204 protein-coding genes and 1 tRNA gene (2 of these 205 only partly in view) are annotated in these 227,785 nt (G+C 59.4%); 70 read left to right on the top strand and 135 right to left on the bottom strand.

Annotated features, from left to right (window positions below; all coding sequences use genetic code 11):
* The 4 genes from ACYQ6M_RS10290 to ACYQ6M_RS10275 form a co-directional block, all read left to right on the top strand.
* A protein-coding gene (locus tag ACYQ6M_RS10290; protein WP_023000209.1) for a flavin reductase family protein crosses the window boundary here: on the top strand, window positions 1–71 show its end. The gene continues 445 nt to the left of window position 1, outside the view; only the last 71 of its 516 coding nucleotides appear in the window; its start codon lies beyond the left edge, outside the window; its stop codon occupies window positions 69–71.
* A 160-nt stretch (window positions 72–231) separates the two neighbouring features.
* Window positions 232–822 (top strand): TRAP transporter small permease, encoded by a 591-nt coding sequence (locus tag ACYQ6M_RS10285; RefSeq protein WP_460073643.1) that lies wholly within the window; start codon window positions 232–234, stop codon window positions 820–822.
* A complete protein-coding gene (locus ACYQ6M_RS10280; protein WP_209168940.1) occupies window positions 822–2,315 on the top strand; it encodes a TRAP transporter large permease in 1,494 nt (497 codons plus the stop codon). Before ACYQ6M_RS10285 ends, ACYQ6M_RS10280 begins: the two co-directional genes overlap by 1 nt.
* Before the next feature lie 27 nt (window positions 2,316–2,342).
* Complete coding sequence (locus tag ACYQ6M_RS10275) at window positions 2,343–3,401, top strand: TRAP transporter substrate-binding protein (RefSeq protein WP_460073641.1); 1,059 nt, start codon at window positions 2,343–2,345, stop codon at window positions 3,399–3,401.
* Between the two features lie 213 nt (window positions 3,402–3,614).
* On the opposite strand, the gene ACYQ6M_RS10270 is transcribed toward ACYQ6M_RS10275, so the two are convergent.
* The gene (locus tag ACYQ6M_RS10270; RefSeq protein WP_023000214.1) at window positions 3,615–4,097 is read right to left on the bottom strand and encodes a tetratricopeptide repeat protein; all 483 of its coding nucleotides are present in this window, start codon (window positions 4,095–4,097) and stop codon (window positions 3,615–3,617) included.
* Window positions 4,098–4,100: 3 nt separating this feature from the next.
* Here ACYQ6M_RS10270 and ACYQ6M_RS10265 point away from each other — a divergent pair, with 3 nt between their 5' ends.
* The 3 genes from ACYQ6M_RS10265 to metG all read left to right on the top strand — a co-directional run bounded on the left by ACYQ6M_RS10265 (window position 4,101) and on the right by metG (window position 8,143).
* Window positions 4,101–5,417, top strand: a complete 1,317-nt coding sequence (locus ACYQ6M_RS10265; protein WP_460073639.1) for a cytochrome-c peroxidase — start codon at window positions 4,101–4,103, stop codon at window positions 5,415–5,417.
* A 26-nt stretch (window positions 5,418–5,443) separates the two neighbouring features.
* Window positions 5,444–6,439, top strand: a complete 996-nt coding sequence (locus ACYQ6M_RS10260; RefSeq protein ID WP_460073637.1) for a YeiH family protein — start codon at window positions 5,444–5,446, stop codon at window positions 6,437–6,439.
* A 183-nt stretch (window positions 6,440–6,622) separates the two neighbouring features.
* Window positions 6,623–8,143: a methionine--tRNA ligase gene (metG, locus tag ACYQ6M_RS10255; protein WP_460073635.1), complete on the top strand. Its 1,521-nt coding sequence runs from the start codon at window positions 6,623–6,625 to the stop codon at window positions 8,141–8,143.
* A 114-nt stretch (window positions 8,144–8,257) separates the two neighbouring features.
* On the opposite strand, the gene dapA is transcribed toward metG, so the two are convergent.
* The 3 genes from dapA to ACYQ6M_RS10240 form a co-directional block, all read right to left on the bottom strand.
* Window positions 8,258–9,136 (bottom strand): 4-hydroxy-tetrahydrodipicolinate synthase, encoded by an 879-nt coding sequence (gene dapA, locus ACYQ6M_RS10250; protein ID WP_077290297.1) that lies wholly within the window; start codon window positions 9,134–9,136, stop codon window positions 8,258–8,260.
* Between the two features lie 143 nt (window positions 9,137–9,279).
* A complete protein-coding gene (locus tag ACYQ6M_RS10245; RefSeq protein WP_168687842.1) occupies window positions 9,280–9,564 on the bottom strand; it encodes a YciI family protein in 285 nt (94 codons plus the stop codon).
* Window positions 9,565–9,604: 40 nt separating this feature from the next.
* A complete protein-coding gene (locus ACYQ6M_RS10240) occupies window positions 9,605–10,198 on the bottom strand; it encodes a TetR/AcrR family transcriptional regulator (protein ID WP_460073632.1) in 594 nt (197 codons plus the stop codon).
* A 541-nt stretch (window positions 10,199–10,739) separates the two neighbouring features.
* Here ACYQ6M_RS10240 and egtB point away from each other — a divergent pair.
* Entirely contained in the window at window positions 10,740–12,005 is a 1,266-nt protein-coding gene (egtB, locus tag ACYQ6M_RS10235; RefSeq protein WP_460073630.1) for an ergothioneine biosynthesis protein EgtB, read from the top strand.
* Window positions 12,005–12,967, top strand: coding sequence for an L-histidine N(alpha)-methyltransferase (egtD, locus tag ACYQ6M_RS10230; RefSeq protein ID WP_460073628.1), 963 nt, complete (start codon window positions 12,005–12,007; stop codon window positions 12,965–12,967). Before egtB ends, egtD begins: the two co-directional genes overlap by 1 nt.
* Window positions 12,968–13,056: 89 nt before the next feature.
* Here the strand turns inward: egtD and ACYQ6M_RS10225 are convergent, their stop codons facing one another.
* Entirely contained in the window at window positions 13,057–13,947 is an 891-nt protein-coding gene (locus tag ACYQ6M_RS10225) for an alpha/beta fold hydrolase (protein ID WP_460073626.1), read from the bottom strand.
* A gap of 313 nt (window positions 13,948–14,260) precedes the next feature.
* Between ACYQ6M_RS10225 and ACYQ6M_RS10220 the strand changes: the two genes are divergently transcribed.
* The 4 genes from ACYQ6M_RS10220 (at window position 14,261) to ACYQ6M_RS10205 (ending at window position 19,400) form a co-directional block, all read left to right on the top strand.
* Window positions 14,261–15,130: a MurR/RpiR family transcriptional regulator gene (locus ACYQ6M_RS10220; protein WP_055659167.1), complete on the top strand. Its 870-nt coding sequence runs from the start codon at window positions 14,261–14,263 to the stop codon at window positions 15,128–15,130.
* Between the two features lie 52 nt (window positions 15,131–15,182).
* A complete protein-coding gene (locus ACYQ6M_RS10215) occupies window positions 15,183–16,151 on the top strand; it encodes a TAXI family TRAP transporter solute-binding subunit (protein ID WP_023000225.1) in 969 nt (322 codons plus the stop codon).
* A gap of 184 nt (window positions 16,152–16,335) precedes the next feature.
* Window positions 16,336–18,972, top strand: coding sequence for a TRAP transporter permease (locus ACYQ6M_RS10210; protein ID WP_062491755.1), 2,637 nt, complete (start codon window positions 16,336–16,338; stop codon window positions 18,970–18,972).
* Window positions 18,969–19,400: a universal stress protein gene (locus tag ACYQ6M_RS10205; RefSeq protein WP_023000227.1), complete on the top strand. Its 432-nt coding sequence runs from the start codon at window positions 18,969–18,971 to the stop codon at window positions 19,398–19,400. The genes ACYQ6M_RS10210 and ACYQ6M_RS10205 overlap by 4 nt, the downstream gene beginning before the upstream one ends.
* 4 nt (window positions 19,401–19,404) lie before the next feature.
* Here ACYQ6M_RS10205 and ACYQ6M_RS10200 read toward each other — a convergent pair whose 3' ends face one another.
* On the bottom strand, window positions 19,405–20,292 hold the full coding sequence (locus tag ACYQ6M_RS10200; RefSeq protein ID WP_460073623.1) for a LysR family transcriptional regulator: 888 nt from the start codon (window positions 20,290–20,292) through the stop codon (window positions 19,405–19,407).
* A gap of 95 nt (window positions 20,293–20,387) precedes the next feature.
* Here ACYQ6M_RS10200 and ACYQ6M_RS10195 point away from each other — a divergent pair, with 95 nt between their 5' ends.
* Window positions 20,388–21,647: a M24 family metallopeptidase gene (locus ACYQ6M_RS10195; RefSeq protein ID WP_460073621.1), complete on the top strand. Its 1,260-nt coding sequence runs from the start codon at window positions 20,388–20,390 to the stop codon at window positions 21,645–21,647.
* An 8-nt stretch (window positions 21,648–21,655) separates the two neighbouring features.
* Here the strand turns inward: ACYQ6M_RS10195 and ACYQ6M_RS10190 are convergent, their stop codons facing one another.
* Together ACYQ6M_RS10190 and ACYQ6M_RS10185 are read right to left on the bottom strand one after the other, a co-directional pair.
* Entirely contained in the window at window positions 21,656–22,240 is a 585-nt protein-coding gene (locus tag ACYQ6M_RS10190) for a hypothetical protein (protein ID WP_460074622.1), read from the bottom strand.
* A 78-nt stretch (window positions 22,241–22,318) separates the two neighbouring features.
* Window positions 22,319–23,719, bottom strand: coding sequence for a selenium-binding protein SBP56-related protein (locus tag ACYQ6M_RS10185; protein WP_031269032.1), 1,401 nt, complete (start codon window positions 23,717–23,719; stop codon window positions 22,319–22,321).
* A 442-nt stretch (window positions 23,720–24,161) separates the two neighbouring features.
* Here ACYQ6M_RS10185 and yghU point away from each other — a divergent pair, with 442 nt between their 5' ends.
* The 3 genes from yghU to ACYQ6M_RS10170 all read left to right on the top strand — a co-directional run bounded on the left by yghU (window position 24,162) and on the right by ACYQ6M_RS10170 (window position 28,457).
* On the top strand, window positions 24,162–25,031 hold the full coding sequence (yghU, locus tag ACYQ6M_RS10180; RefSeq protein WP_062489222.1) for a glutathione-dependent disulfide-bond oxidoreductase: 870 nt from the start codon (window positions 24,162–24,164) through the stop codon (window positions 25,029–25,031).
* A 396-nt stretch (window positions 25,032–25,427) separates the two neighbouring features.
* Window positions 25,428–27,011, top strand: a complete 1,584-nt coding sequence (locus ACYQ6M_RS10175) for a Re/Si-specific NAD(P)(+) transhydrogenase subunit alpha (protein ID WP_055659157.1) — start codon at window positions 25,428–25,430, stop codon at window positions 27,009–27,011.
* A gap of 12 nt (window positions 27,012–27,023) precedes the next feature.
* Entirely contained in the window at window positions 27,024–28,457 is a 1,434-nt protein-coding gene (locus ACYQ6M_RS10170; RefSeq protein WP_023000234.1) for an NAD(P)(+) transhydrogenase (Re/Si-specific) subunit beta, read from the top strand.
* Window positions 28,458–28,771: 314 nt separating this feature from the next.
* On the opposite strand, the gene ACYQ6M_RS10165 is transcribed toward ACYQ6M_RS10170, so the two are convergent.
* The 6 genes from ACYQ6M_RS10165 to ACYQ6M_RS10140 form a co-directional block, all read right to left on the bottom strand.
* Window positions 28,772–29,770, bottom strand: a complete 999-nt coding sequence (locus ACYQ6M_RS10165) for an ABC transporter ATP-binding protein (protein WP_460073618.1) — start codon at window positions 29,768–29,770, stop codon at window positions 28,772–28,774.
* The gene (locus ACYQ6M_RS10160; RefSeq protein WP_082444664.1) at window positions 29,767–30,801 is read right to left on the bottom strand and encodes a Gfo/Idh/MocA family protein; all 1,035 of its coding nucleotides are present in this window, start codon (window positions 30,799–30,801) and stop codon (window positions 29,767–29,769) included. Before ACYQ6M_RS10160 ends, ACYQ6M_RS10165 begins: the two co-directional genes overlap by 4 nt.
* Window positions 30,798–31,637: a carbohydrate ABC transporter permease gene (locus ACYQ6M_RS10155; protein WP_023000237.1), complete on the bottom strand. Its 840-nt coding sequence runs from the start codon at window positions 31,635–31,637 to the stop codon at window positions 30,798–30,800. Before ACYQ6M_RS10155 ends, ACYQ6M_RS10160 begins: the two co-directional genes overlap by 4 nt.
* A 13-nt stretch (window positions 31,638–31,650) precedes the next feature.
* Complete coding sequence (locus ACYQ6M_RS10150; RefSeq protein ID WP_023000238.1) at window positions 31,651–32,565, bottom strand: carbohydrate ABC transporter permease; 915 nt, start codon at window positions 32,563–32,565, stop codon at window positions 31,651–31,653.
* Window positions 32,566–32,782: 217 nt separating this feature from the next.
* Complete coding sequence (locus ACYQ6M_RS10145; RefSeq protein ID WP_022997635.1) at window positions 32,783–34,036, bottom strand: ABC transporter substrate-binding protein; 1,254 nt, start codon at window positions 34,034–34,036, stop codon at window positions 32,783–32,785.
* A 797-nt stretch (window positions 34,037–34,833) separates the two neighbouring features.
* The gene (locus tag ACYQ6M_RS10140) at window positions 34,834–35,604 is read right to left on the bottom strand and encodes a GntR family transcriptional regulator (protein ID WP_460073615.1); all 771 of its coding nucleotides are present in this window, start codon (window positions 35,602–35,604) and stop codon (window positions 34,834–34,836) included.
* Between the two features lie 236 nt (window positions 35,605–35,840).
* Between ACYQ6M_RS10140 and ACYQ6M_RS10135 the strand changes: the two genes are divergently transcribed.
* The 4 genes from ACYQ6M_RS10135 (at window position 35,841) to ACYQ6M_RS10120 (ending at window position 40,237) form a co-directional block, all read left to right on the top strand.
* Window positions 35,841–36,818 (top strand): sialic acid TRAP transporter substrate-binding protein SiaP, encoded by a 978-nt coding sequence (locus ACYQ6M_RS10135; protein WP_031268038.1) that lies wholly within the window; start codon window positions 35,841–35,843, stop codon window positions 36,816–36,818.
* A 17-nt stretch (window positions 36,819–36,835) separates the two neighbouring features.
* Window positions 36,836–37,423 (top strand): TRAP transporter small permease, encoded by a 588-nt coding sequence (locus tag ACYQ6M_RS10130; protein WP_168693363.1) that lies wholly within the window; start codon window positions 36,836–36,838, stop codon window positions 37,421–37,423.
* 13 nt (window positions 37,424–37,436) lie between these two features.
* A complete protein-coding gene (locus tag ACYQ6M_RS10125; RefSeq protein WP_022997640.1) occupies window positions 37,437–38,714 on the top strand; it encodes a TRAP transporter large permease in 1,278 nt (425 codons plus the stop codon).
* 110 nt (window positions 38,715–38,824) lie between these two features.
* A complete protein-coding gene (locus ACYQ6M_RS10120; RefSeq protein WP_460073612.1) occupies window positions 38,825–40,237 on the top strand; it encodes a metallophosphoesterase in 1,413 nt (470 codons plus the stop codon).
* Between the two features lie 57 nt (window positions 40,238–40,294).
* Here the strand turns inward: ACYQ6M_RS10120 and ACYQ6M_RS10115 are convergent, their stop codons facing one another.
* The 33 genes from ACYQ6M_RS10115 to ACYQ6M_RS09955 form a co-directional block, all read right to left on the bottom strand.
* Window positions 40,295–41,356 (bottom strand): ABC transporter ATP-binding protein, encoded by a 1,062-nt coding sequence (locus ACYQ6M_RS10115; RefSeq protein WP_022997642.1) that lies wholly within the window; start codon window positions 41,354–41,356, stop codon window positions 40,295–40,297.
* Between the two features lie 12 nt (window positions 41,357–41,368).
* On the bottom strand, window positions 41,369–42,211 hold the full coding sequence (locus ACYQ6M_RS10110) for a carbohydrate ABC transporter permease (RefSeq protein WP_022997643.1): 843 nt from the start codon (window positions 42,209–42,211) through the stop codon (window positions 41,369–41,371).
* A 9-nt stretch (window positions 42,212–42,220) separates the two neighbouring features.
* The gene (locus tag ACYQ6M_RS10105) at window positions 42,221–43,153 is read right to left on the bottom strand and encodes a carbohydrate ABC transporter permease (protein ID WP_055659150.1); all 933 of its coding nucleotides are present in this window, start codon (window positions 43,151–43,153) and stop codon (window positions 42,221–42,223) included.
* Window positions 43,150–44,406 carry an ABC transporter substrate-binding protein gene (locus ACYQ6M_RS10100; protein ID WP_367020651.1) on the bottom strand — a complete coding sequence of 419 codons (1,257 nt, stop codon included), beginning with the start codon at window positions 44,404–44,406 and terminating at the stop codon, window positions 43,150–43,152. The genes ACYQ6M_RS10105 and ACYQ6M_RS10100 overlap by 4 nt, the downstream gene beginning before the upstream one ends.
* 44 nt (window positions 44,407–44,450) lie before the next feature.
* On the bottom strand, window positions 44,451–45,614 hold the full coding sequence (locus tag ACYQ6M_RS10095) for an aminotransferase class I/II-fold pyridoxal phosphate-dependent enzyme (protein WP_022997646.1): 1,164 nt from the start codon (window positions 45,612–45,614) through the stop codon (window positions 44,451–44,453).
* Window positions 45,607–46,365 (bottom strand): FadR/GntR family transcriptional regulator, encoded by a 759-nt coding sequence (locus ACYQ6M_RS10090; protein ID WP_228868926.1) that lies wholly within the window; start codon window positions 46,363–46,365, stop codon window positions 45,607–45,609. The genes ACYQ6M_RS10095 and ACYQ6M_RS10090 overlap by 8 nt, the downstream gene beginning before the upstream one ends.
* Window positions 46,366–46,976: 611 nt before the next feature.
* On the bottom strand, window positions 46,977–47,372 hold the full coding sequence (locus ACYQ6M_RS10085) for a RidA family protein (RefSeq protein ID WP_022997649.1): 396 nt from the start codon (window positions 47,370–47,372) through the stop codon (window positions 46,977–46,979).
* Between the two features lie 100 nt (window positions 47,373–47,472).
* Entirely contained in the window at window positions 47,473–47,874 is a 402-nt protein-coding gene (locus tag ACYQ6M_RS10080; RefSeq protein WP_460073608.1) for an acyl-CoA thioesterase, read from the bottom strand.
* A 3-nt stretch (window positions 47,875–47,877) separates the two neighbouring features.
* Window positions 47,878–48,567, bottom strand: coding sequence for an ABC transporter ATP-binding protein (locus ACYQ6M_RS10075; RefSeq protein WP_055659143.1), 690 nt, complete (start codon window positions 48,565–48,567; stop codon window positions 47,878–47,880).
* Window positions 48,564–49,313: an ABC transporter ATP-binding protein gene (locus ACYQ6M_RS10070; protein WP_022997652.1), complete on the bottom strand. Its 750-nt coding sequence runs from the start codon at window positions 49,311–49,313 to the stop codon at window positions 48,564–48,566. Before ACYQ6M_RS10070 ends, ACYQ6M_RS10075 begins: the two co-directional genes overlap by 4 nt.
* Complete coding sequence (locus tag ACYQ6M_RS10065; protein WP_168693374.1) at window positions 49,306–50,289, bottom strand: branched-chain amino acid ABC transporter permease; 984 nt, start codon at window positions 50,287–50,289, stop codon at window positions 49,306–49,308. The genes ACYQ6M_RS10070 and ACYQ6M_RS10065 overlap by 8 nt, the downstream gene beginning before the upstream one ends.
* Window positions 50,286–51,206 (bottom strand): branched-chain amino acid ABC transporter permease, encoded by a 921-nt coding sequence (locus tag ACYQ6M_RS10060; protein ID WP_022997654.1) that lies wholly within the window; start codon window positions 51,204–51,206, stop codon window positions 50,286–50,288. Before ACYQ6M_RS10060 ends, ACYQ6M_RS10065 begins: the two co-directional genes overlap by 4 nt.
* A gap of 57 nt (window positions 51,207–51,263) precedes the next feature.
* Window positions 51,264–52,400 carry an ABC transporter substrate-binding protein gene (locus ACYQ6M_RS10055; protein WP_168687855.1) on the bottom strand — a complete coding sequence of 379 codons (1,137 nt, stop codon included), beginning with the start codon at window positions 52,398–52,400 and terminating at the stop codon, window positions 51,264–51,266.
* Window positions 52,401–52,537: 137 nt separating this feature from the next.
* On the bottom strand, window positions 52,538–54,157 hold the full coding sequence (locus ACYQ6M_RS10050; protein ID WP_460073604.1) for an AMP-binding protein: 1,620 nt from the start codon (window positions 54,155–54,157) through the stop codon (window positions 52,538–52,540).
* A gap of 3 nt (window positions 54,158–54,160) precedes the next feature.
* Window positions 54,161–55,315: an acyl-CoA dehydrogenase family protein gene (locus ACYQ6M_RS10045; RefSeq protein WP_152511336.1), complete on the bottom strand. Its 1,155-nt coding sequence runs from the start codon at window positions 55,313–55,315 to the stop codon at window positions 54,161–54,163.
* Window positions 55,315–56,115, bottom strand: a complete 801-nt coding sequence (locus ACYQ6M_RS10040) for an enoyl-CoA hydratase family protein (RefSeq protein ID WP_460073602.1) — start codon at window positions 56,113–56,115, stop codon at window positions 55,315–55,317. The genes ACYQ6M_RS10045 and ACYQ6M_RS10040 overlap by 1 nt, the downstream gene beginning before the upstream one ends.
* On the bottom strand, window positions 56,105–56,587 hold the full coding sequence (locus ACYQ6M_RS10035; protein ID WP_055659133.1) for a MarR family winged helix-turn-helix transcriptional regulator: 483 nt from the start codon (window positions 56,585–56,587) through the stop codon (window positions 56,105–56,107). The genes ACYQ6M_RS10040 and ACYQ6M_RS10035 overlap by 11 nt, the downstream gene beginning before the upstream one ends.
* A complete protein-coding gene (locus tag ACYQ6M_RS10030) occupies window positions 56,587–57,330 on the bottom strand; it encodes an SDR family NAD(P)-dependent oxidoreductase (protein WP_209168903.1) in 744 nt (247 codons plus the stop codon). Before ACYQ6M_RS10030 ends, ACYQ6M_RS10035 begins: the two co-directional genes overlap by 1 nt.
* Complete coding sequence (locus tag ACYQ6M_RS10025; protein WP_022997661.1) at window positions 57,327–59,621, bottom strand: bifunctional salicylyl-CoA 5-hydroxylase/oxidoreductase; 2,295 nt, start codon at window positions 59,619–59,621, stop codon at window positions 57,327–57,329. Before ACYQ6M_RS10025 ends, ACYQ6M_RS10030 begins: the two co-directional genes overlap by 4 nt.
* Before the next feature lie 151 nt (window positions 59,622–59,772).
* A complete protein-coding gene (locus ACYQ6M_RS10020) occupies window positions 59,773–60,762 on the bottom strand; it encodes a LacI family DNA-binding transcriptional regulator (protein ID WP_022997662.1) in 990 nt (329 codons plus the stop codon).
* A gap of 80 nt (window positions 60,763–60,842) precedes the next feature.
* A complete protein-coding gene (gene rbsK, locus ACYQ6M_RS10015) occupies window positions 60,843–61,769 on the bottom strand; it encodes a ribokinase (RefSeq protein WP_460073599.1) in 927 nt (308 codons plus the stop codon).
* The gene (gene rbsD / locus ACYQ6M_RS10010; RefSeq protein ID WP_460073597.1) at window positions 61,766–62,176 is read right to left on the bottom strand and encodes a D-ribose pyranase; all 411 of its coding nucleotides are present in this window, start codon (window positions 62,174–62,176) and stop codon (window positions 61,766–61,768) included. Before rbsD ends, rbsK begins: the two co-directional genes overlap by 4 nt.
* Window positions 62,173–63,171: an ABC transporter permease gene (locus ACYQ6M_RS10005; protein ID WP_460073595.1), complete on the bottom strand. Its 999-nt coding sequence runs from the start codon at window positions 63,169–63,171 to the stop codon at window positions 62,173–62,175. Before ACYQ6M_RS10005 ends, rbsD begins: the two co-directional genes overlap by 4 nt.
* Window positions 63,168–64,736, bottom strand: a complete 1,569-nt coding sequence (locus tag ACYQ6M_RS10000) for a sugar ABC transporter ATP-binding protein (protein WP_460073593.1) — start codon at window positions 64,734–64,736, stop codon at window positions 63,168–63,170. The genes ACYQ6M_RS10005 and ACYQ6M_RS10000 overlap by 4 nt, the downstream gene beginning before the upstream one ends.
* Window positions 64,737–64,813: 77 nt before the next feature.
* Window positions 64,814–65,734 carry a sugar ABC transporter substrate-binding protein gene (locus ACYQ6M_RS09995; RefSeq protein WP_022997667.1) on the bottom strand — a complete coding sequence of 307 codons (921 nt, stop codon included), beginning with the start codon at window positions 65,732–65,734 and terminating at the stop codon, window positions 64,814–64,816.
* A 410-nt stretch (window positions 65,735–66,144) separates the two neighbouring features.
* Window positions 66,145–66,534, bottom strand: coding sequence for a GFA family protein (locus ACYQ6M_RS09990; protein ID WP_031268047.1), 390 nt, complete (start codon window positions 66,532–66,534; stop codon window positions 66,145–66,147).
* Window positions 66,535–66,619: 85 nt separating this feature from the next.
* The gene (locus tag ACYQ6M_RS09985) at window positions 66,620–67,360 is read right to left on the bottom strand and encodes an SDR family oxidoreductase (protein ID WP_460073590.1); all 741 of its coding nucleotides are present in this window, start codon (window positions 67,358–67,360) and stop codon (window positions 66,620–66,622) included.
* A gap of 124 nt (window positions 67,361–67,484) precedes the next feature.
* Complete coding sequence (locus ACYQ6M_RS09980; RefSeq protein WP_460073588.1) at window positions 67,485–68,939, bottom strand: aldehyde dehydrogenase family protein; 1,455 nt, start codon at window positions 68,937–68,939, stop codon at window positions 67,485–67,487.
* 11 nt (window positions 68,940–68,950) lie between these two features.
* A complete protein-coding gene (locus tag ACYQ6M_RS09975) occupies window positions 68,951–70,540 on the bottom strand; it encodes an ABC transporter ATP-binding protein (RefSeq protein ID WP_460073586.1) in 1,590 nt (529 codons plus the stop codon).
* Window positions 70,537–71,367: an ABC transporter permease gene (locus tag ACYQ6M_RS09970; protein ID WP_022997673.1), complete on the bottom strand. Its 831-nt coding sequence runs from the start codon at window positions 71,365–71,367 to the stop codon at window positions 70,537–70,539. The genes ACYQ6M_RS09975 and ACYQ6M_RS09970 overlap by 4 nt, the downstream gene beginning before the upstream one ends.
* Window positions 71,367–72,314, bottom strand: a complete 948-nt coding sequence (locus tag ACYQ6M_RS09965; protein WP_460073584.1) for an ABC transporter permease — start codon at window positions 72,312–72,314, stop codon at window positions 71,367–71,369. Before ACYQ6M_RS09965 ends, ACYQ6M_RS09970 begins: the two co-directional genes overlap by 1 nt.
* A gap of 101 nt (window positions 72,315–72,415) precedes the next feature.
* Window positions 72,416–73,900 carry an ABC transporter substrate-binding protein gene (locus ACYQ6M_RS09960; RefSeq protein ID WP_460073582.1) on the bottom strand — a complete coding sequence of 495 codons (1,485 nt, stop codon included), beginning with the start codon at window positions 73,898–73,900 and terminating at the stop codon, window positions 72,416–72,418.
* Window positions 73,887–75,212, bottom strand: a complete 1,326-nt coding sequence (locus ACYQ6M_RS09955) for an acetylornithine deacetylase/succinyl-diaminopimelate desuccinylase family protein (RefSeq protein WP_460073580.1) — start codon at window positions 75,210–75,212, stop codon at window positions 73,887–73,889. The genes ACYQ6M_RS09960 and ACYQ6M_RS09955 overlap by 14 nt, the downstream gene beginning before the upstream one ends.
* 86 nt (window positions 75,213–75,298) lie before the next feature.
* Between ACYQ6M_RS09955 and ACYQ6M_RS09950 the strand changes: the two genes are divergently transcribed.
* On the top strand, window positions 75,299–75,838 hold the full coding sequence (locus ACYQ6M_RS09950; protein WP_055659566.1) for a PAS and helix-turn-helix domain-containing protein: 540 nt from the start codon (window positions 75,299–75,301) through the stop codon (window positions 75,836–75,838).
* 22 nt (window positions 75,839–75,860) lie between these two features.
* Here ACYQ6M_RS09950 and ACYQ6M_RS09945 read toward each other — a convergent pair whose 3' ends face one another.
* The 4 genes from ACYQ6M_RS09945 to ACYQ6M_RS09930 form a co-directional block, all read right to left on the bottom strand.
* The gene (locus ACYQ6M_RS09945; protein ID WP_460073578.1) at window positions 75,861–77,012 is read right to left on the bottom strand and encodes an ABC transporter permease; all 1,152 of its coding nucleotides are present in this window, start codon (window positions 77,010–77,012) and stop codon (window positions 75,861–75,863) included.
* Window positions 77,009–77,932 carry an ABC transporter permease gene (locus ACYQ6M_RS09940; protein WP_077290328.1) on the bottom strand — a complete coding sequence of 308 codons (924 nt, stop codon included), beginning with the start codon at window positions 77,930–77,932 and terminating at the stop codon, window positions 77,009–77,011. The genes ACYQ6M_RS09945 and ACYQ6M_RS09940 overlap by 4 nt, the downstream gene beginning before the upstream one ends.
* Before the next feature lie 2 nt (window positions 77,933–77,934).
* Entirely contained in the window at window positions 77,935–79,023 is a 1,089-nt protein-coding gene (locus ACYQ6M_RS09935) for an ABC transporter ATP-binding protein (protein WP_168687867.1), read from the bottom strand.
* A gap of 101 nt (window positions 79,024–79,124) precedes the next feature.
* Window positions 79,125–80,264: an ABC transporter substrate-binding protein gene (locus tag ACYQ6M_RS09930; protein ID WP_075282063.1), complete on the bottom strand. Its 1,140-nt coding sequence runs from the start codon at window positions 80,262–80,264 to the stop codon at window positions 79,125–79,127.
* Window positions 80,265–80,525: 261 nt separating this feature from the next.
* On the opposite strand from ACYQ6M_RS09930, the gene pdxR reads away from it, so the two are divergent.
* On the top strand, window positions 80,526–82,007 hold the full coding sequence (gene pdxR, locus ACYQ6M_RS09925) for a MocR-like pyridoxine biosynthesis transcription factor PdxR (protein ID WP_460073575.1): 1,482 nt from the start codon (window positions 80,526–80,528) through the stop codon (window positions 82,005–82,007).
* Window positions 82,008–82,047: 40 nt separating this feature from the next.
* Here the strand turns inward: pdxR and aptA are convergent, their stop codons facing one another.
* Window positions 82,048–83,391 carry an omega-aminotransferase AptA gene (gene aptA, locus ACYQ6M_RS09920; RefSeq protein ID WP_201030410.1) on the bottom strand — a complete coding sequence of 448 codons (1,344 nt, stop codon included), beginning with the start codon at window positions 83,389–83,391 and terminating at the stop codon, window positions 82,048–82,050.
* A 159-nt stretch (window positions 83,392–83,550) separates the two neighbouring features.
* Here aptA and ACYQ6M_RS09915 point away from each other — a divergent pair, with 159 nt between their 5' ends.
* Entirely contained in the window at window positions 83,551–84,300 is a 750-nt protein-coding gene (locus ACYQ6M_RS09915) for an SDR family NAD(P)-dependent oxidoreductase (protein ID WP_460073573.1), read from the top strand.
* Between the two features lie 277 nt (window positions 84,301–84,577).
* Here ACYQ6M_RS09915 and ACYQ6M_RS09910 read toward each other — a convergent pair whose 3' ends face one another.
* From ACYQ6M_RS09910 to ACYQ6M_RS09885, 6 genes are all read right to left on the bottom strand, one after another.
* Window positions 84,578–85,432 carry a fumarylacetoacetate hydrolase family protein gene (locus ACYQ6M_RS09910; protein ID WP_062489284.1) on the bottom strand — a complete coding sequence of 285 codons (855 nt, stop codon included), beginning with the start codon at window positions 85,430–85,432 and terminating at the stop codon, window positions 84,578–84,580.
* A 77-nt stretch (window positions 85,433–85,509) separates the two neighbouring features.
* Window positions 85,510–86,454: an ABC transporter substrate-binding protein gene (locus ACYQ6M_RS09905; protein WP_022997686.1), complete on the bottom strand. Its 945-nt coding sequence runs from the start codon at window positions 86,452–86,454 to the stop codon at window positions 85,510–85,512.
* Window positions 86,455–86,529: 75 nt separating this feature from the next.
* Window positions 86,530–87,534 (bottom strand): ABC transporter permease, encoded by a 1,005-nt coding sequence (locus ACYQ6M_RS09900; RefSeq protein ID WP_152507085.1) that lies wholly within the window; start codon window positions 87,532–87,534, stop codon window positions 86,530–86,532.
* Window positions 87,531–89,057, bottom strand: coding sequence for a sugar ABC transporter ATP-binding protein (locus tag ACYQ6M_RS09895; RefSeq protein ID WP_460073570.1), 1,527 nt, complete (start codon window positions 89,055–89,057; stop codon window positions 87,531–87,533). Before ACYQ6M_RS09895 ends, ACYQ6M_RS09900 begins: the two co-directional genes overlap by 4 nt.
* A 36-nt stretch (window positions 89,058–89,093) precedes the next feature.
* Window positions 89,094–89,849 carry an SDR family oxidoreductase gene (locus tag ACYQ6M_RS09890; protein WP_460074621.1) on the bottom strand — a complete coding sequence of 252 codons (756 nt, stop codon included), beginning with the start codon at window positions 89,847–89,849 and terminating at the stop codon, window positions 89,094–89,096.
* Window positions 89,850–89,894: 45 nt separating this feature from the next.
* Window positions 89,895–91,421 carry a UxaA family hydrolase gene (locus tag ACYQ6M_RS09885; protein WP_460073568.1) on the bottom strand — a complete coding sequence of 509 codons (1,527 nt, stop codon included), beginning with the start codon at window positions 91,419–91,421 and terminating at the stop codon, window positions 89,895–89,897.
* Between the two features lie 205 nt (window positions 91,422–91,626).
* Between ACYQ6M_RS09885 and ACYQ6M_RS09880 the strand changes: the two genes are divergently transcribed.
* The 3 genes from ACYQ6M_RS09880 to ACYQ6M_RS09870 all read left to right on the top strand — a co-directional run bounded on the left by ACYQ6M_RS09880 (window position 91,627) and on the right by ACYQ6M_RS09870 (window position 93,895).
* On the top strand, window positions 91,627–92,340 hold the full coding sequence (locus tag ACYQ6M_RS09880; RefSeq protein ID WP_460073566.1) for a GntR family transcriptional regulator: 714 nt from the start codon (window positions 91,627–91,629) through the stop codon (window positions 92,338–92,340).
* An 81-nt stretch (window positions 92,341–92,421) separates the two neighbouring features.
* On the top strand, window positions 92,422–93,474 hold the full coding sequence (locus ACYQ6M_RS09875; protein ID WP_075281987.1) for an aldo/keto reductase: 1,053 nt from the start codon (window positions 92,422–92,424) through the stop codon (window positions 93,472–93,474).
* Window positions 93,464–93,895, top strand: coding sequence for an RbsD/FucU family protein (locus tag ACYQ6M_RS09870; protein ID WP_460073564.1), 432 nt, complete (start codon window positions 93,464–93,466; stop codon window positions 93,893–93,895). Before ACYQ6M_RS09875 ends, ACYQ6M_RS09870 begins: the two co-directional genes overlap by 11 nt.
* A 50-nt stretch (window positions 93,896–93,945) precedes the next feature.
* Here the strand turns inward: ACYQ6M_RS09870 and ACYQ6M_RS09865 are convergent, their stop codons facing one another.
* Window positions 93,946–96,303: a 1-deoxy-D-xylulose-5-phosphate synthase N-terminal domain-containing protein gene (locus ACYQ6M_RS09865; RefSeq protein WP_077290336.1), complete on the bottom strand. Its 2,358-nt coding sequence runs from the start codon at window positions 96,301–96,303 to the stop codon at window positions 93,946–93,948.
* A 110-nt stretch (window positions 96,304–96,413) separates the two neighbouring features.
* On the opposite strand from ACYQ6M_RS09865, the gene ACYQ6M_RS09860 reads away from it, so the two are divergent.
* Window positions 96,414–96,896: an Lrp/AsnC family transcriptional regulator gene (locus ACYQ6M_RS09860; protein WP_460073562.1), complete on the top strand. Its 483-nt coding sequence runs from the start codon at window positions 96,414–96,416 to the stop codon at window positions 96,894–96,896.
* 206 nt (window positions 96,897–97,102) lie between these two features.
* Here ACYQ6M_RS09860 and ACYQ6M_RS09855 read toward each other — a convergent pair whose 3' ends face one another.
* Window positions 97,103–98,305: a methionine gamma-lyase gene (locus tag ACYQ6M_RS09855; RefSeq protein WP_075281990.1), complete on the bottom strand. Its 1,203-nt coding sequence runs from the start codon at window positions 98,303–98,305 to the stop codon at window positions 97,103–97,105.
* A 113-nt stretch (window positions 98,306–98,418) separates the two neighbouring features.
* Between ACYQ6M_RS09855 and ACYQ6M_RS09850 the strand changes: the two genes are divergently transcribed.
* On the top strand, window positions 98,419–98,877 hold the full coding sequence (locus ACYQ6M_RS09850) for an Lrp/AsnC family transcriptional regulator (protein WP_055659083.1): 459 nt from the start codon (window positions 98,419–98,421) through the stop codon (window positions 98,875–98,877).
* A gap of 16 nt (window positions 98,878–98,893) precedes the next feature.
* On the opposite strand, the gene ACYQ6M_RS09845 is transcribed toward ACYQ6M_RS09850, so the two are convergent.
* The 7 genes from ACYQ6M_RS09845 to ACYQ6M_RS09815 all read right to left on the bottom strand — a co-directional run bounded on the left by ACYQ6M_RS09845 (window position 98,894) and on the right by ACYQ6M_RS09815 (window position 105,341).
* Complete coding sequence (locus ACYQ6M_RS09845; RefSeq protein WP_055659081.1) at window positions 98,894–99,844, bottom strand: branched-chain amino acid ABC transporter permease; 951 nt, start codon at window positions 99,842–99,844, stop codon at window positions 98,894–98,896.
* Complete coding sequence (locus ACYQ6M_RS09840; RefSeq protein ID WP_022997698.1) at window positions 99,844–100,734, bottom strand: branched-chain amino acid ABC transporter permease; 891 nt, start codon at window positions 100,732–100,734, stop codon at window positions 99,844–99,846. Before ACYQ6M_RS09840 ends, ACYQ6M_RS09845 begins: the two co-directional genes overlap by 1 nt.
* Window positions 100,731–101,450, bottom strand: a complete 720-nt coding sequence (locus ACYQ6M_RS09835; RefSeq protein ID WP_022997699.1) for an ABC transporter ATP-binding protein — start codon at window positions 101,448–101,450, stop codon at window positions 100,731–100,733. Before ACYQ6M_RS09835 ends, ACYQ6M_RS09840 begins: the two co-directional genes overlap by 4 nt.
* Window positions 101,447–102,220, bottom strand: a complete 774-nt coding sequence (locus ACYQ6M_RS09830; RefSeq protein ID WP_022997700.1) for an ABC transporter ATP-binding protein — start codon at window positions 102,218–102,220, stop codon at window positions 101,447–101,449. Before ACYQ6M_RS09830 ends, ACYQ6M_RS09835 begins: the two co-directional genes overlap by 4 nt.
* Before the next feature lie 17 nt (window positions 102,221–102,237).
* Window positions 102,238–103,440, bottom strand: coding sequence for an ABC transporter substrate-binding protein (locus ACYQ6M_RS09825; RefSeq protein ID WP_022997701.1), 1,203 nt, complete (start codon window positions 103,438–103,440; stop codon window positions 102,238–102,240).
* 74 nt (window positions 103,441–103,514) lie between these two features.
* Window positions 103,515–104,603: a cupin domain-containing protein gene (locus tag ACYQ6M_RS09820; RefSeq protein WP_460073557.1), complete on the bottom strand. Its 1,089-nt coding sequence runs from the start codon at window positions 104,601–104,603 to the stop codon at window positions 103,515–103,517.
* A 30-nt stretch (window positions 104,604–104,633) separates the two neighbouring features.
* A complete protein-coding gene (locus ACYQ6M_RS09815) occupies window positions 104,634–105,341 on the bottom strand; it encodes a GntR family transcriptional regulator (RefSeq protein WP_460073555.1) in 708 nt (235 codons plus the stop codon).
* A 243-nt stretch (window positions 105,342–105,584) separates the two neighbouring features.
* Here ACYQ6M_RS09815 and ACYQ6M_RS09810 point away from each other — a divergent pair, with 243 nt between their 5' ends.
* The gene (locus tag ACYQ6M_RS09810) at window positions 105,585–106,718 is read left to right on the top strand and encodes an aminotransferase class V-fold PLP-dependent enzyme (RefSeq protein WP_460073553.1); all 1,134 of its coding nucleotides are present in this window, start codon (window positions 105,585–105,587) and stop codon (window positions 106,716–106,718) included.
* Between the two features lie 357 nt (window positions 106,719–107,075).
* Here the strand turns inward: ACYQ6M_RS09810 and ACYQ6M_RS09805 are convergent, their stop codons facing one another.
* Genes ACYQ6M_RS09805 through ACYQ6M_RS09785 form a run of 5 tightly spaced genes read right to left on the bottom strand, consistent with a single transcriptional unit; the run spans window position 107,076 to window position 113,650 of the window.
* Window positions 107,076–108,626, bottom strand: coding sequence for an indolepyruvate oxidoreductase subunit beta family protein (locus tag ACYQ6M_RS09805; RefSeq protein WP_460073551.1), 1,551 nt, complete (start codon window positions 108,624–108,626; stop codon window positions 107,076–107,078).
* Complete coding sequence (locus ACYQ6M_RS09800) at window positions 108,626–110,776, bottom strand: thiamine pyrophosphate-dependent enzyme (RefSeq protein WP_460073549.1); 2,151 nt, start codon at window positions 110,774–110,776, stop codon at window positions 108,626–108,628. Before ACYQ6M_RS09800 ends, ACYQ6M_RS09805 begins: the two co-directional genes overlap by 1 nt.
* A 23-nt stretch (window positions 110,777–110,799) precedes the next feature.
* Window positions 110,800–111,294 carry a MarR family winged helix-turn-helix transcriptional regulator gene (locus ACYQ6M_RS09795; RefSeq protein WP_022997707.1) on the bottom strand — a complete coding sequence of 165 codons (495 nt, stop codon included), beginning with the start codon at window positions 111,292–111,294 and terminating at the stop codon, window positions 110,800–110,802.
* Window positions 111,291–112,847, bottom strand: coding sequence for a phytoene desaturase family protein (locus ACYQ6M_RS09790; protein WP_460073547.1), 1,557 nt, complete (start codon window positions 112,845–112,847; stop codon window positions 111,291–111,293). Before ACYQ6M_RS09790 ends, ACYQ6M_RS09795 begins: the two co-directional genes overlap by 4 nt.
* An 11-nt stretch (window positions 112,848–112,858) precedes the next feature.
* Entirely contained in the window at window positions 112,859–113,650 is a 792-nt protein-coding gene (locus ACYQ6M_RS09785; protein WP_031268066.1) for a cyclase family protein, read from the bottom strand.
* A gap of 120 nt (window positions 113,651–113,770) precedes the next feature.
* Between ACYQ6M_RS09785 and ACYQ6M_RS09780 the strand changes: the two genes are divergently transcribed.
* From ACYQ6M_RS09780 to ACYQ6M_RS09740, 9 genes are all read left to right on the top strand, one after another.
* Window positions 113,771–115,330 carry a phytoene desaturase family protein gene (locus ACYQ6M_RS09780; protein ID WP_460074620.1) on the top strand — a complete coding sequence of 520 codons (1,560 nt, stop codon included), beginning with the start codon at window positions 113,771–113,773 and terminating at the stop codon, window positions 115,328–115,330.
* A gap of 50 nt (window positions 115,331–115,380) precedes the next feature.
* Window positions 115,381–116,910, top strand: coding sequence for an ABC transporter substrate-binding protein (locus ACYQ6M_RS09775; RefSeq protein WP_031268068.1), 1,530 nt, complete (start codon window positions 115,381–115,383; stop codon window positions 116,908–116,910).
* 100 nt (window positions 116,911–117,010) lie between these two features.
* The gene (locus ACYQ6M_RS09770) at window positions 117,011–118,021 is read left to right on the top strand and encodes an ABC transporter permease (protein ID WP_460073545.1); all 1,011 of its coding nucleotides are present in this window, start codon (window positions 117,011–117,013) and stop codon (window positions 118,019–118,021) included.
* Entirely contained in the window at window positions 118,014–118,865 is an 852-nt protein-coding gene (locus tag ACYQ6M_RS09765) for an ABC transporter permease (RefSeq protein ID WP_022997713.1), read from the top strand. The genes ACYQ6M_RS09770 and ACYQ6M_RS09765 overlap by 8 nt, the downstream gene beginning before the upstream one ends.
* Window positions 118,862–119,740 carry an ABC transporter ATP-binding protein gene (locus ACYQ6M_RS09760; RefSeq protein ID WP_460073542.1) on the top strand — a complete coding sequence of 293 codons (879 nt, stop codon included), beginning with the start codon at window positions 118,862–118,864 and terminating at the stop codon, window positions 119,738–119,740. The genes ACYQ6M_RS09765 and ACYQ6M_RS09760 overlap by 4 nt, the downstream gene beginning before the upstream one ends.
* The gene (locus tag ACYQ6M_RS09755; RefSeq protein ID WP_460073540.1) at window positions 119,737–120,540 is read left to right on the top strand and encodes an ATP-binding cassette domain-containing protein; all 804 of its coding nucleotides are present in this window, start codon (window positions 119,737–119,739) and stop codon (window positions 120,538–120,540) included. The genes ACYQ6M_RS09760 and ACYQ6M_RS09755 overlap by 4 nt, the downstream gene beginning before the upstream one ends.
* Window positions 120,541–120,807: 267 nt before the next feature.
* Window positions 120,808–121,362 carry a thioredoxin family protein gene (locus ACYQ6M_RS09750; RefSeq protein ID WP_460073539.1) on the top strand — a complete coding sequence of 185 codons (555 nt, stop codon included), beginning with the start codon at window positions 120,808–120,810 and terminating at the stop codon, window positions 121,360–121,362.
* Window positions 121,359–122,021, top strand: coding sequence for a phosphoglycolate phosphatase (gene gph, locus ACYQ6M_RS09745; RefSeq protein WP_031268069.1), 663 nt, complete (start codon window positions 121,359–121,361; stop codon window positions 122,019–122,021). Before ACYQ6M_RS09750 ends, gph begins: the two co-directional genes overlap by 4 nt.
* A gap of 115 nt (window positions 122,022–122,136) precedes the next feature.
* Window positions 122,137–123,468, top strand: coding sequence for a tetratricopeptide repeat protein (locus ACYQ6M_RS09740; protein ID WP_460073536.1), 1,332 nt, complete (start codon window positions 122,137–122,139; stop codon window positions 123,466–123,468).
* 44 nt (window positions 123,469–123,512) lie between these two features.
* Here the strand turns inward: ACYQ6M_RS09740 and ACYQ6M_RS09735 are convergent, their stop codons facing one another.
* From ACYQ6M_RS09735 to ACYQ6M_RS09695, 9 genes are all read right to left on the bottom strand, one after another.
* A complete protein-coding gene (locus tag ACYQ6M_RS09735; RefSeq protein WP_460073534.1) occupies window positions 123,513–125,897 on the bottom strand; it encodes a cytochrome c3 family protein in 2,385 nt (794 codons plus the stop codon).
* Window positions 125,898–125,911: 14 nt separating this feature from the next.
* Window positions 125,912–126,115 (bottom strand): hypothetical protein, encoded by a 204-nt coding sequence (locus tag ACYQ6M_RS09730; protein WP_460073532.1) that lies wholly within the window; start codon window positions 126,113–126,115, stop codon window positions 125,912–125,914.
* A gap of 42 nt (window positions 126,116–126,157) precedes the next feature.
* On the bottom strand, window positions 126,158–126,985 hold the full coding sequence (locus ACYQ6M_RS09725; RefSeq protein WP_460073530.1) for a hypothetical protein: 828 nt from the start codon (window positions 126,983–126,985) through the stop codon (window positions 126,158–126,160).
* A complete protein-coding gene (locus ACYQ6M_RS09720; protein WP_460073528.1) occupies window positions 126,982–128,691 on the bottom strand; it encodes a 4Fe-4S dicluster domain-containing protein in 1,710 nt (569 codons plus the stop codon). Before ACYQ6M_RS09720 ends, ACYQ6M_RS09725 begins: the two co-directional genes overlap by 4 nt.
* A 12-nt stretch (window positions 128,692–128,703) precedes the next feature.
* A complete protein-coding gene (locus ACYQ6M_RS09715) occupies window positions 128,704–129,723 on the bottom strand; it encodes a cytochrome c family protein (RefSeq protein WP_460073527.1) in 1,020 nt (339 codons plus the stop codon).
* Between the two features lie 52 nt (window positions 129,724–129,775).
* Window positions 129,776–131,050, bottom strand: a complete 1,275-nt coding sequence (locus ACYQ6M_RS09710) for a 2Fe-2S iron-sulfur cluster-binding protein (RefSeq protein ID WP_460073525.1) — start codon at window positions 131,048–131,050, stop codon at window positions 129,776–129,778.
* Window positions 131,051–131,093: 43 nt separating this feature from the next.
* Complete coding sequence (locus ACYQ6M_RS09705) at window positions 131,094–132,491, bottom strand: hypothetical protein (protein WP_460073523.1); 1,398 nt, start codon at window positions 132,489–132,491, stop codon at window positions 131,094–131,096.
* 116 nt (window positions 132,492–132,607) lie between these two features.
* Window positions 132,608–134,755 (bottom strand): multiheme c-type cytochrome, encoded by a 2,148-nt coding sequence (locus tag ACYQ6M_RS09700; RefSeq protein WP_460073521.1) that lies wholly within the window; start codon window positions 134,753–134,755, stop codon window positions 132,608–132,610.
* Window positions 134,756–135,310: 555 nt separating this feature from the next.
* A tRNA-Ser gene (locus ACYQ6M_RS09695) sits at window positions 135,311–135,400 on the bottom strand.
* Between the two features lie 337 nt (window positions 135,401–135,737).
* Here ACYQ6M_RS09695 and ACYQ6M_RS09690 point away from each other — a divergent pair.
* Together ACYQ6M_RS09690 and ACYQ6M_RS09685 are read left to right on the top strand one after the other, a co-directional pair.
* Window positions 135,738–136,532, top strand: a complete 795-nt coding sequence (locus ACYQ6M_RS09690; protein ID WP_460073519.1) for a DUF1796 family putative cysteine peptidase — start codon at window positions 135,738–135,740, stop codon at window positions 136,530–136,532.
* 162 nt (window positions 136,533–136,694) lie between these two features.
* Window positions 136,695–137,474, top strand: coding sequence for a DUF930 domain-containing protein (locus tag ACYQ6M_RS09685; RefSeq protein WP_460073517.1), 780 nt, complete (start codon window positions 136,695–136,697; stop codon window positions 137,472–137,474).
* Window positions 137,475–137,586: 112 nt separating this feature from the next.
* On the opposite strand, the gene ACYQ6M_RS09680 is transcribed toward ACYQ6M_RS09685, so the two are convergent.
* The gene (locus tag ACYQ6M_RS09680; RefSeq protein WP_031268084.1) at window positions 137,587–137,826 is read right to left on the bottom strand and encodes a hypothetical protein; all 240 of its coding nucleotides are present in this window, start codon (window positions 137,824–137,826) and stop codon (window positions 137,587–137,589) included.
* Window positions 137,827–138,394: 568 nt separating this feature from the next.
* Here ACYQ6M_RS09680 and ACYQ6M_RS09675 point away from each other — a divergent pair.
* The 3 genes from ACYQ6M_RS09675 to ACYQ6M_RS09665 all read left to right on the top strand — a co-directional run bounded on the left by ACYQ6M_RS09675 (window position 138,395) and on the right by ACYQ6M_RS09665 (window position 139,836).
* Window positions 138,395–138,817, top strand: coding sequence for a DUF2147 domain-containing protein (locus ACYQ6M_RS09675; protein ID WP_022997754.1), 423 nt, complete (start codon window positions 138,395–138,397; stop codon window positions 138,815–138,817).
* 115 nt (window positions 138,818–138,932) lie between these two features.
* The gene (locus ACYQ6M_RS09670) at window positions 138,933–139,406 is read left to right on the top strand and encodes a DUF2147 domain-containing protein (RefSeq protein ID WP_367020615.1); all 474 of its coding nucleotides are present in this window, start codon (window positions 138,933–138,935) and stop codon (window positions 139,404–139,406) included.
* 31 nt (window positions 139,407–139,437) lie between these two features.
* Complete coding sequence (locus ACYQ6M_RS09665) at window positions 139,438–139,836, top strand: nuclear transport factor 2 family protein (RefSeq protein WP_460073514.1); 399 nt, start codon at window positions 139,438–139,440, stop codon at window positions 139,834–139,836.
* Between the two features lie 4 nt (window positions 139,837–139,840).
* On the opposite strand, the gene ACYQ6M_RS09660 is transcribed toward ACYQ6M_RS09665, so the two are convergent.
* From ACYQ6M_RS09660 to ACYQ6M_RS09635, 6 genes are all read right to left on the bottom strand, one after another.
* On the bottom strand, window positions 139,841–140,317 hold the full coding sequence (locus tag ACYQ6M_RS09660) for a GNAT family N-acetyltransferase (RefSeq protein WP_209168823.1): 477 nt from the start codon (window positions 140,315–140,317) through the stop codon (window positions 139,841–139,843).
* A gap of 35 nt (window positions 140,318–140,352) precedes the next feature.
* Window positions 140,353–141,897 (bottom strand): glycosyltransferase family 39 protein, encoded by a 1,545-nt coding sequence (locus ACYQ6M_RS09655; protein ID WP_460073511.1) that lies wholly within the window; start codon window positions 141,895–141,897, stop codon window positions 140,353–140,355.
* 108 nt (window positions 141,898–142,005) lie between these two features.
* A complete protein-coding gene (locus ACYQ6M_RS09650; RefSeq protein ID WP_022997759.1) occupies window positions 142,006–142,794 on the bottom strand; it encodes a transporter substrate-binding domain-containing protein in 789 nt (262 codons plus the stop codon).
* A 39-nt stretch (window positions 142,795–142,833) separates the two neighbouring features.
* Window positions 142,834–143,544: an amino acid ABC transporter permease gene (locus ACYQ6M_RS09645; protein ID WP_229003387.1), complete on the bottom strand. Its 711-nt coding sequence runs from the start codon at window positions 143,542–143,544 to the stop codon at window positions 142,834–142,836.
* Window positions 143,541–144,221, bottom strand: a complete 681-nt coding sequence (locus tag ACYQ6M_RS09640) for an amino acid ABC transporter permease (RefSeq protein ID WP_062489369.1) — start codon at window positions 144,219–144,221, stop codon at window positions 143,541–143,543. Before ACYQ6M_RS09640 ends, ACYQ6M_RS09645 begins: the two co-directional genes overlap by 4 nt.
* A gap of 387 nt (window positions 144,222–144,608) precedes the next feature.
* On the bottom strand, window positions 144,609–145,220 hold the full coding sequence (locus ACYQ6M_RS09635; protein WP_460073509.1) for a TetR/AcrR family transcriptional regulator: 612 nt from the start codon (window positions 145,218–145,220) through the stop codon (window positions 144,609–144,611).
* A gap of 100 nt (window positions 145,221–145,320) precedes the next feature.
* Here ACYQ6M_RS09635 and ACYQ6M_RS09630 point away from each other — a divergent pair, with 100 nt between their 5' ends.
* From ACYQ6M_RS09630 to ACYQ6M_RS09620, 3 genes are all read left to right on the top strand, one after another.
* The gene (locus ACYQ6M_RS09630) at window positions 145,321–146,058 is read left to right on the top strand and encodes an SDR family NAD(P)-dependent oxidoreductase (protein ID WP_168687945.1); all 738 of its coding nucleotides are present in this window, start codon (window positions 145,321–145,323) and stop codon (window positions 146,056–146,058) included.
* Window positions 146,058–147,224, top strand: a complete 1,167-nt coding sequence (locus ACYQ6M_RS09625; RefSeq protein ID WP_460073506.1) for an MFS transporter — start codon at window positions 146,058–146,060, stop codon at window positions 147,222–147,224. Before ACYQ6M_RS09630 ends, ACYQ6M_RS09625 begins: the two co-directional genes overlap by 1 nt.
* A gap of 507 nt (window positions 147,225–147,731) precedes the next feature.
* Window positions 147,732–150,044: a sulfatase-like hydrolase/transferase gene (locus tag ACYQ6M_RS09620; protein ID WP_460073505.1), complete on the top strand. Its 2,313-nt coding sequence runs from the start codon at window positions 147,732–147,734 to the stop codon at window positions 150,042–150,044.
* A 569-nt stretch (window positions 150,045–150,613) separates the two neighbouring features.
* Here ACYQ6M_RS09620 and ACYQ6M_RS09615 read toward each other — a convergent pair.
* From ACYQ6M_RS09615 to fliK, 4 genes are all read right to left on the bottom strand, one after another.
* A complete protein-coding gene (locus tag ACYQ6M_RS09615) occupies window positions 150,614–151,009 on the bottom strand; it encodes a GFA family protein (protein WP_460073503.1) in 396 nt (131 codons plus the stop codon).
* A 4-nt stretch (window positions 151,010–151,013) separates the two neighbouring features.
* Complete coding sequence (gatB, locus tag ACYQ6M_RS09610) at window positions 151,014–152,495, bottom strand: Asp-tRNA(Asn)/Glu-tRNA(Gln) amidotransferase subunit GatB (RefSeq protein WP_460073501.1); 1,482 nt, start codon at window positions 152,493–152,495, stop codon at window positions 151,014–151,016.
* A gap of 354 nt (window positions 152,496–152,849) precedes the next feature.
* Window positions 152,850–153,134 (bottom strand): EscU/YscU/HrcU family type III secretion system export apparatus switch protein, encoded by a 285-nt coding sequence (locus ACYQ6M_RS09605; RefSeq protein WP_022997768.1) that lies wholly within the window; start codon window positions 153,132–153,134, stop codon window positions 152,850–152,852.
* Between the two features lie 13 nt (window positions 153,135–153,147).
* Complete coding sequence (gene fliK, locus ACYQ6M_RS09600; protein WP_156912333.1) at window positions 153,148–154,002, bottom strand: flagellar hook-length control protein FliK; 855 nt, start codon at window positions 154,000–154,002, stop codon at window positions 153,148–153,150.
* Window positions 154,003–154,306: 304 nt separating this feature from the next.
* On the opposite strand from fliK, the gene ACYQ6M_RS09595 reads away from it, so the two are divergent.
* Both ACYQ6M_RS09595 and ACYQ6M_RS09590 read left to right on the top strand, forming a co-directional pair.
* Window positions 154,307–154,444 carry a hypothetical protein gene (locus ACYQ6M_RS09595; protein WP_187306601.1) on the top strand — a complete coding sequence of 46 codons (138 nt, stop codon included), beginning with the start codon at window positions 154,307–154,309 and terminating at the stop codon, window positions 154,442–154,444.
* A gap of 1,511 nt (window positions 154,445–155,955) precedes the next feature.
* Complete coding sequence (locus ACYQ6M_RS09590) at window positions 155,956–156,198, top strand: DUF6455 family protein (RefSeq protein WP_022997773.1); 243 nt, start codon at window positions 155,956–155,958, stop codon at window positions 156,196–156,198.
* Between the two features lie 19 nt (window positions 156,199–156,217).
* Here the strand turns inward: ACYQ6M_RS09590 and ACYQ6M_RS09585 are convergent, their stop codons facing one another.
* Complete coding sequence (locus ACYQ6M_RS09585) at window positions 156,218–156,520, bottom strand: hypothetical protein (RefSeq protein WP_022997774.1); 303 nt, start codon at window positions 156,518–156,520, stop codon at window positions 156,218–156,220.
* An 835-nt stretch (window positions 156,521–157,355) separates the two neighbouring features.
* Here ACYQ6M_RS09585 and ACYQ6M_RS09580 point away from each other — a divergent pair.
* Entirely contained in the window at window positions 157,356–157,613 is a 258-nt protein-coding gene (locus ACYQ6M_RS09580) for a YjhX family toxin (RefSeq protein ID WP_022997776.1), read from the top strand.
* A gap of 59 nt (window positions 157,614–157,672) precedes the next feature.
* Here ACYQ6M_RS09580 and soxR read toward each other — a convergent pair whose 3' ends face one another.
* The gene (soxR, locus tag ACYQ6M_RS09575) at window positions 157,673–158,137 is read right to left on the bottom strand and encodes a redox-sensitive transcriptional activator SoxR (protein ID WP_075282024.1); all 465 of its coding nucleotides are present in this window, start codon (window positions 158,135–158,137) and stop codon (window positions 157,673–157,675) included.
* A gap of 100 nt (window positions 158,138–158,237) precedes the next feature.
* Between soxR and ACYQ6M_RS09570 the strand changes: the two genes are divergently transcribed.
* Window positions 158,238–158,627 (top strand): VOC family protein, encoded by a 390-nt coding sequence (locus ACYQ6M_RS09570; protein WP_022997778.1) that lies wholly within the window; start codon window positions 158,238–158,240, stop codon window positions 158,625–158,627.
* 55 nt (window positions 158,628–158,682) lie between these two features.
* Here the strand turns inward: ACYQ6M_RS09570 and ACYQ6M_RS09565 are convergent, their stop codons facing one another.
* The 8 genes from ACYQ6M_RS09565 to ACYQ6M_RS09530 form a co-directional block, all read right to left on the bottom strand.
* The gene (locus tag ACYQ6M_RS09565) at window positions 158,683–159,924 is read right to left on the bottom strand and encodes an HlyD family secretion protein (protein WP_460073497.1); all 1,242 of its coding nucleotides are present in this window, start codon (window positions 159,922–159,924) and stop codon (window positions 158,683–158,685) included.
* Window positions 159,917–160,423, bottom strand: a complete 507-nt coding sequence (locus tag ACYQ6M_RS09560) for a hypothetical protein (protein ID WP_168693437.1) — start codon at window positions 160,421–160,423, stop codon at window positions 159,917–159,919. The genes ACYQ6M_RS09565 and ACYQ6M_RS09560 overlap by 8 nt, the downstream gene beginning before the upstream one ends.
* Window positions 160,424–160,622: 199 nt before the next feature.
* Window positions 160,623–161,417, bottom strand: coding sequence for an SDR family NAD(P)-dependent oxidoreductase (locus tag ACYQ6M_RS09555; protein ID WP_460073495.1), 795 nt, complete (start codon window positions 161,415–161,417; stop codon window positions 160,623–160,625).
* A 129-nt stretch (window positions 161,418–161,546) separates the two neighbouring features.
* The gene (locus ACYQ6M_RS09550) at window positions 161,547–162,902 is read right to left on the bottom strand and encodes an adenylate/guanylate cyclase domain-containing protein (RefSeq protein ID WP_077290366.1); all 1,356 of its coding nucleotides are present in this window, start codon (window positions 162,900–162,902) and stop codon (window positions 161,547–161,549) included.
* A 99-nt stretch (window positions 162,903–163,001) separates the two neighbouring features.
* Window positions 163,002–164,153, bottom strand: a complete 1,152-nt coding sequence (locus ACYQ6M_RS09545) for a helix-turn-helix transcriptional regulator (RefSeq protein WP_460073493.1) — start codon at window positions 164,151–164,153, stop codon at window positions 163,002–163,004.
* A gap of 495 nt (window positions 164,154–164,648) precedes the next feature.
* Window positions 164,649–165,473, bottom strand: coding sequence for an MBL fold metallo-hydrolase (locus ACYQ6M_RS09540; RefSeq protein ID WP_022997784.1), 825 nt, complete (start codon window positions 165,471–165,473; stop codon window positions 164,649–164,651).
* Between the two features lie 10 nt (window positions 165,474–165,483).
* Window positions 165,484–165,942 (bottom strand): cyclic nucleotide-binding domain-containing protein, encoded by a 459-nt coding sequence (locus ACYQ6M_RS09535; protein ID WP_006931293.1) that lies wholly within the window; start codon window positions 165,940–165,942, stop codon window positions 165,484–165,486.
* 99 nt (window positions 165,943–166,041) lie between these two features.
* The gene (locus ACYQ6M_RS09530) at window positions 166,042–168,624 is read right to left on the bottom strand and encodes an ABC transporter transmembrane domain-containing protein (protein WP_460073490.1); all 2,583 of its coding nucleotides are present in this window, start codon (window positions 168,622–168,624) and stop codon (window positions 166,042–166,044) included.
* A 231-nt stretch (window positions 168,625–168,855) separates the two neighbouring features.
* On the opposite strand from ACYQ6M_RS09530, the gene ACYQ6M_RS09525 reads away from it, so the two are divergent.
* From ACYQ6M_RS09525 to ACYQ6M_RS09500, 6 genes are all read left to right on the top strand, one after another.
* A complete protein-coding gene (locus ACYQ6M_RS09525) occupies window positions 168,856–170,070 on the top strand; it encodes a glycosyltransferase family protein (protein ID WP_022997787.1) in 1,215 nt (404 codons plus the stop codon).
* Between the two features lie 41 nt (window positions 170,071–170,111).
* Window positions 170,112–171,332, top strand: coding sequence for a glycosyltransferase family 4 protein (locus ACYQ6M_RS09520; RefSeq protein WP_460073488.1), 1,221 nt, complete (start codon window positions 170,112–170,114; stop codon window positions 171,330–171,332).
* Window positions 171,333–171,351: 19 nt separating this feature from the next.
* The gene (locus ACYQ6M_RS09515) at window positions 171,352–172,479 is read left to right on the top strand and encodes a glycosyltransferase family 4 protein (RefSeq protein ID WP_460073486.1); all 1,128 of its coding nucleotides are present in this window, start codon (window positions 171,352–171,354) and stop codon (window positions 172,477–172,479) included.
* Entirely contained in the window at window positions 172,476–173,630 is a 1,155-nt protein-coding gene (locus tag ACYQ6M_RS09510) for a glycosyltransferase family protein (RefSeq protein ID WP_168687957.1), read from the top strand. Before ACYQ6M_RS09515 ends, ACYQ6M_RS09510 begins: the two co-directional genes overlap by 4 nt.
* A complete protein-coding gene (locus ACYQ6M_RS09505; protein ID WP_460073484.1) occupies window positions 173,627–174,409 on the top strand; it encodes a polysaccharide deacetylase family protein in 783 nt (260 codons plus the stop codon). The genes ACYQ6M_RS09510 and ACYQ6M_RS09505 overlap by 4 nt, the downstream gene beginning before the upstream one ends.
* 238 nt (window positions 174,410–174,647) lie before the next feature.
* Complete coding sequence (locus ACYQ6M_RS09500) at window positions 174,648–174,953, top strand: DUF3088 domain-containing protein (RefSeq protein WP_296598761.1); 306 nt, start codon at window positions 174,648–174,650, stop codon at window positions 174,951–174,953.
* A 33-nt stretch (window positions 174,954–174,986) separates the two neighbouring features.
* Here ACYQ6M_RS09500 and ACYQ6M_RS09495 read toward each other — a convergent pair whose 3' ends face one another.
* On the bottom strand, window positions 174,987–175,505 hold the full coding sequence (locus tag ACYQ6M_RS09495; RefSeq protein ID WP_055658752.1) for a peptide-methionine (S)-S-oxide reductase: 519 nt from the start codon (window positions 175,503–175,505) through the stop codon (window positions 174,987–174,989).
* A gap of 292 nt (window positions 175,506–175,797) precedes the next feature.
* On the opposite strand from ACYQ6M_RS09495, the gene ACYQ6M_RS09490 reads away from it, so the two are divergent.
* Entirely contained in the window at window positions 175,798–176,346 is a 549-nt protein-coding gene (locus ACYQ6M_RS09490; RefSeq protein ID WP_460073481.1) for a GNAT family N-acetyltransferase, read from the top strand.
* A 245-nt stretch (window positions 176,347–176,591) separates the two neighbouring features.
* Here ACYQ6M_RS09490 and ACYQ6M_RS09485 read toward each other — a convergent pair whose 3' ends face one another.
* The 3 genes from ACYQ6M_RS09485 to ACYQ6M_RS09475 all read right to left on the bottom strand — a co-directional run bounded on the left by ACYQ6M_RS09485 (window position 176,592) and on the right by ACYQ6M_RS09475 (window position 179,050).
* Window positions 176,592–176,819, bottom strand: a complete 228-nt coding sequence (locus ACYQ6M_RS09485; RefSeq protein ID WP_286188910.1) for a DUF2783 domain-containing protein — start codon at window positions 176,817–176,819, stop codon at window positions 176,592–176,594.
* Window positions 176,820–176,822: 3 nt separating this feature from the next.
* Window positions 176,823–178,433, bottom strand: a complete 1,611-nt coding sequence (locus ACYQ6M_RS09480; RefSeq protein WP_460073479.1) for an FAD-dependent oxidoreductase — start codon at window positions 178,431–178,433, stop codon at window positions 176,823–176,825.
* A gap of 74 nt (window positions 178,434–178,507) precedes the next feature.
* Window positions 178,508–179,050: a VOC family protein gene (locus ACYQ6M_RS09475; RefSeq protein ID WP_152507133.1), complete on the bottom strand. Its 543-nt coding sequence runs from the start codon at window positions 179,048–179,050 to the stop codon at window positions 178,508–178,510.
* Between the two features lie 262 nt (window positions 179,051–179,312).
* On the opposite strand from ACYQ6M_RS09475, the gene nthA reads away from it, so the two are divergent.
* Genes nthA through ACYQ6M_RS09455 form a run of 4 tightly spaced genes read left to right on the top strand, consistent with a single transcriptional unit; the run spans window position 179,313 to window position 181,414 of the window.
* The gene (nthA, locus tag ACYQ6M_RS09470) at window positions 179,313–179,954 is read left to right on the top strand and encodes a nitrile hydratase subunit alpha (RefSeq protein WP_022997799.1); all 642 of its coding nucleotides are present in this window, start codon (window positions 179,313–179,315) and stop codon (window positions 179,952–179,954) included.
* Window positions 179,951–180,613 (top strand): nitrile hydratase subunit beta, encoded by a 663-nt coding sequence (gene nthB, locus ACYQ6M_RS09465; RefSeq protein ID WP_460073477.1) that lies wholly within the window; start codon window positions 179,951–179,953, stop codon window positions 180,611–180,613. Before nthA ends, nthB begins: the two co-directional genes overlap by 4 nt.
* Entirely contained in the window at window positions 180,597–180,953 is a 357-nt protein-coding gene (locus ACYQ6M_RS09460; protein WP_022997801.1) for a nitrile hydratase accessory protein, read from the top strand. The genes nthB and ACYQ6M_RS09460 overlap by 17 nt, the downstream gene beginning before the upstream one ends.
* A gap of 8 nt (window positions 180,954–180,961) precedes the next feature.
* Window positions 180,962–181,414, top strand: coding sequence for a methyltransferase family protein (locus tag ACYQ6M_RS09455; RefSeq protein ID WP_460073474.1), 453 nt, complete (start codon window positions 180,962–180,964; stop codon window positions 181,412–181,414).
* 16 nt (window positions 181,415–181,430) lie between these two features.
* Here the strand turns inward: ACYQ6M_RS09455 and ACYQ6M_RS09450 are convergent, their stop codons facing one another.
* Window positions 181,431–182,321 carry a LysR family transcriptional regulator gene (locus tag ACYQ6M_RS09450; RefSeq protein ID WP_022997803.1) on the bottom strand — a complete coding sequence of 297 codons (891 nt, stop codon included), beginning with the start codon at window positions 182,319–182,321 and terminating at the stop codon, window positions 181,431–181,433.
* A 101-nt stretch (window positions 182,322–182,422) separates the two neighbouring features.
* On the opposite strand from ACYQ6M_RS09450, the gene ACYQ6M_RS09445 reads away from it, so the two are divergent.
* On the top strand, window positions 182,423–182,710 hold the full coding sequence (locus ACYQ6M_RS09445; protein WP_055658736.1) for a DUF1330 domain-containing protein: 288 nt from the start codon (window positions 182,423–182,425) through the stop codon (window positions 182,708–182,710).
* A 180-nt stretch (window positions 182,711–182,890) separates the two neighbouring features.
* Here ACYQ6M_RS09445 and ACYQ6M_RS09440 read toward each other — a convergent pair whose 3' ends face one another.
* From ACYQ6M_RS09440 to ACYQ6M_RS09400, 9 genes are all read right to left on the bottom strand, one after another.
* Window positions 182,891–183,484, bottom strand: coding sequence for a class I SAM-dependent methyltransferase (locus ACYQ6M_RS09440; RefSeq protein ID WP_022997805.1), 594 nt, complete (start codon window positions 183,482–183,484; stop codon window positions 182,891–182,893).
* Window positions 183,485–183,546: 62 nt separating this feature from the next.
* Window positions 183,547–184,725: an ABC transporter permease gene (locus tag ACYQ6M_RS09435; RefSeq protein WP_022997806.1), complete on the bottom strand. Its 1,179-nt coding sequence runs from the start codon at window positions 184,723–184,725 to the stop codon at window positions 183,547–183,549.
* Window positions 184,722–185,747 (bottom strand): ABC transporter permease, encoded by a 1,026-nt coding sequence (locus tag ACYQ6M_RS09430; RefSeq protein ID WP_031268102.1) that lies wholly within the window; start codon window positions 185,745–185,747, stop codon window positions 184,722–184,724. The genes ACYQ6M_RS09435 and ACYQ6M_RS09430 overlap by 4 nt, the downstream gene beginning before the upstream one ends.
* A gap of 266 nt (window positions 185,748–186,013) precedes the next feature.
* Complete coding sequence (locus ACYQ6M_RS09425) at window positions 186,014–187,900, bottom strand: ABC transporter substrate-binding protein (RefSeq protein WP_055658732.1); 1,887 nt, start codon at window positions 187,898–187,900, stop codon at window positions 186,014–186,016.
* Window positions 187,897–189,783 (bottom strand): ABC transporter ATP-binding protein, encoded by a 1,887-nt coding sequence (locus ACYQ6M_RS09420; protein WP_055658730.1) that lies wholly within the window; start codon window positions 189,781–189,783, stop codon window positions 187,897–187,899. Before ACYQ6M_RS09420 ends, ACYQ6M_RS09425 begins: the two co-directional genes overlap by 4 nt.
* A gap of 290 nt (window positions 189,784–190,073) precedes the next feature.
* Window positions 190,074–191,951 carry an adenylate/guanylate cyclase domain-containing protein gene (locus ACYQ6M_RS09415; RefSeq protein WP_460073470.1) on the bottom strand — a complete coding sequence of 626 codons (1,878 nt, stop codon included), beginning with the start codon at window positions 191,949–191,951 and terminating at the stop codon, window positions 190,074–190,076.
* Window positions 191,952–192,066: 115 nt separating this feature from the next.
* Entirely contained in the window at window positions 192,067–192,651 is a 585-nt protein-coding gene (locus ACYQ6M_RS09410; protein WP_168687967.1) for an NUDIX domain-containing protein, read from the bottom strand.
* A gap of 17 nt (window positions 192,652–192,668) precedes the next feature.
* Window positions 192,669–193,853 carry a CaiB/BaiF CoA transferase family protein gene (locus tag ACYQ6M_RS09405; protein ID WP_460073468.1) on the bottom strand — a complete coding sequence of 395 codons (1,185 nt, stop codon included), beginning with the start codon at window positions 193,851–193,853 and terminating at the stop codon, window positions 192,669–192,671.
* Between the two features lie 27 nt (window positions 193,854–193,880).
* A complete protein-coding gene (locus tag ACYQ6M_RS09400; RefSeq protein WP_055658721.1) occupies window positions 193,881–194,348 on the bottom strand; it encodes a class I SAM-dependent methyltransferase in 468 nt (155 codons plus the stop codon).
* A 298-nt stretch (window positions 194,349–194,646) separates the two neighbouring features.
* Between ACYQ6M_RS09400 and pepN the strand changes: the two genes are divergently transcribed.
* Together pepN and ACYQ6M_RS09390 are read left to right on the top strand one after the other, a co-directional pair.
* Complete coding sequence (pepN, locus tag ACYQ6M_RS09395; protein WP_460073465.1) at window positions 194,647–197,292, top strand: aminopeptidase N; 2,646 nt, start codon at window positions 194,647–194,649, stop codon at window positions 197,290–197,292.
* Window positions 197,293–197,448: 156 nt separating this feature from the next.
* Window positions 197,449–199,803, top strand: a complete 2,355-nt coding sequence (locus ACYQ6M_RS09390; RefSeq protein WP_460073463.1) for a PAS domain-containing sensor histidine kinase — start codon at window positions 197,449–197,451, stop codon at window positions 199,801–199,803.
* 54 nt (window positions 199,804–199,857) lie between these two features.
* Here ACYQ6M_RS09390 and ACYQ6M_RS09385 read toward each other — a convergent pair whose 3' ends face one another.
* From ACYQ6M_RS09385 to ACYQ6M_RS09360, 6 genes are all read right to left on the bottom strand, one after another.
* Window positions 199,858–200,751 carry an alpha/beta fold hydrolase gene (locus ACYQ6M_RS09385; RefSeq protein WP_460073461.1) on the bottom strand — a complete coding sequence of 298 codons (894 nt, stop codon included), beginning with the start codon at window positions 200,749–200,751 and terminating at the stop codon, window positions 199,858–199,860.
* Window positions 200,752–200,862: 111 nt separating this feature from the next.
* Window positions 200,863–203,859 carry a bifunctional [glutamine synthetase] adenylyltransferase/[glutamine synthetase]-adenylyl-L-tyrosine phosphorylase gene (locus ACYQ6M_RS09380; RefSeq protein WP_022997817.1) on the bottom strand — a complete coding sequence of 999 codons (2,997 nt, stop codon included), beginning with the start codon at window positions 203,857–203,859 and terminating at the stop codon, window positions 200,863–200,865.
* Window positions 203,816–205,270, bottom strand: coding sequence for a sensor histidine kinase (locus tag ACYQ6M_RS09375; RefSeq protein ID WP_367020592.1), 1,455 nt, complete (start codon window positions 205,268–205,270; stop codon window positions 203,816–203,818). The genes ACYQ6M_RS09380 and ACYQ6M_RS09375 overlap by 44 nt, the downstream gene beginning before the upstream one ends.
* Window positions 205,254–205,940, bottom strand: a complete 687-nt coding sequence (locus tag ACYQ6M_RS09370) for a response regulator transcription factor (RefSeq protein ID WP_022997819.1) — start codon at window positions 205,938–205,940, stop codon at window positions 205,254–205,256. The genes ACYQ6M_RS09375 and ACYQ6M_RS09370 overlap by 17 nt, the downstream gene beginning before the upstream one ends.
* Before the next feature lie 191 nt (window positions 205,941–206,131).
* Window positions 206,132–207,667 (bottom strand): Do family serine endopeptidase, encoded by a 1,536-nt coding sequence (locus tag ACYQ6M_RS09365; protein ID WP_022997820.1) that lies wholly within the window; start codon window positions 207,665–207,667, stop codon window positions 206,132–206,134.
* Window positions 207,668–207,982: 315 nt separating this feature from the next.
* Complete coding sequence (locus tag ACYQ6M_RS09360) at window positions 207,983–208,633, bottom strand: glutathione S-transferase (RefSeq protein ID WP_460073458.1); 651 nt, start codon at window positions 208,631–208,633, stop codon at window positions 207,983–207,985.
* 129 nt (window positions 208,634–208,762) lie between these two features.
* Here ACYQ6M_RS09360 and ACYQ6M_RS09355 point away from each other — a divergent pair, with 129 nt between their 5' ends.
* The 4 genes from ACYQ6M_RS09355 to ACYQ6M_RS09340 all read left to right on the top strand — a co-directional run bounded on the left by ACYQ6M_RS09355 (window position 208,763) and on the right by ACYQ6M_RS09340 (window position 213,005).
* Window positions 208,763–209,761, top strand: coding sequence for a DUF2336 domain-containing protein (locus tag ACYQ6M_RS09355; protein ID WP_022997823.1), 999 nt, complete (start codon window positions 208,763–208,765; stop codon window positions 209,759–209,761).
* 122 nt (window positions 209,762–209,883) lie between these two features.
* Entirely contained in the window at window positions 209,884–210,993 is a 1,110-nt protein-coding gene (locus ACYQ6M_RS09350; protein ID WP_209168772.1) for an HPP family protein, read from the top strand.
* A gap of 39 nt (window positions 210,994–211,032) precedes the next feature.
* Complete coding sequence (locus ACYQ6M_RS09345) at window positions 211,033–211,695, top strand: 5-formyltetrahydrofolate cyclo-ligase (protein WP_460073456.1); 663 nt, start codon at window positions 211,033–211,035, stop codon at window positions 211,693–211,695.
* 230 nt (window positions 211,696–211,925) lie between these two features.
* The gene (locus ACYQ6M_RS09340) at window positions 211,926–213,005 is read left to right on the top strand and encodes a DUF2336 domain-containing protein (protein ID WP_022997826.1); all 1,080 of its coding nucleotides are present in this window, start codon (window positions 211,926–211,928) and stop codon (window positions 213,003–213,005) included.
* Between the two features lie 25 nt (window positions 213,006–213,030).
* Here the strand turns inward: ACYQ6M_RS09340 and ACYQ6M_RS09335 are convergent, their stop codons facing one another.
* The 13 genes from ACYQ6M_RS09335 to ACYQ6M_RS09275 form a co-directional block, all read right to left on the bottom strand.
* Window positions 213,031–214,281, bottom strand: coding sequence for a bifunctional alpha/beta hydrolase/OsmC family protein (locus tag ACYQ6M_RS09335; RefSeq protein ID WP_460073454.1), 1,251 nt, complete (start codon window positions 214,279–214,281; stop codon window positions 213,031–213,033).
* A 139-nt stretch (window positions 214,282–214,420) separates the two neighbouring features.
* Window positions 214,421–214,906 carry a cytochrome c-type biogenesis protein gene (locus ACYQ6M_RS09330; protein ID WP_460073452.1) on the bottom strand — a complete coding sequence of 162 codons (486 nt, stop codon included), beginning with the start codon at window positions 214,904–214,906 and terminating at the stop codon, window positions 214,421–214,423.
* Window positions 214,907–214,910: 4 nt separating this feature from the next.
* On the bottom strand, window positions 214,911–216,896 hold the full coding sequence (locus ACYQ6M_RS09325; protein WP_022997829.1) for a heme lyase CcmF/NrfE family subunit: 1,986 nt from the start codon (window positions 216,894–216,896) through the stop codon (window positions 214,911–214,913).
* A 34-nt stretch (window positions 216,897–216,930) separates the two neighbouring features.
* On the bottom strand, window positions 216,931–217,380 hold the full coding sequence (ccmE, locus tag ACYQ6M_RS09320; protein ID WP_055658701.1) for a cytochrome c maturation protein CcmE: 450 nt from the start codon (window positions 217,378–217,380) through the stop codon (window positions 216,931–216,933).
* Window positions 217,381–217,442: 62 nt separating this feature from the next.
* Window positions 217,443–218,576, bottom strand: a complete 1,134-nt coding sequence (gene ccmI / locus ACYQ6M_RS09315; protein ID WP_460073450.1) for a c-type cytochrome biogenesis protein CcmI — start codon at window positions 218,574–218,576, stop codon at window positions 217,443–217,445.
* A gap of 158 nt (window positions 218,577–218,734) precedes the next feature.
* A complete protein-coding gene (locus ACYQ6M_RS09310) occupies window positions 218,735–220,216 on the bottom strand; it encodes a hypothetical protein (protein ID WP_460073448.1) in 1,482 nt (493 codons plus the stop codon).
* Window positions 220,217–220,366: 150 nt separating this feature from the next.
* A complete protein-coding gene (locus ACYQ6M_RS09305; RefSeq protein ID WP_460073446.1) occupies window positions 220,367–220,804 on the bottom strand; it encodes an RT0821/Lpp0805 family surface protein in 438 nt (145 codons plus the stop codon).
* Between the two features lie 249 nt (window positions 220,805–221,053).
* Complete coding sequence (locus tag ACYQ6M_RS09300) at window positions 221,054–222,442, bottom strand: ATP-binding protein (protein ID WP_460073444.1); 1,389 nt, start codon at window positions 222,440–222,442, stop codon at window positions 221,054–221,056.
* Between the two features lie 28 nt (window positions 222,443–222,470).
* Entirely contained in the window at window positions 222,471–223,139 is a 669-nt protein-coding gene (locus ACYQ6M_RS09295; protein ID WP_022997835.1) for a response regulator, read from the bottom strand.
* 79 nt (window positions 223,140–223,218) lie between these two features.
* The gene (locus ACYQ6M_RS09290) at window positions 223,219–223,473 is read right to left on the bottom strand and encodes a PepSY domain-containing protein (protein ID WP_022997836.1); all 255 of its coding nucleotides are present in this window, start codon (window positions 223,471–223,473) and stop codon (window positions 223,219–223,221) included.
* A gap of 128 nt (window positions 223,474–223,601) precedes the next feature.
* The gene (locus ACYQ6M_RS09285; RefSeq protein WP_055658693.1) at window positions 223,602–224,897 is read right to left on the bottom strand and encodes a glycosyltransferase; all 1,296 of its coding nucleotides are present in this window, start codon (window positions 224,895–224,897) and stop codon (window positions 223,602–223,604) included.
* A 114-nt stretch (window positions 224,898–225,011) separates the two neighbouring features.
* On the bottom strand, window positions 225,012–225,761 hold the full coding sequence (locus ACYQ6M_RS09280; protein WP_460073442.1) for an HAD-IIB family hydrolase: 750 nt from the start codon (window positions 225,759–225,761) through the stop codon (window positions 225,012–225,014).
* Window positions 225,758–227,296 (bottom strand): glycoside hydrolase family protein, encoded by a 1,539-nt coding sequence (locus ACYQ6M_RS09275; protein WP_168687982.1) that lies wholly within the window; start codon window positions 227,294–227,296, stop codon window positions 225,758–225,760. The genes ACYQ6M_RS09280 and ACYQ6M_RS09275 overlap by 4 nt, the downstream gene beginning before the upstream one ends.
* A 279-nt stretch (window positions 227,297–227,575) precedes the next feature.
* Here ACYQ6M_RS09275 and ACYQ6M_RS09270 point away from each other — a divergent pair, with 279 nt between their 5' ends.
* A protein-coding gene (locus tag ACYQ6M_RS09270) for a DUF1194 domain-containing protein (RefSeq protein ID WP_209014833.1) crosses the window boundary here: on the top strand, window positions 227,576–227,785 show its beginning. 537 nt of this gene lie beyond the right edge of the window; 210 of the gene's 747 nt are visible here — the first part of the coding sequence; it begins with the start codon at window positions 227,576–227,578; its stop codon lies off the right edge, out of view.

Here is a 227,785-nt window from a genome sequence, read left to right as displayed (position 1 = left end):
AGGCCGAGATGCGTTCAGGCGAGGCCCTGACGTTTTATGCAGGCAAACTCGGACAAATCGCTCCAAAATAAGGGCGGAAAACGGGGCGGTGACCGGCCCGTTCTGGAGGAAAGTGAGAAGCCTTCTGTCTCAGGAGAACGCAGAAGACCGCTTCGCCACTTTTAACATGATCAGCTTCGCGGTTCTCATGTTCGCGCACATGAAGGCCGGTTGATCCAGGGAGGAGCCCGAATGGGCATTTTGCTGGCGGTTCTTGCACCGCTCGACTTCGTCAATTCGCTGCTGTTGCGAATTGGCCGGGGCATCGGCATTGTTGCCGTCGCCCTGATGGTGATCGCGATCCTGGTTCAGGTCGTGTTCCGCTATGTCTTCAACAATGCCCTGCCCTGGCCGGACGAAGCAGCCCGTTTCTGCATGCTCTGGATGACAGGTCTTATGGCACCAACAGCGTTCCGCAGAGGCGGTTTCGTTGCCATCGACATGTTCACCCATTCCCTGCCTCGCCTGCTGGGAAGCGCCATATCCCTGCTCCTTCTGCTTATTTCACTTGTGGTGCTCGTCGTTGCCCTGAAGATCGGCTTTTCGGAAGTCACCGGTTTCGGAGGTCGTTTCGCAACCGCCTCGCTTTATGTTCCGGGCAACCTTTCCTTCAGCGAATGGATCCGCGTGCCGCGCAGCTGGATGATGGCTTCCATCCTCGTCGGCGTATTCCTGCTGACGCTCGTCAACGTCGAGCTGATCCTGCGCAACATCATCGCCAGCTTCGGTGGCGCCGACCGCATGCCGGTCATTCCCGATCCCGACATGGCAGGAGCTGACTGATGCTGATCTGGTTCCTTCCCGTCTTCCTCGTCTTCTTGCTGATCGGACTGCCTGTCTTCTTCGGCCTTCTGGCGGCCCCTGGCCTGTTGCTCTGGCTGAACGGCCAGGAAAAAGACATCACGCTGCTTTACCGCAACGTCTACAACGGCATGGACAGTTTTCCTCTGATGGCGATTCCGTTTTTCATGCTCGCAGGCGAGCTGATGAACAAGGGCGGCATCACCATGCGGCTGGTCGAGTTCAGCCAGGCCCTGATGGGACATCTGCGCGGCGGCCTTGCTCATGTGAACATCCTGTCGTCGATGCTGTTTGCAGGCCTATCCGGTTCCGCTGTTGCCGATACCTCCGCACTCGGATCCATGCTGATCCCGGCAATGGAGAAGCAGGGTTACACAAGGCGTTTTGCTGCGGCAATCACCGCTGCGAGTTCCGTCATCGGGCCGATCATTCCGCCGTCGGGCATCATGATCATCTATGCCTATGTGATGGGCGAGAGCGTTGCCGCGCTGTTCCTGGCCGGTATCGTACCCGGCATCATGGTCGGCATCGGCCTGATGCTGATGGTCAAGGTCATGGCCAACAAGTACGACCTTCCCAAAGCACAGAGGATCGTCAACCCCGGCCAAACCATGGCACCGGTGGAATACTGGTTCTCCTTCATTGTGCTGAGGGCAAACCTGGCTGCCCTCTTCACGGTGATCGCGGACCTTGTGATCAACCTGACCGGGGTCGCTTCCCTTTCAACGACGACTTCCTTCATCCTCTTCGCGGTCTTCCTGGCGGTTTCCCATGTGCTCTTGTGGAAGCTCAGAAGTGCTGTCTCGGAGGATTTTCGGGTCGTGTGCAAGAAAGCAGTTGCTCCGCTTCAGACGCCGATCATCATTCTCGGCGGCATTCTGCTGGGGGTCTTCACGCCAACGGAAGCGGCCGCGGTCGCAGTTGCCTACGCGCTGGTTATCGGCTTCTTCGTTCTGCACTCCATCAAGGTCTCCGAGATCCCGGGTGTCCTGAACAGGGCTGGCATAACCTCAGCAGTGGTGCTTCTCCTGGTCGGTGCGGCGATGGCCTTCAAGACCGTCGTCAGCCTCAGCCACGCTCCCGAAATCATGGCGGAGTTCGTTCTCACGCTGTCGGAGAACCCGCTGATCCTGCTGTTCCTGATCAACCTGCTGCTCTTCGTTGTCGGCATGTTCCTGGATGCAGGCCCTGCCATCATCATTCTCGGCCCCATTCTCGGACCGATCTTCGTCAACCTTGGCGTCGATCCGATCCATTTCGCCATCATCATGAGCGTCAACCTGACCATCGGCCTGGCAACGCCGCCCATGGGACTGGTGCTCTTCGTTGCGGCTTCGGTTTCAAGAGAACGGGTTGAAACCATTGCCAAAGCCATCCTGCCGTTTCTGGCGGTGGAAATCGCGGTGATCTTCCTGATCACCTACATTCCGGCACTTTCGATGACGATCCCGCGTCTGACCGGATTTGCCAACTGATCCTGAGCTTTCTAAGGGAGGAACCTAATGCTCAAAACTGCACTGAAAACGCTCACCGTCGCGGCGATGCTTGCCGGATCGTCGCTGAGCGCGCTTGCCGCGGACTACACGCTGCGCGCAACCGCCAATTCCAACGAAAACGACGAAGACTACGACGGTCTTGTCGTTTTCAAGAACTTCGTTGAGGCCGCTTCCAACGGTGCCATCGAGGTCGAACTGTTCATCGGCACGCAGCTTTGCTCCAACGGCGCCGAATGCCTTCAGGGCATTTCCGACGGTGCGATCGACATCTACATTTCCACCTCCGGCGGCGCGGCGGGCATTTTCCCGTATGTCCAGGTTCTCGACCTGCCCTACATGATGAGCGACGACAGGATTGCGGAGCATGTCCTGTCCGGCGAATTCACCCGCAGCATGCGCACGATGGCACTGGAAGATTCCGGTGACACCATCCGCCTGATGACCATCGGCAACACCGGCGGCTGGCGCAACTTCGCCAACACCAAGCATCGCGTCGCCAAGCCGGAAGACCTCAAGGGCCTGAAGATCCGCACCGTGGTGGCCGACCTGCCGCAGGAACTGGTCAAGGCACTTGGTGCTGCTCCGACGCCGATCCCGTGGCCGGAACTGTTCACCTCGCTTCAGACCGGCGTTGTCGAAGGTTCCAAGAACGGCATCACCGACATCATGGGCATGAAGTTCCCCGATGCCGGTCTTCAGTATGTCACTCTCGACGGGCATGCCTACATGGGCGCGCTGTGGTGGATGAACAACGAGAAGTTCCTGTCCATGCCGGAAGACCTTCGCCGCGTCGTGGTGGACGGTTTCTATGCCCTGCAGCAGGCAACCTTCGCCTCACCGAAGCGCAAGTCGATCAAGGCTTATGAGGACTTCGTGGCCGGTGGCGGCGATCTCTACGTCCCGACCCCGGAAGAAAAGGCAGCCTTCAAGGAAGCAGCCGCTCCGGTCTATGACTGGTTCAAGGGCAATGTCGGACGCGGCGGCGAGATCTTCGGCGCCCTGGAAGAAGCCGTGGCTGCGGCCGAAGCCGACATCAACGCCAATCGCTCTGCCGATCTGAACTGACGAAACACTGTGTCACGCCTTGCCACTGCAGGGCGTGACACATCCCAGCACATGCACCGGTCCGGAACCGCGCCTGCCGTAAACTGGACAGGGATCGGCACACGTCCCATGGTGAAGCCGTGGGAGACCCGGGAGAGCCAGAACTCAATGGTCCGGTCCGCCCAGCACTCGATCACGCGAGTTCTGTGCCGATCAGGAACGAACCGCCCGCTTTCAATTGAACGGATACATCCAGACCTTGTAATCACCGACCAGGATATGCGCCTTCTCAATCTCGTCTTTGGTCATCTTCTTGACCACCTCTTCCAGAGAGATCGCAGCGTCGGGGTCCCCCCCGATGGCAGAGAGCGTGTACCACATGTAAGCCCGCACGAGATCCGGAGCCGGCATGCCCCGACCCACCTCATAGTACCAGCCGACACCAGACTGGGCACCCGGATGCCCCTTCATCGCACTTCTGAGATACCACTCGAACGCGCGCTGGTCGTCGCGCTCGACACCCAGCCCCATAGCGTACATCACGCCGATAAGCTCTTCGGCGTCCGCGTTGCCGGACCGTGCCGCCGGCCAAAGTTCCTTCATCGCCTCTTCGTAGCGATTGGCCTCCATCAGGTCGCGCGCGGCTTCGATTTCGGCCTGAGCAGAACTCGTGCACAACACAAGAGCAAAAAGAGCGGCGGTCAGCGTGGTTTTCATGTGTTGCGGTTGCTCCCTCTGGTCTTCGGCTTGTCGGCACCGGCGATTGCTTCCGAATTGCCACCGCCCTTGAAGGAAGACGATTTCATCGCCTTCGACAGAAAGCAGGCAGCCCTCGGCCAGTTGCTTTTTTACGACAAGATCCTCTCCGGCAACAGGAATATTGCTTGCGCCACATGCCACCACCCGACCCTTGGCACCGGAGACCGGTTGTCGCTCGGCATCGGCGAAGGCGGCGAAGGGTTGGGGCTCAAGCGGGTTGCCGGAACCGGTGACAGCCGCATTAAGAAACGGATTCCGCGAAACGCTCCAGGTCTTTGGAACTTGGGAGCAAAAGAGCTCCACGTCCTGTTTCATGACGGCCGCCTGTCGATTGCCGACACCTTCGAAAACGGCTTCAATTCGCCTGCGGAAGAATGGCTGCCCACGGGCTTCAATTCTCTGCTCGCCGCCCAGGCTGTCTTTCCGGTGACGGCCCAGTTCGAGATGGCGGGCAATCCGAAGGAAAACGAGATCGCCGGGGCCATTTACGATCGCATCGACAACGCCTGGCCGATCCTTGCCAAACGCGTCCGCATCATTCCGGAATATGGCCGCCTGTTTGTCGAGGCGTTCGATCATGTCGACGCTCCGGAAGCGGTCACGATCGTTGAAATCGCAAATGCGCTGGCAGCTTTCCAGGCAATTGAATGGCAGAGCTTCGACAGCCCGTTCGACGCGTATCTCGCCGGTAACGAAAGTGCTCTGGGTCCGGCCCAGAAGCGCGGTCTCGATCTCTTCTATGGCAAGGCCGGGTGCTCCTCCTGTCATTCGGGCAAACTGCTCAGCGATCAGAAGTTCCACGCCCTGGGCCTGCCTCCCTTTGGTCCTGGCCGCACCCGCAGCTTCGATCCGATGGTTCGCGATGTCGGCGTGATGGGAGAAACCGACCGCCTGGAAGATGCCTATCGGTTCCGGACCCCGATGCTGCGCAATGTCGAGCTGACTGCCCCTTACGGGCACAATGGCGCCTACCCCACGCTGGAGGGGATCATCCGGCATCATCTCGACCCCGATGGAATGCTGAAAGCCTGGACACCGGAAACCGCAGCCCTTCCACAAGCGCCCTGGCTGCAGGCGATCGATTTTATGGTCTGGAATGACGCTCGTGAGATGGCGCGTCAGGCCCGATTCAGGGATATTGAACCTCTCCCCCTTTCGGATGCGGAGATTGCCGATCTGGAGGCTTTCCTGAAAAGCCTGACCGGCACGCAGTCCGTCACGGCCCCGCCCTTCGGCATCCCTGCCACTGTCCCGAGCGGCCTTCCCGTCGACCGGTAAACATCAACAAGGACAAAGAACGTTTCATGGTTGCTCCATTGAAAGACCGGGCTAACCGGCTGTTCCCGGGTATTGCGATTGCCGGGCTTGTCGCCATCGCCGCGCAATTCCTCAACGAGCACTACGGGGCACCGGCCATGTTGATGGCCATCCTGCTTGGCATGCCGCTGAACTTCCTTTCGGAGGAACAGCGCACGGGCGAAGGCATTGCCTTTGCAGCCCGCACGCTGCTTCGTGTCGGCGTTGCCCTGCTCGGTGTCCGCATCAGTGTGGAAATGGTGCAGCAGCTGGGTCTGCCGTTTCTGCTTCTGGTGATCCTCGGCGTCCTGGTTACCATCGGCTTTTCCCTCTTGATCGGCGGGCTGTTCGGACGAGACAGGTTGTTTTCGTTTCTGACCGGTGGCGCGGTCGCCATTTGCGGAGCCTCCGCGGCCATGGCCATCGGCTCCATCCTGCCGAAACGCGAACATGCCGAACGCGATCTCGCCTTCACGGTGATTACCGTGACCGTCCTTTCCACACTGGCCATGATCTTCTATCCGATCCTCACCTCCTCCCTGGGCCTTTCCATGGACGCGACCGGTGTCTTCCTTGGCGGCACGATCCACGATGTTGCCCAGGTTGTCGGGGCCGGCTTCTCGATCTCCGAGGAAACCGGAGACCTTTCGACGCTGGTGAAGCTGATCCGCGTCACCATGCTGGCGCCCATCGTTCTGGTCGCGGCGCTCATCCTGCGCAAGAGTTCGGAGCCGGGAAGCGCCCGTCCTCCGATCATGCCGGCGTTTGTTGTCGCCTTCCTGGTGCTTGCCGCACTCAATTCCTTCGGCCTTATTCCGGACGTTGCCAAGGAGACGGCCGGACACGTTTCCCGCTGGGCGTTGCTGGCCGCCATTGCGGCAGTCGGCATGAAAACCTCGATCCCGAAACTGCTGGAAGTCGGCGGCCCGGCCATCTGGATGCTGGTCACGCAGACAGCGTTTCTGGCGCTCTTCGTTCTGGGCGGCATCTGGCTGATCGGCTGACCTTTCAATCGGCCTTGCCGCACCCCATATAACGAAGCAGAACCCCGGTCTTTTCAAAGGCCGGGGCTTTTCTTGTGCGGGCGAGTATGGAATATAGCTCGCACCTCTTTAGGCGGAACGGCAGATGCGCCGCAACAGGCCGGACCGGACTTGTTTCCGCCCAAACATTTCGAAAGCGTTTGGATGAAAAGCTACATCACCACCCCGATCTACTACGTCAACGGTTCTCCGCATATCGGTCACGCCTTCACGTCCGTGATGGCCGATATCCTGAAACGCAACCGACAGGCGCTGGGGTATGACATGATGCTGTCCACCGGCGTGGACGAGCACGGACAGAAGAACCAGGAAGCAGCGGAAAAAGAGGGAATGTCGGTTGAAGACTACCTCAACATGCGCTGTGCAGAATTCCGCGATGTCTTCGATCGTCTGGACGTGGCTTACGACTATTTCGTGCGCACCAGCCGCGAGGGCCACAAGACGGCCGTCGCTGGAATGGAGCAGTCGATCTTCGACAAGGATCTGATCGTCAAGAAGAACTACACCGGCACCTACTGCAAGGGCTGCGAGGAGTTCAAGAAGGAATCCGATCTGACCGAAGAGGGCCAGTGCCCGCTGCACCCGACAATGAAGGTGGAGCAGACGGAGGAAACCAACTACTTCCTGAAGATGGAACCGTTCCGCGAGCGCCTTCTGCAGCACATCGTCGAAAATCCGGACTTCGTGCAGCCCGAAGCGTTCAAGAACGAACTGAAGCAGATGCTGTCCGAACCGCTGGAAGATCTCTGTATCTCCCGGCCGAAGGCCCGTGTAACCCTGGGTATCGAACTGCCTTTCGACACTGACTTCGTCACCTATGTCTGGTTCGATGCGCTGGCGAACTACCTCACCAACATCAACTGGCCGGAAGCAGGCTACGAGAGCTGGTGGGCGGAATGCGAGCACCTGATCGGCAAGGATATTCTCAAGCCGCATGGGGTCTACTGGCCGATCATGCTGATGGCCGCCGGTCTGCCGCTGCCGAAGAAGCTGTCCGTCCACAGTCACTGGGTTGGTGCGGGCGGCGTGAAGATGTCGAAGTCCATCGGCAACGTCGTCGATCCGATCGAGGTCATCGAGAAGCTGGGCGTCGACGCCTTGCGCTGGTACCTCGCCCGGCACATGCGTGCGGACAGCGACAGCCAGATTTCGGTCGACTTCATCACCCAGTCCTACAACACGGAACTGGGCAACAAGATCGGCAACCTGCTGTCGCGGGCGGCCAAGTTCTCCAAGGCCCGTTTTGACGGCAAACTGCCGGCACCGGGTCCGCTGTCAGCCGAGGACGAAGCGATCCGCAAGTCCGTGCTTGAAGCCACCAAGGGCATGGGCGAATGGGTCAACCTTGCTGAAATCCCGGCTCGCATGCAGTCGATCATCACCGTCGCCGACGAGATGAACAACTACTTCGCCGAGCAGGCTCCCTGGGATCTCATCAAGAACGAGGAGACCCGCGAGCGTTGCCAGACGGTGATCTACGTGACGCTGGACTGCCTGCGCGTCGTCATGGAAGCGCTGACACAGGTCATCCCTGCATCTGCCGGGAAGGCTCTTGCCATGCTGAACGCACCGGCTGTCGCCTGCCCGTGGAAGCCGGAACTTGACCGGCTGGAAGGCAATAGCGATCTCGGCGAAATCGAGACACTTTATCCGCGGGTTCAGTAAGCCCGTCACGGCTTGATCAAAAAAATGAAGCGCCCCTGCTCGGGGTGCTTCAGATAACCAATCGCGCGGAACGCGATTTGCAGCCACAGAGAGTACGGCGAACGAGCAGAGGCTCTAGAGCAGACCGGCGATTTCCATGGCTTTGTCGATCTCGCGACGGGTTGCCTCAGTCACCGGTGTCAGCGGCAAGCGGACATCTTCGTGGCAAAGCCCCAGTCTGGACAGGCCGTATTTGGCGCAGGCTGCGGGTGGCTCGAGGAACATCGCGGAGTGGAGAGGCAACAGGCGGTCCTGATACTCCCGGGCAAGTTCGAGGTTTTCAGCAAGTGATGCGCTCTGGAACTCGGCACAAAGGCCCGGAGCCACGTTGGCGGTCACTGAAATGCACCCTTGCCCGCCATGGGCGTTGAAACCCAGTGCAGCGGCGTCCTCTGCACTGAACTGCATGAAAGCCTTGCCGCAAAGTGCCCTTTGCTTGCTGACCCGCTCCATGCTGCCGGTGGCATCCTTCACGCCGATAATCCGCGGCCAGCGTGCCATCTCGGCCATGGTTTCCGGCAATATGTCGATCACACACCGGCCCGGAATATTGTAGAGGATGATCGGGATCGCGCTGTTGTCGTGGAGAACCTTGTAGTGGCTGAGCAGGCCTGCCTGGTTGGGCTTGTTGTAATAGGGCGTCACGACGAGCGCCGCATCTGCGCCAACGGCTTCAGCGTGCTGAAGCATGTCGAGGGATTGCGCCGTTGCGTTGGAGCCAGTCCCGGCAACAACCGGAATACGGCCGGCCACGAGATCGACGACCCGCTTGATGACGTCCTTATGCTCGATCTTGGAGACAGTCGGGCTTTCGCCCGTCGTCCCGACAGCAACCAGCCCGTCGCTGCCCTGGGCAATGTGCCACTCAACGAGACGTTCCAGCGCTTCGATGTCAACGCTTCCGTCCCTGAACGGTGTGACAAGGGCGGGAATGGATCCCTTGAGTTCGAGCATGTGGCGTCCTCCCGGATCCGCGCTGTCTGAAAGCACGGGCTCATCTCCATCGATAGTCATTCCAGATCGATGTGCCACCAAAAACCCGTCACTGGCAACCTGCCCTGTCCCTCATGAACATCTTACTGCATCATGATCCGCGATCAGGCAGCCAAAAACTCCAGGCGATCATCGAACCGCGCAGGTGTTATTTCCAGAATTTCGGCCGTCACGACACCTTCAACAACGAAAGGGTCTTCGGCAACAAATCCTTCAAGTTTTTCCAGGCTAGCGCCGTGCGCAAGGATCCCGCCGCCGCGGTTCGGCTGCAGACTGCCAACCATCAGGAAATATCCTTGCTCGAACCCGCGTTGGATCCAGGCCTTGTGGCCTTCCATGAGTTCGCCTGCCCGGGATTTGTCAGCAAAGGTGAGTGTCACGACAAACATGTCATTCTCCATGTAGGTTTTTACGAAAGGCAAAGGCGAGTTACTGGGTCTTGTTCTGCTGTGTCCCGGCGATGACGCCGTCCAGCCAGCTCAGGATTTTCGAGACTTCACGCTCGACATAGGCCTTGTCCTTGAATGCCTGGGCGAGTGTCGCGACACCCTGGCTCCAGCCAAGAACATGCATGGCATTGTCCCGCGAATTCTCACCGCAGCCGAGTTCGCGAAACTGTGTCTCAAGCCAGTCGCCGAACAGGGCCATGATCTCGTTGGCCTTGTCCCGTGAGGGATGATCGATCTTTGCCAACTCCGTCGTCAGCGTACCGACGGGACAGCCGTAAGCCATGATCTTCGCCTGGTTGACGATGACGATCCGGATAAAACATTCAATCCGTTTCCGTGCTTCATCCGCCGTCTCGTCCCATTTGGTGAGCAGCTCTTTTCGATCCGACAAACGCTTGTCGATCACGGCATCGAGGATCTCGTCCTTGGTCTTGAAATGATAATAGAAGTTGCCGCGCGAGATTTTGACCGCTGCGGCAATGTCCGCGAAGGACGTCTGCGTAAAACCTTGGGCATAGAAAAGGCTGTCCGCCGCATCCACGATCTGACGCCGTGTCTCGCCTGCCGCAACCATATCCATCTCCCTTCGTATTTTCGCATCATTCATTAGGACAAGTGACCTATTGACGAATTAGGACGGCCGTCCGAATAAGTCAAGTGAAGTTCATCAGGAAAACACCCAGGCCGCCCGAGACAGCCAGTGCGTCACTGCTGCGAAGGGTCATTTCAAGCTGACTTGAAGCGATTTTCGCTTCCCTCACATCAATGTGAACTCTGGTTGCAGCAACTCCTGACACACCCTGTCAGTAGCTGTTTTCTAGGATGGGTTTCGACGGTCACACCTGATCTGCGGGAAGGCAAAACGCAAAACTTCCATCACTCTCAACGACTTGGTGACTTTCCGCACCCGATACAACCGATTGAAAATCAATCTCAACAATGTTTCTTTTTATCAACAATACGCAACCAAGTGCCTTGATCGCGCATTTGTGCACAGGACCGGTGCAATTTCCGACATTGGAATGCCCCGTTCGCTGCCTACCTAGAAGTCGCTTGGTGGCAGACACAGGTCCGGCTGGAGGCACAGCAGCCGGTTCCCGCGTGGAGGGATTGACATGACATTGCTGGATGAGCGGACGCATGAAGCGCCTCTTTCCGCCGTTACCGACCTGTTTGATCGGGTCAGGGCACAGACACTTGCTCTCGCCGCCCCCCTCAGTCCGGAGGATATGGGGCTGCAATCCATGGAGGATGCCAGCCCGCCCAAGTGGCACATGGCACACACCACTTGGTTCTTCGAAGAATTCATCCTGAAGCCTTCGCTGCCTGGCTATCAGCCACGCGATGATCGTTTCGCCGTGCTCTTCAATTCGTACTACGTACAAGCCGGCCCGAGGCATACCCGGTCGAGAAGGGGCCTGCTTTCGCGGCCCAGCGCCACCGACGTGCTTGACTACCGCTCACACGTCGAAGACGCCCTGCGTGAAGGAGTTGCCCGAAACGCCTTTTCGCTCGAACAGGACAAGCTTGAAGAGCTGATTACCCTCGGCTGTCATCATGAGATGCAGCATCAGGAACTGCTGGTCACCGATCTCCTCCATGCTTTTTCCTTCAATCCGTTGCTGCCTGCCTATGTCGAACCAAAACCGGCACCGGTCAGCGCGGTTGAAACCGCCGAATGGGTTTCCTACGACGGTGGACTTCTCGAAATCGGCCACGACGGGACCGGCTTTGCGTATGACTGCGAAGGGCCGCGTCACAAGGTCTGGCTGGAGCCCTATCGTCTTGCGGATCGTCCCGTAACAAACGGCGAGTGGATCGCCTTCATGGAAGATGGTGGTTACTCAACCCAAACGCTCTGGCTGATGGAAGGCTGGGCCGTGCGAGAGAAGAACGGTTGGGATAGCCCCCTCTACTGGTGGCAGCAGGACGGTCAATGGTGGACCTATACCTTGCAGGGTCCAAGACCGGTTGATCTTGCGGCACCGGTTGTCCACGTCAGTTACTACGAAGCGGAAGCCTTTGCCCGCTGGGCAGGTCGCCGGTTGCCGACGGAAGCAGAGTGGGAAGCCGCTGCAGAGCCGACCCCGATCGAAGGCAATTTCCTGGAAAGCGGAGCCTTTCAGCCTGTTGGCCGCAGGCCCGGTCTTTGGGGCGATGTCTGGCAATGGACCAGCAGCGCTTTCAGTCCCTACCCAGGTTTCCGCCCCCCCGAGGGGGCCATTGGCGAATACAATGGCAAGTTCATGGTCAACCAGATGGTGCTGCGCGGCGGGTCCTGCGCGACCCCGAAGGAACAGTTGCGGTCGTCCTACCGCACCTTCTTCTATCCACACCAACGCTGGCAGATGCTCGGCCTGAGGCTGGCGGGAGATCAATGATGACCAAGCATGTTTCTCCCGAGAACCAAACGGACGAGAACCAGTCTGATATGTTTCGCGACGACATCCTCTCCGGTCTCCTCAAGGATCAGAAGGCGATCAGCAGCAAATGGCTCTACGACGATGTCGGGTCACATCTGTTCGAAGCGATCACCGAACTGGATGCCTATTACCCGACCCGAACGGAGATCTCGATCCTCGCCCAGAATGCCAGGAAATATCGCCGTCTACCGGGCGCACGCGGAGCGATGGTCGAACTGGGCAGCGGGTCCAGCCGCAAGACAGACCTGTTGCTGAATGCCTTTCCAGACCTGTCCGTCTACATGCCGATCGACATTTCAGCCAATCATCTGAAAGCTGCTGCCGAACGGGTGCGCCGCGCATACCCGTCATTGGCGGTAATCCCGGTTGCTGCCGATTTCACACAGCCCTTCGGACAACTGCCGTTGCTGCCCGAGTTGCCAGTGCTGATCTTCTTTCCCGGTTCCACGATCGGCAACTTCGAGAAAACCGAGGCAGCGGCACTCCTGTCGAACATTCGCTCAGCCATGCCGGAAGCCAGCCTGGTTATCGGTGTGGACCGGCCAAAGGATGCAAAAGTCCTGCAGGAAGCCTATGACGATCCGGCCGGGATCACAGCAGCCTTCAACCAGAACCTTTTGCAGCGGATCAACAGGGAACTGGATGGCGATTTCGACCTCGCCGCCTTCGCACACAAAGCCATCTGGAACGAGGTCGAAAGCCGTATCGAGATGCACCTGGAAAGCCTGGTTCAGCAGCAGGTCTCCATCGCCGGTGAAACCGTCGCATTCGCACAGGGCGAGACAATCCACACGGAAAACTCGCACAAATACAGCGAGGAAGCGTTCGAAGGCATCGCCAGCGAAGGCGGATGGCAGATCACGGACGTCGACAGCGACGAGAACAACTGGTTCTCGGTCTATACGTTGCAGGCTGCCTAAAGCCCTTCGACTTGGGTCACCTAACAGATGCGGGTGAGGCAGAGTTTCAAGGCCTCACCCGCCACTTACTCAAAGGTTCAGCCTGAAGCTTATTCGATCTGTGCGATGAATCCGGCCAGCACCCTGTTGAACCGGTCCGGATACTCCCAGAACATCATATGGCCACCAAAGGCCTGCACCGAGCTGTTGGGCGTATGGACGGCAAGGTAGGCCTTGGCACTGTCGGACCAGTGATCGGCGATCACGAAGGCCGACGGCAGCTTCGCATCGACCTCCTTGGCCGTCTCCAGGTAATTGCTGAAATTTCCGGCTGCCAGATAGGCCGCGGCCACGAATGGTGGCGACTTGGTCGACTGGTCAACAATCCAGCGTGACAGTTCCGGCGTGTAGTCCTGTTCGATCATGACCTCGTCGGCATACCAGTTGATGACGTTGCGTTGGCCTTCAGCTGACTGAATGCCGCTGTAAAGTTCCGCAATTTCCGCGACACTTCCCTCAGCCCAGTCGCCGTCGTTACCGGTTAGCGGTGTCGGCGAAAGATCGATGCACATATGGGCGGACGCAGCATCCACAGACCTTGTCTTGATGAATTCCCAAGTGGTCAGGCAACCGAATGACCACCCCACCAGCACCGGCCTTTCGACCTTGAGATGATCAAGCAACTTTGCAAGGTCCGCCCCCTGGGTAACGTAGTTATTGCCTTCCAGTGTCAGCGTCGAGCGGCCGTGGCTTCGAGGATCGAAGGTGATGACCCGGTGCTCTTTCGCAAAGGCCTCGATCTGATGTTCGAACACCTGTGTGGTGAAGGTCCAACCGGGAACAAACACGATCGGAAGACCCGATCCGTGATCCTCGTAATAGAGATCGACCCCAGGCTCGACTTCAAAGAAGTCACCGGCAATTGCCGGAGCTGCCATTGCAAGTGTCAACAGCACCGACCGGGCACATGTGGCCAAAGTTCTCGATGTGTAGTCAGTCATGTCTCTCTCCCCTTATGGTCACAGGAAAAGCGCAATGCCCCCAATGGATTATATCATTAACAAAACCTTAACGTGTACAAAAATTTCAAAAATCAATTTATGCGTGTATTTTTATCAGTGACGTTTTGAGCAGGTTCCGAGAACCGTCATCACCGCGCCAAACCACTTGGACAGGGACATTTTACTGCCTTGCGAGTGCGGGCAGGACGGGCAAAACCGTAGGGATTTCCGGTAGAAAGGGAGGGATCGTTTTCAACGCGAAACATTTGTTTCACAAATTGACAATGTAAAAAACAAATGAAACAGTAACCGGATGGAAACCATTTCGCCGCCCCATCTTCGCACCGCAATTTCGGCCAATTATGCCGACCTGAGCGATGCATTGCGTACGGCAGCGGATTACATTGCGGAAAACCAGGTGGAAATCGCCACCCGCAGCCTGAGGTCGGTCGCATCGGCCAGTGGTGTTTCGCCGGCGAGCTACACCCGACTTGCAAGGGCACTGGGTTTTTCTGATTACGAAGCGTTGCGCGAACAGGCCCGGAACGAGTTGAGCCACCGTGGGCGAGACACGTTTCAGGACAAGGCCAGGAAGCTGCGCTCGGATGCCGACCTGCCTTTGCTGCCACGCCAGGTCTCCGCTTGCATCGACAACATCAAGGCACTGGTGGACGACATTGACCCGGCCGTTCTGGATGCTGCCGTCGACCGGCTCAGCCAGTCCCGCAAGATCATCCTTATAGGCGCCCTCGCCTCAGCAGGTTTTACCGACTATTTCGCCTATCTGGCCAAGTGGTTCGATGACAGGTGGGTCGTTGCCGGGCGCAATGGAGCCACTCTGGGCAGCACACTTGCCGGCATTACATCGGCCGACACGGTCATCGTCCTATCCAAGCACCCTTATGCCCACCGTTCGGTACGCGCGGCAAAAGTGGCGGCAGGAAATGGTGCACAGGTGATCGTCCTGACCGACAGCCACGCCTTTCCAGGGTTGCAATTCGCGAATTACCACTTCATACAACGCACTGAAAGTCCACACTTTTTCTCGTCTTACGCAGCCACGCTTGTGCTTATCGAAACCATTACAGGCATGCTGGTTGCGCGGGCCGGAGCCGAGGCGGAAGCCCGGATCCAGGAGGTCGACAGACACAATCGTCTGCTCGACGAATTTGAAAACGTCTAGCGTGGATCGCCATGCCGGACACAAGAATTCAAACAAAGGGAAGCCAAGTCAAATGATGATGAAACTGAACCTTGCGGGCGCCGTCATGGCGACCAGCATCGCATTCACCGGCGCAGCCTCTGCAGAGCAATTCATCACCATCGGCACTGGTGGTGTGACTGGCGTTTACTATCCGACCGGCGGAGCCATTTGCCGGCTCGTCAACAAGGGCCGCAAGGACCATGGCATTCGTTGCTCCGTGGAATCCACCGGCGGGTCCGTCTACAACATCAACACGGTGCGTGAAGGCGAACTGGAGTTTGGTGTTGCGCAGTCCGATTGGCAGTATCACGCTTACAACGGCACCTCGCAGTTCGAGGAAAAAGGCCCGTTCGAAGACCTGCGAGCCGTCTTCTCCGTGCACCCCGAGCCGTTCACCGTCGTTGCACGCGCCGATAGCGGCGTCACGTCCTTCGAGGACCTGAAAGGCAAGCGGGTCAACATCGGCAACCCGGGTTCCGGTCAGCGCGGCACCATGGAAGTTCTGATGGAAGCGATGGGCTGGTCCACGGATGACTTCGCGCAGGCGACCGAGCTGAAGGCCGCAGAACAGTCTGCCGCCCTCTGCGACAACCAGATCGATGCCATGGTTTACACGGTCGGCCACCCGTCCGGTTCCATTCAGGAAGCGACCACGGCGTGCGATTCCAAACTCGTGAACGTTGACGGCCCGGTTGTCGGAAAGCTGATCGAAGACAACAGCTACTACCGCAAGGCCACCATCCCGGGCGGCATGTATCGCGGCAATGACGAAGACGTCACCACATTCGGTGTCGGCGCGACCTTCATCACGTCCGCCAAGGTAGACGATGAAGTCGTCTACACGCTGGTCAAGTCAGTGTTCGAGAACTTCGATGCCTTCAAGAAGCTGCATCCTGCCTTTGCCAACCTGAAGCCGGAAGAAATGGTGAAGGACGGCCTGTCCGCACCGCTTCATCCGGGTGCTGCGAAGTACTACCAGGAACAGGGCTGGATCAACTAATCCTTGCCAACATTTCGGGTCCGGACCTTGTCCGGGCCCGTTTCTCTGCTGCGGCCCATTGAACGACATTTTGGCCAAGGCATTTCTTGAATGAATTAACAGATGCCACGGGCTGCGTGGTTGTCGGGTGCCAGTCGAGCGCAACGCCAATGTTGTGCTTCAGCCGGAAGACCGGGGGAACTTCATGTCTGAACAGAACCAGCCGAACGGACGGGACCAACGACAGGGACTATCCGAAGAAGAACTTCAGGAACTCGTCGCCTCCTCCGATTCCGGGTCCAGGAACCCTGCCGGGTCCGTCGGGATGATGATCGCCACCGTGGCCCTGATCTGGTCCTGCTTCCAGGTTCTGCTCGCCTCCCCCATCGTCTACTACGTCCTGCCGTCGGACATCATCAACAACAGCCGACAGGTGCATCTGGCGTTTGCGATGTTCCTGGCATTCATGGCCTACCCTGCACTTTCGAGCAGTCCAAGACACCGAGTCCCGATCCAGGACTGGGCCCTGGCGTTTTTCGGCGCCTTCATTTCGCTTTACGGCTTCTTCTTCTACGACAAGATCGTTGCCAACGGCGGTCTGGCCGACGACACCGACAAGTGGTTTGCCCTTGCCGGTATCGTGGTCCTGTTTGAAGCCGCGCGCCGGGCACTCGGCCCGGCCATGGCCATCGTCGCAACCGTATTCCTGCTCTACGTCTTCTTCGGCTCCTCAGAATGGGTCCCGGAGGTCATCCGCTGGAAGGGCGCTTCGCTGCAAAAGGCGATGAGCCACATGTGGATTACGTCAGAGGGTGTCTTCGGTATCGCGCTCGGTGTCTCCACCAAGTTCGTCTTCCTGTTCGTGCTCTTTGGCGCTTTGCTGGACAAGGCGGGCGCGGGCAACTACTTCATCAAGATGGCCTTCGGCGCGCTCGGTCACCTGAAGGGTGGCCCGGCCAAGGCAGCCGTTGTCGGCTCTGCAGCCACCGGCCTCATTTCCGGCTCATCCATCGCAAACGTCGTTACCACGGGCACATTCACCATTCCGCTGATGAAGCGCGTCGGCTTTACCTCTGAACAAGCGGGATCGGTCGAGGTCGCATCATCCGTGAACGGCCAGATCATGCCGCCGGTGATGGGCGCTGCCGCCTTTCTGATGGTCGAGTATGTCGGCATTTCCTATGTCGACGTGATCACTCACGCCTTTCTGCCGGCCGTGATTTCCTACATCGCGCTGGTCTATATCGTGCACCTTGAAGCCGTTAAGCGGAACATGCCAACCATCGGGCACAAGACCGTTTCAACCCTGCGCACGATCATCGGCATGTTCGTGTTTTTCGCGGCCTTTGCCGCTCTTTGCTATGGCGTGCAATACCCGGTCGGATGGATTGTCGCCCTGGTACCGGAAGGCGCGTCGTGGATCCTCGCGCTACTGGTTTTCCTTGCCTATATCGCTCTGTTGAAACTGGCTGCCAGCGTCGATGACCTTCATCCGGACGACCCCAATGCCAAGGAAATCACGCTTCCGGATATTTCCCAGATCTACAAGGCTGGTCTCTACTACCTGCTTCCGATCGTCGTGCTCGTCTACTTCCTGATGATCGAGCAGAAGTCACCGGGCCTTTCAGCCTTCTGGGCAACGGCTCTGCTCTTCGCGATCCTTCTGACCCAGCGTCCGATCAAGGCGATCTTCCGGGGCGAGAACGAGACAGTCGAAGCCTTCAAGGAGGGCGTCAACGACCTCGTCCACGGCATGATCGACGGTGCCCGCAACATGATCGGCATCGGCCTTGCGACCGCAACAGCCGGCATCATCGTCGGCACGGTCACCCTGACCGGCATCGGCCAGGTGATGGCAGATCTCGTCGAGTTCGTATCCGGTGGCAATCTGGTGCTGATGCTGGTCTTCGTTGGCGTCCTGTCGCTGATACTTGGCATGGGTCTGCCGACAACGGCCAACTACATCGTGGTGTCTTCACTGATGGCCGGGGTCGTGGTCGAACTCGGTGCGCAATCCGGACTGATAGTTCCGCTCATTGCCGTACACCTGTTCGTCTTCTATTTCGGCATCATGGCGGACGTAACGCCACCCGTAGGTCTAGCCTCCTTTGCCGCGGCGGCGGTGTCAGGAGGCGATGCCATAAAGACCGGGTTCACGGCATTCTTCTATTCTCTGCGGACGGTCGCTCTGCCCTTCGTCTTCATCTTCAACACCGATCTTCTCCTGATCGACGTCACGGTGACCCAGGGCATACTCGTCTTCATCATGGCGACGATTGCCATCCTTGTGTTTACCGCAGGCACCATGGGCTATTTCCTGACCAAGAACAGGATCTACGAGAGTGTTGCCCTGGTGCTGGTCGCCTTCGTGCTGTTCCGTCCGGATTTCTTCATGAACCGGATCCAGCCTCCGTTCGAGATCGTCTCGCCGGACCGTTTCGTCCAGGCAGTTGGCGATGCACCTGCAGGCAGCGAGATCCGTCTGGTGCTGAGTGGTCCGGATTTCGACACCGGCAACACGATGGAAACGCGCATTGCGATCACGCCCGGAAGCGAAGACGGGGGCGAAGCCAGATTGCAGGCGCTTGGCCTGACGACCCTCGAAGAAGACGGTGTTCTGAAGCTGGAGGAACCCTTCCCCGGGACGCCCTACTTCGAACAGCTCGGAACGTTCGACTTCTACGGCGACGAACCCGTGGTCGTTAAAGAAGCTCGCCTCGAGGCGGATCAGTTGCCGAAGGAGCTGATCTATATTCCGGGGCTTCTGCTTCTGGCCCTTGTCTTCATGCTCCAGCGCGCCCGCGCAGGCCGGACCAACCGTGAAGAAGGAGTAGCGGCATGACGAAATCCATCTTGTGCGCCGTCGACGTCCAGCAGGTCGACGACACCAAGGTTCTGGAAACGGCCGACAAGCTCGCCCGTCTGGACGGTGCCCAGCTCGATGTGATCACGGTCGTCCCGAGCGCCGGCATCAATCTTGTCGCTTCCTATTTCGACGAGAACTTCCAGGGTCAGATGGTGGCGGAAACCCAGAAAAAGCTGGTCGAGAAGGTCTCAAGCGTCCTCGGAGCGGAAAGAAACAGCGAAATCCGGCATCTGGTCGCCACCGGCTCCATTTACGAGGAAATCCTGGAAGTTGCGAAAAAGACCGGGGCAGACCTTATTGTCATTGGCGCCCACCAGCCGCATCTGAGCGAATTCCTGCTCGGACCAAACGCGGCAAGGGTCGTCCGTCACTCGAAATGCTCGGTTTATGTGGTGAGGAACTGACGCCTCAGCCGGCTTCCAGCAGCGCGGATTTCAATCGCTTGGCCTCTGTGCCGAGCGGCCGCATGTTCGGCCAGGCGATGTAATAGCCCATTCCCGTCTTGAGCGTAGCGCCTTCCAGCGGCACGAGCCTTCCCGAAGAAATCTCTTCCCGCAACAATGGCAAGGCGCCAAGCGCAATGCCGTGTCCCTTCAGGGCCCGCCCTATAGACTGATTGTAGCTTGCACATGACTGAACAGGCCAATCTTTCAGATCCAATCTCCCTGTCCGCTGGATCCAGCCTGTCCAATCGATCCAGTTCGGAGCAAGACGCGGGTAGTTGAGAAGCGCCGGCTGTTTCCCACCACCTCCTGACCGCAGGGCGTCAATAATTTCCGGCATTCCAACAGGTGTCAGGACTTCCTGAAACAACAATTCCGACTGCCAGCCCGGGAACCGGCCGTCCCCGTGCAGGATGACAAGGTCGTGCTCTGGTTTGAGCAGGTCTCCCAGATCGTCTGCTGTTGCCAGATTGAACAGGCAGGCTTCGTCTGACAGTGCAAATTCCTTGAGCTTAGGCTGGAGCCAGAAGGCAGCAAGTGCCGTTACAGACGCAATCCGCACGACAGGCCTCTCCGGCACTTTCAGTGCACTCAGCGCCTGCGTCAGATAATCCAGCGTCATGCCGGTCTTCTCGGCAAGATATGTTCCTGCTTCTGTCGGCTGAAGCCTGCGGCCGGACCGCTCGAACAGGTCGACGCCCAGCCAGTCTTCCAGCTGCCGAATGCGTTTGGAAACGGCGGCCTGGGTCACGAAGAGTTCTTCGGCAGCCTCTGTAAAGTTCAAATGACGCATGGCGGCTTCAAAGAAGACCAACGTGTCGAGCGGCGGGAGTGATTTTCGATAGGCTTGCATTACTGAAGGTTATCCAATGACCCGATTTTTTCCAGTCTTTTAAAGAATCGAAGCTCGCCCGATATTCCATCCAGTTGAACTGGAGACGATGACAAATGGCGGAACTGGACTGGCACGCGGAGCGCAGCGACCTTCAGGGACTGGCGCAGCTTGACCGCGCACCCGAGGTGGAAGGGATCGATCTGGTGGCCGTGCGCACATACCGGCAGCAGCGTGTGCGGCAAAAGATGGCTGAATATGGTGTTGATGCGGTAATCCTCTCCGACCCGGTCAACATCCGCTATGCGACCGGCACGCGGAACATGCAGGTTTTTTCCATGCGCAATGCCCCGTCGCGCTACCTGCTGCTGACCCAGAACCGCTCCATTCTATTTGAGTTCACCGGCTGTCTTCATCTTGGAGAGGGCTATGAAACCGTCGACGAGGTCCACCCCTCTAAAACCGCGAGCTTTGTCGCTGCCGGTCCTCATATTGCAGAGCGCGAACGCGCCTGGGCGGCGGAGATGGCCGATACCATTCATGAGCTGACAGGCTTGAAGGACGCCACGGTGGGGCTGGAACGGCTTAATGCGGGAACAGCCATCGCGCTGAAAGAAGCCGGGCTCGACGTGGTCGACGCGCAGCAACCCGTGGAGATGGCGCGCGCGATCAAATCGCCGGAAGAAATGAAATGCGTGATTGCTTCGTTGCGCGCGACGGAAATAGGCGTCGGCAAGCTGCGTGAAGCAATTCGCCCGGGGCTTACCGAAGCCGAACTCTGGTCAGTGCTGCACAAGTCGATCATCGCGCAGAACGGCGACTATGTCGAAACGAGGCTGCTGAATGCTGGCGCGCGCACCAATCCATGGTTCCAGGAAACATCTGACAACGTCATCGGCGCGAACGAGCTGATAGCCCTCGATACGGATGTTGTCGGCTGCCACGGTTATTATGCCGACTTTTCACGCACCTTCCACTCCGGTCCGGACCGGCCGACGGACACCCAGCGCGAACTTTACAAGGTCGCCTACGAACAGGTTCACTACAACATGGGCATTCTGAAACCCGGAATGAGCTTCCGGGAATATGCCGACCGGGCGTGGAACATCCCCGACCGCTACTATGCAAACCGTTACTATCTGTCTGCCCATGGCTGCGGCATGACCGGCGAATACCCCTACCTCTATCACCATGGCGACTTTCCGGACGCCGGTTATGACGGTGTCGTGGAACCGGGCATGACACTGTGTGTCGAAAGCTACATTGGCGAGGATGGTGCCAAGGAAGGCGTCAAGCTGGAGCAGCAGGTCCTGATCACCGAAACCGGCATCGAGACCCTGTCGAGGTTTCCGTTCGAGGCACATCTGCTGACCTGATGAGCAGCTCAGCTCCGGAGCGCCAGGACAAGGGCAAACAAACCGACGAAAACGAGGCTGGTTGCCCAGACCCTGTCCAGGTTGAACCACGCCTTTTGCAGGAACCGCAGGCCCAGCCAGAAATAGACGCCGATGGCCAGCAGGCCACCGGCAAGCGCCATGGCGAGCGTGTGGACCGCGGCCACGAGCGACGCCATCCTCAAATCTGCCCCCATGAGTGTTTCGGCCGCCGCGTGGCCTGCCTCCTGCTCCATTGCGCAGATGCCCAGGTAGATCGGCACCAGCATGAGCCCTGCCCCATGGGCAATCGCCACCAGAAACGACCAGAGGCCGAGCTTCGCCGGTGAAATACGGGCCAGAAAGCGCGGATGGCGATCAGCGATCAGCAGGTACAGCCCCATGCCGATCACCAGACAAGCGGCGCCAATGCGGATTTCCCGTTCCAGGGAAACCAGCGTGATCATTGCCGAAAAAGGCAAGAGAATAACCAGCATTGCCGCCAGATGCCCAACCGCCAGCAGCAACAAGGCACGCGGCAGGGCCAACGCGCGTTGTTCCATCAAGGCAGCAGACACCGCCAGCGGCCAACCCATGCCCGGGTTCACGCCGTGATAGAGACCAGACGCAATGACGGCCCACCAGAGAGCCGACAAACTTGCCTCTTCCAAAACCTAGACCGACGGGAAGCAGAAACTGTCGGTAGAGCAGTCCCCGCCTTCAAGCCGGATCTGGTGCGACCTGTAGCCCGCCGGGAATTCGACCCAGAAATCCGGATCGAGCGTCAGTCCGCCACCGGCTCCAACACGGGCCATCACCATCGCGGCGCCGCGCTCGCCCGGATAGAACTGTTCGTCCCAGGTGGAATAGAGCGAGTTGGTCCAATAGACGCGCTGACCATCCCGGCTGATCTCGACCATTTGCGGTCCGTAACCGAAGTCCTTGCCGTTCGGATGTTTCGTCTTCTTCACGATCCCGCCGATCTCGACCTTGCCAGCGAGCGTCGGGTTCATTGGGTCGGAGACATCATACTGATGCATTTCACCGGTGCCCCAGCATGCGACATAGAGATATTTGTCATCGAGACTCAGGTCGATGTCGGTCACCAGCGGTGGAACAGCGGAAAACCCCTTCAGCATTTCAGGCAGGTCTGCGGGATCGGCCGGCTGCGGGTCGATGGTGATGGTCTTCCTGGCTTCAAACGTGCCATCGTCCTTGCGCCACCAGGTGAAGATCGCCCCTTGCAGGTTGGTTGTGTCGACGACAACGCCACAAAAGCCGTATTGTTTGGCGGGATCATGGGCAGGGCGAACCTCGAGCGCCATCTGGTGGTTTTCACCCAGATCGATGGTCTGGATGTTCTTTCTCCCGCGCAGATCCCAGAAATGAAGGCTGTGGCCGTATTTATTGGACAGAAGGTCTTCTGCAACGAGACCGTTCTCGAACTGCGGCGGCAGTCCCCACTCCGACGACACCATGTAGTCGCGCGGCAGGTTCCACCAAAAATCATAGTGTTTGTCCTGGATGCCACGATCCATTTCATACCGGCCGAGAATGTCGAAAGTCTCGCAGTCCATGATAAAGATGCCCGGAGGCCCGTCGGTGCCATCCGCACCGCCTCCTCCAAGGGTCGAGACATAGATGCCTTCCGGCCCGCAATGAATGGTGTGCGGGCGGGAATAGCCTGTCTTGGCGAAGACTTCTTCCGGTTCGATGATCTTGTGAATTTTCGCTTGAAGCGGCTCTTTCACGTCAACGACGTAGATGCGCGACGACCGGATTCCCGGGATGATCAGGTAACGGCGCTCGAGAAAGGCATGCCCTGTCAGCGGCGACAGCGCCGAGGAACAGGCGTTCCACCCGAAATGGTGGAATTCGTCTCCCTTGTTCGGCATGAAGACGGTATGCACGATCTTGCCGTAGTCAGGACTTTGCGGATCGACATTGACGACAGCCAGACCATCGGGTTGAGAAAAATCTGGACTGAGCATCAAGGTGAAAGCCAGCTTCTCAACCGGCGCTTCCATAGCCATGCGCGGCGTCGGATAAAAACTCGGATCGGGCCTTAAATTCATGTCGTCCTCCCTAAACGTGATGACATTCAAGACGGGATGTCCGCATTCCTTTTCTTGTTGTTACCGACCTCCCGAATTCGTCTCCTATGCTGCTTGTCCTGCAATTTGCAGCCGGGCCGCGCCAATGATCACGGTGCCGACCATTGGCATTTCCAAATGCGACTTTAGTACAATGCCTGAAATACGATCAGGGGTCGATGGCGAAAACGCATCCTAACTTTGATGAAGAAGAAAGAACAGAAAACCTCGAAACGGGAACTTATCGCGACCCGGTTTCAGCCAGGCTCGATTTTGCGCAATAATATGCCTCAGAACAAAAATCGACCCTAGGCAATCCTGCCATTGCCGCCTATTTAATCGTAAGATTGCGATGGATCGAACCAACCTTGGCTCCGATCCACGCCTTCCTTTACTGCCCGACCCGTTCCGGAGACCCTTTCACATGAGTGACCCGACCTACACCCCGCCCAAAGTCTGGACCTGGGAACAGCCGAGCGGCGGCCAGTTCGCCAATATCAACCGGCCGATTTCCGGTTCAACCCACGAAAAGGACCGGCCTGTCGGCAAGCATCCGCTTCAGCTTTATTCTCTGGCGACCCCGAACGGCGTCAAGGTGACGGTGATGCTCGAGGAGTTGCTCGCACTCGGTCACAAGGGCGCTGAATATGATGCCTGGCTGATCAAGATCAACGAAGGCGATCAATTCTCCAGTGGCTTCGTGGAAGCCAATCCCAATTCCAAGATCCCGGCCCTTGTCGACCACTCGACCGAAACCCCGACGCGCGTGTTCGAATCCGGTTCCATTCTGCTGTATCTGGCCGAGAAATTCGGTGAATTCCTGCCCAAGGATCCGGCGAAGCGCACCGAAACGCTGAACTGGCTGTTCTGGCAGATGGGATCCGCCCCTTATCTTGGCGGCGGCTTCGGCCATTTCTACGCCTATGCGCCGGAAAAGTACCAATACCCCATCGATCGCTTCGCAATGGAAGCCAAGCGCCAGCTTGACGTCCTCGACAAGGCGCTGGCTGATCGCCCCTACATCGCCGGTGACGACTACACCATCGCCGACATGGCGATCTTTCCCTGGTATGGCGGAATGGTTCTTGGCCGCGCCTATGACGCGGCGGAATTCCTCTCCGTTCACGAATACAAGAATCTCCTGGCCTGGGCCCAGAAGATCGATGCCCGCCCGGCGGTTGTTCGCGGGCGCAAGGTGAACCGGACCTGGGGAGAAGATCACGAGCAGCTTCCGGAGCGTCATGATGCCGCGGATCTGGACGCAAAAGCCGCGCTGGACCCGGCAGCAGAATAAATTTTCGTCCGGCAGCGGCTCTTTCCCCAGGAACCGCTGCCGGGGTTTTACGCACGACCAGTCTTTGGTCATTTTGCCTTGATATGTGTATAGGGCCGGGAAAATTTACTAATTCCGGGCCTTATTTGAGTATTCCGACTGCCGAATGCCCTCGCCCACAGTTTCCGATACCCCTATTTTGTAAATCCCGTGAAATTTATATCGCGCTACTCTCACTGTGCAGTGCGGTAATACCCTCCAAATTCAATCGCAAGACACCTTGTCATAAGTAATATTTTCGTTTCTAAATTCGCAGCACGTTTGTGAGGGACAGGACGCACGGGGGGAGTTTGTTAGCCAATCCGGCCAACTTGCCCTTACCAAAGGCCAATTCCTCGACACTTGCTGGAGAGACGTATGCCAGAAGCCCTAAAGATCGGCACACCAAAGGAAACCTTCCCCGGGGAGAACCGTGTGGCGATGACACCCGAATCCGCAAAGCAGCTGCAGAAGCTTGGCTTCTCCTGCCTTGTGCAAAGCGGAGCCGGGACCGCCGCCGGATTTTCCGACCAAGCTTATGAAGAAGCCGGCGTTGAAATCGTCAAGACTGCCGCAAGTCTTTGGAAGAAATCGGACATCGTAACCAAGGTCCGGCAGCCCGATGACAAGGAATTGGGCTATCTGACAAAGGACAAGACCCTGATTTCCTTCTTCAACCCGGGTGGGAACACCGACGGGCTGGAAAAGGCGAAGGAATCGGGCGCCAGCGTCATTGCCATGGAGATGGTGCCGCGTATCTCGCGTGCCCAGAAGATGGATGCTCTCAGCTCCATGGCCAACATCGCCGGATATCGCGCCGTTATCGAGGCGGGCAACAATTTCGGCCGCTTCTTCACCGGCCAGATCACTGCTGCAGGCAAGGTGCCGCCTGCGAAGGTCTTGGTCGTGGGAGCAGGCGTCGCGGGTCTGGCGGCCATCGGCACATCCACGTCGCTCGGCGCGATCACCTATGCATTCGACGTGCGCCCGGAAGTGGCCGAGCAGGTCGAATCGATGGGCGCTGAATTCGTTTATCTGGATTTTGAAGAAGAACAGCAGGATGGCGCTGCGACCGGCGGTTATGCCAGCGTTTCCTCACCAGAGTTCCGCGAAGCCCAGCTTGCAAAATTCCGGGAACTGGCTCCGGAGATGGACATTGTCATCACCACGGCACTGATCCCGAACAGGGATGCACCGAAGCTGTGGCTGGAAGACATGGTCAAGGCCATGAAGCCGGGCTCGGTCATCGTCGATCTTGCCGCCGAACGCGGCGGCAACGCGGAAGGAACGGTCAAGGACGAGAAGGTCGTCACCGAGAATGGTGTCACGATCATCGGCTATACCGACTTCCCCTCGCGCATGGCCGCTCAATCGTCCACGCTTTATGCCACCAACATCCGCCATATGCTGACCGACCTGACGCCCGAGAAGGATGGTCAGATCGTTCACAACATGGAAGACGACGTCATCCGTGGCGCGACCGTGACCCATGAAGGCGAGATCACCTTCCCGCCGCCGCCGCCCAAGGTGCAGGCAATCGCGGCGAAATCGAAGGAAAAGCCGAAGGAACTGACGGCGGAAGAAAAGCGTGCGCAGGAAACTGCCGCCTTCAAGGCGCAGACCAAGCAGCAGGTGACCCTGCTGGCGGTTGGTGGCCTGCTTCTGCTGCTGGTGGGCCTCATCGCCCCGGCCAGCTTCATGCAGCATTTCATCGTTTTCGTGCTCTCGGTATTCGTCGGTTTCCAGGTGATCTGGAACGTCAGTCACTCGCTGCACACGCCGCTGATGGCTGTCACCAACGCCATTTCGTCGATCATCATTCTCGGCGCGCTGATGCAGATCGGATCCGGATCGTTCCTGGTCATCCTGCTGGCAGGCCTGTCCGTCTTCATGGCCGGGATCAACATCTTCGGCGGTTTCCTCGTCACCCGGCGCATGCTCGCCATGTTCCAGAAATCCTAAGGAGGCCGGCAGATGGAATTCGGTTTCACGACCGCCGTTTACGTTGTTGCGGCTGTTCTGTTCATCCTGTCTCTGGGAGGCCTTTCCGGCCAGGAAAGCGCCAAGCGCGCCATCTGGTACGGTATCGCCGGCATGGGACTGGCCGTTGTTGCCACCCTGATCGGTCCGGGCTCCGGCCTGTGGCTCCTGTCTCTCATCCTGATCGCTGCCGGCGGCATCATCGGTTATTTCGTGGCGCAGCGCGTCCAGATGACCGAAATGCCCCAGCTGGTCGCCGCCATGCACTCACTCGTGGGTCTGGCCGCCGTGTTCGTCGGCTACAATGCCTATATCGAGCTCGGCAACGTGCTGGCGATGGGCGAGGAAGAGCGCAATGCGCTTGAGGGCTTCGCCGCCATCCTGGCGCACAAGACCCCGATCGAACAGTCGATCCTGAAGGTTGAAGTGTTCCTTGGCGTCTTCATCGGTGCCGTTACGTTCACCGGCTCTGTCGTCGCTTTCGGCAAGCTGGCCGGCAAGCTGACCTCCAAGGCGGAAAAACTGCCTGGTGGCCACATGCTGAACGCAGGTGCGGCCGCCCTCAGCGTCATCTTGTTGCTGATGTTCCTGAACGGGGCCGGCATCTGGACGCTGGTTCTGATGACGCTGCTGGCGTTCTTCATCGGTTACCACCTGATCATGGGCATCGGCGGCGCCGACATGCCTGTTGTGGTGTCGATGCTGAACTCCTATTCGGGCTGGGCCGCGGCCGCCATCGGCTTCTCGCTTGGCAACGATCTGCTGATCGTCGTCGGCGCGCTCGTCGGTTCTTCCGGTGCGATCCTGTCCTACATCATGTGCAAGGCGATGAACCGCTCGTTCGTCTCCGTTATCCTCGGCGGCTTCGGCAACACCACCGGTCCGGCCATGGAAGTGGAAGGCGAACAGATCGCCATCGACAGCGATGGTGTTGTTGCGGCGCTTGAAGATGCCGACAGCGTCATCATCGTTCCGGGCTATGGCATGGCAGTTGCCCAGGCACAGCAGTCGGTCAGCGAACTGACCAAGCGCCTGCGCTCCAAGGGCAAGGAAGTGCGCTTCGCGATCCATCCGGTCGCAGGCCGCCTTCCCGGCCATATGAACGTGCTCCTGGCCGAAGCCAAGGTGCCGTATGACATCGTTCTGGAAATGGACGAGATCAACGAGGACTTCCCGTCAACGGATGTCGTGATCGTCATTGGTTCCAACGACATCGTCAATCCGGCTGCCCAGGAAGACCCGAACTCGCCTATCGCCGGCATGCCGGTTCTGGAAGTCTGGAAAGCGAAGCAGGTCTTCGTTTCCAAGCGCGGCCAGGGCACCGGTTACTCCGGCATCGAGAACCCGCTGTTCTACAAGGAGAACACGCGCATGTTCTACGGCGACGCCAAGGCCAGCCTCGACAAGCTGCTGACCCAGATCGGCTAAGTCTGAGTAACGAGATATCGAGAAGCCGTCCCGGGAGACCGGGGCGGCTTTTTTTGATGACAGAGCCACGCCTCCTCCACCGTCATTCCGGACAAGCGCAACACAAGTTGCGCGCCGATCCGGAACCCAGATATCAGCGTGAACGCAGCGAACACCGTTGCTCTTTCAAGCTCTGTGTGCCGTTGGCACGAGTATGTCTGGATTACGGATCGGCGTTCGGCTTTGCCTCACTTTTCCGGAATGACGGCCCCAAAAAACAAAGGCCACCGGGATCACTTCCAGGTGGCCTTTGTGTTGTTTCTAAAAGAAGTGTGCTACCCGCGCAGGCGGGCGCCGTCCTTGTCGAAATAGAACGACTTGCCTTCCGCGATGCCGAAGCTCAACTCAGCACCCGGCTTGATCTCGTGCTGGCCGAAGAGCCGTGCAGTGATCTGCTGGTCTTGCACCTTCGCGATCACGTTGGTGTCGCCGCCGAGCTGTTCCACATGCTGCACAGACGCTTTCAGTTGCCCATGGTCACTCAGGAACAGGTCTTCCGGGCGCACTCCCAACGTGCGGGCATCGCCTTCACTGACCAGGCTTGCGGGCATGAAATTCATGGCCGGCGAACCGAGGAACCCTGCCACGAACTGGTTGACCGGATTGTTGTAAAGCTCCATCGGGCTGCCGATCTGCTCGACGCGGCCAGCGCGCAGGACCACGATCTTGTCGGCCAGCGTCATGGCTTCGGACTGGTCGTGGGTCACATAGATCATTGAGGTCTTGAGTTGCTGATGCAGGTTGGCGATTTCCAGCCTTGTGTTCATGCGCAGCGCTGCATCAAGGTTCGACAGCGGCTCGTCGAACAGAAATAGTTTCGGATGGCGCACGATGGCCCGGCCGATCGCGACACGCTGGCGCTGACCACCGGAGAGTTCCGACGGATAGCGGTCGAGATAGTCCTCCAGGTTCAGCATGCGGGTTGCCTCGGCAACGCGCTGGTCGATCACCTGCTTGCTCTGCTTTTCCTGCTTGAGCGCCAGTGTCATGTTGTTGCGCACGTTCAAATGCGGATAAAGCGCGTAGCTCTGGAACACCATGGCAATGCCGCGTTTGGACGGCGGCGTCGTGTTCACGATCTCCCCGCCGATACTGACCTCGCCGGAGGAGACGTCTTCAAGACCTGCAATGACCCGCAACAAGGTGGACTTGCCACACCCTGACGGTCCGACGAAGACGACAAACTCGCCGTCTTCCACTTCGAGATTGATGTCCCTCAGGACATGGACGTTGCCGAACGACTTGTTGACGTTGGTCAGGGTTAGCGCCGTCATGGCGTTAGCTCCTTTAGCATGACTGAGTGACCGGTGCGGATGCTTTCGTCGGCGGCAAGGCATATTGCCAGAGACCGGACGGCATCCAGCATGTGCCGGTTGAGATCGATGTTTTCCGAAATCGCACGAAGCATGAAAGCCTGCTCGGCGTCGCAAAGTTCCTGATGACCGGGTTCACCCGGCAGATCGATGCGCCGGTCACCTTCCGGGCGATGGACCAGAAGCCCGCCGACCCTGGTGTGGCCGTCAACATCGGCCGATGCGCCCTTGTCGTCCTCGACTATCGAAACGGAGCCTGCGGGCGAAACGACATCCTTCACGAAGAAGGCGGTCTCGGACATCATCGGGCCCCACCCGGCTTCGTACCAGCCGACCGACCCATCGTCGAAGAAGACCTGAAACTGACCGTAGTTGTACATGTCCGGGCCGATTTCGTCGGAAAGCCGCAGCCCCATGCCGTGCACCTTCACGGGTTCGGCGTCGGTAATCTGGCACCAGACATCGACATAATGCACACCGCAATCGACGATGGGAGCAGTCGTCTGCATCAGGGCCTTGTGGGTTTCCCACTCCGCTCCCGAGCTCTGCTGATTGAGGTTCATGCGGAAGACATATGGTCCGCCGAGCCCCCGCGCCTCCTCAATCAGCCGTACCCAGGACGGATGATGCCGCAGGATATAGCCGACCGCGAGTTTGCGGCCGGTTTCCCCGGCGCAAGCAACCACCCGCTTTGCATCGGCCACGGTTGTCGCCAACGGTTTTTCGACAAATACATGAGCGCCTGCCTGCATCGCCGCAACCGCATAATCCGCATGGGTGTCGGAATAAGTGGAGATCACCACCAGGTCCGGTTTGGAGGTATCCAGTGCCTGCGCGTAATCCGTGAACACCGGATAGCCGGCAAGATCCGGATGGGTCACCCGTCCGGAACGGTTGACGAGACCGACGATCTCGGCGTCCGCATGCTTGTGGTGAGCCAGGGCGTGGGAAAGTCCCATGTTGCCAAGGCCGACGATCAGAACCCGGATCATTTGACAGCTCCCGAGGTAATGCCGCGAATGAGCTGGCGTGAGAAAATGACGTAAAGAACGAGCACCGGCAGGATCGCCATCGAAAGAGCGGACAGGACCGCGTTCCAGTCGGTAACGAACTGGCCGATGAACACCTGACTGCCCAGGGTCAGGGTCTTGGTTTCTTCAGCAGGCGCCAGGATCAGCGGGAACCACAGATCATTCCAGATCGGGATCATGTTGAAGACGGCAACTGTCGCCATCGCCGGGCGCACGAGCGGCAACACAAGGCGGAAGAAGATCGTGTATTCCGAGAGCCCGTCGATACGTCCGGCGTTCTTCAGGTCATCTGACACCTGCCGCATGAATTCGCTCAGGATAAAGACAGCCAGCGGCAGCCCCTGCGCCGTATAGACCAGGATCAGCGCCATCAGCGAGTTGACCAGACCGGTGGCAACCATCATTTCCAGAATGGCCACGGTGCCGATCCGGATCGGGATCATGATGCCGAGTGCCAGATAAAGGCCCATCAGCATGTTGCCCTTGAAGCGGTATTCGCTCAGGGCAAAGGCCGCCATTGCCCCGAACAGCAGGATGAAGGTCAAGGACACCACGGTGACGATCATGGAGTTCTGGAAGTAGAGGAAAAAATCCCCCTGCTTCATGACCGTCTGGTAGCCGATCATCGAGAAGCTTTCGGCATCCGGCAGTGCCAGCGGTTCCCTGAAGATCGCCTTGCGGGTCTTGAAGCTGTTGACCAGGATCACGAAGACCGGGAACAGCGCGATCAGCGTATAGAGGATCAGGGCGCCGTGCATGGCGGCGGTGTTGAGCGGGTTGGTACGCGCCTTGTTCATGTGACGACCTCCCTTACAGCTGATATCTGCGCATCCGGGTCTGGATGCCGAAGAGGTAGAGACAGACGCCGATCAGGATGATCGCGAACATGGCGCTTGCGATTGCCGAGCCCATGTAGGGATCGCCCAGCTGAAGCTGGAATCCGAAGAACGTGCGGTACATGAAGGTGCCGAGAATATCGGTCGAGAAGTCCGGCCCGGCCAGTGCCCCCTGTGCCGTGTAGATCAGGTCGAAGGCGTTGAAATTGCCGACGAAGGTCAGGATCGAAATGATGCCGATGGACGGCAGGATCAGCGGCAGCTTGATCTTCCAGAAGGCCGACATGCCGGTGATGCCGTCAATTTCACCAGCTTCCAGTATCTCTTCGGGAATGGACAGCAGCGCGGCATAGATGAGCATCATCGGGATGCCCACGAACTGCCAGACCGAAATGAGCGACAACGTGGTCAGTGCGTACTCTTCCTTGCCGAGCCAGGGCGCGAACAGGAACTTCAGACCGACGGCATCCAGCATGGACGGAGCAATGCCCCAGATCGGCGACAGGATCAGTTTCCAGGCGAAACCGACAATCACGAAGGACAGAATTGTGGGAATGAAGATCGCCGAGCGGTAGAAGGCCGCAAACCGCAGTCGCGGATGGCTGAGGATGGCCGCCAGGGCGATGCCGATAGGGTTCTGAACCAGCATATGAATGATGAAGAACCAGAAATTGTTCCCCAGCGCGTTCCAGAACTGATCCGACCAGAGTGGATCGCCAAGAAGCGTGGTGAAATTCTGCAGCCCCACGAAGACGCGCTCCTGGTCAATCTTGCTGTAGAGGGCAAGACGAAGCGTGTTGAAGAGGGGAAAGATCATCACGGCCGTGTAAACAAGGACCGCTGGGGCCAGGAACACGACGATATGCCAGCGGAATCGAGGCCTGCTCATAAAAAGCTCCGGTCAAATGCCCCGGGCAGGCAGACGCCTGCCCGGGATATAGACGTCCCTGGGGCAGGCAGTAGCCTGTCCGGGATATAGACTTTCCTTGGGCAGGCAGAGGCTTGCCCGGGATACAAACTTCCCTTGGGCAGACAGAGGCCTGTCCAGGTCCAGAGTTCCCGGACGATGCGAACACCGCCAGGGAACCGTTTGTCATTCGTGCAGATTACTTCTGCGGCTCGTACCAGCTCGCCAGACCGTCTTGCAGCTTCTTGCCGAGTGCCTCAGGCGTTTCCGTGCCCTTGATAGCGGCGGCAGATGCGCCCCAGGTTTCGTTTTCCAGGTTCGGCGTGCCACGAGACAGGATCTGGTAGGTGGACCTGATGGTGCTTTCGCACTCGCCGCGCCAGCTGGCGAATTCCTTCGCAAGCGGATCTTCCAGTTCAACCGGCGTCTTGGACAGCGGGAAGAAGCCCGGCAGAGCGTTGCCGAAGATGGTGGCGAATTCAGGAGACGCCACCCAAGCCAGGAATTCCTTTGCCTGTTCGGGATGCTCGGTCTTGGCGTTCATGCCGATGCCAATGTCGGTATGATCGGAGATGTAGCACTTGTCACCAGCGTTGCGGAGCGGCGGCTTGAAAGCGCCCATTTCGAAATCGGCCTGTGTGTTGAAGCCCGAAATTTCCCAGCTGCCGGCCGGATAGACCGCTGCCCGGCCAAGCGTGAAAATGTTCTGGCTGTCCGGATAGGTCTGGGCCTCATAGCCATCGCCCAGGTAAGGTGCCCACTTTGCCAGCGTGGCGTAAGGGGCAACCCACTGCTCGTCGGTGAGCTTCTGCTCGCCGGCGATCAGAGCCTTGCGGCCTTCCTCACCCTTCCAGTAGTTCGGACCGATGTTGTTGTAGCCCATGGTGGCCGCTTCCCACTGGTCATTGGTGCCCATGGCCATCGGGATATAGGTGCCGTCTTCCTTGATCTTGTCGAGAGCGGCGAAGAACTCTTCCTCGGTCGTCGGGACTTCGATGCCCAGCTCGTTGAAAGCATCCTTGTTGTAGATGAAGCCGTGGATCACGGCAGCCATCGGCACGCAGAAACTTGCCGAACCGTCGTCCGTCTGCCAGGCAGCCTTGGCAACGTCTGAGAAGTTGTTCATGGCGTCCATGTCGGACAAGTCCGCCAGATGTCCGGCATCATAAAGCGCCAGCGAGGCGTCGAACGGACGGCAGGTGATCAGGTCACCCGCGGAGCCGGCATCAAGCTTGGAGTTCAGTACGGCATTGTATTCTGTCGGTGCGGACGGGGTGAATTTCACCTTGATGCCCGGATGCGAGGCTTCAAAAGCCGGAATGATCTTTTCCTGCCACAGCGCCAGATCGTCGTTGCGCCAGCTTTCGATCGTCAGCGTGACATCTTCAGCAAAAGCCGTCGACGTAAAGAGCGCAGTGCTGGCCATCGCCAGAGCTAGAATATTGCGTTTCATAAGACACCTCCGAAAAGTTCCATCCATTGCTGGACGTTCAAAATTGTCCGCTCACGGCGTTGGAGCCCGTCCCGCTTCCCGGCGCGGCCGGCCCTAATGGGACCTTCCGTTGCCATTCGCGTTTTTGTTTTACCGCCAGATACAGAACAATATGCGCCGGAGAGCATCAGCCCTCCTGCTCATTTCATATAATACCTATTTGATACCACTTGTCGACCTATTAGTTTGAAATCGTGAAAATCATTTTTCATAGGCCGAATCGCCCATTCACGCAGCTTATTGGTATTATATTGGATTTGTTTTTTCAGCCTTTCAGGCTCAGAGGTATTGTTTCGCCACGTTCAGCAAACACCGAAATCCGGCGGATTTCCGCCTGTCCGGTGTTGTCTTGTAAATAACTGGCATTACTCCAGCCGGAACAAATGCTTTGGCCCTCGTGCGAGCTGGTTTCTGCACAGGCCTGTCCTGCACGGTCGCGGGAGCTGTTCAGTCGAGGCCCCGCTTCAGAGATCAGGCATAACAATCTGTTTTCTAAAAGAAATAAGAACCAGCCGCTTGAAACAGGCCTCCACACCCAGACCCGTTTTCCGAAACCGACCCGGGCAACAGAGCACTTGAATGGTTGCGATTGAAAAAGAAATGGCGGATGCCGCCTGTGCCGCCGCGTCTTCCACAGTACAGACCCAAAAACTCGCCGTTCCTGGAGCGCAACAGTCGCGCCGGCTCACGCCACCTCGTTACCACCTGCCCCAACTGCCCGCCTTTTCCGATCGGGCCAGAGCCACAAACGGGCAGGCCTAATCCTTGTCGAACAGGAAATAGTCGGGCCACAGATCCTGAAAGGTGCCGATATCGATCTGAAGCTTGTTGAGATGGTTGTTCATATTGGCAACCGCAGCATCTGCATCGCCCTTTTCGATCGCTTCCAGAACAGCGGCATGTTCGCCGACGATCAGTTGCATCCGGCCTTCCTGCGGCAGCGTCAGCCTGCGGTAGCGCTCCACCTGCAGCCTGATCTTTTCGATCATGTTCCATATGCCCGGGTAACCGCTGGCTGCGGCGATACCGGAATGAAAGGCATTGTCCGCCTCGTGGAAGGCCTGTTCGTCGCCTTTGTCGGCCAACTCCTGCTCGCGCTGGACTATCGCCCGCAGCCCCATCAACTGGCTCTTGCTCGCCTTCATCGTGGCTTCGCGAACGCAGACTTCCTCCAGCGCTTTCCTCGCGACGATGGCCTCGCGCAATTCGGAAACGGGGATCCTGGCAACGAAGGTGCCGGACTTCGGGAAAACGTCGACAAGATTCTCTTCCGCCAACCGCAAGATCGCCTCGCGAACCGGTGTTCGGCTGATGCCGTATTTTTCGGTCAGGTCTTTTTCCGCCAGCGGCGAACCGGGTGGCAGCGTGACATTTATGATCGCGTTGCGCAGGTCCTGGTAGACGATTTCCGAGTTGCGGGCCACCCGTCTGGCGGTTCCGGAAGCAGCACCGCGTGGGGGTGCATTTTTCGCTCTCGGCTTGCGCGTCTTGCCTCCGGCAGAAGGCGTTTCATCCACTGATACGGCCATCGTCTTTCCTGAAACCAAGAGGTTCGAAGATCCAGCTCAACGGAGCCTATCTGCTTCGAATCCCTACAGTTTCTCCCCCTCTTTTCCGGTTTACTAGCAATCCAGCACAGGGATGACCAGCCGAATTCGTTTGCATTCCTACAATATGTCATATACGTAAAATAACTTGTATACCAGTTATACAAGATAGGCCGATTGAGTGGAGGAGCTCGACCCCGGCCGACGGGAGGACAGACATGATTGGAAGAACGATGAAGCGCGGCCTTCTGGCCGCCGCGATGACACTTGCCCTGGCGGGACAGTCCTGGGCCGCGGACCTGAAATGGGCGCATGTCTATGAGGAAGGATCTAGCTACCACAAATGGGCGCTGTGGGCCGCAGACCAGATCAAGGAAAAAACGGATGGCCGCGTGACCATCTCGGTCTACCCGGCCTCGTCACTCGGCAAGGAAGCAGAGATCAACGAAGGCCTGACCATCGGGTCCGTCGACATGATCTATACCGGGCCCAACTTCGCCGAACGCGATTACGGTCCGATCGCCATTTCCGACTATCCCTTCATGCTGAAGAACTATGATCACTGGAAGGCCTACCGGGACAGTGACCTCTTCAGCGACCTTTCCAATGGCTACAAGGAAGCGACCGGTCATACGGTGATGGCCATTACCTGGTACGGTTATCGCCATGTGACATCCAAGTTCCCGATCACCAAACCGGACGACATGAAGGGTCTGAAGATCCGCGTGCCGGATTCGCCGCTGATGGTGCTGTTCCCGAATGCGGTTGGCGCCAACCCGACACCGATCGCCTTTTCCGAAGTGTATCTGGCGTTGCAGCAGGGCGTTGTCGACGCCCAGGAAAACCCTCTGCCGACGATCAAGTTCAAGAAGTTCTACGAGGTCCAGTCCAACATCAATCTGACCGGCCATATCGGCAATTCGCTGATCATCGTCGTTTCCGAAAACGCGATGGGGCAACTGGGGGACGATGCGGCCACCGTGGACGCAGTTCTGAAGGAAGCCGCCGCGCAAAATGCGGACGAGATCTATCAGTCGGAACAGGACCTTGTGCAGTGGTTCGTTGATCAGGGCATCCAGATAAACGAAGTCGACAAGGCTGCTTTCCAAGCTGCTGTCGAGCCGATCCTGACCGATGAATCCAAGGTTCCCTATACCCAGGAACACTACGAGCGGATGCAGGCTCTCGCTCAATGACGCAAAGCAACGATGCCGTGGCTGACCAAACGAAACAGGCCACCGCACAAACGGAGCAAGGGCGCGCGGACGGCGCGCCCGAACTGCTTCACTTTGACGAGACCGAAACCGACCTCAGCGCGCTGAAATGGATCGATGCCCCCGGCATTCTGGTCTTCTGGGTCCTTGCCGTGGTCGTTTTCCTCCAGTTCTTCACTCGCTATGTGCTGAACGATTCCCTCGCGTGGACCGAGGAAGTGGCCCGTTATCTGCTGATCCTGGTCTGCTTTCTTGGCGCAATCACCGCGACGCGGCGTGGTGCGCATATCACGCTCGAGTTTCTGATGCGCATGGTGCCACCGCGTCTTGCGAAAAGTCTGACCGTTCTGTCGCAGACGATCACGCTCGGTTTTTTCGCCTCCATGACCTGGATCGGTATCGAACTGACCCAGAAAACCCGGCAGAAGATGATTTCCCTGCCGATTCCGAAGGCATGGATCTACACGATCTGCGTCGTCGCTCTCGGACTGATGGCGTTCTATTCCGCCATCTGGCTGTGGCGCCGCCTTCGCCAAAGCCCCGAAGACCTCGTCCGCTCGCTGGACGACCACCTGCCAACCGATTGAAGAGTTTTCGCCGATGGCCGTCCTGTTCATGATGATGCTGCTGTTCGCCCTGATGATCATCGGGGTGCCAGTCGCAGCCGCCCTCGCCCTCGCCTCGCTCGCCTTCGTGCTGATGGAAGGCCTGCCGCCGATGATCGTGCTGGCAAACATGGTCAACGGCATTAATTCGTTTCCGCTGATCGCGGTTCCCTTCTTCATCCTTGCCGGCAACCTGATGAACTCCGCAGGCATCACGACCCGCATCTTCGCCTTCGCCCGCGCGGCGGTCGGCTGGATGCACGGCGGACTGGGTCATGTGAATGTCGGCGCGAGTGTCATCTTTGCCGGCATGTCAGGGGCCGCCGTGGCGGATGCGGGAGGTCTCGGCAACATCGAGATCAAGGCCATGCGGGACAGTGGTTACGATACGGATTTCGCGGTCGGCATCACAGCTGCCTCTTCCACTATCGGGCCGATCATTCCTCCGTCTTTGCCGCTGGTTATCTACGGCGTCATCGCGGACGCTTCCATCGGCCAGCTTTTCATGGCCGGCATCGTTCCCGGGCTCATGATGGCACTGGCCCTGATGGTGATGGTTGCCTGGTACTCCCGGCAGAGGAATTATCCGCGCGATCTCAATTTCCGCTTTTCGCGGCTTGGCCAGACCTTTCTCGACGCCCTGCTTCCCCTCATGACACCGACGATCATCATCGGCGGCATCATGTTCGGTATTTTCACTCCGACGGAAGCGGCGATCGCTGCCGTCGCCTGGTGCATTTTTCTGGGTGTCGGCGTCTATCGGACGCTGAATTTCAGAAAGATCCTCAAGGTTTCCTTCGAGACGGTGGAGACGACCGCAGCCATCATGCTGATCGTGGCCGCTTCCACGATTTTCGCCTGGATCTTGACGGCCAACCAGACCGCACGCCATTTTTCCGAGCTGATGGTCGCATTGACGGACAACAAGGTTGTTCTGCTACTGATCATCACGTTGATCGTGCTGGTGATCGGCCTGTTCATGGAAACAATTGCCGCCATCACCATTCTGACGCCGGTACTGCTTCCGGTGGCCGTCGGCCTGGGTATTGATCCGGTCCATTTCGGGATCATCATGATCCTGAACCTGATGATCGGCCTTCTGACGCCCCCGGTCGGCATGGTGCTTTACGTGCTTTCAAAAGTGGCGCAAGTGCCTTTCGAGCGATGCGTGACGGCAACGGCTCCCTTCCTCGTCCCGCTGATCACGGTGCTGCTGTTGCTGACTTTCGTTCCGGCCTTTTCGATGTGGCTGCCGACACTGGTCTACCGGTAGGCGCAAATCGGCTCAATTTTCGGAAGTGCGGTTCACATCCATTTACCGGTGCCGTGTTTGACTGTGCCAATATTCCGCAAGGGAATTTTTGGCACAGCTAGGGGGCCGGAATGTTCGACAGGTTAGCCATTGCTTTTGCGACGCTTGCAGCTGCGTCCTTGCCGCTCACAGGCGCCCAGGCCCAGTCCACGGAACCGGTGTTCTACCCGGGAACGAACGAGGGTCTGTTTCTGATCGTCACCGACATCCACTTCGACCCGTTCAGTGATCCGGCCCTCGTGCCGGCACTGGACAAGAGTCCAGTCTCCGAGTGGACGGAAATTTTCAAGGGAGCCGCCGAAAGCATCAACAGTTACGGCAATGATGCCACCTACTCGCTGATGGTCTCCGCCCTGGATGCGGCGGCAGCCCAAGGCATGACCTACGACTACGTGCTCTATACCGGCGACTACCTGAGCCACCACTTCAATGACACCTACCAGAAGACAGCGGGCGACAATCCGCAGGGCGTGACCTCGTTTGCCATCAAGACCACGCAATATGTTTCCCAGCTTCTGGGCGATACGTTCGGCAACATCCCGGTCTATGGCGTTCTGGGCAACGAAGATTCAGCCTGCGGTGACTACCAGCTCGCTCCCGACAGTGCATTTCTCGAAGGTGTCGGCGAGCAGTGGGCGAAGCTGAGCCGTCAACCGGGCGGATTCCAGGCGTTCAAGCACGACGGCTTCTACAAGGTTACGCATCCAACGGTGCCGGATCAGGACATCATCGCCCTCAGCAACGTCTACTGGGCAAAACACTATTCGGATGCCTGCAATACCAATGGCGGCGATCCTGGAAAGGACGTCATGACCTGGCTGGATGAGCAGCTTGCCGAAACGCAGCAGGCCGGCCGCAAGGCGCAGCTACTGATGCATGTTCCACCAGGCGCCGATGCCCGCGATACGGCGCGCCATGCAGACAAGGAGACGTGTGAGGCCAGTATCCACCTCTTCTGGCAGGAGCATTACCTCACGGACTTTCTGGAGCTGATGTACAAATATGCCGGCACCGTCGACTACACGTTTTCCGGCCACACGCATATGGACGGCTTCACTGTCATCAATGATGCTTCGGGTGAACCGTTGATTGCGAACCAGATAACGGCATCGGTCAGCCCTGTTTTCGGCAACAACCCGGCCTTTGCGGTCTTTCTATACGACAAGACCAGCGGCGCGGTGAAGGACTCGGCGACCTTCTATCTGACGAACCTCGAAGCTGCCGCCGCCGGTGCAAAGCCGGACTGGCAGCTCGAATATGACTACCGCTCCACCTATGCGGTTCCGGACCTGTCCGCCGCCAGCCGGGCTTCACTCGCCAAGACGCTTCAGAACGACGAGCCATTGCGCCAGCGGTTCAGTAATCTCTATGCCGTTCAATCAGCGACCCCGGAAATCGATCCCGTCAATTGGCAGGCATATGGCTGCGCACTCGATGCCACAAGCCTGGACGCCTACAAAACCTGCCTCTGCAGCAGCAACTGACCGTGCGCGCACTATTTAATCAGCCTGAGCAAGCGTGGGGTTTAGCTCCCCACGCACTCAGGCTGCCAGGCGTCGGCCTTCAGCATCGAACAGATGTGTCTTATCGAGATCCAGCGCGATGCCGACCGGATCACCGGATTTCAGCGCGAAATGCCCGTGCTCGCGCACCAGGACCTGACCGATGCCCGGCACACTTGCGTGAATGTTGGTGTCCGAGCCCAGATGCTCGACCAGTTCGGCCGTTCCGGAAATATGAGCGACGTCTTGGGCGACGATGTTGAGATGTTCCGGACGGACCCCCAACTCCCTTGCAGCTGCTTGCCCGTTGCTCAACCCAAGGCCGAGGCTGGCGCCGTTCTTCAGTGCAACGCCACCGTCCTTCGGTTCGATATCGAGGATGTTCATGGTCGGAGACCCGATGAACTGGGCAACGAACTTGTTGGCAGGGGTGTCGTAGAGCTCCAGAGGCGTGCCCACCTGCTGGATGTCGCCGGCATTCAGGACCACGATCCTGTCGGCCAGCGTCAGGGCTTCCACCTGGTCGTGGGTCACATAAATCATCGTCGACTTCAGACGCTGGTGGAGCCGGGCGATTTCCAGGCGCATTTCGACACGCAGTGCCGCATCGAGATTGGACAGCGGCTCATCGAACAGGAAGGCGCTTGGATCACGGACGATTGCTCGGCCCATGGCGACACGCTGGCGCTGCCCGCCTGAAAGCTGCTTGGGCAGGCGTGCTGTCAGATTGCTCAGGCCAAGTGTCCTGGCAGCTTCCTGCACCTTGCTTACACGCTCCTCGTTGGCCGCTTTGCGGATTTCCAGCGAGAAGCCCATGTTCCGCGCCACATCCATATGCGGATAAAGCGCATAGGACTGGAAAACCATGGCCATGTCACGATCACGGGGCGGCACTTCGTTCATGCGTTTGCCGTCTACCGTGAAGTCGCCTCCGGAAATCGGTTCCAGGCCGGCGATCATGCGCAGCAGCGTGGACTTGCCGCAGCCGGACGGGCCGACCAATACGATGAATTCGCCATCATCGATGGAGAGGTTGATATCGCGCATCACCTCGACGGAGCCATAGGCCTTGGCGATGTTCTTGAGTTCGATACGAGCCATGGTCTGGGTCTCCTACCCCTTGACGGCGCCAGAGGTAAGCCCCTGGACCAGATAGCGCTGGATGAAGATGAAGAACAGGCAGGACGGCACCAGTGCGAGCACGCCGGCGGCCATCATCTGCCCCCAGTCGACAGAGAACTTCGAAACGAAAGTCAGAAGCCCGACGGGGAAGGTCATGGTGTCGTTGGAGTTGATCAGCATGAGTGCGAAGAGCAGCTCGCTCCAGGCGGCGGTAAAGACGAAGCCCAGCGTCGCCCCAAGCCCCGGAAGCGTCAGCGGCAGAATGATTTTCCTGAGCGCTTCGAAGCGGCTGCAACCGTCAATCATGCCGGCCTCCTCCAGATCCTTCGGAATGCCGTCAAAGAAGGACTGCATCAGGAAGGTGGCGAAGGGAATGTTGAAGGCCGTGTAGACGATGATCAGGCTGGTAAGCGAGTTCAGCAGGCCGATCGCTGCAACGATCTTGTAGATCGGGGCAATGATCATCAGAAGCGGAAACATCTGGGTGATCAGCATCAGGGCGATGATCAGCCGTTTGCCGCGAAAATCGAACCGCGAGAAAGCGTATCCGGCAGCCGCCGCAATCGCCGTGGTGATGGCCGCGGTGCCAATGGACACGATCACGCTGTTCTTGAAATAGGACAGGAAATCCGTTGCGATCAGAACGGTCTGGAAATTCTCGAAGGTAAACTCGCTCGGAAAGAGCGCCGTCCCTTCCGTGAAGATCAGCTTGTCCGGCGTGATCGCGATCTTGACGAGCCAGTAGAGCGGGAAAAGCGCAAAGGCGACGTAAAACGCCAGAGCCAGATATTTTCCAGTAACCGCCAGAGGCGAGCTATTACGAAGCGCACTCATCGAAGCACCTCAGATCTTGACCAGTTTCCGGCGCAGCACCAGCAGGATTGCCGCATAGATCAGCAGCAGACCCAGGAGCGCGACCGCGATTGCGGAGGCATAGCCGAAATCGAGTTTCCGGAAGGCTGTTGTGAAAATGTAGGTCGACAGGATCTGCGTCGAGTTTGCAGGCCCGCCGCCGGTCATGACGAAGATGAGATCGGCGAAATTCGCGATCCAGATCGTCCTCAGCATGACGGTGATTGCGATCATCGGTGCCAGGAACGGCAGCGTAATCTTGGTGAAGGTCTGCCAGGCGGTCGCGCCATCAATTTCCGCAGCCTCGTAAAGCTCGCCCGGGATGGACTGCAGCGCAGCCAGCAGCGTGATGGCGAAGAAGGGAATGCCGAACCAGACGTTTGCGGTCACAGGTCCCCACATGGCCAGGTCCTTGTCACCCAGGATATTGAACGGCTCCGAAAGGATCCCGAGAGCGGCCAGCCAGTGCGGCAGTGGTCCGATGGTCGGGTTGAAGAGCCAGGCCCAGGTGAGAGCCGACAGGAACGTCGGTACGGCCCAGGGCAGAAAGACCAGTGCCTGAACAATGCGCTTGCCGTGGAACTGAGTGTTCAGCAGCATCGCGAGGCCAAGTCCCAGGAAGAACTGGAAGAAAATCGACCCGAGCGTCCACCAGAACGTGTTGGTGAGCGCCAGCCAGAACTTCCGATCAGACCACAGGGCCTCGAAGTTGGCGAAGCCGACCCAGCCCGACTGGAACGGGCGCAGCAAATTGACGGCCTGGAAGGCATAGGAAACGCCGATCACCAGCGGCACCAGCATCACCAGGGCAATCAGCACGATTGCCGGGGTCAGGTAGAGATAAGGCTCCACCATGTAACGGAAGTAGAAGGTGGGCCGAGCCCGGGATTTTTTCCCGGGCACGGCAGTGTCGATCGTGGTCATTGCGCGGCTTTCCAGCGGCCATATTCTTCCGTCAGGAACTCGGCCCATTTGTCGGCCACTTCCTGTGCGGAGATTTCACCCAGGAGGGCTTCCTGGCTGGATTCCAGGGCGATGGAGTCCGCGAAGTAACCGAACTGCTCCAGATAGGTCGGCATGACCGTCGGGATGTACTGGTCGCCGTTCAGGGTGTCGAACCAGCCCTTGAACTGCTCGGTCTTGAAGTACGGATCCTGCTCGGCACCTTCATGGATCGGAATGACGCCAACGCGCTTCGCCCATTCCTTGTTGGTTTCCGGGCTGGACAGATGCGCAATCAGCTTCCACGAAAGGTCTTCGTTGCTGGTCGTGTCGAACATCGCCCAACCGGCGAAACCGATGGTCGGGAAAGCCTTGCCGGCCGGACCGACAGGCATCGGAACCACAGCGAAGTCTTCCGGCGCCATACGCTCGGCAACCGCGATCAGCGCATCCGGGTCCTGATCGAGGAACGCACAGGTTCCCGAATAGAAGCCGGCCACGATCTCGTTGAAGCCCCAGCTGACGGAATCCTTCGGGGCATAGCCGTTCTGGTACATGTCGATCAGGAACTGGATGCCTTCGACGGAACCCGGCTGGTTGAGCGTGCTCTTGCCATCGGCGTCAAAGAAGGTGTTGTCCCCGTTCATGGTGGCGGCCATCATGATCCAGCCGTTGAGCCCACCAGGTCCGCCCCGGAGACAATATCCGTATTTTCCGTCCAGTTCGGAAACGGCCTTGGCCGCATCCATGAATTCCGCCATCGTGCTCGGCGGATTTTCGACACCGGCTTCCGCCAGCAGCTTCTTGTTGTAGAACATGGCACGCAGATAGAAGCCGTAAGGGATCATCCGTGCCGTCTTGCCGTCGGTCTGGCGGCCCATGTCCAGGGTTTTCTGGGTCAGCGTGCCACCATATTCCCAACTTGCGATCTTGTCGTTCAGATCGACCAGCCTGTCCTTGTAGATGCCCGCCCAACGGTCCGGCATTTCAACGACATCGGGAATGTCGCCACCGGCCACCATGGTTGCCAGCTTTTCAAAGGCCTGGCCCCAGGGCAGCGAGACGATTTCTACTTCCGTGCCCGGGTTGGCAGCCTCGAAGGCGTCCACTTGCTTCTGCAGTACTTCCGTGCGCTCCGGGCTGGTGATCACTTCCACCAGCTTCAGGGTTTCCGCGCTCGCTGCCGAGCCTGCCAGAAACGCCAATGCGCTAATTGCTCCTATCAGTCCCCTCATGGTTCAACTCCGCTTCTTTCAGGTTTGGTTTGAATTGCGCCGTCTTATGTCCGGGCGCTTTTGCTCAGGGCCGCCTCGAAGTCGGCCCAAAGATCGTTGGGGTCTTCCAACCCCAGGCTGAGGCGTACGATCCGGTCGGACACGCCAAAGCGTTGCATTGAATTCTGCTCGCCCGCCTGGTTGAGGCCGATGCGTGTCGGCAGGATGAGGCTTTCGAAACCACCCCAGCTCACGCCAAGGCGGAACAGCTTCAGGCTGTCGGCAAGGTTCGGAATGTCGACGTTGTCGTTCAGCGCGACGGACAACAGGCCCGAGCGGCCGGTCAGACCGGGCACGATGTTCGGACCGGGCGAATGCACCGCGCTGACATGCGGGTGGCTCGCCAGCCGGTCAACAAACAGGTTCGCGGTCGCCTGGTGCTGGCGCATGCGCGGGCCGAGGGTGCGCAGTCCCCGGGTCAGCAGAAAAGCCTCGAATGGCGCAAGCTTGCCGCCGAGCAGCGGCAGGGTCAGGTCCCGGATACGGTCGATCAGGTCCTGGCGTGCCACCACCACGCCGGCAACCGTGTCGGAATGGCCGGACAGGTACTTGGAGGCAGAATGCAGAACAATGTCGATGCCGAGGGTCAGTGGGCGCTGGAAAAGCGGTGTTGCCCAGGAGTTGTCGATTACGGTGATCGTGCCGTGCTTTTTCGCATGTGAGGCGACAAGTCCGAGATCCAGCGTCTTGAAGACGACAGAGGTCGGGCTTTCCAGATAGGCGAGCTTCACGCCCTTAAGCAGATCCGGATCCGACTGGAACTCCTCAATTGAATGATAGGTAACCCCGACGCCAAACGGGCGCAGCATACGCTCGAACAGGCGATAGGCATCCGGATAGACATGCTCGATGCAGGCAATTCGGTCACCCGGCTTGACGAAGGCAAGAACGGTGGAGGAGACCGCTGCCATGCCGGACGCAAAACCGACAGCAGCTTCGCCCTCTTCCGCCTGGGCCATCAGCTTTTCAAAGGCAGCCACAGTGGGGTTCTGAACCCGTGTATAGAGCGGCTCGTTGGAGCGGCCCGCCATCCGGTCTTCGAAGGCCTTGTAGTTGTCGAAGGTGAAGAGAGACGTCTGCACGATCGGCGGCGCCACAGCGCCTCCTGTCTCGGCAGCAGCCGCCAGCAGCGTCTCGATCGAATATCCACCCGGCACAGCGTCAGCCATCGTGTTCCTCTGAAATTTTCTGGGTTTCGGCACAGACCATATCGATGATCATCTCGGTCAGTTCCGCTGCCTTGTCCTCGTCACCGGCGATGATCGCGTCGGCGAGTGGGCGGTGCAGCGGGATGGTGTCCTGGCCGAGATGCGGCTTGCCGAACGGTGTTTCGTAAATGTCGTGAAAGGCTTTCTGGATCTGTTCGATGAACTGCCTGAACAGGGGATTGCCGGTCGCATCGTGAACGGCGTTGTGAAACCGATGGTCGGCCGGGCGCCAGTCTTCACCGGCTTCGAACACAGCCATCAGTTCCGCCGCCCGGGCATTGATGATGCGGCGCTGGTCCGGCGTTGCGGATCTCGTTGCGATACGCACCGATTCGATTTCCAGAGGCCGTCGAACCTGCTGCATTCGCAACAGGCTCTCGGCTTCATGTTTGATGGTGAGGGCCACGCGCAGTGTATTGGTTGATATTTCCGCGATGAGCCTTGTGCCGGCTCCTTTGTTGCGGCTGACGACGCCCATGCTTTCCCAGGTCTTGAGCGTCTCGCGAATAGTCGACCTGCCAAAGCCGAGACGGCGCACAAGCTCCAGCTCCGGCGGCAGACGATCCCCGATCTTGAGGCCTTCCTGCTCGATGAGGCTGATCAGGGCTCGCGGCACATCCCGCGGCTCACTCGCTGCTGCAGACCCCGTTTCCGGTTTCGGCTGTTGTGCATTTTCCGGCATGGACAGATGTCGACCTTCTTTGTTTGCCATCTCACGTTACCACTTTGTCTGACATTGTAAACACTTTGTCTGACATAATTTTCAGACAAAGCGCCATCCCGTTTAAATAATTGTTTTATTGAATGAATTTTGCAATCTCGCGAAAAGCACCAGCCACTGCAGCTCCACGCCTCTCACAACAATCACCCTCACCATCGTCATCCCGGCCAAGCAACGCGCGAACCGGGATCGGAGAGCCGCTGGCAGCGGCGGCAAGTCCCGTTGCCCTATCGACAGGCCCCGGCTCCCCGGTCCCGGATCTTCGCTGCGCTCTGTCCGGGAAGACGAATTCGAGGTGGGAGATTATCCAAAGGGCAGCCAGCTGAGCTGCCCAGCGCTTCTCACAACTATCAAACTCACCGCCGTCATCCCGGCCAAGCAACGCGCGAGCCGGGATCGGGGAGCCGCTGGCGACGGCGGTGGCCCGCCTCCTATCGACAGGCCTCAGCTTCCCCGGTCCCGGATCTGCGCTGCGCTCCGTCCGGGAAGACGAAATCGAGGTGGGAGATTGTCCCGAAGACGGCCTGTCGCGGAGGCTGTAAACAAAAGCCCGGCACGAGGTGCCGGGCTATAGATAGCGCAACGGAAATATTCTCTGCCGGTCAGCCGACCTGGGCGGTTGCCTCGATCTCGATCAATGCATCGTCCTCGATGAGCCCGGCCACCACGACGACCGACATGGCCGGGAAGTGCCGCCCCATCACCCGACGGTAGGCTTCACCGACTTCTCTCTGCCGGGCAAGATATTCGCGTTTGTCCGTAATGAACCATGTCAGGCGGGCGATATCGGTCACGGCTCCACCGGCGGCCTCGACAATGGCCACAATGTTGGCGAGCGTCTGTTCCATCTGGCCGACGAAGTCACTGGTTTCAAAGACCTGGTCCTTGTTCCAGCCGATCTGGCCGCCGATATGGAGCGTCTTGCCCTCCGTCAACATGCCGTTTGCATAGCCTTTTGCCGGGGCCCAGCCGTCGGGTTGAATGCTTTTGACCGTCATTGATCCTGACTTTCCTTGTCTTCCGGATCAGCTGAAAATCAATCCGACTGGATTGAACTCTCAAGGCTGATCGCTCCCTACCTGTTGAACCAGTCGGCGCTCAAGCGAGTGCCGACTGGTCCAGAAATCGTTGTTTTACCTGTTCCGGCCATGGCTCCGGTTTGCCGCTGTTGTCCACGTTGACGATGGTCAGCTCGGTCTGGAAGCGCACCTCGCCATCGCATTGCGCGCTGATTGCGATGCCGCAACTGGTTCGGCCAACCTTGGTCACGTTCAAGCCGAGCACCAGAAGATCGCCCAGTTTGCTCGGAGCCATGAAACGCGTACGGATTTCCGCAGTCGGTACGGCTCCCACCTTGTGAATGTCCTTGAACGGCCATTCGAGGACCTTGTCGAAAAAGGCTTCGACACAATCGTTCATCATCTCGAAATAGCGGGGATAGAAGACAATCCCCGCCGGATCGCAATGCTTGAACAAGATGGGTTGCTCGAACCGGAACATCACTCAAACTCCGATGTACTTGGCAGTGACGTCGTCGGTCAGAGCATCAATACCGCCAGTCCAGACGGATGTGCCGCGTTCCAGGATCGTCGCCCGGTCGCAAACCTGGCGCAGTTCCTTGATCGACTTGTCGATGACGAGGATCGCGAGCCCCGTTTCCGCCTTCAACTGACGGATCACGGCCCAGATTTCCTGGCGGATGACAGGGGCCAGACCTTCGGTCGCTTCGTCCAGGATCAGCAGCTTCGGGTTGGTCATCAGGGCTCGGCCAATGGCGAGCATCTGCTGTTCGCCACCCGACAGCGAACCCGCCCGCTGGCCGCGCCGTTCACCAAGCCGCGGAAACATGCCGATGACGCGTTCGAAGGTCCAGTCGCCGCGCCGAGCCGCCGCGATCAGGTTTTCCTGAACGCTCAAGGTGCTGAAACAGCGACGGCCTTCCGGAACAAGGCCCAGTCCCAACCGGGCAGCCTTGTGGCTCGGCAGGCGGGCAAGGTCATGACCGGCAAATGTCAGCGAGCCTTGCGCGGAGAGCATCCGGCAAATGCATTTGACCGTGGTCGACTTGCCCATGCCGTTGCGGCCGAGCAGTGCCAGCACTTCGCCCTCGCCGATTTCCAGATCCACGCCGAAAAGTGCCTGGCTGGCGCCATAGGAGGCCGTCACGTTGGACAGTGTCAGAAGACTGCTCATGCTTCGTCTCCCAGGTAAGCTTCCTTGACGGCGGCGTTGGACCGGATTTCATCGACCGTGCCGGTGGCAATCACCTCGCCGTACACCAGCACACTGATACGGTCTGCCAGCGAGAAGACCGCGTCCATGTCGTGTTCGACGAGAAGGATCGGCGCTTCGTGCCGGAGCTGATCGAGAAATCCGGTAAGCAGCTTCGAGCCTTCAGAGCCCATGCCTGCCATGGGTTCATCCATCACAAGCGCCTTTGGTTTCTGCGTCAGCGCAACGGCCACTTCCAGCTGACGGCGCTGACCGTGACTGAGCTCCGCCGTGCGCATGCGTGCCTGGTCCAACAGGCCGACACGGGCGAGCGCTTCTTCGGCGGTTTCACGCAAGGAGGTGTCCCTGGTCACGTTGGAGAAGAACCTCCAGGGCCGACCGCTGGCGCCCAGTGCCCCGAGCAGAACGTTCTGGAGAACCGTGTCTTCCATGGCCAGCGAGGAGATCTGGAAGGTACGCCCCAGGCCGGCACGCGCGCGGGCGCGTGTCGGCTGATGCGTGACGTCCCTGCCCAGCAGGCGAACCGACCCGGCATCAGGCCGCAGTGTTCCGCAAATCTGCCCGATCAGGGTGGACTTGCCGGCACCATTGGGACCGATGATCGCGTGTATCTCGCCAGGCTTCAGGTCGATGGAGATGTCACGGCTGGCTCGCAAGGCGCCAAAGCTCTTGGAAATGCCGTTTGTTTGCAGGACAGCATCAGTCATGAACAGCCTCCCGTCCGCAAATCATGCCAATCACACCGCCCTTGCCGAAGAGCACGATGACCAGAAGCAACAGCCCCAGGTAGATGTGCCAGAAGTCGCTCAAGGCTCCGAGCCAGTGCTCCAGCGCAACAAAGACCAGCGCACCGACCACAGGCCCGAAAAGCCGTCCGACCCCACCGATGATGATGAAGATCATGATCTCGCCACTGGTTTGCCAGCTGAACATCGTCGGACTGACGAAACGGTTGAGGTCCGCAAACAGCGCTCCCGCAAGACCCGTGATTGCGCCGGAAACAACGAAGGCAACGAGCTTCAGCCGCACCGGGTCCAGACCTGCGGTCTCCACACGAACGGGAACCTGCCGGGCAGCATTGAGAGCAAGACCAAATGGAGACCCGGACAGCCGCCATGCAAACAGCAGCACAAGGCACAAAAGCCCCAGGCAAAGCCCGTAGAACTGGATTGGGTCCAGCGTATTGAGCCCCGGAAATCCGTTGCGGACATAGATCGACAGTCCGTCCTCTCCGCCATATTCCGCCCAGGAAATGGCAAAGAAGAAGAACATCTGGCCAAAGGCCAGCGTGATCATGATGAAGTAGACCCCTGCCGTTCTCAAGGACAGAATCCCGATCACCAGCGCAGCCAGGGAAGACACCACGACGGCCACAAGCCAGATCACCGGCATTGACTTCGTGCCTTCGATCAGGAATGGCCACTCGGTGAGCGCGGTATAGTTCTGGGCATGGTAGGCGAGGATACCCATGGCATAACCGCCGAGGCCGAAGAAGACCGCGTGACCGAGACTGACCAGCCCGCCAAGGCCGAGCGCGATGTTGAGGCCAACGGCCGCGATCGCAAAGACGACGGCACGCGTCATCAGCGTAATGGTGAAGGGTTCATCCGCCGAGATCGCCCAAAAAGGGATCGCGACGAAGAGCGCCAGCGTCAGCGCATTGAGATAGCGTTCCCGGATCATGCGCGCGCTCCGAACAGACCGGCAGGACGCAGGATCAGCACCGCAGCCATGAGGATATAGATCGCCATGGAGGCGAGCGAGGATCCGACGGACGTGGCTGTCGACGGATCAAGGAACAGCTTCAGGATTTCCGGCAGGAAGATGCCGCCGAGCGTATCGGTCAATCCGACCAGGATCGCGCCCACAAGCGCCCCCTTGATGGAGCCGATGCCGCCGATGACGATGACGACGAAAGCCAGGATCAACACCGGTTCCCCCATGCCGACCTGCACCGACTGGATGGCACCGACCAGGGCGCCGGCAAGTCCTGCCAGAGCAGCGCCAAGCGCGAAGACGATGGTATAGAGCCGCGCAATGTCGATGCCGAGGGCCGCGATCATCTCGCGGTCATTTTCCCCTGCCCTGATCTGCACACCGAGACGCGTTCTGGAAATCAGCATCCAGAGACCGAGCGCCACGGCAAGGCCGACGGCAATCAACGTCAGCCGGTAGAGAGGATATTCGATGCCGCCCGGCAACGTGACCGGACCGGACAGGAATTCCGGCACGTCGAGAAACAGCGGAAAGGAACCGAAGATCCAGCGCGTTCCTTCGGAGAAGATCAGGATCAGCGCGAATGTCGCCAGCACCTGATCCAGATGATCCTTGGCGTAAAGCCGGCGGATGACCACCAACTCGACCAAGGCGCCCGCGATGGCAGCACCGGCAAGTGCCGCCACGAGGCCCAGCAGAAACGATCCGGTTGCAGCCGCAACAGCCGCCGCGCAGAACGCCCCGATCATGTAAAGCGAACCATGGGCAAGGTTGATCAAACCCATGACGCCGAAGATCAAGGTCAGCCCGGCGGCCATCAGAAACAGCATGATGCCGAATTGCAGGCCGTTCAGAACCTGCTCTATGAGCAATATCAGTGACATGAGTACCCCGCCCCTTTGGCCGGCGCGGTTTCCCGCACCGGCTTTTGGGTCAATACCTTACATGTTGCACTCGGACCAGTAGGCATCCGCATGGCTGGTCAGCGCCTTGCCGATGATCTTGTTGGTGTAGACGTCACCTTCCTTGATGACTTCGCGGACGTAGATGTCCTGGATCGGGTGATGGTTCGGACCGAACTTGAAGCCACCACGAGTGGAAGCGAAATCAGCTTCTTCCAGCGCCGCGCGGAACGCATCAGCATCCTTCACGTCCGCCTTGGCCATGGCCGACAGCAGCAGATTGGCGGTATCGAAGCCCTGCGAAGCGTAAAGCGACGGCAGGCGGCCGTACTCGGCCTGGAAGCTCTCAACAAAGGCCTTGTTGGCCGGGGAGTCGATGTCCTTGCTCCACTGGCTGGTGTTCTTGACACCGAGCGCCGCATCGCCAACGGCCTGCAGAATGCCCTGATCGAAGGAGAAAGCAGGTCCGATGACCGGCAGGTCGACACCGGAGTCCTTGTACTGCTTCAGGAAGGAGATCCCCATGCCGCCCGGCAGGAAGAAATAGACACTGTCTGCACCGGAGGCACGGATCTGCGCGATTTCAGCTGCGTAGTCGGTCTGACCCAGCTTGGTGTAGATTTCGCCCGCGAACTCGCCCTTGTACATGCGCTTGTAGCCGGTCAGCGCGTCCTTGCCGGCCGGGTAGTTCGGCGCAAGCAGGAAGCTGTTCTTCAGGCCTTCGAAATTGGCATAGGCGCCGGCAGCTTCATGCAGGTTGTCGTTCTGCCAGGCGACGTTGAAATAGTTCGGGTGGCAGCCCTTGCCGGCCAGCGCGGAGGGGCCTGCGTTCGGCGACAGGTAGAACTTGCCCTGCGCGGTTGCTGACGGCACCACGGCCATGGCGAGGTTCGACCAGATGATTCCGGTCAGGACGTCCACCTTTTCCGACTGGATCATCTTGTCGGCCAGCTGCACGGCGATGTCCGGCTTCTGCTGATCGTCCTCGACCACCACTTCCAGATCCGTGTTGCCGGCCTGTTTAACAGCCAGCATGAAGCCATCGCGCACATCGATGCCAAGGCCTGCACCACCACCAGACAGAGTGGTAATCATGCCGACCTTCACCGGTTCCGCGTTGGCGCTGGAAAGGCCGAGTGCGAGAGCGGCTGCGGCCGCCATTGTTACAAATTTCATATGCTGCTCCTCTTGGTCTTGTGACCTGCTATTCCCATTCGTTTTTTTTAGTTTGGACCGCCGTGCTTCGTTATTGCGGCACGGTCAGCAAGGGGCTTGTCTTTTTAGTGTCCCGCGTGCCCCACGCGAGGGTCTGGTCAGGCGTCCGGACGCAGCCGGAAGCGCTGGATCTTGCCGGTTTCAGTTTTCGGCAAGGCGTCTGCAAAGATGATCGAGCGTGGATACTTGTACGGCGCAATCGTCGCTTTAACGTGATCTTTCAATGCCTTGGAAAGGTCGTCTGAGGCTTCGTACCCAGCAGCAAGAACCACATGGGCCTGCACGATGGAGCCGCGCTCCTCATCCGGCGCACCGATGACGGCACATTCCTGGACAGCAGGGTGCGCAAGCAGTGCCGCCTCCACTTCCGGGCCTGCAATGTTGTAGCCGGCGGAGATGATCATGTCGTCATTGCGGGCGGCAAAGTGCAGATGGCCGTCCTCGCTCATGGAAAAGCTGTCACCGGTGATGTTCCAGCCATCCACCACGTACTGCCCTTGGCGATCATCCGCCAGATAGCGACATCCGGTGGGACCGCGCACTGCAAGACGCCCCACTTCACCGGGAGCGACGTCCTTGCCGTCCTGATCGAGGATCCTGACTTCGTATCCGGAAACGGGTTTTCCGGTGCAGGCAGGCTTGTGGTCGTCGAAGCGGTTGGAAATGAAGATATGCAACATCTCCGTAGCGCCGATCCCGTCCAGCATGGGCTTGCCGGTCTTGGCCATCCAGGCGTCATAAACGGGACCCGGCAGAGTTTCACCGGCGGAGACCGCAGCGCGTAGCGAGGAAAGGTCAGCCCCCTCTTCCATGGCCTGCAGCATCACGCGATAGGCGGTCGGTGCGGTGAAGCAGACGGTTGCCTTATATTTCTCGATGATCTCGATCATGTTCGGCGGCGTCGCGCTTTCCAGTAGCGTGGCTGCAGCGCCGAACCGCAGCGGGAAGATTGCAAGCCCCCCAAGACCGAAAGTGAAGGCCAAGGGTGGTGAGCCGACGAAGACATCGTCCGGTGTGACACCCAGAACTTCCTTGGCATAGCCGTCGGCAATGATCAGCAAATCCCGGTGGAAGTGCATCGTGGCCTTGGGCGTACCAGTGGAGCCGGACGTGAAGCCCAGCAGGGCGACGTCATCGCGTCCGGTCGGGACAGCGTCATAGAGCACGGATTTTTCCAGCGCGAGCCGGTCCAACTCCGCATCATGGTTTGACGTGCCGTCGAAGCCAATCACCTTCTTCAGGAAGGATGATGTCTTGGCACAGGCGACCATCTCGTCCATGAGACGCGTGTCGCACAGTGCAAACTCGATTTCCGCCTTGTCGACGATCTTGGAAAGTTCGCCCGCGCGCAGCATGGGCATCGTGTTGACGACAACGGCACCGGCCTTGGTTGCGGCGAGCCAGCAGGCGACCATTGCCGGGTTGTTGGCGGAACGGATAAGCACCCGGTTGCCCGGCTTCACACCAAGATCTTCGGTGAGTGCATGCGCCAGCCGGTTGGTCCAGTCCGCAAGTTCCTTGTAGGTTCGGCGGCGGCCATTCCCGATCAGAGCGGTGTGATCCCCCAGTCCCTGTTCCACCATCCTGTCGGTAAGCTCGACGCCTGCATTGAGACGTTCGGGATACTGAAACCCATCGAGCAGGAAATCGGGCCAGCTGTCTTCCGGCGGCAGGTTGTCCCGGGTAAAGGTATCGACGTGTGCGGAGGGACCAAGCATGGATCAGTCTCCCTGAAAGGCGCCAAGGGTCTGGCGCGCGATGATGATCTTCTGAACGTCCGACGCACCCTCGTAGATGCGCAAGGCACGGATTTCTCGATAGAGCTTTTCGACCTGCATGCCCGAGCGAACACCATCGCCACCGTGAAGCTGCACGGCCTTGTCGATGACCTTCTGTGCCTGGTCGGTGGCAAAGAGTTTTGCCATGGCGGCTTCCCGCGTCACGCGAGGGGCGCCACTGTCCTTGGTCCAGGCGGCACGGTAAATCAGCAGGGCTGCGGCATCGACATCCAGCGCCATGTCCGCGATATGTCCCTGCACCAGCTGCAGGTCGAACAGCGGAGAACCCTGGATTTCGCGTGTCGTCACCCGTGAAAGCGCTTCATCCAGCGCCCGGCGGGCAAAGCCCAGGGCGGCGGCGGCGACGGTCGAGCGGAAAATGTCCAGGACAGACATCGCAATCCTGAACCCCGCGCCCGGCGTGCCGATCATGTTCTTTTTCGGAATGCGGCAGCCGGTGAAACGCAGTGTGGCAAGCGGATGGGGCGCAATTGTTTCCAGGCGTTCGACAACCTCGAAACCTTCAAGGTCAGGCGTCACGATGAAGGCCGACAAACCCTTTGCGCCGGGTGCTTCGCCGGTTCTTGCAAAAAGCGTGTAGACGTCGGCGATACCACCGTTGGAAATCCAGGTCTTTTCGCCGTCGAGCACATAGGCATCGCCATCGTCGGTGGCGGTCATGGTCGAATTGGCAACGTCGGAACCGGACTGAGGTTCGGTCAACGCGAAGGCGGAGATCGCCTTGCCGGTACGCGTCTGCGGAAGCCACTCGGCTTTCTGCTCGTCCGTTCCGAACAGGGAAATTGCACCGGTTCCGAGTCCTTGCATGGCAAAGGCAAAATCCGCCAGGCCGTCATGACGGGCCAGCGTTTCGCGAATGAGGCAGAGGCTGCGTACATCCAGCTTGCCGTCCGGGGCACCGCTGTGCTGCAGGAAGCCTGCATCACCGAGCGCTGTCACCAGATGACGGCAGGCTGCGTCCGTGTCCGAATGGTCAACATGAGCCAGATGCGATCCTGCCCAGATCTCCAGTTCTTCAGCGAGACGCCAGTGCTTTTCTTCGAAGAACGGCCAGTGGAGGAAAGATTTATCCGACATCAGTCGCCCTCGAACACCGGCTTTTCTTTTTTCACGAAGGCTTCGTAAGCCCGGCGGAAGTCGTTGCCCTGCATACAGATCGCCTGCGCCTGGGCTTCCGCCTCGATGGCCTGATCCAGGCCCATGGACCACTCCTGCGCCAGCATGGTCTTGGTCATGGAGTTGGAGAAGGTCGGTCCGGCAACAATACGGCCGGCCATATCCATGGCCGCCTGGTCCAGCTCACCCGCCGGCACCACCGCGTTGAAGAACCCCCACGCATGACCTTCCTCGGCCCTCATCGAACGGCCGAGATAAAGCAGCTCCGCCGCACGGCCCTGCCCGATGATACGTGGCAGGATCGCGCAAGCACCCATGTCGCAACCGGCAAGGCCGACCTTGTTGAACAGGAAGGCAACCTTGGCCTCCGGTGTCGCAACGCGCAGATCGGACGCCATGGCCATGATGGCACCAGCACCGGCGCAAATGCCGTCGACCGCGGATATGATCGGCTTGCCGCAGTTGAGCATGGCTTTCACCAGATCACCGGTCATGCGGGTGAAGGCCAGGAGCTCCTTCATGTTCATCTTCGTCAGCGGGCCGATGATATCATGCACGTCGCCACCGGAGCTGAAGTTGCCGCCGTTCGGGAGGATCACCACTGCATGGACATCATCCGAATAAACGAGATCCCGGAACCAGTCGCGCAGCTCGGCGTAGCTTTCGAACGTCAGCGGGTTCTTGCGTTCAGGGCGGTCGAGCGCGATCCGCGCAATGCCGTTCGCGATCTCACATTTGAAATGCGTCACGTCACTTCGCATTTCCGCTCTCCTCTTGGCTTTGACGTTTCAGGACCAGATCGAGGCGGCTCGAAAGCGCCGCGATATCTTCCGCCGACCAGCCGTCCAGCAGTTCGTCGATCCAGGTTTCGTGATGGGTTGCAAGTTCCTCGAAGGCGGCTCTGCCCTTCGGCGTCAGACGGGCCACCTGGGCTCGCCGGTCACCTGGAACGGCGACACGCAGGGCCAGACCTTCCTCGGTCAGCTTGTCGACAATGCCGGTGACATTGCCGTTCGACACCTTCAGGAACGTGGACAATTCCGACATTTTCAATCCGTCGGGAAAGCGGGCGAGCGCCGACATGACGTCGAACCGCGGCAGCGTCGTGCCATGCTGGTCACGCAGGTTCCGACGGATCTCGGCTTCGATGCCATTGACGGATTTCAACAGCTTCAGCCACAGGCGCAAACGCGTCTTGGACAGGGCTTCCTGTTTCGCTGCGGTTTCCGCCATCACAGCTCTCCTCCCGAAAGTGTCAGCGCGTGACCGTTGATGGACACCGCGCCATCAGAACACAGATAAAGCGCAGCTTCGGCCACTTCCGACACCTGGATGAAGCGTCCCTGTGGATTGTCCGCTTTCAGGCTGTCAGCCGCGGCTTCCCGGCTCATGCCGGTCTTTTCGACAATCGTGTCGATGGAGCGATGCAGCATCGGCGTCTCGATGAAGCCGGGGCAAATCGCATTGACGGTGATGCCGGTTCTGGCCAGTTCCCGCGCCAGCGAGCGCGTCAGCCCGACGACAGCATGTTTGGCGGCGCTATAAGCGCTTACATAGGGATAACCCCGCAGCCCGGCGGTGGAAGCTATTGCGATCATCCTGCCCCAGCCGCTCGCCTTCATGTCCGGCAAAACGGCCTGCCAGACATTCGACACGCCGAAGAGATTGACCGCCAGCATGGCCTGAAAGTCTTCCGCCGTGGTGCGGGCAAAGGGTTTGCTGCTGGCAGCCCCTGCGTTGGCGACCACGACATCAACCGGACCATTGACCGTCCGGGCGGCAGCAACGGCTGCCTGGACAGCCTGCGCATCGGTTACATCGCATACCTGGTACGGCAGCTTCTGTTCGGCAAGGCTTGCTTCCGTCCTGCCGAGAATGGTGACCTTTGCGCCTTTTTCAGCGAAGAGGTGGGCACAGGCGGCACCGACGCCACTGCCGCCACCGGTAACAAGGATATGGCGGCAAGCGACACTCATACCTTCAACATCTCCGCTTCCCGATCGGCCAGACGCCACATCTGGTCGCGGCCCGCGAGATACGGCAACGGCCAGTCGGTGGCGTTCCGGTCACCGATCTTGGCAGCTTCATGCAGCGTCCAATACGGATCCGCCAGATGCGGACGGCCGACGGCAACAAGATCCGCCCGGCCCGCCATAAGGATCGAGTTGGCGTGGTCTGCCTCGTAGATATTGCCGACAGCCATGGTCGGCAGCCCGCCCTCGTTGCGGATACGGTCTGAGAACGGCGTCTGGAACATGCGGCCATAGACCGGACGCGCCTTCGGGGTTGTCTGACCCGCGGAGACGTCGACCAGATCGACGCCGGCATCACGGAAGCGGCGAGCTATCTCGACCGCATCGTCCGGCGTGATGCCTTCCTCGCCCACCCAGTCGCAGGCAGAAATTCGAACAGACATCGGCTTGTGATCAGGCCAGACAGCGCGCATGGCGTTGAAGACCTCCAATGGCCAGCGCATGCGGTTATCCAATGACCCGCCGTATTCGTCCGTCCGTGCGTTGGACACCGGCGAAATGAAAGACGACAGCAGGTAGCCGTGAGCCGCATGAAGCTCGATCATGTCGAAGCCGGCGCGCTCAGCCATTTCGGCTGCGGCAACGAACTCCGCCTTGATCGCGTCCATCTCGGCAAGTGTGATCTCGCGCGGCACGGCATTGCCGTCTGACCAGGGGATCGCGGACGCGGAAACAAGTTCCCAGTTGCCGTCGTGAAGCGGCTTGTCCATGCCTTCCCAGCCGATCCGCGTGGAGCCCTTGCGGCCGGAATGGCCGATCTGGCAACAGATCTTGGCATCTGTTTCGGCATGCACGAAATCGGTCAACCGTTTCCAGGCTGCCTCGTGTTCTGGCGCATAGAGCCCCGGACAGCCTGGCGTGATCCGACCCTCGGCACTGACGCAAGTCATCTCGACAAAGACGAGACCCGCCCCGCCCTTGGCACGCTCGGCGTAATGGACCATGTGCCAGTCGGTCGGCGAACCATCAACGGCCTTGTACTGCGCCATCGGCGAGACGACGATGCGGTTCTTCAACTCCATCTCGCGCAGTTTGAACGGCGTGAACATGGGTGCGCGCACGGGAGAATTCGGGGAAACGCCGGCCTGGTTCATGAACCAGCGCTCGGCAGATTCCAACCATTTCGGATCCCGCAGACGCAGGTTCTCGTGGCTGATGCGCTGGGAACGGGTCAGCATGGAATAGTTGAACTGGACCGGATCGAGATGGAGATAACGCTCGACGTGTTCGAACCATTCCAGCGAGTTGCGTGCTGCCGACTGCAGACGCAGCACCTCCAGGCGCCGGTCTTCCTCGTAGCGCTTGAAAGCAGCGGCCATATCCGCTTCGGTGTGCAGGTATTCCGCGAGCGCAATTGCCGATTCAAAGGCAAGCTTGGTGCCGGAACCGATGGAAAAATGCGCCGTTGCGGCAGCATCGCCGAGCAGAACCACATTCTCGTGGCTCCACTTCTCGCACAAGACACGCGGGAAGCGGATCCAGGCGGAGCCCCGGATATGCTTGGCGTTTGTCATCAGCGGATGGCCGCCAAGGTGATCCTTGAAGATTTCCTCGCAGGTCCGGATGCTGTCTTCCTGGCTCATTTCGCCAAAGCCGAAAGCGTCAAAGGTTTCCTGCGTGCACTCCACGATGAAGGTCGCCGTTTCATCATCGAACTGGTAGGCGTGCGCCCAGACCCAGCCGTGTTCTGTTTCCTCGAAGATGAAGGTGAAGGCATCGGCAAATTTCTGATGCGTGCCGAGCCAGACGAACTGGCACAGGCGCTGATCGATGTCGGGTTTGAACGTGTCCTGATAGAGCGTGCGGGTCTTGGAATTCAGACCGTCGCTGGCCACTACGAGATCGTAGTCCTTGCGATAATCCTCGGCGCTGTCGACTTCGGTTTCGAACTTCAGGTTGATGCCGAGCTCGCGGGCGCGCTCCTGAAGGAGCAGCAGCAATTTCATGCGACCGATGCCGCAGAAACCATGCCCGGTGGAGACGAGACGCTCTCCACGCATGTGAAGGGCAATGTCGTCCCAATAAGCGAAATTCTCGCCGATGGCCTTGGCGCTGACGGCGTCGTTCACCGCAAGGTTCTGAAGGGTCTCATCGGAGAGCACCACGCCCCAGCCGAACGTATCGTCGGCGCGGTTGCGCTCGATCACGTCGATCTCGTGGGATGGGTCTCGCAGTTTCATCGAGATGGCGAAATAGAGACCGGCAGGTCCCCCGCCCAGACAAGCAATCCGCATACGAACCTCCCCTGCTGTGGTATGCTCAGCGAACCACAGGGAGATATTTATTTCAAGCCTAAAATTTCAAGCTTGAAATAAATGACGGTATCGATCTGCAAATCGTCTTTTATGTCAGGCTGGATACAGGTCCGGAACCGTTCAATGCGTCTCAGGAATTCGGGATATTGCCAGTCGATTCCCGCACCACGATCTCCCCGGCAATCGCTTCGTCGGCCGCAGCCTCCCCGGCAAAGATCCTTGCAACCGCTGACCCGGCCAGCTGTTCAATGGGCTGACGCAAGGTGGTCAGACGCGGGACGACGAGAGCTGCCAGTGCAATATCATCGAAGCCGGTGACGGAAAGATCCGCCGGAATGGCGATCTTCAGATCGCGGGCGCAGCGCAAGACACCGATGGCCTGCTGGTCACTTGCGGCGGCGATGGCTGTCGGGCGGGTCTCCCGGGAAGCGTCTTTCAGGATTGACCGGCCGATGTCTTCGCCGCTGTCGTAATCGAAATGACCTTCGTGGACAGTAAGCGTGATCGGATCTTCCGGCGTTGACAGGGCCTTGATCCGGGCAACAAAGCCCTCCCGCCGCTGGCGGGCCACTTCCATGGACTGCGGGCCGGCGATATAGGCGATGCGGCGATGGCCCAGGCCGACGAGGTGATCGGCGATCTTCGCCGAGCCGTCGAAATGGTCAGTGGCGACCAGCGGATAGGGACCGAAACGGCGGTCGAGCGAAACGATCGGCACGTCGGCCTTGTGTGTCTGGCCACCGTCGGAGGTTGCCACCACGATGACCCCGCACACGGCCCTGTCCAGCAATGCCGCGATCTGTGTCTGTTCGGCTTCCGCGTCGTCATGGGAATTTGCGAGCATCACGGAGTGGCCCCGCTTGGCGGCTTCCATTTCGATATTCTTGGCGAGCTGGGAAAAGAAAGGGTTGGTGATATCCGGCACCACGAGGCCGATCACGTCGATGCTGTTGGTACGCAAAGCCCTGGCAGCCAGGTTGGGCTTGTAGTCCAGCTCCTTCATAGCCGCGAGCACACGCTCCTTCAGGGGCTGCTTGACCGACTCGTTTTTGGACAGAACGCGGGAGACAGTACCAACGGACACACCGGCTTTGCGTGCGACGTCTTTGATTGTTGGCATGTTTTGCGTTTCTCCCCGCGCCCCAGGCGTTGCCCCCCTTGAACCATTCCTCGGTGATCTGATCAAGCAAATGAATGCATTCAGGCAATGCGTTGGGCGGGGAAAGCCTCCATCTCGTCCAGACGTGGCAACGATGTTGCCGCTCCCTTACGGGTTGTTGCCAGGGCCGCCGCCTGCATGGCGAACGAAATTGCATCCTCAATCGACTTGCCCGAGGCTATTCTTGCTGCAAAAGCACCGTTGAAACAGTCACCGGCGGCAACCGTATCGATGCTGCGAACCCTGGGCGCAGGCAAGGCGCCGGTACTGCCGTCGATTGACCAGGCAACTCCGTCTGCCCCCATGGTGACGACGGCCCCGCGCAAGCCCAAGCTGCGCAACGCACCAGCCGCCTCGCGGGCTTCGGCCAGTGTTTGCGGTTCTGTTCCCAACAGGCCGCCTGCCTCACCCGCATTTGGTGTCAGGATATCAAAGCTGGACAGAACTTCAGCGGGCCAGGCAGGGTTCGGTGCGGGTGCCGGATCCATGATGACCAGCGCACCCGCCTCACGGGCAATCCGCGCGGCGGCCAGCGATGTTTCCAGACCGATCTCGTTCTGCAGTAGCAGGACGCGGCTCTTGCGGAGGATATCTGCATATTTCGAGACATTTTCCGGTGACAGCCTGCCATTTGCACCGGCGGAGAGGCGGATAATGTTCTGCCCGTCAGGGCCGACATCAATGAAGGCAAGACCGGTTGCGGTGTTGGTCATTTCCTCCAGAAGGATCGCAACCCCTTCTGGCCTCAGAGCTGCGGCGGCTTCCGCCCCAAAACCATCTTTGCCGACGGCGCCGATGAAGTTGACACTGGCTCCCAGACGGGCGGCAGCGACGGCCTGGTTGGCCCCCTTCCCGCCCAGCGAGGTGACGGTTTCGCGAACGGAAATCGTCTCGCCAATTTTCGGCCAGCGGGCGAGATAGCTGGTGAGGTCGATATTGATGCTGCCGACAACGGTAACGGACGTCAAAACGCAACTCCGCTGATAAGAATGATGTTGGCGTAGGGGGTCACCTCGCCGGTGCGGATCACGGCCCTGGCCGTTTGCGTCCGGTGCTTGAAAGCCTCGTGCGTAAGCCTTGAAACGGTAATCGCCTTACCCGTCTCCTCCGCCCAGGAAGCCACTTCATGCTGCATCAACGAGGTCAGTTCCGCAGATGCCTCCTCTGCCCAGACGGCACCTTCAATGACGAGTTCGGACTTCAGTGCGGTCAGCAGTTCGCGAAAGCTCGGCACCCCTGCAGTGACGGCAAGGTCGATCACCTTCACACCGGCCGGGACAGGCAGACCGGCATCGGCAACCACGATTTCGTCCATATGCCCGAGAGAGGCGACAAGCGCACTCAGGTGGCGGTTCAACAGGGCTGTGCGTTTCATTTGGCGGCGTACTTTGCACGGTAGTAGTCGAGGATGACGGCAACGATGATGACGACACCGGTGATCATCTGGCGCATGAAGTCGCTGAGGCCAATCAGGATGAGACCGTTTGCGAGAACACCGATGATGAAGGCCCCCAGCAGCGTCCCGATGACCGATCCGCGCCCGCCGCTGAGGCTGGTGCCGCCAATGATGACGGCAGCAATGGCATTGAGTTCAAAGCCGATGCCGGCAATCGGGCTGGAGATGTTGAGGCGTGCCATATAGACGACCGCGGCAATCCCGGCGGTCAGACCGCAGATGGTGAAGGCGGCGATCTTGTAGCGAGCCACCGAATGACCGGCCAGCCGGACAGCTTCCTCGTTGTTGCCGATACCGTAGATCAGACGGCCGAAGACCGTGAAGTTCAGCACGAACCAGGCAATGAACACCAGCACAAGCGCCACCAGGAACACTACCGGCACGCCGTAGACCATGGCGGATCCGAATTCCTCGAACGCGAAGGGGAAGGAATAGATGGTCTGTGCCTCGGAAACCTGCAGCGCTGCGCCGCGGGCAATGTTCAGCATGCCGAGCGTGATGATGAAGGACGGCAGCGACCAGTAGGCACTGATGGCGCCGTTGAGAAAGCCGCAGAAGACGCCGGTCAGGGTGGCTGCGACCACGGCTAGCGCAATCGCCTCAGCCGGGCCAAAGCCGGGCAAGGTAATCGCCTTGCCGGCAACAACGGCGGCAAAGGCCATGACGGATCCGACAGACAGATCGATGCCGCCGATCAGGATCACGAAAGTCATGCCGACGGCCAGCACAAGGTTGATGGTGATCTGGGTCAGGATGTTGGTGATGTTGTTGGGCGTCAGAAAGTGCTCGGTGAAGAGCGAGAAAAAGACGATCAGCGCCAGCAGGGCCAGGCCGATGCCTGCGTTGTGCAACACCGTCCGGATGGAGAACTTCGGTGCGGCGGCGGCCGTTTCACTCAAGGTTTCGGTTGTCATTTGTCGTTTTCCCCGGCGCTCGGCGTTTGCCCGTAGGCCAGTTTCAGAATGTTTTCTTCAGAGAAATCCGGTCGTTTCACTTCGCCCTGGATCTCATGTTCGGCAAGCACCAGAATGCGATCGGCCAGTGTCATCAGCTCCGGCATTTCCGAAGAGACGACAAGCAAGGCAACCCCTTCTCGGGCCAGGTCTTTCAGAATGGCGTAGATTTCCGCCTTGGCGCCGACGTCCACACCGCGTGTCGGCTCGTCGAGCAGCAACACCTTCGGATTGCGCGCCAGCCATTTGGCCAGAACAACCTTCTGCTGATTGCCGCCGGAAAGGCTCGAGGCAGGATCCGAGGCCCGTCCGTATTTGAGGGTCAACCGGGCGGCGCTTGCGATGGCCTGGCGCGTTTCCTCGGCCAGCTTCAAAAGCCCCTTGCGCGAGACCAAGCCCATGTTGGCCAGCGATATGTTGGCAGCAATGGGCATGTCCAGAATGAGGCCTTCGTCCTTGCGATCTTCGGTGACAAAACCGATGCCCGCAGCAATGGCGTCACGCGGCCCCTTGAAGCGCACTTCCGCGCCATCACGGTAGATCTTGCCGGACTTGAGCGGATCGATCCCGAAGATGCCGCGCAGGATTTCGGTACGCCCTGCCCCGACAAGTCCGGATATCCCGACGATCTCGCCGTAACGCAAATCAAGTGAAACCCCGTTTGTCCCGGGATTTGCAACGGTCAGAAGGTCTTCCAGCCTCAATGCGCTTGCGCCAAGCGCATGGCCATCGGGCTGTTCGTCCTGTTCGGCGGCAAGCTTGCGCCCCACCATCCGCTGCACAACACCTTCCGGAGTGGTCTCGCTGATCAGATCGGTCGCAATGGTCTTGCCGTTTCGAAACACGGTGACACGGTCACAGATGGCAAACACCTCATCAAGGTGGTGCGAGACGAATACCACGGTGACCCCGTCCGCCTTGATACCGGCAACGATGTCAAACAGGCGTCTGGTCTCGCGTTCCGTCAGGGTTGCGGTCGGCTCGTCCAGGATCAGGATCCGGCTTTTCGACTGCAACGCCCGGGCAATTTCGACCAGCTGGCGATGGGCAATTCCGAGAGAGCGGACTGGAGCGGTGACGTCCACATCCGTCAGTCCGATTGCATCCAGTGCCTTGCGCGCGCGCCGGTTCATTTCCTTGCGGTCCAACAGACCGAGGCTGTTCTTCGGCAGATGTTCTATGGAGATATTTTCGGCGATGGTGAGGTGTTCAAGCAGGTTGAATTCCTGATGAACCACCTGAACGCCATGATCCTTGGCGTCATGCGGGCTCATGGGGCGGTAAGGTTCGCCAGCCAGGGCGATCTGACCTGCGTCGTAGGGAAACACGCCTGAGAGGATCTTGATAAGTGTGGATTTGCCGGCGCCGTTTTCTCCGACGAGCGCATGAACCTCGCCTTCATCCAGGGAGAAACTGACCCCGTCCAGTGCCTTGACGCCACCGAAATGCTTTTTCAGACCCTCGACCGTCAGGAAAGCACGGTCCGGTGCAGCGGCGGGCGCTGCGGCAAGCGATGCTGCTGCCATGGTGCGTCCAGTCGTTTTTTGATGGATAAACAGCTCCCGCCCTGAAGCTGACCGGGCGGGAGCGTTCTTGAGACTGCTTACTTCGCAGTCACCAATTCGATCGGCGTCTTGACCCAGCCCTGAAGCTGCTCACCGGTCGAAACGACGTCGAGCGCCATATCGATGGCATTGGCCGCCATGTCCGTGCCGAACTGGTCGACGGTTGCCAGCATCCGGCCGTCTTCGATCATCGGGCCGACTGCAGGAATGTTGTCGAAACCAATGACTTCAATGTCGGTGCGGCCGGCGCTTTCCAGTGCCTTTACAACGCCAATCGCCATGGAGTCGTTGGCCGCCATCACGCCCTGAACGTCGGGATGCGCTGTCAGCATTGTGGCGAAGACCTGGTTGGCTTCTTCGGTTTCCCAATGCGCTGTCCGGCTGTCGAGCAGGTCCAGCTTGTACTCGGCAACAGAGTCTTCAAAGCCCAGGCGGCGCTGCGTGGCATTGTCCGCACCCGGGTTGCCCTCGATGATGACAACCTTTGCGCCCTCACCCAGCTTCTTGCCCAGTGCATCACCGGCAAGCTTGGCACCGCCGCGGTTGTCCGGGCCAACGAACGCGAGTTCTACGCCCTGTTGCTTCTTGGCTTCCTCGTCAAGCGCCACATCGAAGTTGACCACGACGATACCGGCTTCCATCGCCTTTTTCAGCGGACGGACCATGGCGCGGCTGTCGGCCGGAGCGACAACGATGGCGTCAACGCCCTGCGTGATGAAGTTTTCGACCGCATTGATCTGGGATTCAAAGTCGGTCTCGTTCTGCATGCCGACGGCCTTGAGCTCATAGTCGCCACGGCGCTTCTGGTGCTCCTCGGCACCAACCATCATGTTCTGAAAGAACTCGTTGGCCAGTGATTTCATGATCAGGCCCACCACCGGCTTGTCGTCGGCAAGAGCGGTTCCACCAAGCAAAGCGAGGCCGGTCGCTGCCGCGGCAGCGATTTTCAATAACTTCATGATTTTCCTCCCAAAAAGGCTGCACCTCTCACGCCATTCCAAGGGCGCTATCAGGCTGCACAATTGAAAGCACGGCCGAATTACAACGTCAATATGAAACGTTTCATTTTTTTGAATGCATTCATTTCATGCGTAGAAATAGCGAGTGATTTCAGGATCTTTCACCTGAATTTAAACGTGAAAAAATTTGCTCGAGAGCGTAATGGCGCAGCAAAAAGGGGCCGAATCCAGCCCCCCTGACTTCCTACCTGACTGCAAAGGTACAAACGGTTGCAGATGCACAAACCGGATAACAGAGCGCGCGAAGTCTTGCAGGTTTCGAAGCATCAGCGACCGGAACGCGATGGCGTGACGCGCAATGCAGGGCCTACTCGCCATCCACTTGGCACCCGGCCCTGGTTTGAAAGCCTCTACTCCTCGCGGCCCTCGTTTTCCCGATCGCGCTCGTAGTGTCTGGAAATCGGAAATTCCGGCAGCCAGGCTTCGCGGCGGATGGTCCAGAGCTCGTAGGTCGGGGTCATTTGGTCGGGTGCGTCCAGCGCTCCCAGATGCACCTCGGTTTCATCACCCGTTTGCGAAAAAACGGACGACCCGCACCGAGGACAGAAAGATCGCCCCCGATACGCGCCCGTTTCTCCTTCGTGGCTTACGGCATCCTGCGGAAAGACAGCAGAGGCGTGGAACAGCGCCCCATGATGCTTGCGGCAGTCAAGACAATGGCAAAGGCCGACCCGATACGGTTCGCCTTCTGCAACGAACCGGACATTCCCGCACAGGCAGCCACCGGTGTATCGCTTCATGATCCCATCTTCCTTCGGCCGTCTGGATGTCGCGCAAATCTGTTCGGACCTGTCGATACATGATCCGGCCGAGGCTGATCAATCCTCAGATGCAGCGTCCGCCGTCAACTTCCATCGCAACTCCGGTAATCATGCCCGCCTCGTCCGAGCACAGGAAACAGGCGGCGTTGCCCATGTCTTCCGGTGTCGAAAAACGGCCGATGGGAATGGTGGAGAGGAACTTGGCACGCATTTCCGGCGTGTCTTCACCCATGAAGCTTTTCAGAAGCGGCGTTTCGCCGGCCACCGGGCAAATTGCATTGACCCGCACGCCCGACGGGGCGAGTTCAACCGCCATCGTCTTTGTCGCGGTGATCATCCACCCCTTGGAGGCGTTGTACCAGTTGAGCCTGGGACGCGGGCTGAGGCCTGCGGTAGAAGCCACATTCAGGATCGCCCCCTTGCCGGCTTCCGTCATGGCCGGGACGAAGTGCTTCGCGGTCAGATAGACCGACTTGCAATTGACCGCGAGGACCCGGTCGAACTCTTCTTCCGTAACGTCCTGCATCAGTTTGGGCAGATGCGTGATACCGGCATTGTTGACCAGGATATCGACTCCGCCGAGCAGCGAGGAGGCAACATCGGCCAAGTGGCTGACGCTGTCATTGCTGGAGACATCCGTCTTGATGGCCAGTCCGCCAACTTCCGCGGCAATTTCCTCTGCAAGCTCCAGGTTCAGGTCGGCGACCATGACCTTTGCGCCTTCTGCTGCGAACTTGCGCACGATGCCAGCACCAAAGCCCGAGGCCCCACCCGTGACAATCGCCTTCTTTCCTTCAAGTCTCATGCAAACCTCCCGATCTTGGTTCCTTGCTCTCCAGCATCATCCCGGCTGAGCGAAGCGCGAGCCGGGATCGGGGAGCTACAATCAATTGTTCTTTGTACGCGCATCGAATTGAGCGTCCGGGCGTTCATCCGTGAAACGCCGCAACGGTCTTCAGCGTGGTGAAGCCGTAAAGCGCCTCGAACCCCTTTTCCCGGCCGTGACCGGACTTGCCCATACCGCCGAACGGCAGCTCGACACCACCACCGGCACCGTAGTTGTTGATGAAAACCTGACCGGTCTGGATCTTTTTGGCGAGCCGCATCTGGCGGGCACCGTCGCGGGTCCACAGGCTCGCGACAAGGCCGTAGTCCGTGCCATTGGCAATCGAGATTGCTTCTTCCTCGTCGTCAAAGGGAATGATCACCTGCACCGGGCCGAAAATCTCGTCCCGTGCCAACACGTGGCCGGGTGAAACGCCGGCAAAAAGGGTCGGGCAGACGTAGTTCCCGCCTTCCGGTGCGTCCTGCAACACACCTTCCGCCACCTTTTGCAGGTCCGCCCCCCGATCCAGAAAACTTGAGACGATGTCTTTCTGCTTGGCCGAGATCAACGGTCCGACATCGAGATCGTTCAGTGCAGGCCCGACCGTCAGCGACCCATAGCGAGCCGCCATGCGCTCGGTTACCTGATCAAGAACGGACCTGTGCACCAGAATGCGTGAGGAAGCCGAGCAGGTCTGCCCGGCGTTCTGGATGCCTGCGTTCACCAGGAATGGCAGGGCAGCATCCAGATCGGCATCTTCGAACACAAGCTGAGGCGACTTGCCGCCGAGCTCCAGCGTTACCGGCACGACATTCCGGGCTGCCGCCGTCTGCACCTGAACACCGGTTGCAACCGACCCGGTGAAAGAGATGTGGTGAACACGCGGATGTGCGGTCAAGGCCGCGCCGGCTTCCGACCCAAGACCCGGAACCACGTTCAGCGCACCGTCAGGCAATCCGGCCTGGCGAGCGAGATCGGCAAAGGCGAGCGCCGTCAGGCAGGCGTCTTCCGCCGGTTTCAGCACACAGGCATTGCCTGTTGCCAACGCCGCGCCAACTGACCGGCCGATGATTTGCATCGGGTAGTTCCAGGGCACGATATGCCCGGTAACGCCGTGCGGTTCGCGCAAGGTGTAGACCGTGTACCCATCGAGATAGGGAATTGTCTCGCCATGGAGCTTGTCTGCAGCCCCGCCATAAAATTCCAGATAGCGGGCAAGAGCGACAGCGTCTGCGCGTGCCTGTTTCAACGGCTTGCCGACGTCGATCGATTCGATCCGCGCCAGATGGTCGACCTTTTCCAGCACCAGCTCGCGCAGGCGAAACAGGAACCGGCCGCGCTCGGCGGCGTTGGTTCGCCCCCACTCGCCTGCCATGGCGGCTTCGGCCGCATCCACCGCTGCATCGATATCAGCCGCTCCACCGCGGGCAATCGCACCGATGCGTGCCCCGGTCGAAGGATCGTTGAGCGGCAGTTCTCCGCCTCCTGCCGGATCCACCCACTTTCCGCCGATCAGGCATTTGGCCGGATCGAACCAAAGGTCCAGTTCCTGGGTCATGGGTTCCTCCCCTAAAGGATGCCGGCCGGAAGGACCGGTGCGGCAGCAACAAGTTGTTGGGTATATGGATGGTTCGGCTGGTCGAAGACCGTGTCCGTCGGACCTTGCTCGACAATCTTGCCGGATTTCATCACCAGCACCCGATCCGTTATCGAACGGACCACGCTTAGATCGTGGCTGATGAAGAGGTACGTCAGGCCAAACCTGTCGGCCAGATCCGCCAGTAGGTCGAGCACCTGGGCGCGAACGGACACATCGAGCGCTGAAACTGCTTCGTCGAGAATGATCAGGTCCGGCTTGATGATGAGCGCACGTGCGATTGCGATGCGCTGACGCTGCCCACCGGAAAACTCGTGTATGTATTTGTGGGCATCCGACCCGCTCAGACCCACGCTTTCAAGAGCTTCGGCAATTGCCGCGTCTCGCTCGGCCCCTTTGGGTGGGTCAGAGAGCAGATGGAAAGGTTCCGTGATCAGCCTGTCCACACGCCAGCGCGGATTAAAGCTTCCATAGGGGTCCTGAAAGACCACCTGCATGCGCCGGCGCACGATCTGGTTGGCGTGGTGATGGGTGAAGACAGGTAGACCGTCGAACAGGATTTCGCCGCCCTGCACTTCTTCCAGACCCAGGATAGCACGCGTCAGTGTGGACTTGCCGCAACCCGATTCACCCACAAGACCGAGGCTCTCGCCCTTGCGGATCTCGAAGCTGACGCCATCAACAGCACGAAACTGCGTGGTCTTGCCCCACCATCCGTGTGTATGTCCGGTATAATCGCGCACGACATCACGCACCTGCAGCAGGGGCTGCTCCAGCGTTTCGTTGCCGCGTTCGGGCACATGGGCGGAGGCTTCCAGCAGCGCACGCGAATAGGGATGCTGCAGATTGCCGAAGAGCGTCTTGGCCGGACCGCTTTCGACCACCTCGCCCTGACGCATGATCACCAGATCGTCGGCAAGGTCGGCCACGACCGCGAGGTCGTGGCTGATCAGCATCAGCCCCATGCCGTCCTCGGCGACGAGACGCTTCAGAAGTTCCAGGATCTGTGCCTGGGTCGTGACATCCAGTGCAGTGGTCGGTTCGTCGGCAATCAGAAGCTTGGGCTTGAGCGCAATGGCCATGGCGATGACCACTCTCTGGCGCTGACCGCCGGAGAGTTCGTGCGGATACCGGCTTAACGGAAACCGTTCCTGCGGTAGTTCCGCGCGTTGCAGGGCATCCGCTGCGCGAACCATTGCTTCGGCTTTCGAAACGTGCTCGTGGATCAGGATTGTCTCGGCAACCTGGTCGCCGATGGTCTTCAGCGGATTGAGCGCGGTCATCGGCTCCTGGAAGACCATGCCGACGTCCCGCCCGCGCAGGCCACACATTTCGGCTTCGCTAAGCGACAGGATATTTTTGCCCGACAGATTGATCGAACCAGTACAGGAAGCGCCGCCCGGTAACAGCTGCAGCACGGAAAAGGCCGTGATCGACTTGCCTGATCCACTCTCGCCGATCACCCCGAGAATACGGCCCGGCGCCACTTCCATTGAGACATTCCGGAGGATCTGAAGACCGTGAATGGAAAGCGACAGGTTCCTTATGGTCAGAAGGCTCATGTCCGGGCCCTCCTGAGTTTCGGATCGAGACTGTCCCGCAGGCCATCGCCAAGCAGGTTCAGTCCAAGCACCGTCAGAAGGATGGCAAGGCCCGGAAACAGCGCCAGATGAGGCGCGAGCGATATCATCGTCTGGCTGTCTGCCAGCATCCGCCCCCAACTGGCAGTCGGCGGCTGTGCTCCGAGACCGACATAGCTGAGCCCCGCTTCGGCGAGAATGCCCAGAGAGAACTGGATCGTGCCCTGAACGATCAGGAGATTGGCGACGTTGGGCAGGATGTGTTCCAGCGAAATACGCGCCGAGCCTTTGCCCGCGACCCGCGCCGCCAGAATGTATTCCCGGTTCCAGAGCGACAGCGCGGCGCCGCGCGTCAGGCGGGCGAAGACCGGGATGTTGAAGATGCCGATGGCGATGATGGCGTTGAGCGCCGACGCCCCGAAGACGGCAGTGATCATGACCGCGATCAGAAGGCTTGGAAACGCAAACACAAGGTCATTGGCGCGCATGATGATCTCGTCCATCAGGCCGCCTTTCCTGGCAGCTGCCGCAAGACCGAGCGGCACACCAACAGCCATGCCGATGCCGACAGCCACCAGGGCAACGGCAATGGACGTTCGTGCACCGACCATGATCATGCTGAGAATATCCCGCCCGAACTGATCGGTACCGAAGGGGTGCAGCCAGCTTGGCGGCTTCATGCGGTTGGCGATATCCAGCACTGTCGTGTCATACGGAACCCAGACGAGGCTGATAAGCGCGGCGGCCGTGAACAGAAGCGTCAGAATGGCGCCTGGCAGCAGTGTGCGGCTGTGGAACAGGACGCTCATCAACGTCGCCTCCGCAGTCTCGGATCGACCCAGGCATAGGCCATATCGACAGTGAAGTTGACGACGATGACCGCAAAGACCAGCAGCATCACGACGCTTTCGACCACGATCAGGTCGCGCGCGCTGATCGACTGAAAGACCAGCCTGCCGAGGCCCGGCAGGAAGAAGACGTTTTCAATGATGATTGCGCCCGCCAGCAGGAAGGAGAATTGCAGCCCGAGGATCGTCAACACCGGAATAAGGGCGTTGCGCACCGCATGACGCCAGAGTGCCTTTCCCTTGCTGAGACCCTTGGCACGGGCAGTGCGGATGAAGTCCTCTCCCAGCGTGTCCAGCAGGCTGGAGCGCATGACCCGTGTCAGGATGCTCGCCTGCGGCAGGGCCAGGGCGATGGCCGGCAGTGTCAGCGCTTTCATGGCAGCGAAGAATCCCGCGTCCCACCCGGGAAATCCGCCGGCAGAAAACCAGCGCAGATTGATGGCAAAAACCAGCACCATCAGCATCGCGAACCAGAAGTTGGGGATGGCGATGCCGAGCTGGGTCACGCCCATGACAGCGCCATCGGCGTGGGAGCCCCGGCGCGAGGCAGCCCAGATACCGGCAGGAAAAGCGATCAAGGTGCTCAGCACCAGAGCATAGACTGCGAGCGGCAGAGACACCCAAAGCCTATCGGCGATCATGCCTGCAACGGGTGTGCGATATGTGTAGGACGTGCCGAAATCGCCAACCAGAAGACCACCTGCCCAGGCTGCATAGCGCTCAAGGATGCTGCCGCCAAGGCCCAGCTCCTCGCGCAGGGCTGCAAGCGTGTCTTCCTGGGCGTTGAGGCCAAGCATGTAGGACGCCGGATCACCCGGCACCACTTCCAGCGCCAGGAAGATTATCACCGACGCGGCCACGAGGCTGAGCCCCAGGGACAGAAGGCGTTTCAGGAAATATTGCAGCATGAACGCGTCGCGTGCCTATCGGCAGTCAGATACCGGCAAAAGGAAAGGAGTGAAGGTGGATGCCCGCACACCGGGCGCGAGCATCCGCTTTGCGGTATGGGTCAGTCTTCCCAGTAGACCGCCGTCAGATCCGTTGCCTGGGTCGGCTGGTTTTCCCAGAGCCCCTTGATCTTGGCGTCGGCGATGGTCGGGAAAGCGAGCTGGAACAGGTAGGTGTTGACGTAGTCCCTGGAGATCGTCTCCTGAGCCTGTTTCAGAAGGTCGGAGCGTTTTGCCGGATCGTTCTCCGCAGTCAGATCGGCAATGAGCTTCTGGAAGTCCGCATTGTCATACTGGAAATAGTAATCCGGCCGGGCATAGATGCCGATATCCATCGGCTCGGTATGGCTGACGATTGTCAGGCCGAAATCCTTGCCCTTGAAGACCTGCTCCAGCCACTGCGCCCATTCCAGGTTGGTGATTTCCGTTTCGATACCGACGGCACGGAGCTGAGCGGCGATGATCTCCCCGCCCCGGCGAGCATAGGATGGCGGCGGCAGCTTGAGCGTGGTGGTGAAACCATCCGCATAGCCGGCCTCGGCCAGCAGCTTCTTGGCGAGGTCCGGATCGTACTGGCTGCTCCCCGTCAGATCGACGTAGTCAGGGTTATGCGGCGCGAAATGCGTTCCGATCGGCGTGCCGTAGCCGAACATCGCGCCATCGATGATCGCTTGCCGGTCAACCGCGTGGGCAATCGCTTCGCGCACCTTGATGTTGTCGAGCGGCGGCAACTTGTTGTTGGCTGCAAGAATGGTCTCGCCTTCGGTAGAGCCTACCAGCACCTGGAAGCGGGCGTCGGCCTCGAACTGCGGCAGGTTTTCCGGCGCCGGAAAACCGACGAAAGCGTTGACGTCTTCCGCCATCACGGCCGCGAAGGCAGCCGTCGGATCGGAAATGAACTTGAAGGTGACCTTGTCGAGCTTGGCCGGTTCACCCCAGTAGTCTGCGTTCTTTTCCAGATCGATCCGGTCGCCCTGTACCCAGTCGGTGAACTTGAACGCGCCCGTTCCAACCGGCTTGCTCTTGATATCGCCAATGGATTCCGGAGCGACAATAACCGCATCGCCCCAGGCCATGTTGAACAGGAAACTGCCGTTCGGCTCCTTGAGCGTTACCTTCACGGTCAGCGGATCAACCACTTCCACGCTCTCGATACCGGCAAACAGCGCTTTCTGGGCGTTCTGACTGTCGTCTGCGCGGGCACGATCGAGGCTGAACTTGACGTTGTCCGCCGTCAGATCCGATCCATCGTGAAATTTCACGCCGTCGTGCAGCTTGAAGGTATAGGTCTTGCCGTCCTCGGAAATCTCCCAGCTTTCGGCCAGCCCGGGATTAACCGAACCATCCGGACCGAAGCGGGTCAGGCCTTCGAAGACGTTGGAGTAAAGGACAGAATCAATCGCGCCTGCAGCGGCACCAGTCGGGTCCAGATGTGGCGGTTCCAGTTGCATGGCAACCACGATATCGCTCTTTGCATGGGCCATTCCCATGCTCGCTGCCAGCGCCAAAGCACTGACCAGACCCAATCCAAACTTACGCAAACGCATGACTTCCCCCTTTATTGAGGCTGCTTTCGCAAGGCCTTGCCAACAGCTCGATCAGCGTACGGCCCATGACCTTCGCAGAATCGAGCATGTCATCCACTCCCACATATTCGTCCGGTTTATGTGCCAGATCCAGAATGCCCGGGCCATAGGCGATACAATTTTTCAGTTTGCCGATACGATCGATATGCTTCTGGTCGTAGGTACCCGGGCTGACGACATATTCAGCTTCACGGCCCATGGTTTCGGCAATGGCCTTGGCGACGGTCCGCACGACGGGCGCATCCTTTTCGGTCATGGTGGGCAACACCCTGTGCAGTTCCCTCAAGTCGTAGCGGAACTTGTCGCGCCGTCCTTCAACCGTCTTCAGAACTTCCAGGACTTCCGCCTGCACGTCGTCGATATTCTCTTCCAGCAGGAACCGGCGGTCGATCACCATCCGGCAACTGTCCGGCACGCAGGGGCTCGGAAGACCCGTGAAATCCGCGTCGCCTTCCGATTGACCACCGTGGATGGAATTGATGTTGAGCGTCGACTGTTTCGCGCCTTCCGGCACCACCGGCATTTCGGTGCGCTTTTGCGCGAGCGCCGGAAACAGGCTCTGCTCCATCTCGTCGATCACCGCTCCCATGTGCCGGACAGCACAATCGCCGAGGAACGGCATCGAGCCGTGAGCGATCTCTCCGAATGTCTCCAGCTCGGCCCACCACACCCCTCGGTGACCGAGGCAGATCCGGTCCTTGTTCAGCGGCTCGGGAATGATGACATGCTGAACCCGGTCCGGACTGAAATAGCCCTTGCCTGCAAGATAGGCGACGCCGCCGTAGCCACCCGATTCCTCGTCGGCCGTTCCGCTGATCTCGATAGCTCCGGCAAAGTCCGGACAGACCGCAAGGAATGCCTCGGCTGCAACGATGCTGGCGGCAAGGCCGCCCTTCATGTCGCAGGCGCCTCGGCCGTAAATCTTGCCGTCGACAAGTTCCCCGCCGAACGGATCCTTTGTCCAGCCGTGGCCGACGTCGACAACGTCGATATGACTGTTGAAGTGCACGCATTCGCCTGGCCGGTCGCCATCCCGACGCGCGACGATATTCCAGCGCGGATACTTGTCGCTGTCGCCGGGTGTTCCATGCGCCCGGATCAGTTCGATGTCGAAGCCGGACCTGGACAGTCGCTTCTGCAGATAATCGCAGATATCGCGGTAGTTCTCGCCGGGCGGGTTGAGCGTGGGAATGCGCAGAAGGTCCTGGGTCAACGCGATCAGATCCTCGCGCCTTCCGTCGATCTCCCGGATCAGGTCGTCTGCTAGCGCCATCCCGTCTCAGCCTCCCCTTGGTAAAAGCAACGAGAACTATGCTACCGTCAAACTACGGTGCCAATACCGTAGGAACACGGTGGAACATGACAGACCTCGACCAACTGGCCTTCGAAAACGCGCCCATGGGTTTGGCGCTGACCGAAAACCGTATCATTCGTGCCTGCAATCAGACATTCCTTGAGATGTTCGGGTTCAAGAAGTCTCAGCTGATCGGGCAGAGTTTCCGGCTGCTCTACGGCACGGATCAGGAATTTCACCAGATCCGCGACATTGGCCTGGAGCCCTTGCGACGGTCCCTGCCCTACACGGATGAGCGGTTGATGCGCCGGTCCGATGGAACGCCAATCTGGTGCCGGTTTCGGGCGCGAACGCTGACGCCGGAAACACCGCTGGCACGGATCGTCCTGAGTTTCGCCCTGATCGACAATGCTGCTGCCGGGCCGAAGCTGACACCGCGCGAACGCGATGTCCTGCTGCTTCTTTCCCAGGGACAGACCAGCAAGGAAATGGGCCGTGTCCTGAGCCTGTCTCCAAGAACCGTTGAGGATGTGCGCGCGCGGCTGTTGAAGAAGTTTCAGGTCAAAAGCGTTGCCGTGCTGCTGTCCCGGCTTTCCGGACAATAGACGGCACGCTTCTGTTCACTTGTTACTCGCCTGGTTTCAAACCATTGGGCTTGAAGGCCCCGCCGAAGGGCGACGGATTGGCTTTCACCGGCGCTTCAACCGGCGCCGTGGACGCAGGTGCCTGGTTCTGCTGTTGCGCTTCCATCTTCCGGCGCTGCTCCTCCAGAAGTTCCTGCTGACGCGCGCGCTTGTCATCGAGGATCTGCTGTTTGCAAACGCCAGCATCGTGCTGCGAACCCTGATAGGTGGCAAAGCCTGCAACACCCAGAAGGATCACGAAGATCGTCAGCGGGTGGACGAGCGTTCGCAGAACCGGATTGCCGTAAATGCGGGAACGCGCAGCTGTGCCGGTCCGCATCACTTCCTTCCGCCGCATGTGGGCTTCGTGGACCACTGCCCCGATCAGCGTAATACCGATGATGATGACCGCCAGCGCCGACAAGGAAGGGTCTGTCCCATGACGGACCTTGGAAGCCAGTGCCGTGGTGAACGTATTGCCGGAGAGGATCGTGAAGACGGTGGTGTTGTAGTTCTCGAAAGACGCCAGGAAGGTCAGAAACGCGGCAGAGCCGATGGCCGGCCACAGGAACGGCAACAGGATCTTGCGGAAGGCCTGTCCCGGCGTCGCGCCGAGGTCGAGCGCGGCTTCCGTCAGGATCGGATCGAATCGCTGAAGTCTTGCGAGAAACACCAGCATTGCATAGGCGGAAATAAAGGTGACCTGACCGGCAAGCGTCAGGAACATGCCGTTATAGAAGATCGAACCGTAGTCCGCCCCGACGGACCTGCCGAAAGCGCCCCAGAAGACAATGGTCGAGATGCCGAGAACGACGCCCGGAATGAGGATAGGCGTGATCAGCACCGTGTAGAGCGCCGCACGCAGGCGCGGTCCGAGCTCCGATAGCGCAAGCGCTCCCGCCAGCCCGATCGGCACGGCAATGACCACCACACTGATGGCGATCACCAAGCTGTTGGCCAGCCCGCTCATAAGACGGTCATTGGCGAAGAGGACACCAAACCAATCCGTCGTGAAGCATTCCCATGGCGTGATCCGCGGGAAAGAGGACGAATTGAACGCCGTGATCACCATGATGATCAACGGCCCGAACAGGAAGGTGAAGAAAAGCAGGGAGAAGCCTGCCGCGACCACGCGGCCGCCTGTGCCCCGGTTCATCGGCCGATCTCCCCGATGGAGACCTTGAAGATCCGCATCAGCATCATGACGAAGGAAATGCAGACAATCAGCAGGATCACCGCATAGGCCGAACCGCGTTGCCAGTTGGCGCTCTCGTTGAACCACTGGTAGATGAGCTGGGTGAACCAGAGATTGGAAGGACCGCCGAGAATCTGGGGTGCTGCAAGCGCACCTGCCGTCAGCATGAACACCATGGTTGCCCCGGAGGCGATGCCCGGCTTGGCAACCGGCAGCACCACCCGCCAATGCACCCGCCACCAGCTTGCGCCCATGTCCCTTGCCGCTTCGATCTGGTTGCGGTCGAGCGCCTCGACAGCATTGAAGATCGGGAACACCATCAGAAGGATGTAGGCATAGGTCAGCCCGGAATAGAGCGCGACGTCAGCCCGGATGAAATCGACGGGCTGATCCCATAACCCCACCGACATGCCGATGCCGTTGATAAGGCCCGTTGAGCCGAACAGGACACGGAAGGCAAAGGCACGCAGGATCTCGTTGACCCAGAAAGGCACGATCAGGCCGATGACCATCATCCGCGCCGCGACGCCAGTGGCCGAATGAGCGAGAATGAAGGCGATGGGGTAGCAAAGCAGAATGTCGATACAGGTGACGAACACCGCCGCGATCAGGGTCTTGAACAGGATACCGATATCGAGCGTGTTGACCGTGCCGTCGTTGCCTTGGAAAAAATATGAATAGTTTTCAAGAGTATAGACATCTTGCGGTCCACCGACATCAGCTGCCGGCAGGTTGAACCGAAAGGAATAGTCAAGCATTGCCACCTGCGGCAGCGTGATCAGGCAGATGACCCAGAACAGGACCGCCACGGCAACGAACGATGCAGCGCCAAGACCGTGCTTGCCGGAAATTTCCCTGAATACGTTTTGAAGCGCTTTCATCCTCACGCTCCCGCAAGTGCGCCATGCGGCAGGACGATTGCCTGCTCAGGCGTGAAGCCGAGCGATACAGCACCACCGGAGAGATTGTCCGGCGCACCGCCGAGGTTGACCCGGGTGAGCCGAAGCTGGACACCGTTCGCTTCCAGGAACATCTGCCGCGAATTGCCTTCGAACTCTTCTTTCACCCAATTTGCTGTCAGGCTGTTGGGGGCACCATCGCCAAGGCTCAGTTGCTCAGGCCGAATGAACAGGATGCAGTCTTCGCCCGCCTTGTATTGACGTCCGCCTGCTGCCCTTCCCTGCAGGCGGCCGAGTGGCGTTTCAACGGAAACCAGCGCTTCCGACTGCTGGGCGACCTTGCCTTCGATGGCATTGGTCTCGCCCACGAATGAGGCGACAAACGAAGTCTTCGGCCGATTGTAGATGGTTTCCGGCGGGTCGACCTGCTCGATAACGCCGGAGTTCATGACCGCGACGCGGTCCGACATCGTCAGGGCCTCACCCTGATCGTGGGTGATATAAATGAAGGTCAGCCCGACGCGCTGCTGGATAGCACGCAATTCGGTGCGCATGTGGTGGCGCAGTTTCAGGTCGAGCGCGGACAGTGGCTCATCAAGAAGCAGAATATCCGGCTCGACCGCCAGCGCACGGGCAATCGCCACGCGCTGTCGCTGACCGCCGGAAAGTTCGTGCACCTTTTTGTCGCCGACACCGGGAAGCGCGATCATGTCCAGAAGTTCGTCTGCCCGCTTGCGCCGGTCCTTGCGGCCGATGCCCCGGACCTCCAGCGGAAAAGCGATGTTGTCGGCGACGCTCATCAGTGGAAAGAGAGCAAGGTTCTGGAAGATCAGCGCCGTCGGGCGCTTGTTCGGGCCGATGCCCTTCATGTCCTGCCCGCCGATCAGCACCCGACCTTCGGACGGATCGGAGAAGCCGGAAATACACCGCAGCAAGGTGGTCTTGCCGCAGCCGGACGGCCCCAGGAAGGAGAAGAACTCGCCGCCCTTGATGACGAGATGTGCATTGTCGACCGCGGTATAGGCCCCAAAACGAATGGAAACGTGATCCAGAACAATATCTTTTGTGGCCATGGCGCTCTCAGAAGGACGGCGGGAAAGGGAGACGGAAAAAGGGCGGCCTGGCGCCGGACGCATTGCGCCCGGCACCCGCCATTGAGAAAGCCGGAGAGGCCTTAAGCGGACAGGAACTTGTTGGTGTATTCGGTCCGCTTTTCCGAGTACCAGGGAGCTTCCGCCGGCCAGGCATTCAGGTTGTCCAGCGCTTCGCCCGGATAAGCATCGGCAAAGTTCTTGGCATAGATTTCGCCGCCGAATTCGGCCGCGCCGATTACCGGTGAATTGTAGCCGTGGGTCTTGATGGCTTCGCCGGCGAGCTTGGCGTCATAAGCGGTCTCGATGAAGGCATAGATCTGGTCAATGTTCTTCGCCCCGGTCGGCATGGCCAGCCCATCGACCCAGGCCATCGCACCTTCCTTCGGCGCCCGGTACATGACCGGCTCGCCAGCCGTTTTCAGGGCAAGCGGAGGTCCGTCCCAGGTCTGGCCGACGATCACGCCTTCGTTCAAGAGACCGTTCTTCTGGGTATCCGCATCGTTCCAGATCAGCTTGATGTTGGGCTTCTTGGCAATGGCGGCCTCAACGACCTTGGTCCAGACCTCGTCCATCTTTTCCGGGCTCTCGTAAGCAGCCCACATGGAACCCGGCTCCAGTTCGCCGCGGCCTTCAAGGCCGAGACCGAGGCCAAGCAGCATGGAATGTCCACGGCCCATCGTCTTGCCGGCATTGGCTTCATCCCAGACATCGTAATAGCTCGGGAATTCGCCACCGGGAACAAAGGCGTCCGTCCGCCAGGCAATGCCTTCCGTGCCCCAGATATGCGGCAGCCAGAAGACGCCCTTGCCGTCGAAGTTCCAGTGGGTTTCGCCAAGTGCCATGGAGGGGTTGACCTTGTCGAGCGCGACCTTCGACATGTCGAACGGCTGCAACAGGCCAAGTTCTGCCCACAGAAGATTGCGGTTCACGGTCGGTGAAACGATGTCGAAGCCTTCGCCGTTGGTGGCCTTCAGCTTGTTGATGATCTCTTCGTTGGAGCCGATGCCGGTGAAGTTGATCTTGATGCCGGTCTTGTCCGTGAAGCCGTTGACGAAGCTTTCCGGCAGATAGTCCGACCACATCATGATGTTGATTTCACCGGACGAGGCCAGCACGCTGGAGCTGACGATTGCCGGCATGGACAGCCCTGCGCCTGCCGCGGCTGCGGTTTTCAGGAAATCGCGCCGCGTTGCGGATGCTCCCTTTTTAAAACTGATCATGACTTCCCCTTCACTGTTGGTCTCACCAAACTGTTCCTCGTTCTGGCGCGTTACAGGCCGCATTTTTTTGGAAAGGGTCGCATTGCCCGGACGATCCTGCGCCGCGTTGCAAGAAAGGATATTGCGGTGCAATATTCACCCTTAGAGCCAGAGAGTGAAAACTATGGAGCCAGAGGAATTGCCGGGCTTTGCAGGTTCGGGAAACAGCTTCAAACTGCCGCCTTCGGGCCAACCGAATTCAGGGACGACCAAAAAGTTCAAATGCTTGCCACCTATTTCGACACGCCCTTCGATCCGGGCAGACGATTGCAGCACCAGATTCAGGAACGGCTTATCGAGGCCATTCTGGACGGTGTGTGGCCCCTGCACGAACCGCTGCCGGCAACCCGTGTGTTTTCCAGCGAGATAAAGGTTTCCAGAAACACGGTCGCCATCGTCTATGAGAGACTGGTTGAGGACGGTTATCTGAAGTCGGTCAGCCGGCGCGGGTATTTCATCAACGAACGGCACATCCGCGAACAGCTCAACATCCGGGTGGATGATCACGCCAAGGACATCCTGCCCACTGCGGAGCACCCGTTCAATCCGCAAGCCTTTCTGACCTACAGCTACGCGGCCCAGGAAAACATTTCAAAACCAGCCGACTGGCAGTCCTACCCCTACCCTTTCATCTATGGCCAGCTTGCTCCGGACAAGACATCCGTCGCGCGCTGGCGCGATTGTGTCCGGTTGGCAGGCACTGCCCAGCACGCCCCGACCTGGATCGGCGATCTGGTCGATCAGGACGACCCGATGCTGGTCAACCAGATCATCCGCCGGATGCTGCCGCAACGGGGCTTCCGGGCAGAGCCGGACGAGATTCTGGTAACTGTCGGCGCCCAGAATGCCCTCTTCCTGGTGGCACAGCTCTTTTGCCGGCCCGGGGTCAGGACGGACATGGAAGAGCCCGGCTATGTGGACACCCGCAACATCTTCCAATCCTTTGGGGCAGAGCTGAAGTATCACCCGGTCGATTCAAACGGCATGCGGGTTGGAGACGAGCTGAAGGGGGCACGACTTGTTTATGTGACACCTGGCCATCAGTCCCCAACCAACGTCACCATGTCGATGGAGCGGCGTCTGCGGCTGCTGGCCCATGCCGAAACGCATGATTTCATCGTCCTGGAAGACGACTATGAGCATGAGCTGAATTTCATCGGCGCACCGAAACCGTCCTTGCGCAGTTTCGACCGTACCGGACGTGTCATCCACGTTGCCAGTCTTTCCAAGGCCCTGTTTCCGGGATTGCGGCTCGGTTTCATCGCGGCAGACAGGCGCATTATCAGAGAGCTTCGGGCACTCAGACGCTTGATGTATCGGCACCCCTCAGCACTCGACCAGCGGGCGATGGCAATCTTTCTGTCCGAGGGCCATTATGATTCCCATATCCGACGTCAGCGAAAGGTGCTGTCGCAGAAATGGAAGAAGATCTTCAGGCTCATCGAAACGCATCTGCCGACCTGTCAGGCAACGGTCACGACGGGCGGGTCAGGCGTGTGGATCAGGCTACCGGAGAGTATCCGCGCTGCGGAACTGCAATCGAGAGCCGCGCGGCAAGGTCTGCTGATCGAGGCAGGAGATGACCGGTATTTCTCCCCGAATAGTCCTCGAAACCGGATCCGCCTGGGCTTCGGTGCAATTGCTGAAGAAAAGATGGAGCCGGGCATCAAGCTGCTCGGACAACTTCTGGCGGACAGCAGGTAGCGATCCCGGCTCAAAGCCGGGATACCCCGTGACTGGCAGCTTACAGCTCTGCCTTGCCCAAGACCTTCTGGAGGACATCGATCATCATCGAGAGATCTTCTTCCGATGTAGTGAGTGCCGGGGCGAAGATCAGCGCATCACCGGTTGCTTTGACATGCAGGCCTTCGTCGAACAGCTTCCGCTGCACCAGAGATCCCTTTGCTCCCGGCGTTTCGCCCGGTGTCAGCTGAATACCGGACATCATGCCATGACCACGCAAATCGTGGACATGAGGCAGATTGCGAAGGCTGAAAACGCCATCGAGGAATGTTGACGAGAGGCTTGCCGCCCTCTCGAAAAGACCTTCGGTCTTGTAGATGCCAAGTGTTGCCAAAGCTGCGGCGCAGGCAACCGGATGGGCGGAGTAGGTATAACCGTGCATCAGTTCCGGCCGATCCGCGGTGATGGAATCAATGACGGCTTTCTGGATCTCCGTCTTCACCGCGACAGCGCTCATGGGGATCGCACCGTTGGTAATCGCCTTCGCCATCGTCATGACATCCGGTGTGACACCGAATTCCTGTGCCGCGAAGGCTGAGCCCGTCCGGCCGAAACCTGTGATGACTTCGTCAAACACGAGCAGAATGCCGTATTTATCGGCGATCTCGCGCAGCTTCTGCAAGTATCCGACGGGCGGCACGATAGTGCCGATAGAACCCGCAATCGGCTCGACGAAGACCGCGGCAATGGTCTCGCCACCGTAGGTCTTGCAGATCTCTTCCAGATCTTCGGCAATCCACGCTCCGTCTTGCGGTTGCCCCCTCGTGAAGCGTTGATCCTCGTTCCAGGTGTGGCGCATATGGACGACGTCACAGGTAACGCCGGAAAAGTCCCGCCGGTTGTTGACCATGCCCGCCAGTGACGTGCCGCCAAGGTTGACCCCGTGATAGGCCCAGGCCCGCGAAACAAAACGGGTGCGCTGAGGCTCGCCTTTGGCCTTGTGATAGGCAAGGCAGATCTTGATGGCGGAATCGACTGCCTCAGACCCGGAAGACCCGAAAAAGATGCGGTCGAGACCTTCCGGCAGAATTCCGCTGAGCGCCTCGGCAAGTTCGAAGGAAATCGGCGCCGCGCGCTGAAAGTGCGGGGAATAATCCAGAACCTGAAGCTGCTTGTAGACGGCTTCGGCAATCTCCTTGCGGCCATGCCCCGCTGCACAGGTGAACAGGCCTGAAGATCCGTCCAGGATTTCCCGCCCCTCAGGCGTCCAATACCGCACGCCCTCTGCCCGCGCGAACATCTGCGGTTCCTTGTGGAAGAGACGGTTGTTGGTGAACGGAAGCCAGTGGTGATCCATGTTGATCGGCATCTGGGTCATGGCGCAGGGTCCTTCAGATCGGAGCATTCCCATCACTCCTAGGACCAGTCGCAAACCCGCCGTAGAGCCAGCGCTTGAATTCATAGGAGCCAGAGGCCCAAAGCCCGCTTTTGGCGTTGTGCTGGCGGGGCAGCTGCCTATGGTCCGGTCAAGCGACTGTTTCAGATACTTCGGAAAGGCAGGCTCATGAGCGGCACAATCCTCATTACCGGAACGACCTCTGGCTTCGGTCAGGCGATGGCCCGGCTGTTCGTGCAAAACGGATGGAAGGTTATCGGTACCGGCCGGCGCGCGGATCGGCTGGAAAAGCTGAAGACGGATCTCGGCGAGGCATTTCACGCGCTTGTCTTCGACATCATGGACGAAGCTGCAACAACTGCGGCCCTCGCCAGCCTGCCGGAGGACTTTCAGGAGATCGACATCCTCGTCAACAATGCCGGCCTTGCCCTCGGCACGGCTTCGGCACCGGCAACGAAACTCTCCGACTGGAAGACCATGATCGATACCAACATCACCGGTCTCGTCACCATCACCGACCAGCTTCTGCCGAAACTGATCGAGCGCAAGGGCATGGTCGTGAACATCTCCTCCATTGCTGCCAACTGGCCCTATCCGGGCGGAAACGTCTATGCGGGAACCAAGGCGTTCCTGCGCCAGTTCTCGCTTGGCCTGCGGTCGGATCTTCACGGCAAGGGAGTTCGGGTTACCTCCATCGAACCGGGCCTATGCGAAAGCGAATTCACACTGGTGCGTACCGGTGGCAACCAGGAAAGCTACGATGCTCTATATGGCGGCGCCAACGCGATCCAGCCGGAAGACATCGCCAGCACGGTCTATTGGGTCACGACACAGCCCCCGCATCTCAACATCAACTCGCTGGAACTGATGCCCGTCAGCCAGTCCTGGGCCGGCTGGCAGATCGCCAGAGAGGGCTGAAGAGAACCTGTGGCGGCGCTGCTCGTCCACGGACAAAGCGGATTTATCAATCTGTCCACATGCACCTTGTCATCCCAGCGAAGGCAGGGATCCAGTAATCGCACGAAGTCGCCTCTGCCCCTCACCGGCCACATAGGATACTGGATCCCGGTCTTGACGCTGACGCGACAAACCGGGACGACAAGCAGGAGATGCCGCGCGTCCCTTCCTCCAAAACGTCAACGGCCGAACGCGTCTCCGCGTCCGGCCGTCATTGTGCAGGCAAGATCCCGAACGATCAGGCCTTGGTCACCTTCTGGGTCTGGCTGCCCAGCTTGTCGATGCCAAGCGTCATGACTTCGCCGCCCTTGAGGTAGACCGGCGGCTTCTGCCCCATGCCAACACCCGGAGGCGTGCCGGTGGAGATGACGTCGCCAGGCTGCAGGCTCATGAAGCGGCTGAGATAGGAGATCAGGAACGGTACCCGGTAGACCATCGTCTTGGTGGAGCCGTTCTGGTAGCGCTTGCCGTCCACTTCCAGCCACATGCCGAGATCGTCGAAGTCGCCGACTTCATCCGGCGTTACCAGCCAGGGGCCGATCGGGCCGAAGGTATCGCAACCCTTGCCCTTGTCCCAGGTGCCGGACCGTTCGATCTGGAATTCGCGTTCGGAGACATCGTTGATCACGCAGAATCCGGCGACATGGCTCATCGCATCGGCTTCCTCGATATAGGCACCGCCCTTGCCGATCACGACGCCGAGTTCGACTTCCCAGTCGGTTTTCTGCGAGCCGCGTGGGATCTTGACGTCGTCATCCGGACCGACAATGGCCGAGGTCCACTTGTTGAAGACCACCGGTTCCGGCGGCACATCCATGCCGGATTCAGCAGCGTGGTCGGCATAGTTGAGGCCGATACAGATGAACTTGCCGATATTGCCGACGCAAGGCCCGACGCGCAGATCCTGTTGCGGTGCGCCCTCCACCAGTGGCAGCGAAGCGACGTCGAGCCCCTGCAGGCGTTGAATGCTTTCAGGCAGAAGAGCATCTCCGGCGATATCCGCGACAACGGAAGAAAGATCACGAACGCGGTTGTCGGCATCGAGAACTCCGGGTTTTTCCTGTCCCGGAGCGCCAAATCTCAGCAATTTCATAAAGGATCGTCCTTGAATGGTTGGAGCCCGGTTGCGCGAGCAACCGGGCTCGATGGGGTTGGTTACGACAAAATCGATCAGTCGTACAAGACAGCAGCGATCTTCGGATCGTCAATGTTGGATTTGTCGTAGTAGTAGAAGCCGGTGTCGATATGCGCCGGAACTTCCTTGCCCTGCGATGCTTCGAGGGCTGCTTTCACGGTCTCGTAGCCGATGCCGACCGGGTTCTGGGTGATCGCACCGGCCATGACGCCGTTGCGGATCGCATCCTTCTGGGCCTTGCCACTGTCGTAGCCGATGATGACCACATCGGACTTGCCCATTTCAGAGACACCGTTGACCACACCAAGGGCAGACCCTTCGTTGGCACCGAAGATGCCCTTCAGATCCGGATTGGCTGTCAGGATGGCCTTGGTGAGTTCTGTCGACTTCAGATGATCACCGCCGCCATATTGAACGGTGACGACCTCGATATCCGGATGATTTGCCTTCATCTGGTTGACGAAACCGTCGACACGGTCGATGCCGGTCCGGCTGGTCTGGTCATGTGCCACCACGGCAACCTGGCCAGCTCCGCCGATCAGCTCTGCCATCTTGTCGGCAGCCAGTGCTGCAGCAGCAATGTTATCGGTCGACGCTGTCGACACCGGAATATCGCTGTCGACACCACTGTCGAAGGCGATGACCGGGATTCCCTTTTCCTGAGCCTGCTTCAGAAGCGGAATGGCGGCCTGACTGTCGAGAGCGGCAAAGCCGATTGCCGTCGGGTTCTTGGCAAGGGCAGCGGCCAGCATGTCGATCTGGCGGTCGACCATGGTCTCGTTGTCCGGGCCTTCAAAGGTGATGGTGACACCCAGCTCCGAGGCGGCCTGATCGGCTCCAGCCTTCACGGCCTGCCAGAACTGGTGCTGGAAACCCTTGGAGATGAGCGGAATGTAGGTTTCCTGGGCGAAGGCAAAGTTCCCGGAAAGCATCAGGGCAGCGGCACTTGCAGCTCCGATAAGAGTACGTCTGTTCAGCATATTCCTCTCCTGTGGTTGGGTTGGACGGAAGGTCCGGTACCGGGGTGTGACCACCCTCTTGTGTGTTGATGAAACTCAGGCTTTACGCCTGCGCACCATGTCCGCGTAAACGGCCAGGATGATGATTGCGCCGGTCACCACCGTCTGCCACTCCTGGGCGACGGACAGGACCCGCAAACCGTTGGTCAGGACGGCCATGATCAGGGCGCCGATCAGGGTCCCGAGAACCGTTCCGCGCCCACCGGAAAGCGACGTGCCACCGATTACGACGGCCGCGATGGCTTCCAGCTCATACCCCAGGCCGAGCGCCGGCTGGGCAGAGTTGAGGCGCGATGCGATCAGGATGCCGGCGATGCCGCAGATGGAGCCAGCCAGGGCGTAGACCGACATCTTCCAGAAATCGGTATTGACGCCGGAAAGGCGAACCGCCTCTTCGTTGGAGCCCAGCGCGAACGTATAGCGGCCAAGCACCGTGCGTCCGAGAATGTAGGACGCAGCCCCGGCCACCAGGAACAGGATCAGAACCCCGTTCGGGATCGGCAGAGCCGGGAAAATGTCGCCTATGAGCGAGCCACGGGAAATCAGGTCGAAGCCGGGCGTGTCGTTGAAATAGATCGGCCGGGTTCCGGAAATCACCAGCGACAGGCCTTTCAGGATCAGCATCATACCGAGGGTCGCGATGAACGGCGGGATTTTCATCTTGGCGATGAAGGTGCCCGAACACAGGCCGCACAGCGCACCGGTCGCGATGGCGGCAACCACACCGAGCGGCAGCGGCATGCCGAGATTGGTCAGAACGACGCCTGCGATGACCGCGCAGAACGTCATCAAGGTTCCGACGGAAAGGTCGATCCCGCCGGTGATGATCACCAGGGTTGCCGCAACAGCCAAGACGCCATTGACCGAGGTCGCCTGCAGGATCGCGATCATGTTGGAGGTTTGCATAAAGTTGGGTGAAGCGATCGAGAAACCGATCAGCAGAAGAACCAGGCTGGCGAAGGCCAACAGCTTCTGGTGCGCCCCTGTCTCGATCAGACGTGCAACGAGCGACGGCGAGGAGGACGGGTTGACGGCGGTCATTGCTGGTATCCTTCTGGCTGCATAGATGGCGCCCGAAGCGTCGCCAGATGCATGATGTCTTCCTGCGTGGTGGCTTCACCGCCCGGCAGGATGCCGGTGAGACGGCCTTCACACATGACGGCGATGCGATGGCTGAGACGCATGATCTCCGGCAATTCCGAGGAGATGACGATGATCGCCCTGCCCTCGTTGGCCAGTGCCTTCAGCAGTTTGTAGATTTCCGACTTGGCACCGACATCGATGCCGCGGGTCGGCTCGTCGAAGATCAGGATGTCACAATCCCGGTAGAGCCACTTGGCGATGACGACCTTCTGCTGGTTGCCACCGGAAAGCAGGCGGACTTCCTGCCGGTCGGACGGTGTGCGGATTTCCAGTTTGGCGATATAGTCCTGCGCCGTCTTACGCATGGCATCGTCATTCAGGACGCCAAACCGGCTGGAAAAGCGATCGAGGCTGGCCAGCGCCACGTTGGTCCGAACATCCATGCCGGTGGCCAGACCGAAATGCTTGCGATCTTCCGAAAGGTATCCGATGCCCGCCTTCACGGCGTCGGAAGGTTTCGATATCGAACGGGGCTTGCCGTGAACCCGGATCTCGCCGCTGTCACGTGGATCAGCTCCGAAAATCGCCCGTGCCACTTCCGTCCGCCCGGCTCCCATCAAGCCGGCAAAGCCAAGGATCTCGCCTTTCTTGACGGAAAAGCTGACGTCGCGGATCTCGCGCCCCCTGTTCAACCCTCGTATGTCCAGCACCGTCTCGGCGTCGGAAAGATCGGGGATCACGATGGCCTCGCTGGTCAGCTCCCGGCCCACCATCATGGAGATGATCTTGGAAACAGGCGTCTGCGCTGCATCAACGGTGCCGACATAGGAGCCGTCACGCATGACCGTCACCCGGTCGGCGATCTGTTTCAGCTCGTCCATCTTGTGGCTGATGTAGATGATGCCCACGCCATCGGACTTCAGCCGGCGGATGATGGTGAAGAGTTCGGCGATTTCCGCATCATTCAGGGCGGCGGTCGGCTCGTCCATGATGAGGACGCGTGACCGGTAGGACAGTGCCTTGGCGATCTCGACCATCTGCTGACGGGCGATGGTGAGTTCACCGACGATCGTCTTCGGGTTCATCTTCAGGTTCATCGACTTGAAGATCTCGAGCGCCCTGGCGTTGAGCGCCGCCTCGTCCAGACGGCCGAAACGCTTGCGCGGTTCCCGGCCTATAAAGATGTTCTGCGCGACCGTCAGATCATTCATCAGGCTGAGTTCCTGATGAATGATACCGATGCCCAGCGCCTGGGCGGCCCGTGGACCATCGATCTCCACGGCCTGACCGTTGACCAGCAGCTCGCCGCCGTCCCTGGGGTAAATTCCGGACAAGATCTTCATCAGCGTCGACTTGCCGGCGCCGTTTTCGCCCATCAGGGCATGCACTTCGCCGCTGTTCAGGTCAAAGCTGACATTCTTGAGGGCGTGCACACCGGGGAAGCGTTTTTCGATCCCCGTCATCCTCACTAGATTTGTCATGCGCGATCCTCCCAAACCGCGACAAAGGGGCCACCGTCAGATGGTGACACCTCCATCGACCAGAAGTGCCTGCCCGGAAACGAACCGGCTTTCGTCGGACAACAGGTAGACGATCATCGGCGTCATATCGTCGACGGTTGCCAGACGGCCCATGGGCTGCCGGGCGATGAAATTCTTTTCCGCTTCCACCGGGTCGGGTGCAGAAGCAATGCGGCCGCGCAAGGACGGAGTATCGACAGTGCCCGGGCATAGCGCGTTGCAGCGGATGCCTTCCTTGACGAAATCCGCTGCGACACCCTTTGTGAGGCCAATCACGGCTGCCTTGGTGGCGCCGTAGGCCGTGCGCATCGGAAAGCCTTTGATGGACGATGCCATCGACGACATGTTCAGGATCGATGCCGTACCTGTTGCCTTGGCGCGTTCGCGCATGCCTGGCAGGAAAGCTTGCGTCATCCGGTACATTGAGGTGACGTTCAGCTCGAAGCTGAAGGCCCAGTCATCTTCGGTGATATCGAGGACAGTGCCGTTGTGAACGAAGCCCGCACAGTTGAAGAGCCCATCGAGCGCCGGCAGTTTTTTTGCCAGATCGTCAACGGCTGCGCGATCACAGACATCCAGTTTGTGGATCTCGATACCGGGGCATTCGCCGGGAAGCGTCGACAGCGTTTCCTCGTTGATGTCCGCGGCGTAGACCTTTGCGCCTTCCCTGGCGCAGGCAATCGCGCTTGCACGACCGATACCCTGCCCGGCTGCCGTCACCAATATTGTTTTATCTTTCAAGCGCACTGAAATCCTCCCGAAAGTCCGCGCATCGTCACAACGTTCTGCCGGATGCGGCTACATCACCGCACCGATCTGCCACGGCACGAACTCCACTCCGCCGAAGCCGAGTTCCTCGCTCTTCGATTGTTTTCCGGAGGCAACGGCGATGATCATTTCGAAGATCTCCTCGCCCTTGGCTTCCAGACTGACATTGTCGGAGATCACGTCACCGCAATTGATGTCCATGTCTTCCGACATCCGGCCATACATCTCGCTGTTAGTGGCGAGCTTGATGCAAGGGGTCGGCATGTAACCGGACACGGAGCCGCGCCCCGTGGTGAAGACGATGATATTGGCACCTGAGGCGATCTGACCGGTCACCGAACATGGATCGAAGCCTGGGCTGTCCATGAAGACGAACCCCTTCTTGTCGACTGGTTCGCCAAACTTGTAGACGTCCACAAGGGGGGCAGAGCCTCCCTTGGCCGCTGCACCAAGAGACTTTTCCAGGATTGTGGTCAATCCGCCGCGCTTGTTGCCGGGCGACGGATTGTTGTCCATCTCGCCGCCATTGCGGGCTGTGTAGTCTTCCCACCAGCGCACACGCTCGATCAGCTTCTTGCCGACATCGACGGAAACCGCCCGGCGGGTCAGAAGGTGCTCCGCACCGTAGATCTCCGAAGTTTCGGACAGGATCGTGGTACCGCCATGACGGACCAGAAGATCGGAGGCAATCCCGAGTGCCGGATTGGCAGTGATGCCGGAATATCCGTCCGAGCCGCCGCACTGCATGCCGACGGTGATTTCGGAAATCGGCACCGGCGTGCGCTCGGCCTTGTTGGCAAGTTCGGCAAGCGCCCGCAACTCTTTCAGCCCGGCTTCAATGGTCTTGCGCGTACCGCCGGTCTGCTGAATGGTCATGTAGCGCAAATCGCCGTCCGGGCGGATCTTGCGGTCACCGACGAGATCGGCAATCTGCATGACCTCGCAGCCAAGACCGATCAGCAGGATAGCTGCGAAATTCGGATGCTGGGCATAACCGGACAGGGTCCGGAACAGCGTTGCGTAACCTTCGTCCTTGCCAGACATGCCGCAGCCGGTTCCGTGAACGATTGGCACGACGCCGTCGACATTCGGAAACTCGTCCAGCAGACCGGACTTCTCGGCAGCTTCCGCAATGAATTTTGCGACGGACCCCGAGCAGTTCACCGAGGTCAGAATGCCGATGTAATTGCGCGTGCCTGCCCGCCCCGTCTGCCGGCGGTACCCGAGAAAGGTGCGCTCTTCGGTTGCGGGCTCAAGCGGGATCGAGGCTTCGGCGTGCTGATAGTCCTGGCTGTGATCGCCCATGCCGAGGTTATGAACATGGACATGCTCCCCAGGCTTGATGTCTGCCTTCGCCTGCCCGATGATTTGACCGTACCGAATGACGTTTTCGCCAGCGGAGATCGGCCTGCGGGCAATCTTGTGGCCACGCATGACCTGCCCGGGCAGCGGACAGTCAACATGGGCAACGCTTGCGCCGGCCGCAATATCCTGAAGGGCGATGACCACATTGTCATCGGCATTCAGAAGGATCGAATTGGCATGAGGCTGCAACACGTCTCTCTCCCCGCTACGGCCGCTACGGTTGGTCCGCCTTGTCATTTCAAGATGACAAGACCCTTCTCAACCCGCTGACATCAATCAGCTTTTCACTCTTCTCCGAGCTCTCTCCATGGAGCATCGGCACGGCCGGTCTTTCTTCACGATTAGCTTGACAGGGCAACTGTGTCAACTAACATGTTAGCATTCAATCGAGTTGACAATGTCCCTAACCAACGAACAAGATTTTCCCGAGATCACCCTGCCCGACATTGGCAAACTGTCCGGCTCGCTGGCACAGCGTGTCTATGAGGCGCTGCGCTCGTCCATCCTGGCGATGGACCTGCCGCCGGGCACCCTTCTCAGGAAACAAGTCATCTGCGAGCAGCTTGGTGTCTCCCGCTCGCCGGTCACGGAAGCGATCACCCGGCTAGCAGGCGAAGGCCTTGTCGAAGTCATTCCCCAATCCGGCTCCCGCGTGACCAAATTCTCCATGTCGGAAATCCGCGAGGGCGCCTTCCTGCGAGAAGCCATCGAACTGGCGGCGGTTTCCAAGGTGGCGGTGGAGCGCACCGAAGAGCAGTTGACGGAGTTGAACCGCAATTTGCGTCTGCAGGCTCTTTGCCTGGAAGACCACGACGAAACCGGCTTCTACCGGGAAGACGAGCGCATGCACGAGCTTATCTTCTCCTTCACCGGCTACCCGAAGCTCCACAACCTGTCTGCCACCGGTTGGATGCAGGTCAACCGGGCACGGCAATTGCTTTTGCCCATGCGCGGCAGGGCCTTTGAGGCCTATGACGAGCACCGGGTCATCGTGGAAGCAATCCGCGACCGCGATCCGGAACGGGCACGGCAGGCAATGCAAAAGCACCTGAGCGAACTTGTCACGCGCCTGGAACCGCTCGCGGAGACCAGACCGGACCTGTTCGACTGAAAACCTGGCACTTGGCCCGACACCAGACCGCAGATCATGCGGCGTTCAAACTGATCCTGAGGAAACATCCAGAGGAAACACATGACCGCTCTAAGAACACAGCGGCTGAACAGCAGAACCGCTAGGCCAATCGACCTGACGGAGATGGGTTTCGGCGGCGCGCCGCTCGGCAATCTCTACCGCAAGGTTTCGGAAGAAGATGCCCAGGCTGCCCTACAGGCGGCCTATGACAACGGCATCCGCTACTTTGACACGGCGCCGCAATACGGCCTGGGCCGATCGGAAATGCGCTTTGCCACAGCCATCAAGCGTTTTGGCCGCGAGAACATTCAGCTTTCCACCAAGATCGGCCGCCTGCTACTGGATTGCGAGCCGCACGAGGTGACCCCGGAAGCCTTTGTCGATGTGCCGCAAAAGCGGATCGTCTTCGACTACAGCTATGACGGCGTCATGCGCAGCTACGAGGCAAGCCGTCAGCGACTGGAGGTCGCCAACGCGGACATCCTTTTCGTGCATGACGTCTGCGCCTTTTCGCAAGGCTCTCAGGAAGCCAGCGATGCCCGCGTCCGCGAGCTTTTCGACCTCGGCGGCTACAAGGCGCTTACCGAGTTGAAAGAGGCCGGGGACGTTGCGGCCATCGGCGCAGGGGTAAACGAATGGCAGGTTTGCCAAAAGCTGCTCGGCCTTGCCGATTTCGACTGTTTCCTGCTTGCCGGCCGCTACACGCTTCTGGAACAGGACGCCCTTGAGAGTTTCCTGCCGCTTTGCGAGCAACGGGACGTCGGCATCATTCTGGGCGGGCCCTATAATTCCGGCATTCTGGCAACCGGGGCCGTTCCCGGTGCGAAATACAACTACGCCGATGCACCGCCGGAGATCCTTGAGCGCGTGCGCAAGATCGAGGATGTCTGCCGCAGCCATTCAGTGCCGCTGATCGCGGCCGCGCTGCAGTTCGTGCTTGGACACCCAAGTGTGAAGACCGTCATCCCCGGCGCAGTGAACGCGGCCGAGGTTGAAGCCAATATTGCTCTCTTGAAGACCGATATCCCTGCCGCACTCTGGTCAGACCTCAGGTCTGCTGGCCTGATCCGCCCCGATGCCCCCTTGCCGAGCGAGACCTCCCATGTTGCGTAACCTTCCCCCCATCCTGAGCCCCTCGCTGCTTTATGCCCTCAGAGCCATGGGGCACGGCGACGAGATCGCCATTGTCGACGCCAATTTCCCGGCGGAAAGCTCCGGTCCCGATTGTGTTCGTCTCGATGGCATATCGGCAACAGACACGCTGAAGGCGATCCTGTCGGTTATGCCGCTCGACACGTTCGTCGCCGCCCCCGCCCGAACGATGCAGGTGGTTGGTGATCCGGACGCGGTGCCGGAGATTGTCGCCGAGTTCCAGACAATCATCGATGACACCGCCGACAAGCCGGCCAGGATTTCAACGCTGGTACGCCACGCCTTTTATGAAGCGGCCAGCCATGCCTTTGCCGTGGTCCAGACAGGCGAGACCCGCCTCTACGGCAACATCATTCTGACCAAGGGCATTATCGAGCCATGACCTGCAGACATCACGTGCCATCCAGCCCCTGCCTTTAGCTTCAGGCGCACTTAGACTCGCCGCCCCGGCGTCAATCCATTCACCTTCTCGATGATCGACGCGGCGTCGATACCGAAATGGCGGTAGAGATCGCCAATCGTACCGGTCTGGCCGAAATGTTCGACACCGAGCGGGATGGTCTGGTGGCCGGCAACACCGCCAAGCCAGGCGAGCGTTGCCGGGTGGCCGTCAATCACGGTGATCAGTTTGCAATGACCGGGCAGATCGCCCAGCAGTTGCTCGATATGGGACCTGGCGGCCGCGTTGCCACGAGACCTTGCTCTTTGCGCCGCCGTCCAGCCAGCGTTGAGGCGGTCGGCGGACGTCACGGCAAGAACACCGACATCCCGCCGGTTACCGGCGAGTTCTCCCGCCGCCTTGATGGCTTCGGGCGCAACGACGCCCTGATAGGCGATCACAACTTCGCAGTTTGGGCCGGGTTTGCGAAGCCAGTAGGCACCGTCAATGGCGCCCTGGCGGAAGGCATCGTCGGCCCGTTTGACGGGCTGTTCGATCGGGTTGGTCGACAGGCGCAGATAGACGGAGCCGCCGGTCTCGTCGCGCAGCCAGGTGCGTTCGTCCGGATCGCCCTCGCCGTCGCGCTGCAGGTAATCGAAGGCCCATTCCATGATCACGGCCAGTTCGTCGGCAAAGGCGGGTTCGAAAGCGGCCAGCCCGTCCTGGCTCATGCCGATCAACGGTGTGCCGATGGACTGGTGCGCACCGCCTTCCGGCGACAGGGTCACACCGGATGGCGTACCGACAATCATGAAGCGGGCATCCTGATAGCAGGCATAGTTGAGCGCATCGAGCCCCCGGCAGACAAAGGGATCATAGACTGTGCCGATGGGGATCAACCTTTCGCCAAAAAGCGAATGAGAAAGACCGGCAGCGCCCAACAGCAGGAACAGGTTCATCTCGGCGATGCCGAGTTCGATATGCTGGCCTTCCGGCGTGAACTCCCACTTCGCAGTCGAGGGAATCCTGTGCTCGATGAAGGCATCCGCCATGGCCTTGCGGGCGAAGAGCTTGCGCCGGTTGACCCAGGGACCAAGGTTGGTGGTGCCAGTGACATCCGGTGAGGTCGTAACGATACGCTCGGCCAGTTTGCTGTCGCCCTTGGAGAGATCATCCAGCACCTTGCCGAAGGCCATCTGGGTGGAAATATCCCGGTCGGAGGCAAGCTCGATAGCAGGTACGGCGATCTTGTCGTCAGAGAAACGGCGGGTGCCTTTGGCAAAGAACGGCACCTGATCCAGAAACGCCTTCAGCGCTCCAACGTCCGGCACTGTCGCGAAGGGCTCCCATTCCTCGCCTTCCGCAACGCCCATGTGTTTCTGCCACTCGGCCATCTGGGTCTTGTTCATCAGGCCGCCGTGATTGTCCTTGTGGCCAGCAATCGGCGTGCCCCACCCCTTAATGGTATAGGCAAGGAAGCAGGTCGGCTTGTCATGATCGATGGCGGCGAAGGCTTCCGCCATGGTCTCGGTGCAATTGCCGCCGAGATTTTCCATGAGGTCCGCCAGTTCATCATCCGAGCGGCGGTCGATCAGCGCGGTGACATCGCCCTGATCACCCAGGTCGTCCATCAGGCGTTTGCGCCAGACGGCTCCCCCCATGAAGGTGAGCGCGGAATAATCCTGGTTGGAGCAATCGTCGATCCACTGGCGCAGCTTGTCGCCGCCGGGTTCGGCAAAGGCCGCGCGCTGCAAGACCCCGTATTTGACCCGGACCACCTGCCAGCCGAAGGCATCGAAGATTTTCTCGACCCGATCAAAGAGCCCCTCACGAACGATCCCGTCGAGCGACTGGCGGTTATAATCGATGATCCACCAGCAGTTCCTGAGATCGTTCTTCCAGCCCTCCTGAAGGGCTTCATACACATTGCCTTCGTCGAGTTCAGCATCGCCGACCAGAGCGATCATGCGGCCAAGCGGCTTGTCGCCCGACCAGCTCTTGGCCGCGATATAGTCCTGTACCAGCGACGCGAAGGAGGTAATCGCGACACCGAGCCCAACCGAACCGGTGGAGAAATCGACATCATCGATATCCTTGGTACGCGAAGGATAGGACTGAACGCCTCCGTAACCGCGAAAATTTTCCATCTTTTCGCGCGTCTGATTGCCCATCAGGTACTGGATCGCATGGAAGATCGGCGAGGCATGCGGCTTGACCGCCACCCGATCTTCCGGCCGGAGAACAGAGAAGTAGAGCGCCGTCATGATCGAAACCATGGAAGCCGAACTTGCCTGATGCCCGCCGATCTTGATGCCATCCACCTTCGGACGCACGTGGTTGGCGTGATGGATCATCCAGTGCGACAGCCACAACAGGCGCTGTTCGATGGTCTTCAGGTGTTCGGTGCTCATGGAGGCGTTCCCGTTAAGTGCGTACTTGCCGTTACTCTATCTTCGGGCAAGAACCGGTTTCTTGCTATTTCCTAATCTTTTCGGCTAAGTCTTGGAGAGTTTCACCAAGAATGAGGCCTTTCTTGGCGATTTCCGACACGCTCGACACATTTGATATCCAGATCCTGCGGGAGCTGCGCCAGAACGGCAGAATTTCAATTCAGGATCTTTCCGAACGCATCGGCCTGAGTGCGACACCGGCAGCCCGCCGCCTGAGGCAACTGGAAGACCGCGGCATCGTGACAGGATATTGCGCGCTGATCGACGAGGTGAAGCTCGGCTACGAGGTTTCGGTCTTCGTGTCCGTTCAGCTCGACAAGCAGATCGACGTCACCCTGGACCAGTTCGAAGCCGCCATTCAGGCGTTTCCGGAAGTCGTTGATTGCTGGCTGATGACTGGCAACCGGGACTATCTCCTGCGCGTGGCAACCACCGGGCTCGCCGCCTTCGAAACCTTCCTGACCGGAAAGCTGACCAAGGTGCCCGGTGTCGCCAACATCGAAAGCTCCATTCCGCTGCGGCGCGTGAAATCCGGTGTCGCAAGGACGCCCTGATTTGGGCTGTCCGCCACGTTCCCCGGCTCTCACTTCCACCGCTCCCGCATCCTGAGGAGCGCGTTTGCGCGCGTCTCGAAGGATGGGCCACTTGCTCCGGAATGTGGGGCCCATCCTTCGAGACAGGGCTTCGCGCTTCCTCAGGATGAGGTTGAGAGGAGGAGAGGCTCTGGAGATCCGTGGAAAGACCTGGGCGTTGACTGAGTTCAGGCTGCCGCCGCAACAGGCACCTGCGGCATGGCCTGCGCCAAGTCTTCCAGGATGTCGCCGAGGTCTTCCAGGCCCACGGACAGGCGCACGAGGCCGTCGCTGATGCCGTGGGCGGCGCGCTCTTCCGGGGTGTAGGTGGAATGGGTCATGGACGCAGGGTGCTGGATCAGCGTCTCGGCATCGCCCAGGGACACGGCCCGCTGGATCATCTTGAGGCCATTCATCATGGAAATACCAGCTCCGAGACCACCCTTCAGTTCAAAGGCAATCATGCCTCCCGGCTGGCTCATCTGCCTGTTCGCCAGTTCGTGCTGTTCGAAGCTTTCAAGTCCCGGGAAGTAGACCTTTGAGACCGCAGGATGGTCTTGCAGCCATTCGGCGACTTTCTGCGCGGACGCACAGTGCCTATCCATACGCAGGGCAAGCGTCTTCAAACCGCGCAGGATCAGCATGGCACTGAACGGAGCCATCACCGCACCGGTCATGTCCTTCATGCCGACCAGACGGATCTCCTGGATCTGGTCGGCCCGTCCGGCAACCAGACCGGCCACGACGTCACCATGACCACCCAGATACTTGGTGGCCGAATGCAGAACGAGGTCGGCGCCAAGTTCGATCGGGCGGGTGAGATAAGGCGTGGCATAGGTGTTGTCGACGATTACCGTCGCACCGGCCTCATGGGCGATTTCCGAAACGTGGCTGATGTCGACAAGGCGCATGTTCGGGTTGGCCGGGGTCTCGAAATAGACAACCCGGGTCTTGTCGGAAATGACGGTGCGCAGGTTTTCCGGATCGGTCAGGTCCACATGGGTGATCTTGATGCCGAACTTGGTCAGGCCGTGGCGCATATAGGCAAAGGTGCAGCCGTAAAGGGTTTCGTCGACGATGATCTCGTCCCCCGGTGCTACGAGCGTCCAAAGGGTCGCGGTGATCGCGCCCATGCCGGAAGAAAGCGCGAGACCGGCTTCCGCTCCTTCCAGATCCGCAATGCGGCGTTCCAGAAGGTCCAGCGTCGGATTGGAAATGCGGCTGTAGATATGCCCTGCCCGCTCGCCCGCGAACATCTCGCCGCCGGCTTCCGCCGTCTCGAATACGAAGGTGGAGGTCAGATGCAGCGGTGGCGTCAGAGATCCCTCGTTTTCAAGTGGATTGTAAGCGAGGTGGATCGCACGGCTGGCAAAACCCTTGTAGGCACTCATGGCTGTCTCCCTGATTTCAGCCTGAGCAATATGATCTAATCATAAGGGTGATAGATTTCAAAATCTGTCAGTGCTGGCCTTCAGATTAGCATAATCTGCCAATCGAGCTTCAAATGGACAAGAAAGACAGACAGATCATCCGTGCGCTGCAGCGGGATGGCCGCATGACCAACCAGGACCTGGCGGAAGCGGTCAACCTGTCGCCCTCGCCCTGCTTGCGCCGGCTCCGGAACCTGGAAGCCTCCGGGGCAATCAAGGGGTTTTCGGTGGATGTGGATGCTGCCGCCTACGGCCTGCCGATCACCGTCTTCGTCCGCATCCGGCTGGAGCGACACAACGAGGAGGATGTGCGCCGGTTCGAAAGCCGGATGCAGACTATCGAGGAGGTTCTGGAATGCCACGTGCTGACCGGCGCGATGGATTATCAGCTGCGCGTGGTGGTGTCGGATCTTGAAGCCTATGAGACCTTCATCCGCAACCGCATTCATCCGATCGGCGGCATTGCGTCGATCGATACCAGTTTCGTTTATGGCACCGTGAAGAAGACGGCGGTGTTTCCACCGCTCGCCTGACCATACGGCAATGTTGCTATTTCTGCCGGAATTTCACTGGCGGCGATTTCTCCGGCAACAGCCCGGACCGGAAACGCTGCAGCACCACCTGCAGAAGCAGCCCCACCAGCAGCATGCGGATGAACGAACTGCGGGTCGCCCATTCCGGCGGCAGGCGGTTGGTGAAGATTTCCGTCACGGACCAAAGCGTCCAGATGGTCAAGGCACCAAGGATGGCCCCCCTGTTGTTGCCGGAACCACCGGCCATCAGCATCACCCAGACAAGGAAGGTCACCAGCAGCGGATCGGTGGCCGTGGGCGACAGGAAGCGGAAGTAATGCGCTGACAGGCCACCGGCGATCCCCATGATGGCGCAACCGATGACGAAGGTCTGGATCCTGAATTTCTCGACGTTCTTGCCGACGGCCGCCGCAGAAGCCTCGTTGTCGCGGATCGCACGCAGGCTGCGCCCCCACGGGCTGTCGTGCAGGCGCGAGGCTGCCAGATAGACCAGCAGCACCACGAACCAGACAAAGCCGAGAAACACGATGTCCCCCATGCGCCCGGTGGTGAGGTCCGCCAAAGGCCTTGGAATGCGGGACAGGCCCAGACTGCCGTTGGTGAGCCAGCTTTCGTTGACGATGACGAGCCGCAGGATCTCGGCGATCCCGATGGAGGCCATCGCCAGATAGTCGCTCTTGAGTCGTACGCAGATCTTGGCCACCGCCCAGCCGGCAAGCCCGGCGAGTATCGCAGCCCCGATCAATCCAATTGGTACAGGCAGGCCAAAGCCTCCGAGATGCTTGGACGAGGCCGCGGTTGTCAGGATCGCCGAGGTATAGGCCCCAACACCGTAGAACCCGGCGATGCCGGCGTTGAAGAGGCCGCCCATGCCCCATTGCACATTCAGGGCAAGGCACAGGATAGCGTAGATACCGCCCAGGATCAGAAGACTGACCGCATAGAAAAAGAGACCGGTGAGTTCCATCAGAGCAACCTCCCCTTGAAGAGGCCCTGGGGCCGGAAGATGAGCAGGCCGATCATCAGGACGAAAGCGACCGCCGTTTTGTAGGACGGGGAGATGAGCGCATCGTCACCGATCCAGTGGTAGGAGGACAGTTCCTCGGCCAGGCCGATGATGAAACCACCTGCCATGGCCCCCATCGGCTTGCCGATCCCACCCAGAATGGCGGCGGCAAACATAGGCATCAGCAGGTTCCAGCCCAGATTGGGGTGAGCACTGGTGTTCAAAGCGGCAAATGTTCCGGCGATAGCCGCCAGAGCCGCGCCGATGATCCACGTCCAGCGAATGACCTTGGCGGTATCCAGACCGGAAACTTCGGCCAGTTCCGGATCGTCGGCAACTGCCCGCATAGACCGGCCGGTTCTTGTGACGGTCAGGAAGTAGTGCAGAAGCACGGCAATGATCGCTGTCGAGATCACCGCCTGCAGATGCAGCACCGACACCCGAAAGGTATCGAATAGGACCAGCGGCGGTTTAACGCCTGTCGAAAACACCTGGTTTTGAGAACCCCAGACCAATTGAACGATCGAGCGGAAGACCAGCGCAATGCCGAAGGACGAGATCACCGTGTAAATGGTCGGCAGCTCGCGCAGTGGCTTGTAGAAATAGCGGTCGACCAGCAGCGCCGAGACAATCGTGAGTGCCATGCCGAAGGGGATCAGCAGAAGCGGATTGACCGGGACGATGGCAGCCATGGCCAGCACACCGTAAGTGCCCAGGGTCATCAGATCGCCGTGTGCAAAATGGGCAAAGCGCAGAATGCCGAAGATCATGGAAATCCCGACAGCGCCAAGCGCGTAGATGCTGCCGATGGCCAGCGCCGGGAACAGATAGAAATTCACGAACTCAATCATGCCGCCGCTCCCCCGAGGAAGAGGCGCCGCACGTCTTCATCCGCCAGCAGCTCCTTGCCGGTTCCGCTGGCATAGTTTCGTCCGTTCACCAGGATATGGCCGTGATCGGCAATCTGCAGAGCCTGGCGGGCATTCTGTTCCACCATCAATATCGTGATCCCGGTTTTTCGGATGTCGAGAAGCAGATCGAAGATCCGCTCCAGATAAGCAGGCGACAGACCGGCTGTCGGCTCGTCCAGCAGCACCAGCTTCGGGTCGCTCATCAAGGCGCGGCCCATGGCAACCATCTGCCGCTGTCCACCCGAAAGCTCGCCAGCAGGCTGTTTCAACTTGTCCCGCAGGTCGGGAAACAGGGAGAGCACACGTTCGCGCGTCGCCGCTTTATCCTTTGGTGGAGCTGCATAGGTTCCGACATCAAGGTTCTCGTCTACGGACATGGTCGCAAAGACGTTTTTCGTCTGAGGCACTGCCGATACACCGAGCGGAACAAGAGCGGACGTCTTGCAGCCCGCCAGTTCCTTCGCGCCAAGTTTGATCGACCCGGCGGAGACGGTGGTCAGTGCGAAGATGGTTTTGAGCAAGGTCGACTTGCCGGCGCCGTTCGGCCCGAGAATGACCGCGATCTCGCCAGGCTCAACGGTCAGCGAGACCTCTTCGATGATGGGCGGACCGCCATAGCCGGCGCTGACGTTTGTGACGGAAAGTCGCTCGGTCATAGCTGCGCCTCGTATTTTCCGCCGCCGAAATAGGCTTCGATCACACGTTCGTCGTTACGCACGTCTTCGACCGAACCTTCTGTCAGCAGCGTGCCCTGCGCCATGACCAGCACGTGGTCGCACAGCTTGGAAACGTAGTCGAGGTCGTGCTCGATGAGGCAGAAAGTCAGCCCCCGCTCCCGGTTCAGCATCAGGATCTTGTCCGCCAGCTTGGACAGAAGTGTGCGGTTGATGCCGGCCCCGATCTCGTCCAGCAGGATGATCTTCGGGTTGCGCATCAGGGCGCGGCCGAGTTCGACCAGCTTCTTCTGACCACCGGAAAGATTGCCGGCTTTCTCGTCGATGACATGGTCCAGTTCAAGCAGGCGGACAGTGTCCCGCGCGGTCTCATAGATTTCCTGCTCCTCGGCCTGGTAGTGGCCGCGGCGGAAGATAACGTTGAAGACATTCTCGCCTTCCGGCGCCGAGGCAGACGCCATCAGGTTTTCGAGAACCGAGAGATGCCCGAATTCGTGAGGTATCTGGAAGGTGCGTGCGAGGCCTGCCTTGGCCCGTTGATGGGGTTTGAGCGCAGTTATGTCCTTCCCGTCCAGAAGCACCCGGCCGGCACTGGGCCGGATTGCACCTGCAATGACGTTGAAGGCGGTTGTTTTTCCCGCACCGTTCGGCCCGATCAGGCCGGTGATGCGGCCTGCGCCGATCTTGAAGCTTGCATGGTCAATAGCCCGCAAACCACCAAAATCGACGCAGATTTTGTCCAGCTCAATCACGCTGTCGCCTTATCGGCTTATTCGACGATTTCGACTTGCTTGTAGCCGTCGCCGTCCACGACGAACTTGCCGATATAGCCACCGACATCGCCGTTTTCATCGAACTCCGCGGAGCCGCTGGCACCGTCATAGTCGATGTCCTTGCCTTCCTTGATCAGCGCAATCGCCTTTGCCCATTCACCCGGGCCGACTTTCTCACCCGGAGCCATCGCAACTTCCTTCAGAGCTTCGGCAATCTTTGCGCGGTCAGTCGAACCGGCCTTTTCAACAGCCAGCAGGGCCAGGAAAGTTGCGTCATAGGTCTGGTCGACAAAAGCCTTGTCGGCACCTTCGCCAAATTCGGCGTTGAAGGCATCATGCAGTGACTGCTGGGCCGGATTTTCAGCCGGAGACGTCGGTGAGGAAAAGAACGAGGTCTTCAGGGCATCTGCGCCAACGTTCTGGATCAGCAGTTCGTCACGAAGACCATCCGTGCCGATGAATTTGGTGAAGAGGCCACCTTCAATGGCCTGACGGACGATCTTGCCACCGCTGTCGCCGGCATAGGCGATCACAACCAGTGCCTCGGCATCACCCTTGGCCAGGCTTGCAAGTTCCGAACGGTAGGAATCCTTCTTTTCTTCGTGCTTCGCCTCGGCGACGATTTCACCACCGGCTTCAGTGTAGGCATCGATGAATGTTTCGCCGATACCGACGCCATAGTCATTGTTGACGAATGTGAGCGCGACTTTCTTGATGCCTTCGTCCATCACCATCTTGGCGAGGATCTCACCCTGATAGTTGTCTGAAGGCACAATGCGGAACACCAGTCCGTTGTCTTCCAGGAAGGTCATCGCCGGAGAGGTCGCGGTCGGCGAGATCTGCGGCACGCCCGCCGGAATGATTGCAGCTTCGGCAGCGGCAATGGTGGTGCCAGACATGAGCGAACCCATGATGATCGGCACGTTTTCCACGTTCACCAGCTTCTGGGCAGCGTCGACCGCGCCCTGGGCGGTGCCGGTGGTGTCACCGTAGACGGCAACTGCCGTGCCACCCAGCAGACCGCCCTGCTCGTTCACCTGCTTGACCGCGAGATCGGCTGCATTTTGAAGCGGCGGAATGAAATTGGCGATCGGCCCCGTGATGTCCATCAGGATACCGATCTTGGTGTCGTCCGCCAGTGCGGCAGTGCCCGTGCCCAGCAGCGCTGCTGCGGCCACAATTGTCGTCAATTTTCTCATGCTGTCATCCCCTCATGGCTTGACCTTGAACTCCTGCACAGCCTGTTCTTTCCTCCTCGACAGGCTTTGTCTTTTCAGTCGCGCAGGACCTCCGTTTCGAACCGGCCCGGCAGGCTGACTTCCAGCAGTTCCAGGTCGGCAGTTGCTTCCGCGTATCGCGTCGCCATGTTCGGCGGGATCACGAAGGCGTCTCCGGCAGACAGGCGGTAAGGATCTTTGCCTTCGCCCTCCAGGGTCATTTCGCCTGCCAGCACAAAGTTGAATAGAATATCGCAGTCATGACGCGTCCAGGGAGAAGCCTCCCCGACCGGACGAGCCACCATAACAGATGCCACGCCTTGGGTGTTGTCACAGATGGTGGTGTCGCGTGCCTCAAAACCCGGAATGCGGAACGGTTCAAAAACGCCGTCCTGTGCCAGGCTGTGCACGAATTTCTGTCCTTGCCACTCCCGATCCGGCCGCTCATGGGGCGTCGGCAGGGTCATCTCGTGGTCGATCTCGGTAATGTGCTCGGCTGGGACGCCGATCTCGATTACCTCGATCCCTTCGGCTGCGTGCATCACGCGGTGACGGATTTCCGGCGGCTGGATGAAACAGTCACCAGCCCTCAGACGGCGCATGCCGCCCTGATCTTCATAAAGAACATCGACCCACCCGTGGACACAAAAGATCAGCTGAAACCCGACCTTGTGGAAGTGAACCATGTCCGGAACCGGTCCGTCCGGAACCCGGATATGCGAGGCGATCATGGCGCCGCCGAGCCGTGTCGGCACAAGATCCCGATAGGACATGCCCGCCCGGCCGATCACCCATGGGGCCTGGTCTGCCAGACGGCGCACCACGAAGGCGTGCTCGGTTTCAGGCATCACCAGCGGTGGATTGAGTTCGTCGATCTCGACACGTGTCCCGCTCGGGGAGACCAGCAGGCGCTCGCCATCTGCAAATTCATCCGGATTTTCCGTCAGAATTCGCAGAGTGCCGGGTGCTTCGCTTGCACCCTTTTCCACCCGCACGCGCAAGCCGTGACCGGAGAACACCGCAATTTCCGGGCTGTCGGCCGGATAGATCATGTCCAGCCGCATGTTCAGCTTCTTGGTGAAGAACGGCAGGTCCTTGGCAAGGTCCTGGGTCGGTAGTCTGACTTCCGCGCGGGTTTCCGTCATGTCCTGTCCATCGCTCCCTTTACCCCCGCTTCAGCCTGCCTGTGCAGAGGATGTTGTGTTCTGATAGCCGGCATCCTCATGTGCTGCGAGGTAGGCCGCCTCCCCTTCAAAAACGAACCGCAGGATCCGGTCGCTTGCGGCAACCGCGTCCCGGCGGCAGAAAGCCTGGTAAAGCTGGGTGTTACCGGCAACGATCAACGGATGGTTCGCCTGATGGGCAAAGGTCATCAGGCGCACGGCCTGCACCTGGGTCATGTAGCGCTGCAGCGCCTTGCGCAACGAAACATTCGGCACGGCGGCAATCCAGCTGTTGCGAAAAATCTCGCAGGCCCGATGCAAATGCTCGGTATCCCCCGCCGCCATAGCCGAACCCGCATCCTCGAGGATGTCGTCCAGTCCCTTCAACTCGTCTTGCGACAGGCTGAGCGCTGCCATGGCGGCTGCCCGCGGCTCAAGAAGACGTCGCAGATCGAAAATTTCCAGAATTTCCCGATGGTCGAGACGCGGCAGCACAAAGCCCCGCGTTGTCGGTTCCAGATAGCCTTCATGGGCAAGACGCATCAGGGCATCACGAGCCGGCATGCGGGAAACGCCGAATTCGGCCGCCACGGCGGTGTCGACAAGGCGGATATCCTGACCAAGCTCTCCACGCTGGATGCGCCCCATGAGCAGGTCGTGGATCTGTCCGCTGGTGCTTTGTGCACCCGATGTGGAGGCGGTTGATTTTCCTGCTGTCACCGGCAAGCCTCCCTTGTCACGAACCTTGTCACCGCGGCAAATTCGTATACAGAACAATTCAAGCCTAAACAGACGCTCAGCCTATTCAACCCATTTTCAGGCATTTGAAAAGTCCTTTAAGCTTGAACTATCTCAAAAACTGTATACGAATATTCCAGTGAGGGTCAATAGCGTGTTTGAGACGGAAACGGATCTGTTTCAGCACCCCGATTGACCGAAGCAAACGACATTTCGGGGGACCGCATGACGACCAGGGAAGACGGCTACTTCCTCTATCATTCCATCGGCCAGTATCCCGGCAAGGAAGCCGGATTGAGCGCCGCGATGGCGGAGCTGGCCGCCGTCTGGAGTGCTCCGAACGATCAGCAGTGGCCCTATCTGCTCGGCAAACGCGGAGAGTTCATCGATTACTGGCGCGCGATCATCGATGCACCCGCCGGGTCCGCCACGACCTGCGAGAACGTGACCCAGGGCGTCGACATGGTCATGCGGGCGCTGCCGGACGGCCTGCTGCGTGGCCGCAAAGTGCTGGTGGCCGCAGACTGTTTCCCTTCCAACCACTTTCTTCTAACCCGCCTGCAGGAACGGCTCGGCTTCGAGCTGGTAACCGTGCGGGCCCGTCAGGGCGCAAATTTCGTTGCTGACGAAGACATGATCGCCGAGTGGGACCGCGATGTCGCGCTCTGCCTGATCACCTGGGTCAGTTCCACAACCTCAAGACGCTCGGATCTAGAAACCCTCGTTGACCATGGCCGCTCAATGGGCAGCATCATTGGCGTGGACATCACCCAGGCCGCAGGACTCCTGCCCTATTCGGTTGAGGCACCGAACGTTGATTTTGTGGTTTCGACCAGTCTCAAATGGATGTGTGGTACGCCAGGAGCCGGTATCTTGTATGTCCACCCGGACCTGATCCGGGATTGCAGGCCGGAGCTGTGCGGCTGGTTCAGCCAGGACAACCCTTTCAACTGGGATATCGACGCTTTCGAATATGCCCCTGACATCCGCCGCTTCGACAACGGCACCCCGTCGATCATGCCTGCGGCCGCCTCTGTGCCCGCCCTCAAGTGGCATGCCAGCGCCGACAGGGAGTCCATCCTGCGCAGCAACCGGCACCTTTGCGGCATCCTGATCGATGGCGCGGATGACCTTGGCCTGAAGCTGCTCACACCGAGATCAGAAGAAGATCGTGGCGGCAGTCTCATGTTCGGACTTACTTCGCCAGAACAAGCCGTGCAGGTGCTGACCCATCTGCGTGGTGCCGGATTTTCCGCCGACACCCGGGGAGCAACCCTCCGGCTCTCCCCCGGCATCCAGACGAGCGAAGAGGCCACACGCGAAGTCGTGGTGGAACTGGGGAAGGCACTGGCAGGATGAGCCGGGAGGCCGTTTCGCCGGAGCCAGCACAAGCGGCCCATCCTTCGAGATGGCCTGACGGCCTCCTCAGGATGAGGGTGTGGGTGTAGCAGCCCGGAAAGTTGCCTCTCTGAAGCGCAAACTTGCTCCAACCTCATCCTGAGGAAGCGCGAAACGCTGTCTCGAAGGATGGGCTGCACACTCCGCCCGACCCGAAAACGCCCGAAGTATCGCCCCGCTTGCTTCGTCATCAATCTCCCGAGAACCGGTCTTGAAGCCCAGTTAATCTGGAAATGGGCAGCCCCCGGGTCCCTCTATGCTCGCCAGGGGGGTAATCGAGGGGTATGTCCCTTCATTGAGTTCCGGGACACCCTTCCCTCAAGCGAAGCTCTCAACCGTCTTCAGCGCCCCGTCGAGATCCGTGCCCTTTTCATCCTTGAGGGCAGCTTCACGCAGGCGGGCAACCCATTCAGGACCATCGTTCCGGTTTTCCACCATTCTTGCCCCGGCCAGAACTTTGTCGAATTTCGACAGGCCTCGTGCATGGGTGTCGGAATAGCCCTTGATAAGCCTGCGGCAGCGCAGGGTTTCCACGGCCATGGCATAGCGGTCCGGCAGGTAACCGGAGACCATCTTCAGCCAGCTTTCCAGATGATCCTGCTCCATCCGGTGGCGCAAGGTCTTGCGGCGCCAGCCGCGCAAACCACCCAGGAAGTAGAGCATTGCAAAGCCGCGCAGGCTGTCGGTGCGGATACGACGGCCACGGTTGAACCAGCGGTCTATCCGTTTCATCCACGCCGGATCGCTTTCCATCCTGCGGCCCATCTTCTCCGGCAGAAGGCCGACGATTTCCTCCGCGCGCGGATGAAGGTAGTCGGTCAGATGCAGCAGCTTGCCGTCCTTCACCTTCTTTTCCGACTCGATCCGGTTGAACCGCTGCGGTCGCGTTTTCAAATCGGCAACCCGGATGACATCGTCATAGGCCATGGCGTTGGCGATGTATTTCGCAGCCTCGCGGGAGAGTTCGTAATCCTTCTCCGCGCTGTCCCGGCTGACGAGACCTTCCAGCCGGCCGAGATATTCCGCGCCGTAATCCGTGTCCTGAAAATCGACCACCTTGCGCAGTCCGGCACGGGCCATTTCGCGCACCGGTTCCGGCAAGCCCGCGACCTTGGCTTCCAGCGATGCCCAGGCCTTTTGCGCCATGTCCGGGCCTGCAGGCCTGACGATTTCCTGATGAGCGGGCTTTAGGGCCTCGGCCTTGGGTTCTTCACCGTGTTTCGCCAGATCGAAACCGGCAGCAAAAGCCCTCAGACTGGCTTCCACGCCCTTGCCGCCTGCACGAATGGCGTCTTCAAAGGCTGCCCGTTCGAAGGGCAGAGCACCGGAGCCAGCCAGTGCCCCGAACAGGGAGGCGGAAATCACGGAGCCGACCTTTAGGGCAGCGGTATCCATATCGGCCAGCACAAGCTTCTGCGCGGCCAGTTCAGCCGCAGCCTTCACCTCTTCCGAGGACGCCATGCCGTCACCCGGCACGGATTTTTCGGAAACCGCGAGCATGCGGTGGCTCGAAGCGATAAGCGTGGTGCGGTCCGGGGTCACGAAGCCACGAATGATCGCCCTGCCCGCTTCCATCATTTCCGCTGCAATGATGATGTCGACATCGCCCGCAGACGGGGCGAGAGAAAAGACCGGGGCTTCAACATCCCCCGGCGCCATTTCCATATAATAGATGGTCGCGCCGGTTCTCTGGGCAACGCCCGCCACGCTCGTGGCCTGGCAATGATAGCCCTGCGATCTCGCCAGGCTCTCGATCCAGTTGGTCAGAACACCGCCGCCCTGCCCGCCAACGGCGAGAATGGCGAGCTTGATGATCCCTTCGAGGGCCGGATCGGCCGGCCTGGCATCCAGTGGCAATGAAAGAGACATTACGCGCCCTCCCCGGTAAACGTCAGACGGGAACCGGCCCGCCGAGTCTGCAGCCAGGAAATGATCTTCGTCCGGAGCCCGGCATACCAGGCTTCGAAACCGGTCGGGTTGTGAACCACTTTCGCTTCATAGAAGGACGGGCACAGGATGGCCGCATCGGCGACTTCGCCGCAGTTTCCGCAGCCGACACACGACTGGTCGATGTGGGCCACCGGATCGTCGCGCAGCGGATCGTCAAGCTTCTTCAGCGAGAGCGACGGACATCCGGACAAGCGGATGCAGGCGTGATCGCCGGTACACACGTCCTGATCGACGCCAAACCGCGGCACCTCGACCCGTTCACCGCCTGCAATCGCCTTGTTGCGCAGCGGCTTTTCCCGGCGCTGGCGGTTGAGCATGCACTCGGAGGAGGCAACAATCACCTTCGGACCGTCATATTCGGTCGTCAGCGCCTCGCGTATGGTCTCGCGCATCCGTGTGACATCATAGGTGCGGTCGATCTGCCGGATCCACTTGACCCCGGCGCCCTGAAGCGCCTTCGTAATCGGGTTGTTGGTCGACTTGGTCTCGTTCTTTGCCCGGCTGGAGGGAATGTCCTGCCCGCCGGTTGCCGCCGAATAATAGTTATCGACGATAATCGCGACACTGTCGGACTTGTTGAACACCATGTTGCCGATGGAGCTGCTGAGGCCGTTGTGCCAGAAGCCACCATCGCCAATGATGGAGATCGCCCGTCTCTCTCCGCCACCATCGAAGGCGGCGTTCGAGGCCGGCCCGAGGCCATATCCCATGGTTGAACCGCCGATTTCGAAGGGCGGCAGGCAGGCAAAGAGGTGGCAGCCGATGTCACCGGTGATCTGATGCTGGCCGACTTCCTGCTCCACCATCTTCAAAGAGGCGAAGATCGGACGTTCCGGACAGCCGGTGCAAAAGCCCGGCGGGCGGATCGGCACCGTCTTGGTGAGATCCGGCAACTCCGGCTTGGGCGTGTTCGGCGCCAGCACTTTGCCCGGAAGAAGCTCCGGCGCATATTGGCGGACAAAGGCATCCAGACCGTCGAGCATGATCTGGCCGGTGTATTCACCCGCACGCGGGAAAATACCCTTGCCTTCCAGCTTCGTCGTCCGGCCTTCCTTGTAGAGCATCGCCCCGAGCTGCTGCTCGATAAACTCCGGCTGGCCTTCCTCGACCATCAGCACGGCTTCCTTGCCGGCGCAGAATTCAAGCAGTTCGGATTTCACCAGAGGATAGGTGACATTGAGCACATGAAGCGGGATGGATGTGTTCCCGCTGATATCGGCAAGTCCTAAGCGTTGCAGCGCCCGGATGACACTGTTGTAGATGCCGCCGAGACAGACGATCCCGACCTTGCCCTCTTCCGGGCCGAAATGCTCGTTCAGACGATTTTCCAGAATGAACTTTTCAGCAGCAGGCCAGCGGTTGTCGATCTTGTCATGCTCATGCGCATAGGACATCGGCGGCAGGACAACGCGCTTGAAATCGCGCATCGGACTGGAGAGCGCGTCGCGCACGGACAGCGGCGGCGGAACGTTGTCCCGGGTTTCGAACCGGCCAGTGACATGGCAGGAGCGGATGCGCACCATCAGCATCACCGGCGAATTGCTGGCTTCCGACAGGGCAAAGCCGTCGCCAACGGATTTGACGATGGATGCCAGGTTCGGGCGCGGGTCGAGCAGCCAGAACTGGGATTTCATAGCAAAGGCGTAGGAACGCTCCTGCATGATGGAACTGCCTTCGCCGTAATCCTCGCCGACGATGACAAGCGCACCGCCGTTGACGCCGGACGAGGCCAGGTTGGCGAGCGCATCGGAAGCGACATTGACGCCGACAGAGCCCTTGAAGGTGACGGCACCACGAATTGGATAATGCACCGAGGCAGCCAGCATGGCGGCGGCAGCAGCTTCCGAGGCATTGGCCTCGAAACGGATGCCGAGTTCGCCCAGAAGATCCTCCGCATCGGCCAGCACATCCATCAGATGGGAGATCGGCGCCCCCTGATAGCCGCCGACATAGCCGACACCGTTTTCCAGGAGTGCCTTGGTGATGGCCAGAATACCCTCACCCGTGAAGGTGTCTCCTGTTCCCTTGCGAAGATGCTCTACCTCAGCCTTGAACGACCTTTCGGCCATCGGCCCCTCCTTACGCGATCAACTCATATCGGGTGCTTGCGCACGTTCTTCAAAATTGCCTGCAGCGTGGCGACGAAGGCCCGCTGGTCCGCGTCGCTGATGCCCTTGAACATCTGCCGGTATGCACCAGCCAGATGCGGCCAGAGCTGCTCATGCGTGTCGCGCCCCTTGGGCGTCAGATGAATGCGGACGGCACGGCTGTCGTCCTTGTCGGCAACGCGCCGGACAAGCCCGTCCCGTTCCAGTGCGTCCAACGCCCGGCTGAGCGTCGACACTTCGACGACCGCATAAATGGCAAGTTCCCGGATCAGCAGGCCGTCGATCACGGACAAGACGGCAAGCGTACGCATCTTGGGTGTCGTCAGGCCCAGATTGGCCATTTCGTCACGCAGCGCCGCGTTGTAGCGGCCCATGATACGGTTCATCAGATAGGGCGGGAAATTCTCCAGCCCAATTTCGCCAAGCCGCTGCACACGTGCTTCTTCCGTGATGACGTCCGTCCGATCCTCGTTGCTCATGCACCCATCCATTTCGCCAGATTGTAGCCGGACCCGCCACCGAGCCCCGGCCCCGGATGGGTCGAAGCGCCGATCATGTGCAGGTTCCGGATTTGGGTGGCGCTATTAACGGAATGAGCAAAGGGGCGCCAGATGAAAAACTGATCGATGCTGCAGGCCCCGCCATAGGGATCACCACCGACCAGATTGATATTGATATCGTTCAGATCCGCTGGCGAATAAGCCCGCCGTGCAAGCTTGATCTGATCGAAGTTGCGGATATGCCGCTTCAGGATTTCTTCAAGCCGGTCGGCAAAGGCCTCCCGGGTTGCTTCGGTCCATTCCGGACCGGTCTCTATCTTGCCCGCAGCGTCGCCCTTGATCCTGCGCGGAGCGTCAGGGACCTGAAGCCACAGGACCCCCTTGCCTTCCGGCGCCCTTGAGGGGTCCAGACGATGCGGCTGGCCAACACATATCGTGGGAACTTCAGGCAGAAGACCCCGCTCGGCCTCGTTGGCGGACTTGGAAACACTGTCGATGCCGTCCGCAAGATGGATCAGCGCAACATCCTCAAGCCCTTCGACGATCCAGTCCGGATCACCGTCCAGAGCATAGTGAAGCTGGAAATTGCCGCGGCCGTAGCGGTATTTCTGCGTGGCTTCAGGGAGTGCTTCCTGCTTCAAAAGCCGCTGATAGAGCTGCGTTGGCGTGACGGAGGCAATCACCGACCGCGCCTTGATGGTTTCACCGCCTGCCGCTTCGACGCCGACTGCCTTGCCGTCCTTCACCAGGATACGTTCGACATCGACACCGGTGCGGATCTTGCCACCCTTGGCCTCAATCAATTTTCGGAACGCCTCCGGCACGGAGCCGGAGCCGCCCTTGGCCACTGGTGCACCGGCAGCTTCCAGCGCAAATGCAATTACCCGGCCCATCTGACCCGAATAGGTGCTTTCCGGCGTCAAACCGGTGTGCAGAACCCAGGGCGCCCAAAGTGCCTGCAGGGTTTCGCTATGATAGTTCCCTTCCAGCCAGCCGCGAGCCGGCTGCAGGCAGGCACCGAGCCACGCCTTTAATCCGCCAAGACCACGTTTCCAGGCTTGGGCGAGCATCAGGCGCGCCATCTTGCCAGACCAGAGCGGGCTCCCCAGCAAGGCAAACAGAAACTCCGCATCGGCTTCGATACCGCCGACGTCGGCCGCATGCTGCTTGCCGTCGCCTGCCGCGAGGGCCTCGAAGGCTGCAATGTTGGCCGCGCGGTCCATCGTCACCTTCAGCGCCTCCCCTCCCGGCCGTAAAACGGCGGTCGGATGCGGCGTGTGGCAGAATTCAAGACCATGCCGGCCAAGATCTTCCGCCAACTCCGCATAGGCAGGTGAGGTTATGAAAAGAACGAAGGTGGCCGCCATCACATCGTGCCGGAATCCGGGCAGCGTGATTTCCTCTGTCCGCATACAGCCGCCAAGGACGTCTGAGCGTTCCAGAAGCAGAACCGGCTCCCCTCTGCGCGACAGCATTGCTGCCGCGACGAGGGCATTTATACCGGAGCCGACGATTACGTGCGGAGCGGCCATTTCGAGACGCCTCAGGCTTTCGGAACCAGAGCCAGTGCCCGGATGGGGCTACCAGTGCCGCGTTCGATTTTCAGCGGAGCGGCAATCAGGATCGCCCCCTTCGCCGGCAGCTTGTCGAGATTGGCAAGCGATGCCAAACCGAAGCAATTGTCCCTGTGCAACAGGTTATGTGCCGGGAACGGCGGCTCCATGCCACCGGCCTGACCAGCATCAGTGCCGATGCACTGGCTGCCCCAGCCTACGATCTTCTTCGACAGCAGATATTCAATCGCATCCGGTGTCGGTCCGGGGCTGTGCGGGCCCGCTTCGTCGGCATTGAGGAACGCGGCTTCATCGCCGGCGCGTTTGTCCCAGTCGGTGCGCATCACGACCCACTCACCGGCACCGATCTCGCCGTGCTCGGCTTCCCAGGCCTTGATCAAATCCGCTGTCAGCAGAAAATCAGGATCTGCAGCGCTTTCCTTTGAACAGTCGATCACATTGACCGGCGCAATCAGACGCTGCACATCCAGCGTGTCCGTAAAGCCGTCGCTGTAGTCCTTCCCGGTAATCCAGTGATGTGGCGCATCGAAATGCGTTCCGGAGTGCTCACCCAGAACCATCCAGTTCCAGGCGAAGAAAGGACCGTCGGCGTCATATTCACTGATCTTGTGGATCTCGACCTTCGGCGTATTCTTTGCAAAATCAGGCGGAAGTTGCAGGATCGGCGTATTCGGACCCAGAACGCCCGTGCAATCCACCACTTCCACTTCTCCGGACAGGAGTTTAGCTCCAAGCCCGCTGAGCGCGCTCTCTGCAGACATAATCGTTCCCTCTGTACCTCTGTGGCCTGTCGGCTCGTTATCACAATTCAATGCTAGACAGATTTATTTGTATTTGCAATTATCTTCTGCGAACGACGGAGGGGATTGATCGTGACCGAGGTGTTGGACGGCGTCATTATCGGCAGCGGGCATAACAGCCTTGCCTGCGCTGTTCATCTTGCAGCTCAAGGCTGGAAAGTCGGTGTTTTCGAGCGCACGGGGGAACCTGGCGGGGCGGTCAAATCGGGCGAGTACACGCTACCCGGCTACCGCCACGACTGGGCGGCCATGAACCTTTCCCTGTTTGCAGGTTCCGCCTTCTTCAAGCAATACTCCGAGGAACTGGGCAGCCACGGACTGGCTTTCGCGCCAGCATCCAATTGTTTCTCTTCCGTTTTTCCGGACGGCACCTGGCTTGGCGTCAGCAACGACCTGGAAACGACGGCTTCGCGAATCGAAAAGATCTGCCCGGAAGACGCACGTGTCTGGCGGGCGCTGACGTCGGAATTCCCGGGACGCGCAGAGACCTTGTTCGCGCTTCTGGGCAGTCCGGCAAAAAAACGTGCATTTGCATATATATTGTTCAAGGAGTGGCGAAAAAGCGGTTCGGACGGCGTGCTGGACCTTGCCCGCTTTCTGTTATCCTCGCCGCGCGACTGGCTGAACACAACCTTCACATCGCCGAAGGTGCGTGCCCTTCTTGCTGCCTGGGGGATGCATCTGGATTTTGCACCCGACATTTCAGGCGGCGCGCTGTTCCCCTACCTGGAAGGCATGGTCAATCAGGCTTTCGGCATGGTCCTGGGTCAGGGCGGTGCGGATACGATCGTCAAGGCCATGGTTTCGCAGATCGAGGCTTCGGGCGGATCGGTGACCTGCAATGCAGAAGTCACGCGCGTGATCGTCGAGAATGGACAGGCACGCGGCATCCAGCTCAAGGACGGTCGGCAGATCATGGCCCGTAAGGCGGTGATTGCCAACGTCGCCCCATCCGCCTTGCTGAAACTTGCGGGCGAAACCGGTAACGCGCGGTATGACCTCGGCCTGAAGAAATCAGCACATGCGCCGGGCACGATGATGATTCATCTTGCCATGGACGACCTGCCAGACTGGACCGCAGGCGAAGAGCTGAAAAAATTCGCCTATGTGCACATGGCTCCGGACCTCGATCAGATGGCCCGAACCTACGCACAGGCCCAGGCCGGCCTACTGCCGGAAGAACCGGTGATTGTCTGCGGTCAGCCAACCGTCATCGACCCGAGCCGGGCACCGGAGGGCAAGCATGTTCTCTGGCTTCAGGTCCGCATGGCACCCGGCACCATCAAGGGGGATGCCGCCGGCAAGATCACGGCCACCGACTGGGCTGAAGCTGCGGAACCGTTTGCCGAACGCGCACTCGATATTCTGGAACGTTATGCCCCCGGCACGAGGGCCAAGATCCTCGGCCGCCATATCGTATCGCCCGCCCTGCTGGAGGCGGACAATCCCAACCTGGTCGGAGGAGACCAGGTCTGCGGAAGCCATCATCTGACCCAGCATTTCATGTTCAGGCCCGTACGCGGCTTTGCCGACGGAACGACGCCGGTTGGAAACCTTTACCACACCGGCGCGGCCGTCTGGCCCGGTGCGGGAACCGGCGCAGGGCCCGGATATCTGCTTGCACAAAAACTTGCCGGATAGCGACAAAAACAAACGCACCGGCACCAGAGGTAAAATGGGGAACAGTAACCATGAGAGTTTCAAGACGCACACTGCTTAAAAGTGCGGCCGCCAGCGGATTGCTGACAGCCGTCGGAACACCGGTAGCATTCGCCAGCGACATCGAAGAACTGGTGATCGCCTATAACGTCAACCTGCCGAGCTGGGATCCGACGGTCGGCCCGTCCGCGGTCAACCCGACCATCCAGGGCATCTACCAGTCCGTGTTCGACATGTTCATTCATCAGAACACGGACCTCAGCTTTGCACCGGGCATCATCACCGGCTGGGGCTGGAACGACGACAAGTCGAAGATCTGGATGGATGTGCGCGAAGGCGTCACCTGGCACAACGGTGATCCGCTGACACCGGAAGACATCGTCTGGTCGCTGGAACGCGCCGGCAATCCCGACACGGGCAATCCGATCCAATTCATCTGGGGCAAGGTCGGCAACTTCCAGATCGACGGCAACAAGATCACCGCCGACGTCAAGGAATACGAGCCCACCATCTTCAAGTGGATGAGCTTCCTGACCGGCTATGTGATGCCGAAGAAATACTATGAGGAAGTCGGCGCAGACGGTTTCGAGGCCAAGCCGATCGGGACCGGGCCTTACATGGTCGACAAGTTCGAGCGCAACGCCTTCGTCCGACTGAAAGCCAACGAGAACTACTGGGGCGGCGCACCGGAATTCAAGACGGTCACGATCAAGTTCGTGACCGATGCGTCCAGCCGAACCTTCGAGGTTATGTCGGGCAATGCGCATGTCACGCTGGAAATGCCTTACGAGGAATTCGACCGGCTGAAGGAAAACGACGGCATCGTCGGCACCGCAGCCCCGATCTCCGACATCGGCATGATCTTCATCAACGATGTCGATCCGATGCTGGACGAAAACGTGCGCAAGGCGATGGCCTATTCCATCGACAAGAAGACCATCATCGAACGTCTCCTGTCGGGATACGGCGTGCCCATCGACACGCTGCAGACACCCGACTATTCCGCTTATGATGCCTCGATCACCGTTCCCTACGACCCGGACAAGGCGAAGGAACTGCTGGCGGCATCCGGCTTCGGTCCGGACAATCCGGTCAAGTTCAAGATCCAGACCACCCGCGGCTTCAAGCCGAAGGACTACGAGATCATTCAGGCCATTGTCGGCTTGTGGCGCAAGATCGGCATCGAGGCGGAAATCGAAGTCTACGAAATCGCCAAGCATTACGAATTGCGCGCGGCCGATACGCTGGCCCCGGCAGCCTTCTACAACTGGGGCAATGCCATTGGCGACCCGACCACCTCGACCGGCTTTGCCATGTTCGGCCCCTCGCCTCACTCCGTCTGGGATGGCGAAGAGCTGATGCAGAAGATCCTGCCGCTTTGGGGCGAGGCTGACGAGGACAAGCGTATCGAAGGCTGGAAGGAAGTCGATCGCCACATTGCAGAAAATGCCCTGGTCATTCCGCTCCTGCAGTACGTCCAGCCGATCCTGCACAGCGACAAGGTCAAGGTCACGCCGCACGCTTCCGGCGCGCTGCTGCCTGCGTTGATGACGCGTTCCTAAAAATCCGGAATTTTCGAACCCGCCTTCGCCGCAACACCCTCTAAAGCTTGCTCCCGGGGTGTTGCGGCGACTTTTTCCGATTTTTGGGCCAAATACCGTCATGCAAATCGTGCGCGCGCTGCTGACGCGCCTCATCACAACGCTTATCACCCTGCTTGGGGCCGCGATCATCGTGTTCGTGGTCATCCGGGTCGTTCCTGGCAACCCCATCGCCATGATGCTGCCGCCCGGGGCGACAGATGCCGACATCGACCGGCTGAAAGCGCTTTACGGGCTCGACAAGAGCATCTTCGAACAGTTCGTGATCTGGATCTCCAACGTGATCCAGGGTGATTTCGGCACGTCCATCACCCTGCGCCAGCCGGTCTACGACCTGGTGATAGGCCGTTTGCCGGCCACGCTGGAACTCTCGGTCATGGCCTTGCTGATCGCCGTCATCATCGGAGGTGCTGCCGCTCTCACGGCAACGCTCTACCGCGGTTCCAAGGTGGAAGGCGGGATCGACGTTGCCGGCGGCATCGCGCTGTCCCTGCCGGATTTCCTTTGGGGGCTGGCGCTGATCCTGCTGTTCGGCGTGCTGTGGCCGCTGTTTCACATTTCCGGCCGGATTTCCCCCTCGCTCGGGTTCGAGTTCAGTTCCAACTTCTATCTCTTCGAAGCGCTCGCCCGGTTCCGGTTCGATGTGGTGCTGGATCTCATGGGGCACATGCTCATGCCGGCGCTTGCGCTGGCAATCCCGTTGGCAGCCATCATCCTGCAGCTCCTCAAGCAATCCCTGAAGGAATGCATGCACGACGACTACATCACCCTGGCCCGCACAAAGGGCTATTCGGAAAGCTCGATCATCCTGCGTGATGCCTTGCCGAACGCGATCCTGCCCACGCTGACGCTGATCGGCGTGCAGTTCACCTTCCTCATCGGCGGTACGGTTATCATCGAACGCCTGTTTTCCTATGAAGGTCTCGGCAACATGGCGATCGACGCGGTGATCAACCGAGACCTGCCATTGATCCAGGGCATCGTCCTGATTTTCGCCCTGCTCTTCACGATGGTCAATCTGGTGGTGGACATGGCCTATGCCACCCTGAATCCAAGGCTGCGCCATGCGTGACGCCCGAGGACATATCCGTCGCCTGCCCGGCCTTCGGCTCTGGCTCAGTGGCGGCTGGCTTACCTTCCTGGTGCTGGCAGCCGTCTTCGCCCCCCTGATCAGCCCGCACGACCCGCTGGCACAGGATCTTTTCGCCGGACGCCTACCGCCCTTCTTCGAACAAGGTGCTGACCCGGCCTATTTGCTGGGAACCGACAGCCTCGGCCGCGACGTGCTGAGCCGCATGCTCTATGGCGCAAGACTTGCGCTGATCGTGGCGCTGGTTGCCGGCACGCTTACCTGTCTTATCGGGGCAACACTTGGCCTGATCGCAGGGTACTACCGGGGCTGGGCGGATCTGGTGATCTCGCGCTTCATCGACATCTGGATGGCCTTCCCTCCGGTTCTCTTTGCAATCCTGCTGATTGCGGTTCTGGGAACCGGACTGATGTCCGTCATCATTGCCATTGTCGTCATTGACTGGACCCGCTTTGCGCGTGTTGTCCGGGCTGAAGCGATGAGCCAGGGGGCGATGGACTATGTGGCTTCGGCGCAGGTTGCCGGCCGCACCCGTTTCGGCACCGCCCTGACCGAGATCCTGCCGAACGTCCTGCCGACCATCGTAGCCCTCTTGACGCTGGAAATGGGTATCGCGGTGATCGTCGAGGCGATCCTGTCCTTCGTGAACCTGTCCATTTCCACGGACCAACCGACATGGGGCGGCATGATTGCCGAAGGCCGTACCTCCATCTATCAGGCCTGGTGGGTTCTCGTGTTTCCCTTGTTCGCGCTTTTCCTGACGGTGCTGAGCTTTTCCCAGCTCGGCGAAGGCCTGAAGGACCATTTCGATCCGGTGCTGCGATGAGCTTTCTGTCCATTCAGGACCTGACGGTCCAGCTGAAGAACGGCATGCCGCTCCTCCGGCATGTCTCGCTTGATGTGGAACCTGGTGAGGTGCGTGCACTTGTCGGGGAAAGTGGCGCGGGCAAAAGCATGATCGGCAAGGCTGTTCTCGGCATTCTGCCGAAAGCCGCAAGGTTGAGCGGGGGCAAGATCCTGCTCGACGGGGAAGACCTGCAGACGCTCTCCCAAAAGGCAAGACGCCAGCGGATTGGCGCCCGCGCGGCCCTGATACCACAGGACCCGCTCACCGCGCTCAATCCATCCCGCCGTGTCGGGCCGCAGATTACGGACAGGCTGGTGGATATTCTCGGCTGGAAACGCCCGGATGCCGAGAAACGGGCGTTGGAGCTGTTGGAAGAGGTCCACATCCAGTCACCGGAACGGGTGATGAAGGCCTATCCGCACGAACTGTCCGGCGGCATGCGCCAGCGTATCCTGATTGCGTCCGCCTTTGCCGCCGAACCGAAGCTGATCATCGCCGACGAGCCGACGACAGCGCTCGACGTGACCGTTCAAAAGCAGATCCTCAAGCTGATCCGCGAAATGCAGCAGCGCCACGGCACCGCTCTGCTGTTCGTCACCCACGATCTGGGTGTCGTCTCGAAGATAGCCCAGTCACTGACAGTGCTCTATGCGGGCAAGGTGATTGAAGAAACCTCCGTCGAGAACTTCTTTGCCGCGCCTTCGCACGCCTATTCGAAGGCCCTGCTCGCGGCAACGCCGAAATACACAGACCCGCAAGGCTCACTGACACCTGTGCCGGAAGGCGTGACGAAAGCGGTGGAAGCTGAAGTGGCTGCCTTCGACGCACAATTGAAGGCAGGAGCCCGGCCATGAGCGATATCATCTACGAGCTGAAAGACCTGCACGTCTCCTTTCCGGACATGTCCCGCAAACCGCTTCTGGGAGCGGCACCGCGGATCGACGTACTGAAAGGGCTATCCTTCGATATTCCCAAGGGCGAAGTCCTCGGCATTGTCGGAGGGTCCGGATCAGGCAAATCCACGCTCGGCAGGGCACTGATCCGCCTGATCGAACCGGACAATGGCGCGATCCGGTTTGAAGGCACTGACATCACCCATCTTCATGAGGACAGCCTGCGGCCCCTGCGCCGGCGCTTCCAGATGATCTTTCAGGACCCGATGTCTTCACTCAATCCTCGCCGGCGTGTCGGCGGTATCATAGCCGGGCCACTGCGCCTTCAGGGACTCGACAACATCAAGGGCCGGGTCGATGAAGCACTCGACATGGTTGGCCTGCCCCGGCATTTCGCGACCCGCTATCCACACGAGTTGTCCGGCGGTCAACGCCAGCGCGTCGGGATAGCAAGGGCAATCGCCCTGAAACCCGACTTCATCCTGGCCGACGAGATCGTGTCCGGGCTCGATGTGTCCTCCCAGGCCCAGGTGCTCAACCTGCTGGAGAGCCTCGTCAAGGACCTCGGTCTCACCCTGGCCTTCATCAGTCATGATCTCTCGGTGATCCGGCGGCTGTGTACCCGCATCCTGGTGCTCTACAAGGGCGAGATTGTCGAAAACTCCGAAACGGCAGAACTCTTCGCCAATCCGAAAGCGGACTACACACGCACGCTGCTCGACGCAATTCCGCTGCCTGATCCGAAACAGGCCTGGCTCTGAAACAACAGCCCGGCACCGGTCCGGATTGCCGGGCCGATGCCACAAGTCCGGTCGGCCCGTGGAATGCGTCTTCGTTTGCCTGGGGTCGAGCCAGTGCGCTTTACCAGTCGTTGATTATTTCATTCAGCGCTTGCCATCTTGCCGGATGCTGGCGCTTCGACCATTTGCTGTTGGCGAATTTCCTCCGTCCGGTCACTTCATTTCTTCCATGGGGTGACCTACTCTATCCTTTTGACAAAGCGCATCATTCCAAGGGGAGACGACACGATGGCCGCCATTCCGCCTGTTTGCGATTTTGGCTGGAAAGCACCCGATTTCGAATTGCCCGCGACCGACGGCAAGACCTACAAGCTTTCAGACATTGCCGGCCCCAAGGGCACGCTGATCATGTTCATCTGCAACCATTGTCCCTATGTGGTTGCCGTCCGTGACAGGATCCTGCGCGATGCCCGTGACCTGCAGGCGATTGGCATCGGTGTTGCTGCAATCAGTGCCAATGACGTCGAGAGCTATCCCGAAGACAGTTTTGAGAAAATGACAGAACTTGCACAGCGGGAAAACTTCCCTTTCCCTTACCTCTTTGACGAAAACCAGTCTGTCGCCCGCGCCTATGACGCGGTCTGCACACCGGATTTCTTCGGCTTCAATTCAGCGCTGGAACTTCAGTACCGTGGGCGACTTGATGCCTCCCGCAAGGAGACGGGGCCAGCAGACCTTCGGCGTGATCTGTTCGAAGCAATGCGACAGGTTGCAGAAACGGGCAAAGGACCGGAAGACCAGATCCCGTCCATGGGATGCTCCATCAAATGGAAGGCTGCATGAATCCGATTCTGATTTTCGACCTCGATGGCACGCTGATCGACAGCGCACAGGATCTTCATGCAGCGGCATGCCGCCTTCTGGAAGGCGAAGGCCTGCCGGCGCTGCCGCTTGAAACCATCCGCTCCTTCATCGGCAACGGTATTCCGACGCTGGTTGACCGTATCATCGATGCCACCGGCCTGCAGACGCGAGATCGCACACGTCTCATTTCGAGCTTCCTGGAGGATTACCAGGCGCATGCGACCGATCTGACGGCCCCCTACCCTGACGTCGAAGCCACGCTCAACCACTTGCTGCAGTCTGGACACACGTTGGCGATCTGCACCAACAAACCGCAGCGACCCGCCGAGAAGATTATCGAGGACCTGGGTTTGTCGCGTTACTTCCAGGGCCTCGTCGGCGGGGACAGCCTGACGGAGCGCAAACCGGACCCGGCCGGGCTGCATTACCTGCAATCGTCCCTCGGTGGCGGTCCGGTCGTTTATGTCGGCGACAGCGAGGTCGATGCCGAAACGGCTGTCAATGCGGGCATGCCCTTTGCACTGTTCACCGAAGGCTACCGCAAACGTCCCATTTCCGAGATTCCGCATGCTGTGTCCTTTTCGAGCTTCAAGGACCTTCCGGCACTTGCGCAGAACCTGTTGTCAGCCCCTGCCTGACACAGGTTTTCGACAAGTTTACAGCCTTCAGTGCAGACATTGAGCTGGCCTGCCGGGGAAGCTATGATTGCCGCCGCACATGACGTGCGCCTTTCACCCGATTGACGGACCTGCGTTGACCAAGGCACTTCGACAGTTTTTCCTCCTTGCGATTGCCGGCACAGCATGCCTTTCCGGTTTCGGGTCTTCCTACGCAGCGGAGCCTGCGGAAACGGTCATCATGGCACCTGTTCTTGCCGCCCGGGCGGCAGCCGAGACAGTGCGCAAGGAACATGGACCGTTTTACACGGTCCGGGACGAGGCTGCCTTCCTGCAGCAGATGTGCAGCACTATCGAGGCGGCGGCGAACAAACAGGGCCTGCCACCGGGTTTCTTCGCCAAGTTGATCTGGAAGGAAAGCCGTTTCGACCCCAATGCGATCAGCCCGGCCGGTGCGGAAGGCATTGCCCAGTTCATGCCTTACACCGCCGCCAACTGGGGCCTAGAAAACTCATTCGAGCCAGTGGAAGCCATTGAAGCTTCTTCCCGCTTGCTGGGATATCTTTTTAAAGGTTACGGCAACCTTGGGCTGGCGGCCGCGGCCTATAATGCCGGGGAAGACCGTGTCGACAACTGGCGCCGTGGGCGCGGGCGCCTTCCCGATGAAACCCGCAATTACGTTTATTCGATCACCGGGCACAAGGCATCGGACTGGAAACAGGGCAAAGGGCCGGACGTCGACTTTACCCTGGACCAGACGCAGGATTTTCAGACGGCTTGTCAGGACTTCCGCCTGATCGAAGCGCCATTGCAACGCCGACTTGCCAATACCTACTACAATCGGGGACTGGCACTGGCGAAGTCGAAAGATTATTCAGCCGCGCTGCTTCGCTACACTGTTGCCATCCGGCTTCGCCCCGAGTTTCCGGAAGCCTACAACAACAGAGGGCTGGTCTACCGCATGATGGGCGATTATGGCGCTGCCATCGCCAATTACGATGTCGCTCTGAAGATGCGGCCCGGATATGCCGCAGCCTACAACAACCGTGGATACGCCAAGCGCAAGCTTGACCAATACCGGGAAGCGATAGCCGACTACGACAAGGCCCTGGCGATCAATACCAATTACGCCGCTGCGCGTTTCAACCGTGGTTTCGCCCAGGCTCAACTTGAAAATTATTCCGCGGCGATTGCCGATTACGACGTGGTCCTGAAGCTTGTCGCCAACCACCCCCTTGCCCTTTACAATCGCGGCAAGGCTCATCTTGCCGCCGGTCATCTGAACAAGGCCGAAGACGACTTCAACTCTGCGATCGCCCACAGCGACGGATTTGCCAAGGCCTATTACAGCCGTGCGAACCTGAGGCTGCGACTGGGCCAACGCGACCAGGCCAAAGAAGACTACCTGAAGTCCGTCTCACTCGACGCCGGCCTGGGGCGCGGCAAATACGCCATCGCTTTCGACTGACACCTGCGACTTGACGATTGCCTGCGGAGCACCCTTGCGAACTGCTATTCCTTAGGCACCTCGGTTCGGACCAGCGGCAGGCTGAACCCGCCCGTGTGATACTGGTGGCAAAGCGTGCATTCTTCTCCAGCCGCACGTTCCGTGTGGCAGGTCGCGCAAGTGGCCTTGTCGATAGGGGTGAAGTTCGGTGCGTGGATGGTAGGGTCACCTTGCTCGTAGCTCTTCAGATAGGTGTCCGCCCCCGTAGTGAGCGCGTGGCACGTCACGCATCCTTCCGTTCCGACTGCGCTGATGTGCGGGTCGTGAGAAAAGCGCGTGAAACGTGTCGTCACCTGAGCGGGATCGAAGGAGTGCCAGCGCACGGCCTTTTCAACGCCGGCTGTGTCGACGCTGTGGCACTTGGTACAGCGTCCCACCGCGCCCGGGTCACTGAGCGAGGCAAATACGGGATTCCGCAGGACCTTTTCCTGATCCGTTGCCGCATGGCTCGAATAATCGAGCCATGTTTTCAGGAAGGGGTCTTCATGTCCCGTCGGACGATACCGGATCGTATGGTCCTGCCGGTACCAGCCACCGTAAAGAGCCCAGTTTTCCGGATCGAATGGTTCCTCCCGGGTTTGCGCAGAGGGGGCGTCAGTTGCAGTCGATGTGTCGACAGGTTCGGCCGCATCGCTCAACAGGCTCGTTCCGCCTTCGTCTGCCGCAAGGATGTCCTCACCGGCAAGAATATCGTCACCGGCAAGTATTTCCTCTCCGCCCGCGGGTTGGCCGAGAAGAGCGTCCCCATCGGAACTGCTCGAAGCGTCGTCCTCCGCCAGGATGTCCAAGCCGTCCGACACGTCGGCGCCTGCGTCATCCGCTATGGCAAGACCGTCTTCAACCAACGAGCCTTCGTCTGCAAGAATATCATCGTCGGTATCTGTCTTGCCGGCCAATGCGTCATCGGCTCCTGCAGGCGCCAGCAACAAGTCTTCGGAAGCCAGCTCTGCGCCATCATCCGTTCCGCCGCCAAGGATGAGGCTATCCGTACCATTGTCTTCGCTGGCGGCATCGCCTGTCCCGGCCAGAATATCGTTGTCGTCCCCCTCGGAAAGGGTGTCCGACGCGACCTCTTCGGTTTGTACAGCGTTGTTCTCTTCAACCTCCTGCCGGGCTTCCTCGAACGCGCGGGTTGGCGTTCCGTCGGCGTGGCGGGCAAGGTCCTCAGCGAGGTCCGGCAACCATTCCCGGTTGGCGGCGGCGATCACGTCGTGTGGCATCACACCGACCATCAGCGCCATTTGCCTGTGGTCCGTCATGGTTTCGCTGTCCGCCGCGCCGGCACCCATGGCGGCAGGAAGGCCATCACGCTCGATATTCGCGAGCAACTGCTTCACCGCCCAGGCCAGCGTTTGGACCCTTGCCAGAGCGTCCTCATCAGCCTCCCGCAGATCCAGAAGATCCAGGTCCGACACTTCACCCACGATATCCCGGCCGTCCAGCACCAGCGCCAGAAGCGCTCGCATGAAGGGCGTAATTCCTGCCTCGGACCTTTCCGGCCAGGACCCGACGTCGATACCCCGCTCCGCAAGCGTTTCGACGTCCAGGCCCGGAACAGAGAGGAAATTCGTGCCCTTCGGTCCGCTCACGATGGTCTGGCCGAGAATATCGCCACTGTGACAGGTCGCGCACATGCCTTCGAAATCTCGAACTGCCATGTAGCGGCCGTCGTTCCCCGCCTCATGGCAGGTCTCGCACATGGCCGGAACCTTGCCGGCACCATCGGGCTTCTCGGCGGTATCCGGGAAGTGCTTTCCGAAATGCGACTTGTGATCAAAGATGATGCTGGTGCGCTGGTAAAAGGGATAGCCTGCGAATTGCGGATGACTGTCCTCGAAACGCCCGAACTTCTCGACATGGCAGGTCTGGCACCTGTCATTGGAAACTTCGGTCAGTTTGCCCAGGCTTCCCTGGTGCTCCTGGTGACAGGTGGCACAATAGATGTTCTGCGACCCGGCAACTGCGCTACCTTGCGTCTGCCCTGCCATCGGCAATGAGAACTTGATCCGGTTTGTCCAGCTCTGATCACGCCCGGTGCCGACTTCCGCCGTGCGGGCAAGTGTCATCTGCCGGAGCTGTTCAACCGGCGTTGTATGTGCCGTGAACGGCTGCGAACCAACGTCGTGACAGGTGGTGCAGAGCGCTGCTGTCTGTTTCGGTCCTGCAGCTGTCGCGGCAAGGCCATGAAGCCAGCCAAGGCCTTGCGGACGTGCGTCGGCGTGGCACGACTGGCAATCTGTCAGGTTGGCGTGCTGGGCTGCAAGCCGGCCCGGCATCAGATAGTTCTTTGCCACTCCGCCGGAAAGAATGATCGCCACGAGCCCGGCAGTCAGCGCCGTGAGCCAGACAGCTGCCCGCCGCCTGCGCTTGCGCAGGCTCGGCTTCGGCACGCAGGGTTCCTGGTTCAGACAGCAGCTTCCGTCCGGCAGCGGACCATCTTCGCAAGGTCCGCCTTCCTGGCTCGAGCGCCGGCAAATCCATCGGTCGCCGTCCTGTACAGGCTGGCAGGCAGGCCCCGCCCTGCAGTTTCCTTTCCGGTCCGGTCCCAGACGACACGGACACCCGTCGGCAAGATGTCCGCAGACCCAGTCGTCCTGCGGCCGTTCATAACGGCGTTCCTGAACACCAATTCTGCGTAACAGGCTCATGGTCAGGCAATTCCGCTCGAAAAGGCATAGGCAACAACGACATGCGCCAGGATTGCCAGGATCAGGGCATAAGTTGGCGGTACATGCACAAACAGCCAGAGTTTCAGCAATCCGCCGTTGGCATACTGGAAATCAAGGTCGTTCTTGGCGCGCACCAGCTGACGCATCCGTTCCAGACGCTCCTTGCCCTTGCCGTCCAGATACCGCTCGATCGACTGCAGCTCGCCCATGATCCGCGAAATCGGCAGGCTCGACTGACGCAGATGCGCGAACACATACCGCGGCCGCGCAAAGAACCGGCCGAGCTCCCGCTGGTAGACATTGGCAAGGCTGACGGAACTGCCGTCTTCCAACGACGCCAGCGCCAGAGTTTCCGCCTCGTCCGCGATTTGCGCGCGCAACACGGGAATGCGCTCGAACAGGACCCGGTCACCTCTGCCTTCCAGGCGCACGGGAACGACCCGGGCCAGAAAACCGCCGACACAGCCGCTTGCCGAAACCAACACGAACAGGATCCACAAGAGCCATTCCAGCGGCGCATTCGGAAACCGCAGATGCGTATGCACCAGAAAGACGCCGATGGTCAGGAACCCGAGGTAATAATGCACCTGCAACCAGTGGCGCACGCGCCCGAGCGGCAACGTGCTCAACTGCTTGCGAAACGTCAGCAGCAGCATGCCGGCCATGACCGCCACCAGAACCCAACCGTTGAGGAACTGGCTGTCGCGCAACGAGATCCGGTAAGCCTGGTTTACGGTCATGAAAACCGCGAGCAAAACTGCGGCCGCGCCAAGCTTCAACAGGATGTTGCGATTGAGGAGCCAGCTCATTTCAGCCACTCCAGCAGTCTTTCGGTGTCGCGCATGTTGACGCGCGCAAGCGCGTCATGCGGACAAGACTGGACACAGGCTGGGCCCGTCAACTGATCGGCGCACAGATCGCATTTGGTTGCCCGGCTGATGGGCTGCCCTTCGCGATCCGTCACGAACTGCCCGTTCTCGTCACGGATCTCGACCATCCGGATATTGCTGTACGGACAGGAATTGGCGCAGGTCGCACAGCCGATGCAGGTGTTGTCGTCAATGACGACAGTCCCGCTGTCCTCGGCCCTGTGAATGGCGCCGGTTGGACAGCCGATCAGGCAAACCGGATCGGTGCAATGCATGCAGGCGCTCGCGATCATCGCGTTCTCGAACCGGCTCCCCTGCCGAACGAAGCGGGGGTTGTTGTCGTGGGCGGTCGCGCAGGCGCGCACGCAATCGTCACAGCCGACACAGCGCTCCAGGTTGATCAGCATGGCTTCTTCACCGTTGATGAAACGGTGATCGACGAGGAAGTCCATCATGCCCTGGCGCAGTTCCCCGCGCGTGCCGTCACGATCATCCGGCCTGCCCTGCCGCAGGAAGGAAGGATCGAGCCCCGGCAATACATGTTTCTGGACCAGATGCGTCGGAATGCGGATGACGTCGACATAGCCGATGGCGCGCAGGCTCGTATCCAGAACCGGAGAAACCTTGTCCCGCGCAAACGCCGCAATCGCATCCAGTCCGAAAACGTCGTTTTTCGACAGATGGCCAATGGTCCTGTCGCCGTGATCGATCCGTTCGCTGACCCGGGCAAAGCCGCTGTTGATCAGCAACAAACCGTCGACGTGACTGCCCTGTTCACAAATCACCGGCTCCTGCTGGATGATGTGCTGCGCACCGTCTTCCTTGGAAATTTCAGTCTTGAACCGGTGGGTCCAGTTGAAATTGCCATAGGTTTCGAACAGGGCCTCTTCTGCGATTTCCGCCAGCGCTGTGCTGTCGACATGGGCAAAGACCGGGCATTCCTGCAAACGGGTCAGCAAACCGCGTTCATGGTAAAGCTGGTCGATCTGCTTGCGGAAGCCATCCGACCAGTCTCGAATTTCGCGCAGCCCCTGCCAGCGCAGCTCGAACAGGACAGTGTCATCCTCAAGGGCATAGATGGTCGCGCGCCTTGGGCTTCGGGTCAGGGCGGCCAGCTCGCCGAACATCTGCGGGGCTTCCAGCAGGAAAGTCTCATGCTTCGCGATCAGCTCGTCCGCGTCGACACGCAAGGCAGCTTCCACCGCATTTGCTCGTGTGCCTTCATTGATTGAAGCGGCCGTGGACGAAGGTCTGCGAGACCGCCGCCGCGCAGGGCGGTACTCTGGCGGACGCTTGCGCGCGAACAGTTGCGCAAGCGACCTGCGCCAGGATTTCTGTTGCTTGCGACCCGAGCCGGCGGTCGGCGCAGACGCAGTCAGGCCGAACACGGATCCGGACAGAATGATGAACAGCGAACTTCCATAGTCACCCTTGCGCAGGACAGTTTCGCCCTTTTGAAAGGTCCTGATTCGGCCATCATTCGCAATGACGCTTGCAACCGGCAGCCACGAGGGAAAGTCGGCCGGATTGACGTCGGCAAACGCCGGCAGGGCCAGGACACGGTCCACCGTCTCCCGGTCCAGCGGTTCCTTGCCGAATGGCTCGTCCCAGCGCCGGTTTCGCTCGTCGCGAAGCTCCTGATCCAACAGTCCGGCTCCCTACTGCGTCACGGGTCCCTTGAACTTGTCAGCTCCCGGAATGTACTTGTCGACCGCGGCGAACGTCGTCCCGTCGTAGGTGTCGGCAAACCTGAGGCCGAGCACGGAGATCTTTGCCGCGGCATCGGTCAGCTCATCCTGGTTGTTCAGCTTGAGCTTGGCACCGCTTGCAATTTCCTGGATCTCACCCAATTCCGGCGCTTCGGGCAAGAGCTTGGCAAGACTTGCCATGACCTTCGTGGCATTGCTTGCCCGTTTGGCCATCTTCACGGCGTAGTCTTTCTTCTCGGTCGCCTTGCTAACGCCGATCAGTGCCGTTTCCAGCTCGACGATACGCCCGACGAGGAACAGCATCCGCTTGCGTTCAATGGATGCCTCCGGGTTGGACTTGCCCTTGTTGTACCAGGTGTTGTGACGCACCTCGCCCTGGCTCCAGCTAACCAGTTCAAACGCACTGCCGGGCGTGTGACCGCCGACATTCACCAGTTCCTCGTTCGGCACCAGGTGACAGCTGAAACAGTTTTTCGCCAGTGCGTAGGTCATCTTGGGCCGGATCATGCCGGCTGCCTCGGCCTTTTCCCAGCGTGCGGCTATTTCCGCCTCGGTTTCCTGGCCTTCCTTCTTGCCGCTGAAATCAGAATGCACCTTGTACCATTCCTTGGCAGGACCATGGCAGGACTCGCAGGAATTGCCGGCAATCGCCTTTTCCTTGCCGTCCACCGTCTGCATGGTGAAATGACAGTTGGTGCAGAGGCTTTCCGCCTTAAGTCGCTTCACGCCCATGTTGGCGGCGATCTTTTCGGCATCCTCGCTCTTGGGCAGATCCCTGAAGGTGCTGAAGTGATGCGTGTTCTGCCAGATCGAGGTTTCCTTCTTGTGGCATTCCGCACATTCGTTCGGTCCGACAATCATGCTCGGGTCAGCCTGAGCCGGGGCAAGTCCAGCCAGCACGAGATATCCGACAGCGCACACGGCAAGGCAGGACGCCGCCTGGCGCAAGCCCTTCAGTAATCCAGCCATATCCAATCCCTCAATCCTTTGATCCAAAAATGATGGACACCCTCTCGCGTCGTCAGGCGTCCAGAATGACATTGCCTCCCGGGCAAGCGATACACATGAGCACGGACCCTTGCGCCGGGCTGCTGGCGGGCCGCGTGACATAGGTCACGTCGCCTTCCTTGAGCGCTGTCGCGCAGGTTCCGCAGTTGCCCGCCCGGCAGCCGGAAGCGACCCGGATGCCGTTGCGTTCGGCCAGATCCAGCAGCGTTCCGTCCTGCTCGTGCCAGGAAACCTTCTTGCCGGAGCGCGAGAATTCCACCTGCACGCTTTCAGCCGCCTCCCGTGAACTTGTCGGCGACTTGACGGTTTTGACGGACGCAGGCCCGAATGCCTCGAAGTGGATATCGCTGTCCGGTACGCCCCAATCGCGCAGCTGCTCCGTCAACGAAGACATCATCTGCGGAGGGCCGCAAACATAGAACTCGTAGTTGGAAGACGTCAGATACCGCTTCAGCACATCAACTGTCAGGAAGCCCGGGCAATCGTAATCCCGTCCCTCAACGCAAGCATCAGTCGGTGCGCTGTAGAGCACGCGGTAATGGACGTTGTTCCGCCGCTCGGCAATCTCCCGGATTTCGTCGCACAGCACAATGTCATCGCCGCTACGCGCGGCGTGGAAGAAATGCACTTCGCGGTGGCTGCCGGCATCGTCAAGCGCTTTCAGCATGGACAGCACCGGTGTCAGGCCGACACCACCACCAATCAGGACTACCGGCCGTTCCGATTGCAGGTCCAATACGAAACCGCCCTTGGGCGCTTGCACATCGACGACATCGCCTTCCTTGAGGTTGGCATGGAAATAGGTCGAGGATAGCCCACCAGGTACGGTTTCACCGGCATCCGGCGGCGGTGGCAGTCTCTTGATCGTGACCCGGTACCGGTCCAGACGGGAGGGACTGTCGGACAGGGAATAGCACCGGATAACAGGTGCAGGCTGATCTGAAATCGGCAGTTCGAACGTCAGGAACTGGCCCGGCAGAAACGGTGGAAGCTCGCCTCCGTCATGCGGCTGAAGATAGAACGAGCAGATATCGCCGCATTTGTTTTCGACACGCTTTTCGACAATCCGGAACTTGCGTTTGCCGGCCCAGGTCGTTCCGGACTTGAGCCTGTCGACTTCCGCATTGCGCAGGGCAGCCTGTGCCAGATCGTTGAAATGCTGCAGGTGCCTGGCGTCCAGACGTCTTTCGCGAAAGACGGCCGCCACAGATGAATAAACCCCGAGGCAGAGCTGAAACAGGGCGAGCGCAACAATCGTACCACCGCCGATTTGCAGTGCCAGGATCATGAGCAGGCCGCCTTTCCGACCAGAAATGAGCCGATGTTTCTCATCAGAACCTCGTTCTCAGTTCCATTCGCAGTCCCGTTCCCGCCTTCCGGTCCTGTCCGGCGGAAACAAACCCGTCGACCTGAATGCTGCTCCTGTTGTTGAGGGCATGCAAGAGTTGGCCGCCGAATGCGACCATACCGGCGTCGCTGCCGTCGGTATCCTTGCGACCACCGAGTTCCATAACAAGCTGTGTCTTGTCCTCGTTGAAGAACATCTGATGGCCGATAGATCCACCGAAGACGCTGTCTGCCCGGTTGGAAAGTGCAGACCCGCCCAGACCAACAGCCGGAGCGGCAAACAGGATGCCAACCTGACCCAGAGGACCACCCGTGAGGCTGTCGCGGGCAGCGGAGGTGTAGTTGCCGATAGCCCAGAAGGCATTGGCATAGACGACGTTTTCGGACGCCGTCACGGTGCGCGAAACTTCCGAAAACATCAGCACGCCGTTGTCGACAGCCGGGCCGCGCTTTTCGATCGCGGTCGAGGTGTTGATCCGGAACGCCGTATTGTAAAGCCCGAACCGCTGTACGGCGGACGCCCCGAAATAGAAGCCGTCTCCCCCCTCGTCCTCATCGCTGATGACATAGGCAAGATCCAGATTGGCCGTGCTCTTGCGGAAATCGGCCTCGGTGAACAGGCCGAGAAGGAAGGCACTGTCGTCGAGTTCATTGTCGCCGCGGCGGATATTGTTCCAGCCGAAAACGCCGGTTGCCCTCAGATCCGGCGTCAGGCCGGGAATGACGATCGTGTCGCGCGTGATGCCGAGCGCGTCGACACTGTCGTTGATCATCATGCCTTCCTGAAAGAACAGGGGCTGACGACCGATGGAAAATCCGAAGTCGAAATTGCGGTTGTCGTCCGGATCGAGGTTCGGGAAAATCTCGCCGAACTCACCTTCGAAGAAAAGTGTCGTCACATAGGGATTGAGCCCGTTGACATATTCAACGCCGCCTTCATCCGTATAGAGAATGCCCGTGTTCCGGCGTTTTTCCGTCAAAGGCGAAAACCCGATGAGGATCCGCTCGGTGGGTGTCAGTTTCAGATTGGCAAAGATGTCGATCCGGCTCGCCCAGAACTGGCGCGGATCTTCAAGGCCGTTGGCATAGTGGCCAATTGCGGTGCGCGCGTCGCCGAACACCCAAAGCGCCGGTTGCCAGATTGCCCCGGTCGGCAATTCGATACCGGGCGCAAGATTTCCGCTGGCGAGGAATTTCTCGCCGCGCTGGAAGATCGGTGGCGTCGGTTCGGGCTCCTCATCTTCCGCTATGATCGGAACTGCATCGGTGCTCAATTCGCTTGAATGGTGGTCACCGGCAATCAGGGGGGCAGGCCCGCTGATTTCTTCCTGATGCTTGCGGACTTCCGCTTCCGTGACCATGGGAATGGGGTCGTCGCTCAAGGCACTGCCCGCTGCCCATACCTGCCCGCCGGCCTGCAGAAGAAGCGCAGCCGAAGCCACCGTCGTGATTGCCCACGCTCTGAACCGCCGTCCCCGAGTTCTGCTTGCCTGATACCTCATTTGAGCACGACACTCGCCTTGCGCGTCCACAGCACGGAGCTGCCCTGCACCACCTTGCGCGCGATACCGGCCGGGCTCATGCCGTAGTCGAAGCCCGCTCCCTGAATGGCCGCGATCAGGTTGACCGGCACCATCTGGGAAATCAGCTTCACCGAGATGGAATAGCGTTCACCCGGCTTCAGGTTCTCGGCGGGAACGGCATAGGTCGCGGTGCGGCTTGCCCCCGGTTCCAGGTTCTGCTTGTGCTTCCTGGCCCCGCGCGGCCTGCCGTAGATGGTGGTTGCCCGGCGTTCCGGCCGAACGAGCGGCAGAACGTCCGTCGAAGTGTTCACCGCCAGCACCTGTTCGCGTTCACCGCCACGCAGCAACCGGACCACGAACTTGGATTGCAGGCTGAACAGGTCCTTGTCGAGCTTCAGCTCGCCATTGTGAACGTAAAGCGAGTGGGCATCGCGAACGTCGCCGTTGGGGTCCCGGTCACCGGACACATAAACCGTGTTGCCCTTGCTGTCCTTGACCGTCACCTGAAGGAATATCAGCCGTTCGGCGTCAAACCCGGTCGGCACACCGTGTCCGTCCGTGCCGCTGCTGACATCGACGGAGAACTTGAGGGCCCGGCTGGCGTTGTCGACAATGGTGATGTCGCTCAGCTTGAAGCCGTTGCGCAGCACCTGAAGCCGAGCCTGACGCGCCTTTTCCAGCCGCTCGAACTGGGTATCCAGGATCTCGCGGCCATCATAACGATCATCGATGGACGACCAGGCTTCGGGAAACTTGTAGCCGTCCTTGACGTTGTCCTCGAACTTGTCCGTTCCCCAACCGGCGCCGACATTGAACTGCAGCCATTCAGCCAGCGTCTTGAACTCCGCCGCCTCGACGTTGTGCGGGAAAATGCCCGGATGAATGATCGAGTAATCAGGGCCTGCAAACATGTGGTTGGTCAGTTTGCGGTTACGGGTCGGGACATCACCAACGATTGCGGCGGGGCCGTAGTCATAGCCGGAGGCAACGCCCTGAACCTTGCCCATATGGCAGTCTTGGCAGGTCTCGCCCCGCTTGGCGGCCGGCGAGCGCTTGTATTCGGCAAAAGCCTCTTCCAGCTTGAAGCCGTTGAACAGCGTCACATCATGGCAGGTGCCGCAAAAACCTGGCTTGGTGAGCGCGAAGAAAGGCTTCGCCTCGGTATGGATGCTGCGTCCCGGATCATCCTTGCTTTGGGAAACCCGGTATTCCTCGGGCGTGTTCAGAACGCGCTTCAGCTCCTCGCCGCCCTTCGGGCCATAGACCGGCGAGAATACATCCCCCTCTTCCAGCGCGAACCGGCCACTGATCTTGCCGTAGTTCCGGCTGACGCGGTGGCAGGCAACGCAGGTGATGCCTTCCCGTGAGGTCGGATTGCGCTTCAGGTTTGAGACATAGAGCGACTCGCCGATGTTCATGCCGACCGGGTTGTGACAGCGAATGCAGAAGTCGCCATTGGTCGCGCTGGTCTTCATGTTGATGGTGGTCTGCATCGCCATGTAGATCGGGCTCAGCTGCGCGTAAGCATGCTGAGACACGGACCATTGCTCATACTGGCCAGGGTGGCAGGTCGCGCAGGTGTTTGCGGAGGGATATTTGCTTTCCAGGAAGAGCTTTTCATGCTCCGCATTGGCTGTTCGCCGGATCGTTTCTTCTTTTTTCTTGCCTTCGACGGTTTCGGTCAGCCCGGTTCCGCCGCCACTCAGCAGGTCGTCATCATCGCCAACTGTCAGAAGGTCATCATCAGAAAGTAGATCGTCGTCTCCGGCCAAAAGGTCGTCGCCGGAAACATCGGCCCCGTCGCCCGCAAGCAGATCATCACCTTCAAGCAAATCGTCGCCGGCAAGCAGGTCATCGCCAGACAGAAGGTCATCTCCATCAGCCTTGGGATCATCACCTGCCAGCAGATCGTCTCCATCAGAAGCAGAGGCGGCACCGGGTTCCTCTGCGGTCAGCAGATCATCGCTTCCGTCATCGGAAGGCAGCAGGTCGTCACTGCTGTCGGTAAGAATCGTCTCATCCGAAACCGCGTCTTCGGCGGGTGTCAGCAAGTCATCATTCTGTTCGGCTTGCGCCAGGATCAGGCGATCGCCGGCGCCCCTGCCGTGTTCGAGCTGGGACACGAAGTCAACAAGCGCCTGTACATCGCCTGACTGGATAAACTGCTGGTGATACTGCCGAAATTCGTCTGAAAAAGCTGCTGCGTGATCAACGCCGCCGGCGCCGGAAAGGATGAGTAATCCGAAAAGAGACTTCAAAAACGGTCGAAAAAAATCCGATAAACGCGACATTCCAGATCCACACAAAACATGTTCTCAGGCCATCGCTTACACCGATCCCCCAACTCAAAATCACACTACGGAAACCTCAGGACAACATCAAAAGAAAACTGTTCACAAATTAGCCGCATTTTCGCCGTGGTAAACCCGCGACTAACCGCAGGAACAGACAGAGCAACGCACTGTCGCGTCGCTAACCGGTGGCTTCAAATTTCGGGCAATGGCGTGAATCAATTGCGTTGCCGGCAGCATTCGCCCGGAAGGTCACAAAGTTGCTGCGGCTGTGTTTCCGCCCGGAACAACACACTCTCGCAAAACAATGTTTGCGTCACACCAGCATACAGACTGGATTACCTGCAGCGCAGCGAAATAGAACTATGAAGGTGGGAAGAAGGAAAGTGGCGGAGAGGAAGGGATTCGAACCCTCGAGACGGTTGCCCGTCTACTCCCTTAGCAGGGGAGCGCCTTCGACCACTCGGCCACCTCTCCGGTAACGCCCGTGTACGAATAAAAGCCTCACAGTTCAAGGCGTTTTTTACGCCTTGTCACTTTTTCCACCGCGCTTGGCCTCGCAACTTCTGGAAGGTGAAGACAGGCATCGAACGCTGAAATCCGGCATCGTCTTCACAAATCGCGGAACTTGACGCCTCGTTCGTTTGAAAATGAACCGCCTCTTTCCACCCGTCGCAAGTCGGGTTGGCAATTCGCTCGCCAGGTTTCGCTTTTTTCCTCCCCACCCGGCCACGGTCACATCTTGGAGTTGACTTTTGGCGCGCCACCGGCAAAACGACCCTCTTTCATCAATGAATTTGGCTTTGGGTGATACTTGAAAAACGTTTTTGTTTCGCTGGGTGGCGGGTGTGACGCTGCGACAAACCTCAAGAAGCTGGGCCTGAGGCATGAGCAATACCCCTTCGACTGGCTCTGGAACCTTGACGCGGGCCTGGACTACGTCTCGAAAATCATCGCGACAGACTTCAAGGGCCTTACCAGCAAGCATGACTATACTTACGCCTCGCATCAAATAGATCCGGTTGAGAAGTTCCTCATTTTCAAGGACTACCCGAAAATCGCGCATCTGCACTCCAATCCACACGACAACAGTGACGTATTGGCGGACTACAAGGTTCGGATTGACAGGTTCAGGAAACTCATCAAAGACACCGGCGAAAAAACGACCTTCATCTACTATCGCAACGCGGCAGTGGCGGAAGAAAATTCGATAAACGACTTTCATGCAGAAGTTTCGCTTCTGAAAAGCGAAACAACCCTTTTTGAAGAGATGATGGCGCGTCTGCATCCAGACAAAACATTTTCTCTGGTCAGTCTCCTTGCAATACCCGCGACCTGTTTTGACAATCACGCCCTCAGGGAAAATTTGCGGCGCGCCTGCTCGTGCAACCGGTCTGCAAGAACGACATTCGAAATTGTCCCGATGCGTGACGATCGCTACCCGGAACAGTTCAATGCATGGACAGACGAGTGGACTGCGGCGCTCAGACGAGCCAAGGCTGTTTCGCCACTGGACATAATGCGCGGAAAGATATCGAAACGGAAAATTCGCACCCGCAAGAAACTGACCAGGCTGCTGCCCAGGGCTACTGCCAGGCTGTTGGGTTAGGGAACGTTTTTCCAGAGGTGGTTCATCGCGCTACCAGAAAGTCTCAAACCCTTCTCGCATGATGATTGACTGGCCTGCCGCCGTCCGCGGGAACAGACCCAGTTCCCGTCTTCCCCTTCATAATTCAGCCGCAGTCCTCTGGTGCGATGGACATTCTTCAACTTGGCCGGGTATCGGAGAAATGCCATAGCCGAGCTCGCCCCTCCGACGCATCTGACACGGTTTGTCGCGGAAAGGTTTCCGTGGATCTGTGCGCTCTGGCTGCACCTTGCGCTCTATGCGTTGTTGAGCGATGCGGCGCTGTGGCGGACTATCCTGCCAGAACCGCCCGAGCCTGTCTCCGTCGAGATCATTCCCGAATACCTGCCGCCAAGTCTGCCGAAAACCGCGCTGGAAGAAACCAACGAGAGCCAGTCGCAAACTGCGGCAGTCTCCCCGCAATCCAGTGCTGATCCGTTGTCAGGTTCGAACGCGCCTTCGGAACAGGTGCCTTCTTCGAATGCCACCTTGCCCGCGCCCACGGACCCATCTTCTTCGAGGACCAGACCCGAGCAGGAATGGGTTACTGCAAATGCCTATTTTGCCAATGATGTCCTGAACGACCCACGCTCCGCACAGGCACGCGAGTTTCTGCCAACCTTGACCGGTGAAGACGGCCGCGAGCAGATTTGCGCGCTGGAGGCAATGGAGCAGGTTCGTCATGCGCAGCCGGGGTTCAAGCCGACACGGCTTGCGCCACATGCTTTCCGCAATTCATTTCAGAAGGAAGATATGGTTGTCGTGCCCGCCGGAGCCCTCAGAAGCAACCGGGTCTGGTACGAGATCGCCTATCGATGCCGGCTGGACGCCAGCGGCAAGATCGTCAGCGGGTTCGAATATGCCCTTGGTGCACCAATCGACCGCTCGATCTGGGATGAGTACGGTCTGGCGCCGATCCATTGACTGGAGCGGTCCCGGCAAGGGGCCGGAAACTGGACGCGGCAGAAAACTGTGCTGCCGCGTCAGGTTGTGGATACCGGTTCAGGTGCCGTTCGGCCGGCAGCCTTCATCCGGTTCAATGCATCGACAGCCATTCACGAGCCGACCGCTGAGCTTCGGCGATTTCGGAAGTGGACATTTCACCGGAAATTTCCTTGCGGTAGCGAGCTGCGTCCTTGTTGCCTTTCAGAGCAGCAATGTTGAACCACTTGTGCGCTGTGATGAGATCGGTCATGCCGTGACGGCCGCAAGCGCTATCCAGACCCATCTGGAACAGGATGTCCGCGGTAACCGGCTTTTCGCCCATGATGGCCATATCGGCCGAGTGCATTTCAAAACGAGCCATAACGCTCCCCTTTCGTCTGTCTGACTACTGCGGAACAGCTCCGATCCTTCTGGATCCACCGTTCCGGTTCCCTACTGCCAACCGGTCACTTTGCTGAACACAATGGCTTGGCAAGGACCGATCTAAGAAACACAAGCTTTCGTGAAGCTTTCCCCGTTGTTTCTTGAGGTCTACTTCATCAGCAGCAGTTAAAAGGGGCGTTAAAAGACAGGTTTAACGTAATGCGAACAAAATTTTAAATAAGTCTGAAATTCATATTGCGGTAAGTATATGGTTGCGATTTTCCCTTTTTAATCAGTCACATTCTCCGAAAATTTGACAAGGCCCATCAACCTTCTGTTCACCATGGATTCGTTTCCACAATTCTTTGTCCGGCTCTATTTCGTTCCCTTCCCTTCAGAAAACCAGACTTTACCTCCCTTCGGCGTTCAGGAGGATTTTCGGACGACCTGACGTTGGGTGACGGCTTTTCAGCACGTTTCCCGGGCTATACATTCCCTTTCCGTAAACGGAAGGCATTCCGCTTTGGGAGGAACTTATGCTGAAAACCATTCTGTCGTCCGCACTTCTTGCGGGCGCCATCATCACCACATCCGCAACAATGTCTTTCGCAGGCGATGCCAAGGGAGACTGGGTCCGTCCGAACGGGGCATCCAAGATCCGGATAAGCTCCTGCGGCAGTTCCTTGTGCGGCAAGCTGATATGGCTGCGGGAGCCGCGAAACGACACCAGGAACCCGGACGCGGCCAAGCGGGACCGCCCGCTGCTGGGAGTTCAGATCGTTCAGGCCATGAAACCCACCGACAAGGAAAACCAGTGGAAGGGCAAGGTCTATAACGCCGAGGACGGCAAGACCTATACCGGCTTCATCGAGCTGACGTCCGCCAATGCGTTGAAACTGGAGGGCTGCGTGATGGGGGGCCTCATCTGCAAGGGCGAAACCTGGAAACGGGAACAATAAACGGCTGAACAAAGTTCGAAATCGCCAGATCCTGTCGATTTGGCCTTTCCTCCGTCGCAATTGCCGGTCAGAGATTGTGGCGCAGTCGTCACCAGCATTGCGACGGGGGATAATCGTGGTTCCTGTTTCTTTCTTTGTTTCTGCGTTTCCGACTTCCAGACTGTTATCGAAAGCCGGTCTGTTCGCTCTCCTGCTTGCAGGCACAGGGGGCCAAGCCATTTCAGCCCCGGACATCAACGGCAAATGGCTGACACCGGCAGGTGCCGTCATCCAGATACAAAAATGCGGCAAGGTGCCCTGCGGCAAGATTGTCCGGTTTCCGGCCCCCAAAGGCTATTCCATGGAAAACACGCCGGATCTCAAAAACAAGGACGAAAGCAAGCGCAAACGGAAGGTGCTCGGCCTGACCGTGCTCTGGCGCATGGCACCACAGAAAGATGGCTGGAAAGGCCGGGTCTATGATCCGCGTCGCGGCTTCAGCGCGGATGCCACCTTGCGCCCGAAGAACGCCTCCGCCCTGGAAGTACAGGGCTGCGTCCGCGTCGTTTTCAATGTCTGCGAAAAGGAAACCTGGCGACGGGTCGACTGACACCGCCGGTTCACCAGCTCAGGCCGGATCCATGTCTGACACGTGCCTCACGCCCGACGATATCGAAACGCTCACCAGACTGGAGGAAAGCCTGTGGCGAGCGGAAACGCGTTACGACCCCGTCCTGATGGACCGGATCTTTGCGGATGACTTTTTTGAGTTCGGCCGATCCGGCCGTATCTATCCGCGTGAAGACCTGATCCTGCCCGCGCGTGCCGCACGGCCTATCGACGTACGCCTGCCCCTGCCCGGCCTCAAGTTCACAGTGATCGACACGAATTCGGTTCTCGTGACCTATGTCAGTGAGGTCAGGCGTGCGCTTGATAACGTTGAAAGGGCAAACCGCAGTTCGATCTGGAGCAGACGAGACGGAGCCTGGCAGTTACGGTTCCATCAAGGCACAGCGCGCCAGGCACCGACTGATCAATGATGGCTCAGACGAACATCTTCTTGTAGCCGTGATGGCTCTGGTCGTAGCCAAGCCGCTTGTAAAAGTGATGTGAGCCTTCGCGTTCCTTGTTCGACGTCAGCTGCACCATGCAGGCGTTGCCCTGCCGTGCCAGGTCTTCAGCCCTTGCCATCATCAGCCGCCCGACACCGGTGCCGCGCTGGTCTGCGCGCACGTGAACGCTTTCCAGTTCAACCCTCGGACGCCCCTGGAAGGCGAGCCCCTTCATGAAATGGATCTGGAAAGTGCCGACCACTTCTCCGCTTTCGCCAAGCGCGACGTAGATATCGCACTCGGGTGCGGCGACAAGTGCGTCAAATGCCGGGCGGTAGTCCTGCCAGTCGGCAAATTCCCTGTCCTTGCGAACACTGGTCGCCCCCGCATTGATGATGGCGACGATCTCGCGAAGGTGCTCCGGGCGAGCTTTTTCGATGGAAACAGTCGAGGCAAATGTGTCCGGCATCTTCGGTTCGCGCCTTTGGTCAGGAAAGATTACGGTCAGCGGCAGATTGGGCTCTCGGGCGGGAGCTTCGCTACGCCCCACCAGCTTGTCCGCCAGCCGGGCGGCTTCCACAAATGCGGCCAAGCGCCGGTGAGATACGTTGCCTCAAGCGCCTCGCCGGCATCCCAGAAGGCGACCTGACTGAAGCGCTCCATTGCAGACGTGTCCGGCTCCTTGTCCCCCTCTTCCCAGATGAAGAAGCAGCTTTGTCGCGGTGGCGTTCTGGCCGGAATGGCCTTGGTCACCAGCCTGGCATCGGGAAACAAGACCCTCAGATTGCCGCCGGTATAGCCATCATCGGCAATCAGTGTGGCGTCTGCTGCACCCAGGTCAGCCAGCGGTGCCTTCAGGTCCGCGTAAGGCTTCATGTGCCGGCACTTGCCACCGCACCATGTCTTGTCCGGCGCGACCAACCCTGGTACCCGGGCGAGAAAGGCAACCGCGACAACCGCCAGAACAACGGCCGTCAGCCAGCGCCATTGCTTTTCAAATCCGAAGCGTTCCAGGTCGGCGAACAGCCACACCGGCAGCAGCAGAAGCAGCGGGTGCATGTGGCGTTCCTTGACGTAGGTTGCACCGGTGATCGCAATCATCAGCGCCGTCAGCAGGATCATCAGGAGAACCGTGCGCCCGCACAGGCGCGCTGCGTCACTCACGGCAGGTGTTTCGGGCTTTTTGCGGCCAAGATAGCGCGGCCAGAACAGCAGGAGCAGCAGCGGGACCAGCGGAACCGAGAAACCGACAAGTCCGAAGGCAAGTTTCCCAAGCCCCTCGCCTGCGCGCATCAGATGCGATGTTTCAGCACTGACGCCCATGGTGTCGGAGACCGATGCCAGCAGCTTCAGCCCTTCGCTGAAGATCCAATAGGCATAGGGGCTGTAGATCAGTGCCGCCGCGAAAGGCACCAGCAACAGGCCGGAAAGGCGCAGCCGGGTGCGCCATGCCGGGTCGCTGGCCGCCGCCAGGATCAGGGCAAGTACAAAAATCGGGTAGGAATGCTTGCCCAGCAGTCCGGCCCCGGCCGCCATGCCAAACAGCACGTAGTAGCCGAGCCGCTGCGTCTCCAGCGCCTTCAGGAAGAAGAAGGCGCTCATGGCGCAGGCTGCAGTCAACACCACCGTGTGGGTGACGCCTTCATGAAGGTTCCAGCCGAACTGGTAGAAGAGCGAATAGGAAAAGACACACAGGGCTGCAAGGCGCGTGTCGTGGATGGCCTTGCGTGCGATCAGAAACAGAAACAGCGCGGCAATCGAGATCAGGGTGTATTTGACGAAAAGCGCTGCCCAGATTGTAGGGCCGAACAATTGCTGCGCAGACCAGAGCAGCCACTCGTAAAGCGGCGGCTGACGCAGCATGTAACCGGGCTCCAGCGTCTGCACCAGAACGTTCTCGAACATATCGTCCGTACCAAGGACGGGCGTGTTCAACGCCCTCAGCAGGATATGCGCGAGCCCCCAAAGGGCGACGACGCCCCAGACCCCGAGGGGCGTGGCATAAAACGGAGCCGGCCCTGTACCGGCGGTCGAACTGCGAAACATCATGGCAGGGGGATACTAGATTTTCAGAAGCCTGTAACCTCGCATTTTCCCTTGCGAAAACAAAAACGCGCGGCTCGACGCCGCGCGCTTCAAACGATCAGCCGGCAGGCCTTAAAGTGCAGGCAAAGGCGGCAGCGGCGTCTTCAGCCACTTCTCTGACAGCTCGCCCAGCTTGCCGTTCAGCTTCTTGTGCAGAACAAAAACGTTGACCCATTGCAGAAGGTCGATGTTACCCGTCTTCACACCGATAAAAGACGGCGAATTGGCGATGATGAACTTGTTTTCCAGATTGAAGTCCGGGTTGTCATTGGAAATGCCCAAAGCCACCATGTTACCGGTCACGATAACGTCGGCCTGGCCGGAAACATAAGCCGCAATGGTGGCCGCGTTGTCGCCAAACCTGATGATCTCCGCATCTTCCGGTGCATCCGCCGTGATTGCCAGATCTTCAAGCGTGCCGCTGGTCACCGCTATTTTCTTGCCGGAAAAATCCGCGATGGTGGAAACGGCCACGTCAGGCTTGGCAAAGGCTCCGGAAAAGAACGGAGCATAGGCGTGAGAGAACCAGATCGACTTTGCGCGTTCCGGATTGGCGCCGAGTGTTGCAATCACGAGATCGGCCTTGTCGGTTTCCAGAAACGGAATGCGCTGCTTGGACGTGACGGGCACCAGCTCCAGCTCCACGCCAAGATCTTCCGCGATCATCTTTGCGACGTCGATATCGTAGCCTTCGTATTCGCCTTCACTGCCCAGCGAGCCAAAAGGCGGAAAATTCTCCGGTGTAGCAATCTTGATCTTGCCGGCTTCCAGAATGTCCTTCAGCTCTGCAGATGCAGGACTAGCAATCATCAATGCGGCAGACACTGCCAAGCCTGTCAGCCCCAAAATTTTTTTCAACATTACGCGACCCTCCTTCGGTTGTTCTTGAAGCGCGATTTGTCAGGCGGCAGCGGCAGCCCCGCCCTTGGACGATGTGGACCCGAGGCGCTTTTCAAGGCGCCGCGACCACACAGACAACGGAAAACAAAGAGAAAAATAGATCATCGCCATCAGCGGATAGATGACGAAGGGTTGGGTGCCCGGCACGGGCGCATTCGCCCAGCGCTTGCCGACCGTCATCAGGTCGTGAAAGCCGATGATATAGGCAAGCGACGTGCCCTTGATGATCTGCACCATGAAGCCGACCGTGGGCGCAATGGCCAGGCGAAACGCCTGTGGCAGAATGATCAGGAACATGATCTGGGCGAAGGTCATGCCCAGCGCCTTGCCGCCTTCATGCTGGCCTGCCGGTATGGCCGTCAGCGCCCCTCGCCAGACTTCGGCCAGGTAGGCGCTTGTATAAAGCGTCAGGGCAATGCCGGCCGCTCGCCACGGGTCAATCTGGATTTCGAAAAGATGCGGAATACCCAGCCCGAGCAGAAACAGCAGCATCAGCAAGGGCACTGACTGGAAAAGCCAGGTGTAGGCGGTGAAGATCTTCCGCAATATCTTGACCGGTGAAACCCGCGAAGCGGTTACGCATGCGCCGATCAAGCCCCCACCGATGAAAGCGATCAGAGACAGATAGATCGTGTATTGGGTGGCTTCCAGAAGCTGGAACAGGACGATGCCGAATGGTTTGCCAAGGAGGGCGACGAAGGCGTCTTTCATCGAACCACCTTCCATTTGAACAACCGGTCATGCAGCAGCGCCAGAAGGGTTTTGAACCCCAGTGACATCAACAGGTAGATCACCGTCAGGGTGAAGAAGATCTCGAACGAGCGGAAATTCCGGCTGTCGATGAAGAGACCTGCCCATGTCAGGTCCGTCACGCCGATTTCCGAAATGATGCCGGTTGTCAGGAACAGGAAGATGAACTGGCTGTTGAGCGAGGGATACATGGCGGCAACCGCCTGCGGCAGGCACACTTTCACGAAGCTGAGCCAGCGCGGCAGACCGAGTGCATCGGCGGCTTCCGTTTGCCCCGCGCCGAGGGACGCCAGGCCCGCGCGCAGGATCTCCGCAAAATAGGCGGAAAAATTGATGGAGAGTGCCAGCAGCGCATGGGCCCAGAAGGGCCATTGGTACCCAAGAAGCAGCGGTAAACCGAAGGCGACGAAAAACATCTGCACGATCAATGGCGTGTTGCGGATGAATTCGACATAGGCCGCCGCCAGTTGGGCAAGAACCGGCACCCTGTAGTGGCGGACTGCCGCCAGCAGCACGGCAAGGAGAAACCCCAGGATGCCGCCGCCGATTGTCAGCGCAGCGCTGATCAATGCACCCTTGGCGAGCAGCCACAAATATTCCGGATTCCGGTAAATCTCGAAAAATCTAAGGTTGGACATTGATACCAACCAGAGAAACAAGGCCGTGCTTCATCAAAAACTTCCAATGGTTCAAACCAGAGTTGGAAGAGCAAGGCTTGTGCCAAAGGAAAGAATTGCAGGCGTTCGCCATGAACCTGCAGCTGAACTTCAATGATGCGCGAACAACGGAGGCACTTGCCTCGATATTGGGCAAAATTACAAGGCAGTCCGACCTGACAACCAGGCATGACTGCTGGTCACGCAGATACCGAGCTGCCTGGAACAACTGATCAAGCACCGGGTTCGTGGTGTGCATCGTGCAGCTATTACATCTTCAAAGCCCCTGGGAATGTAGGGATGCTCAATCTGTAACGCTTGCCTGATGGACACTGCCGCGATGGATGCGACAGGCTTGCTGGATCGCTGTTATCGGGGCCGGTTTGCCATTGCCCTGAAGGCCTCGACACATTGGTCGGCTGCAGCAAGCAAGGCTTCCTCACACACGCCATCACGGGCCAGAACCGACATTCCCGTTTGCATCGAGAAGAGCATCGTTGCCGCGGCTGCGGTATCGAAGTCACCGGGAAGTTCACCTTCCTCCTTTGCCTGCTCGATGCGTGCCTGCAGTTGGAGAAGATTGTTCTTCCGCATCTTACTCAAGCCCGCCGGAACGGACTGGTCCTCGGTGCAACTGTGTTGAGCTCCCAGTACGACCATGCAGCCAGGTGGTTGTCCGGTCATGCAATAGGCTTCTGCAGAGCGTGTCAGGAAGGTCCGGACCGCATCGAAAATTGAGGGGGCCTCGTCCAAACCGGTCCAGATACCGTTGTGATAGTTCTCGACGTAGTGAGCCAGGGCTTCGCGGAAAAGCTCCTGCTTGCTGCCGAAGGCAGCGTAAAGGCTGGGCGTGTTAATCCCCATGGCCAATGTCAGATCGCTTAGCGATGTTCCCTCGTAGGTCTTGGACCAGAAAACACGCATCGCCCGTTCAAGAGCCTCTTCCCGGTCAAATTTTCTTGGACGGCCTCTCGTTGCCATTCAAACCCTTTCTGTATCGATCGATAAATAAATCACTTGACCCTTCAACACAAGCAGTCCATCTAATTTTGTATCAATCACTACAAAATAGGAATCGACGATGACATTGATTGGAAAAACTGCCTTCGTGACAGGGGGAAGCCGGGGCATCGGCGCAGCAATCGCCCGCAAGCTCGCCGAAGATGGAGCTGATGTAGCGATCAGTTTTGCGTCAAACGAGGACGCGGCCGCAGGGACGGTTGCGGCGATCGAAAAGACGGGCCGCAAGGCACTGGCCATTCGCGCCGACAACAGCAAGGCCAATGAGTTGCAGGACGCGATCAACAAGGCTGCATCCACCTTCGGAAAGATCGATATTCTGGTGAACAACGCCGGCGTCTTTCTCGTTGGCCCGGTCGACCAACTGTCCCTGGAGGACTTCGACACATCCCTGGCGGTCAATCTTCGTGCAGTGTTCGTTGCATCAAAAGCCGCGGTCACGCACATGCCGGACGGAGGCAGGATCATCTCGATCGGCAGTAATCTTGCCGCTCAGGCGCCCATGGCCGGACTGGTGGCCTATAGCGCAACCAAGGCAGGCGTCACCGGATTGACCCATGCGCTTGCGCGTGATCTCGGCTCCCGGCGGATAACGGTAAACGCCGTGCATCCGGGCTCCACAGATACGGACATGAACCCTGCCGACGGTCCGTTTGCCGACGGGCAACGGGCCCTCATGGCACGGCAAGCCTATGCACAGCCTGAAGAAATCGCCAATGTTGTCGCTTTTCTCGCCTCGGACGCTGCACAGTCTGTTACAGGAGCAGACTGGTTGATCGACAATGGTGCCAACGCTTGATGACAAGAGGTTCTTCCAAAGCCACAGCCCTGACAATCGGGCTGTCGGCGCTGGTGCTGGTGGCGACGGAGTTCGTCGTCATCGGCCTTGCGCCTGCAATGTCGGCGCAGCTGGACATGACACCCTCGCAATCCGGCTGGCTGGTGACGTGGTTTGCCATTGGCTCCGCCCTCGCCGCGCCGTTTCTTTCCGCGTATCTGTCTGATACATCTCCGGCGAAGGTGCTCGGCTGGATGATGCTGCCCAACTCCGCCAACCTGATATTGATCGTATTGCCGAATTTCGAGCTTGCCGCCGCTCTCCGGGTCGCTCAGGGAGCGGCATTGCCGGTCTACATCAGTTTCGCAAGCTCTCACCTCTCCCAAGTGTATGGCGCCGGCAAAGGCGTCGCGAAAGTTTATATCGGCGTTACGCTCGGTGTCGTCCTGGCGCCGTCTTGCGGAACATTCTTTGCAGAACGGTTTGGCTGGCAAACCCCTGTCGCAGGCCTTGGTTTGTTGTCTGTGGTCCTGCTGCTCGCCAATCTGAGGCTTCATTTGCCACCTTTCCAGGCAAAGACAGCCAGCGCACTTTCCCTGCTTCGCCGTCCATCGTTTCTCTGTCAGCTTTTCCTGTCTGTCTGCGTTTTCTCGGCAATGTTCGCTGGCTATTCGTATCTCACCAGCCTGTTGGCCAACGCCGGGCTTGAAGGAGATCAGATGTCTATCGCGCTGCTGGTTTTCGGTGCAGCCGGCCTCGCCGGGAACTGGGTCGGAGGAAGGACTGCCGACCATGCGTTGGCCGGCGCCATTGTCGTTCCATTGCTTGTTTCAGGCGGAGCCATGGCCTTCGGCCTTCTGGCGACTGCTCCCGCCCTGCTTTTGACAGTCGTCCTGATTGCCTGGGGCATGGCCCACGCTGCCGGCTTCGTGCTGTCGCAGGTGCGCGTGATGACGGCTGGGCCTGATCACAAGAGTTTTGCAGCCTCCATGAACATTGCAGCCGCCAATGTGGGCATTGCGCTCGGCACATTCGTGGGCGGATGGATGCTTGAGACGGGTGGCGTAGCATCGATGAGCGCAACCGCAGCTCTGTTTGCAATACCCTGCATCGCGACGGTCATGATACTCGCGGCGCTGCCCAAGCGGTTCCGCTCGACAGCGCACGAGGTTGCGGACCGTCTCTGATACATGCGAGACAGCGGACACCAGGTGCAACCTCAAGGACGTGTCCGCTGAACTCCTGTGGACACGTCCTGATCAGCCTCAGTTGGCTGTCGGGACCAAGGTCCTGCCACGCAGGCCTGCAAGTGACAACCTTGCAAGCTGCGAATGAGAAGAAGACACCCAGTGGTCTCATTCCGGCGCTTCAAATTCGCACCGTCTGGCCACACCTGGCACAGTGCGTATGACCGTAGTGCGGACCTTCCTTCCGTTCGCTGCACCTGCACCACGGCGATGGAATGGGCGCAGAATTGAGCCAGTGTGCCTCGCATTGGTAACCCACGACAATACTGCCAGCCAGACGAGCACAGTTCCGCTTGAAGGAACAATGACTAGAAACGCATTTCCACACGCATTGATTGCGTGTTACCCTGCGTCAGGATTTTGCTCGATGACTGCAAAGGCAAGACTATGACCCAGCCATTCCATTTCAGACGTGCTACTCAAGGGGCTGCTGTCCTTGCGCTCATCATGTCAGCATCAGCGGCCAGCGCACAAGATACGCCGCGGGACGGCAGTGTGTTGCCACTGCCACCAGCACCTTTCAGTGGGGTCATTACGGAAACCTTTGAAGGTTCAACACAGGATTACCCACAACCCGTAACGCCACCTGAGGGGGCTCCCAACGTCCTGGTCGTCCTAATCGACGACCTCGGCTTCGGGCAACCCGGCACATTCGGCGGGCCGGTTCCAACCCCGGCCATGGATGCCCTTGCAGAAGAGGGCCTGCGTTTCACGCGGTTTCACACCACCGCAATCTGTTCGCCGACGCGGGCCGCCCTGCTCACCGGGCGCAACCACCACCAAAGTGGCTTCGGCACGATCACCGAGCTCTCCACCGGCTATCCGGGCTACGACAGCATCTGGCCGCGCTCGACAGCCACAATCGCAGAGATCCTCAAGGATCACGGCTACTCGACCGCCGCGTTCGGCAAATGGCACAACACGCCCGATTGGGAAACCTCTCCGTTGGGGCCATTCGATCACTGGCCGACCGGCCTTGGCTTTGAATACTGGTACGGCTTCCAGGGCGGTGAGACCAGCCAATGGGATCCACAGCTCTTTCGGAACACAATCCCGGTAGAGCCGGAGATCAGCCCGGAGGAAGGCTACAACCTCAACGTCGACCTGGTGGACGACGCCATCGCCTGGCTCGATCGCCAGCAATCCATCGCGCCTGACAAGCCCTATTTCATGTATTTCGCTCCGGGCGCAGTTCATGCCCCGCTGCATGTCAGTGAAGAATGGATCGACAAATTCTCTGGTCAGTTCGATCAGGGCTGGGACAAGGTCCGCGAAGAGACGCTCGCCCGGCAGAAGGAGCTCGGTGTTGTCCCCGAAAACACAGACCTGACGTCGCGACCGGAAGAAATCGAGGCCTGGGACACGCTCGACGCCGACGCGCAGCGGCTCTACAGCAGGCATCAGGAAGTGTTTGCCGGCTTCCTGGCCCAGACAGATTATGAAATCGGACGCCTTATCGACAAGGTCCATGCTTTGCCCGGGGCAGACAATACGCTGATCATCCTGGTGGCAGGGGACAACGGCCCCAGCGCCGAGGGCAGCGTCACCGGTACGCTGAACAACATGATGACCCAGAACGGCGTTCCGGACACGGTCGAAGCGCAGCTTCCCGTGATGGACGAGATAGGCGGCCCGCTGCATGAGAACCACTACCCTGTCGGCTGGGCGTGGGCGGGCTCGGCGCCGTTCCAGTGGATGAAGCGCGTGCCCTCGCATTTCGGGGGCACCCGGAACGGCATGGTCATCAGCTGGCCGGCGAAGATCACCGACGGTGGAGGCATCCGAACACAGTTCCATCACGCTGTGGACATTGCCCCGACCATCCTCGAAGCCGCTGGCATTCCCGAGCCGGAAGTGGTTAACGGCACCGAGCAGATTCCGATGGCCGGTGTCAGCATGGAGTACAGTTTTGCCGATGCCGAAGCGCCCGGAACACGGCAAACGCAGTATTTCGAGACCGGCGGGCATCGCGCGCTCTATCATGACGGCTGGATCGCCGCGTCGTTCCACGGTGCACCCTGGGAGCTGACCGGCTCGGTCGGTTTCGACGACAGCACCTGGGAGCTCTACAACATCGAGGAAGATTTCTCGCAGGCCCATGACCTTGCCGCCGAGAACCCGGAGAAGCTGGCCGAGCTTCAGGCGATGTTCGACGAGGAGGCGAAGAAGTTCCAGGTCTATCCGCTCGATGACCGTTTCTCCGATCGTGCCCTGAACCCCGAGCGACCCTCGGTTACCCGCGGGAGGGACGTGTTCACCTATGCGCCGGGCACGACACGCATACCGGAAGGCAGCGCGGCTCCTGCTTATCAGCGCTCTCATACGATCACCGCCGAGATCGAGGTTCCTGAAGGAGGCGCAGGTGGCGTGATGATCGCGAACGGCGGGTCGTCGGCCGGATACACGCTGTATCTGGAGAACGGGGTCCCGGTGTACGAGTTCAACTTCTTCGGCAAGGACCTCTACCGGGTCGCAGGCGAGACACCGCTGGAGCCGGGTGAGCACACCGTGACGATGGTCTACGAACAGCTTCCTTTCGAACCCGGGAAGGAGATCACGGGCGGCACGGCGACGCTCCTTGTCAACGGGACCGAGGTTGCAAGCGGAGACATCGAGAAGGTCGTGCCGTCCCGCTACTCGGCAACCGAGACGCTGGACATCGGGATGGACCTGGGTGCGACGGTGTCTCCTGCCTACCGGGAAGAGGCGCCCTTTGCCTTCACCGGCACGATCAAGCAGGTAACCGTGGAATTGCAGTAGCGTCAAATTCGGGCCGCGGCAAAAAGGGCAAATGTCCTGCCGCGGCCCAGCCTACGACTGCCGTAACGATGGACGCGGTGCGAGGGGGAATTTCAGCCCGAAGGCCGAGTTAGTCCAGCACTGCCACAGCCCAAGTTCGACTGTGCAAAACGGCTTCTCTGCCGCGCCACAGAAAATCTTCGGGGGAAAGCCTTCACACTAACGGCAAATTTGGGCTCGAAGCTGCGCTTAAAAGCGTCCCATCGGCCGGCCTGAAAAGAGCGGTGCCCCCTCAACCGCCGGTTGCCTCCAGCACCTTGCAGCCTCGATTACAGTTGGCGATGATGACGTCCGGTTTTGCGCGCCGGACAGACGGCTATGCCTCGTCAGCGTTGCGCTCGGCAATGAAGAGATTGATTGCCGTCAGCAGAGCGATGACCTGGTGAAAAGCGCCGTACTTCAGGTGTCGGAGAGTGAGCTTGGCGAAGAAACTCCGCCGTATTCAGCCATGACCATGATGTCGGCGTGACGTGGAACGTGCAGTGCGGATGGCACGCGAGCCGTGCCGGGTCAGACCACGCCCCGCCCACTCAGTCCAGAAAGGTCCAGGTGTCCGCACCGTCGAAATGCCGGATGCCAATGGCTTCGATGGTGCCGGGAGCGGCAAGCCGTAGGTTGACAGCCATCCGGTCGGGTAACTCTGCGGACAGGCTTTGCCAGTGCGTGGTGCAACCGCAGGTCCGGCAGGTGTGGAAAGCCAGCCCCTTGTCACCCCAGGCGTAGCTGAACGTTGCTTCTGGCGCCGCCTTGATCGCGATATCCCCTGCGTCGCCATGTCCCCAGATGGTACCGAGGCGGCGGCAGATCGAGCAATTGCATTCGACGGCATGGCGGGGTGGCGTCTTCATTTCGAACGATACCGCCCCGCAATGGCAGGAACCGGTGATGGGCAGCTCGACTTGCGGCGCTTTCCCTTCACCGGTCATGGTCTTATTCCAGACCGATCTTCTGCTTCAGCATGTCGCTGACGGCCTGCGGGTTGGCCTTGCCCTGAGACTGTTTCATCACCTGGCCCACGAACCAGCCGAGCAGGCCCGGCTTGACGATGGCCTGCTGAACCTTGTCCGGATTGGCGGCAATGATCTCGTCAACGATGGCTTCAATGGCACCGAGGTCGGTCACCTGCTTCATGCCGCGGTCTTCGACGATCTTCGCCGGGTCACCGCCTTCGGTCCATACGATCTCGAACAGGTCCTTGGCGATCTTGCCGGAAATGACGCCGTCCTTGATGAGATCGACGATCCCGCCGAGCTGCGCGGCGGAAACCGGGCTGGTCGAAAGATCCTTGCCTTCCTTGTTCAGGCGGCCGAAGAGTTCATTGATCACCCAGTTGGCAGCCAGCTTGGCATCGCGCCCCTTGGCGACTTCCTCGAAGAAGTCGGCCGAGGCTTTTTCGGCAATCAGGATCTCGGCGTCATAGGCCGTCAGGCCGTAGTCGCCCATGAAGCGGTTCTTCTTGTCGTCCGGCAGTTCCGGCAGGTGCTGTGCCAGTTCGTCGACGAACGCCTGCGTGAACTCCAGCGGCAGCAGGTCGGGATCCGGGAAATAGCGGTAGTCATGCGCTTCTTCCTTGGACCGCATGGACCGTGTTTCGCCCTTCACAGCATCGAACAGGCGGGTTTCCTGATCGACCGAACCGCCGTCTTCCAGAATGGCGACCTGACGACGGGCTTCATATTCGATGGCCTGGCCGACAAAGCGGATCGAGTTGACGTTCTTGATCTCGCAGCGCGTGCCGAATTCACCGCCCGGACGGCGGACGGAAACGTTGACGTCGGCGCGCATGGACCCCTGGTCCATGTTGCCGTCGCAGGTGCCGAGATAGCGCAGGATAGTGCGCAGCTTGGTCAGATAGGCTTTTGCCTCGTCGGAAGACCGCAGGTCCGGCTTGGAGACGATTTCCATCAGCGCCACGCCGGAACGGTTCAAGTCGACGAATGACATGGTCGGATGTTGGTCGTGCAGAGACTTGCCGGCGTCCTGCTCAAGGTGCAGGCGCTCGACACCGATCTCGACCTGTTCGTCCGGCATGTCGAGAAGGATCTTGCCCTCACCGACAATCGGCTGCTTGAACTGGGAGATCTGGTAGCCTTGCGGCAGATCCGGATAGAAGTAGTTCTTGCGGTCGAACACGGACTTCAGATTGATCTCGGCCTTGAGCCCGAGGCCGGTGCGGATCGCCTGACGCACGCATTCCTCGTTGATCACCGGCAGCATGCCCGGCATGGCCGCGTCCACGAGACTGACGTTATCGTTGGGGTCTTTGCCGAATTCCGTTGAGGCGCCGGAAAAGAGCTTGGCTTCGGACGTGACCTGGGCATGGACTTCCATACCGATCACGATTTCCCAATCGCCCGTCGCGCCCTTGATGAATTTCTTCGGATCGGGTGTGCGTACGTCGACAATCGTCATAGTCGTCAAAAATCCTGTTCGTTTTGATTTCGCGTCTGGTCAACCAGCTGGAAAGACATGCTGCGGCGCGAATTTGTAGCCGTTTGATGACCTAGTCGGGAATTGTCCTGGCTGCAAGGTTTTCCTTGCCTGAAGCGTTAGCTTTCACACAGCAGGACGCGCCTTTCGGGTCTGACTGCCTGGCAATCGCGCATTGCGAAGCGTTGCAACAAGCATCCGTGCCGTCACGGACGAGCGTAATGCCACCCCCCGGCCTGATCATTTCCAGAGCCAGAAAGCACGACCAACACGCGTGCAACGGAAGGTCACAGTGGCAATTGCTTTGTCAGCGCGACAACACTCGGCCTTGCACCATCATTCCTGCGGCGGGTGCTTGGCCTGGCCAGTCCGCATGATGAAGCCGATCAGCACGGCGACCGCCTGATAAAGCTCGATCGGAATTTCCTGGTCGACCTCAATCTGCGACAGGGCCTCCGCCATCATCGGGTTCTGTTCAATCGGCACGCCTGCTTCCCGCGCAAGACGTTCGATCTGTTCAGCCATGGAGCCCGCGCCTTTGGCGGTGACAACGGGAGCGCCCTCGTTCTCATATTGCAGTGCGACCGCAAGCTTCTTCCCGGATTTGTCCTTTTCACTCATTGCCGGTTCCGTCTCACGATTGCCTGTCGATCAATGCGCCGTATTTGGCCGCTGTTCTGGGTGGGAGCCCGCGGATCAGCCGCAGCTCCTGAAGATCCAGCCCCGCATCGGCAAAAGCGGCTTCCATGGTTTCGCGAACGGCGTTCAGGCTGTCGAAGGTTTCCTTGCGATCCACCCACAAGCTGGCATAGGTTCCGCCGCCGCGCAGACTGATGGCAGCTTCCAGCGGTCCTGTCGCGGTCAGATCGAGTGCAAACCGCAGCCGCCAGGCGGGTTCCCCCTCATCATCTTCCTGGTTTCCGGCCCCATCGCGGCCGACCTGCATTTGCATCACGGCCGTTTCATTGCCAAACGCGAGCGGCAGCTCAACCACAAGATCCATCGGACGGGACGCTGCGCGCGGTCCATCGTCCCTGGACAGTTTCGTATTGCTGAGCTGCGTCAGCCGCAGGCGCGCCAGGGCCGAATCCGTTTCCTTCAGAAGTGCCTGCAGATTTTGCGAAGCAGCTCCTGCCCAGAACCCGCTGCTGGTCTGTTGCGCCTGGCCTTGTGGTGCACCATGCCGGGATGGCGCCGGCGGCTGTCCTGCGGGGTGGGTGATTTCAGAGCGGGCACCCAACTGCTGAAGCAGTGCCTTGAACGACAAAAGGGCGGATTTCAAATCCGGCAGCGCGACTTGACCCTGCGGCTGCGCTCCGGAAGGCAGGGACAATTGTGCTTCGCGAAACTGTCCGGACAATCTTACAGCCTGTTGCAGATCCTGCGCGGTCGGTGCCTGGGCCGACGACAAGCGTAGACCAAGGATCTGCTGCATTGCCTTGACCACGGGATCCGGCAAAGAAACGTTCCCGCTGTTCTGCGCGGACATCAGGCTTCCTATCTGGGCGAAAAGGCTCCCAAGGCCGGCCTGCTGCTCACTGAGCGGTTGCTTCAGCAATTCGGCAATCTTATTGGCAGGCTGCTGCCCCACCCCTGAAGCCTGCGCGGTTGGGTTTGGGGCTCCCGCAGTCGGCACGGATGCACCAACGGATGCAGGATAAGTCTGAGGGATCGCCGTTCGCGTCAGAACTACGGGCTGTCCTCCAACTGTCTGAAATGCGCCGTTTGACTGCCCTGTGGCTTGATTGGGCACGCCTGTGCCAGGCAGGTTTGCAGCTGGAGGAGAAGCGGAGTTGGCACCAGCCCCCGCGGCGGTTGATGCCAATTGCGAGCCCTGGACAGGCGCTGGTCCCGATGGTCCTCCCGACTGGGGATTTGCCTGCACCATGCTTGATACGGGCGCTCCGGCCCCTGCACCTGCCGGAACCTGACCGGGCGACGTTCCGGGAACTGCACTTTGCACACCAGGGACGCTTGTGGCAGGCGCAGGCGTGTTTCCTGAAGGAGCCCCCACTGGAGCTGCCGGGTTACCTTGTAAAGGCGGCGGTGCTGGCGTAGCCAGCGTGCCTGCTGAAAGCGTGGATGGTGGTGCCTGAACAGAAGCACCGGCAGGCGAAACTGCGGCAGCGTTCGCTACGGGCGGGTTCACCGATGTTCCGGGTTGCGTGGGCACGCCTGTAACCGTTGAGGCAATTGCTGCCGGCTGCGAAACCGGTTGTCCACCGGTCAGGTTCGACAAGCTCGCCGCACCTTGTCCGGTAGCAGCCGGAACAGGTACGCCTCCCCCCGACGGCACTTGCCCGGCCGCAGACCCCGCAGGAGGTGCAGGCTGTCCCGGTTGAGAGATCCCGGAAGATGGCGTGCCCGCCGGTGGCGCGGTAGCGACTTGCGGCTGCGCGAGCCCACCCGAAAGGCCATTTGGCGCAGGTGCGGCCCCCTGGGACGGGGCAGCAGCAGGCTGCGTCGGCGCCGAGTTCTGCGGAGAAGCCCCTGCCGGAGGTGGCACTCCAGCGATTGTTTGTCCAGATGCTCCTGTCGGCGGAAGAGGCTGAACGGTTGCGACGTTTCCTGAAGCCGGAGGCTGCGCGCCGCCGGCCGCCGGCGGAGCGCTGGTTGGCGAAGACGCCCCCGGAAGAGGTGTTTGCGGCAAGGTCTGGGCATTGCCGGCAGTCTGGCCCGGAGCCGTGTTGACCGAAAGGACCTGAACCAGATGCGCCAGAACCGGCGACGGCCGCGGATAGGCGGTCGCCGTTGAAGGTTGCGGTTGCAGGGGCGCTCCGGATTCGGATTGCGCAGGAGCCTGGCCGTTTTGGCCCTTTGACGCCTGTACTTGGGGTGCCTGAGCTTGGGATGCTTGAGCTTGGGATGCTTGGGCTTGGGACGCCTGACCTTGAGAAGCTGTCGTCGGCGCGGAAGGTTGCTGCTGCGGCTGCTCCTTGCCCACAGTGATCAGGATCGCAGGCTGCTGTTTGGAACCGCTGACGGTAACCGTAACCTCGCCGCCTTCAGGAAGTGGTGCAGGAACGCGCAGCTCCAGCTTTGCGTCGGGTGTCGCAAGGCGCACCACACCACCCGGCAGGTTTGCCTCAACCTTGGCCTTGAGTTCCGTTCCCGGCTCAAGTCCCTGAGCTACTGTGCCATTGCCGGTTGCCTGGGGCAGCGGCGAGGCGCTTACCGTTTCAACCATCCCACCGTCTCCAGGTGTTGCGGCGCTCCGAAATGCAGGAGGCGGCCTGGCAGGGGTTCAGAATCATGAACCTGCAGTATGGCTGGTTTCGCAATGCTTGCCCAGAGTTGACCCTGATCAAGGTAACGCAGGTGTTTCTGCTGCATTGTGTCTTTCATAACCGGTGCCGGAAACCAGAGCGGCATCAAGAGACAGAAGGCCTTGGCAGACAATGTCTGCACATGTCCCGTCGGAAGGAGAAACGGCTTGAACTGGATGGATCGCCTCAACGAGCGCGCGGAACTGATGGGCAGGATGCTGGACACAATCGGCGCGATGAACCACGTCCCGACCGGTGTGCACACGGGTGCGGCGCTAAGGTCTGCCGCCTATCGATGCATCAACTGCAGCGAAACCGAAGCCTGTCGTGCCTGGCTTGAAAGCCATCCCGATGGCGCGGATGAAGCCCTGCCGAACTGCCCCAACGCTCCCCTGTTCAACAGCTGGATCGACAGCTGAAAACGCGGCAGCACCGGCCTCAGGCGCGCTTCACGCGGCGGCTGAGCCAATAGGTCACGGCAGACGCAATCAAACCGCCGACAAAGCGGAACGGAAAGACAGCCAGCGCACCGGCATCATGCGCAAAAGGCTGCGGCACGGGCAGCGCGCCAATCGCCACATCCAGAATGAGCGTCAGCGCTGCCGCCGCGAATCCCGCGATCCAGAGCTTTTGCAGCCGGTCGGCCTTCCACCCCAGATACCCGCCGATCAGCAGCGCAAACGGGTTGAGCAGGCCAGCAAGGCCGAAGAGGTCGTACCAGGTTTCTGAAAGCGTCATCATGGCTTCCTCATAGCCTTGTGCGGGACAAAATGCGAGCCGGTTTCCAAGTTTAAGGACATAAGTCCGGCGGCAAATTGCTGCAGTCTCGTCTCAGCAGTTGGCCGTAAAGCCATGTAATTGAATGAAACAGTCCCATTTCCCTGGCAAGAAGCCGGGACATGACCCTCAGCTCACCTAAATTTAAACGGTTTTGTACAGCAAAACTCTGTGCTACTTTTGTTAATACAAGTATTTGACATGCATTGCCTCTGGCAGCTTCCATTCCTTAAAATAAGTTTTAAAGGCCATGACTTTACTCTCATCTATTGAAACAGACGACCCAACAGTCGACACCCTCTTCAAGACCGATCGACGCCTTGCCATATTGTGCAATCACTGTGGCCGGTTCCGTTACATGAACTTTTCACGGTTCACCGGAGACCAGAAAGTCTCGTCCTTGAGCGAAACACTTACTTGCGCTTCCTGCGGCTCGCGGGATGTCGAGGCCATCGCGGTTTCCCGCAACCCCGACAACGGCTACTGGCCGGCTGAACACAGCTGAAGCTATTTCTCCCGACCGAACCAGGAAATCGAAATCCTGCGTTTTCAGATCGCAGCAGATTTGCAACAGCCTCTGCAAATCACCCAGCCTCACCGCTGCATTGAGCCTCGGCGCGTTGTCGCGTTTGGCAGCGTGTGCTAAGGGCCTTCCCACCAACTGAGAGGTTTTATGCGCGGATTGCAACAGTCCCGGTAGACCCCGGCTGACATCAGTCGGGGCCAGTCACATCAGCACTGCAGGCGATTAGCTGCGGTGACTGAAGATCTGTGCATACTTTCAGGCAAATTCAAATCAATGGACATTTCCAAAGCCGAGCAGCGGGTCCTGCACCTGCTGGCTCAAGGCGGCTATATCCTTCTGGAAAAGGATGAGGATGGCCGTGTCATCAAACATGAAACCGTCACCCGTGAAGGCTGGTTCTGGGGCGGCTGCTCACCACAGCTTTTCCATAAGCTGAAATACAAACGGCTGATCGCCTCCAGGAACAGCGGCCCTTATCGGATCACGCCGCTGGGTCTGAAACGTGTGAGGGCTCAACTGGACAACAGGTGAAGTCAGGAGCCGGGACAGCCTGTTGGCGTCCCGGCAACTTTCCCAAAGCCGCCCGGGGGTCAGTCCCTGGCGAAATCCGGACGATCGCCAAGAAGATAGCGGGGCCCACGTCCCTTGCTGGCCGCTGCGTCTCCTGCGTTGTAGAGCTGGCAAGTCTTCATAGACAGGCATCCGCAGCCGATGCAGCCATCGAGTTTGTTGCGCAAGGCGGTCATCCGTTCGATTTTCCGATCAAGGTGAGATCGAAAATCTCTGCTGATCCTTGTCCAGTCCGCCTTGGTCGGTGCCCGCCCCTCCGGCAACCTTTGGAGCTGCGCCGCGATCTCCGCAATCGAGAACCCGAATTCCTGCGCGACCAGTACAAAGGACAGGCGCCTGATATCGGCCCTTAAAAATCGCCGCTGGCCTCCAGCGTTCCGGCTTGGGTGCACCAGCCCCTTTTCTTCGTAAAACCGGATCGCCGATACGGACAGTCCTGTCCGCTCTGACAGATCCCCGATGGTTAGAAGATCGGTGCCTTTCATAACCTTCGTCAAAATATCGCCTCGTCTCTCTTGACCTCAACTAAGGTTGAGGAATTATGTCTGGTGTCCACAAAAGGTCAAACCCTGAAAGGACACCGAGATGAGCAGTGCATTCCTGGAACATGTGAACGTCACGGTCAGTGACCCGGAAGCGACCGCCAAACGTCTGGAAAGCTGGTTCGGCTGGAAGGTTCGCTGGAAAGGTGCAAGCCTTGGCGGCGGCACGACGTATCACATCGGCAACGAAACCAGCTACGTAGCAGCCTATTCACCGCCTGGTACAACCAGCAAGGTTTCCGGAGACAGCTACAGCCACCACGGAGGCCTCAACCACATCGCAGTCGTCGTCGACGACATCGACGCAACCGAAGCAGTGATCAAGGCCGATGGCTATCACACGCACAATCACGGCGACTACGAGCCGGGCCGCAGATTCTATTTCGACGATGACGATGGCATCGAGTTTGAAGTGGTCAGCTACAAGAAGTGAATGATACGCACCCCGTCAGGACGGTTTCCCACCGTCCCGCCGGGATGTTTTTGTTCTAGTGGCCCGTCAGCACCAGCGTCTGGATCGGGAACAGCAGCGCCTGAAGCCGAATGATCATCGCATGGACGAGACCGACCGTGTCGACCACGTGCAGGAAGATGAACTCACCGGTTCCAATCGGTTCGCCCGACGACAGACGGTCATGATTGCTGGTGTAGGCGTTGACCGTGCAAATTGCGCCCGGCGGCAAGTCAGCCAGACCGTCTTTGTAAAGTGGTTCCAGCATGGTGGTGATCGTTGCCGGTTTCACACTTTGAGCGGCATCGAAAAGCTGGCCCGAGGTTGTTATCTGCCCGGAAGCGATCTGCGACTGCACTTCTGTCACGACCAGCGGAATAATGGTGAAAGGTACAGCTCCGCAGAACGCTTCCGCCACCATTCCTTCCTTGAGAACCTGGGCCTCGATCTGGCCGAAGCCCGCAACGATTCGCTCTCGCTGTGCATCCGTGGGAATTAGCACGCCTGCAGGCCGCATCATCGGGTTGACGATATCACCTGGACGCAGGATGAACTGGCTCATGGTGCCGTCCACGCCGGCGTAGACAGTCATCTTCTCCAGCTCCACTTGCGCCTCGTGCAATCTGGCCTCCGCGCTTTTCAGGCGCGCGGGCAGATATACCGTGATCTTGGTCTGGATGAGTTCCTGATTGGACTGCGCCGCGCGCAGTGCGCCGGTTCGCGCATCCACCGCGTTCTGCAGCTTTTCGATGTCCCGTTCACTCACGACATTGGCATTGCGGGTGAAAAGCTCCTGCCTCGTGTCGAGCTCGTCCTGCGCCTGCTTCAGTGCTGCCTGCGCCTGCTCGGTCTGGGCATTGGCAACAGCCAGTTCGCTCTGGGCCAGCGCAAGCTCTCCCTGGATTTCGACCAATTGCTGTTGCGCAGTCACGACATCCGCTTCCTGACGCGTGCTGTCGAGCTTGAAAATCGGGTCACCCGCCTTGATGTCCACCTCAAGCTCACGCGGCACGAAGGTTTCGACGACCCTGCCGGAACTTTCCGGCAGTATCGGAATTGTCCGGAATGTCGAGACCGCCGTGGTTGCCGTTGGATGAAAATAGAAAATCAGCGTGATCAGGGACACGGTCAGCATCAGGCACAGCACAATGCCGTAGCGCAGCTCGAACCAGACCGAATAGAGCGTTATTTCCCGGCCGATGCGCTTGCCCTGCACATATCTGCGGATCAGATAGTCGGGCAATATGGTGAGAAGGGAACAGAACAGGAGCTCAAACATGTTTGTTCTCCTGTTCGGCTGTCGATGCAGTGGAATGATCGGCTGGAGTTGGCGGTGGTTCGTGAGGCGCTCCCTCCGACGCACTCGTGCCGACCTCCAGCTCCTGCTCTTCCTGCTCAAGATCATGCTCGACCAAGGTTTCGGACGAAACACCACCCGTTCCGGCCAGACGACTCAGGGAATGGGCCATCGATTCCAGCGGTGTCCAGAAATCGGGAAGCTGAATGAAGGCGAGCAGAAGCGCTGCAACCCAGAAGATGTTGTTATGTGTGAAAAGAGCCAGAAGGCCGAGGACCGCAACAAGCTCGAACTGCATGCGCCCATGTTTGTGAGCAAGTCGTTCGGGGATCGAATGCAGGTGCAGATAGAACACCCCGACAAGGATCCCGCCGAAAATCAGCACGACCAGCATCACGGTAAAAAGCCAATCACCACCGTCCGCAGCCGGTATGAAAGGCGGCAGATGATGCGGAGCAAGCTCGTGCATATTTTCCGCCATCGGAATTCCCCCTTACGCCCTCGCTCCGCCCGATATGGCGGAAGCAGTAGCGTAACCTTAAAAGGGATTTCCGGTCATGCGTATGAAAAAGTGTGACTTTGGAGGACTTTGACACAACCTATCCGGCCGCAACCCTTCAGCCACCAACCGGATAGATCTGTTCTTCTTGCCGCTCTGGCAGCCCCCGCAAACAGCGGTGTTAGCGGGGTGCCATGCGGATTGCGCCGTCGAGACGAATGGTTTCGCCGTTCAGCATGTCGTTTTCGCAGATGGATTTGACCAGCTTCGCATATTCGGTCGCCTTGCCGAGGCGCGAAGGGAACGGAACTTGTTGGCCAAGCGAATCCTGGACCTCCTGTGACAGACCCAACAGCATGGGCGTCTCGAAGATGCCCGGTGCGATTGTCATGACACGAATACCGGACTTGGAAAGGTCACGGGCGACAGGTAACGTCATTCCTGCAACCCCTGCCTTGGAGGCTGCATAGGCCACCTGACCGATCTGGCCATCGAAGGCAGCAACCGAAGCCGTGGAAACGATCACACCACGTCCACCGTCCGCCGTGACGGGCTCCAGCGCGGCCATGCCCGTTGCTGCAATCGACAGGCACCGGAAAGACCCGATCAGGTTGACGGAAATCACCTTCTCGAACATGTCCATCGGGTGAGGTTCGCCGCGAGACGTCGTCTTCGCCACAGGTGCAATACCGGCGCAATTGACCAGGATCCGCTCCTGACCGTGGGCTGCGCGCGCCTTTTCGAAACCGGCTTCGACGCTCGCCTGGTCAGTCACATCGACATCGGCAAAGACGCCGCCAATTTCTGCAGCGACCTGTTCCCCCTGACCGGCATCGCGATCGAACAGCGTTACCTTGACGCCTTCGGCCGCGAGCATGCGCGCGGTGGCGGCTCCGAGCCCGGATGCACCGCCTGTCACGATGGCTGAAAGTGTTGAGTCCAGTTTCACAGAAACCTCCAAACGGATGCAATTCATTGAAATCAATGAATTTAATCTACTCAATTGACGATTAGGTCAATTTTGAAGGCAAATTGGCCCAGATTGACGGTTCGGTCAAGTGTTTCGGTATTGACCAAAAAGGCAGTTCGGCGGGCCTCCAACGGCCTATCTGGCCAGAACCACCAGGTCGACAGGACGCTTGATACCTTGGACTGCCGCATCCGACCTTGCTTCGATCAAGGGCAGGTCGTGCCCCTGTGCAACGGCCAGATCAAATGTCGCCTTGTCTGTCAGCGCCTTGGTTCCCTGGCTCTTGTTGGCGTCTTCCAGCTTGGCAGCGCAGTTGACGGCATCACCAATCACCGTGAATTCCAGGCGCTCCCTGGAACCGATCACACCGACCGTGACCGGCCCGGCGGCAGCCGCTGTTCCAATGCGCAATTGTCCCGGCCAGCCGGCGTCCCTAAAACGCTGCTGTTCCCGCTCCACAGTTTCCACCAGACGTTTGGCCGCTCGTAGCGCATCGGCGGCGTAGGTCGTTGAGGGATAGACAGCGCCGAAGGTTGCCAGGATGCCGTCACCCAGAAACTTGTCTACCCGTCCTCCTTCCTCAACGATCACATCAACCGCCAGGTTCTGGTACTCGGCCAGGACCGCCAGCACAGTTTCCGGAGGCAGAGTGGCGGAGGTGGACGTAAAGGAACGGATGTCGGCATAAAGAATGGCGGCATCGCGCAAGCTTCCTTCGCCGGCCTGCAACTCCGTGTCTGCTCCGGTGATAGAGGCCGCAACTTCCGGCGAGAAGAAACGGCTCAGATCCATTGCAGCCGCGTGATCTTTCGAAGCCTCGAACAGCATCGACCGTCCCCTGTAGAGGGCAACGGACAGAATGACCGTCACGGCCAGGATGACCATGGTCTTGTCCAGTTCGGCACCAATCAGGATGGTGTTGCCTGTCAGGTAGTCGACATAATTGCGGGTCACGCGCATGTGGTCCATGTCTGCGAACACTGCATAAAACACCAGTCCGAGCCAGCCAGTGACCGCCACAAGGCCTGTGGTCAATACGAAACGCGGATCGAACCGCAAAGCCCTTAGCCCGATGAAGAGGAAGACATACATCAAGGTTGGGGTTTTCAGATAGAACGTCGGATGCTGGCCGTATTGAATGTGAAACGAAAAGATCAGCCCGACGAGGAGCGCCATGTCGACACCGATCGACACAAACAGATACCAGCGCGGCAACTCAAACCTGTACGACAGCACAAGCCGAAGGACGGTGAACAGAAAGTAGGCTGCAAGGGCAATCGGCACGAAGTTGAAACCGGCCGATCCCTCAGCCCTTGGTGCAATGGCGTAAAGCAGTGAAAAAAACAGCACGAGCCCAAGCTGGACCCAGCCTATCAGGCGCTCGGAGGACGCTTCTCGGGCACGGATTTCGGCCCTGACCCGTTCCGGAATGCCGGTATCCGGAGGTCCGCCTTGCAGGATGTAACGCAGTGTCTGGGATATGGTGGTCATCTCGCCGCCGATAAGACGTTGCTCGTGCGCGGATTTTCCACCGGCACCGCGAATTGCGCAAGCGACCCCGCGGTAAAGTGAGTGGACGTGAGCAGGCCCTTACCGGTTGCCTTGCAAACGCAATTGCTCAACACTGCGCACAAGTTCGGCTTGACGTCGCGACCCGGTCTTGGAGAGCGCAGCCTTGATCTGGTTGCGCACGGTATAAATGCTGATCTCACGGTCCTGGGCTATTTCCGCCGGTGTCCGGCCATCTGCGAGCTTCAGGACCGTTGCCGCTTCTGCCGGGCTGAGACCAAGCTTCTTCTGCATTTGAGCCAGGAACGTATCGCTGCCAGCTTCGGGCCTGACCGCCAGAAGTACTGCAGAGACCGCCTTGTTCATGAAAACACCGAAGGGCGTCTTGTCCAGATCACCCAGTTGCAAACCTATTGAGCGACAGGTCCAGTTCCTGCCTCTGCCGTCCCTTGCCTGCCAGTTCCGAAACACATCGAAACCACCCATGGATTGAAGCTGCACGAAGCCAGCGAACCTGCCTTGATCCTCTTCGGACCGGAAATGCAGACGCCTGTCGAAACCACAACCGACAAGAGAGCCTGAGGCCAGGAGCTTTTGCGCCTCCGCGCAGGCATAGTGGATCCGCATCGCGGTATCGATCACTAAAATCGCCGTTCCAGATCCCATGAGATGCTGTTCAGCAGCCCATTTCTCGAAGGTCAGTCCGGAGATGGTCCGATTGATTTCCAGTGACTGACGGATGACCGGGGCGAGTTGCGCGCACAGGCGAAGCCAGTCGTCTTCGTATTTGTCGCGATCCTTCGAGCGCATGTTGCCACCGAGCAGGAACATGCGATCGCCATCCAGCGCCAGCATCGACCCACCGCCACCGGTAATATCTTCAAGCGGCAACAAAAGGTCGGTGTAGAACTGGGTCTTTTTCAGCGTTTCAGGTCGGCACAGCTGATGGGTTGATACGACGTCTCCCACCTTGCAGGTGGCAAAGTTGGCAGCAAACGGGTTCTTGTCCGCGTAGTGCTCGTCGTAGAGTTCCAGAATGTACGGGTCGTATCCTGACGAAAAGGTGAGCGGTGTGGCTTTGGTCAGGTCGTCGTAGCCGATCAGCTGCGTGCATACGCGCGTACCAAGGCTGCAGCTCAGCGTGTCGAGAAAAACCTGCCACCGCCCAGGATCCAGTGCCGCCGATACAGCAAGGTTCGACAGCCTAATCAATTCTTCTGCTGCGACAGCCAACCCTTCCCCCCGGGAGTTCTTGCGGCATCACGCCAGTAAACGAAATCGGGCAGACCAGATTGACGCTTCGGCTGCCGATAAGCGCGCTCCGCCTCGCGAAGCGCCACCTCAATACATATGCAAAAACCGGAGGCAGCGCGTTAACATTGATCAAGTTCCGACCATTTCTTCATCACGCCAGTCTGCAGAGGCCGGCACAGGTCCAAATACTGACCAACCATCCGCCCTTCCCCAGCTGCGGAAAATACATATTTATAGTCCAAATGGACCATGCAAGTAATTCCTACACCCTGTAAACAACTATTGATCGTATCCGGCAGGCACGAGTGACGGCATTTCAAGTCGCAAGCGTTTGTTTTCCGGCGGCAATCTCGGGATTCCCGCATTCCAGCAACCGGCGATCGATCTATTTTTAAGCCTTATTGATTTTTTGGGCGGCTATTTGAGCCGCCCTTTTTTTATTATTGAAACGAGGCTTGTCTGGCAGGGCGGTGCTTACGGCTTGAGGGTCATGCCTTCGCTGGCGACCAGCGTTCCGGGATAAGCGTTTTGAGCGGCGAGACCTATTTCATCGAGCTCGTCGTCGGACCTGCGCGGATCATGATGGAAGAGAACGGGGGTCTTTACGTTGCCGGCCTTTGCCAGCTCGACAGCCTTCTGCCAGGTGGAGTGGCCCCAACCCTTGTAGGTGTCGTATTCGTCGTCAGTGAACATGGCGTCATAGATCATGACGTCGGAATTGCGCACGAAATCAGGTAGAGCTGCATCAATTTCCGGATCGCCATGTTCGTGATCCGTGATGATGCAAATCGATTTGCCCTTAAATTCGAAGCGGTAACCACACGCTCCACCGGGGTGGTTAAGCCGCGTGGTGCGGATGACGAGATCATCGGTGCGCGGGATCAGGTCTCCGGCATTGAAGGACTTGAACTCGACCGCCTTCAACGTCTTGGCCGCCACAGGGAAGATCGGCGGCGACATGATCCGGCTGACGATGTCAACGAGGCTGGTTTCGTCCTGAAAGTGTCCGGCCCAGGCAGTGACGGAGAAGCTCGGATCATAGGCAGGTTTGAAAAAGGGAAGACCGCAGATGTGGTCGAGATGGGTGTGGGTGAAGAGCAAATCGAAGGTTCGTGTCTTGCACCCGCAGATTTCCACGCCCAGATTTCTGGCGCCGGAACCGCAATCGACCAGAACCAGTGCGTCGCCGGCCCGGATCTCGAAACACGACGTTTCGCCGCCATAGCGGAGTGTGCTCGACCCCGGCGTCGGGGTGGACCCTCTGACGCCCCAGCAACGAAGCGAAAATTCCTCAGCCACGTGTTACTCCCTAACCGCTGGCAGCCCCTCGACGTGCGTCGGCAAGATCCCGGGTCGTCCGTTCAAGCCGCAGCGCCAGTGTCCGCATCACCTCCAGCGAGATATCCGGAAATTCTTTCAATAGTTTCAAGAAATCGTCTTTCGAAACAGTGAGAACATCCATGTCATTCGCTGCGACCAGTGTCGCGGTTCTTGGTACGTCGCACAGAATAGCGATTTCGCCAACAATTGAATTTTCCGAAACCTGCGCTACTTTTTTTTCGCCCTCAGGCGTGTCGACCAGAACATCCGCATCGCCGGACAGGATGATGAAGGCGCAATCGCCTTCTTCTCCCTGAGAGCAAAGACGTTCGCCGGAGGGGTACTCGGTCCGATCACTGATGAAGGCCAGAAGCCTCAACTTGGTCTCGTCGATCCCGCGGAACAATGGCACCTTACGGAGTGCCTCGACTTCGGTTTCAAGTGTCATCTTCTTCTCCCGCGCCCGTTGTTTTTTTGCTCCGACCGAACCGACTCGCCCGGCCGGTCCCCGCAGACCGGTTGCCCACCTATTGTCACACCCACCGTCTTACCCTTTTTCTGAAAGCCGTCCTTGATCCAGAATGAAGCGCTGATCGAATTCAGCTGCTATTTCGGCATTGGACGTGCCGAACAGGAATGTTTTGCCGGACAGGATTTGCCTCAAGCCTTCGCGAAGCGTCTTGTCCTCGTCCGTCATACCGGTGGCGATATCGTCCAATATGGTGATTTTTGCGTTTTTCAGAAGACCGCGGACCAGTGCGATCTTGCGGCGCTGGCCGGCAGACAGGCGCGAACCGGACACACCGACGTGGTATCCGTAGCCCGCATAGATGATCGGGCGCCGCAAACCGGTTTCCTCGACAATGGTGCGGATAACATCGTCGATACGCCGCCGGGCATCCCGGCGGTCGACGCGTGCACGCCCGAACAGGAGATTGTCCTCGATGGTCAGCGGCGGCAGATAGACATCCGGATCGAAGGCAACGAAGTTGTCGCTGTTCTTGACGACCTCTTCCAGGAACGTCTGGCGGGCGCTGATGATATCGCGCTTCAATTCGTCGGTCATGACACCCAGACGATGCCGGGCGGGGACCAGCTTGAAGGCGAGCCCGGTCAGACGTGACCGATCGGCGTCTGTCAGGCCCGGGCGTGGCTGATCGGACTTGGCGATGCGGACAATGCGCTCGAAATCCGGAATCTCATCCAGCGTGATGAAGGAGTAAGCCCCGAGCAGACCGCTGTCGCCGGAAACATTGGAGAACAGTTCCAGCATGGTTTCGGCAATCTTGAGGCCGATTTGCTGAAGCTTCTGATCGAAGCCCGTTTCCGCCAGGAAGGCCTTGACCTCATCGAGGTCCGGCACCTGGTCCATGGTGATTTCCGGATCGGCCGGCACGGCAAAGAACAGGTTGTCCGCCAGGCTGGCACTCGCATTGAAGCGATCGCGATGCCACAGTTCGACCAGGCCACCAAGTTCGGGTTCGTGGGCAATGCGCTCGGCGAGTGCCTTGCGCACGTTCAGGATCTTGTCGGCAAAGCTATCGTCCATGGTCGGATCGAACCGCGACTGCAGACCGAGCCGATAGATGTCCTTGTCGATCTTGACGGTTTCGAGCAGTTCAAGCGCCCTAGTGTCGAGTTCTTTCTCGTTGCTGACACCCGCGGCAGCGAAATCGTCCCAATCGGCCGCAAGGTCATACGTTGGGTTGCGTGTTTCCTTGGCTTCGGCAAGCCGCCGCTTGTAGTTCTTCAGGCTTTCCCCCTCCCGCTGGGGCGGAACGAGCGGACGGTGGCGCAAACCGTAATAGAGGTTGTCCCGGATCGTTCCCGTCCAGACATGCACTGCCCCGCCGACATAAGCGATTTGCCGGCCGAGAGTGGCGTCCGTCAGCTTGTCGAGATCGTGGCTGCCGATGCAGACCTTGCCGGAGACGGCCGCAACGAGCCCGGCGGCAAGCTGCAGGACCTCCGACCTTCCGGATCCGTCCGGACCGACAATCGCGCAAGCACTGCCGGACGGAACGGTCAGCGAAACGTCAACAACCTCCTGCCCGGCCGCACCGCCGGAGAAATTGACATTCTCGAGCTTGACGTCGCCGGAAAGGTCGACCGTATCGTCCGAGGTCAGGCGCTCCTTGTCATAGATATCCGACGGGTCGAAGTTTTCGACAACAGTCTGATACTTGACGCTGACGTCCGCAGTCATCTGGTAGAAGGAAAGCAGCTCTTTCCAGGGACCAGCCAGATCCTTGTAGGCCGCGATGACCGCCAGCAGGGCACCGATGCTCAGATTGCCCTGAATGACCAGATACCCGCCGATCAGGTAGAAGAAGAACGGCGTCAGCTGGTTCATGAAGTTGTTCAGGAACTTGATCAGGAATTTCCGGTTGAAGATGTCATACCGGATCTTGAAGTTCTCGTAGAGGCGGTCGGAGATATCCGCCGAATGCCAGGCCGCCGCGTCGTTGGCATGGATTTCGGCAACGCCCGTGATGCTCTCGCCAACCTTGTCGGCAATGACGCGGATGTTGCGCACCCGCTGCCGGGACAACAGCACCACCTTGCGCTGCAAGAGCGGGATCACATAGCCCTGGATGGGATAGGAACTGATGGCAGCAAGCCCCAGTAGCGGGTCCTGCATGAAGATGAAGCCGATCTGAACGATCAGCATGCCGCCCTGGTAGGCAGGCAGCGCAAAAGCTTCACCAATGTAACCGCCGACATCCTCCACTTCCGACGTGATCATCGGAATGATTTCGCCTGAACTGACCTTTCTGAAATGCGGCAAGCGGAAGCGAAGCACCCGCTGGAACAGCTCGAACCGCAGGCGCCGGAGCATGCGTTCGCCGAGACGTCCCTTGTAGACGTTGAGATAGAATTTCAGCCCGTTCGAAACGACGACCAGAAACAGGAAGGCAAAACACAGAAGAAGAAGATATGGAACTTGATCGAAATCGACGCCAAGGATCGTCCGCGGAAAATTGTCTCCCTGGACGGCATCATTGACAATCAGTTTTGGCAGTTCGAGAAGGACATAGACCACCGGGTATGTGAGTACGGTGACCATGAGAATGAAGATTTGCTGTCTGGCGCTGTATTTCCAAATAAAACCGAAAAGGCTCTTTTCCATAAGCTCATCCAAACAGACAAGGATCAAATATGTGCAAGCAGATCATATTTGGTATATTAGCGATCCGAGTTAGTTGCGCCAGCCGGGATTAACATTTGCCACAACCGCTTTAAAAGGGTCCGCAGACCGTTCCTTGTCGAAAGTCCCCTGTCAAGAAATATCCGCACGTGACAAGGGCCAATCAATTGAGACATAAGCCTTTCGGGGCAGTTTTACAAATTTAGGGGCAGTATGAGTTCCAAGACGCCGAAGATCCTCATTTACAGCCACGATTCCTTCGGGTTGGGCCATCTCAGACGCTGCCGGGCCATTGCGCAATCCCTGGTCGGGGACTTCGATACGCTGTCTGTCCTGATCCTGTCCGGCTCCCCGATCATCGGCAGTTTCGAGTTTCGCTCCCGTGTCGATTTCGTTCGCATTCCCGGCGTGATCAAGTTGCGCAACGGCGAGTACACGCCGTTGTCGCTGCATATCAACATCGACCAGACGCTTGCGATCAGGTCATCGATCATCGAACACACTGCCAAGGTGTTCGATCCGGACATCTTCATCGTCGACAAGGAACCGCTTGGCCTGCGTGGGGAAGTGCTGCGGACGCTGGAAGCCCTGAAGGATACCGACACCCAGCTCGTACTTGGCCTGCGCGATGTCATGGACGACCCGAAGGTGCTGAAGGAAGAGTGGGACCGCAAGAACGTCTATCCGGCCCTGCGCGACCTTTACGATGAAATCTGGATCTACGGACCGGAAGATATCTGTGATCCGCTGGAAGGCATCGACCTGCCGCAATCGGTGCGCGACAAGCTGCGCTATACCGGTTACCTGCGCCGTGAGCTGCCGAAATCGGCGCTCGAAAATCCCGCACCCGCGCCGTTTGACGAAGAACCCTATATCCTGGTGACGCCAGGCGGCGGCGGTGATGGCGTTGAAATGGTCGACTGGGTGATGCGCGCCTACGAAGCCCGGCAGCGTCCGCTTTTCCCGGCCCTGATCGTGCTTGGCCCCTTCATGCCGGCGGCCGCCGCAACCCAGTTCAGCGAGCGCGCCGAACACCTGCGCGACGTCGAGATCATCCGTTTCACACCGCAGATCGAACCCTATCTTGCCAATGCCACAGCCATTGTCGGCATGGGGGGCTACAATACGTTCTGCGAGATCCTGTCCTTCGACAAGCCAACCCTGATGGTACCGCGTGTCATTCCGCGCCGGGAACAGGCTATCCGGGCTGAGCGAGCCGAACAAAGCGGCCTCTTGAAGGTGTTGCCGATCGACCAGTATCCGGATCCCGACCTGATGGCTGCGGCCTTGTCCGAACTTCCGGGCATGGCTTCGCCTTCGGCAGCCGGCGTCGACAATCTGCTTGGCGGTCTGGATATCATCTCCAACCGCGTTGGAGAAATCTTCGACGAACAGCAGGCAGCCAGCCGGAAGCTGGTCAACTTCTGACCATCGCCACCCGCAAATCGCATTCTTTCAAGGGCTGACCGATGTCCCGTATCGCCGTTGTGGTCAAAGGCTATCCTCGCCTGTCCGAAACCTTTATCGCCCAGGAAATGCTTGGTCTGGAGCGGCGAGGTATCGAGATCCTGATCGTTGCCCTGCGCAAGCCGTACGACCCGTACATTCACGATCTGCACCGGCAGATTTCAGCAGAAGTCATGTATCTGCCGGAATACGTGAAAGACGACCCGGCCCGGGTTGCCCGTGCCAAACGCTGGGCGGAGAATCAGCCGACCTTCGAGGCTGCCAAGGCTCTGTTCGATGCCGATTTCGAGCATCAACCCAACGCCGACCGGCGACGCAGGTGGGCTCAGGGTTGCGTCTTCGCCCATGAACTGCCGGAAGACGTGACCTGGATCTACACCCACTATCTGCACACCCCCTGCTCCGCCTCGCGTTATGCTGCGCATCTATCCGGCCGCAAATGGTCTTTCTCCGCACACGCCAAGGACATCTGGACCAGCCCCGACTGGGACCTGAAAACCAAGATCAACGATGCGGCCTGGGGCGTGACCTGTACCGCAGTCAATGCCGAACACCTGAAAGGCCTTGCCGAGGATCCGGACAAGATCGAGCTGCTTTATCACGGCCTCGACTTTTCCGGCTTTCCGGAGCCCAAGACCAAAGCCACGACGCGTGATGGCAGCGGTGAGCCCGTGCGCCTGGTTTCCGTTGGCCGGGCCGTAGAAAAGAAAGGCTATGACGACCTTCTGGATGCTCTTGCAAAACTGCCTGTGGCTCTCAACTGGCACTTCACCCATATCGGCGGCGGAGACCTTTCCGAGCACCTGAAGGCACAGGCGGATGCGCTTGGACTGTCGGACAGGATAACCTGGCGGGGGGCGCAGCCGCGCGAGGAGGTGATCGCCACCTGCCGCGAAGCGGATCTCTTCGTCCTGCCATCGAAGCTCGCGAAATCCGGGGACCGCGACGGCCTGCCCAATGTCCTGATGGAAGCCCAGTCCATGGGCATCTGCTGCCTGTCCACCAAGGTTTCGGCGATACCCGAACTGATCCTCGACGGTGAAACCGGTGTGCTTGTTACCCCTGGCGCACCAAAGGAACTGGCCGAGGCCATGCAGCGCCTTATTACCGCCCCCGAGACCCGTCACGGTCTCGGCCTTGCCGCGGCCACGAGGGTCAGAACAACGTTCTCGACAGACCCCGGCCTCGACCGCCTTGCAGACAAGTTCCGCAAAGTCCTCTAGGCAGAACGCCAGGAAAACCATGAAAATTGCCTTCACTGCCCCGATGAAACCCCTGGATCATCCGGTCCCGTCCGGCGACCGGACCATGGGACGGTTGATCGTGAAGGCTCTGGAAAGTCTGGGGCACGAAGTGACGATTGCCAGCCGTTTCAGGTCCTGGCGCAAGGATGGCAGCGACGACATTCAGTCAGAGGTACGGAATGAGGCGCTGGCAGAGGCAGACCGGATAAGCGCCGACTGGCAACAATCAGGCTATCGGCCGGATCTTTTCCTGACCTATCATCTCTATCACAAGGCGCCGGACTGGATCGGCCCGGCGCTTGCCGACCGGTTCAACCTTCCCTATGCGATCGTTGAAGCCAGCCGTGCGCCGAAACGGCAGCAGGGTGACTGGGCCTTCGGGTTTGCCGCTGCGGATGAAGCCTTGAAGCGCGCCGATGCCGTTGCCGCCATCCACAACGCTGATGCCGAATGCCTTGCGGCGGTCGTGCCGCATCGTTGCCTGTCGGTCCTGCTGCCGTTTCTGGATGCCGATCCCTTTCTCGCCGCATCGACCAATGCCAAGCCGCTTGCGGCAAGTCCTTTGAAACTGCTCTCCGTGGGCATGATGCGCGAAGGCGACAAGCAGCGCTCTTACGAAGTGCTTGCCGCGGCACTGGGTGAACTTCGGGACCTGCCCTGGCATCTGACGCTCATCGGCGACGGCCCGATGCGCGAGCAGGTCCTTGCCCTGTTTCCACCCGAACGAATTACCTGGCTCGGCGCCCTTGCCGGTGACGACCTGCCAGCTCAATACGCGCGGCACGACCTTTTCGTCTGGCCTGCAATCCGGGAAGCATTTGGTCTCGTGTTTCTGGAAGCACAGGCAGCGGGCGTCGGCGTGATTGCCGGTGACACCTTCGGTGTCCCCGACATTGTCCGTGATGGCGAAACCGGATTGCTGTCCCCCGAGGGCGATGTATCCGCACTTGCCGCCAACCTCAGCCGAGCCATGCGGGAACCGGCGCTTGTGGACAGGCTTGGCCTGGCAGCCCGCCACCACATCCTTCATTTCCACACGCTTTCGGCAGGCGCTGCCCGGCTGGAAGCACTTGCCGAAAAGGCCATGCGGAACCACTTGAGCCGCCGGGAGACGAAAGACGCATGAGCTTCAAGGCCCTCATACATGTTCAGCATCTGCTCGGGACAGGCCATGTCGTGCGCGCCGCTGCCATCGGCAAGGCTCTGGCCGCCGAAGGCGTTGAGGTGACACTTGCCAGCGGCAACACAATACCGCCGACACTCGACACCGGATCACTGAAGATTATCGAACTGCCAGCCTGCAGAAGTCCGGACGCGACCTTCAAGCGTCTTGTGACTTTGGACAATGAAGATATTGACGATGCTTGGAAAATCGCCCGCGTTAAAGCATCGATTCAAGTTCTTGAGGCCGACGACTTCGACCTGCTCCTGACCGAGACCTACCCCTTCGGCCGTCGCCAGCTTGACTTCGAACTGGCCCCTCTTCTGGAAACCGCCAAGGCAAGCAGCAAGGTCCCGCTGATTGCCACATCCATTCGCGACATTCTGGTGCGCAAGAAGCAGCTCTGGAAAGAACGCTGGATGGCGGACCAGGCGCTGAAATTCTACGACCGGATCCTGATCCATTCCGATCCGGACTTCATCCGCCTTGCAGACAGTTTCCCCTTTGCCGAGGAGGTCGACCATCTGGTTCGCTACACCGGTTATGTCGGCGGCGATCCACGGCCTGCTGTGGAAGGACCGGACGGCGAGGACGAGGTGATCATTTCCTGCGGTGGCGGCGCCGTTGCCGAAAGCCTGCTGTCGGCGGCACTGGAAGCCAGACCGCTGTCGCGCCGCGCGGAAGACACGCCGTGGCGAGTGCTGATCGGTCACGACATTTCCGACGACGCCTTTGCCATTTACCGGCAAAGCGCGGTGGATGGCGTCATTGTCGAGCGCGCACGGCGCGACTTTCCGGACCTTTTGAAACGGGCGCGCCTTTCCGTCAGCCAGGCAGGCTACAACACCGTGCTCGACATTCTTCAGGCTGGTGTTCCGGCTGTCTTCGTGCCCTTTGCCCAGATCAACGAGACCGAACAGACGCAGCGCGCGGAAGCGCTTGCCGGCCATGGACGGGCGATCGTTACGCCGGAAGCAGACCTCACACCAGAGCGGCTTGCCGCTGCCATTGACGATGCGCTGGCTCTTCCGCGCAGCAAGCACAGCGTCCGCCTGGGCGGGGCGGAGGAAAGCGCCCGTGTCCTGCTTCAAGACCTGAAAGACCGGATGTCATGACCACTGACCCGCAGCGCTTCCGGCAAGAGCTTACCGATCATCTCGACTGGTTTGCCGAACGCGGCCGCAAGGTCCGCTTCTGGTGGCGCGATGACGACGCTATCGAACCGACACCAGCTCTTGAACGCATGTTGTCGCTTGCCAACACCCACAAGGTCGATCTGGCTTTCGCGGTCATCCCCAAGATGGCGACAAAAGCCCTTTCAGATCGGTTCGCCGACCAACCACATGCGCTGGTTCTGCAACACGGCTGGCAGCACAAGAATTTCCAGCGGAAGGACCTCGGTGAAAAGGCAGCCGAGCTTGGTTCCCGGCGGGATCCGGACGACCTGATGGCCGAGCTCAAGGCAGGTCATGACCGCCTTCAGGAGCTCTTCGGCGACAAGTTCGTGAAGGCCATGGTGCCTCCCTGGAACCGGATCGATCCTGAAATCTCCCGTCGCCTGCCCGGTATCGGCCTGTCGGGTCTTTCTACCTTCACCTGGCACAACTTTCCGCGTGCGCATCAGCTCCAGTCGCACATCGACATCCTGAAATGGAAAAAGCAGGTGCGCTTCATCGGCTGGGAAAGTGCGCGGCTGCGCTTCGACCTGCAGCTTACCCGCCGGCGCAACACCGGCGCCGAGCCGGTCGGCCTCCTGACGCACCATCTGGTGCATGACGACGGATGCTTCGAGTTTCTGGAGATCTTTCTGGAGATCGCCGCTCATCATGAAGGCGCTGAATGGCCGGACGTGAAAAGCCTCTTTAGCGAGAACGGTTCCTGGCCGTTCGGGTGAGAGCCTCTGTCTGAGGCGAGGGGCGTCAAACGAGCACAAATTATTCGTCTCCCCGGCCAAGCGCCGCGCAGATCCGGAACTTACTCCCTGCGGCCGCCCGGGGTGACCTTTTAGGGGTGATCTACTCCTGCCAGATTGTCTGCCTTGCCAGAATGGATCAGGAGCTTGCAGCTTGGGCTGGTCTGCCGCATAGCTGCGCCAGATCCAAATCCGGTGAGTCGACGCAAAGGCCCAAGGCATGAAAGACACGCTCTACATACTCTCCCCTGGATTTGAAGACCCCGCCTATCCCGGCAAGACCTTCTATTGCTGGCATTGCGCGCTCATGGAAGGCGTGCTCGCCTCGTTTCCGGAGCTTGCGGACCGGCTTGACGTTCGCCGCATTGCCTGGCCGAAACCGCGCAGGGAAGTGGCCGAACTTCTGGGGGAAGACAATCAGTCCCTGCCTGTGCTGGTGCTCTCCGAAGGCGGCTTCATCAATGACAAGGACGCGATCCTCGCCGCCCTCACCGAGCGCCACGGCTTTCCGCATCCTCATCCCTGACAGACAAAAATCAGACCTGTTTACAGTCTTCGTCTATTCCGCGGCTTCCAGTCGTTCCGGCTTCAGAGCAGCAGCAAATTGTTTGCGCAGGAGGGCGAGCTTCGGGTCGATATAGGTCTTGCAGAACGGGCGTTCCGGCCCCTTGGCATAGTAGTTCCGGAACTGTTCGTCGGAGGCCTTGAACTCGGCAAGCGTCATTACCCGCGTCACTAGCGGTTCGTCAAAGCGCTGCTGCAAGGCGCGCATCAACCTTCCGACCTTCACACCTGTACCGGCGTCATAAACGTAGACGGCACTGCGATACTTGCCGCGCATCTTGTGGTGGGAGGTGCTGGAGTGGGTGCGCAGATGGATCTCGAGCAGGACCTCCAGCGGCAGCGCGACCGGATCGAAGGTCACCACCACCGCTTCTGACCAGGCATTTTCTGGCGGATCGGAGCGGATGAAGCCCTGTTCCACCTTCGAAATGCCAGCAATTGCCTGAAAGACGGCCTCCGTGCACCAATGGCACCCGCCGCCCAGCCCGATTTTCACCCCGGCCTCCAATGTCATGATCGATGCTCCCAGTGTGACGTCAGGCAATTCGTTTGCAAAACGGCTTGGCGGAGATTCCCCCAGACGAGATCTTATGCCGTCAATTGACAGGCAGCGCACAACATAAGATTGTGAGGCATGATCAATCGCGCGATCCTTCATCTAACCGTGGTGCATATCGTCGTTCCCGCAGGGGACGCGAGGGGATCACTGTTGGCTGAAGACATCTAGCCGGATCGCATCGCAACCCTGCTTCGAAGAGCAGGGTTTGTCAGATGCCTGCTCTCTAGATCCAACGAATGAGAGCAAAATGAGCATTTCAGACATCCCCGCGGAATTTGCACCGGTCTCCAGACCAGGTAGCTGGCCTGAAGGCCTGATTATACGCGCCGAAACACCGGACGACGTGAACGGTTTGACTGTCTTGCAAGGTCTGCCGAAGTTCCGGGCAGGCACCTTGCGCCTGCCCTATCCCAGGCGCAAGGACGTCGAGGCCCGTGTGAACCAGTCCTCTCCGGACAAGGTGTCCCTTGTCGGCATTTTGGGCGGGACGCTGGTCGCCGCCGCCGGTTTTGCCCGATCCGCCGGACGGCGCGGACATGCGGCCAGTCTGGGCATGGGCGTACACGACGATTACACCGGACGCGGGATCGGCCGGGCGATGCTGACAGAGCTGATCGAAATAGCGGACAACTGGATGAACATCCGCCGCCTGGAACTGACCGTCTTCACCGACAATGAAGCCGCCGTCAGGCTCTATCAGACACTTGGCTTCGAGATCGAAGGCACCCACAAGGACTTTGCCTTCCGCTCCGGGTCGTTTATCGACGCCTATGCGATGGCGCGGCTGAGGGTGTGAGTGAAAGGCACCTGCTCCTGATCTCTTTCCTTGTCGTCCCGGTTTGCCGCGCAAGCGGCAAGACCGGGACCCGGTATCCGCGAGACCCGGCCGAAAACCACGGCGGGGTCAGCAGATTACTGGATCCCGGCCTTCGCTGGAATGACAGGTTCCTCATGCCCGACATTGCAGAAAATAAAGGGTTTTGAAGCCATCCGGACAACAGCCACGGCAATGCGAACCACACGTGCTCCAGCCCCTTCTGCTCAGGCCGCTTCCCTTTTCTCCGCCGCCTTCGGATTGGCCGCAAAATCGATAGCGGCTTTGAGGACATCCGGATCGCCGATCTGGTTGGCGAGGATGAGGATCAGCCTGGCATTCATGCAGTTTGCTTCTTCGTCACTCATATGGCGCTGACTGGAGACCAGATACTCATAGAAGCCGTCCGGATCGGGAAGGTTTCGTGTCAGGTTCAGCTTAAGATTCAGGGGCATGGTTCATGCGCCTCCCTTCGCGGTTTTCAAGGCGGCTTCCACCTTGTTGTCGTTGAAATAGCGCCAGCGAGCGGCAACATGCTGGTCCGGGCGGATCAGGTAGACCGTGCCGGGAGCCGCGTCGTAACGGGCTGCAAGTGTTCCGTCCTTGTCCTGCAGGTCCTTGCCCACACGCAGGACCCGGGCCTTGACGTTGCCGGCTGACACATCTGTTGCGGCTTCATCACCAAAGACAAGCAAGGTGAACCCGTCGCCGATCTGGTTGAGGAACCAGGCCGCCTCGCCGTTCACGTTCACAGGTGCGTCCGCACAGCACGTGCCCGGGGACATCTTGCCTGCGAAACTGGATTCGTCGGCCGTGTTGAGCGTGCTTTCGACATAAGGTGTTGGCGCCGACAGACGTCCGGAGTTGACCAGCGGCTTTGCAAAGTCGGTCACCTCCGAAAGATCCAGAACCGCGTCCCGGAACCTGCGAGAAGCCTCGTTTTTCGGTGTGATGAAATCGGTGGACCTGGTCGAGTTCAGCAGGTTGTCGTCCGCCGCGAAGGCTCGCTCCGTGTGGTAGCTGTCGATGAGGCTTTCCGGAGCGTCTCCGTCCAGCACCAGTTTCAGCTTCCAGCCCAGATTGTCGATGTCCTGCACGCCGGTGTTGGCGCCGCGTGCGCCGAAGGGTGAAACCTGATGGGCAGCATCGCCCGCGAACAGTACCCGGCCATAACGGAAGTTATCGATCCGCCGGCAGGCGAACTGGTAGACGGAGGCCCATTCCAGCTCAAACTCCTTGTCCTCTCCCAGCATCGCCTTGACGCGCGGAATGATGTTTTCCGGCTTTTTCTCTTCTTCCGGATCGGCCTCCCAGCCAAGCTGAAAATCCAGCCGCCAGACATCGTCGCACTGCTTGTGCAGAAGAGCAGACTGCCCCCGATGGAACGGCGGGTCGAACCAGAACCAGCGTTCGGTCGGAAAATCGGCTTTCATGATGATGTCGGCGATCAGGAACCGATCCTGGAAGAACTGGCCGGAAAAGCCGGCACCGACCATCTTGCGTGTGTCGGAGTTGGCACCATCGCAGGCAACGACCCAGTCCGCTTCCATCTTGAAGACACCGTCAGGCGTTTCGACGGTCAGCACGACATGATCGTCCCCCTGCTGCAGGTTCAGGAGCTTGTGCTTCCAACGCAGGTCTATGAGGTTCGATTTCTGAGCCTCGTCGACCATGTATTCCTCCAGATAATATTGCTGGAGGTTGATGAAGGCCGGGATCTTGTGGCCGTCTTCCGGCAGAAGGTCGAATGTGTAGGCAAGGTCGTCGCGAAAGAAGACCTTGCCGATCTTCCATTCGATACCCTTGTCGATCATGCGTGTGGCGCAGCCGAGCCTGTCCCAGATCTCCAGCGGTCGCTTGGCGTAACAGACTGCGCGCGAGCCGATGGAAACGGTGTTGTTGTCGTCCAGAACGACGGTGGGGATGCCCCGCTGGGCGAAATCAAGCGCAGCCGTCAGTCCGATCGGCCCAGCTCCGATCACCACCACCTTGTGGCGCTTGACCGTACTTTTCTGCTGCTCCTCCGACTGACGATAACTGTATTGCGGATATTGATAGGTCTGAAACATCGGGCTCTCCTCCCAGATCCGCCAAGGCGGCATCGATCGAACGGCATTTGCCGCACTGGCGGCATGTGTCTTGCTCACACATCGGCCAACTCTTTGGCGTGCAGCCATTCAGCGTGTTTCGGGGCCCTTTTGGTCTTCGACCATTCTTCCAGCATCTGCCACTTGACCTCGTCCAGACGAGCCAGAAGCTGGTCTTCTTCGGGATCCGGGCAAGCCAGTTCGACACGGTGACCGTTGGGGTCGAAGAAATAGATGGAGTGGAAGATTGAGTGGTCGGTCACGCCCAGAACCTCGACACCGTTCTTTTCCAGGTGGTCCTTGAACGCAACCAGCTCGTCCCGATCCTTCACCTTGAAGGCGATATGCTGCACCCAGCGCGGCGTATTCGGGTCAAACCCCATTTCGGGTTTGGTCGGCAGTTCGAAGAACGCCAGCACGTTGCCGTTTCCGGCATCCAGGAAGACGTGCATGTAGGGATCGGGATCGTGGGTAGAGGGCACATGATCTTCGGCGATCGCCAGAACAAAATCCATGTTCAGCATCTTGCCGTACCATTCCACGGTTTCCTTGGCGTCCTTGCAACGATAGGCGACGTGATGCATCTGCTCGATCTTCATGGGACCGCTCCTCCAAATTAGTTACATATGTAACCATATAGCTCCACAGCCTACCCGCCTTGATCTAAGTCAAATTGGTTACATTCGTAACTAATTTGAAGGCCAATCCACGCAACACCGCCTTCCCGGACAAATGCGACCAAGTCGAGCACCGATCCGGGATGACAAACCCTCCTCAAAATCAGGCGATCAACCTCGTGTTGGAATTGACAGGCCAGGACCTGCGTTCTCATATGAGGTACCTGCCAGCGAGGAGCTTTCCATGTCCGCTCACGAGCACGATCATTCCCACGATCACGACCATTCCGAATTGAGCGAAATAGAGCTGCGTGTACGCGCTTTGGAAACGCTGCTGACGGAAAAGGGATATATCGATCCCCCTGCCCTGGACGAGTTGATCGAGACTTACGAAACCAAGATCGGCCCCAAGAACGGCGCTCGCGTTGTTGCGCGGGCCTGGGCGGATGCGGACTACCGGGACCGGCTCCTGCAAGACGCGACCTCAGCGATTGCCGAGTTCGGTTTCACTGGCCGTCAGGGTGAACACATGGTGGCGGTCGAGAATACCGACCAGACCCACAACATGGTCGTTTGTACACTGTGCTCCTGTTATCCCTGGACAGTGCTAGGCTTGCCGCCTGTCTGGTACAAGTCCGCTCCCTATCGGTCCCGCGCCGTGCGCGACCCGCGAGGTGTTCTGGATGAATTTGGCGTAAAGCTGCCGGATGATACCGAAGTTCGCGTCTGGGATTCGACGGCTGAAATCCGCTATCTGGTGATCCCCAAACGCCCTGCGGGAACAGACGGATGGAGCGAGGAACGTCTGGCGGATCTCGTCACCCGCAACAGCATGATCGGTACCGGTCTGGCGCTCGATCCTTCCGAACTGGAGGATGCGGCATGAACGGCGCCCAGGATCTTGGCGGACAGATGGGCTTTGGCCCCATCGAACTGGAAGAAAACGAACCCAACTTCCATGCCAAATGGGAAGAACGCGCGTTTGCGGTAACGCTGGCCATGGGCGCAACCGGCTCCTGGACGCTTGATGCATCGCGCTTTGCCCGCGAATCCTTGCCGCAAGTTACCTACCTGACCTCCAGCTATTACGAGATCTGGACCAGAGGGCTTGAAAAACTTGTGCTGGCCAATGGCCTCGTTACGGAAGAAGAACTGAAACAAGGCCGGAAACTTGAAGCCGCGAAGCCGGTCAAGCGCGTGCTCTCGGCAGACGCTGTTGCCGGAGTTCTGGCCAAGGGTGCACCGGTCAACCGAGAGGAACATCAGCCGGCCCGTTTCCGCGTCGGTGACAAGGTCCATACGCGGCGCATGAACCCCGAACACCACACCCGCCTTCCCGGCTATGCCCGCGATGCTGTCGGCACGATCGAGGTCATTCACGGCGTTCATGTGTTTCCGGATACCAACGCGCACGGCGAGGGCGAACAGCCGACCTGGCTTTATGGTGTCCTCTTCAAGGGGACCGACATCTGGGGGCCTGACAGCGATCCCAAGCTTTCCCTGCGTATCGATCTCTGGGAGCCTTATCTTGACCTTGCCCGATAAGTTTCTCGAAACGCCGCGCCTGCCGCTGGATGAAGACGGCGGGCCGGTGTTCGGTGCTCCCTGGGAAGCCAGGGTTTTCGCCATGACGGTGAAAGCCCATGAAGCCGGAGTGTTTACCTGGGGCGAATGGGCTGAGGCTCTGGGCGCCGAGCTTGCCAAGGATGGCGACGGAAGCGGCGAGACCGAAGGCTATTACGACCGTTGGCTGGCGGCCTTCGAAGGTCTGCTCACAGCCAAGAACATTGCCGCAGCCGGACAACTTGCAGACCTGCGCAAGGCCTGGGACGACGCGGCCAGGGCCACGCCGCACGGCGCACCAATCGTTCTTCAGAGGTCCTGAGGACGACCATGCGCCTGTTGCTTCCGCCTCCGGTCGTCGTCGGCATCGGACTGCTTCTGCTGTATGCCGGCGCCAGGCTGTTCCCGGCGCTGAACCTCACCTTTTCAGGTCAGACTTCGATCGCCGCGGTGTTCCTCATTGCCGGACTGGCAATTGGCGGACACGCGCTTTTTCGCTTTGTCATGGCGGGAACGACCTTCAACCCCATAACGCCGGATAAAGCCAGAACTCTGGTGACCCAGGGTTTTTACAGGGTGTCGCGCAACCCGATGTATGTCGCCGATGTTCTGCTGCTGCTGGCATTCGGCACCTACCTCGGTACGGCGACGGTTTTCGCCGTCGTTCCGGCTTTTGTCTGGTACCTGACCGAATTCCAGATCAGGCCTGAAGAAGAGCATCTGAAGCGCCTGTTCGGTCAGGAGTATCTCGGCTATTGCGCGCGCGTTCGCCGCTGGCTCTGACAGCTGGCAACGTCACTCAATTCCCGAGGTAGAGACTGCTCTTTTCCTTGAAGGCGTCGGCCGCAAAGCGAAGAAAGGTTCGGACCCTGGCGACGTTCTTCAGGTCCGGATGGGTCAGGATCCAGATATCGAAGTAACGGCTCGGTTCGACGCCCGGCAGGCGGATCAAGTCGGGATCAGGATCCCCCAGAAAGCAGGGCAAACGGCCGATGCCCATGCCGGCCCGAACGGCCGCATGCATCGTGATCATGTCGTCGGTGACCGTTGCCACCTCGCCATTGGGGTACCGATCGCGCATTTCCTTCGGCACCTTGTTGCCCCACCATTTGAAGGCGATGAAAGGCACCGCCTGCGATGTGACCGTTTCGAGCGCCGCGTCCCGGTATCGGCGGGCAAAGTCTCTCGACACGTAGAAACAGCGGTTCTGGCCTGTAGCAAGACGGCCAAACAGGCTTTCATCAGGCTTGTCGGTGACACGCACCGCGATATCGGCCTCGCGCCGGTGCAGGCTCAGAATTTCGTTGGCCGCATTCATGGTGACGTCGATGCCCGGGTGCCGCTCCTTGAAGCGCGCGACAATCTCGGCCAGTTGCACCTGGAAAATTAGCTGTGCTGCCGTGACACGCAGCGGGCCTTCGAGTTCGGCATCCTTGGCGGCAATGCGCATGTCCAGCGCAAGCACTTCCAATTCCATCCGGCGGGCGGCTTCAACCGCCTCTTCGCCGGCGGTGGTCGGCGTGAACCCTTCCGGAAGACGGTCGAACAGACGTGCGCCGATCTCCTCTTCCAGCGCCGACAGCCGCCGCGACACAGTTGAATGCGTCACACCAAGGCTGCGGGCGGCCTTTGTCAGGCTGCCGGCATTGGCGATGGCGAGCACGAATTTCAGATCATCCCAGCTATACATGGCACGTGCATTTTTGCACAGTTCGGTTACGAATTTGAAGAATTTTTCGCAAGCCGCCTCTGCGATACGATTCTGGCATCTCAAGCAAAGGAGACTAAGAGATGTCCATTCAAGCGATTGCCATGATCACGGTGACGGATCGCGAAGCGCTCGGCGCCTATCGTGAAAAAGCTGCAGACGCTCTCGCCCGCCATGGCGGCAGCGTCATTGCAGCGGATCCCGAACCGCTGGTCCTGGAAGCGGCTATCGATGCGCCGAACATGGTTGCCCTGCTGTCCTTCCCCACTCCCGATGCCGCCAAGGCCTGGCATCGCGACCCGGACCTTGCCGATGTGCACGCCCTTCGGAACAAGGGCGGCAAGTCGACGATTGTGGTGCTTCCGGGTTGATCACCTGTCACTTGGCAAATCATCCTCCCGAGGAGGATCATCAGGTGCACTCCAAGAACGGGGGAGCCGCTGCCTGAGCACGCCGCCCCCCCTTGGAATCAACACAGTCCTGCTTCCTCAGACCGAGGAAGCAGGACTGTGTTCGCCATATTCAATGCAGTTTTTCGGGCTCTCCGGCGCTTACCGTACCGGCTTCACCAGGCGCATGCGCCAGGTGACGCCTTTCTTGTCGGAGACGAGACGATAGTCATCGAGCACTTCCCACTTGCTGGTATCGTCGGTTGCTTCCCAGAGCTTGTTGATCAGCTTGTTTGCACCTGACTCCGGCTTTTTCGGTGAATACATCGACAGCGCGATAACACCGTTTTCCTTCAGGAACGGGACGTAGCGGGCAACGACGGCAGCCGGGTCATCCGCGAAGTGAAGAACCTCGTTGAAGACAATGGCGGAGAACGTTTCACCTTCCTGCGCTTCGAACGTGTGCATGTCGCCTGCCCGGAGGCTGGCGATGGCCGGGTCGACATTCGCGATCTGCAGGGAAGCCGGGGAAAGATCCATGCCGACATAGCGCTTGACGCCCATGGGCTGCAAACGCTCGTAGAGCAGGCCTTCGCCGCAGCCGATATCGAGAACGTCATCCATGGAGCCGGTCAGGCTCAGCCACATGCCGATAATGCCGTATCGGCCGCTTTCAGGCAGCGAGCGCAGGAAGGCCCAGCGACCGGCTTCATATTCCTCGTCCCAGCCAGCGGCGGTGGTGGCATTCTTCGACATTGTGACTTCCTAACAGCAAGACGGGCCAGAACGGCCCGCCGGTTCTTCAGATTTCAGATGCATCACTTATAGGGATCTGCCGCGTCGCGCAAACCATCGCCAAGGAAATTGAACGCCAGGACGACAATGATGATCGGCAGCACCGGAGCCATCAGCCAGGGATAGACGGTCACCACCGAAATGTTCTGCGCTTCGTTCAAGAGAACACCCCAGGATACCGCCGGCCGACGCAGACCGAGGTTAAGATAGGACAGTGCAGTCTCACCCAGGATCATGGACGGGATCGACAGCGTCGCCGACGCGATGATGTGGCTGGTGAAACCCGGCAGCAGATGCCGCGTGATCACGCGCTTCGGCTTGGCCCCCATCAGGACCGCCGCCTTGGCGTATTCCTCTTCACGCAGGGACAGCAGCTTTGACCTGACGGCACGCGCTAGCCCGGGCCAATCCAGCAGACCAAGGATGATCGTCAGGCCGAAATAGATCCAGACGGGGCTCCAGGTGACAGGTAGCGCCGCAGAGAGTGCCATCCACAGAGGCAGTTCGGGAAGAGAGCGCAGGATCTCGATCGCCCGCTGGATCAGACTGTCGATCCAGCCGCCGAAATAGCCGGCGATCCCACCAAAGAAGAGCCCTAGAACAATTGAGATCACGACGCCGATCAGACCGACTGTGAGTGACAGCCGGGCCCCGTAGACCAGGCCCGAGAACTGATCGCGGCCAAGCCGGTCCGTCCCGAACAGGAACATCGTGCCGCCTTCCGCCGGGCACACAAGGTGGAAGGACGCGTCCCATAGCCCCCAGAACTTGTATTTTGCGCCGCTGCAGAAGAAGCGGAGCGGCTGGACATTGTTCGGATCGTCCTTGAACACCCATTGCAGGGTTTCCATGTCGATTTCCGAGGTCATGCCGTAGACGAACGGGCCGACGAGCTTGCCTTCGTGAAACAAGTGGATCGGTTGCGGCGGAGCATAAAGATGCATGCTGTCGCGGCTGTTGGCACCATAGGGCGCAATTACTTCGGCAAAGGGAACGCACAGGTAGAACAGGATCAGGACCACGCCTGACCAGACCGCTATTTTGTGGCGCTTGAATTTCCACCACATGATCTTCCATTGGGAAGCCTGGTAGAAGCGCTCCTGCTCGGCGGTCATCTCCTCGGTGACGGCCGGGTTGAACGGCGTCGGATCGACGTAATGCTCGACTTCGCGCGTAGGCGTGTTCTTCACGTCCATGGTCATGACGAGGCCCTCCCGCCAAGACGAATGCGCGGATCGAGAACTGCCAGCAACAGATCGGAGATCAGCATGCCGATCAGCGTCAACATGGCAACGAACAGCAAAATGAACCCTGACAGAAACTGATCCTGCGATTGTAACGCGGACACAAGAACCGGACCGACTGTCGGAAGGCTCATCACCACCGAAACGATCACCGAGCCAGAAACAAGCGACGGGATCAGGTTGCCGATGTCGGCGATGAACGGGTTGATGGCCATGCGCAGGGGATATTTGACCAGCAGGTGGTTTTCCTTCAGCCCCTTCGCCCGGCCCGTGGTGACATATTGCTTGTGAAGCTCGTCAAGCAGGTTGGCGCGCAGCCGCCGGATCATGGCCGCCGTGCCGGAGGTCCCGATCACGATGGTGGGCACGATCAGATGCGCCAGCACCGACATTGCCTTGTCGAAGCTCCAGGGCTGATCGATGTACTGAGGATCCATCAGGCCACCGACGGACAGGCCGAACCAGCGATTGAAGAAATAGAGCAGAATGAGCGCAAGCAGAAAATTGGGGGTGGCAAGACCGATATAGCCCAGGAAAGTGAACCCGTAGTCCCCCCAGGAATACTGACGCGTTGCAGAGAAAATACCGATGGGGAACGACACCACGTAGACAAACAGGATCGTCGCGAAGTTCAGGACCACGGTCAAGGGAAGTGTCGGTCCTATGACCTGCTCCACCGGCTTGTCGAATTCGAACGACCAGCCCCAGTTGCCCTGGATCAACCCGTCGAAACCGTGAGGCCCCGGCCAGAGGCCGACCCAGATGAGGTAGCGCTCCATGAAGGGACGATCGAGAGAGAATTCCTTTCGTAGGAACTCGAGCTTGGCAACCGAGGAACTTTCACCGGAGGACTTCAGGGCAGCAATCTGGTTGGAAATGTAATCACCGGACGGCAACTCGATGATGAAGAAAGTCAGCAGACTGATCACCAGCAAGGTGGGACCCATCATCAAAATACGTCGGACAATGTAATAGAGCACCTAAACTCCCCTCAGCCCCGGCACTTTGCGCAAATCAGGCTCTGATTTCTGCACTTAAAGTCAAATTCGGTTTCGATAGTATGACGTTTTTCAACCAAGAGTCAGTCCCCGGAAAAACGTCTGGCGGAACGGGCCGGATCAAGTCAGCCCGTCGCCTTTAAAGCGTTCGGTTCGGATAATCTTCCGAACCGAACGATATCTCTGGCAGTTTCCCCGGCCGGTTGGTGTCAGAACCAGCCGGACCGGAAAACAAGCGGAACTGCGGCTTACTTGGCCATGTAGAATTCATCCATGCGGTGAATTCCGAAATGGGCGCCGGGATCCCAGCCGTAGATACCTTCAAGCGGAACGTTTTCGACGTTCTTGATCACAACCGGCTGACGAACGCCGGAAACCAGACCGATATGAATGGTTTCGTCGGCATGGATCTGGAGCATTTCTTCCCAGATCTCGGTGCGCTCTTCCGGCGTTCTGGAGCTCAACCATGCGGTATAGAGTTCCATCAGACGCTCGGCCGGGGCCCAGTCGGGTTTTTCGCCGCCCTCACCCTGGGTTTCGAAATAGTCACCCCACTTGTGCCACGAAAACGCGTCGCCACGCACAGGGGCAAAATCTTCCGGCGGCATTTCGGACGTCGGAATGCCGTTCTCGAAGCCGGACCAGACAGACATCAGCAGGTCACCGGTGATGGCGCGCTCGCGCATGTTGTCACGCTGGCTCGGCTTGGCAAACAGAGCGACGCCGATCTCTTTCCACATTTCCTTGACCAGCTCCAGGGCATCATCCTGGACCTGTTCCTCGCCAGCTGTCTCCACGATGATTTCCAGCGGACGGCCATCGGACATCAGACGAATGCCGTTTCCGTTGCGCTTGGTGAGGCCGATTTCGTCCAGAAGCGCGTTCGCCTGTTCCGGATCGTATTCCGCCCACTTGGTGGTGAACTCGGCCTTGTAAAGCGGGCTGGACGCCAGAACCGTGTCGTTGCCCGGTGTTCCCAGCCCGAAGAACAGGACCCGGTTGAGCAGGTTGCGATCAATCCCGAGCGACAGGGCATGACGGAACTTCGTGTTGCGCATCAGTTCACGCCAGACCGGATCCTTGACCGTCAGGTTCGGCAGGATCGAGATCTCCGCACCCTTGGTGTTGGACCAGAGCGCGGTGACATAGTCATTGTCCTTTTCGCCCTTCTTCAGGACGGTAATGTCGGCGAAGTTGAGGTTACGTGCCTGCAGGTTGCTTTCGCCAGCCTGGGCCTTGGCCGGGATCAGCTTGCCGTCGGCAACCGTCATGATGATTTCGTCGACATAAGGAAGCTGCTGACCGGTGCTGTCGACCCGGTGATAGTATGGATTGCGTTCCAGAACGAAGCGCAGATCGCTGTCATCGCGGTTGCGCACCCAAGGCTGCAACGACGGCATGTCGACGTTCTGCGCGTTGTACATGTCGTCTTTTTTGTTATGGAGCGGTGCCCAGTCCCGCGCCTTCACCTTTGCAGCTTCCTTGGCGATCACATCAGGATCTCCGTATTTCTCGTGGAACTGCTTCAGATAGTGGGCTGGCCGATAGATGAACGGCGGACGGGACTTTGCCAGTTCCGGCAGGAACAGCGGGTTCGGCGAATCCCAGGTAAAGCGGACGGTGGTTTCGTCCAGAACCTCGAACTTGGGGCCTTTGCCGTTGGCCAGCAGGTACGGCGGCAGACCTGACGGGGTCAGGCTTTCGTTGCTGACAATGTCCTCGAAAAAGTAGCGGAAGTCCTCGGCACCGAAGGGATGGCCATCAGACCACTTGTGGCCGGCACGCGTGTGAAGCGTGAAAATGCGGCCGTCTTCAACATCGACGTTCGCCAGGATATCGGGAACCAGTTCCAGTTGCTCGTTGTAGCCAACGAGGCGGGCATAGCCCCAAACGTTGATCAGTCGGACATCCTTTGCCCGGCCGATCAGGGTGTCGATCTTGCCTCCCGGCTTGCCGACGGTTCGCCCCTTGGCTTCAAGATCAACGATCAGGGGGTCGGAGGGAACCCGTTCCGCCACAGGTGGCAGAGACGGATCAAGGCCCGGTGTTTCCTTCAGCTCCAACGCGGCCAGTGGCCCCGCTATCAGAGCGACGGTCAGGAAAAGACCGGCCCTTACGGAATTCAAAAACTTCATGCTGCAGTCCCCTCAAGCGCCCCGGCATTCTTCAGGCCAGGTGCGCAGACAAAGTGATCCGGTTCCATTTCCACCAGCGACGGCGCCTGGCCGTCGGTCAATCGGAAAGGTTCCGGCCAAGATTGCGGCTCCGATGCTCTGTTGGCATCTAGGGCGGCAAAATCCAGTGGTGCCGACAGATCCGGCTCGGGCACGGCCGAAAGCAGTGCTTTCGTGTACGGGTGCAGCGGATTGCCGACGACAGTTCGTGTTTCCCCCATCTCGACCAGTCTGCCACGGCACATGACCGCGATCCGGTCGGCAACATAGTCGACCACGGCCAGGTTATGGCTGACAAAGAGATAGGTCAGGTTCAGGTCGCGCTTGAGATCCTGCAGAAGGTTCAGGATCTGCGCCTGTACCGAGACGTCGAGCGCCGAGGTCGGTTCGTCGCACAACAGGAATTCCGGGTTGAGCGCGAGAGCTCGTGCGATCCCGATGCGCTGGCGCTGACCGCCGGAGAACGAATGGGGATAGCGGCGCAGGAAACGCGGGTCGAGCCCCACCAGGTTCATCAGATTGCGTGCCCGCTCGGCCCGCTCCTGAGGAGTGCCGATGCCGTGCACCTCAAGGGGTTCCATCAGTGTGTCGTTGATGGTCATACGCGGGTTGAGCGAGGAGAACGGGTCCTGGAAAATAAGCTGCACGCGGCGGCGATAGTCCATCAGTTCCGCGCCCTTGAGCTTGGAAATATCTTCCAGCCCCTTGCCGCGATTGTAGAGGACATTGCCGCCTTCGATACCGATTGCCCTCAGGATGGCCTTTGCCGCGGTGGTCTTGCCGGAACCCGATTCCCCAACGAGGCCGAGACACTCGCCGCGGCGGATCGTCAGGTTGATGCTGTCGAGCGCGGTCATGGTCTTGACCTTGCCACCAAGGAAAGACCCCTTGCGCAAGGTGAACCGTTTGGTGACATCGCGCATTTCGACCAGTGGCTCGCCTGGCTTGACATCGCAATGCGGGCGATTGGCCGTCAATTCCTCCGAACGGACCTTGATGGGCCGGATCGGCACCAGCCGCTCGTCCCGGTCCATGTGGAAGCTCGGGACCGCGTTGAGCAGAGCCTTCAGATAGTCGTGCTTGGGATTGGAGAAGAGCTGCTGCGCAGTGCCCTTTTCCATGATGCGGCCATGATAGATCACCGCGATTTCATCGGCCATGTTGGCGACCACGCCAAAGTCGTGGGTGATCATAAGGACGGACATGCGCAGTTCGGCCTGAACTTCGCGAATGAGTTTCAGGATTTCCGCCTGAATTGTGACGTCGAGCGCGGTGGTAGGCTCGTCCGCGATCAGCAGCGCGGGGCGGCAGATCATGGCCATCGCGATCATCGCGCGCTGGCGCAGCCCGCCTGAGAGTTCGAACGGATAGGTGTCGAGAGCGCGCTCGGGATCGGGGAACTGGACCAGGCTCAGCATGGTCTTCGTCAGTTCGCGTGCCTCGGCGCTGGAAACATTGCGGTGAAGAAGTGCGGCTTCGCCGATCTGGTCGCCGATGGTATGCAGCGGCGACAGCGACGTCATCGGCTCCTGGAAAATGATCGCAACCCGGTTGCCGCGCAGGTGCCGCATCTGCGGTCCCTTGCGCTCAAGCGCAGCGATATCGACAGGCGGCTCCGCGCCGGTCGGATCCGCCAGGATCACTTTCCCGGATGTAATGGATGCAGCCTGGGGCAGAAGACCCATGATCGTCTGCGATATGACCGTCTTGCCCGACCCGGATTCGCCCACCAGCGCGACAGTCCGGTTCTCGGGTACGACAAATGACACATTGTCGACCGCCCGGACCTGACCTTCCGCCGTATTAAAATCAACCGTCAGTCCCTCAATCGAGAGAACATTCACCGCGCATTTCCTCCCAGGCAAGGATTGTCTGACAGAGGCTTACTAAGCCCTCATTGCATTTGAAAGACAACCAAATTCGCCAGTGGATAGCAATGCAGGATTCATGAAAACAAACTGTGATGTTCGTCACAGTTTGCAAGAGCAGACCCGTTCCGCCACTCGATTAACGGGTGCAACCGAACGTTAAACTGCAATTGTCGAACGAACCCGAATTCTTTTTTTCTGCGTTCATCTGAACACGAAACAGACTAGCTGGAAGCCTGGCGGGCGATCCAACGGTCCGGAAGGAATCACTCCGCGGCAGACACCGGCCGCTCCACGGGCCTGTGTACAGGCTTTGACTGCGGAAAGGGATCGAGCCAATAGACTTCCATCTGCCCGCTTCGGCCGCGCAAGTGATGCGCGCCGACCGGCCGCTGGTGCCGCTCACCAGGCAGATGCGCAACGGTGTCCGCACTCGCCAGGATGACGACTTCCGGGTTTTCGGGAACTTCCTTGCCAAGCGTCTGCAGGCGTTCGGCCGCGTTCACGGTGTCGCCGACAACGGTATAGTTCCAGCGATCAAGCGCGCCGACATTGCCGACAACCGCCGGGCCGGTGTGAATACCGATCCGAAGCGCCATCTGCGGACGCCCCTGGGTAACCGCGTTCAGATTCGACTGATGCAGAGCGGCTGCAATCCGGCGTGCGGTTCTGACAGCAGCCTCCGCATGGTCCGGACGGGCATCGGGCGCGCCCCAGAAGGCCAGCATGCCATCCCCCAGGAACTTGTCGACCGTGCCGCCCTCGCCCTCGACAGCCTCGACCAGGATAGCGAAATGGTCATTCAGCACGCTGGCGGTTTCTTCCGCACTCAGGTGCTCGGACAAGGCCGTGAACCCGACAATATCGGTAAAGAGGATCGTGAGTTCGGCACCACGCGCCTGTGCAGCATTCCCGCCACCCAATCGCATCAGCTTGATGAACAACGAGCGCGGCACATAGGTGTTCATCGCCTTGAGGCCTTCAACCATGGAATTGAAGGCGAGCGCCACCTGATCGATCTCCGCGACGCGGCTGCGCGGCAGGGGCTCTACCTCGTTGAGCGACAGGCTGCCGATGCGCTTGGACTGAACCGCAAGGTAGCGCAACGGGCGGGCGACGCGCCGCCCCATCCAGAATGCGATCAGCACCGACACCACGAGCGCACCGAAGCCGACGAACATGGAGCCTGCAAGACGCCGCAGCTCCCGGGAGACCGTCGCGCTGAGGTAATACTGCCCGACAGTCCAGGGCCGGTCGCTGAAACCATCCAGCTGGGCCTTCATGACGATATATTCTTCGTTGTTTGCATCAACGGTGGAGACGTCGATGCCAAGTTCCGCAGCTTTCTTGAATTCGTCCAGTTTTTCTTCATTTACCATGGCAGCCAGAACGGGGTCGCCGATCGTCTGCCAGGAGCCCGGCAACTTGTCCTGAATGCTGCCGCCGGTCTGGAGCCAGGGAGCGTCCGAATGCAGGATCACCTGATCGCCATCCGCGATGATGAAGACGGTGTTGTCGCCGCCTTCGTCCTGAGCAGAAACGATGTGGGCAAGTTCTTCCATGGACGTCGCAGCCGTCAGCATGCCGGCAACCTTGCCGTCCCGCACCAACGGCACCGAAACATTCGCGAAAAGACCGACCTCGTGTTTGACGAGCGGGCCCCAGGTCGGCGGACTGTCGGCGCTCAATTGCGGCATTTCCTGCATGTTCATGCCGGGTGGTGGTGCGTCGGTTTCAATCCGCCACAGTTTGCCGGTCGGTGCCCGATAGATCCCCAGCTTGCTTCTGTCGGTCGAAGTCACGACCAGTGTGGTGATATCGTGATTGGATTTCAGCGCGATCGAGAGATCCTGCAGCGTCCTTTCCGTATCGTCAAAGCCGAGCGTGCCGTCGTCGAAATAGGGCTTCAGGCCGATGATCGCGTTTTCGACAGACACGAAATGCGTCCGCAGCTGCGTCTCGAGCGCCTGGGTGCTCAGGATCGTCTTGTCGTTCAGCAGGGAAAACGTGTTGCGAAAGTTTGCAGAGACAGACAGGCCCAGCACAAGACCGATCGCAATCGCAACGAACGCACCGAACCCCAGCCCGACGATAGTCGTCAGGGGCAGCATTATGCGCCGGCCGGTGCGTTTCGATATTTTCATTGGGCGGTGACCCTTGTTGCGAACAGGCAGCTTACCTGCATGACGGTTTCCGTCAAATTAAGGCAAGCTTTCGACTTTCCACCGCAAAGGACTGCCACCGCGATGTCTTTTGCCTTTAGCCGGTCAATCGACGCAGGGCCAGTTCCTGCAGCAAGATTATGGTTTTTGCGTCCATGATTTCACCGGAGCGGATCATCTCGAGCGCCTGGTCGAGGGGAACGTGCATCACCTCGATATCCTCCCCCTCGGTTTCCTTGCCGCCACCTTCGGCGACCTTGTCCTTCAGATGGTATGTCCCGCGGAAGAATGCCACATATTCGGTTACGGATCCCGGACTGCTGAATGCATCGAAGAGATGTTCCAGGTCCGAAACCTCAAATCCTGTTTCCTCGATCAGCTCCGCCCGCATGCGATCCTCCGGATGCGCACCTTCCAGAAGACCGGCGGGTGCTTCGATCAACATCGGGTCTCGGCCGGCAGCCCAGACTGGCAGCCGGAACTGGCGCGTCAGCAGCACGCAATTGCGTTCCGGATCGTAGAGCAGGCAGGTTGCGCCATGTCCCTTTTCGTAGACTTCACGCACCTGCGCCTGCCAGTCGCCGTCCCGGCGCCTGTACTCGATCCGGTGGCGGGTCAGCGTTCCCCAGGAATTGGACAGAACTTCGCTATCGGAGACCTTGAGGTAATCCGGGGTGCTCATGGCAGTGCTTTCTTCGTTCAGGATTTCGGGTCAGACGTGATGCCCAGTTCCTTCAGGATTTCGTCCGTGTGCTCGCCAAGTGCCGGTGCGGCGCGGTCCAGCACGAGCGTCCCGTTCCGAAACCTGATGGGTGTGCGGACGGAGGCAACGGAGCCGCCTTCGACTCCGGTTGCCGGCAGGTCGACCTTCATATCCCGGTGCAACACCTGCTTGTCGTTGAAGACATCTTCCACGGAATTGATCGGTCCAGCCGGAACTCCCTCGCCTTCAAGCGCGGCCAGGAGATCGTCGCGGGCTCTCGTCGACGTTTCAGCCGTCAGGATCGGCACAAGGTCCGAGCGGGCAGCAACCCGCGCTGCGTTGGTGGTGTAGCGGGGATTGTCGGCAAGTTCCGGCAGGCCAAGAACAGCACAAAGGCGCCTGAACTGGCCATCATTGCCAACCGCGATGATCAGATGCCCGTCGCTGGCCGGAAAGACCTGGTAGGGAACGATGTTGGGATGCGCATTGCCCAGACGTTTCGGCGCCTTGCCCGAAACAAAGTAATTTAGCGCCTGGTTGGCCAGCACTCCGACCTGCGCATCGAGCAATGCCATGTCGACCCATTCGCCTTCGCCGGTTTCATCGCGGCGGCGCAAGGCGGCAAGAACGCCGATGACACCGTAAAGCCCGGTAAAGATATCCGCGAACGCCACCCCGATTTTCTGCGGGTCGCCTTCCGGGTCCCCGGTCAGATCCATGATGCCGCCCATGCCCTGGATCATGAAGTCATAGCCGGCCCGATGAGCGTAGGGACCGTCCTGACCGAACCCGGTGATCGAACAATAGATCAGCTTCGGATTGACCTTGGAAAGGCTGTCGTAGTCGAGGCCGTATTTGGCGAGCCCACCGACCTTGAAGTTCTCGACCAGAATGTCGGCATCCGCCACCAGGCGGCGGACGAGGTCCTGACCTTCCTGTGTGCGAAAGTCGACCGCAATGGAACGCTTGCCGCGGTTACAGGCATGAAAATAGGCGGCATCCCGGTCCGCCCCTGCCTCGTCCTTGACAAATGGCGGTCCCCAGCCCCGGGTATCATCGCCTTGCGGGCTTTCCACCTTGATGACGTCTGCCCCCAGGTCCGCCAGGGTCTGGCCCGTCCAGGGCCCGGCCAGAATGCGGGCCAGTTCGACAACCTTGATGCCTTTGAGCGGCGCGGTCATGTGTCTCTTCCTGAATAGTGCCGACGGTCAGGCTTCTGATGTCTTGCGATAGATATGATAGCGACCCCGGTGAATGCCATCCGGCTTTTTCAGGGGCTCGTAATTCGGCAGGTTGAGTTCGAGCGCGCACAGGATAATTCCGCCAACGGCCATGTGGGCATCTATTGAAGGAGCCAGCCAGGAAGCTGTCGCCAGGTCATTTGTAGGGTCAGCCGAACCGATGTCGATATGGGCGAACGACGCCTTCGCCCCGATCCGCGGCCCGCAGAAAACAAGCGTGTCGCGAATGTTGCCGAGGATCATGTGATGCGCGTCCGGAGCGCAGCTCGGGTGGCAGTCCATGGCGAAATCGAATACGAAAATTTCCTTGTTCGGATAAATCTCGCGCAGGTGGTCATAGGTTCTGCCATTGCCCAACCCGAGTTCCAGGATAGGTCCGTCGACTTCGTTGACCTTGTCGACCAGAAATTCGAGCAATGTTTTCTGGGATGTCATTCGACGAATAAAACTGTCCAAACGGCTCATTAAAAAATTCCCTGCAACTTACGACGCTCCTGACATAGACAATGCCCCGGCTGCCGTCAAAACCTCCCGTCCGTATTTAGGTGTTATCAAAGGCTGACGGAATACCAGCCCTTGCGGAAGGTCAAACAGGACTTTGCCGTAATCTGCGATCATGCTAACGCCTTAGGTCATCCTCACATTTTCATGAGGGTGCGGTTGCGGCCTCCAAAAAGGGCCTTTCGGCCAGGCACAGGCAGGCAATTGCGCCTAACATCAGCAGGAGAATTCGATGCGTTCAGAAACGGCGCCGGCCATACGGCTGGAAGACTATCAACCGCCACTTTATCGCATCGACAAGGTCGCCCTGAACGTTGAACTCGCCCCCGGCGCAACCCGCGTTACCGCGACTCTTGAGGTCAGCAGGCAACCGGGAACAGAGGCCGGCGCCCCGCTTGTGCTGGATGGTGACGAGTTGTCACTTGCGGGCATCAAGCTGAATGGCGAAGCGCTTGCCGAGACTGCCTATGCAGCGACAGCCGATCGTCTCGAACTTGCCTCACCGCCTGCCGATCCGTTCGAGCTGACACTCGTGACCGAACTCGATCCGGACGCGAACACGAAGCTGATGGGGCTCTACCGCTCTTCGGCAACCTATTGCACCCAATGCGAGGCCGAGGGCTTTCGCAGGATTACCTATTTTCTGGACCGACCGGATGTCCTTGCCGTTTACACGACACGTCTGGAGGCCTCGAAGAAAGACTGCCCCGTTCTCCTGGCCAACGGCAATCTGACGGAGACAGGAGATATCGACGGCACCGGCAGGCATTATGCCGTGTGGCACGACCCGCACCCGAAACCGGCCTATCTGTTCGCACTGGTTGCGGGCGATCTCGCCGAAGTTCCGGACACGTTCACCACCATGTCCGGCAAGGAGGTCGCACTCAACATCTACGTCGAGCATGGCAAGGAGAGCCTGTGTGACTGGGCCATGGATTCGCTGAAGAGGTCCATGCGCTGGGACGAGGAAGTGTTTGGCCGAGAATACGATCTGGATGTGTTCAACATTGTCGCCGTGTCGGACTTCAATATGGGCGCGATGGAAAACAAGGGCCTCAATATCTTCAACGACAAGTACGTTCTGGCCGACCCGGAAACGGCAACCGACCAGGATTATGCCAATATTGAAGCCGTGATCGCACACGAATACTTCCACAACTGGACCGGAAACCGCATCACCTGCCGGGACTGGTTCCAGCTGTGCCTGAAGGAAGGCCTGACGGTGTTCCGCGACCAGGAGTTTTCGTCCGACATGCGCTCGCGCGCGGTCAAGCGCATTGCCGATGTACGCTTGCTGAAGTCGCATCAGTTTCCGGAGGATGCAGGCCCGCTCGCACACCCCGTACGTCCGCGAACCTATCATGAAATCAATAACTTCTATACGGCGACTGTTTATGAAAAAGGCGCCGAGGTTGTTCGCATGCTTCAGACGCTTCTGGGCGAACAGAAGTTCCGGGCCGGACTGGACCTCTATTTCGACCGCCATGACGGCGAAGCAACCACAATCGAGGCATTCCTGTCCTGCTTCGAGGAAGCATCGTCCACCGATCTTGAACAGTTTTCGCTCTGGTACGAGCAGGCAGGAACACCAGTCGTGTCGGTGGAAACGGAATATGATCCCGACCGCAAGTCCTTCACCGTTTCATTGTCCCAAGAAATCCCGCCCATTGCCGGCCAGAAGTCCAGCAAACCGGCAGTCATCCCGCTTCGTTTCGGGTTGATCGGCCCCAATGGCGAGGACATGGAAACAGGCTCCGTGGAGGGTGCCAACGTCGCCGGCGATGTGCTTGTGCTCGACAAGGCTCATCAGGACGTCGTCTTCCACAATGTCGCTGCCGCTCCCGTTCTGTCTCTCCTGCGCGGTTTCTCCGCACCCGTTCGTCTGAACCAGCCCCTGCATTCCGAGGAGCTCCTGTTTCAGGCAGCACAGGATCGGGACCCGTTCAATCGATGGCAGGCGGTGCAGACGCTGGCGATGCAGGACCTTGTGAGGCTTGCCGGTCTGGTCCGCGACGGCTCGGAAGGCACGCCGTCCGAAGACGTCATCGGTGTGTTCGCGTCTGTTCTGGGTGAAACCCAGCTGGATGAAGCCCTGCGTGCGCAGGCACTCACGTTGCCCAGCGAAGCGGATGTCGCACAGGAAATCGGCAAGGACGTCAACCCGGACGCCATTCATACGGCCCGTCAGATGCTGCGGCGCGCAGTTGCCACCCGCATCGCATCTTCCCTCGTCCCGTTCATTACCGACCAGTCCGCAGGTGGGACCTTTTCGCCGGATGCGCAGGCAGCCGGAAAACGAGCGCTCGCAAACCGTTGCCTGCATTATTACGCAGTCTCCGGCGCAGCCGATGCGACTGACCTGGTCTGGTCGCGGTTTGCCTCAGCCGACAACATGACCGACCGCCTCGCGGCCCTCACCCTTCTGGTACACGACCATATGCCACGTGAAGAGGAAGCGCTTGCAGCTTACCGCGAGCGGCACACGGACAGCTCTCTGGCCATGGACAAGTGGTTCATGACCCAGGCCACCGCGCCCGGTAACGAAACGCTGGACCGGGTCAAGGCATTGATGTCGGACCCATCCTACGATGCTGGCAACCCGAACCGCGTCCGCTCGCTGCTGCAATCCTTTGCCACCGGCAACCCGACACAATTTGCCCGGATGGATGGTGCCGGATTTGAACTGATCGCCGAATCAGTTCTGGAGATCGACAAGCGAAATCCACAAGTGGCATCGAGACTTCTGACGAGCTTCCGCTCGTGGCGCGCACTTGACCCACAAAGAAGTGCCCTTGCTGAATCTGCCCTCTTGAGGATTTCAGCATGCGAAAATCTGTCGAGAGACAGCCGTGACATCGTCGACAGAACCTTGCAGTAGTCTGCAATACTGAGAAAGGTTAACGAAAGAACGGAAAATCCGGACTTGCGTTAACCATTTTATTCTTTGACGGGTCTGGACAAAAACAGACGATTTGATTCAAATGGAAGTGATTCGGGGCACCCCCGACGCGGCGGTTTTTGAGGCACACTTCCTATGGCGAGAGCATTAGCTGGCGACGCATCTGCGCGGCGCGGCGAGAAGGAGTCTGAGTGGGAGAGAGACGCAGGCACAAAACGCCTGCCTCTGCGCACCCTCCTCGGCGCTCTGGCCGAAAGCCTGGCCCGCTCCGATAGCCTGATGCGACGCCTCATTCCCGGCCTCGCCATCATCTTCATCGTCATACTCGCCCTGTTCCGAACCGGCGACCTTGTCAGCGATTACACCCGGACCCAGGAAAACGCCCAGGTTACGCTGAGCCTGATGGCAACTGTCGTCGCCAGCGGCCTGATGTCGTCGGAAAACGATCTGCCTGAAACGGGCTACCGGACAACATTGAAGCGCATCCTTGCCGACAGTCTGCCCACAGGAGCGACCAGCAAGGGCCGCATTTATCTCGTTGCGGACCAATCCGGCACCATCGTTGCCTCGGCACCGCTCCAGCCATCGCTTGAAAGCCGGCCGATCAGCGACCTGCTCGGCCCGTCACAGCCGCTCATGGTGTTTGGAGCCCGTGCCGGCGTGATGCCTGTTGCCACCAACCTTGGCACAGGCCGGGGCCAAGAACAGGTTCTTGCAACGGTTCATCACCTCGACGGCCGCCTCGGAATGGTGGCGGTGCTGCAGCCGGAAAACGAGATCTTCAGCCAGTGGCGGGATGACCTTTCGGCAAATGTGACGCTCTTCGTCGGAACTTCGCTGGTGCTGCTTGCGGTCATCTACGGCTTCTTCAGCCAGGCGACCCGCGCGGAAGCGGCCGACGATATGTATGCGGCAACCCGTGCTCGCATCGACACCGCCCTCACCCACGGCCGCTGCGGACTGTTCGACTGGGATCTGTCGCGCGGCAGAATGTTCTGGTCGTCTTCGCTGTACGAGCTGCTCGGACGCGAACCCAAGGACGATATTCTCAGCTTTGCCGATGTCGCAGACATCACCCATCCCGATGACATCGACCTTCTGGGCCTTGCCGAGCACCTGCTGGAAAGCGGTGAAACCCTGGTCGATGAGACCTTCCGGATGCGCCACGCCGACGGAAGCTGGATCTGGCTTCGCGCCCGTGGTGAAATCCAGTCGGAACCCGGCCGTGCCGAGCCGCACCTCATCGGTATCTGCATCGACATTACCGAGCAGCACGAGCTTGCCGAACAGAGCCGTATGGCAGATCTTCGCCTGCGTGATGCGATCGAGACAATCTCGGAAGCTTTCGTTCTGTGGAATGCCCGAAACGAGCTTGTGATCTGCAATTCCAACTATCAGTCGCTGCACAGCCTGCCGAATGCCGTGATCAAGCCTGGCACACCCTACAAGGACGTGATGGCAGCTGCCTCCAATGCCGAAGTAGCACCGCAACCGGTCACTCTTCGCCAGCGTGGCGGCGCTCCTGATGGCTCCTACGAAGCGCAACTGGAAGACGGTCGTTGGCTGCAGATTTCCGAGCGGCGCACCAAGGACGGCGGCTTCGTGTCTGTCGGGACCGACATTACGCCGCTCAAGAAACACGAAGAAAAACTGATCGACTCCGAAAAGCGGTTGAGGGCAACCGTTTCCGATCTCCAGAAGTCCCGCCAGACCCTTGAGGTTCAGGCCCGGCAGCTGGTGGAAATGGCAGAAAAGTACCAGGAAGAGAAAACCCGGGCGGAAGCCGCCAACAAGGCCAAGTCCGAATTCCTGGCCAATATTTCTCATGAACTGAGAACGCCGCTCAACGCCATCATCGGCTTCTCCGACATCATGACGCAGGAAATGTTCGGCCCCGTCGGCACCGACAGGTATTCCGACTACTGCAAGGATATCTATTCTTCCGGCACATACCTGCTGAACGTGATCAACGACATTCTCGACATGTCCAAGATCGAAGCCGGTCGCATGAGTATCGAGACCGAAACGGTCAATGCATCGGAATCGGCCGAAGATGCCAGCCGGATCGTCACGGGAGCTGCGACCGAGAAGAACATCACCGTCACCACCGATGTCGTTGAAAACGTCTCGGTGCACGCAGACAAGCGGGCGCTCAAACAGATCCTGCTAAACCTGCTGGCCAATGCGGTGAAGTTCACGCCGGACAATGGTACCGTCACGCTCAGGGCGCGGCCACGCGGAGACAAGCTGCATTTCGAAGTGATCGACACAGGCATCGGAATTTCAGAGCGCGATATAGAACGCCTCGCCCAACCCTTCGTGCAGGTGGAAAACCAGTTCACCAAGACCCACCAGGGCTCGGGCCTCGGACTAGCCATCGCCCGCTCGCTGGTTGAACTTCATGGCGGAGCGCTGGTAATCAAGTCGGAAGTGAAGAAAGGCACCACTGTCAGCTTCACCTTGCCGCTTGCGGACAAGGAAGCCGCCTGAAGGGCTTTACCCTCCAGGCGAGCCAGGTTGTCCGTAGCCCTAAAGCACAGCAGATCAGTCGTTACCGCTTGTTGTTGCCAGTTCGCTCAGGATGTCGAGCGAACGGCTCCACAGCAATGCGCCGCCTTCCTCCGGAAAAAACCGGCGGCTTGCATTGGGCAATCTGCCTGCGAGCGAAAGACCGAAGTCCGGTGAATGAACCGGGCTGCCATCCTTGCCGCCGTACCAGAGCGAGACCGGGCAGTCGATCATGCCAAGGTCGATACACCAGGGCCTGAGCGCTGCGACCGTATCAAGGACGTATCCTTTCGGTCCCTGCCTGAAGCCTTCCCGAAGGGCGTGCCTGTAGGCTGCGGCGAAAGGTTCGACGCCATATACCGACCTGTCTTCCGGTGAGCTCATCGACAGTACCAGGTCGTAGAAGCCATCCGGCTCGGCGAAGCCTTCAAGCATGGCAGAAAACCCTGCGGGATCTTCCTGTGCATGCCGGGTCATGTCCCTCACCTGATCCGGCAAACCATCAGCGAATTCCGGACGGTAGAGTTCATCCTGACCGGAGACGATCGCCAGGGAGCTTGCAGTCCCCGACGCTGCAGCGGCGAAAGCAAAGGGCGCTCCTTGCGAAAAGGCGACCACTGGGATGCTGACAAGGCCAAGGTTCGCAACAAGTTCGCCAACGTCACGCGCGACACTTGCCAGTGACTTGTCAGGATCGGGCGATGAAGCGCCGAGGCCCGGCCTGTCCGGTGCAATCAGTCGAAGGTTTAGCTTTTCGAGATGTTCCAGGCCAAAGCCAAGTGTGCCGGCCATGCCGGCGCCTGTCAGAAACAGAACCGGAGTGCCTGTCACCGGACCCCATTCAGACCAGGCAAACACACGGTTGCCGGCCAGCGCAATACGGTCGCTCCGGTCCGGACGACGGACCGTTTCGTCGAATGAATAAGTCATGAGGTTTCTCAGAGTATGGGAAAGGGTTCGCTCAAGAGAGCGCGAATGATTTGAAATCGGCCGCCGGCGCGGTCCTTCCCTATCCCAATGGAAACAGCTTGGCAATCCGGGTCAAGTGTTGACCGTTTCAACCTCGCCAATCAGCCGCACAAACGTCTCGCGCACCTTCACCTGAAGGTCTGCAAGCTCTGCTTCCAACCGGGTGAAGGTCGGACTGCCGGAGGCCTGAACCAGGAGATCCAGTACCCCGCGAGGTGCTTCTGCCGGCACGAACTTGCCGGAAAGAGCCAGCCGCAACACCTGGGTCAGACGGTGGTAAAGCCTGAGAGCTTCCAGCAACAGCCCTGCGTCGCCCAGGGTCAGGAAGCCGGCGTCGCGGGCCAGTTCCAAAGCTTGCTCCGTGCTTTGCGCCAGGATTTCCGGGTTTTCCTGAGCGTGTGCAAGCTGCAGAAACTGGGCAAGAAACTCGATATCGACCAGACCGCCGGCCACCTGTTTCAGATCCCAGACATCCTTGGTGCCTTTTTCCTTCTCGATCCGGGCACGCATGGTGCGGACATCGTCGGCCAGCTTCGTCAGATCACGCGTCTGCACCAACGTGCCGCAGATGCTGTCGACGATCTTCTGCTTGAACTCAGGCGTCGTGGAGGCAATCACCCGTCCGCGCGTCAGAGCCATATGCTCCCAGGTCCAGGCCTCTTTCTGCTGGTAGGCTATGAAGCCGTCCAGATTGGTCGCGAGCGGACCTGCATTGCCGGACGGACGAAGCCGGAAATCAACCTCATAAAGCGAGCCTTCGGCCGTCGGTGCGCTGAGGGCCGTGACCAGCCGCTGGGTCAGACGGGTGTAATACTGGGTGATCGCAAGAGGCCGCTTTCCATCAGACTGCTTGACGTCTTCCGGCGCTTCATAAAGCAGGATCAGGTCCAGATCGGAGGCTGCCGTCATTTCGCGCCCCCCAAGCTTGCCCATGGCCAGGACCGCGATATTGCCCCCCGGCACCGTGCCGTTGCTTTCGCCGACATGCACGATCACCTGCTTCAGGATCCGGTCGACGACAACTTCGGCCAGCCGTGCCAGTGCAAACCCTACCCGGTCGGCGGACAAGGTATCTGAAATCATCCGCAGACCGATCAGGAACTGCTGCTCCTGGGTAAATATCCGCGCCCTGTCCAGTGCTTCCTCATAAAAGCGGGCCTGAGACAGGGTTCTGTCGAGCCCGGCGCGGAACTCCTCGACGCTCGGCATGGCGCCGAAAAACGCCGGATCGAGGACTGCATCCAACACATGAACCCGCTTGGAGACCGTTTCGGCCATGCGTGGCGCAGCGCCCATGGTGGTTGCCAGCAACGTCAGGAGCTGTGGATTGGACCGCAGCAGCGAGAACAGCTGCACGCCCGCCGGCAGCTTGGCCAGAAAGTTGTCGAACGCCCGCAGGGCAGCGTCCGCATTGTCCGTGGCCGCCAGCGCACTGAGAAGCGCAGGATGCATTTCGGTCAGCCGCTCGCGCGCCTTGGTCGAACGGGTGCACGGATAGCGGCCGAAATGCCAGGCCTTGACGATCGCGGCAGCTTCCGCAGGCTGCTTGAAACCAAGACCGGCAAGCGTCTCCAGGGTCCCGGGATCGTGGTCATCGCCGGTAAAGACCAGATTGCCCAGTTCAGACGACAGTGCCGGTTCATCTTCGAACAGTTCGGCATAATGGTGCTGAACCGTTCGCAAGTGGTCGAGAAGTGCCGTTTCAAAGGCTGCAAGCGTGTCGTAGCCCATCAGCGCGGAAACCCGCTTCATGCCGTCTTCATCCTTCGGCAGAAGCTGGGTCTGCTCGTCGTTCAGCATCTGGATACGATGCTCGACATTGCGCAGGAACCGGTAAGCGGCGGCCATTTCGTCGCGTGTCTTGCCCTTGATCCAGTCTGCATCCACCAGCGCGTCCAGCATGTCGAGTGTGCGACGTCCGCGAAGGGCCGGATTGCGGCCACCCGCGATCAGCTGCTGGGTCTGGACGAAGAACTCCACTTCCCGGATACCGCCACGGCCGAGCTTGACGTTATGTCCGGCAACCGCAATGGCCCCGTGGCCCTTGTGCATATGGATCTGGCGCTTGATCGACTGCACGTCTGCAATGGCCGCAAAGTCCAGGTACTTGCGCCAGATGAACGGCACGATTTCATGCAGGAAGGATTCGCCGGCGGGAATGTCGCCCGCGCAGGGCCGCGCCTTGATCAGCGCCGCCCGTTCCCAGTTCTGCCCCAGGGATTCGTAATAGACCAGCGCAGCAGGCACCGACATGGCAAGCGGGGTCGCACCGGGATCGGGGCGCAGGCGAAGATCCGTACGAAAGACGTAACCGTCCGCGGTCCGGTCCTGCATGATCTTGACTAGGCGCCGCGTCAGCCGAACGAATTCCACCGGAGCTTCCGCTGTTCCCGCCATGGGCGCCTTGGCCGGGTCGTAAAGTACGATCAGATCGATATCGGACGAATAGTTCAGCTCATTTGCACCGTGCTTGCCCATGGCAAGGACGATGAGGCCGCTATCGACTTCCGGCTTCTCCAGGTCATGCGGTGCGAACTTGTTCAGACGGACCAGATCGCCGAGGCAGAACCTGATTGCCGCTGTCAGCGCGGCGTCGGCAAATCCGGCCAGGGCACCGGTAACGCGGTTCAGACCGATCGCACCGGAGATATCGGCGAGACCGAGCGTCAAGGCGAGATCGTGTTTGAAGTGGCGCAAGGTCCGCATGATACCGGCCTCGTCCTCCGCCCGCGCTTCTCGGGCGGCAGACAGCAGGTTTTCAAGACGGCTTTCCGGCGCTTCCTGCAGCAAGCGAAGGAGACGCGGAGGATCGGCAAGCATCAGATCGCGCAGATAGGGCGAGTTTCCAATGACTCCGATCAGGAAACCTTCCAGGTCCGGTTTTTCGTGCAGAAGAGCGTTGAGGGCCTCGCCGGCTTCGGCATGAGCCAGAAGATCTTTCAGGAACAGGGCTGCATGATCGGGATCCGGTGCCGTTGGGACCACCGCGATCCGGTCGGCCAGAACGCCCGCGCCACCGTCCTGGTCAGTTCCCTTCTCCCGTTTGCCCGGCTGTGCCGCCTTGTTCATGCCCGCTCCTGCTGCTGTCCGGTTTCACCGGCTTGAGATCGATCCGGGCGCTCAGCCCCGGGTCCTCATTCATGAAGCGCAAGTCTCCGCCATGCAAGCGGGCAACCGCCTTGACAAGACTCAATCCAAGGCCTGTTCCAGGTTCGGAACGGCTTTCCTCCAGCCGAACGAAACGTTCCTTCACCCGGTCCTGGTCCTTTTCCGGAATGCCGGGGCCATTGTCGGTGACGCTGAGGACGATGCGGCCGTCCTCCTCCCGCCCGCCAAGGCGAATAAGCAGGTCGCCAGTTTCAGGACGACCGTATTTCAGTGCATTCTCAATGAGATTCACCAGTACCTGGCTGATGAGGTCGCGATTACAGTCTGCCTTCAGCCCTTCGGGCAAATCGGTTTCAAGCTTGCCGCCCTCATCTTCAACCAACGGCTCGTAAAGTTCGGCAACCTCGGCAACCAGCTTGTTGAGATCGGTCGGCTCCATGACGGAGGCCGGTGCCATGGATTCAACACGCGCAATACGCAGCAGCGCGTTGAATATCCTCAGGAGCTGGTCGGATTCCTCCAGCGTCGCTTCCAGGGCGCTGCGGTAGCCCTCCTCCCCCTTCGCTTCCCGCAAGGCGTTTTCGATCCGGGTCTGCAGGCGCGTCAGAGGTGTCTTCAGGTCATGGGCGATGTTGTCTGTCACATCCTTCATCGACTGCATCAGCAGTTCGATCCGGTCGAGCATCGTGTTGAGATTGATCGCCAGGCGATCGAATTCGTCGTCATTGCCCGCAACGGGCAGACGGCCGGAGAGCTCGCCCTGCATGATCGTGCGACTGGTGGCGGAAATCTCGTCGATGCGCTTCATCACCCTGCGGCTGACAAACAGCCAGGTGATCGCGGCCATGACCACCACGACGACCAGCCACAGGCGCAAGGCGTTGGCCAGAAGGTTGGAGAACCGGAGCTGGTCGCCCAGGTCACGCCCAACCAGCAGACGGAAGCCGCCGCGAAGCTCAAACGTGCGCACCATGGCCTGCCGCTCTACGTCCTCTGCATCCTGGCCAAGGCGCGTGTAACGAACCCGGCGCAATCCACCATCGGCCTCTTCGAGAACGGTGGTCGGCAGGCGGGCAATATTCCCGACAAGCGCATTGCCGGCAAAATCGACGAGGAGATAAAGGCTGGCATCCGGGTGGCGGGAGCGCCTGTCGATGGTTTCGACAAGATCGCGAACACCGCCGCGCACATAGACGTCGGCAAGGGTTTTCAGTTCTGAATCGACGGATTGAACCACCTGCTCGGACATCAGGTTGTCCGTGTTGTCCGCAATATAGAACAGCAGCACACCGGACATCACCGTGAAGACGGCAATGTAGAGCAGCGACAGCTTGAAGGCTGTGGTTCTGGTAAACCTAGTGAGCCGCGTCACGGATCGTATATCCGGCACCCCGGATGGTGTGCAGAAGTGGTGTTTCGAAACCCTTGTCGATCTTGCCGCGCAGACGGGAGATATGAACGTCGATCACGTTGGTCTGCGGATCGAAGTGATATTCCCAGACGTTTTCGAGCAACATCGTACGGGTCACCACCTGACCGGCGTTCTGCATGAGATATTCCAGAAGGCGGAATTCACGCGGCTGCAGCGGGATTTCCGTTTCGCCGCGGCGGCACGAATGCGCCATCCGGTCCAGCGTCAGGTCGCCGACGGTATAGGTGGTCTCAATCTGGCTGGCTGACTTGGGGCGTCGTGCCAGTGCCTCTATGCGGGCTTGAAGTTCGGTAAAGGCGTAAGGCTTGGGCAGATAGTCATCGCCACCGGCCTTCAGGCCCTTGACGCGGTCATCGACCTGACCGAGCGCCGAGAGGATCAGCACCGGCGTGTGATTGCCTTCCCGGCGCAGGTCCTGAATGACCGAAAGGCCGTCCATCTTCGGCAGCATGCGGTCAACAATGAGGATGTCGTAGTCCCTGTCGAGGGCCATATCCAGCCCGGTCCGCCCATCGGCAGCCTGGTCGGCGGTGTGGCCCAGTTCACTCAAACCCTTGACGAGGTAGCTTGCAGCTTCCGGGTCGTCTTCAATGACAAGAATCCTCAACATCTCATCCTTTTAGCTTGAGTTGGCCCTAAAGAAAATGGCTGACGGCGGCGATGGATGTGAGAGTCGCCGCCGCCAGTCAGTCAGGGTTTAGCAGATAAACCCTTGGCAATGACCGGCCCGTCGGGGTTTGGGGGCAGAGGGCAGGCCGGTCTTGCCTCACAGGTCCGGTTCGGGGCAGAACCGGCCCCTGATCAGGCGAGGTTCATGGGCAGGGCCACGAACCGTGTCGTGTTGTTGCTTTCAACCCGGAAGAGAACCGCCTTGCGGCCATCCTTTTCCGCCTTGTCCAGCGCCTTCAGCACGTCGGACGGGCTGTTGACCTTCATGCCGGCCACTTCCAGGATCACGTCACCGGTGTTGAGGCGCTTTTCGGCTGCCGGGCTTTCCGGGTCGATTTCGGCAATAACCACGCCGTCACCTTCCAGGCCAGCTTCGGCTTTCGTCGTCAGGACCAGGCCGAGATCATCCAGGCTGGTCTTGCTTTCACCGGCTTCCGGCTGAACGGCTGCAACCTGTTCCTGATCCTGCAGGCGGCCCAGTGTCACGGTGACGTCCTCTTTCTGGCCGTCGCGCCAGACCGTGATGTCCACCTGGCTGTCGGGCTCGTAAGCCGCAATGATCTTGGACAGCTCGCGCGGGCCCTTCACTTCAGTGCCGTCAACGGCAAGGATGGTGTCGCCCGAGCGCAGGCCAGCCTTCTGTGCCGGGCTGTTTTCCTGCGCTTCCGCGACGATGGCGCCGCGGGCCTCTTCGAGGCCAAGGCTCTCCGCGATGTCATCCGTGACGTTCTGAATCTGAACGCCCAACCAGCCGCGAACGACGGTGCCGTCGTCCTTCAGCTCCATGATGACATCCTGCGCGGTCGAAGCCGGAATTGCGAAGGCGATACCAACGTTGCCACCGGACGGCGAGAAGATCGCCGCATTCACACCGATGACTTCGCCATGCATGTTGAAGGCCGGACCACCGGAGTTGCCACGGTTGACCGGAGCATCGATCTGGATGAAGTCGTCATAAGGGCCGGCGCCGATGTCGCGGCCACGTGCAGAGACGATACCAGCCGTGACGGAGCCGCCGAGACCGAACGGGTTACCGATAGCGACAGTCCATTCGCCGACCTGCGGTGCTTCCTTGGCGAAATCGACATAGGTGAACGTTTCGTCGCTTTCGACTTTCAGAAGGGCCAGATCCGTCCGTTTGTCGGCGCCGATGAGCTTGGCGTCATATTCCTTGCCGTCACGGTCGATCACGGTGAACTCGGTTCCGTTTTCGATCACGTGATGGTTGGTGACGAGGTATCCGTCATCAGAGATGAAGAAGCCGGAGCCCTGGGAAATGCCATACTGGCGCGGGGCACGGCGCTGATTTTGTTGCTGGTCACCGCCACCCTTGCCGCCGAACTCGCGGAAGAAGCGCTGGAACGGATGGCCATCAGGCAGGCCCTTGAAGAAGTCTTCGAAATTGTCGTTGCCGCCACCGAAGTTCATCATGCGCGGTTCTGCGGCCTGCTTGACCTGAACGCTGACAACCGCCGGGCTGACGGCAGTGACGACGTGGGAGAAGTCCAGCGGAGCCGCGGTATCGACACGGACAGCATCAGCCAGAGCCAACTGGCTCGGAACAATGGTCTGTGCCGTCAGAAGTCCGGCTGCGCCGAGCGCGACGACGCCTGCCAGCAGTTTGGCGCGACGGGAGCGCAGGGGAGAAACTGAGCGACTGTTTTGCATGTTGTCTTCCTCTTTCGAGATAAGGTTTGAAAACCATTTCCTGGACTGCTTGCGGGGAAAGCGCTCCAGGTTCGAAAGTGAAAGTAGGTGAACCAGTCTTACAGGCGCCTGTCGGCGGCATTACGGTTTTGTAAGGTTGGAAGAAATGGCAGAAAACGTGAGGAAAACCGCCACGACCGGAGCACAAGTGGCAACGGTTTTTTCCGTCCCGAACTGCACAGAAGTGAAAACCGAGTGCAGGAAGCAGGAAACAGCCGGCCAGCGACCCAGGCAGAGTGTTCTCTGCTTCGCGTTACGAGGGGTTCGATTCGCCTGTCAGGGGAAGACGACCGGTGTATCGCCCGGCTGCCATCGGTTCCATTTCGGCATCACGGATTGGAACCGGGGCGACACTTCGAAGGCTTCCAGCCAGGCTTTCAGCGACGTCCACTCCTGGCTGTCGAACCAGCTGCGATCCGAGTTGGCGAACTGACGAACGAACGGCAGGATCGCAAAGTCGGCCAGCGAGGCCTTGCCGCCGAAAAGCCAGGGCGTAGCGGCGAGACGGCTGTCCAGATGCCAAAGGAACTCCGCAGCACCGGCTTGCTCTGTTTCCCTGTCAGTGTCCGGATATCTCGTATCGTACTTGTAGCGATCCAGATGGCTTTTGAACGGGCCATCGCAAACGCCGATCAATTCCAGCATGGCATCGAGATCGCCTTTTTCCGGCTTCAGCCAGTTTTCCGGGTCGGACCGGTCAAGCGCCCAGAGCATGATCTCGAGGCTTTCATCGATCACCGTTTCACCGGTTTTCAGGCAGGGTACCGTTGCCGAGGGAGACGTTTCCAGAAATTCGGGTGCCTTGTCCTTCAGGACGATTTCCCGCAATTCGACCTGCTCGCCACTTGCGGCAATTGAGAGCCTTGCCCTGATGGCATAGGGGCAGCGGCGGAAAGAATAGAGGATCGGCATCAAGGTTGCGTTCATGCGCGTGGAATGACCCATCGGTGCCGGAAGGTCAACAGTGCCGAAATCACCTTATTGCAACAATGCACTTGGTGGTTTTCACAGGTTATAAAGGAAATTTGGCGAAACTTATGCCGATAGGGTACGGACATGAGCGACTCGCTTCTTAAGCTTGCCAGGGACAGTTCTTCAGAGAAAAAACACGAGCTTGCTGAGCACGTGACAGGCCTGCTTGTTGCCCGCGCAGACGACCCCGGCTCCGAAGAGACGCATCTTCTGAACAACATGCTCGAGGGCGTCTACGATTCCCTTGCTCACGACGCCAAGCGCAAGATGTCCGAACGTCTTGCAGATGTGCCGTCAATGTCCTCCAAGCTTGCCGCGGCAATGGCCAGCGACGACCTGCCTGTGGCCCAGGCAGTGCTGGAACGCTCCAAGTCGCTTCGCGAGGAAGATCTGCGCAAGATCGCGGAAACCAAGGACCAGGGTTACCTTCTGGCCCTCGCCAAGCGCGACCACGTCAGCAACGATATCAGCAATATCCTGATCAAGCGCGGCAGCAGGGATGTCAAACACACGCTGGCCGCCAACCTCGGCGCCGAGATCACCATGCCGGTGTTCGAAAGCCTGGTGAAGGACATGCCCAAGCAGCTTGGTGATCGCATCCGGCACTTGCGCAAGTCGAACGAGGAGCTGCTGGAAGATCTGTTCCGTGACGATGGTGAAGTCGCTGCCGGTGCGGAACTGGTGAAAAAGCAATCCAAGATCAGCCCGAAGGCGTGGCTGATGGGCATCCGTCTCGGCAAGACGACCCTGAACAAGGCGGTCTACCAGCTGGCCCAGGAACACAATCTTCTCGATGCAGTCGCCTTGCTCTCGTTCTTCTCCGGCCTCGACATGAAATATGTCCACAATCTCATGGTCCGGTTCGATTCCACCGGCATCGCCACTGTCTGCCGGGCCACCGGTATCGGCGCGATGGAATTCCAGGCCGTGTGCAAGGAACGATGCAAGCATCTGAAGTTTCCCGAAAGCACCGGCAGCAAGTGGCTGACGAACTACCACATGCTCGATGACACCGATGCCCGCCGACTTCTGGCGCTCATGAAAATCAGGCTGAAAGCAGCCAAACACGAGAAGGCTGCCTGATCGCCCCGACCCAAGTGCGAAAATCCGTTTCGCGACAGGGCGAAAATTGAGTTTCAAAATCCAAGTCAATTCCGGATTTTTCGCCTAGAACTTGTGCAATTGCATATTTTTCAGGCGACTTCATGCACATCGATCCCAAACCGACCTTCAGAACCGCGTTCGCCCCGGCGTTGCCTTGGCCGCAACCAACCGAAGCGTTTCTGGCCATGGCGGGCGGCGCTGTCGGTATCGGCGCATGCGCCCTGATGGTGTGGTTGATGCATGCATATGGCGGCCTGCCGCTGTTTCTGATGGCGCCTCTTGGTGCGTCTGCCGTACTGGTGTTTGCCGTACCAAACAGCCCGCTTGCACAGCCTTGGTCCGCAATTCTGGGAAACACCTTGTCGGCGGTGTGTGGTGTGGTGGCGCTTGCCTTGCTGCCGTTGGAAACCGCGCCGGTTCTGGCTGTCGCGCTTGCGTTTGCCGCAATGATGCTCGGCCGGGCTCTGCATCCGCCTGGCGGAGCTGTCGCCTTGCTGATTGGCTTGTCGCCTGAGCTTCTGACAGAAACAGGCGCGCTGATGATCGTCTTCAATACAGCCGTGATGACCAGTGTACTGGTGGCGTCCGGCCTGGTGTTTCATCGTTTCTCCGGTCGAAAATATCCGTTCCGGACAAGCCTTTCGCAAAGCGGGCCGCCACCAATGCGACGGCTTGGCCTGACCGAGGAAAATCTGTCGGATCTGCTGTCGAAATTTCACCAGTCGACCAACCTCGGTGCTGTCGATCTTGCCCGGCTTGTGGCCGCTGTCGAGGCAGAGTTGATACAGCCTCCCTTCGAAGGGGTAGCCTGTGCAGATGCGATCGCCCTGGAACACCTTCATGTTGCTCCAGACGCGTCTCTACAGGAAATCCTCAGCAAACTGCAGCAGTCCGAAACATCCAAAGTCGCAGTCGTGAATGCTGACGGCCATCTTGCCGGTCTCATCAACCAGCGCGACCTGCTACGCGTCCTGAGCAAAGGCTTCGGTGACGGATCGAACTTCGCCCCTCCCCTCGCTCGCGACCTCCTGCATGCTCCGGTGACGTCTTTCGACGGCACTCTGCCGCTTGGTGATGCCCTGCATGTGATGGTTCGCGATAATCTGGATCATGTTCCGGTATGCCAGGAGGGAGTGTTCGAAGGTTTTCTGACCCGTTCACTCCTGCTTGAGGCCCTGGTCTGGCCCGCAACGGACAGAAAGGCCGCCTGACGCGGTAAAAGCACAGGGACGCGAAGGGAATTTTCCTGAATGAGCCAAGATGACGAGCTGCCGGGAGACCCTGTCTGCTACGCCGACATGCTGGTGGGCGGATTTGTCGTAGATCAGGAAACCTTTCGCGATGTCAGCCGGTTCCGCAAATCTGAGCGCAGCCGTCTCTATGAAAAGCGGAAGGGACTGACCAGCACGGAGCGGGCGGTAAAGACCGCTGCGCTGATCGATCAGCTTCGCCCCGTCCTTGAAGCAGTCGACTATCAGAGGATCTCGCTCTACTGGCCAATCCGTGGAGAACCGGACCTTCGCCCCCTGATGCAGGAGCTTTGCAACTCGGGCAGGACAGTTCTTCTACCCGTCGTTCTCGAAAAGCAGACACCGCTGGTCTTTCGCCCGTGGCAGCCAGGCTGCAAGATGGTGCGAGGCCTCTGGAACATTCCCGTTCCCGAAGAAGGCCCATCGCAGGTGCCCGAGGTCGTGATCGCCCCCCTGGTTGGTGTCGACGCCCACTTTTACCGCCTCGGCAATGGTGGCGGCTACTACGACCGCACGCTGGCATCGCTGCCGGCCAAACCGCTGACCATCGGGATCGGGTTCGCGTTCTGCAGTCTCAACTCCATCTTTCCAATGCCCTGGGATGTGCCAATGGACAAGGTCGTTCTGGACACCGGGCCTTTGGAAGTTGAACCGGGAAAATGACACTTGCTTCAACCAGTAGTTACCTAATGCAAATCCGCGCAGGGTCTCCCAGAGACTTTATCGAATAAAGTAAACACGCTCGAGGCACGCATAAGCGCGCAAAATGTCAGCCTTATCCTGTAATTAATACGGATGGCGCGATAGATTTATCCTTTTTTTATCCTGCGCTTTAGACAGTTGTAAACTGTCTCTGCGGTAGTCCTGTTGCAAGAAAAACGGACAGCTAAAAGATGCTCAACGACCTTCTCAATCTCGCTCAGGAAAGCACCCCGGAAAAACGCCACCAACTGGTGGAACACGTTACCGAGCTTTTTGTGCGTGGCGCGAACAGCTACCAGACAGAAGAAATCGCCCTGTTCAACACGGTGCTGGAAAGCATGCTTCCCACCATGGAGCCTGAACAGAAGAAAGCGATATCCGAACAGCTGGCGCCGATAGACGACACTTCCAACAAGGTCGCCTATGAGCTTGCCCGAGAAGAGATCGACATCGCCAGGCCGATGCTGACGTCCTCCAATGCACTCAAGACCGAGGATATCCTGCGGCTGGCCAAGACCATGGGTCAGGGGCACCTGCTGGCGATCTCGAAACGCCAGCATCTTGAGGCCAATGTCACCGATGTCCTGCTGGAACGCGGCGAGAACCCGGTCAAGCAATCTGTTGCTGCAAACTCCGGCGCAGAGTTTTCCGAATGGGGCTCTCGCCTGCTGATCAAGCTGGCGGAAAAGGACGAGAAAATCCGCGACGCCATGATGGAGCGCGCGGACATTACCGAGTCGGACTACGACAAACTGATCAACCAGATGCCTGAGGCTCAGCAGGCGAAGATCCGCCAGCTGCGCAAGGAAAACGAAACCCTGATCCAGGATCTCTTCCACAAGGCCAGCAAGGTTGTTGCCAGTTCGAAGCTGGAACGCAAGGCGACCCGTATCAATGCGAAGGTCACCTTGAAGGAAATTCGGGCCGGGCAACGTTCGCTCAGCAAGGCGATCACGCAGCTGTCGCTGTCGAACAACCTGTTCGACATCTGCTTCCTGCTGGCGGAAATGGCCGGGCTGGAGCAGAAATACGTCACCAATGTCATGGTGCGCTACGATTCCACCGGTGTGGCGGTTCTTTGCCGTGCCATGGGAGTGGAAAACGCGGACTACAATGCGCTGTGCAAGGCCCGGGCGATGCACAACAAGCAGCCGCAGTCGACGGCGGAAAACTGGGCGAACGACTACCAGTCGCTGTCAGACCGTGACGCGCGCCGTCTGCTGTCCTTCATGAAGATCCGTCTGCAGACCCTGGAAGGCCAGGCGGCCTGAGGCCGCCTCTCCGCTTCCCGTCAGATCACGCCTCTGCTTTGTCGGGCGACACATCCCGCGTCACCACCGCAGCGCCCGCTTCCAGGGTGCGATGAACAGGACATTTGTCGGCGATCTCCAGAAGCCGGGTTCGCGTTGCTTCGTCAAGGTTGCCTTCCAGCGTGATCAAGCGCTCGAACCGGTCGATCTTGCCGTTCCGCGACTTCACGCTTTCCGAACACTCTTCACAATCGGCCGCGTGCACCTTGCCGTGCAGAACACGAGTGCCGATCCGTTCGATATCCAGCCCCTTGCGTTCAGCATACATGCGCAACGTCATGACCGTGCAGGCCCCGAGTGCGGCGGACAGATATCCATAGGGCGACGGGCCGCTGTCGAACCCACCGACATCCTTGGGTTCGTCGGCAATCATCCGGTGTACGCCGCTCGTGACCATGACCTGAAACTTGCCCTGGCCGGTCTCCACCACCTCAACACCATCCTTTGCTTCGTCGCCGGCCTGTTCCGCTACCGGATCGAGATAACGCCCGACCCAACCGGCAATCACACGTGCCGCATAGGCCGCGTCCTGGCTCTTTGAAAGAAGATGGTCGGCCGTATCGAGCGACACGAAGCTCTTGGGATGCTTTGCGGCAACGAAAATGCTGGTGGCGTTGTCAATACCGACAACCTCGTCAAGCGGGGCATGCATCACGAGAAGCGCCTTGCCGAGACCCGCGACCTTGTCACGAACCGACTGGGCTTCCAGATCGTCCAGGAACTCCTTGCGAATGGTAAAGTTGCGGCCTTCGAGAGAAACCTCTCCTTCGCCCTGCTTGCGGATCGTCTCTTCCACCCCCTTGAAGCTTCGGATCACGTGATCCGCGTCGGAGGGAGCGCCGATCGTCACGACGGCCCGCACTTCGGGAATGTCGGCAGCAACGGACAGAACTGCGGACCCGCCGAGCGAATGGCCGATCAGGAGCTGTGGAGCCTGATAGTTGCGGCGCAGATAATCTGCTGCCCGCTTCAGGTCTTCGATGTTGGAGGAAAATCCGGTTGAGGCGAAATCGCCGCCGCTGCCGCCGAGGCCGGTGAAATCGAACCGGAGCACGGCAATCCCCTCTTGTGAGAGCGCACTGGCAACGTGGCGGGCGGCAGCGATATCCTTGGAGCAGGTAAAGCAGTGCGCGAACAGGGCGAAAGCCCTGATCTTGCCAGACGGCAGATCCAGACGGGCCGCCAGACTTGCGTCGTGCGCGCCGTCAAATTCCAGTTTCAGCGGATGCTGTCCCATTCTTCTGCCTCCTTGCGGTCACTCGGCCACAGGTAAGCACACCTGCCCGTCATGCAAGTCACGCATTGGTGTGAACACAGTGACCGCAGATCTTGAACGGTATGCAGCTGGTGAGACCGAAAACGAACGGCCGGAAGTGTCAGTCGGCCTTGTCCAGCAGCGCCTGCAGCCTACGCTCCTCTTCCGCGGTCAGCTTGGGAGCGGAGACATCGTTGGCAGTGGCGCGATTGCGAGCACGCTTGCGCAGGGCTGCAACAATAGCAATCAGCCCCGCAATCAGGGCAACGGGGCCCGCGGCCCACAGAACGATTGTGTGCCAGGCGAAACGGGGCTTCAGCAGCACGAATTCGCCATAGCGGGACACAAGGTAATCGATCACCTGCTCGTCACTGTCGCCGGCGACCAGTCGCTCGCGTACCAGGACGCGCAGATCCTTGGCCAGCGGCGCGTCGCTGTCATCGATGGACTGGTTCTGACAGACCATGCAGCGCAGTCCAGCTGACAGTGCGCGCGCACGGCCTTCCAGTACCGGATCGTCCAGAACTTCGTCGGGCGCAACGGCAAGAGCCGGTACGGCAAGCAGGCTCACACAGAGCAGCAGGGCAAGGAATAGACGCTGTATCATCCGGTCACTCCGCCGCTGCCACACTTTGCTGACGTTTGCGGGCCGGTTTCGGAGCCCCCACGCGCAGCCGCCTATCGGCAATGGAGAACACCGCACCGAGGGACATGATCACACAGCCAATCCAGATCAGGGTGATCAGCGGCTTGAAATAGACGCGCACGTCGACAGCGCCATCGCCGCGCCCTTCACCGAGCGAGAGATAGACCTGCGAAAACCCTGTCGTATAGATACCGGCTTCCGTTGTCGGCATCTGGCGCGCCGTGTAAATGCGCTTGGAGGGGTCAAGCTCGGCCACCAGGGTTCCGCCCTGACGGATGGAGAAGTGACCGACTTCTTCAGTGTAGTTCGGACCGCGGCGCGGTGCGGCGCCTTCGAAGGTCATCTGGTACCCGGCAAGTTCGACAACATCGCCCGGACGCATTGTGAGGACACGTTCTTCCTGAAACGCGGAAGCCGTGACAATGCCGAGCACAGTAAGGCCGATGCCGAAATGGGCAGTGGCCGTTCCCCAGGCAGATCCCGGCAGGCCAACAAGACGGGCAAACCCACGCTTGAAGCCTATTTCGAAGAATTTGACACGGGTCACGATTTCGGAAATTGCACCCGCCATGACCCAGACCGCCAGCCCGACACCAAGCGGCGCCAGCACCTTGTCCATGCCCCAGGCCCAGTAAGTGACCAGTGTCAGCAACAGGGCAAGACCGAAAGCCGCATAAAGCCGCTGGCAGGCCGCCCCAAGATCAGCCCGTTTCCAGGACAGGATCGGACCGAAAGGCACTGCCAGGAGCAGCGGCACCATCAGGGGACCGAACGTCAGGTTGAAGAACGGCGCACCGACTGAAATCTTCTCGCCAGTGACGGCATCAAGCACCAGCGGATAGAGCGTGCCGACAAAGACGGCTGCACAGGCAGCGGTCAGGAACAGGTTGTTCAGCACCAGACCGCCTTCCCGGCTGATGGGGGCGAACAGCCCTCCCTGCTTCAACATCGGTGCACGCCAGGCGTAAAGGCTGAGCGATCCGCCGATGAAGATGCACAGAAGGCCGAGAATGAAGACGCCGCGGGCCGGGTCGGTGGCAAAGGCATGAACCGAAGTCAGGACGCCTGAACGCACCAGGAAGGTGCCGAGAAGCGACAGGGAAAAGGTGAAGATCGCCAGCAGTACCGTCCAGACCTTCAGCGCCTCGCGCTTTTCCATGACGATTGCCGAGTGCAGCAGAGCCGTGCCCGCAAGCCAGGGCATGAAGCTGGCATTTTCGACCGGATCCCAGAACCACCAGCCACCCCAGCCAAGTTCGTAGTATGCCCAGTAGGAGCCCATCGCGATGCCGAGCGTGAGAAAGCACCAGGCAAGCAGTGTCCAGGGCCGCACCCATCGTGCCCAGGCCGCATCGATACGGCCGAGGATAAGTGCAGCCACCGCAAAGGAGAAGGTGATGGAGAAGCCGACATACCCTACGTAAAGCAGAGGCGGGTGAATGGCGAGGCCGATGTCCTGCAGGATCGGGTTCAGGTCAGACCCTTCCAGCGGAGGATTTGCAATCCGGGTAAAAGGGTTGGACGTTGCCAGCAGGAACAGGACAAAACCTGCGGTAACCCAGCCCTGGACGGACAATGTCACCGCTCTCAGGTCGGCCGGCAGGTTGCCCCCGAAGACGCCAACAAGAGCCCCGAAGAAAACCAGGATCAGAACCCACAGAAGCATCGAGCCTTCGTGGTTTCCCCATACGCCGGTGAACTTGTAGAGCAGGGGTTTTGCCGAATGGCTGTTCTCGACAACGTTCAGCACCGAGAAATCGGAATTGAGATAAGCACCCGTCAGCACCACAAAGGACAGAAGGACCAGGAGAAAGAGCATCACCGAAACCGGCGGCGCCACCGCCATCAGGCGTTCATCCTTCTGGAGCGCCCCCCAGATCGGCAGAACGGATTGGACAAGTGTCAGCGCGAAGGCCAGCACAAGTGCGTAGTGTCCGAATTCGACAATCATGTCCGTTCCTCTTCCTCACCGGCACTGCGAACAATCAGTTCGCGTTGCCCTCTTCACCTTGCCAGTGTCCCTGCGCCTTCAGCGCTTCGGCCACTTCCTTGGGAATGTAGTTCTCATCGTGCTTGGCCAGCACACTGTCCGCAACGAAAACTCCGTCCGAACCGACGACCCCCTCGGTCACCACGCCCTGCCCTTCCCGGAACAGATCCGGCAGGATGCCCTTGTAGGTGACGGCAACCGTATTGGCCGTGTCGGTTACACGGAAGCTGACTTCGGCATTGTCGGAGCGCACGACCGAGCCTTCCTCGACCAGGCCACCGAGCCGGATCCGCTGCCCGGGTGCAACGCCGTTCTGGGTGATTTCGGTCGGGCTCTGGAAAAACACGATCTCGCTTCTCAGCGCGATCAAAATCAGCGTCAGGGCAATGGCCAGAACCGCGCCAGCCGAACCGATAAGGGTCAATCGTCTTTGTTTGCGTGTCATCAGCGAAGCGTCCGATTTTCAATTCCCCGGCGCAACTGCGCCGCCTGCGGCAGGTCTGCCGCTCAACCGTCAGTTAGACCAAGCTGGCTGGCAGCGTCCTTGATCATGGACAAGTCCTCCGGCTTGTCCGCATATGCCGACAGCGCCTCCTCAAGAGCCTTTTCCGCATCCTGTTTCTTACCCAGAACCATATAGGCACGGATCAGCCGGTTCCACTCATCCACCGACCCGCCTTCCGTGGACAGCCGCTCGGCAAGGCCGGCAACCATGCCGGCGATCATGGCCTGACGGTCATCCGCGGCCATTTCGCTGGCCGCAGCAACCTCCTCCTGGGACGGTCCCGGCAAACTGTTGCCGACCAGTGCGCCGCCTGTCAGCCGGGCCATTTCCTGACGTGCAGCCCCAACCCAGGCTGCGGTCTCATCAGCGCCCTGAAGGAGAGCCTGCCAAGCAGCAATCGCGTCTTCCTTGCGGCCTTCCTGGCCAAGCGCCAGTGCGAGAAAGAATCGTGGCTTTACGGCTGCGGGATCCAGCGACACGGCCTGCTCGAAAGCGGCGCGGGCATCGGCTGTTACCAGACCCTGGTTTGCAATCGTCAGGGCTTCCCCCATATCGGTGAGCCAGGCCTGGTTCGGCCCGAGAATGCGGATTGCGTTGGAATAGGCTTTCGCAGACGCCTGAGGCTGACCGAGCGACAGGTAGACCGGAGCAATGACTGCCCAGCCTTGTCCATCTTCCGGATTTTCCGCCAGATGACGTTCAACACGGGCAACCAGCAGATCGACGGATTGTTCTTCCGCCGGTGCGCTCAGACGGCTGAGCAACGGCTGGTCGGGAAGATCGGGAGAGCCAAGGACAAGATAAAGTCCGAAAGCTGAGGCTGGCACCGCCAGCAGGGCCAACCCCTGCGCAAGCTTGAAGCTTCCCCCCTTGGAGCCGTCCTGTTTTTTGCTGTCGCCCCTGTCGTGGGCTGCAAGCAGACGGCGCGCGATTTCCGTTCGCGCTGCCTCGGCTGCTTCGGCGTCTATCAGGCCCCGTTCGAGTTCCGTCTCGATCGCCGCAAGCTGCTCGCGATAAACCGCTTCGTCCGCACGCGCCGGTGCATCCTCCTGATGGCGCCGTGTGCGCGATAGGGGAATAAGTACCGACAATGTCGCAACCCCGGTCAACAGGGCAATCAGGATCCAGAACACCATGGCCGCACTATAGACAATTCAATGCGGACAAAAGCAAGGTGGCTGGGATGTGACCGGCGGTCGCGGCGCAAACAAATCGGTGAATGAGGCCAGACCTTCAAAACCATTGCGGCAACCGGCTTTGCAATGCGCCGACTTCGAAGGCCTAGCGGGAACCGTCAGCGCCGGCCAAGAGCATTGGCAACCAGTTTGCGTTCCGGACTGGGGCCGGAACTGGCATCGGCCGCGTTCTTGCTCGCTTTTGCATAGGCGGATTGCCGGCTGCGGCGCAGCTGCGCGGCGTAATCCGTGCCGAAATAGATCTCCGACAGCATGATGGCGACGTCGGCTGCCGCAATCTGTGCCTCCAGCGCAGGTCCCTTGGATTTGCCAAGATCGGTGATCAGAGAACGGGTCAGGATTTCAAGCGTCTGTTCGACTGCCTGGCGTGTACTTTTGCCGATCTCGTTGACGGCGAAAGTCTCGGAGGCGTTCCGAACCATAGCGACCACGCGCAACGTACGTACGGCGTCATCAATCGCGATCTGGTCGATCTGCAGCTTGCCGTCCTTGTCGAACTTCGGCACCTGCAGGGCGCGCCGCACACTGCTGTGGGCGCTGTTCAGTTCCCGGGTGACGACACTGGAGATGCTGCGTTTGGTTTCCGCCAGACGTTTGTGCCACCTGCCGGTGACCGAGAGATCCATGTCACGTTCAACGCCGCGGACCAGCAAGTGGTACTCCGACAGCGCCTGAGAAAAGGCCACCGGGTCCGGATTGTTGTTGCGATGTTCGAACGCCAGGATCTGCAGGCGTTCGGCCTCGCTCATGACCACATCAACAAATGGTGCGAACTGCGAACGAGCAATCGCCTTGGGGTCAGGGTCGCCTGCCAGACGTCCGGCGAAGGCACACAAGGCCGAAGGCATGTCCGAGCGGTCCACCAGCGCGGCGGCGATCACCGGAACATGGTCGGGAAATCGTGCGGTGCATTTGTCGACGAGACGCAGCACATCCGTGTCCTGCTTCAACCGATGCTCGTTGATGCGATCCGGTATGTTCTGCAGGAACGGCACCAGCCAACGTTCTGCCGCAAAGATCTTCTGGATGTCCCTGACTTCGGAGATACCACGTTCGCCGCCAAGTTCGATTGCCATTCGGCGCTTGTCTTTGTCGGACGTTTCCGCGCGGCGCAGCATGTCGCCGATGGCGTCCACGGCACGCGAGCGCAGCGCCTGCACCAGGGCATCCACACGCTCACCACTAACGGCAGAATTTCCGGCCTGTTCCAGCACAAGGCGAATGTCGGCAGCCATGACATCACGACCGAGCCAGTTCCAGACACGGTCGAGAATGCCCCGCTGGATTCGGCCCTCCTGCCGCTGTGGCAGCATTTCGTTGATCAGAAAATCATCCAGCGGTGTGAAGAACATCCGCTGGATCTGATTGCGTCGCTGAGCGCCACCCGGCATGCTCGGTGCAACCGGCTGCGGTTTGCGAATGAGTGCCACGGCTGCGGCAAGAACAAGCTGGATATGCGGATCAGCGTGTTTTTGAACCTTGGCGCGTTCCAAATTGCGGACCAGAGCCTCAACCGCCTTGGGGCTCAGACTACGCAAGTAGGTTTTGATTTTGGTTTCAAGCTGGTCCGAATATGTCATTCACAGCGTCAACATCGCGATCCTAGTTACCGCGAGTTTAACGTTAGAAGACTTAAGCAAGTGTTGAGAATAAATACCGGGAACTTAAAGGGCTTCGGACAGCATCACCAGGACACTGTCTCCCTTTGAACCTTTTTCGCGCCGGCTGGTTCAGCCGATCACCTGCCAGGCACCCTGGTCGGTTTCACACGCCGTGCCGCGCGCCTGCAAGGTGCGTCCCTGGAGAACCATCTCGTGCGTAAACTCGCGGCAGCTGGTCTCGTTGACGAAATAGACCGGTCCGGGACGGACTTGACCACTGCGGCCGGTACGCTCGTTCTGCCAGGCAACCGAAACCCCAAGGCCCCGCGCGCGCAACGCCCTGCTCTGGGCATCTTCGGCTGCCTTGCGGTCAGACGGTTCAAGCGCGTCCCCGAACTCGTTGTTCACCAGCACCGAAATGGCCGTATTCGCTTCCGAGCCGGAAACATTCGCATTCGGGTCACCGAAAAAGGACCCCCAAGTGTTGCTGTCTCTCGACCCGGACGTCATGGAGCAACCTGCCAAAGTAAAGGCAAGAGCAAGACACGAGGCACCGCGAAGACGCATTCTTGAAAGCTCCAAGTTCTTCGAATTTCAACCAGAAGCAGCTGAAATCCGATTGCTGACCATTTTCCAAAGGCTAGCGCAAAACGACTGCACTAGAAGGCGTGAAACCGGCGCAAACCGGTCGATGAATCAGTGTTATTTTCAATTTGTGGCCGAACTTGGCCACAACCGTGTCTTTGTTTCCGCTATTTGCATCACATCCTATCACAGTCCCGCAAGGGCGGCCCAAGCGAACGTTTGGCAAATCCCCTATTCCTTGCTGAGCGCCGGCAGCACCAGACGTGCCTTCAGGCCTCCGAGCGAGGAACTTTCAAGATCGAAGGTGCCACCGTAAAGGGCGGCGAGATCTGCCACGATCGACAGGCCAAGACCTGTTCCCGGCACGGTTTCATCCAGACGCCGACCACGCTTGATGGCTTCGGCGCGCTGTTCAGGCGTCAGTCCGGGACCATCATCCTCGACCGTGATCGTGAACATGTCCCGGTTCGTGGCCGGATCGTTCAAAGGAGCCACCTGCACCCGCACCTTCGAACCTGCCCATTTGCAGGCATTGTCGATCAGGTTGCCGCTCATTTCTTCCAGGTCCTGGCTTTCGCCTCGAAAGCGGATCTGACCGGACTGCGCGAAACCGACATCAACGCCTTTGTCCTGATAGATCTTGCCCATGGCCCGGATCAGACGGGCAAGAACCGGCTCGGTCTCGCATGAAACACCGATCACCCGCCGCTGCGCCGCCATGCGGGCCCGCTCCAGATGATGCTGGATCTGGGTCGACATGATCGATGCCTGTTCGAACACCTTGTCCGCCAAGGGGCCGCCGGACGCCCTTGCCTCGTTTGAAATGACCGACAGCGGGGTCTTCAGACCGTGCGCAAGGTTGCCGACGTGGGTGCGTGCCCGCTCGACGATTTCCTTGTTCGACACGATGAGCGCGTTGAGTTCCACCGCCAGCGGCGCGATCTCGCGCGGCAGAGCCTCGTCAATGCGTTCGGCTTCACCCTGTCGCACGGCCGAAAGCGACGCACGCAGGCGCGCAAGTGGCCGCAAGCCGAATTTCACCTGCAGGAAGATCGCCAGAATCAGCCCGAGCCCGACAATGCAAAGCGTGATGGCCACAAGCCGCGCGAACTCGAAGATATCCGCCCAGAACCCTGCCGTTGCAGCGCCGACGGCAATTACATAGGCCGCGTCTTCAACGGTAATTCTCTGCTGGAGCACGCGGATTTCGTCACCGGTCGGCCCGACGATGAACCCGGCATTGGCGTCGTCCTGCCCGATCGGCGGCGTATTCAACGGATCTCCCACCAGCGACTCCGATGCATAGAGGATCGACGGGCTGTCGGCGCGTCGAACCGTCCAGTACCAGCCGGACAGTGGCAGGGAGAACCGGGGATCGCCGCGGTAGGTCGGCGCAGTCAGGGTTGCGGTTGCCTGGTCAGCACTGACATCTGCATTGGTTGCCAGCATCTCGGCAATCAGTGCCTTGATATGAACCTCGAGCTGGGCGTCAAAAGCCCGTTCACTCGCTCTTTCATAAAGGCTCACCAGGAACACCCCGGCGATGGCGAGCGCGATGGTGGACCATACAGCCGCCACGAACACCAGACGTGCGGCAAGCGACCGCTGAGGCCGATTCACGGGCCGGCCGTCCCCGTTGGCAGAGGTCTCAGGTGTCACTCGCCGCTCCCAGGCGGTATCCGAGCCCTCGGATGGTTTCGATCATGTCCGAGCCGATTTTCTTGCGCAGACGGCCGACGAAGACTTCCACCGTGTTGGAATCACGATCGAAATCCTGATCGTAGAGATGTTCGGTCAATTCAGTCCGGGAGATCACCTTGCCCTGGTGATGCAGCAGATAGGACAGCAGCCTGTATTCATGCGAAGTCAGCTTGACCGCGCTGCCGTCCACGGTTACCCGGCCGGATCTCAGATCCAGCCGCACTGCACCGCAAGTGAGTTCGTTGGAGGCATGCCCGGCAGCCCGGCGCACAAGCGCACGCACACGGGCAAGCACTTCCTCCATGTGGAAAGGCTTTGCAACATAATCATCGGCACCGGCGTCGATCCCCGCAACCTTGTCCGACCAGCGGTCGCGCGCAGTCAGGATGAGAACCGGCATGGTGCGCCCGTCGCGGCGCCAGTTTTCCAGAACGGACAGTCCGTCGAGGGACGGCAGGCCGAGGTCAAGCACCACGGCGTCATATGGCTCGGTGTCGCCGAGAAAATGCCCGTCCTCGCCGTCCGTCGCACTGTCGACCACATAGCCGGCCTCTTCCAGGGCGGCCACCAGCTGGCGGTTCAGATCGGTATCGTCTTCGACAACAAGAATGCGCATGAAATTCAACTTTATGACTGAAGGAGTCGGAACCAGATCAACCAACCGAAAGCCGGCAGGAAGATGTCGCTTCTAGCAATTACCTGTTGGCGTTGACTGTGACAGTTGTCACCTTGCCACCCTTTAGGACCGACAACAGATAGACGTATCCCCCACCCTGCTGGCAAAGCTGGGCCTTGACGATTTCACCGCCTGCCTGCCCTGCAACCGCCCCAAGCGGGGCGGCCTTGCCGCTGGCCACGGCTTCACGGGCCTGCGACTGGGACAAACAAGCGGCTTGCGCCGGCGCAATGACGGCGAATGTCAGGATCAAAAGGGCAAATATCTGTTTCACGTGTCCGATTCCGGTCTGCTCACGAGGTCATGCGCAAGGTGTAATCAATTTCACCTGAACGCAAGCTGAACCGGTTGTTTGGATTTCTTCAGCAGCCCTTCTTGCGGCGGCGTCCTTCGGCCGCCTTGTCAGCCCAGCGCCACTTCGTCCGTCTGCAGGTCGTCGTAACGGCCCTTGAACTGCTCGAACACCTGCAGCGTCCGCCGGGCGATCCCTGTCCAGCCGAACACGCGGCGTGCGAAGCGAGCGCCCTCCACCGAGAGGGTTTCGCGCATCCAGGAGTATTGCATCGGCATGTTCAGCATGGCCGCAAACTCTTCTGGTCGCTTGGGATCGGCCACCAGCGCATGTCGGCCAAATTCGATCTGGTCGAAAAGGCCGCCGTGAATCGTCACCACAGTCGGCGTTCCGCAGGCCATCGCTTCCACGGCGGTCATGCCGAAAGGCTCATAGCGCGAGGGAAGCGCGAAGATGCCCGGACCACGATAGAAATCGGCCAGATCTTCATCCGCGACATACCCACGCCAGCTGATGGCATCGGACACGCCCAGGGAAGAAGCGACTTCCTTCCATTGCGCGAGCAGCGCCTTGTCGCTGTCCGAATTGGCACCGGCGGCAAGCACAAGGCGTGCGTCGGGCTGCAGTTTCAGGAGGCTCGGCAAGGCTTCGATGATCAGGTCATAGCCCTTGTTTTCCGCTGCCCTGCCAACGACGTAGATATCCGTTTCCTTGAAATCGTGCTTCCGGCGCGCTTCCGCGACCACATCCGGTGTTGCGGGCGTAAACCGGCCTTCGTCGATGCCCGGCGGGATCATGGTGATATGCTCACGCGGCAGCTGGTATTGCTCGACGATCAGGTCGGTTTGCTGCTCGGTCGTCGCGATGATGTGGTCGCAGTTGCGGTAAAGAACGAATTCCTTCTGGATCCGCTCCTTGAAGCGGTACCCGGCCATCTCTTCTTCACCTGCTCCCACCATGTCGTGTTCTTTCCACCAACCGAGGGAGTGCGGCGTGTGGATGTGCGGAACCTGCAGCTCCTCGGCAATTTTCTGGCCGGCGACGCCTGCATCCCAGTAATGAGAGTTGATCACGTCATAATGCAACTTGCGATGACGGATCATCGCCAGCGCATTGGTGACGAAGTCACCGTACCAGTCGTGCATGTCCTCCTTCCGGATGAAATCGGATCCTCCGAAAGGAACGCGCACGACGCGCAGGTTTTCATTGATGATATCCTCGGCCGGCTGGTCTTCGAACTGGCGCGTCATGACATCGACCCTGTAGCCGAGCCGCGCGAACCGTTTTGCCAGCTCCAGTACGAAGACCACCTGGCCGCCCGTATCCGGTTTACCCAGTTCCGGCGATCCGGCCACGTAACCGTGCAGCGAGATCATCAGAAGGGAACCGATATTGTGCTTGTTCATGTTTCGTTACCTTGTTCGTGTGTCTTGATCTCCATCTACCCAGGCGTTCTTTTGCTCTTTTTGCTCATCGGCCCGCCGACGTTGCAGCAGGCAGCAGCCTCTCGAAAGGCCGGATCAGACTGCCGATTGCGGCAGCAGGCCCATTACCGTCAGCCCTTCCAGCACGCCGGCCGCATGGTGGGCGGATGCCAGATAGGTCTTGTGCCGCGGCAGGGTTGATAGAAGTTCCTGGCGGGCATTGCCGACCGCGATTGCCTTGCCCGCTGCTTCGAACAGCGCAAGGTCATTACCGGAATCACCGGCAGCGATCGTTCGCTCCATCGGAATGCCAAGATGGCTTGCCAGATGGCGCATGGCAGTGTCCTTGCCTGCGCCGGGGGCGAGAATGTCCAGGTCACTGGTCCCTGAATAGATGTGCCTGAACGGGATGCCATCGTCCCGGAGTGCGGCAAGAATTGCGTCCACGCCGTCTTTTCCCGGAACGGCGAAGCTCGCCTTTCCGTCCGTCTGGAACTTGTCGTCGTGCGCATCATACCCCAGTTTCCGGACGATTTTGCGAACTTCCTCGTCAGGCCAGTCGATAAACCGGCTTTGCCAGCTTTCCAGAAAGAAACGGTCCAGACGGATTTCGGTTCCCAAACCGGTGATAATCGCGTCCGGTTCGAAGCCTTCGGGGAAGTAATCGGCAAGGGTCTGGTCGACACTGGCGGCCGGTCGGCTGGAGTTTAGAGCCAGTTTCAGGTGCGACTTGGCGTTCTTCAACTGATGCCAAAGTCGCTCCAGATCGGTCCGGTTACCGGTCAGGGTGTCATCGATGTCGCTGACCAGAAGCCAGGTATCACTCTTGCCCGTCTCGCCGGTCACCGGCCCTCCCCTTCCTGATCGGGCGCCCTGTGCGTGACGGAATATGCCGGTTCGACCGTGTGCTCCGTTACCGGACGGCTCAATGTTTCAACCACAAGGTCCTTCAGGCAGACGGCCGCGCTTTCCGTGTAGAAGCCGATACCGCCTTCGATGAAACTGTCGTCAACCAGCGACAGCACCACATAGCCGTCGATGGAAAACTCGAAGTATAGGCCGTGCGCCACAACCTCGATCTGCCAGGGGCCATGATCGCTGCCCCTGAAATGCGCTTCCTGAAGCGGCTCGTAGCGGAAGGCATGTTCGAATTCAGGTGTCGGGTTTGCCCCCCAAGCCCGCATCTGGGCAATGCCGTTGACGAGATCCAGAGACAGGTAATAACCGTCACCCTCGTCGTTCATCCTCAGCACAAGACCGGTTTTGCCCAGTCCCTCCAGCATCAGCTGTGCCTTGAGGCGGAAATCCTCATGCTTGCCCGGCAGCATGAAAGCTTCGTACCCGCTCTTGCAGCTCAGATGCAGCCCGTCGGGCCGATCGATCGCCGACGCGTGTGTGTTGGAATACAGTGCCTTGCACTGGTAGGACGCAGTCACGACCTGGCGATGCGTCACCAGATCGTTGAAGTCCGAATTCGATTTCAGCTTGAGCCTGCCGGCACTGTCGGTCACCAATTCCTTCGGCGGCGGCAACAGCTTCTTCACGACCTCGCGCCCGTAGACGTATTCCGTCTTGGAAAAGAAATTGAACAGAAGCAATCGGTCGCTGGTCCGGCAAATACGGCCTGCATAATTGCCCGTCGGCAGGATCACGTTGTCGAAGAAGTTCTGGTATGGCCCCTCAATCGTCTCCGCGTACCAGTAGTGGATCTTGGTGTCTTCGCGGATCGATCCCATCAGGTAATAGCGGCCGTCGAGACGAAACAGGTTCGGCACCTCGACGTCGTCATAAAGACCGGGCCGATAAAGAGGTGGCTCGAATGTGAATTTGTCCGGTTTGGTCTCGCGAGCGAGCCCGACGCAGCCGCGCCGTATGACCGGCCCTTCCTTGACACGGGCAGAGGCCAGCAGCAGGCGTTCGCCTGTGTCTTCATCGACGTAGAAAAACGGATCGCGGAAACTGACCCACTTCCGGCCTTCGTCTACAGTGCTCTCGTAAAGCGGGCCTGGCACCTGCAGGGGATAATTGCCGTGATTGCAGCGCTCCCAGGTGTAGAGATCCTTGGACCGCGCCAGCCCGACCCGCTGCACCCTGCCATATTCCGCCCGCGCAAGGCCGGTGTAGAACATGCGCCACTCGCCCTGCCGATCCGGATCGGGCGTCACATGCATCGTCCAGAGCATGTCATCATCCCATTCGCCCGGTTCACCGACGAAAAGTGCGTTCTTGACCCGGCGCCATGTCATGCCGTCCGTGCTGACGGCGTGCGCGATGAAATCGTGATTGGGCAGCACCAGATGGAACAGATGATAGATGCCGTCGTGATAAACGACATCGACGTCGCCAATGTCCGACCGCAGAAATCCATGGGATGCATACATGCCCTAACCCTGCCCAGATGTTTCAGCAGGATCAAGAGCCTAAGCCAAAAAATTTGCAGTGCAACATGGCTCGGACGAACAATATCATCCCTTTGCGCATCCTGCCTGATGACTGGCGGCATTTCCGGAACGATTTGCGGTATGGAACAGAAACAGCCGGATCCCGCGCTTTCAGTTGGCCCGCTGCGCTCGGCTCTATGCCTAGAATATGATCGTTTCTGAGCCAAAAGCGCGTCGTAAAAGCATTCCTTTGCCGCCCCTATCCTCTAGAATGGGTTCATGACGGACTGCTGTTGGATCTCACATACCGACTGCCACCGCGGACAAAGCGCGGCGCGCAAGACTTTGCGTCAGGTCATCGGTCTCTTCTCTTTTCTTTCCTTGCTGCTCCTGCCAGGTCCTGCAGCCGCGTGTTCCCTGTCGCTGGTTCTGGCGATGGACGGTTCGGCCAGCGTCGATGCGCGCGAACACACCTTGCAGCTCAACGGA

It is taken from the genome of Roseibium sp. ROS1 (genome assembly GCF_054658215.1).
This window is presented reverse-complemented; position numbering and strand designations above follow the sequence as displayed.

What these genes read in the sequence shown, in the direction of transcription:
- ACYQ6M_RS10285 (WP_460073643.1), top strand. Translation starts at nt 232, where the DNA reads ATGGGCATTTTGCTGGCGGTTCTTGCACCGCTCGACTTCGTCAATTCG.
- ACYQ6M_RS10280 (WP_209168940.1), top strand. Translation starts at nt 822, where the DNA reads ATGCTGATCTGGTTCCTTCCCGTCTTCCTCGTCTTCTTGCTGATCGGA.
- ACYQ6M_RS10275 (WP_460073641.1), top strand. Translation starts at nt 2,343, where the DNA reads ATGCTCAAAACTGCACTGAAAACGCTCACCGTCGCGGCGATGCTTGCC.
- ACYQ6M_RS10270 (WP_023000214.1), bottom strand. Translation starts at nt 4,097, where the DNA reads ATGAAAACCACGCTGACCGCCGCTCTTTTTGCTCTTGTGTTGTGCACG.
- ACYQ6M_RS10260 (WP_460073637.1), top strand. Translation starts at nt 5,444, where the DNA reads ATGGTTGCTCCATTGAAAGACCGGGCTAACCGGCTGTTCCCGGGTATT.
- metG (WP_460073635.1), top strand. Translation starts at nt 6,623, where the DNA reads ATGAAAAGCTACATCACCACCCCGATCTACTACGTCAACGGTTCTCCG.
- dapA (WP_077290297.1), bottom strand. Translation starts at nt 9,136, where the DNA reads ATGCTCGAACTCAAGGGATCCATTCCCGCCCTTGTCACACCGTTCAGG.
- ACYQ6M_RS10245 (WP_168687842.1), bottom strand. Translation starts at nt 9,564, where the DNA reads ATGTTTGTCGTGACACTCACCTTTGCTGACAAATCCCGGGCAGGCGAA.
- ACYQ6M_RS10240 (WP_460073632.1), bottom strand. Translation starts at nt 10,198, where the DNA reads ATGGTTGCGGCAGGCGAGACACGGCGTCAGATCGTGGATGCGGCGGAC.
- egtB (WP_460073630.1), top strand. Translation starts at nt 10,740, where the DNA reads ATGACATTGCTGGATGAGCGGACGCATGAAGCGCCTCTTTCCGCCGTT.
- egtD (WP_460073628.1), top strand. Translation starts at nt 12,005, where the DNA reads ATGACCAAGCATGTTTCTCCCGAGAACCAAACGGACGAGAACCAGTCT.
- ACYQ6M_RS10225 (WP_460073626.1), bottom strand. Translation starts at nt 13,947, where the DNA reads ATGACTGACTACACATCGAGAACTTTGGCCACATGTGCCCGGTCGGTG.
- ACYQ6M_RS10220 (WP_055659167.1), top strand. Translation starts at nt 14,261, where the DNA reads ATGGAAACCATTTCGCCGCCCCATCTTCGCACCGCAATTTCGGCCAAT.
- ACYQ6M_RS10215 (WP_023000225.1), top strand. Translation starts at nt 15,183, where the DNA reads ATGATGATGAAACTGAACCTTGCGGGCGCCGTCATGGCGACCAGCATC.
- ACYQ6M_RS10210 (WP_062491755.1), top strand. Translation starts at nt 16,336, where the DNA reads ATGTCTGAACAGAACCAGCCGAACGGACGGGACCAACGACAGGGACTA.
- ACYQ6M_RS10205 (WP_023000227.1), top strand. Translation starts at nt 18,969, where the DNA reads ATGACGAAATCCATCTTGTGCGCCGTCGACGTCCAGCAGGTCGACGAC.
- ACYQ6M_RS10200 (WP_460073623.1), bottom strand. Translation starts at nt 20,292, where the DNA reads ATGCAAGCCTATCGAAAATCACTCCCGCCGCTCGACACGTTGGTCTTC.
- ACYQ6M_RS10195 (WP_460073621.1), top strand. Translation starts at nt 20,388, where the DNA reads ATGGCGGAACTGGACTGGCACGCGGAGCGCAGCGACCTTCAGGGACTG.
- ACYQ6M_RS10190 (WP_460074622.1), bottom strand. Translation starts at nt 22,240, where the DNA reads ATGGGTTGGCCGCTGGCGGTGTCTGCTGCCTTGATGGAACAACGCGCG.
- ACYQ6M_RS10185 (WP_031269032.1), bottom strand. Translation starts at nt 23,719, where the DNA reads ATGAATTTAAGGCCCGATCCGAGTTTTTATCCGACGCCGCGCATGGCT.
- yghU (WP_062489222.1), top strand. Translation starts at nt 24,162, where the DNA reads ATGAGTGACCCGACCTACACCCCGCCCAAAGTCTGGACCTGGGAACAG.
- ACYQ6M_RS10175 (WP_055659157.1), top strand. Translation starts at nt 25,428, where the DNA reads ATGCCAGAAGCCCTAAAGATCGGCACACCAAAGGAAACCTTCCCCGGG.
- ACYQ6M_RS10170 (WP_023000234.1), top strand. Translation starts at nt 27,024, where the DNA reads ATGGAATTCGGTTTCACGACCGCCGTTTACGTTGTTGCGGCTGTTCTG.
- ACYQ6M_RS10165 (WP_460073618.1), bottom strand. Translation starts at nt 29,770, where the DNA reads ATGACGGCGCTAACCCTGACCAACGTCAACAAGTCGTTCGGCAACGTC.
- ACYQ6M_RS10160 (WP_082444664.1), bottom strand. Translation starts at nt 30,801, where the DNA reads ATGATCCGGGTTCTGATCGTCGGCCTTGGCAACATGGGACTTTCCCAC.
- ACYQ6M_RS10155 (WP_023000237.1), bottom strand. Translation starts at nt 31,637, where the DNA reads ATGAACAAGGCGCGTACCAACCCGCTCAACACCGCCGCCATGCACGGC.
- ACYQ6M_RS10150 (WP_023000238.1), bottom strand. Translation starts at nt 32,565, where the DNA reads ATGAGCAGGCCTCGATTCCGCTGGCATATCGTCGTGTTCCTGGCCCCA.
- ACYQ6M_RS10145 (WP_022997635.1), bottom strand. Translation starts at nt 34,036, where the DNA reads ATGAAACGCAATATTCTAGCTCTGGCGATGGCCAGCACTGCGCTCTTT.
- ACYQ6M_RS10140 (WP_460073615.1), bottom strand. Translation starts at nt 35,604, where the DNA reads ATGGCCGTATCAGTGGATGAAACGCCTTCTGCCGGAGGCAAGACGCGC.
- ACYQ6M_RS10135 (WP_031268038.1), top strand. Translation starts at nt 35,841, where the DNA reads ATGATTGGAAGAACGATGAAGCGCGGCCTTCTGGCCGCCGCGATGACA.
- ACYQ6M_RS10125 (WP_022997640.1), top strand. Translation starts at nt 37,437, where the DNA reads ATGGCCGTCCTGTTCATGATGATGCTGCTGTTCGCCCTGATGATCATC.
- ACYQ6M_RS10120 (WP_460073612.1), top strand. Translation starts at nt 38,825, where the DNA reads ATGTTCGACAGGTTAGCCATTGCTTTTGCGACGCTTGCAGCTGCGTCC.
- ACYQ6M_RS10115 (WP_022997642.1), bottom strand. Translation starts at nt 41,356, where the DNA reads ATGGCTCGTATCGAACTCAAGAACATCGCCAAGGCCTATGGCTCCGTC.
- ACYQ6M_RS10110 (WP_022997643.1), bottom strand. Translation starts at nt 42,211, where the DNA reads ATGAGTGCGCTTCGTAATAGCTCGCCTCTGGCGGTTACTGGAAAATAT.
- ACYQ6M_RS10105 (WP_055659150.1), bottom strand. Translation starts at nt 43,153, where the DNA reads ATGACCACGATCGACACTGCCGTGCCCGGGAAAAAATCCCGGGCTCGG.
- ACYQ6M_RS10100 (WP_367020651.1), bottom strand. Translation starts at nt 44,406, where the DNA reads ATGAGGGGACTGATAGGAGCAATTAGCGCATTGGCGTTTCTGGCAGGC.
- ACYQ6M_RS10095 (WP_022997646.1), bottom strand. Translation starts at nt 45,614, where the DNA reads ATGGCTGACGCTGTGCCGGGTGGATATTCGATCGAGACGCTGCTGGCG.
- ACYQ6M_RS10090 (WP_228868926.1), bottom strand. Translation starts at nt 46,365, where the DNA reads ATGGCAAACAAAGAAGGTCGACATCTGTCCATGCCGGAAAATGCACAA.
- ACYQ6M_RS10085 (WP_022997649.1), bottom strand. Translation starts at nt 47,372, where the DNA reads ATGACGGTCAAAAGCATTCAACCCGACGGCTGGGCCCCGGCAAAAGGC.
- ACYQ6M_RS10080 (WP_460073608.1), bottom strand. Translation starts at nt 47,874, where the DNA reads ATGTTCCGGTTCGAGCAACCCATCTTGTTCAAGCATTGCGATCCGGCG.
- ACYQ6M_RS10075 (WP_055659143.1), bottom strand. Translation starts at nt 48,567, where the DNA reads ATGAGCAGTCTTCTGACACTGTCCAACGTGACGGCCTCCTATGGCGCC.
- ACYQ6M_RS10070 (WP_022997652.1), bottom strand. Translation starts at nt 49,313, where the DNA reads ATGACTGATGCTGTCCTGCAAACAAACGGCATTTCCAAGAGCTTTGGC.
- ACYQ6M_RS10065 (WP_168693374.1), bottom strand. Translation starts at nt 50,289, where the DNA reads ATGATCCGGGAACGCTATCTCAATGCGCTGACGCTGGCGCTCTTCGTC.
- ACYQ6M_RS10060 (WP_022997654.1), bottom strand. Translation starts at nt 51,206, where the DNA reads ATGTCACTGATATTGCTCATAGAGCAGGTTCTGAACGGCCTGCAATTC.
- ACYQ6M_RS10055 (WP_168687855.1), bottom strand. Translation starts at nt 52,400, where the DNA reads ATGAAATTTGTAACAATGGCGGCCGCAGCCGCTCTCGCACTCGGCCTT.
- ACYQ6M_RS10050 (WP_460073604.1), bottom strand. Translation starts at nt 54,157, where the DNA reads ATGCTTGGTCCCTCCGCACACGTCGATACCTTTACCCGGGACAACCTG.
- ACYQ6M_RS10045 (WP_152511336.1), bottom strand. Translation starts at nt 55,315, where the DNA reads ATGTCGGATAAATCTTTCCTCCACTGGCCGTTCTTCGAAGAAAAGCAC.
- ACYQ6M_RS10040 (WP_460073602.1), bottom strand. Translation starts at nt 56,115, where the DNA reads ATGCGAAGTGACGTGACGCATTTCAAATGTGAGATCGCGAACGGCATT.
- ACYQ6M_RS10035 (WP_055659133.1), bottom strand. Translation starts at nt 56,587, where the DNA reads ATGGCGGAAACCGCAGCGAAACAGGAAGCCCTGTCCAAGACGCGTTTG.
- ACYQ6M_RS10030 (WP_209168903.1), bottom strand. Translation starts at nt 57,330, where the DNA reads ATGAGTGTCGCTTGCCGCCATATCCTTGTTACCGGTGGCGGCAGTGGC.
- ACYQ6M_RS10025 (WP_022997661.1), bottom strand. Translation starts at nt 59,621, where the DNA reads ATGCGGATTGCTTGTCTGGGCGGGGGACCTGCCGGTCTCTATTTCGCC.
- ACYQ6M_RS10020 (WP_022997662.1), bottom strand. Translation starts at nt 60,762, where the DNA reads ATGCCAACAATCAAAGACGTCGCACGCAAAGCCGGTGTGTCCGTTGGT.
- rbsD (WP_460073597.1), bottom strand. Translation starts at nt 62,176, where the DNA reads ATGAAACGCACAGCCCTGTTGAACCGCCACCTGAGTGCGCTTGTCGCC.
- ACYQ6M_RS10005 (WP_460073595.1), bottom strand. Translation starts at nt 63,171, where the DNA reads ATGACAACCGAAACCTTGAGTGAAACGGCCGCCGCCGCACCGAAGTTC.
- ACYQ6M_RS10000 (WP_460073593.1), bottom strand. Translation starts at nt 64,736, where the DNA reads ATGGCAGCAGCATCGCTTGCCGCAGCGCCCGCCGCTGCACCGGACCGT.
- ACYQ6M_RS09995 (WP_022997667.1), bottom strand. Translation starts at nt 65,734, where the DNA reads ATGAAGTTATTGAAAATCGCTGCCGCGGCAGCGACCGGCCTCGCTTTG.
- ACYQ6M_RS09990 (WP_031268047.1), bottom strand. Translation starts at nt 66,534, where the DNA reads ATGAAGCGATACACCGGTGGCTGCCTGTGCGGGAATGTCCGGTTCGTT.
- ACYQ6M_RS09985 (WP_460073590.1), bottom strand. Translation starts at nt 67,360, where the DNA reads ATGAGACTTGAAGGAAAGAAGGCGATTGTCACGGGTGGGGCCTCGGGC.
- ACYQ6M_RS09980 (WP_460073588.1), bottom strand. Translation starts at nt 68,939, where the DNA reads ATGACCCAGGAACTGGACCTTTGGTTCGATCCGGCCAAATGCCTGATC.
- ACYQ6M_RS09975 (WP_460073586.1), bottom strand. Translation starts at nt 70,540, where the DNA reads ATGAGCCTTCTGACCATAAGGAACCTGTCGCTTTCCATTCACGGTCTT.
- ACYQ6M_RS09970 (WP_022997673.1), bottom strand. Translation starts at nt 71,367, where the DNA reads ATGAGCGTCCTGTTCCACAGCCGCACACTGCTGCCAGGCGCCATTCTG.
- ACYQ6M_RS09965 (WP_460073584.1), bottom strand. Translation starts at nt 72,314, where the DNA reads ATGCTGCAATATTTCCTGAAACGCCTTCTGTCCCTGGGGCTCAGCCTC.
- ACYQ6M_RS09960 (WP_460073582.1), bottom strand. Translation starts at nt 73,900, where the DNA reads ATGCGTTTGCGTAAGTTTGGATTGGGTCTGGTCAGTGCTTTGGCGCTG.
- ACYQ6M_RS09955 (WP_460073580.1), bottom strand. Translation starts at nt 75,212, where the DNA reads ATGGCGCTAGCAGACGACCTGATCCGGGAGATCGACGGAAGGCGCGAG.
- ACYQ6M_RS09950 (WP_055659566.1), top strand. Translation starts at nt 75,299, where the DNA reads ATGACAGACCTCGACCAACTGGCCTTCGAAAACGCGCCCATGGGTTTG.
- ACYQ6M_RS09945 (WP_460073578.1), bottom strand. Translation starts at nt 77,012, where the DNA reads ATGAACCGGGGCACAGGCGGCCGCGTGGTCGCGGCAGGCTTCTCCCTG.
- ACYQ6M_RS09940 (WP_077290328.1), bottom strand. Translation starts at nt 77,932, where the DNA reads ATGAAAGCGCTTCAAAACGTATTCAGGGAAATTTCCGGCAAGCACGGT.
- ACYQ6M_RS09935 (WP_168687867.1), bottom strand. Translation starts at nt 79,023, where the DNA reads ATGGCCACAAAAGATATTGTTCTGGATCACGTTTCCATTCGTTTTGGG.
- ACYQ6M_RS09930 (WP_075282063.1), bottom strand. Translation starts at nt 80,264, where the DNA reads ATGATCAGTTTTAAAAAGGGAGCATCCGCAACGCGGCGCGATTTCCTG.
- pdxR (WP_460073575.1), top strand. Translation starts at nt 80,526, where the DNA reads ATGCTTGCCACCTATTTCGACACGCCCTTCGATCCGGGCAGACGATTG.
- aptA (WP_201030410.1), bottom strand. Translation starts at nt 83,391, where the DNA reads ATGCTCCGATCTGAAGGACCCTGCGCCATGACCCAGATGCCGATCAAC.
- ACYQ6M_RS09915 (WP_460073573.1), top strand. Translation starts at nt 83,551, where the DNA reads ATGAGCGGCACAATCCTCATTACCGGAACGACCTCTGGCTTCGGTCAG.
- ACYQ6M_RS09910 (WP_062489284.1), bottom strand. Translation starts at nt 85,432, where the DNA reads ATGAAATTGCTGAGATTTGGCGCTCCGGGACAGGAAAAACCCGGAGTT.
- ACYQ6M_RS09905 (WP_022997686.1), bottom strand. Translation starts at nt 86,454, where the DNA reads ATGCTGAACAGACGTACTCTTATCGGAGCTGCAAGTGCCGCTGCCCTG.
- ACYQ6M_RS09900 (WP_152507085.1), bottom strand. Translation starts at nt 87,534, where the DNA reads ATGACCGCCGTCAACCCGTCCTCCTCGCCGTCGCTCGTTGCACGTCTG.
- ACYQ6M_RS09895 (WP_460073570.1), bottom strand. Translation starts at nt 89,057, where the DNA reads ATGACAAATCTAGTGAGGATGACGGGGATCGAAAAACGCTTCCCCGGT.
- ACYQ6M_RS09880 (WP_460073566.1), top strand. Translation starts at nt 91,627, where the DNA reads ATGTCCCTAACCAACGAACAAGATTTTCCCGAGATCACCCTGCCCGAC.
- ACYQ6M_RS09875 (WP_075281987.1), top strand. Translation starts at nt 92,422, where the DNA reads ATGACCGCTCTAAGAACACAGCGGCTGAACAGCAGAACCGCTAGGCCA.
- ACYQ6M_RS09870 (WP_460073564.1), top strand. Translation starts at nt 93,464, where the DNA reads ATGTTGCGTAACCTTCCCCCCATCCTGAGCCCCTCGCTGCTTTATGCC.
- ACYQ6M_RS09865 (WP_077290336.1), bottom strand. Translation starts at nt 96,303, where the DNA reads ATGAGCACCGAACACCTGAAGACCATCGAACAGCGCCTGTTGTGGCTG.
- ACYQ6M_RS09860 (WP_460073562.1), top strand. Translation starts at nt 96,414, where the DNA reads ATGAGGCCTTTCTTGGCGATTTCCGACACGCTCGACACATTTGATATC.
- ACYQ6M_RS09855 (WP_075281990.1), bottom strand. Translation starts at nt 98,305, where the DNA reads ATGAGTGCCTACAAGGGTTTTGCCAGCCGTGCGATCCACCTCGCTTAC.
- ACYQ6M_RS09850 (WP_055659083.1), top strand. Translation starts at nt 98,419, where the DNA reads ATGGACAAGAAAGACAGACAGATCATCCGTGCGCTGCAGCGGGATGGC.
- ACYQ6M_RS09845 (WP_055659081.1), bottom strand. Translation starts at nt 99,844, where the DNA reads ATGGAACTCACCGGTCTCTTTTTCTATGCGGTCAGTCTTCTGATCCTG.
- ACYQ6M_RS09840 (WP_022997698.1), bottom strand. Translation starts at nt 100,734, where the DNA reads ATGATTGAGTTCGTGAATTTCTATCTGTTCCCGGCGCTGGCCATCGGC.
- ACYQ6M_RS09835 (WP_022997699.1), bottom strand. Translation starts at nt 101,450, where the DNA reads ATGACCGAGCGACTTTCCGTCACAAACGTCAGCGCCGGCTATGGCGGT.
- ACYQ6M_RS09825 (WP_022997701.1), bottom strand. Translation starts at nt 103,440, where the DNA reads ATGAGAAAATTGACGACAATTGTGGCCGCAGCAGCGCTGCTGGGCACG.
- ACYQ6M_RS09820 (WP_460073557.1), bottom strand. Translation starts at nt 104,603, where the DNA reads ATGACGGAAACCCGCGCGGAAGTCAGACTACCGACCCAGGACCTTGCC.
- ACYQ6M_RS09810 (WP_460073553.1), top strand. Translation starts at nt 105,585, where the DNA reads ATGACGACCAGGGAAGACGGCTACTTCCTCTATCATTCCATCGGCCAG.
- ACYQ6M_RS09805 (WP_460073551.1), bottom strand. Translation starts at nt 108,626, where the DNA reads ATGTCTCTTTCATTGCCACTGGATGCCAGGCCGGCCGATCCGGCCCTC.
- ACYQ6M_RS09800 (WP_460073549.1), bottom strand. Translation starts at nt 110,776, where the DNA reads ATGGCCGAAAGGTCGTTCAAGGCTGAGGTAGAGCATCTTCGCAAGGGA.
- ACYQ6M_RS09795 (WP_022997707.1), bottom strand. Translation starts at nt 111,294, where the DNA reads ATGAGCAACGAGGATCGGACGGACGTCATCACGGAAGAAGCACGTGTG.
- ACYQ6M_RS09790 (WP_460073547.1), bottom strand. Translation starts at nt 112,847, where the DNA reads ATGGCCGCTCCGCACGTAATCGTCGGCTCCGGTATAAATGCCCTCGTC.
- ACYQ6M_RS09785 (WP_031268066.1), bottom strand. Translation starts at nt 113,650, where the DNA reads ATGTCTGCAGAGAGCGCGCTCAGCGGGCTTGGAGCTAAACTCCTGTCC.
- ACYQ6M_RS09775 (WP_031268068.1), top strand. Translation starts at nt 115,381, where the DNA reads ATGAGAGTTTCAAGACGCACACTGCTTAAAAGTGCGGCCGCCAGCGGA.
- ACYQ6M_RS09770 (WP_460073545.1), top strand. Translation starts at nt 117,011, where the DNA reads ATGCAAATCGTGCGCGCGCTGCTGACGCGCCTCATCACAACGCTTATC.
- ACYQ6M_RS09765 (WP_022997713.1), top strand. Translation starts at nt 118,014, where the DNA reads ATGCGTGACGCCCGAGGACATATCCGTCGCCTGCCCGGCCTTCGGCTC.
- ACYQ6M_RS09760 (WP_460073542.1), top strand. Translation starts at nt 118,862, where the DNA reads ATGAGCTTTCTGTCCATTCAGGACCTGACGGTCCAGCTGAAGAACGGC.
- ACYQ6M_RS09755 (WP_460073540.1), top strand. Translation starts at nt 119,737, where the DNA reads ATGAGCGATATCATCTACGAGCTGAAAGACCTGCACGTCTCCTTTCCG.
- ACYQ6M_RS09750 (WP_460073539.1), top strand. Translation starts at nt 120,808, where the DNA reads ATGGCCGCCATTCCGCCTGTTTGCGATTTTGGCTGGAAAGCACCCGAT.
- gph (WP_031268069.1), top strand. Translation starts at nt 121,359, where the DNA reads ATGAATCCGATTCTGATTTTCGACCTCGATGGCACGCTGATCGACAGC.
- ACYQ6M_RS09730 (WP_460073532.1), bottom strand. Translation starts at nt 126,115, where the DNA reads ATGAACGGCCGCAGGACGACTGGGTCTGCGGACATCTTGCCGACGGGT.
- ACYQ6M_RS09725 (WP_460073530.1), bottom strand. Translation starts at nt 126,985, where the DNA reads ATGAGCTGGCTCCTCAATCGCAACATCCTGTTGAAGCTTGGCGCGGCC.
- ACYQ6M_RS09715 (WP_460073527.1), bottom strand. Translation starts at nt 129,723, where the DNA reads ATGGCTGGATTACTGAAGGGCTTGCGCCAGGCGGCGTCCTGCCTTGCC.
- ACYQ6M_RS09710 (WP_460073525.1), bottom strand. Translation starts at nt 131,050, where the DNA reads ATGATCCTGGCACTGCAAATCGGCGGTGGTACGATTGTTGCGCTCGCC.
- ACYQ6M_RS09680 (WP_031268084.1), bottom strand. Translation starts at nt 137,826, where the DNA reads ATGGCCATCATGGGCGAAAAGCCGGTTACCGCGGACATCCTGTTCCAG.
- ACYQ6M_RS09675 (WP_022997754.1), top strand. Translation starts at nt 138,395, where the DNA reads ATGCTGAAAACCATTCTGTCGTCCGCACTTCTTGCGGGCGCCATCATC.
- ACYQ6M_RS09665 (WP_460073514.1), top strand. Translation starts at nt 139,438, where the DNA reads ATGTCTGACACGTGCCTCACGCCCGACGATATCGAAACGCTCACCAGA.
- ACYQ6M_RS09660 (WP_209168823.1), bottom strand. Translation starts at nt 140,317, where the DNA reads ATGCCGGACACATTTGCCTCGACTGTTTCCATCGAAAAAGCTCGCCCG.
- ACYQ6M_RS09655 (WP_460073511.1), bottom strand. Translation starts at nt 141,897, where the DNA reads ATGATGTTTCGCAGTTCGACCGCCGGTACAGGGCCGGCTCCGTTTTAT.
- ACYQ6M_RS09650 (WP_022997759.1), bottom strand. Translation starts at nt 142,794, where the DNA reads ATGTTGAAAAAAATTTTGGGGCTGACAGGCTTGGCAGTGTCTGCCGCA.
- ACYQ6M_RS09645 (WP_229003387.1), bottom strand. Translation starts at nt 143,544, where the DNA reads ATGAAAGACGCCTTCGTCGCCCTCCTTGGCAAACCATTCGGCATCGTC.
- ACYQ6M_RS09640 (WP_062489369.1), bottom strand. Translation starts at nt 144,221, where the DNA reads ATGTCCAACCTTAGATTTTTCGAGATTTACCGGAATCCGGAATATTTG.
- ACYQ6M_RS09635 (WP_460073509.1), bottom strand. Translation starts at nt 145,220, where the DNA reads ATGGCAACGAGAGGCCGTCCAAGAAAATTTGACCGGGAAGAGGCTCTT.
- ACYQ6M_RS09630 (WP_168687945.1), top strand. Translation starts at nt 145,321, where the DNA reads ATGACATTGATTGGAAAAACTGCCTTCGTGACAGGGGGAAGCCGGGGC.
- ACYQ6M_RS09625 (WP_460073506.1), top strand. Translation starts at nt 146,058, where the DNA reads ATGACAAGAGGTTCTTCCAAAGCCACAGCCCTGACAATCGGGCTGTCG.
- ACYQ6M_RS09620 (WP_460073505.1), top strand. Translation starts at nt 147,732, where the DNA reads ATGTCAGCATCAGCGGCCAGCGCACAAGATACGCCGCGGGACGGCAGT.
- ACYQ6M_RS09615 (WP_460073503.1), bottom strand. Translation starts at nt 151,009, where the DNA reads ATGACCGGTGAAGGGAAAGCGCCGCAAGTCGAGCTGCCCATCACCGGT.
- gatB (WP_460073501.1), bottom strand. Translation starts at nt 152,495, where the DNA reads ATGACGATTGTCGACGTACGCACACCCGATCCGAAGAAATTCATCAAG.
- ACYQ6M_RS09605 (WP_022997768.1), bottom strand. Translation starts at nt 153,134, where the DNA reads ATGAGTGAAAAGGACAAATCCGGGAAGAAGCTTGCGGTCGCACTGCAA.
- fliK (WP_156912333.1), bottom strand. Translation starts at nt 154,002, where the DNA reads ATGTCCGCGCAGAACAGCGGGAACGTTTCTTTGCCGGATCCCGTGGTC.
- ACYQ6M_RS09590 (WP_022997773.1), top strand. Translation starts at nt 155,956, where the DNA reads ATGGATCGCCTCAACGAGCGCGCGGAACTGATGGGCAGGATGCTGGAC.
- ACYQ6M_RS09585 (WP_022997774.1), bottom strand. Translation starts at nt 156,520, where the DNA reads ATGATGACGCTTTCAGAAACCTGGTACGACCTCTTCGGCCTTGCTGGC.
- ACYQ6M_RS09580 (WP_022997776.1), top strand. Translation starts at nt 157,356, where the DNA reads ATGGACATTTCCAAAGCCGAGCAGCGGGTCCTGCACCTGCTGGCTCAA.
- soxR (WP_075282024.1), bottom strand. Translation starts at nt 158,137, where the DNA reads ATGAAAGGCACCGATCTTCTAACCATCGGGGATCTGTCAGAGCGGACA.
- ACYQ6M_RS09570 (WP_022997778.1), top strand. Translation starts at nt 158,238, where the DNA reads ATGAGCAGTGCATTCCTGGAACATGTGAACGTCACGGTCAGTGACCCG.
- ACYQ6M_RS09565 (WP_460073497.1), bottom strand. Translation starts at nt 159,924, where the DNA reads ATGTTTGAGCTCCTGTTCTGTTCCCTTCTCACCATATTGCCCGACTAT.
- ACYQ6M_RS09560 (WP_168693437.1), bottom strand. Translation starts at nt 160,423, where the DNA reads ATGGCGGAAAATATGCACGAGCTTGCTCCGCATCATCTGCCGCCTTTC.
- ACYQ6M_RS09555 (WP_460073495.1), bottom strand. Translation starts at nt 161,417, where the DNA reads ATGAATTGCATCCGTTTGGAGGTTTCTGTGAAACTGGACTCAACACTT.
- ACYQ6M_RS09550 (WP_077290366.1), bottom strand. Translation starts at nt 162,902, where the DNA reads ATGACCACCATATCCCAGACACTGCGTTACATCCTGCAAGGCGGACCT.
- ACYQ6M_RS09535 (WP_006931293.1), bottom strand. Translation starts at nt 165,942, where the DNA reads ATGACACTTGAAACCGAAGTCGAGGCACTCCGTAAGGTGCCATTGTTC.
- ACYQ6M_RS09530 (WP_460073490.1), bottom strand. Translation starts at nt 168,624, where the DNA reads ATGGAAAAGAGCCTTTTCGGTTTTATTTGGAAATACAGCGCCAGACAG.
- ACYQ6M_RS09525 (WP_022997787.1), top strand. Translation starts at nt 168,856, where the DNA reads ATGAGTTCCAAGACGCCGAAGATCCTCATTTACAGCCACGATTCCTTC.
- ACYQ6M_RS09520 (WP_460073488.1), top strand. Translation starts at nt 170,112, where the DNA reads ATGTCCCGTATCGCCGTTGTGGTCAAAGGCTATCCTCGCCTGTCCGAA.
- ACYQ6M_RS09515 (WP_460073486.1), top strand. Translation starts at nt 171,352, where the DNA reads ATGAAAATTGCCTTCACTGCCCCGATGAAACCCCTGGATCATCCGGTC.
- ACYQ6M_RS09510 (WP_168687957.1), top strand. Translation starts at nt 172,476, where the DNA reads ATGAGCTTCAAGGCCCTCATACATGTTCAGCATCTGCTCGGGACAGGC.
- ACYQ6M_RS09505 (WP_460073484.1), top strand. Translation starts at nt 173,627, where the DNA reads ATGACCACTGACCCGCAGCGCTTCCGGCAAGAGCTTACCGATCATCTC.
- ACYQ6M_RS09500 (WP_296598761.1), top strand. Translation starts at nt 174,648, where the DNA reads ATGAAAGACACGCTCTACATACTCTCCCCTGGATTTGAAGACCCCGCC.
- ACYQ6M_RS09495 (WP_055658752.1), bottom strand. Translation starts at nt 175,505, where the DNA reads ATGACATTGGAGGCCGGGGTGAAAATCGGGCTGGGCGGCGGGTGCCAT.
- ACYQ6M_RS09490 (WP_460073481.1), top strand. Translation starts at nt 175,798, where the DNA reads ATGAGCATTTCAGACATCCCCGCGGAATTTGCACCGGTCTCCAGACCA.
- ACYQ6M_RS09485 (WP_286188910.1), bottom strand. Translation starts at nt 176,819, where the DNA reads ATGCCCCTGAATCTTAAGCTGAACCTGACACGAAACCTTCCCGATCCG.
- ACYQ6M_RS09480 (WP_460073479.1), bottom strand. Translation starts at nt 178,433, where the DNA reads ATGTTTCAGACCTATCAATATCCGCAATACAGTTATCGTCAGTCGGAG.
- ACYQ6M_RS09475 (WP_152507133.1), bottom strand. Translation starts at nt 179,050, where the DNA reads ATGAAGATCGAGCAGATGCATCACGTCGCCTATCGTTGCAAGGACGCC.
- nthA (WP_022997799.1), top strand. Translation starts at nt 179,313, where the DNA reads ATGTCCGCTCACGAGCACGATCATTCCCACGATCACGACCATTCCGAA.
- nthB (WP_460073477.1), top strand. Translation starts at nt 179,951, where the DNA reads ATGAACGGCGCCCAGGATCTTGGCGGACAGATGGGCTTTGGCCCCATC.
- ACYQ6M_RS09455 (WP_460073474.1), top strand. Translation starts at nt 180,962, where the DNA reads ATGCGCCTGTTGCTTCCGCCTCCGGTCGTCGTCGGCATCGGACTGCTT.
- ACYQ6M_RS09450 (WP_022997803.1), bottom strand. Translation starts at nt 182,321, where the DNA reads ATGTATAGCTGGGATGATCTGAAATTCGTGCTCGCCATCGCCAATGCC.
- ACYQ6M_RS09445 (WP_055658736.1), top strand. Translation starts at nt 182,423, where the DNA reads ATGTCCATTCAAGCGATTGCCATGATCACGGTGACGGATCGCGAAGCG.
- ACYQ6M_RS09440 (WP_022997805.1), bottom strand. Translation starts at nt 183,484, where the DNA reads ATGTCGAAGAATGCCACCACCGCCGCTGGCTGGGACGAGGAATATGAA.
- ACYQ6M_RS09435 (WP_022997806.1), bottom strand. Translation starts at nt 184,725, where the DNA reads ATGACCATGGACGTGAAGAACACGCCTACGCGCGAAGTCGAGCATTAC.
- ACYQ6M_RS09425 (WP_055658732.1), bottom strand. Translation starts at nt 187,900, where the DNA reads ATGAAGTTTTTGAATTCCGTAAGGGCCGGTCTTTTCCTGACCGTCGCT.
- ACYQ6M_RS09415 (WP_460073470.1), bottom strand. Translation starts at nt 191,951, where the DNA reads ATGAAAATATCGAAACGCACCGGCCGGCGCATAATGCTGCCCCTGACG.
- ACYQ6M_RS09410 (WP_168687967.1), bottom strand. Translation starts at nt 192,651, where the DNA reads ATGAGCACCCCGGATTACCTCAAGGTCTCCGATAGCGAAGTTCTGTCC.
- ACYQ6M_RS09405 (WP_460073468.1), bottom strand. Translation starts at nt 193,853, where the DNA reads ATGACCGCGCCGCTCAAAGGCATCAAGGTTGTCGAACTGGCCCGCATT.
- ACYQ6M_RS09400 (WP_055658721.1), bottom strand. Translation starts at nt 194,348, where the DNA reads ATGACATCCCAGAAAACATTGCTCGAATTTCTGGTCGACAAGGTCAAC.
- pepN (WP_460073465.1), top strand. Translation starts at nt 194,647, where the DNA reads ATGCGTTCAGAAACGGCGCCGGCCATACGGCTGGAAGACTATCAACCG.
- ACYQ6M_RS09390 (WP_460073463.1), top strand. Translation starts at nt 197,449, where the DNA reads ATGGCGAGAGCATTAGCTGGCGACGCATCTGCGCGGCGCGGCGAGAAG.
- ACYQ6M_RS09385 (WP_460073461.1), bottom strand. Translation starts at nt 200,751, where the DNA reads ATGACTTATTCATTCGACGAAACGGTCCGTCGTCCGGACCGGAGCGAC.
- ACYQ6M_RS09380 (WP_022997817.1), bottom strand. Translation starts at nt 203,859, where the DNA reads ATGAACAAGGCGGCACAGCCGGGCAAACGGGAGAAGGGAACTGACCAG.
- ACYQ6M_RS09370 (WP_022997819.1), bottom strand. Translation starts at nt 205,940, where the DNA reads ATGTTGAGGATTCTTGTCATTGAAGACGACCCGGAAGCTGCAAGCTAC.
- ACYQ6M_RS09365 (WP_022997820.1), bottom strand. Translation starts at nt 207,667, where the DNA reads ATGCAAAACAGTCGCTCAGTTTCTCCCCTGCGCTCCCGTCGCGCCAAA.
- ACYQ6M_RS09360 (WP_460073458.1), bottom strand. Translation starts at nt 208,633, where the DNA reads ATGAACGCAACCTTGATGCCGATCCTCTATTCTTTCCGCCGCTGCCCC.
- ACYQ6M_RS09355 (WP_022997823.1), top strand. Translation starts at nt 208,763, where the DNA reads ATGAGCGACTCGCTTCTTAAGCTTGCCAGGGACAGTTCTTCAGAGAAA.
- ACYQ6M_RS09350 (WP_209168772.1), top strand. Translation starts at nt 209,884, where the DNA reads ATGCACATCGATCCCAAACCGACCTTCAGAACCGCGTTCGCCCCGGCG.
- ACYQ6M_RS09345 (WP_460073456.1), top strand. Translation starts at nt 211,033, where the DNA reads ATGAGCCAAGATGACGAGCTGCCGGGAGACCCTGTCTGCTACGCCGAC.
- ACYQ6M_RS09340 (WP_022997826.1), top strand. Translation starts at nt 211,926, where the DNA reads ATGCTCAACGACCTTCTCAATCTCGCTCAGGAAAGCACCCCGGAAAAA.
- ACYQ6M_RS09335 (WP_460073454.1), bottom strand. Translation starts at nt 214,281, where the DNA reads ATGGGACAGCATCCGCTGAAACTGGAATTTGACGGCGCGCACGACGCA.
- ACYQ6M_RS09330 (WP_460073452.1), bottom strand. Translation starts at nt 214,906, where the DNA reads ATGATACAGCGTCTATTCCTTGCCCTGCTGCTCTGTGTGAGCCTGCTT.
- ACYQ6M_RS09325 (WP_022997829.1), bottom strand. Translation starts at nt 216,896, where the DNA reads ATGATTGTCGAATTCGGACACTACGCACTTGTGCTGGCCTTCGCGCTG.
- ccmE (WP_055658701.1), bottom strand. Translation starts at nt 217,380, where the DNA reads ATGACACGCAAACAAAGACGATTGACCCTTATCGGTTCGGCTGGCGCG.
- ccmI (WP_460073450.1), bottom strand. Translation starts at nt 218,576, where the DNA reads ATGGTGTTCTGGATCCTGATTGCCCTGTTGACCGGGGTTGCGACATTG.
- ACYQ6M_RS09310 (WP_460073448.1), bottom strand. Translation starts at nt 220,216, where the DNA reads ATGACATATTCGGACCAGCTTGAAACCAAAATCAAAACCTACTTGCGT.
- ACYQ6M_RS09305 (WP_460073446.1), bottom strand. Translation starts at nt 220,804, where the DNA reads ATGCGTCTTCGCGGTGCCTCGTGTCTTGCTCTTGCCTTTACTTTGGCA.
- ACYQ6M_RS09295 (WP_022997835.1), bottom strand. Translation starts at nt 223,139, where the DNA reads ATGCGCATTCTTGTTGTCGAAGACGATACCGATCTGAACCGCCAGCTG.
- ACYQ6M_RS09285 (WP_055658693.1), bottom strand. Translation starts at nt 224,897, where the DNA reads ATGAACAAGCACAATATCGGTTCCCTTCTGATGATCTCGCTGCACGGT.
- ACYQ6M_RS09275 (WP_168687982.1), bottom strand. Translation starts at nt 227,296, where the DNA reads ATGTATGCATCCCATGGATTTCTGCGGTCGGACATTGGCGACGTCGAT.